This is a genomic window from Prevotella melaninogenica (assembly GCF_018128065.1).
Classification (GTDB): domain Bacteria; phylum Bacteroidota; class Bacteroidia; order Bacteroidales; family Bacteroidaceae; genus Prevotella.
The window spans coordinates 172,347-403,032 of sequence record NZ_CP072359.1 but is presented as its reverse complement, the minus strand read 5'-3'; the positions used below and the strand labels follow the sequence as shown (position 1 = coordinate 403,032).

190 protein-coding genes, 8 pseudogenes and 1 riboswitch (2 of these 199 only partly in view) are annotated in these 230,686 nt (G+C 42.1%); of the genes and pseudogenes, 94 read left to right on the top strand and 104 right to left on the bottom strand.

The window, feature by feature from the left end:
• The 4 genes from J5A56_RS01745 to J5A56_RS01730 form a co-directional block, all read right to left on the bottom strand.
• Window positions 1-882, bottom strand: partial view of a putative transporter gene (locus J5A56_RS01745; RefSeq protein ID WP_021672793.1) — the 5' portion only. 819 nt of this gene lie to the left of the window's left edge; only the first 882 of its 1,701 coding nucleotides appear in the window; its start codon is at window positions 880-882; the stop codon falls past the left edge of the window.
• 320 nt (window positions 883-1,202) lie between these two features.
• Window positions 1,203-2,252, bottom strand: a complete 1,050-nt coding sequence (locus J5A56_RS01740; RefSeq protein ID WP_021672792.1) for a DUF6383 domain-containing protein — start codon at window positions 2,250-2,252, stop codon at window positions 1,203-1,205.
• A gap of 970 nt (window positions 2,253-3,222) precedes the next feature.
• Window positions 3,223-4,305 (bottom strand): tRNA 2-thiouridine(34) synthase MnmA, encoded by a 1,083-nt coding sequence (mnmA, locus tag J5A56_RS01735; RefSeq protein WP_036920323.1) that lies wholly within the window; start codon window positions 4,303-4,305, stop codon window positions 3,223-3,225.
• 22 nt (window positions 4,306-4,327) lie between these two features.
• Window positions 4,328-5,245 carry a YitT family protein gene (locus J5A56_RS01730; RefSeq protein WP_021672789.1) on the bottom strand — a complete coding sequence of 306 codons (918 nt, stop codon included), beginning with the start codon at window positions 5,243-5,245 and terminating at the stop codon, window positions 4,328-4,330.
• A 142-nt stretch (window positions 5,246-5,387) separates the two neighbouring features.
• Between J5A56_RS01730 and J5A56_RS01725 the strand changes: the two genes are divergently transcribed.
• Both J5A56_RS01725 and J5A56_RS01720 read left to right on the top strand, forming a co-directional pair.
• On the top strand, window positions 5,388-6,812 hold the full coding sequence (locus J5A56_RS01725; RefSeq protein WP_021672788.1) for an alanine/glycine:cation symporter family protein: 1,425 nt from the start codon (window positions 5,388-5,390) through the stop codon (window positions 6,810-6,812).
• Between the two features lie 268 nt (window positions 6,813-7,080).
• Window positions 7,081-8,382: an IS1380 family transposase gene (locus tag J5A56_RS01720; RefSeq protein WP_211815465.1), complete on the top strand. Its 1,302-nt coding sequence runs from the start codon at window positions 7,081-7,083 to the stop codon at window positions 8,380-8,382.
• Between the two features lie 344 nt (window positions 8,383-8,726).
• Here the strand turns inward: J5A56_RS01720 and J5A56_RS01715 are convergent, their stop codons facing one another.
• Window positions 8,727-9,158: a DoxX family protein gene (locus tag J5A56_RS01715; RefSeq protein WP_021672783.1), complete on the bottom strand. Its 432-nt coding sequence runs from the start codon at window positions 9,156-9,158 to the stop codon at window positions 8,727-8,729.
• 1,440 nt (window positions 9,159-10,598) lie between these two features.
• On the opposite strand from J5A56_RS01715, the pseudogene feoB reads away from it, so the two are divergent.
• The 5 genes and pseudogenes from feoB (at window position 10,599) to J5A56_RS01690 (ending at window position 20,758) form a co-directional block, all read left to right on the top strand.
• Window positions 10,599-13,078: pseudogene (gene feoB, locus J5A56_RS01710) on the top strand (ferrous iron transport protein B).
• Window positions 13,079-13,612: 534 nt separating this feature from the next.
• Window positions 13,613-16,921, top strand: a complete 3,309-nt coding sequence (locus tag J5A56_RS01705) for a SusC/RagA family TonB-linked outer membrane protein (RefSeq protein ID WP_021672777.1) — start codon at window positions 13,613-13,615, stop codon at window positions 16,919-16,921.
• 30 nt (window positions 16,922-16,951) lie between these two features.
• The gene (locus J5A56_RS01700; RefSeq protein WP_021672776.1) at window positions 16,952-18,514 is read left to right on the top strand and encodes a RagB/SusD family nutrient uptake outer membrane protein; all 1,563 of its coding nucleotides are present in this window, start codon (window positions 16,952-16,954) and stop codon (window positions 18,512-18,514) included.
• A gap of 20 nt (window positions 18,515-18,534) precedes the next feature.
• Window positions 18,535-19,467 carry a zinc-binding metallopeptidase gene (locus J5A56_RS01695; RefSeq protein ID WP_021672775.1) on the top strand — a complete coding sequence of 311 codons (933 nt, stop codon included), beginning with the start codon at window positions 18,535-18,537 and terminating at the stop codon, window positions 19,465-19,467.
• Window positions 19,468-19,477: 10 nt separating this feature from the next.
• Window positions 19,478-20,758: a DUF4302 domain-containing protein gene (locus J5A56_RS01690; protein ID WP_021672774.1), complete on the top strand. Its 1,281-nt coding sequence runs from the start codon at window positions 19,478-19,480 to the stop codon at window positions 20,756-20,758.
• A 103-nt stretch (window positions 20,759-20,861) separates the two neighbouring features.
• On the opposite strand, the gene J5A56_RS01685 is transcribed toward J5A56_RS01690, so the two are convergent.
• On the bottom strand, window positions 20,862-22,319 hold the full coding sequence (locus J5A56_RS01685; RefSeq protein WP_211815464.1) for an IS4 family transposase: 1,458 nt from the start codon (window positions 22,317-22,319) through the stop codon (window positions 20,862-20,864).
• A gap of 138 nt (window positions 22,320-22,457) precedes the next feature.
• Between J5A56_RS01685 and J5A56_RS01680 the strand changes: the two genes are divergently transcribed.
• The gene (locus J5A56_RS01680) at window positions 22,458-24,623 is read left to right on the top strand and encodes a family 20 glycosylhydrolase (protein ID WP_021671144.1); all 2,166 of its coding nucleotides are present in this window, start codon (window positions 22,458-22,460) and stop codon (window positions 24,621-24,623) included.
• Window positions 24,624-24,866: 243 nt separating this feature from the next.
• Here the strand turns inward: J5A56_RS01680 and J5A56_RS01675 are convergent, their stop codons facing one another.
• Entirely contained in the window at window positions 24,867-26,942 is a 2,076-nt protein-coding gene (locus J5A56_RS01675; protein ID WP_021671143.1) for a TonB-dependent receptor plug domain-containing protein, read from the bottom strand.
• Between the two features lie 522 nt (window positions 26,943-27,464).
• On the opposite strand from J5A56_RS01675, the gene J5A56_RS01670 reads away from it, so the two are divergent.
• The 14 genes from J5A56_RS01670 to J5A56_RS01605 all read left to right on the top strand — a co-directional run bounded on the left by J5A56_RS01670 (window position 27,465) and on the right by J5A56_RS01605 (window position 39,974).
• A complete protein-coding gene (locus J5A56_RS01670; RefSeq protein ID WP_021671141.1) occupies window positions 27,465-28,304 on the top strand; it encodes a DUF2589 domain-containing protein in 840 nt (279 codons plus the stop codon).
• 52 nt (window positions 28,305-28,356) lie between these two features.
• Entirely contained in the window at window positions 28,357-29,211 is an 855-nt protein-coding gene (locus J5A56_RS01665; protein ID WP_021671140.1) for a DUF2589 domain-containing protein, read from the top strand.
• 9 nt (window positions 29,212-29,220) lie between these two features.
• Entirely contained in the window at window positions 29,221-30,594 is a 1,374-nt protein-coding gene (locus J5A56_RS01660) for a DUF2589 domain-containing protein (protein ID WP_021671139.1), read from the top strand.
• A 12-nt stretch (window positions 30,595-30,606) separates the two neighbouring features.
• Window positions 30,607-30,948: a hypothetical protein gene (locus tag J5A56_RS01655; RefSeq protein WP_021671138.1), complete on the top strand. Its 342-nt coding sequence runs from the start codon at window positions 30,607-30,609 to the stop codon at window positions 30,946-30,948.
• Window positions 30,949-30,965: 17 nt separating this feature from the next.
• Complete coding sequence (locus tag J5A56_RS01650; RefSeq protein WP_021671137.1) at window positions 30,966-31,649, top strand: DUF2589 domain-containing protein; 684 nt, start codon at window positions 30,966-30,968, stop codon at window positions 31,647-31,649.
• Window positions 31,650-31,666: 17 nt separating this feature from the next.
• Window positions 31,667-31,891: a hypothetical protein gene (locus tag J5A56_RS01645; RefSeq protein WP_007368758.1), complete on the top strand. Its 225-nt coding sequence runs from the start codon at window positions 31,667-31,669 to the stop codon at window positions 31,889-31,891.
• Between the two features lie 12 nt (window positions 31,892-31,903).
• Window positions 31,904-33,517, top strand: a complete 1,614-nt coding sequence (locus J5A56_RS01640) for a DUF2589 domain-containing protein (protein ID WP_021671136.1) — start codon at window positions 31,904-31,906, stop codon at window positions 33,515-33,517.
• A complete protein-coding gene (locus J5A56_RS01635) occupies window positions 33,514-34,047 on the top strand; it encodes a DUF2589 domain-containing protein (RefSeq protein ID WP_021671135.1) in 534 nt (177 codons plus the stop codon). Before J5A56_RS01640 ends, J5A56_RS01635 begins: the two co-directional genes overlap by 4 nt.
• Before the next feature lie 35 nt (window positions 34,048-34,082).
• The gene (locus tag J5A56_RS01630) at window positions 34,083-34,928 is read left to right on the top strand and encodes a DUF2589 domain-containing protein (RefSeq protein ID WP_021671134.1); all 846 of its coding nucleotides are present in this window, start codon (window positions 34,083-34,085) and stop codon (window positions 34,926-34,928) included.
• A gap of 463 nt (window positions 34,929-35,391) precedes the next feature.
• Window positions 35,392-35,964 (top strand): xanthine phosphoribosyltransferase, encoded by a 573-nt coding sequence (gene xpt, locus J5A56_RS01625; protein ID WP_021671133.1) that lies wholly within the window; start codon window positions 35,392-35,394, stop codon window positions 35,962-35,964.
• Window positions 35,965-36,178: 214 nt separating this feature from the next.
• Window positions 36,179-37,522, top strand: coding sequence for a nucleobase:cation symporter-2 family protein (locus J5A56_RS01620; protein ID WP_021671132.1), 1,344 nt, complete (start codon window positions 36,179-36,181; stop codon window positions 37,520-37,522).
• 199 nt (window positions 37,523-37,721) lie between these two features.
• Window positions 37,722-38,174, top strand: a complete 453-nt coding sequence (locus J5A56_RS01615) for a hypothetical protein (RefSeq protein WP_021671131.1) — start codon at window positions 37,722-37,724, stop codon at window positions 38,172-38,174.
• Between the two features lie 130 nt (window positions 38,175-38,304).
• On the top strand, window positions 38,305-38,868 hold the full coding sequence (locus J5A56_RS01610; protein ID WP_021671130.1) for a DUF4251 domain-containing protein: 564 nt from the start codon (window positions 38,305-38,307) through the stop codon (window positions 38,866-38,868).
• Window positions 38,865-39,974 (top strand): energy transducer TonB, encoded by a 1,110-nt coding sequence (locus J5A56_RS01605; protein ID WP_021671129.1) that lies wholly within the window; start codon window positions 38,865-38,867, stop codon window positions 39,972-39,974. The genes J5A56_RS01610 and J5A56_RS01605 overlap by 4 nt, the downstream gene beginning before the upstream one ends.
• Window positions 39,975-40,200: 226 nt before the next feature.
• On the opposite strand, the gene J5A56_RS01600 is transcribed toward J5A56_RS01605, so the two are convergent.
• The 11 genes from J5A56_RS01600 to J5A56_RS01550 form a co-directional block, all read right to left on the bottom strand.
• Entirely contained in the window at window positions 40,201-40,686 is a 486-nt protein-coding gene (locus J5A56_RS01600) for a hypothetical protein (RefSeq protein WP_021671128.1), read from the bottom strand.
• A 1-nt stretch (window position 40,687) separates the two neighbouring features.
• Entirely contained in the window at window positions 40,688-42,169 is a 1,482-nt protein-coding gene (locus J5A56_RS01595; protein WP_021671127.1) for an MBOAT family O-acyltransferase, read from the bottom strand.
• 31 nt (window positions 42,170-42,200) lie between these two features.
• On the bottom strand, window positions 42,201-42,953 hold the full coding sequence (locus J5A56_RS01590; protein WP_021671126.1) for an SGNH/GDSL hydrolase family protein: 753 nt from the start codon (window positions 42,951-42,953) through the stop codon (window positions 42,201-42,203).
• Between the two features lie 9 nt (window positions 42,954-42,962).
• Window positions 42,963-43,712: an exodeoxyribonuclease III gene (locus J5A56_RS01585; protein WP_021671125.1), complete on the bottom strand. Its 750-nt coding sequence runs from the start codon at window positions 43,710-43,712 to the stop codon at window positions 42,963-42,965.
• 1 nt (window position 43,713) lies between these two features.
• Entirely contained in the window at window positions 43,714-44,358 is a 645-nt protein-coding gene (locus tag J5A56_RS01580; protein WP_021671124.1) for a hypothetical protein, read from the bottom strand.
• A gap of 76 nt (window positions 44,359-44,434) precedes the next feature.
• A complete protein-coding gene (locus tag J5A56_RS01575; protein ID WP_036919091.1) occupies window positions 44,435-45,046 on the bottom strand; it encodes a DUF4840 domain-containing protein in 612 nt (203 codons plus the stop codon).
• 70 nt (window positions 45,047-45,116) lie between these two features.
• The gene (locus tag J5A56_RS01570; RefSeq protein ID WP_021671122.1) at window positions 45,117-45,752 is read right to left on the bottom strand and encodes a DUF4840 domain-containing protein; all 636 of its coding nucleotides are present in this window, start codon (window positions 45,750-45,752) and stop codon (window positions 45,117-45,119) included.
• 33 nt (window positions 45,753-45,785) lie between these two features.
• Entirely contained in the window at window positions 45,786-46,379 is a 594-nt protein-coding gene (folE, locus tag J5A56_RS01565; RefSeq protein WP_021671121.1) for a GTP cyclohydrolase I FolE, read from the bottom strand.
• A gap of 67 nt (window positions 46,380-46,446) precedes the next feature.
• Window positions 46,447-47,112, bottom strand: coding sequence for an SPOR domain-containing protein (locus J5A56_RS01560; protein WP_021671120.1), 666 nt, complete (start codon window positions 47,110-47,112; stop codon window positions 46,447-46,449).
• 98 nt (window positions 47,113-47,210) lie between these two features.
• Window positions 47,211-49,331 carry a BT_3928 family protein gene (locus J5A56_RS01555; protein WP_021671119.1) on the bottom strand — a complete coding sequence of 707 codons (2,121 nt, stop codon included), beginning with the start codon at window positions 49,329-49,331 and terminating at the stop codon, window positions 47,211-47,213.
• Window positions 49,324-49,872: a DUF1599 domain-containing protein gene (locus J5A56_RS01550; RefSeq protein WP_021671118.1), complete on the bottom strand. Its 549-nt coding sequence runs from the start codon at window positions 49,870-49,872 to the stop codon at window positions 49,324-49,326. The genes J5A56_RS01555 and J5A56_RS01550 overlap by 8 nt, the downstream gene beginning before the upstream one ends.
• 419 nt (window positions 49,873-50,291) lie before the next feature.
• Between J5A56_RS01550 and J5A56_RS01545 the strand changes: the two genes are divergently transcribed.
• A complete protein-coding gene (locus J5A56_RS01545) occupies window positions 50,292-51,719 on the top strand; it encodes a CCA tRNA nucleotidyltransferase (protein WP_021671117.1) in 1,428 nt (475 codons plus the stop codon).
• A 24-nt stretch (window positions 51,720-51,743) separates the two neighbouring features.
• Here J5A56_RS01545 and J5A56_RS01540 read toward each other — a convergent pair whose 3' ends face one another.
• Entirely contained in the window at window positions 51,744-51,950 is a 207-nt protein-coding gene (locus tag J5A56_RS01540) for a hypothetical protein (protein ID WP_155945334.1), read from the bottom strand.
• Between the two features lie 281 nt (window positions 51,951-52,231).
• Between J5A56_RS01540 and J5A56_RS01535 the strand changes: the two genes are divergently transcribed.
• The 4 genes from J5A56_RS01535 to lpxA all read left to right on the top strand — a co-directional run bounded on the left by J5A56_RS01535 (window position 52,232) and on the right by lpxA (window position 59,216).
• Window positions 52,232-53,569 carry an efflux RND transporter periplasmic adaptor subunit gene (locus J5A56_RS01535; RefSeq protein WP_021671116.1) on the top strand — a complete coding sequence of 446 codons (1,338 nt, stop codon included), beginning with the start codon at window positions 52,232-52,234 and terminating at the stop codon, window positions 53,567-53,569.
• A gap of 88 nt (window positions 53,570-53,657) precedes the next feature.
• The gene (locus tag J5A56_RS01530; protein ID WP_036919085.1) at window positions 53,658-56,921 is read left to right on the top strand and encodes an efflux RND transporter permease subunit; all 3,264 of its coding nucleotides are present in this window, start codon (window positions 53,658-53,660) and stop codon (window positions 56,919-56,921) included.
• 20 nt (window positions 56,922-56,941) lie between these two features.
• Window positions 56,942-58,321 carry an efflux transporter outer membrane subunit gene (locus J5A56_RS01525; protein WP_021671114.1) on the top strand — a complete coding sequence of 460 codons (1,380 nt, stop codon included), beginning with the start codon at window positions 56,942-56,944 and terminating at the stop codon, window positions 58,319-58,321.
• A 112-nt stretch (window positions 58,322-58,433) separates the two neighbouring features.
• Window positions 58,434-59,216, top strand: a complete 783-nt coding sequence (gene lpxA / locus J5A56_RS01520) for an acyl-ACP--UDP-N-acetylglucosamine O-acyltransferase (protein ID WP_021671113.1) — start codon at window positions 58,434-58,436, stop codon at window positions 59,214-59,216.
• Window positions 59,217-59,669: 453 nt separating this feature from the next.
• Here lpxA and J5A56_RS13725 read toward each other — a convergent pair whose 3' ends face one another.
• The 8 genes from J5A56_RS13725 to J5A56_RS01485 form a co-directional block, all read right to left on the bottom strand.
• Window positions 59,670-59,801, bottom strand: a complete 132-nt coding sequence (locus tag J5A56_RS13725; RefSeq protein WP_282958283.1) for a hypothetical protein — start codon at window positions 59,799-59,801, stop codon at window positions 59,670-59,672.
• A 68-nt stretch (window positions 59,802-59,869) separates the two neighbouring features.
• On the bottom strand, window positions 59,870-60,652 hold the full coding sequence (locus J5A56_RS01515; protein WP_036920355.1) for a radical SAM protein: 783 nt from the start codon (window positions 60,650-60,652) through the stop codon (window positions 59,870-59,872).
• Window positions 60,653-60,836: 184 nt separating this feature from the next.
• Entirely contained in the window at window positions 60,837-61,763 is a 927-nt protein-coding gene (locus J5A56_RS01510; RefSeq protein ID WP_211815463.1) for an Ig-like domain-containing protein, read from the bottom strand.
• Window positions 61,764-62,050: 287 nt separating this feature from the next.
• Window positions 62,051-62,425 (bottom strand): leucine-rich repeat protein, encoded by a 375-nt coding sequence (locus tag J5A56_RS13875; RefSeq protein WP_211815462.1) that lies wholly within the window; start codon window positions 62,423-62,425, stop codon window positions 62,051-62,053.
• Window positions 62,359-62,718 carry a hypothetical protein gene (locus tag J5A56_RS01500; protein ID WP_211815461.1) on the bottom strand — a complete coding sequence of 120 codons (360 nt, stop codon included), beginning with the start codon at window positions 62,716-62,718 and terminating at the stop codon, window positions 62,359-62,361. Before J5A56_RS01500 ends, J5A56_RS13875 begins: the two co-directional genes overlap by 67 nt.
• Before the next feature lie 22 nt (window positions 62,719-62,740).
• Complete coding sequence (locus tag J5A56_RS01495; protein WP_021672833.1) at window positions 62,741-63,385, bottom strand: hypothetical protein; 645 nt, start codon at window positions 63,383-63,385, stop codon at window positions 62,741-62,743.
• 414 nt (window positions 63,386-63,799) lie between these two features.
• Window positions 63,800-64,630 (bottom strand): DNA adenine methylase, encoded by an 831-nt coding sequence (locus J5A56_RS01490; RefSeq protein ID WP_021672835.1) that lies wholly within the window; start codon window positions 64,628-64,630, stop codon window positions 63,800-63,802.
• A 66-nt stretch (window positions 64,631-64,696) separates the two neighbouring features.
• Window positions 64,697-64,939, bottom strand: a complete 243-nt coding sequence (locus tag J5A56_RS01485) for a hypothetical protein (protein WP_021672836.1) — start codon at window positions 64,937-64,939, stop codon at window positions 64,697-64,699.
• Window positions 64,940-65,169: 230 nt separating this feature from the next.
• Between J5A56_RS01485 and J5A56_RS01480 the strand changes: the two genes are divergently transcribed.
• Window positions 65,170-66,171, top strand: a complete 1,002-nt coding sequence (locus J5A56_RS01480; RefSeq protein WP_021672837.1) for a tyrosine-type recombinase/integrase — start codon at window positions 65,170-65,172, stop codon at window positions 66,169-66,171.
• 102 nt (window positions 66,172-66,273) lie between these two features.
• Window positions 66,274-66,639: a hypothetical protein gene (locus J5A56_RS01475; protein ID WP_021672838.1), complete on the top strand. Its 366-nt coding sequence runs from the start codon at window positions 66,274-66,276 to the stop codon at window positions 66,637-66,639.
• Here J5A56_RS01475 and J5A56_RS01470 read toward each other — a convergent pair.
• The 14 genes from J5A56_RS01470 to J5A56_RS01405 all read right to left on the bottom strand — a co-directional run bounded on the left by J5A56_RS01470 (window position 66,630) and on the right by J5A56_RS01405 (window position 85,717).
• Entirely contained in the window at window positions 66,630-68,669 is a 2,040-nt protein-coding gene (locus J5A56_RS01470; protein WP_021672839.1) for a hypothetical protein, read from the bottom strand. The two genes, J5A56_RS01475 and J5A56_RS01470, sit on opposite strands and share 10 nt — an antisense overlap.
• A 2-nt stretch (window positions 68,670-68,671) precedes the next feature.
• Window positions 68,672-71,986 (bottom strand): hypothetical protein, encoded by a 3,315-nt coding sequence (locus J5A56_RS01465; protein WP_021672840.1) that lies wholly within the window; start codon window positions 71,984-71,986, stop codon window positions 68,672-68,674.
• Between the two features lie 2 nt (window positions 71,987-71,988).
• Complete coding sequence (locus J5A56_RS01460; RefSeq protein WP_021672841.1) at window positions 71,989-72,213, bottom strand: hypothetical protein; 225 nt, start codon at window positions 72,211-72,213, stop codon at window positions 71,989-71,991.
• On the bottom strand, window positions 72,213-75,914 hold the full coding sequence (locus J5A56_RS01455) for a hypothetical protein (RefSeq protein WP_021672842.1): 3,702 nt from the start codon (window positions 75,912-75,914) through the stop codon (window positions 72,213-72,215). Before J5A56_RS01455 ends, J5A56_RS01460 begins: the two co-directional genes overlap by 1 nt.
• A gap of 23 nt (window positions 75,915-75,937) precedes the next feature.
• On the bottom strand, window positions 75,938-76,402 hold the full coding sequence (locus J5A56_RS01450; protein ID WP_021672843.1) for a hypothetical protein: 465 nt from the start codon (window positions 76,400-76,402) through the stop codon (window positions 75,938-75,940).
• A 1-nt stretch (window position 76,403) separates the two neighbouring features.
• Window positions 76,404-80,789 carry a hypothetical protein gene (locus J5A56_RS01445; RefSeq protein ID WP_021672844.1) on the bottom strand — a complete coding sequence of 1,462 codons (4,386 nt, stop codon included), beginning with the start codon at window positions 80,787-80,789 and terminating at the stop codon, window positions 76,404-76,406.
• Window positions 80,790-80,806: 17 nt separating this feature from the next.
• Window positions 80,807-80,992, bottom strand: coding sequence for a hypothetical protein (locus tag J5A56_RS13815; RefSeq protein ID WP_036920358.1), 186 nt, complete (start codon window positions 80,990-80,992; stop codon window positions 80,807-80,809).
• A gap of 47 nt (window positions 80,993-81,039) precedes the next feature.
• The gene (locus J5A56_RS01435) at window positions 81,040-81,519 is read right to left on the bottom strand and encodes a hypothetical protein (protein WP_021672846.1); all 480 of its coding nucleotides are present in this window, start codon (window positions 81,517-81,519) and stop codon (window positions 81,040-81,042) included.
• Window positions 81,519-82,022, bottom strand: coding sequence for a hypothetical protein (locus J5A56_RS01430; protein WP_021672847.1), 504 nt, complete (start codon window positions 82,020-82,022; stop codon window positions 81,519-81,521). Before J5A56_RS01430 ends, J5A56_RS01435 begins: the two co-directional genes overlap by 1 nt.
• A gap of 282 nt (window positions 82,023-82,304) precedes the next feature.
• On the bottom strand, window positions 82,305-82,874 hold the full coding sequence (locus J5A56_RS01425) for a hypothetical protein (RefSeq protein WP_231370833.1): 570 nt from the start codon (window positions 82,872-82,874) through the stop codon (window positions 82,305-82,307).
• 20 nt (window positions 82,875-82,894) lie between these two features.
• Window positions 82,895-83,362 carry an N-acetylmuramoyl-L-alanine amidase gene (locus J5A56_RS01420; protein ID WP_014708780.1) on the bottom strand — a complete coding sequence of 156 codons (468 nt, stop codon included), beginning with the start codon at window positions 83,360-83,362 and terminating at the stop codon, window positions 82,895-82,897.
• Entirely contained in the window at window positions 83,355-83,639 is a 285-nt protein-coding gene (locus tag J5A56_RS01415) for a hypothetical protein (protein ID WP_021672849.1), read from the bottom strand. The genes J5A56_RS01420 and J5A56_RS01415 overlap by 8 nt, the downstream gene beginning before the upstream one ends.
• A 28-nt stretch (window positions 83,640-83,667) precedes the next feature.
• Window positions 83,668-84,729 carry a hypothetical protein gene (locus tag J5A56_RS01410; protein WP_232727093.1) on the bottom strand — a complete coding sequence of 354 codons (1,062 nt, stop codon included), beginning with the start codon at window positions 84,727-84,729 and terminating at the stop codon, window positions 83,668-83,670.
• Between the two features lie 37 nt (window positions 84,730-84,766).
• Window positions 84,767-85,717 carry an HK97 family phage prohead protease gene (locus J5A56_RS01405; protein ID WP_021672852.1) on the bottom strand — a complete coding sequence of 317 codons (951 nt, stop codon included), beginning with the start codon at window positions 85,715-85,717 and terminating at the stop codon, window positions 84,767-84,769.
• Between the two features lie 179 nt (window positions 85,718-85,896).
• On the opposite strand from J5A56_RS01405, the gene J5A56_RS01400 reads away from it, so the two are divergent.
• The 6 genes from J5A56_RS01400 to J5A56_RS13345 all read left to right on the top strand — a co-directional run bounded on the left by J5A56_RS01400 (window position 85,897) and on the right by J5A56_RS13345 (window position 91,315).
• Window positions 85,897-86,370 carry a terminase gpP N-terminus-related DNA-binding protein gene (locus J5A56_RS01400; protein WP_036920370.1) on the top strand — a complete coding sequence of 158 codons (474 nt, stop codon included), beginning with the start codon at window positions 85,897-85,899 and terminating at the stop codon, window positions 86,368-86,370.
• 7 nt (window positions 86,371-86,377) lie between these two features.
• Window positions 86,378-87,940 (top strand): hypothetical protein, encoded by a 1,563-nt coding sequence (locus J5A56_RS01395; protein ID WP_021672854.1) that lies wholly within the window; start codon window positions 86,378-86,380, stop codon window positions 87,938-87,940.
• A 1-nt stretch (window position 87,941) separates the two neighbouring features.
• Window positions 87,942-88,172, top strand: coding sequence for a hypothetical protein (locus tag J5A56_RS01390; RefSeq protein ID WP_021672855.1), 231 nt, complete (start codon window positions 87,942-87,944; stop codon window positions 88,170-88,172).
• A gap of 4 nt (window positions 88,173-88,176) precedes the next feature.
• Window positions 88,177-88,596 carry a phage protein Gp36 family protein gene (locus J5A56_RS01385; RefSeq protein ID WP_021672856.1) on the top strand — a complete coding sequence of 140 codons (420 nt, stop codon included), beginning with the start codon at window positions 88,177-88,179 and terminating at the stop codon, window positions 88,594-88,596.
• A 5-nt stretch (window positions 88,597-88,601) separates the two neighbouring features.
• Window positions 88,602-89,927 (top strand): phage portal protein family protein, encoded by a 1,326-nt coding sequence (locus J5A56_RS01380; protein ID WP_021672857.1) that lies wholly within the window; start codon window positions 88,602-88,604, stop codon window positions 89,925-89,927.
• A gap of 122 nt (window positions 89,928-90,049) precedes the next feature.
• A complete protein-coding gene (locus tag J5A56_RS13345) occupies window positions 90,050-91,315 on the top strand; it encodes a phage head morphogenesis protein (RefSeq protein ID WP_231370834.1) in 1,266 nt (421 codons plus the stop codon).
• A gap of 150 nt (window positions 91,316-91,465) precedes the next feature.
• On the opposite strand, the gene J5A56_RS01370 is transcribed toward J5A56_RS13345, so the two are convergent.
• The 15 genes from J5A56_RS01370 to J5A56_RS01305 are packed head-to-tail and all read right to left on the bottom strand — an operon-like array spanning window position 91,466 to window position 99,364.
• Complete coding sequence (locus J5A56_RS01370; protein WP_021672859.1) at window positions 91,466-91,903, bottom strand: hypothetical protein; 438 nt, start codon at window positions 91,901-91,903, stop codon at window positions 91,466-91,468.
• Window positions 91,900-92,457 (bottom strand): phage virion morphogenesis protein, encoded by a 558-nt coding sequence (locus J5A56_RS01365; RefSeq protein ID WP_021672860.1) that lies wholly within the window; start codon window positions 92,455-92,457, stop codon window positions 91,900-91,902. The genes J5A56_RS01370 and J5A56_RS01365 overlap by 4 nt, the downstream gene beginning before the upstream one ends.
• Window positions 92,417-92,698 (bottom strand): hypothetical protein, encoded by a 282-nt coding sequence (locus J5A56_RS01360; protein ID WP_021672861.1) that lies wholly within the window; start codon window positions 92,696-92,698, stop codon window positions 92,417-92,419. Before J5A56_RS01360 ends, J5A56_RS01365 begins: the two co-directional genes overlap by 41 nt.
• 23 nt (window positions 92,699-92,721) lie before the next feature.
• Window positions 92,722-92,907 (bottom strand): YuiA family protein, encoded by a 186-nt coding sequence (locus J5A56_RS13340; protein ID WP_081691307.1) that lies wholly within the window; start codon window positions 92,905-92,907, stop codon window positions 92,722-92,724.
• The gene (locus tag J5A56_RS01355) at window positions 92,904-93,467 is read right to left on the bottom strand and encodes a host-nuclease inhibitor Gam family protein (RefSeq protein ID WP_021672862.1); all 564 of its coding nucleotides are present in this window, start codon (window positions 93,465-93,467) and stop codon (window positions 92,904-92,906) included. Before J5A56_RS01355 ends, J5A56_RS13340 begins: the two co-directional genes overlap by 4 nt.
• 17 nt (window positions 93,468-93,484) lie before the next feature.
• A complete protein-coding gene (locus J5A56_RS01350; protein WP_021672863.1) occupies window positions 93,485-93,931 on the bottom strand; it encodes a DUF4494 domain-containing protein in 447 nt (148 codons plus the stop codon).
• A 23-nt stretch (window positions 93,932-93,954) separates the two neighbouring features.
• Complete coding sequence (locus J5A56_RS01345) at window positions 93,955-94,407, bottom strand: hypothetical protein (protein WP_021672864.1); 453 nt, start codon at window positions 94,405-94,407, stop codon at window positions 93,955-93,957.
• 5 nt (window positions 94,408-94,412) lie between these two features.
• Window positions 94,413-94,676, bottom strand: coding sequence for a hypothetical protein (locus J5A56_RS01340; RefSeq protein ID WP_021672865.1), 264 nt, complete (start codon window positions 94,674-94,676; stop codon window positions 94,413-94,415).
• A complete protein-coding gene (locus tag J5A56_RS01335) occupies window positions 94,664-94,852 on the bottom strand; it encodes a hypothetical protein (protein WP_021672866.1) in 189 nt (62 codons plus the stop codon). Before J5A56_RS01335 ends, J5A56_RS01340 begins: the two co-directional genes overlap by 13 nt.
• A 6-nt stretch (window positions 94,853-94,858) precedes the next feature.
• Window positions 94,859-95,149, bottom strand: a complete 291-nt coding sequence (locus tag J5A56_RS01330; protein WP_021672867.1) for a hypothetical protein — start codon at window positions 95,147-95,149, stop codon at window positions 94,859-94,861.
• A gap of 2 nt (window positions 95,150-95,151) precedes the next feature.
• Window positions 95,152-95,385, bottom strand: a complete 234-nt coding sequence (locus tag J5A56_RS01325) for a hypothetical protein (protein ID WP_021672868.1) — start codon at window positions 95,383-95,385, stop codon at window positions 95,152-95,154.
• Entirely contained in the window at window positions 95,382-96,056 is a 675-nt protein-coding gene (locus J5A56_RS01320) for a bifunctional adenosylcobinamide kinase/adenosylcobinamide-phosphate guanylyltransferase (protein WP_021672869.1), read from the bottom strand. Before J5A56_RS01320 ends, J5A56_RS01325 begins: the two co-directional genes overlap by 4 nt.
• On the bottom strand, window positions 96,056-96,931 hold the full coding sequence (locus J5A56_RS01315; protein ID WP_021672870.1) for an AAA family ATPase: 876 nt from the start codon (window positions 96,929-96,931) through the stop codon (window positions 96,056-96,058). Before J5A56_RS01315 ends, J5A56_RS01320 begins: the two co-directional genes overlap by 1 nt.
• A 24-nt stretch (window positions 96,932-96,955) precedes the next feature.
• Window positions 96,956-98,950 (bottom strand): hypothetical protein, encoded by a 1,995-nt coding sequence (locus tag J5A56_RS01310; RefSeq protein ID WP_021672871.1) that lies wholly within the window; start codon window positions 98,948-98,950, stop codon window positions 96,956-96,958.
• A 12-nt stretch (window positions 98,951-98,962) separates the two neighbouring features.
• The gene (locus J5A56_RS01305) at window positions 98,963-99,364 is read right to left on the bottom strand and encodes a hypothetical protein (protein ID WP_021672872.1); all 402 of its coding nucleotides are present in this window, start codon (window positions 99,362-99,364) and stop codon (window positions 98,963-98,965) included.
• 274 nt (window positions 99,365-99,638) lie between these two features.
• Between J5A56_RS01305 and J5A56_RS01300 the strand changes: the two genes are divergently transcribed.
• Together J5A56_RS01300 and J5A56_RS01295 are read left to right on the top strand one after the other, a co-directional pair.
• Window positions 99,639-100,283, top strand: a complete 645-nt coding sequence (locus tag J5A56_RS01300; RefSeq protein ID WP_036920374.1) for a LexA family transcriptional regulator — start codon at window positions 99,639-99,641, stop codon at window positions 100,281-100,283.
• Window positions 100,284-100,285: 2 nt separating this feature from the next.
• Window positions 100,286-100,834 (top strand): hypothetical protein, encoded by a 549-nt coding sequence (locus J5A56_RS01295; protein WP_021672874.1) that lies wholly within the window; start codon window positions 100,286-100,288, stop codon window positions 100,832-100,834.
• 1,400 nt (window positions 100,835-102,234) lie between these two features.
• Here J5A56_RS01295 and typA read toward each other — a convergent pair.
• A complete protein-coding gene (gene typA / locus J5A56_RS01290) occupies window positions 102,235-104,037 on the bottom strand; it encodes a translational GTPase TypA (RefSeq protein WP_021672875.1) in 1,803 nt (600 codons plus the stop codon).
• A gap of 204 nt (window positions 104,038-104,241) precedes the next feature.
• Between typA and rpsO the strand changes: the two genes are divergently transcribed.
• Complete coding sequence (gene rpsO, locus J5A56_RS01285) at window positions 104,242-104,517, top strand: 30S ribosomal protein S15 (RefSeq protein ID WP_004360506.1); 276 nt, start codon at window positions 104,242-104,244, stop codon at window positions 104,515-104,517.
• A gap of 598 nt (window positions 104,518-105,115) precedes the next feature.
• Here the strand turns inward: rpsO and J5A56_RS01280 are convergent.
• The 9 genes from J5A56_RS01280 to J5A56_RS01240 form a co-directional block, all read right to left on the bottom strand.
• Window positions 105,116-107,554, bottom strand: coding sequence for a C10 family peptidase (locus tag J5A56_RS01280; RefSeq protein ID WP_021672876.1), 2,439 nt, complete (start codon window positions 107,552-107,554; stop codon window positions 105,116-105,118).
• A gap of 113 nt (window positions 107,555-107,667) precedes the next feature.
• The gene (gene folK / locus J5A56_RS01275; protein ID WP_021672877.1) at window positions 107,668-108,078 is read right to left on the bottom strand and encodes a 2-amino-4-hydroxy-6-hydroxymethyldihydropteridine diphosphokinase; all 411 of its coding nucleotides are present in this window, start codon (window positions 108,076-108,078) and stop codon (window positions 107,668-107,670) included.
• 1 nt (window position 108,079) lies between these two features.
• Entirely contained in the window at window positions 108,080-109,264 is a 1,185-nt protein-coding gene (locus J5A56_RS01270) for an S-adenosylmethionine:tRNA ribosyltransferase-isomerase (RefSeq protein ID WP_021672878.1), read from the bottom strand.
• 21 nt (window positions 109,265-109,285) lie between these two features.
• A complete protein-coding gene (truB, locus tag J5A56_RS01265; protein ID WP_021672879.1) occupies window positions 109,286-109,984 on the bottom strand; it encodes a tRNA pseudouridine(55) synthase TruB in 699 nt (232 codons plus the stop codon).
• A 21-nt stretch (window positions 109,985-110,005) separates the two neighbouring features.
• Window positions 110,006-110,866 carry an undecaprenyl-diphosphate phosphatase gene (locus J5A56_RS01260; protein WP_021672880.1) on the bottom strand — a complete coding sequence of 287 codons (861 nt, stop codon included), beginning with the start codon at window positions 110,864-110,866 and terminating at the stop codon, window positions 110,006-110,008.
• Complete coding sequence (locus J5A56_RS01255) at window positions 110,866-111,108, bottom strand: DUF3098 domain-containing protein (protein WP_021672881.1); 243 nt, start codon at window positions 111,106-111,108, stop codon at window positions 110,866-110,868. The genes J5A56_RS01260 and J5A56_RS01255 overlap by 1 nt, the downstream gene beginning before the upstream one ends.
• Before the next feature lie 133 nt (window positions 111,109-111,241).
• Entirely contained in the window at window positions 111,242-112,120 is an 879-nt protein-coding gene (locus J5A56_RS01250; RefSeq protein ID WP_021672882.1) for a cell division protein FtsX, read from the bottom strand.
• 631 nt (window positions 112,121-112,751) lie between these two features.
• On the bottom strand, window positions 112,752-113,561 hold the full coding sequence (locus J5A56_RS01245; protein WP_249112063.1) for an IS3 family transposase: 810 nt from the start codon (window positions 113,559-113,561) through the stop codon (window positions 112,752-112,754).
• Window positions 113,562-113,611: 50 nt separating this feature from the next.
• Window positions 113,612-114,010 carry a transposase gene (locus tag J5A56_RS01240; protein WP_021670644.1) on the bottom strand — a complete coding sequence of 133 codons (399 nt, stop codon included), beginning with the start codon at window positions 114,008-114,010 and terminating at the stop codon, window positions 113,612-113,614.
• Between the two features lie 283 nt (window positions 114,011-114,293).
• On the opposite strand from J5A56_RS01240, the gene J5A56_RS01235 reads away from it, so the two are divergent.
• The 9 genes from J5A56_RS01235 (at window position 114,294) to ltrA (ending at window position 129,197) form a co-directional block, all read left to right on the top strand.
• Entirely contained in the window at window positions 114,294-114,977 is a 684-nt protein-coding gene (locus tag J5A56_RS01235; protein ID WP_021671075.1) for a porin family protein, read from the top strand.
• A 196-nt stretch (window positions 114,978-115,173) separates the two neighbouring features.
• Window positions 115,174-116,451 (top strand): DUF3078 domain-containing protein, encoded by a 1,278-nt coding sequence (locus J5A56_RS01230; RefSeq protein ID WP_036919033.1) that lies wholly within the window; start codon window positions 115,174-115,176, stop codon window positions 116,449-116,451.
• Window positions 116,452-116,750: 299 nt separating this feature from the next.
• On the top strand, window positions 116,751-120,236 hold the full coding sequence (locus J5A56_RS01225; RefSeq protein WP_036919023.1) for a SusC/RagA family TonB-linked outer membrane protein: 3,486 nt from the start codon (window positions 116,751-116,753) through the stop codon (window positions 120,234-120,236).
• Window positions 120,237-120,241: 5 nt separating this feature from the next.
• Window positions 120,242-121,789, top strand: coding sequence for a RagB/SusD family nutrient uptake outer membrane protein (locus J5A56_RS01220; RefSeq protein ID WP_021671072.1), 1,548 nt, complete (start codon window positions 120,242-120,244; stop codon window positions 121,787-121,789).
• A gap of 41 nt (window positions 121,790-121,830) precedes the next feature.
• On the top strand, window positions 121,831-122,463 hold the full coding sequence (locus tag J5A56_RS01215; RefSeq protein ID WP_036919030.1) for a fasciclin domain-containing protein: 633 nt from the start codon (window positions 121,831-121,833) through the stop codon (window positions 122,461-122,463).
• 2 nt (window positions 122,464-122,465) lie between these two features.
• Window positions 122,466-122,939 carry a hypothetical protein gene (locus tag J5A56_RS01210; protein WP_021671070.1) on the top strand — a complete coding sequence of 158 codons (474 nt, stop codon included), beginning with the start codon at window positions 122,466-122,468 and terminating at the stop codon, window positions 122,937-122,939.
• Between the two features lie 195 nt (window positions 122,940-123,134).
• Entirely contained in the window at window positions 123,135-124,421 is a 1,287-nt protein-coding gene (locus tag J5A56_RS01205) for a thioredoxin family protein (RefSeq protein WP_211815460.1), read from the top strand.
• Between the two features lie 9 nt (window positions 124,422-124,430).
• Window positions 124,431-127,283 carry a M16 family metallopeptidase gene (locus J5A56_RS01200; RefSeq protein ID WP_036919026.1) on the top strand — a complete coding sequence of 951 codons (2,853 nt, stop codon included), beginning with the start codon at window positions 124,431-124,433 and terminating at the stop codon, window positions 127,281-127,283.
• Window positions 127,284-127,790: 507 nt separating this feature from the next.
• Window positions 127,791-129,197: a group II intron reverse transcriptase/maturase gene (ltrA, locus tag J5A56_RS01195; protein WP_211815442.1), complete on the top strand. Its 1,407-nt coding sequence runs from the start codon at window positions 127,791-127,793 to the stop codon at window positions 129,195-129,197.
• A gap of 748 nt (window positions 129,198-129,945) precedes the next feature.
• Here ltrA and J5A56_RS01190 read toward each other — a convergent pair.
• The 3 genes from J5A56_RS01190 to J5A56_RS01180 form a co-directional block, all read right to left on the bottom strand.
• Window positions 129,946-130,875: a cation diffusion facilitator family transporter gene (locus J5A56_RS01190; RefSeq protein WP_021672709.1), complete on the bottom strand. Its 930-nt coding sequence runs from the start codon at window positions 130,873-130,875 to the stop codon at window positions 129,946-129,948.
• A 34-nt stretch (window positions 130,876-130,909) separates the two neighbouring features.
• Window positions 130,910-131,731 carry a hypothetical protein gene (locus tag J5A56_RS01185; protein WP_021672710.1) on the bottom strand — a complete coding sequence of 274 codons (822 nt, stop codon included), beginning with the start codon at window positions 131,729-131,731 and terminating at the stop codon, window positions 130,910-130,912.
• A 146-nt stretch (window positions 131,732-131,877) separates the two neighbouring features.
• Entirely contained in the window at window positions 131,878-132,147 is a 270-nt protein-coding gene (locus J5A56_RS01180; RefSeq protein WP_036920268.1) for a hypothetical protein, read from the bottom strand.
• Window positions 132,148-132,395: 248 nt separating this feature from the next.
• On the opposite strand from J5A56_RS01180, the gene J5A56_RS01175 reads away from it, so the two are divergent.
• The 10 genes and pseudogenes from J5A56_RS01175 (at window position 132,396) to J5A56_RS01130 (ending at window position 146,712) form a co-directional block, all read left to right on the top strand.
• Window positions 132,396-136,145 (top strand): DUF4922 domain-containing protein, encoded by a 3,750-nt coding sequence (locus J5A56_RS01175; protein ID WP_021672712.1) that lies wholly within the window; start codon window positions 132,396-132,398, stop codon window positions 136,143-136,145.
• 11 nt (window positions 136,146-136,156) lie between these two features.
• Complete coding sequence (locus tag J5A56_RS01170) at window positions 136,157-137,470, top strand: MFS transporter (RefSeq protein ID WP_021672713.1); 1,314 nt, start codon at window positions 136,157-136,159, stop codon at window positions 137,468-137,470.
• A 132-nt stretch (window positions 137,471-137,602) separates the two neighbouring features.
• Window positions 137,603-138,502 (top strand): M48 family metallopeptidase, encoded by a 900-nt coding sequence (locus tag J5A56_RS01165; protein WP_021672714.1) that lies wholly within the window; start codon window positions 137,603-137,605, stop codon window positions 138,500-138,502.
• Window positions 138,503-139,096: 594 nt separating this feature from the next.
• The gene (locus tag J5A56_RS01160; RefSeq protein ID WP_036920272.1) at window positions 139,097-139,546 is read left to right on the top strand and encodes an NfeD family protein; all 450 of its coding nucleotides are present in this window, start codon (window positions 139,097-139,099) and stop codon (window positions 139,544-139,546) included.
• Window positions 139,547-139,648: 102 nt separating this feature from the next.
• On the top strand, window positions 139,649-140,596 hold the full coding sequence (locus J5A56_RS01155; RefSeq protein ID WP_036920295.1) for an SPFH domain-containing protein: 948 nt from the start codon (window positions 139,649-139,651) through the stop codon (window positions 140,594-140,596).
• Window positions 140,597-140,711: 115 nt separating this feature from the next.
• A complete protein-coding gene (locus J5A56_RS01150) occupies window positions 140,712-141,836 on the top strand; it encodes a UDP-N-acetyl glucosamine 2-epimerase (RefSeq protein WP_021672717.1) in 1,125 nt (374 codons plus the stop codon).
• 243 nt (window positions 141,837-142,079) lie between these two features.
• Window positions 142,080-143,448, top strand: a pseudogene (locus J5A56_RS01145) (MATE family efflux transporter).
• Window positions 143,445-144,008, top strand: coding sequence for an AraC family transcriptional regulator (locus J5A56_RS01140; RefSeq protein WP_021672719.1), 564 nt, complete (start codon window positions 143,445-143,447; stop codon window positions 144,006-144,008). The pseudogene J5A56_RS01145 and the gene J5A56_RS01140 overlap by 4 nt, the downstream one beginning before the upstream one ends.
• A gap of 560 nt (window positions 144,009-144,568) precedes the next feature.
• Window positions 144,569-144,781 (top strand): heavy-metal-associated domain-containing protein, encoded by a 213-nt coding sequence (locus tag J5A56_RS01135; RefSeq protein WP_021672720.1) that lies wholly within the window; start codon window positions 144,569-144,571, stop codon window positions 144,779-144,781.
• An 11-nt stretch (window positions 144,782-144,792) separates the two neighbouring features.
• Window positions 144,793-146,712 (top strand): heavy metal translocating P-type ATPase, encoded by a 1,920-nt coding sequence (locus tag J5A56_RS01130; protein ID WP_021672721.1) that lies wholly within the window; start codon window positions 144,793-144,795, stop codon window positions 146,710-146,712.
• 108 nt (window positions 146,713-146,820) lie between these two features.
• Here J5A56_RS01130 and J5A56_RS01125 read toward each other — a convergent pair whose 3' ends face one another.
• Window positions 146,821-147,690, bottom strand: a complete 870-nt coding sequence (locus J5A56_RS01125) for a hypothetical protein (protein ID WP_021672722.1) — start codon at window positions 147,688-147,690, stop codon at window positions 146,821-146,823.
• Between the two features lie 118 nt (window positions 147,691-147,808).
• Window positions 147,809-148,759, bottom strand: coding sequence for an aldose epimerase (locus J5A56_RS01120; protein WP_036920274.1), 951 nt, complete (start codon window positions 148,757-148,759; stop codon window positions 147,809-147,811).
• Window positions 148,760-149,403: 644 nt separating this feature from the next.
• Between J5A56_RS01120 and J5A56_RS01115 the strand changes: the two are divergent.
• The 5 genes and pseudogenes from J5A56_RS01115 to J5A56_RS01095 all read left to right on the top strand — a co-directional run bounded on the left by J5A56_RS01115 (window position 149,404) and on the right by J5A56_RS01095 (window position 154,637).
• Window positions 149,404-150,233: pseudogene (locus J5A56_RS01115) on the top strand (prephenate dehydratase).
• A gap of 68 nt (window positions 150,234-150,301) precedes the next feature.
• Window positions 150,302-151,471 carry a pyridoxal phosphate-dependent aminotransferase gene (locus tag J5A56_RS01110; RefSeq protein WP_021672725.1) on the top strand — a complete coding sequence of 390 codons (1,170 nt, stop codon included), beginning with the start codon at window positions 150,302-150,304 and terminating at the stop codon, window positions 151,469-151,471.
• A 73-nt stretch (window positions 151,472-151,544) separates the two neighbouring features.
• The gene (locus tag J5A56_RS01105; RefSeq protein WP_036920302.1) at window positions 151,545-152,609 is read left to right on the top strand and encodes a bifunctional 3-deoxy-7-phosphoheptulonate synthase/chorismate mutase type II; all 1,065 of its coding nucleotides are present in this window, start codon (window positions 151,545-151,547) and stop codon (window positions 152,607-152,609) included.
• Window positions 152,610-152,840: 231 nt separating this feature from the next.
• Window positions 152,841-153,638 carry a prephenate dehydrogenase gene (locus J5A56_RS01100; RefSeq protein ID WP_021672727.1) on the top strand — a complete coding sequence of 266 codons (798 nt, stop codon included), beginning with the start codon at window positions 152,841-152,843 and terminating at the stop codon, window positions 153,636-153,638.
• A 24-nt stretch (window positions 153,639-153,662) separates the two neighbouring features.
• Window positions 153,663-154,637, top strand: a complete 975-nt coding sequence (locus J5A56_RS01095) for an endonuclease/exonuclease/phosphatase family protein (protein WP_036920276.1) — start codon at window positions 153,663-153,665, stop codon at window positions 154,635-154,637.
• A 174-nt stretch (window positions 154,638-154,811) separates the two neighbouring features.
• On the opposite strand, the gene J5A56_RS01090 is transcribed toward J5A56_RS01095, so the two are convergent.
• Complete coding sequence (locus J5A56_RS01090; RefSeq protein ID WP_021672729.1) at window positions 154,812-155,231, bottom strand: hypothetical protein; 420 nt, start codon at window positions 155,229-155,231, stop codon at window positions 154,812-154,814.
• Between the two features lie 175 nt (window positions 155,232-155,406).
• Complete coding sequence (locus tag J5A56_RS01085; protein WP_021672730.1) at window positions 155,407-156,273, bottom strand: GYF domain-containing protein; 867 nt, start codon at window positions 156,271-156,273, stop codon at window positions 155,407-155,409.
• Window positions 156,274-156,708: 435 nt separating this feature from the next.
• Here J5A56_RS01085 and J5A56_RS01080 point away from each other — a divergent pair, with 435 nt between their 5' ends.
• Window positions 156,709-157,260, top strand: a complete 552-nt coding sequence (locus J5A56_RS01080) for an isochorismatase family protein (protein WP_021672731.1) — start codon at window positions 156,709-156,711, stop codon at window positions 157,258-157,260.
• A gap of 169 nt (window positions 157,261-157,429) precedes the next feature.
• On the opposite strand, the gene aroC is transcribed toward J5A56_RS01080, so the two are convergent.
• Complete coding sequence (aroC, locus tag J5A56_RS01075) at window positions 157,430-158,518, bottom strand: chorismate synthase (RefSeq protein WP_021672732.1); 1,089 nt, start codon at window positions 158,516-158,518, stop codon at window positions 157,430-157,432.
• Between the two features lie 101 nt (window positions 158,519-158,619).
• Complete coding sequence (locus J5A56_RS01070) at window positions 158,620-159,222, bottom strand: FKBP-type peptidyl-prolyl cis-trans isomerase (protein ID WP_021672733.1); 603 nt, start codon at window positions 159,220-159,222, stop codon at window positions 158,620-158,622.
• Window positions 159,223-159,548: 326 nt separating this feature from the next.
• On the opposite strand from J5A56_RS01070, the gene J5A56_RS01065 reads away from it, so the two are divergent.
• The 4 genes from J5A56_RS01065 to J5A56_RS01050 all read left to right on the top strand — a co-directional run bounded on the left by J5A56_RS01065 (window position 159,549) and on the right by J5A56_RS01050 (window position 163,396).
• Window positions 159,549-159,923, top strand: a complete 375-nt coding sequence (locus tag J5A56_RS01065; RefSeq protein WP_021672734.1) for a hypothetical protein — start codon at window positions 159,549-159,551, stop codon at window positions 159,921-159,923.
• Window positions 159,924-160,276: 353 nt separating this feature from the next.
• Window positions 160,277-162,364, top strand: coding sequence for a S8 family serine peptidase (locus J5A56_RS01060; protein ID WP_036920278.1), 2,088 nt, complete (start codon window positions 160,277-160,279; stop codon window positions 162,362-162,364).
• Between the two features lie 130 nt (window positions 162,365-162,494).
• Complete coding sequence (gene fldA / locus J5A56_RS01055; protein ID WP_021672736.1) at window positions 162,495-162,983, top strand: flavodoxin FldA; 489 nt, start codon at window positions 162,495-162,497, stop codon at window positions 162,981-162,983.
• Between the two features lie 53 nt (window positions 162,984-163,036).
• The gene (locus J5A56_RS01050) at window positions 163,037-163,396 is read left to right on the top strand and encodes a DUF2023 family protein (protein ID WP_196801662.1); all 360 of its coding nucleotides are present in this window, start codon (window positions 163,037-163,039) and stop codon (window positions 163,394-163,396) included.
• A 634-nt stretch (window positions 163,397-164,030) separates the two neighbouring features.
• Here J5A56_RS01050 and J5A56_RS01045 read toward each other — a convergent pair.
• From J5A56_RS01045 to J5A56_RS01035, 3 genes are all read right to left on the bottom strand, one after another.
• Complete coding sequence (locus J5A56_RS01045) at window positions 164,031-165,290, bottom strand: nucleotide sugar dehydrogenase (protein ID WP_021672739.1); 1,260 nt, start codon at window positions 165,288-165,290, stop codon at window positions 164,031-164,033.
• A 132-nt stretch (window positions 165,291-165,422) separates the two neighbouring features.
• Window positions 165,423-166,148: a nitroreductase family protein gene (locus J5A56_RS01040; protein WP_021672741.1), complete on the bottom strand. Its 726-nt coding sequence runs from the start codon at window positions 166,146-166,148 to the stop codon at window positions 165,423-165,425.
• Window positions 166,149-166,313: 165 nt separating this feature from the next.
• A complete protein-coding gene (locus tag J5A56_RS01035) occupies window positions 166,314-167,819 on the bottom strand; it encodes a glutamine synthetase family protein (RefSeq protein WP_021672742.1) in 1,506 nt (501 codons plus the stop codon).
• A gap of 214 nt (window positions 167,820-168,033) precedes the next feature.
• Here J5A56_RS01035 and J5A56_RS01030 point away from each other — a divergent pair, with 214 nt between their 5' ends.
• The gene (locus tag J5A56_RS01030; protein ID WP_021672743.1) at window positions 168,034-168,555 is read left to right on the top strand and encodes a hypothetical protein; all 522 of its coding nucleotides are present in this window, start codon (window positions 168,034-168,036) and stop codon (window positions 168,553-168,555) included.
• A 552-nt stretch (window positions 168,556-169,107) separates the two neighbouring features.
• Here J5A56_RS01030 and J5A56_RS01025 read toward each other — a convergent pair.
• Window positions 169,108-169,782: an MgtC/SapB family protein gene (locus J5A56_RS01025; protein WP_021672744.1), complete on the bottom strand. Its 675-nt coding sequence runs from the start codon at window positions 169,780-169,782 to the stop codon at window positions 169,108-169,110.
• A gap of 163 nt (window positions 169,783-169,945) precedes the next feature.
• On the opposite strand from J5A56_RS01025, the gene J5A56_RS01020 reads away from it, so the two are divergent.
• The 6 genes from J5A56_RS01020 (at window position 169,946) to J5A56_RS00995 (ending at window position 179,090) form a co-directional block, all read left to right on the top strand.
• A complete protein-coding gene (locus tag J5A56_RS01020; RefSeq protein ID WP_021672745.1) occupies window positions 169,946-170,503 on the top strand; it encodes a sugar O-acetyltransferase in 558 nt (185 codons plus the stop codon).
• Window positions 170,504-170,542: 39 nt separating this feature from the next.
• Complete coding sequence (locus J5A56_RS01015; protein ID WP_036920306.1) at window positions 170,543-171,472, top strand: hypothetical protein; 930 nt, start codon at window positions 170,543-170,545, stop codon at window positions 171,470-171,472.
• A gap of 327 nt (window positions 171,473-171,799) precedes the next feature.
• Window positions 171,800-175,027 carry a SusC/RagA family TonB-linked outer membrane protein gene (locus tag J5A56_RS01010; protein WP_036920281.1) on the top strand — a complete coding sequence of 1,076 codons (3,228 nt, stop codon included), beginning with the start codon at window positions 171,800-171,802 and terminating at the stop codon, window positions 175,025-175,027.
• 12 nt (window positions 175,028-175,039) lie between these two features.
• Window positions 175,040-177,103 carry a RagB/SusD family nutrient uptake outer membrane protein gene (locus J5A56_RS01005; RefSeq protein WP_021672748.1) on the top strand — a complete coding sequence of 688 codons (2,064 nt, stop codon included), beginning with the start codon at window positions 175,040-175,042 and terminating at the stop codon, window positions 177,101-177,103.
• 324 nt (window positions 177,104-177,427) lie between these two features.
• Window positions 177,428-177,862 carry a hypothetical protein gene (locus J5A56_RS01000; protein ID WP_021672749.1) on the top strand — a complete coding sequence of 145 codons (435 nt, stop codon included), beginning with the start codon at window positions 177,428-177,430 and terminating at the stop codon, window positions 177,860-177,862.
• A gap of 457 nt (window positions 177,863-178,319) precedes the next feature.
• Window positions 178,320-179,090, top strand: coding sequence for a hypothetical protein (locus J5A56_RS00995; protein ID WP_249112045.1), 771 nt, complete (start codon window positions 178,320-178,322; stop codon window positions 179,088-179,090).
• A gap of 127 nt (window positions 179,091-179,217) precedes the next feature.
• Here the strand turns inward: J5A56_RS00995 and J5A56_RS00990 are convergent, their stop codons facing one another.
• Both J5A56_RS00990 and trmD read right to left on the bottom strand, forming a co-directional pair.
• On the bottom strand, window positions 179,218-181,440 hold the full coding sequence (locus tag J5A56_RS00990; RefSeq protein WP_021672751.1) for a TonB-dependent siderophore receptor: 2,223 nt from the start codon (window positions 181,438-181,440) through the stop codon (window positions 179,218-179,220).
• Window positions 181,441-181,839: 399 nt separating this feature from the next.
• Window positions 181,840-182,517: a tRNA (guanosine(37)-N1)-methyltransferase TrmD gene (gene trmD / locus J5A56_RS00985; protein WP_021672753.1), complete on the bottom strand. Its 678-nt coding sequence runs from the start codon at window positions 182,515-182,517 to the stop codon at window positions 181,840-181,842.
• Between the two features lie 100 nt (window positions 182,518-182,617).
• Between trmD and J5A56_RS00980 the strand changes: the two genes are divergently transcribed.
• Window positions 182,618-183,367: a DUF5020 family protein gene (locus J5A56_RS00980; RefSeq protein WP_036920285.1), complete on the top strand. Its 750-nt coding sequence runs from the start codon at window positions 182,618-182,620 to the stop codon at window positions 183,365-183,367.
• Between the two features lie 90 nt (window positions 183,368-183,457).
• Here J5A56_RS00980 and ligA read toward each other — a convergent pair whose 3' ends face one another.
• The gene (gene ligA, locus J5A56_RS00975; protein ID WP_021672756.1) at window positions 183,458-185,470 is read right to left on the bottom strand and encodes an NAD-dependent DNA ligase LigA; all 2,013 of its coding nucleotides are present in this window, start codon (window positions 185,468-185,470) and stop codon (window positions 183,458-183,460) included.
• 79 nt (window positions 185,471-185,549) lie between these two features.
• The gene (locus J5A56_RS00970; RefSeq protein WP_036920287.1) at window positions 185,550-185,945 is read right to left on the bottom strand and encodes a (deoxy)nucleoside triphosphate pyrophosphohydrolase; all 396 of its coding nucleotides are present in this window, start codon (window positions 185,943-185,945) and stop codon (window positions 185,550-185,552) included.
• A gap of 171 nt (window positions 185,946-186,116) precedes the next feature.
• Between J5A56_RS00970 and nhaD the strand changes: the two genes are divergently transcribed.
• Entirely contained in the window at window positions 186,117-187,502 is a 1,386-nt protein-coding gene (nhaD, locus tag J5A56_RS00965; RefSeq protein ID WP_036920310.1) for a sodium:proton antiporter NhaD, read from the top strand.
• Window positions 187,503-188,272: 770 nt separating this feature from the next.
• Here nhaD and J5A56_RS00960 read toward each other — a convergent pair.
• The 7 genes from J5A56_RS00960 to J5A56_RS00930 all read right to left on the bottom strand — a co-directional run bounded on the left by J5A56_RS00960 (window position 188,273) and on the right by J5A56_RS00930 (window position 197,961).
• A complete protein-coding gene (locus J5A56_RS00960) occupies window positions 188,273-189,322 on the bottom strand; it encodes a YncE family protein (protein ID WP_021672760.1) in 1,050 nt (349 codons plus the stop codon).
• 76 nt (window positions 189,323-189,398) lie between these two features.
• On the bottom strand, window positions 189,399-191,378 hold the full coding sequence (locus J5A56_RS00955; protein ID WP_021672761.1) for a TonB-dependent receptor plug domain-containing protein: 1,980 nt from the start codon (window positions 191,376-191,378) through the stop codon (window positions 189,399-189,401).
• Window positions 191,379-191,426: 48 nt separating this feature from the next.
• Window positions 191,427-191,617: riboswitch (cobalamin riboswitch) on the bottom strand.
• A 78-nt stretch (window positions 191,618-191,695) separates the two neighbouring features.
• On the bottom strand, window positions 191,696-192,268 hold the full coding sequence (locus J5A56_RS00950; protein WP_021672762.1) for a GNAT family N-acetyltransferase: 573 nt from the start codon (window positions 192,266-192,268) through the stop codon (window positions 191,696-191,698).
• A 127-nt stretch (window positions 192,269-192,395) separates the two neighbouring features.
• Window positions 192,396-192,980, bottom strand: a complete 585-nt coding sequence (locus tag J5A56_RS00945) for a hypothetical protein (RefSeq protein ID WP_036920291.1) — start codon at window positions 192,978-192,980, stop codon at window positions 192,396-192,398.
• A gap of 188 nt (window positions 192,981-193,168) precedes the next feature.
• Entirely contained in the window at window positions 193,169-194,668 is a 1,500-nt protein-coding gene (locus tag J5A56_RS00940) for an ATP-dependent DNA helicase (RefSeq protein WP_021672764.1), read from the bottom strand.
• A 23-nt stretch (window positions 194,669-194,691) separates the two neighbouring features.
• On the bottom strand, window positions 194,692-195,576 hold the full coding sequence (locus tag J5A56_RS00935; protein ID WP_021672765.1) for a DNA/RNA non-specific endonuclease: 885 nt from the start codon (window positions 195,574-195,576) through the stop codon (window positions 194,692-194,694).
• A gap of 1,269 nt (window positions 195,577-196,845) precedes the next feature.
• Window positions 196,846-197,961: a hypothetical protein gene (locus J5A56_RS00930; protein ID WP_249112042.1), complete on the bottom strand. Its 1,116-nt coding sequence runs from the start codon at window positions 197,959-197,961 to the stop codon at window positions 196,846-196,848.
• A 656-nt stretch (window positions 197,962-198,617) separates the two neighbouring features.
• On the opposite strand from J5A56_RS00930, the gene J5A56_RS00925 reads away from it, so the two are divergent.
• The 6 genes and pseudogenes from J5A56_RS00925 (at window position 198,618) to J5A56_RS00900 (ending at window position 201,466) form a co-directional block, all read left to right on the top strand.
• Window positions 198,618-198,827, top strand: a complete 210-nt coding sequence (locus tag J5A56_RS00925; protein WP_004366574.1) for a hypothetical protein — start codon at window positions 198,618-198,620, stop codon at window positions 198,825-198,827.
• A 12-nt stretch (window positions 198,828-198,839) separates the two neighbouring features.
• Window positions 198,840-199,058 carry a hypothetical protein gene (locus tag J5A56_RS00920; RefSeq protein ID WP_004332867.1) on the top strand — a complete coding sequence of 73 codons (219 nt, stop codon included), beginning with the start codon at window positions 198,840-198,842 and terminating at the stop codon, window positions 199,056-199,058.
• 12 nt (window positions 199,059-199,070) lie between these two features.
• Window positions 199,071-199,487 (top strand): PcfK-like family protein, encoded by a 417-nt coding sequence (locus J5A56_RS00915; RefSeq protein WP_211815458.1) that lies wholly within the window; start codon window positions 199,071-199,073, stop codon window positions 199,485-199,487.
• Between the two features lie 21 nt (window positions 199,488-199,508).
• Window positions 199,509-199,784 (top strand): annotated as a pseudogene (locus J5A56_RS00910) (antirestriction protein ArdA); the annotation flags it as partial.
• Between the two features lies 1 nt (window position 199,785).
• A pseudogene (locus J5A56_RS00905) lies at window positions 199,786-200,958 on the top strand (TraM recognition domain-containing protein); the annotation flags it as partial.
• A 304-nt stretch (window positions 200,959-201,262) separates the two neighbouring features.
• Window positions 201,263-201,466, top strand: a complete 204-nt coding sequence (locus J5A56_RS00900) for a permease of the drug/metabolite transporter (RefSeq protein WP_211815497.1) — start codon at window positions 201,263-201,265, stop codon at window positions 201,464-201,466.
• A 140-nt stretch (window positions 201,467-201,606) separates the two neighbouring features.
• On the opposite strand, the gene J5A56_RS00895 is transcribed toward J5A56_RS00900, so the two are convergent.
• The 6 genes from J5A56_RS00895 to J5A56_RS00870 form a co-directional block, all read right to left on the bottom strand.
• Window positions 201,607-201,942: an RteC domain-containing protein gene (locus J5A56_RS00895; protein ID WP_021672561.1), complete on the bottom strand. Its 336-nt coding sequence runs from the start codon at window positions 201,940-201,942 to the stop codon at window positions 201,607-201,609.
• A gap of 85 nt (window positions 201,943-202,027) precedes the next feature.
• Window positions 202,028-203,230 carry a hypothetical protein gene (locus J5A56_RS00890; RefSeq protein ID WP_211815457.1) on the bottom strand — a complete coding sequence of 401 codons (1,203 nt, stop codon included), beginning with the start codon at window positions 203,228-203,230 and terminating at the stop codon, window positions 202,028-202,030.
• A 62-nt stretch (window positions 203,231-203,292) separates the two neighbouring features.
• Entirely contained in the window at window positions 203,293-204,795 is a 1,503-nt protein-coding gene (locus tag J5A56_RS00885; protein WP_021670741.1) for a hypothetical protein, read from the bottom strand.
• Window positions 204,796-205,120: 325 nt separating this feature from the next.
• Complete coding sequence (locus J5A56_RS00880) at window positions 205,121-206,695, bottom strand: hypothetical protein (RefSeq protein ID WP_211815456.1); 1,575 nt, start codon at window positions 206,693-206,695, stop codon at window positions 205,121-205,123.
• 24 nt (window positions 206,696-206,719) lie between these two features.
• Window positions 206,720-208,084, bottom strand: a complete 1,365-nt coding sequence (locus J5A56_RS00875) for an OmpA family protein (RefSeq protein ID WP_211815455.1) — start codon at window positions 208,082-208,084, stop codon at window positions 206,720-206,722.
• 61 nt (window positions 208,085-208,145) lie between these two features.
• Window positions 208,146-208,403 (bottom strand): hypothetical protein, encoded by a 258-nt coding sequence (locus J5A56_RS00870; RefSeq protein WP_021672146.1) that lies wholly within the window; start codon window positions 208,401-208,403, stop codon window positions 208,146-208,148.
• A 410-nt stretch (window positions 208,404-208,813) separates the two neighbouring features.
• Here J5A56_RS00870 and J5A56_RS00865 point away from each other — a divergent pair, with 410 nt between their 5' ends.
• The 5 genes and pseudogenes from J5A56_RS00865 to J5A56_RS13810 all read left to right on the top strand — a co-directional run.
• Window positions 208,814-209,929: a Fic family protein gene (locus tag J5A56_RS00865; protein ID WP_051305141.1), complete on the top strand. Its 1,116-nt coding sequence runs from the start codon at window positions 208,814-208,816 to the stop codon at window positions 209,927-209,929.
• A gap of 29 nt (window positions 209,930-209,958) precedes the next feature.
• Window positions 209,959-212,841 (top strand): hybrid sensor histidine kinase/response regulator transcription factor, encoded by a 2,883-nt coding sequence (locus J5A56_RS00860; protein WP_211815454.1) that lies wholly within the window; start codon window positions 209,959-209,961, stop codon window positions 212,839-212,841.
• 229 nt (window positions 212,842-213,070) lie between these two features.
• A pseudogene (locus J5A56_RS00855) lies at window positions 213,071-213,328 on the top strand (hypothetical protein); the annotation flags it as partial.
• Between the two features lie 54 nt (window positions 213,329-213,382).
• Complete coding sequence (locus J5A56_RS00850; RefSeq protein ID WP_021672574.1) at window positions 213,383-213,637, top strand: hypothetical protein; 255 nt, start codon at window positions 213,383-213,385, stop codon at window positions 213,635-213,637.
• 103 nt (window positions 213,638-213,740) lie between these two features.
• Window positions 213,741-214,205 (top strand): annotated as a pseudogene (locus J5A56_RS13810) (transposase); the annotation flags it as partial.
• A 62-nt stretch (window positions 214,206-214,267) separates the two neighbouring features.
• On the opposite strand, the gene J5A56_RS00840 reads toward J5A56_RS13810, so the two are convergent.
• The gene (locus J5A56_RS00840; RefSeq protein ID WP_211815453.1) at window positions 214,268-216,148 is read right to left on the bottom strand and encodes an IS1634 family transposase; all 1,881 of its coding nucleotides are present in this window, start codon (window positions 216,146-216,148) and stop codon (window positions 214,268-214,270) included.
• Window positions 216,149-216,313: 165 nt separating this feature from the next.
• On the opposite strand from J5A56_RS00840, the pseudogene J5A56_RS00835 reads away from it, so the two are divergent.
• A pseudogene (locus tag J5A56_RS00835) lies at window positions 216,314-216,766 on the top strand (IS982 family transposase); the annotation flags it as partial.
• A gap of 343 nt (window positions 216,767-217,109) precedes the next feature.
• Here J5A56_RS00835 and J5A56_RS00830 read toward each other — a convergent pair.
• The 4 genes from J5A56_RS00830 to J5A56_RS00820 all read right to left on the bottom strand — a co-directional run bounded on the left by J5A56_RS00830 (window position 217,110) and on the right by J5A56_RS00820 (window position 222,391).
• Window positions 217,110-220,880 carry a hypothetical protein gene (locus J5A56_RS00830; RefSeq protein ID WP_021670548.1) on the bottom strand — a complete coding sequence of 1,257 codons (3,771 nt, stop codon included), beginning with the start codon at window positions 220,878-220,880 and terminating at the stop codon, window positions 217,110-217,112.
• On the bottom strand, window positions 220,849-221,235 hold the full coding sequence (locus J5A56_RS13325) for a hypothetical protein (protein WP_021670547.1): 387 nt from the start codon (window positions 221,233-221,235) through the stop codon (window positions 220,849-220,851). The genes J5A56_RS00830 and J5A56_RS13325 overlap by 32 nt, the downstream gene beginning before the upstream one ends.
• A 496-nt stretch (window positions 221,236-221,731) precedes the next feature.
• The gene (locus tag J5A56_RS00825; protein ID WP_021670546.1) at window positions 221,732-222,049 is read right to left on the bottom strand and encodes a helix-turn-helix domain-containing protein; all 318 of its coding nucleotides are present in this window, start codon (window positions 222,047-222,049) and stop codon (window positions 221,732-221,734) included.
• 3 nt (window positions 222,050-222,052) lie between these two features.
• Window positions 222,053-222,391 carry a helix-turn-helix domain-containing protein gene (locus tag J5A56_RS00820; protein ID WP_036918446.1) on the bottom strand — a complete coding sequence of 113 codons (339 nt, stop codon included), beginning with the start codon at window positions 222,389-222,391 and terminating at the stop codon, window positions 222,053-222,055.
• A gap of 223 nt (window positions 222,392-222,614) precedes the next feature.
• Here J5A56_RS00820 and J5A56_RS00815 point away from each other — a divergent pair, with 223 nt between their 5' ends.
• Both J5A56_RS00815 and J5A56_RS00810 read left to right on the top strand, forming a co-directional pair.
• Complete coding sequence (locus J5A56_RS00815; RefSeq protein ID WP_211815452.1) at window positions 222,615-222,893, top strand: helix-turn-helix domain-containing protein; 279 nt, start codon at window positions 222,615-222,617, stop codon at window positions 222,891-222,893.
• 37 nt (window positions 222,894-222,930) lie between these two features.
• Window positions 222,931-223,233, top strand: coding sequence for a helix-turn-helix domain-containing protein (locus J5A56_RS00810; RefSeq protein WP_004366620.1), 303 nt, complete (start codon window positions 222,931-222,933; stop codon window positions 223,231-223,233).
• A 49-nt stretch (window positions 223,234-223,282) separates the two neighbouring features.
• Here the strand turns inward: J5A56_RS00810 and J5A56_RS00805 are convergent, their stop codons facing one another.
• Both J5A56_RS00805 and J5A56_RS00800 read right to left on the bottom strand, forming a co-directional pair.
• On the bottom strand, window positions 223,283-223,645 hold the full coding sequence (locus J5A56_RS00805; protein ID WP_021672584.1) for a hypothetical protein: 363 nt from the start codon (window positions 223,643-223,645) through the stop codon (window positions 223,283-223,285).
• Window positions 223,646-223,686: 41 nt separating this feature from the next.
• Window positions 223,687-224,922, bottom strand: coding sequence for a site-specific integrase (locus J5A56_RS00800; protein WP_211815451.1), 1,236 nt, complete (start codon window positions 224,920-224,922; stop codon window positions 223,687-223,689).
• Window positions 224,923-225,418: 496 nt separating this feature from the next.
• Here J5A56_RS00800 and J5A56_RS00795 point away from each other — a divergent pair, with 496 nt between their 5' ends.
• Genes J5A56_RS00795 through J5A56_RS00780 form a run of 4 tightly spaced genes read left to right on the top strand, consistent with a single transcriptional unit; the run spans window position 225,419 to window position 228,321 of the window.
• Entirely contained in the window at window positions 225,419-226,240 is an 822-nt protein-coding gene (locus tag J5A56_RS00795; RefSeq protein ID WP_021671415.1) for an ABC transporter ATP-binding protein, read from the top strand.
• Window positions 226,241-226,259: 19 nt separating this feature from the next.
• Complete coding sequence (locus J5A56_RS00790) at window positions 226,260-227,111, top strand: GIN domain-containing protein (protein WP_021671414.1); 852 nt, start codon at window positions 226,260-226,262, stop codon at window positions 227,109-227,111.
• 19 nt (window positions 227,112-227,130) lie between these two features.
• Window positions 227,131-227,934, top strand: coding sequence for a hypothetical protein (locus J5A56_RS00785; RefSeq protein ID WP_036919371.1), 804 nt, complete (start codon window positions 227,131-227,133; stop codon window positions 227,932-227,934).
• Window positions 227,935-227,961: 27 nt separating this feature from the next.
• Window positions 227,962-228,321, top strand: coding sequence for a GntR family transcriptional regulator (locus tag J5A56_RS00780; RefSeq protein ID WP_021671412.1), 360 nt, complete (start codon window positions 227,962-227,964; stop codon window positions 228,319-228,321).
• A gap of 274 nt (window positions 228,322-228,595) precedes the next feature.
• On the opposite strand, the gene J5A56_RS13870 is transcribed toward J5A56_RS00780, so the two are convergent.
• Window positions 228,596-230,686 carry the 3' portion of a DEAD/DEAH box helicase gene (locus tag J5A56_RS13870; protein ID WP_432757711.1) on the bottom strand. The gene runs 855 nt beyond the window's last position, so 2,091 of the gene's 2,946 nt are visible here — the last part of the coding sequence; the start codon falls outside the window, past its right edge; it ends in the stop codon at window positions 228,596-228,598.

Genomic DNA, 230,686 nt, shown 5'->3' with positions numbered 1-230,686 from the left:
GTCTACCTCAATCTCTGGACCGATGAAGGCACGGATAGCCTCAGCATCACCCTCAGCACTGACTATGAGAATCTCGTCACCTAACTCAAATACGTTATCTAAGGTTGGAATGGACAATACTCCATCGTGCATCATACGTGTACAAACGAAGTCACGATTGAGGAACTCGGATATTTCTTTGAGGGTTCGTCCTGCGATATAAGCGTTCTGTACCTTCAAATACATAGAATATGGCTTTACATGAGGGTTCTCTGCTTCTTCCTCATTCAGCTTCTCATTCTCTTTTTGGAGGTTTACCTTACAGATATAGCGGATGGCAATAGTTGCACTGATAATACCTACTACACCTAAAGGATAAGCACACGCATAACCTGAAGCAATGTCAAAGTCCATACCATTCTTGAAGACACTGTGTAGTGCTTCGTTAGCAGCACCAAGACCCGGGGTGTTCGTAACAGCACCATAGAGTGTACCAACCATCATTGGGAGGTTCGTGCTATCCTTCGTGTCAAAGAAAATAAAGTAGCAGGCAAACATCACGAGGACGTTGAGCAGAATTGCTATCGACGATAGTATGTTCAGTTTAAGTCCGCCTTTGCCGAAGCTTTCAAAGAAACCCGGTCCTACCTGAAGACCAATCATAAAGACGAAGAGAATCAATCCAAAGTCTTGCACAAAACCCAATACGGGGAGAGGTCCTGTGAATTTGATGTGACCAGCAAGAATGCCCACAAACAACACGAAGGTAACACCAAGCGAAATACCTCCAATCTTAATCTTGCCAAGGTAGATACCCAAGGCGATAACAATAGAATACAATAGCATTATATGGGCTACCGTATCCTGTCTCTCTGCCGAAAAAATATCAATTAACCAGTCCATAAGTATTATTTATTCTGTGCAAAGATAAGGATTAAAAGGCATATAAACTAATCTTTTATGACGAATTTTAACCAAACCTCGGTTTTTGTGTACGTTACTTTTTTATTTACCTGCTGAAAAAATATTTGTGGGATTATTACCAATGGTAGGATTGCTGTGTAAATTACAATGTTAGTTGTTTTTGTTAATAATATGCGTTTTCCTTATATTTAGCGCGTTTTAGAATTGTTTATATGAGGTTGTATAAAATATATCCCCGTTTGTTGATGAATATTTATTCTACAACAAACGGGGAAATATTTATTCGTTTTGTTTCTTACTTATTTAACGCTTATCTTTGCGGCTTTGTTTCCTACACGTACGATGTAGGTACCACGAGCAAGAGATATGCGTGTGCTATCGTCAGCAACTTTACCTTGGTAAACGAGTTTACCATCGATTGAGTAGATAGCAACTGTGCTATTCTGTGCACCAAGAACGCTGATTGCACCATCGAGGAAGTGAATCTTAACATCCTTATCTGCAGTCACTGCATCAATGCCTGTTGGGTCAGGTGTAAATGCGATGTAATTTGTGTAGATAAGAGCATTAGGGAAGTTATCGTTCGACATCACACAAACAAGGTTCGTGATTGGCTGGGTGAGTTTCAATGTAGTTACACCATTCTCAACAGTGTACTCATCATTGACGTCTAACTTCTCACCTTGCAACTCACCATCAATATACTTCACATTACCAACAAACCAGTGGTAGGTTGTCATCTCACCGCCTACGACAGCCTCTGAGCTGAGGTCAACCTTACCATCAACACACTTAACGTCGATTGGTGCTTGAAGATTATAAGAATATCTGTCAAATCGTTTACCGTTGTTGCTTGGCAATGGCATTGTTGAGAACTTCAGACGGTTGCCAACAACGTTGAGAACTCTAAGGTTGGTATTCTTTGACACGTCAACCTTTGTCAACTTGTTAGCATTCAACCACAACTGCTCCAGTTGAGGAAGTTTATCAAGTGACACGTTTTCAAGATCGTTATCGCTCAAATCAAGGTTCCAAAGCTTAGGGTTATCAAGTTTGATTTCCTTCATCTTGTTGCTTGAGAGGTATGCGATACCAAGATTTGGTGCCTTTGATAAGTCGAATGTCTTAATCTTATTACCAATCAGGGAAACTGATGTAAGACTTGGGAATGGAGACAAATCAAGGTCTGTCAACTCATTACCATCAAGATTCAAGTCGGTAAGATTTGGTGCTACTGGAAGCTTCACTGATGTCAGTCCAGTATGAGTTACAGCAATGAGCTTTGCTCCCTTCAAACCAGTGAGGTCTACATCAGTCATCTTAACGTTTGCAACACTGAAGACTTTCACCTTATCATCAGCCTCAGCAACAAGTACACGTACCTTTGTATTTGCCTTTGACTTAGCTTGGAAAATCTTATAGGTTTCTCTAAGTGTATACTGTGTGACATTACCATTGCCACCCCACTCGAAGTAAACTGACTTACCAGGGGCTCAGTAGAAAAGTTAGGAAATAGGTGCACAATAAGCTTATTATAAATAAAGCCTTCCAAACTATGGGAAAAATAATCCCCAAAAAGAGATAAATTATCATCTAAAATCAAAGAATAGTTTTGTTATAAGTTGCTGTCATTTTTAACATTTTGTGTATCTAACTATTATATAACAAGTTAAGTGTCCTCTATAAGTGACAGGAATGACAGGAAATTAATTTATGAATAAGCGGCACCTCCTCGATCGGTCTCTTCCTCAACTGCCCCTTTCCCCTTACCCCCCTTCCCCAAAGGAAGGGCATGATTGCCGAGATACCCCTTGTGTTTGGTTGTCGAGTTTTTAGTAAACGAGGTGGTCGTTGTAATAAACCACAGTAAACAATGGTAATCATAATTCTGAATTAGACTCGTTTTCTCACAGAACTCGCAGAACTCACGGATTTCTTTTTCGCTAACATAACGCACAGAGACCTGACGGTCATAGATAACACAGAAGTCCCACCCTGACCCTCCCCGAAGGGGGGAGGGAGACAAATATGCACACGGAGGGACCGTGTGGGGTAGGGCCTCTGTGATATCTATGACCGTCAGGTCTCTGTGCCTTTTAGTTTTCTGTTTAATCTGTTTTTCTGTGAATTCTGTGAGAGAATGCTTTCTCCTTTGAAATTTGAACTTTGAAATTTGAACTTTGAGCGTTACCGTTTTTACTTTTTTACCGTTTTACCTTTTACCTTTCCCAAAGCCGTTTTATTTTTTACTTTTTTATGTTGGTAATCACAATTCTGAATTGTGAATTGTGAATTCTGAATTACCAGCAACTTGTTAACTTAAATTGTAATCTCCCCTGAACCAAAGCAGCGATGATGATGCTCATCATAGACAACACAGAATTGTCCAGGAGCAACGCCATGGATGCTTTCGGCAGAGTGGATAATACACCTACCGTCCGGCAACTGTTCAATAGTTGCTGGATGGTACTCAGGTGTGTGGCGAATCTTGAAGGTAATCTGCTCAGGTAAAGTTGTGATGCCTTCTGTCAAGAAATGAAAGTCATGTAGCGAGAAATCTTTTTTATAGGCTGTAGTAGGGTCGTAGCCATGACTAACGTATAGAATATTTTTAGTTACATCTTTCTTAATCACGAACCAAGGACCACCACCAAGACCGAGCCCCTTCCGTTGCCCGATAGTATGGAACCAGAGTCCCTTATGTTCGCCAATCTTCTTTCCCGTCTCGAGTTCGATGACATCGCCTATTTGTTCACCTAAATAGCGGCGTACATACTCGTTATAGTCGATATTTCCAAGGAAGCAGATACCCTGCGAATCCTTGCGGCGCGCATTGATGAGATTCTCTCGCTCGGCAATCTCTCGCACCTCATTCTTCTCGTAATGTCCGATTGGGAAGATAGCTTTCTTCAGCTGCCAATCGTAGATTTGTGCTAAGAAGTCGGTCTGGTCTTTTACTGGGTCAGGACTTGTGGTGAGCCATTTACGTCCGTCAATCCATTCTGTCTGTGCATAATGGCCCGTTGCGATGAGGTCATAGTCATGTCCCATCTTCTCATCAAAGGCACCAAACTTAATCAGTCGGTTGCACATCACGTCAGGATTAGGCGTAAAGCCAGCCTTCACTTTCTCCATAGTATAGCGTGTTACCTTGTCCCAATACTCCTTATGACAGTCGATGACTTGCAGCTTACAGCCGAAGCGGCGTGTCACAAGTGTAGCCATCTCAAGGTCTTCCTCAGAGTTGCAGTCCCAGTCTTCCTTCTCTTCTGGTCCTATCTTTATATAGAAACAGTCGGGATGCAGCCCTAATCGTGCAAACTCATAAACCACAACCGAACTGTCAACTCCTCCAGAAAGGAGAACGGCAATACGCTTACCTTCGAGTTCCTGAATATTCATCTTTACAACCTTTCCTTCTTTCTTATTCTTTTGTTCTGACTTTCTCGTCAGCAACTTTCTTCTTGTGTGCCACCTTCATTCTATCGAATCCCATGCCATAGACACCATTCACGGCACCCTGTGAAACAAAGGCGTTAGGGTCTATTTCGTCAATAACCTGATAGATAGAGTGCGCTTCAGAACGACGTGCGATGACGAAGAGCATTCCCACCTTCTTACCTGTATAGAATCCGCGTGCTTCAATCACCGTACAGCCACGGTCAACATCATTGTTAATAGCAGAACCAATCTCTCCCCAGTGTTCAGAGATTACAAAGAACTGCACCGAACCGCGCATACCATTAATAAGGTAATCCACCACATAGGTCATTACGAAGAGGACAATATAACCATAGATAACCTTTTCCCAATTCATCAAGACCAGATAACTGGAGGTGATGATGCAAAGGTCGCAAGCAAGAATAACACGTCCGAGCGACACATCACGATACTTGTGAATCATTGCTGCTATGACATCCGAACCGCCCGAACTGGCATTATATTGCAAAGCAATGCTGACTCCGACACCTAACAGCACACCACCTACCACACAGGCGAGGAATGGCTCATCGGAAAATAGCGGATGTTCAGCGAAGACTCCACGTAGTACCGATGTTGAAAAGGCAAACACCAATACGGCAAAAATAGTTCTGACACAGAACTTCCAACCCAATATCTTTAATGCGACAAAGAGTAATATACCGTTGATAATAAGGTAAGTATACTGTACGGGGATATTAAAACCCCACTGAACGACAGATGCGATACCAGCAATACCACCGATGGTGATATGATGTGGTAATAAGAATGCACACCAACCGAAACTACCGATGATCATAGCTAATGCAATCATCAGAAATTCGCGGATATCTCTAAACTTGTTTTTTCTTTTTCTTACCATTGTGTTTGTCAACCATTAGCATTGTGCAAAGTTAGTGAAATAATTATGAATGTCAAGTGAATAGCTGAATTTTTTGCACACAAAACTTATATCTTCCAGATGTTTTTATTATTTTTGCGAGTAATATTTAACCTTATATTAAATGATAGAATTGTTTTCTGCAGACGGATGGTTAAATCAAACCATAGTATCTGTTAATTATTTTACATGGACATATATCCTCGTAGCTGGGCTCGTTATTTGTGCTTTGTGGTTTACATGGCGGACGCGCTTTGTGCAGTTTCGCATGGTTGGAGAGATGGTTCGCCTATTAGGTGAGTCGACAGGAACGCATGATAAGGGCGAGAAACATGTATCATCTTTTCAAGCTTTTGCCGTTTCTATTGCCTCACGCGTCGGAACAGGAAACCTTGCTGGTGTGGCAAGTGCCATAGCTATCGGCGGTCCCGGTGCTGTCTTTTGGATGTGGGTTATTGCTCTCTTAGGCTCTGCGACAGCCTTCATCGAGTCTACACTTGCCCAGCTTTACAAGCGTCGCCATGCTGATTCGTTCATTGGCGGACCAGCCTATTACATTCTGCATGGAATGCATTGTAAGTGGATGTCGAAACTTTTTGCCGTACTGATTACGATAACTTTCTGTATGGCTTATATTTCCATACAGAGTAACACGATTTGTGGTGCAATGCAAAAGGCATTTTCTATAGATCCAACATGGATGGGCTTTGCTCTCGCTATTCTCTCTTTAGCAATTGTTTTTGGTGGTATTCAGCGTATTGCCAAGGTCAGTAGCGTACTCGTTCCGCTGATGGCAGTGGGTTATGTCCTCCTTGCTTTAGTGATAATTATAATGAATATTCAGCTCATTCCACACGTCTTCCGCCTTATTATTGAGAATGCTTTTGGTATTGAACAGATAGCTGGTGGCGGATTAGGTGCTACGATGATGAATGGTATCAAGCGTGGACTGTTTAGCAATGAGGCGGGTGAAGGCTCTGCTCCTAACATTGCTGCGACAGCATCAACCACTCACCCTGTCAAACAAGGACTTATTCAGTCCCTCGGAGTATTCACTGATACACTCCTTGTTTGTAGCTGTACGGCATTTATCATTATCATCAGTGGGCTTTATGTCAACAATTCTGAGTCGGGAATTCAGCTTACGCAGATTGCCTTGGAGAGCGAAATCGGTGCTGCCGGACCGATATTTATTGCCATAGCTATTTTCTTCTTTGCTTTCAGTAGTATTATTGGCAACTATTATTATGGTGAGGCAAACGTACGTTTTCTTACGCAACGTCCTTCGGCTATCTTCATGTTACGTGTAATAACAGGCGGTGTAATGGTGATGTTTGGAGCCATTGCCAGTCTCGACCTTGTATGGAGTATTGGCGATTTCTTTATGGCACTCATCACCATCTGCAACCTTGTCGCCATCTTAACGCTTGGCAAATATGCTTTCCGTCTGCTTGACGATTACCGTCAACAGAAGTGGGCAGGTGTGAAGAGTCCTATCTTCAAACGAGAGTCAATGCCTGATATTGAAAAAGATATTGAATGTTGGTAATTCAGAATTCATAATTCAAAATTCATAATTATGATTACCATTATTAACTTTGAATTTTGAGATTTGAACTTTGAACTTTATGATATGTGCTTTAGCACTCTATCTCACTTTTACCGACTACGAATTTTGCTAATTACCTTAATTCCGCAGCATAAATTCTTGTAAGAACTCCAAGTGTCTGAGAAACAAAGTTCTCAAAACACTTGGATATGTCAGAAATTTCACCTATCTTGGTGCTATCAAAATAATAAACAAGCAAAAATCTGACATGACAAAGGTAGCAATTAAAAACGAGAATCTCACTTCTTTCGGAGGAATTTATCATATTATGGACGTTTTCTCAAAGTTGGGCTTTGAAAAACTTACAGAATCTGTCTTGGGCAAACGTGGAAGTAGTGGCAAAGCATTCAGCCATGGAAGTATTTTCGGCTCTCTCTTCTTCAGCTACCTTTGTGGTGGAGAATGCCTTGAGGACATCAATGTGCTTATTGGGCAGTTCAAGCAGAGACCTAATACGCTATTACCCGGTGCCGACACCGTGGGGCGCGGACTAAAGGAGCTTGCCGAGAAAAATATTGTCTATAAGAGTGAGACCTCCGACAAGTCGTATAGTTTCAACACGGCAGAAAAGTTGAATACCTTACTTTTACGAATGATACGGAGAATGGGGCTTATAAAGGTGGGTAGCCATGTTGACTTAGACTTTGACCACCAGTTTATTCCAGCCCACAAGTTCGATGCAAAGTATTCTTACAAGCAGGATTTTGGCTATTTCCCTGGTTGGGCTTCCATTGGGGGAATCATAGTCGGAGGTGAGAATCGTGACGGAAACACCAATGTGAGATTCCATCAAGAAGACACGCTCCGTCGCATTATGGACCGTGTGACCTCAGAACTTGGTGTGGTAATAGAGCGTTTCCGTGCTGACTGCGGGTCGTTCTCAAAGGAAATCATCCAAACCGTAGAGCAGCGCTGCAACACGTTCTATATACGTGCTGCCAACTGTGGCAGCCGATGCGAGGACTTCCACCAGCTGAAAGAATGGAAGAGCATTGAAGTTGGTTATGAGAGATGCGATGTCACATCCATCAGCATGGACGACCTCATCGAAGGAAAGTCATACAGGCTTGTCGTACAGCGTAGTCTTTTGAAAGACAAGGATGGCAGGGAGCAGACGGATATGTTCGGAGTAATATACACATACTGCTGTATCCTCACCAATAACTGGACATCTACTGAGAAAGACATCATTACATTTTATAATGAACGTGGAGCAAGCGAAAAGAACTTTGACATACAGAACAATGACTTTGGATGGTCACATCTGCCATTTTCCTTTATGGCTGAGAACATGGTTTTCATGATGGTTACCGCCATGCTGAAGAACTTCTATCTCTATCTCGTCCGTCATATCAGCGAAAAGGTCAAGCCGCTGAAGAAGACAAGCAGACTGAAAGCCTTTATCCTGCATTTTGTCAGCGTGCTGGCAAAATGGGTGAGAATGGGAAGGCAGAACGTTCTGAACCTGTATACAAATAAAACCTACTACTCTGAAGTATTCCTTGAATAAACAGTATTTCTTTGTGGTTTTCATATTCCCCATTGGTTTGGGTGGGGGATTTTATGCTTAGAAAAGCCCCAAGAAACACCGAAGCACCTCATATCAACATATAGAGCCCAAAAAGACATCTCAACATATAAAATTTTCTCACAAGGAATAATGCTGCGGAATTGAGGAATTATGCGAATCCTTATTACAAAAGATTTCGTATCATTCGCTTAATTCGTAGTCGCTTATTAGCTATTGTCGAGTCTCACGTTACTTGTAGCGATAAACCACACTTAATATCGGTTATCATAATTATGAATTTTGAATTATGAATTATAGTAGTAATCATAATTATGAATTGTGAATTATGAATTACCTCGACTTATCTTGCTTCTGATGATGCCATCAACAGAGAACTTGCCAGCACCAGCGAACCATGAGAGAACGAAGATGACAAGGTAAAGGAAGGCTAACTCACCATTGCTAACAGAACCGCCATGGACAGTTGTGAAGGCAACTATCATGGTGAAAATCATTGGCAAGAGTGCTAAACGTGTGAGGAAACCAAAAACGAATGCCAAACCGCATACTAACTCACCGAAAATACTCAATCCTACTGCCACCTCACCACTCATTCCGAAGGGTGCAGGGAAGTGTGTAGCTGTTTCTGAGAAGTGCTGTAACTTGTCGAGTCCGTGGCTCGCAAATGTCAATCCGAACACAAGGCGTGATGCCAATAAAATAAGTGATGTCTTTGTACTCTCAGCTTTTGGGAATAGTAATTCTAAACATTTCATATCTTACAATCTTTTATATTTATACGTTTTACCTACGGTGCCATGTCGCCCTACCTTATTATATAAGCGTAGCTATGTGGAGAATAGCACTGCGGTCATATCTTTAATTCATTACAAAGATAGGGATAAATTCTCATTCTATCCTAACAATGCACCAAAAAAATGTCGAAAGCGACGAAAAATGCCATATATGTGGTATTGACTTACAACGATTATTTATGCAACTTTTTTATCCTTACATTTGCAAAAACCGAAGAATCATTTACATAGAATGAGTTAGTATTCATTTTTAAAGAGATAATAAAGATTGCGTTTACCGTTTGCAGACTTAGAAATATATTTACAAACCAACCTCGTAAAACACCTCTTTTCACACAAAAAACAGTATTTCTCGATACCTTCACAACTCTATAATAATCAATAAGTTACAAAACAGGGAAGTAAAAGGTGCTTGATTGGACTTCAAAAGGGCGTTACTAAGGCTCTCAAAAAGCATCTTTTGCAAGCCAAAAGGGCGTTAATTCAAGTCTAAAAGATACTCGTTAATTTTCAAGGTTGTGAATTTTATTTACAAACTTATATAATAAGTCACACGGTGAAACGGAGGGAACGGAGATAAGGAAATGGTACGGAGAGGACAATGAAACAAAGAGCGACAGAGGCATAGCGTACAGATTCCTAATAACTTTGAGGATAAACGCCTTGTATATAAATTGATAGTAGACATCTTATCTTCTCTGTATTTCAGAGTTGCTGTCACTTCTGTCAGCCGCAATCACCATTTAACTCATTAGTTTACAGGAATATTACACAAAATGTTAAAAGTGACAGCAAACTAAAACAAAACTATTCTTGTAGGTTTGGTAATAGTAGCTCTTTGTGTAAGGAGGCTTTTATTACCTCATCCCTCTGGCAAGTGTATTTTTATTATTACATGAAGAAAAATACCTGTTATAACCTTTTTCATGCCGTTGCCTATCCCCATTATTAGGTATTTACTATATAAACATTTTCTATTCTGTTTTTTTTCATTACCTTTGTTTGTTAAGATGTGGGCGAGTCTATCAAGTTGACCAACCAACAAGTAGACGAGTGAACAAGTTGCTTGAGAAGAAGACAGAGTAACAGAAGAACTTTAAGTTAACGGGTTGACAAGTTTACATGTTGACGAGTTGCTTGAGAAGAAGACAAAGTAACAGAAGAACTTTAAGTTAACGAGTTGACAAGTTTACATGTTGACGAGTTGCTTGAGAAGAAGACAGAGTAACAGAAGAACTTTAAGTTAACGGGTTGACAAGTTAATATGTTGACGAGTTGCTTGCAGCAATAAATACAACAGACAGAAGTAATCATAATTATGAATTTTGAATTATGCATTATGAATTATAGTAGTAATCATAATTATAAATTCTGAATTATGAATTCTGAATTATAACACATATGAAGCTATCAAAATTAAAAACAGGAGAGAGTGGCGTTATCGTAAAGGTATCGGGACATGGTGGCTTTCGGAAACGAATCATAGAGATGGGATTTATTAAGGGTAAGCGTGTTGAGGTGTTACTCAACGCTCCCTTGCAGGATCCTGTTAAATATAAGATTATGGGCTATGAGGTTAGTCTTCGCCATAGCGAGGCTGACCAGATAGAGGTGTTGTCTGAAGCGGAAGCACGTGCACTTGAAAAAAAGTGGAGAAAGCAGACAGTAAGGTTGCGGCAGACTCCACTACATTTGACAGTACAGATAAGGAATTAACGCCCGATGTACTGTCAGATGCAGCACGTCGTAAGGGTCGCACTATCAATGTGGCACTTGTTGGTAATCCGAATTGTGGTAAGACTTCGCTTTTCAACTTTGCCTCTGGTGCTCATGAACGTGTGGGCAACTATTCGGGTGTGACGGTAGATGCGAAGGTGGGGCATGCCGAGTATGACGGTTACGAATTCAACCTCGTTGACCTCCCTGGCACTTATAGTCTTTCAGCCTACAGCCCTGAAGAACTCTATGTACGTAAGCAATTGGTGGATCATACGCCAGATGTTGTTATCAATGTGATAGACTCGTCTAACCTTGAACGCAACCTCTATCTGACGACACAGTTGATAGATATGCACATTCGTATGGTTTGTGCCCTCAATATGTTTGATGAGACAGAACAACGTGGCGACCATGTCGACGTACCGAAACTTTCTGAACTCTTTGGTGTACCTATGGTGCCAACGGTGTTCACCACGGGTAGAGGTGTGAAGGAACTCTTTCGCCAGATTATTGCTGTTTATGAAGGCAAGGAAGACGAGTCGTTGAAGTTCCGTCATGTCCATATCAACCACGGACATGAGATAGAGCATGGTATCAAAGAGATGCAAGAGCACTTGATGAAGTATCCTGAACTCTGCCGTCGCTATTCTACTCGTTATCTTGCTATCAAACTGTTAGAGCATGATAAGGATGTAGAAGAGCTTATTAAGCCGTTGGGCGACTCGGCTGAGATATTCAATCATCGTGATACAGCAGCTGCACGCGTAAAGGAAGAGACAGGCAACGACAGCGAAACAGCGATTATGGATGCTAAATACGGCTTCATTAATGGTGCGCTGAAAGAAGCGAATTACTCGACAGGTGATAAGAAAGATACTTATCAAACAACCCATGTCATCGACCGCATCTTGACAAACAAGTATTTAGGCTTCCCAATCTTTTTCCTTATTTTGTTGGTGATGTTCACGACAACCTTCGTTATTGGACAGTATCCGATGGACTGGATAGAGGCTGGTGTGGGCTGGTTGGGTGAGTTTATTTCTACGAATATGCCTGCCGGACCAATAAAAGATATGGTTGTTGATGGTATTATCGGTGGAGTAGGAGCCGTTATAGTCTTCCTGCCACAGATATTGATACTTTACTTCTTTATCTCCTATATGGAGGATTGCGGTTATATGTCACGTGCAGCCTTCATTATGGACCGCCTGATGCACAAGATGGGACTGCATGGAAAGTCGTTTATCCCACTCATCATGGGTTTCGGTTGTAATGTGCCAGCAGTGATGGCAACACGTACGATAGAGAGTCGTCGGAGTAGGTTGATAACAATGTTGATACTTCCGTTGATGAGCTGTTCGGCTCGTCTGCCAATCTATATAATGATTACGGGTTCGTTCTTTGCTTTGAAGTATCGTTCGCTTGCCATGCTCTCCTTATATATAATAGGTATGGTGATGGCAGTGGTGATGAGTCGCCTGTTCTCAGCCTTTGTTGTTAAAGGAGAAGACACGCCATTTGTGATGGAGCTACCACCTTATCGTTTCCCAACATGGAAGGCGATAGGTCGCCACACATGGGAGAAAGGTAAGCAGTATCTGAAGAAGATGGGAGGTATCATCCTCGTTGCTTCTATCATCGTTTGGGCATTGGGCTACTTCCCACTCCCTGACGATTCGAAGATGGATAATCAGACACGACAGGAACAAAGTTATATCGGACGAATCGGTAAGACCGTTGAACCAGTGTTCCGTCCGCAAGGATTTAGTTGGAAGTTAGATGTAGGCTTGTTGTCAGGTATGGGCGCAAAAGAGATTGTGGCTTCAACGATGGGTGTACTCTATGCTGGTGATGATAGCTTCTCTGATGATAATGGTTATAGTAGTGAGGTGGGAAAATACTCAAGGCTACATAAGTTGATAACAAAGGATGTGGCAACCATGCACGGTGTTAGTTATGAGGAGGCAGAACCTATCGCTACGCTGACAGCCTTTGCGTTCCTACTCTTTGTGTTGCTCTACTTCCCTTGTGTTGCTACGATAGCCGCCATTAAAAGTGAGTCAGGCAGCTGGGGATGGGCACTCTTTGCCGCAGGTTACACAACGGCTTTAGCGTGGATTGTCAGTGCCGTAGTCTTCCAAGTGGGATTATTGTTTATTTGATATAGTACGTATCCCTTGTATTTGGTTGACAAGTTTTTAGTAAACGAGTTGACAAGTGAACAAGTAGACGAGTTGCTTGTTGCGACAAACATAGTAAACAATGGTAATCATAATTATGCATTATGAATTGTGAACTTTGAATTTAAAAAGTTCTTATGTTACTATGTCTTCGTCGCAAGCAACTCGTTCACTCATCAACTTGTTCACTTGTCAACTCGTTCACCTTATTTATAGCTTTGAAAGGAAAATATAAAAAACTTCAATAGTAGATGTAATTTATCTCGAAAAAATTTGCATTTTTGTTTTTGATTATATATTTTTGCAAACACGATAAATTCAAAATATAATAAAACCTAAACAATCAACTTAAGCAATCAATTTGATAATACCACTTTATTCGGTGTTGCTTTTGTTATTATGTCGCTTTTATAGTGGCACTATCTTTACCAATGGTTGGCTTTGTTGTTCCTAAAGAGCATGTGGAGTCGTTAAAAAATATACTATACAAAAAAACATTTAATTCTAAAGGTGTCTATGGAGAAAAGATTAACTCTTTTTTTGTTTGGTCTCATCCTGTCAATAGGTACAGCGATAGGTCAGACAAAAATCAATGGTACTGTATTTTCTCAGGCTGATAATGAACCCATTATCGGTGCGTCAGTCATGGTACAAGGTACTACGACAGGTACGATTACCGATATTGATGGTCATTTTTCGCTTGATGTTCCTGCAGGAAAGAAACTCGTAATCAGTTACATTGGTATGGTCACGCAAACTGTTGCTGCCAAAGATGGTATGAAGGTGAGTCTTTCCAATGATAATCACCAGCTTACAGAGGTCGTTGTGACAGGTATGACGCAGCAGGATAAACGCCTCTTCTCTGGTGCTGCTACAAAGATTGATGCTTCAAAAGCGAAACTCGATGGTATGGCTGATGTAAGCCGTTCGCTCGAAGGTCGTGCTGCTGGTGTGAGTGTTCAGAACGTGTCGGGTACGTTCGGTACAGCACCGAAAATCCGTGTGCGTGGTGCCACGTCAATCTATGGTTCGTCAAAACCGTTGTGGGTTGTTGATGGTGTCATCATGGAAGATGTTACTGAGGTCAATGCCGACAATCTCTCATCAGGTGATGCTGCCACGCTGATTTCTTCAGCTATCGCTGGACTGAATGCTGACGACATTGAGAGTTTTCAGATTCTGAAGGATGGTTCGGCAACTTCTATCTATGGTGCGCGTGCCATGGGTGGTGTGATTGTTGTTACAACGAAGAAGGGTAAGGCGGGTAGTAATCGTATCAGCTATACTGGCGAATACACCATGCGCCTACGTCCAAGCTACTCCCAGTTCAATATCATGAACTCCCAGGAGCAGATGGGTATCTACAAAGAGATGGCAGCTGACGGACTGTTCTCCTTCTCACGTACGCTTCGTGCAGCCACGAGCGGTATCTATGGTAAGATGTATAACCTCCTCAATACCTACGATTCCACCAACGGACGTTTCGGCATAGCACATACGGAGGAAGCCATCAACGACTATCTTCGTGAGGCAGAGATGCGCAATACCAACTGGTTTGAGGAACTGTTCAGAAACTCTGTGTCAATGAACCACTCTGTATCATTGTCTTCAGGAACTGACAAGGCACAGTACTACACCTCCTTCTCTTTCATGGACGACCCAGGATGGAGCGAGCAGAGTAAAGTGCGTCGTATGACCTATTCCATCAATGCCAACTATAATATCAGTAAGAAGGTGACGCTGAACCTTATTGGCAATACGGCCTATCGTAAGCAGCGTGCACCAGGCTCGGTAAACCAGGAAGTGGATGTAGTGTCAGGAGCTGTAAACCGTAACTTTGATATTAATCCTTACTCCTATGCTATCAACTCATCCCGTGCATTGGATCCTAATACGTTCTACGTGCGCAACTATGCACCATTTAATATACACAATGAGTTGGCAAACAACTTTATTAACTTCGATGTTCTCGACCTGAAGATGCAGGCTGAACTGAAGTACAAGCCTATCAGTAAGGTACAGCTTGCAGTCCTCGGGGCTTATAAATATTCTATTACTTCACAGGCTGCACAGATTAGAGAGCAGTCTAACATGGCAATGGCCTACCGTGCCATGGACGATGCTACGATTCGCAATGCCAACCCATGGCTCTACCTTGACCCTGATCAGCCTAACTCGCTGAAGTTCTCAGTGCTACCGAAGGGTGGTTTCTATAATGAGACCAAGTACCGCATGAACAGCTGGGACTTCCGTGCAACGGCAAGTTACAATGATGTCTTCAACGAGAAGCATATCCTCAACCTTTATGGTGGTATGGAAATCAATAACACCATCCGTACACAGAGCTATTTTGAGGGCGTAGGTATGCAGTATGGCATGGGTTATCTTGCCAACTATGACTACCATTATTTTAAGCATGCACTGGAAGACAATAACATGTATTACGACCTTTATAATAGCTATAACCGTGATGTATCGTTCTTTGGTACTGCTAACTATTCATGGAAGGGACGCTATGCAGCCAACTTCACAACTCGCTATGAGGGCAGTAACCGTTTAGGTAAGTCACGTAAAGCTCGTTGGCTTCCAACATGGAACGTGTCAGGCGTGTGGAATGCACATGAAGAACCATGGTTCAATAAGACTTTCAAAAACGCCGTGACACATGCCACGCTGCGTGCATCTTACTCGTTGACAGGTGACAAGCCTGCCGTTACCAACTCGCAGGTGATTATCCGAAGCAAGAATATATGGCGTCCGTTCGCTGTTGATAAGGAGTCAGGATTGCAGATTTCACGCTTTGCCAACCCTGATTTGACCTATGAGAAGAAGCATGAATTCAACCTTGGTGTCGACCTCGGCTTCCTAAACAATCGTCTGAACGTTGTCTTTGACTGGTACACACGTAATAACTATGATCTTATTGGTCCACGTACAACTAACGGAACAAAGGGAACTATCACCGAGTATGCCAACGTTGCCAGTATGAAGTCGCATGGTGAGGAACTTTCTATCTCAAGTAAGAATATCATGAAGAAGAACTTCCAATGGACAACCGACTTCATCTTCTCCCACGTGAAAACACGAGTTACTGCTCTTGACAGCCGTTCACGCATCATGTCAATGGTGAGCGGTTCTGGTTTTACCATGGTGGGTTATCCTTATCGTGCCCTTTTCTCATGGGACTTCAAGGGACTCGATAAGCACGGTATACCACAGGTTATCAACCAGGAGGGCAAGCTGACGACAAGTGGGGTAGACTTCCAGAGTTATGATCTTGACCATTTGGTATATGAAGGTCCTACTGACCCGACTGTTACTGGCTCATTCGGCAACACCTTCTCTTATAAGGGATGGCATCTGAGTATCTTCACCACCTATGCTTTCGGTAACAAGGTGCGCCTCGATCCTTTCTTTAGCACATACTATTCTGACATGTCAGCCATGCCGAAGGAGTTCCGCAACCGATGGACGAAGGCGGGTGATGAGGCTTACACAAATATCCCTGCCATTGCTGACCTGCGTTCTATCCAGCAGGACGGCTATCTGAGCCGTGCCTACAATGCTTACAACTATTCGACCGAACGAATTGCAAAGGGTGACTTCATCCGTATGAAGGAAATATCCCTGGCATATGACTTCCCTGTGCAGCTGGTACGGCATCTTGCACTCAGCTCATTGAGTCTAAAGCTACAGGCTACCAATCTCTTCCTGATTTATTCTGACAAGAAACTCAATGGTCAGGATCCAGAGTTCTTCAATTCTGGCGGTGTGGCACTGCCTGTTCCACGTCAGTTCACGCTGACACTGCGTCTTGGAATCTGATACATACAAAAACTATAAGGAGAAATTAAAATGAAAAAGATAAGTGTTTTGCTTTTTGGATTAGGTCTTCTGAGCCTTTCTTCATGCAACGAGTTCCTGGACAAGTTGCCTGATGACCGTGCCGAGGTGAACACCTTTGAGAAGGTAACGCAGCTCGTGTCCTCAGCTTATGCAACGGCTTCTCCAGGTTTCCTAATGGAATGGAGCAGCGACAATGTCACGGATAACGGTAAGACTTTCTATTATCAGCCGAATCAAGACCAGGTCTATCGCTGGAAGGAAGTCAACACGAACGGTAATGACGACCCGCGGCAAGTGTGGGGATATGCCTATTATGCCGTCGGTAATGCCAATCAGGCATTAGCTGACCTCAGCAAGGTGAAGGATGGTAATATTAATGCAGTGCGTGCCGAGGCTCTTCTTTGCCGTGCATGGGCGTTGTTCTGTCTGTCAAATGCTTTCTGTATGGCTTATGATGAGTCGAAAGCTGACAAGTACCTCGGTTTGCCTTATCCGAAAGAGGCGAACCAAACGGTTGACAAGCGTGGAACACTGCGTGAACTCTATGAGAATATCAACGCCGACATAGAAGCCGCACTGCCATATGTCAGCGAGGAGTATATGGCTGTTCCCAAGTATCACTTCAATCCACGTGCTGCCTATGCCTTCGCAGCTCGTTTCAACCTTTATTATCAGAAGTGGGATAAGGCTGCGGAGTATGCCTCTAAGGCTCTCGGTACACAGTCTGAAGCACTCATGCGTAATGTGGCACGTTACAAAACCCTGTCAGGAGGACGTAAGGAGATTCACGACAACTATATCAGTTCCAGTGAAAATGCTAACTTCCTGCTCCAGACGGCTGTCTCTTATTTAGGTTATGCCACCCGTTACAATTCCTTTGCCCGATATAATTTCGCCAACTTCCTCATCGACAAGGAAATCTACTGGGCTGAGATGCCTTGGGGCGTGGGTACGACCAATAACACGCTCTATGAGTCACATCTGCTCTACGGTTCCAACCAACAGGTGGTTTATCCGAAGCTGGCAGACGAGTGGGAATACACTGATAATGCCAAGAGCAGGGGATATTTGCATGTGGTCAACCCGGTACTGACGGCTGACGAGACGATTCTTGTCCGTGCTGAGGCTGAGATTATGCAGAAGAAATATACTGAGGCTCTGAACGATATGAACTCATGGATAGCGGTTCACTGTTCTCCCACTTATGGTAACATGACACGTCCTACGCTGACCGTTGCTTCAATTAAGGCGTTCTTCGACGGTCAGAAAACAGTACCAGCAGAGTTTGAAACAAGCGAAAGCATGGGTATAAAGAAGCCTTTGCATCCACAGGGATTTACAGTTGATGAGACACAAACCAATCTGCTCTATGCCTTGTTGCAGATGCGCCGCATAGAGACCTGCATGCAAGGACTACGTTTCATGGATATTAAACGCTATGGCATTGAGTTCCCTCATCTCATTGACGGCGAGAAGCCTATCTACTTCAAGGCTGGCGACCTTCGTGGTGCTTTACAGCTGCCAGCTGATGTCATTGAATCAGGAATGGAACCAAATCCACGTACGAATTAAACAAGAGGAGGAAATAACGTATGAAGATAATAAGATTCTTGCTCATCGCAGTGGTTATTGTTTTGGCTGCTGCATGTTCAAACGACGACGTCAACACAGCCAACTCCATCTTCCCTAAGCAGGGAACGACGACTGAGAAGACGGATTTCGATAAATGGTTGCGGAAAAACTATACCGATCCTTATAACATCCGCTTCAACTATCTCTATATTGACCAGAACAGTGACATGTCATATAATGTCAGTCCTGCTGACATCAAGAAGTCTATTGCACTGGCAAAGATTATCAAGCACGTGTGGCTCGATGCCTATACGGAGTTGATGGGTGCCGACTTCCTCAAGCAGCATTGCTTCCGTGAGTTCCAGCTCATTGGTTCGGCAGAGTATACCAGCAATGGGTCTATCGTCCTTGGATTTGCAGAGGGTGGTATCCGTGTGAACCTCTTCCAGGTGAATGCGATTGACCCTGCCAACATCTATATCGAGCAGTCGACACCGTACAGTACGTCCAATGCGTTCGATTTGAACCGTGCTTACTTCCATACGATGCACCATGAGTTTGCACATATCCTTACGCAACTGAAAGACTATTCAACTGATTTCCGTACCATCTCAAAGGTATATCACTCTGCCGACTGGGTGAACGTGACGGATAAGAAGTCGGGAGCTGAAGGATTCGTGACGGGTTATGCCAGCAGTGAGTACAATGAAGACTTTGCCGAGGTATTCTCCTGCTATGTAACAGATACTGATGCTATGTGGCAGAAGCGTTTGGCGCAAGCCGTGACAGCTGCAAATGGAGACGAAAGCGGTAAGAAAGCTATTCTTGCTAAATTGAGTATTATACGCACTTACCTCAAGGATTCATGGGGTGTTGACATCGACAAGCTGCGCACCATCGTATTGCGCCGTGCGAATGAAGTGAGTACACTGGATCTCGAAACTTTAAATTAAGACTTAGAATATGAAAAAGATATTTTGTTTACTGTTTGCTTTGCCAGCACTCTTCCTCGTGGCTTCATGTACGCCAGAGGTGGAGGACGCTTTTGACAAACCGTCTGCTGAACGTATTGCCGAGGCTATCAAGAATACAAAAGATATTCTCGTGGCTGCCCCGAACGGCTGGAGAATGGACTATCAAGGCTCTGGCGGTTTCGGTGGTTACAATATCCTCTGCAAGTTCGGAGCAGATAACAATGTGAGCTGTGAGGAAGAAACGCAGAACATCAAGAGCACATCACACTATACGGTGCTACAGGGGCAGGGCGTACTCCTTACCTTTGACTCTTTCAATGCTGCACTACACAAGTATTCCGACCCTGTTGGCAACCTCAATGGAAAGAAGGTTGGAAAGGACGGTAAAGGTTTCTTGGGCGACTTTGAGTTTCGGGTTATGTCATGTAGCAAGGACAGTGTCGTACTGAAAGGACGCAAGCATGGTGACCGTGTCGTCATGACGCCGATGCCAGAGAAGCTCACATGGGATAGCTACTTCAGTCAACTGTCAAGTGTCATTCAAGCGATGTATGCCGAGCATTATAATATTATCATCGGAAACGATACCTTCCCGGCAAGGATGAATCAGCACACGCTGCATGTAACAGATGCTGCTGGAAAGGAGGTTGTCATCCCTGTCATCTATACAACGAAGGGACTCAGGGTGATGCAGGATAAATCGCTGAACGGTAAGAAGCTGACTAACTTTATATATTCCACTGATGATAAGTGGCTCGAAGAGAATGACAAGACCATTCAGCTACAACCTCGTGCTACAACACCGCTTGAAGCATTCTTTGCTGATAACTGGACTATTAACGTGGGTTATAGTAGTACTGCGGAGATGACTATCTGGAAAACGGCAGCTGCTTATGATTTAAGTCAGAATATGCAGATTTATACAATCTACTTCACCACGCAGCCTGGCTTCCTTAGCTTGGCAGAGTATGTGGGGAATGCCTGGGGCGACATCAGAACGAACTATAGTACCAGTGGTACTGACCAGCTCACCATCAAAGGCTTCAAAATTAATACAAAGGGGACTGCTGGCGAGAAGAACGGTGCTGTCTTCTATAACAAGTATAAGATGGATGAGATTGCCAAGACCTTCCTGGTTAACGGTGCTCCTACGACCTATACGCTCACAATCGATAATCCTAAGAAACCTACGATGTTGCGCATGACGAGCAATAGCGACTATAATGTCTCTTTCGTCTTTGATAGAGGTCTCTGGAGTGTAGACTTCTAATGCTCTCATAAGAACTTACTAAAGTTTCTCACCCCTCTATTTCATGGGTATTCCAACCAAACTGCTTTGCGAATACCCATGAACGTGAGTCCTTAACACTTGTCTAAAATATGTTTACGGTTGTGAGCTTTTCTTGTTGCCTGTCTTCCAATGCTTTGATCATAATCTCAAAGTTGTTCCGTATTTCTGAGTCGGTGACTATTAACTGCCCTATCTCACTAACAGAGAACCCAAGAACGTCACAAAGAGTAGCAAGCAACCTCTCTATGCACTTTAGCACACGATGCCATAATGTAAGTGCCATGACATCATCTTCCATGTCAGCAAACAATTCACCCATGGTCTCATACTCTGACATCCGTTTTTCTAACGACATCACTATATATGTAATGTGGCAGAGCGTTGCATCAGCAATCTGACCATCAAAGTCTCTCCCCATGTATGAGCCGAGTCCGAGATGTCCTTTTGTCTCCTTGTTGACCACTTCAATGTTCCATCGTATCTGGTATAACTCGAAGGCACGCACAAAGCTCATCGATAAATCAGTACTAAGCATGATATTCCAAGTCTGTCGACGTCCATATCTAATCAGGTATATCCTGACTGGTATATTTCCCAGACAGCCCCTCAACTCAATGTACTGACACTTGTACTTCCGGCAGCATTTGGTACGTCTTGCATACATTGCTACGAGCTCAGCGGCATTATGTTGCTTATTCTCCACAAAGTACTTTGTCTTTCCCATCTTTGCAAGACCGATGTAGTGTATAGCTCCGTTGCCTACTCTCCTGATTTCCTCAATGAACTTCTCGCAGGCAAACCAACTATCCGCCAAGGCATAATGGGGATGAATACCACTCTTCCACATGCGCTGGAGCATCCTTGTGGCGGAGTCCATCTTGCTCATACCGCACTCTTGATTCCGCTCATACGCTGGGCTCTCTTTCATGCGCCTCCTGGAGAATCTACTGCGGAGTGCCTTCTTGCCAAGTCCGCCGTCCCCTTTCTTTCCTAGTTCCTCATGGATGGAGAAGTCGAACGGCAGAGAGGACTTACCATCGAAGAACAGGCACAAAAGAAGCTTGTAGCCCAGAACATAGTTCATTTGTACATGGTCGAAAACCTTGGTAATATGCTCAAACTTCCTACCAGTCTTTTCCAAGGTTGTATCGTCAAATATGACACAGGAGTTCTCGCTCTCTGTCTGAATGCCATTCTTCCGGAGAATGCATTCAAAACGAAGAACAGTATAGCTAAGCCAACGACGCCAATTCATTGTCTGCCTGACCATCATACGATAATAGCAGTTCTTTCCAGTGGTGAGAAGATTGTAGAAATTCTTCTTGTATATGGAGTGTATCGTCTCACCATTAATACGGAAAAGACAAAGGGAAAGAATCAGTTGAACAGCGGAGATACCATCGTGTTTCTCCAAAGAAAGCCTACAGAGCAGACGTCCAAAACCAAATTTTGAGAAAAGTGAGAGAATATCGCTACTCATCTTACTTTTAACACTTAAAAGCTTGGATATCTCGCTTAAATTGTCTAATTTTGCATCCATAACAGTTACTCTTTAATTTGTTGATAATCAATGTAATAAAGCACCACAAAGTTACCAATAATTATTGAGAAACTGTTGTTTTAAGCCAACTTTTTGAGGGTGGGAAACTTTAGTTAAGTAATTAAAAACTAACAAAAAATGGCTACAACGAGTGTAACCTCTTGGGCAAATCTGTGGCAGAAATTCCTACAGTTTATTAACAAAACGAATGTGTTCAAAGGATTCTCTTATCAGAGAAGATGTATAGGACAAGTCGTGTCAGTACTTGGCATTTGTTTTTTGATATTCCAGTCGGTAAATGCGCAGAACTTCAGAATTTTGCGTGATGTGAAGATCAATGAGACTATCCTTGACCTTTCGCAGACAAACTGCACGATAATTCCTCGCAATGCTATGCACTCTTGCCATCGTCTCACATCGTTAACGCTTCCGCCTTGTCTCGATTCTATTGGTACACAGGCGTTCTTTGCTTGTGACGGAATCAGTGGAAAACTATATTTCCCAGCAACTACACGTGTGGTAGATGCATCAGCCTTTAATGGTTGTCGTCAGTTGACAGATTTGTCTTTCGACGGCTCTACACGTATAGGTGCTTTCGCTTTTGCTAATTGTCGTGGACTTCGTGAAGTTCGTCTCTCGGCAGTTGTTCCTCCTGCTTGTGCTGACAATGCTTTTGATGGTATAGATCTTAGCCGTGTGAGACTCATCGTTCCTGCTCAAGCAAAGAAGGCATATCGTAACGCACCGGGCTGGCGCAACTTCTTCGCACGTCCAAGGATTGAGAATGTATGCGACCCAGAGAATCTCCTCGTACCTCGTCCTCTTAAGTTGGAAGTTTACAAAAATAGTCTTCCTCTCAAATGGAAGGATGTTATTGGGGTAGAGGCTTCACCCGAATTGAATAATGAAAAGATGCAAGCTGAGCGTATCCTTGGTGAGCGAACAGCATATAGGAAGGGACGTAAGACAGGTCTGATGGTGTGTCTGGCACTTGATAAGTCGCTTACCAATGATGAGGCTTACACCTTACAGGTGAATGATAAGGGAGTAACAATCAAAGGACGTACAGCAACAGCGGTGTTCTATGGATTGATGACACTCGAACAACTCTGTATTGGTAATGGTGTTTCCTCACGTTCAGTGAAGATTCCTGCGCTCAATATTGTGGACGAACCACGTACGGCAATCCGTGAATTAATGGTTGATCCAGTGCGTCATTTCATTCCGTTTGAGGATTTAAAGGGTTTTATCGTTGAGATGGCACGCTATAAGTTTAACGCACTTCATCTTCATTTGGTAGACGATCAGGCATGGCGTATAGAGATAAAGAAATACCCAAAACTCATTGAGGAGGCTTCTGACCGTGTCGGAATGGATGACATGCCAGAGCGTATCAGCGGTTATTATACTCAAGAGCAGATGCGCGAATTGGTTCGTTTTGCAGCCCAGTATCATGTTATGGTGATTCCAGAGATTGAACTCCCTGGGCATGAGGTAGCTGCTATTCACTGTTTTCCACAGCTTTCTTGTGCTAAGAGACCTGTGCCTATTCGTTTAACTTGTGGTGTGAGCAATGAGTTACTTTGTCCTGCGGAACCCTTTGTTTACGAATTTCTCGATAACGTCCTGACCGAGTTAGCCGATGTGTTTCCTGCCCCATACGTTCATTTGGGCGGTGATGAGGCTGGGCAGCCACCATTGGGCGCATGGTCAGATTGTGCTGCTTGTACGGCATTGAAGCAGAAGGAAGGATACACAGAGAACTGGCAATTACAGCAATATCTCTTTGACCGAGTAATTGATAAACTTCATTCATTAGGAAAGACACCAATGTACTGGTATGAACAGGAGTTTAAGACGATTCAGCTGGGTTGTGTGGTTTATGCATGGAGACATGGTCTGACGAAGACAGCTATTGATGCTGCCGTACGTAATCAGGCGAAGATAATGCTCTGTCCGGGTGAACACTGTTATCTTGACTATCCACAGAATCGTGGCGATATGCCTGAGAAGAACTGGGGTATGCCTGTTACTACGCTTGAACAGACCTATCGTCTTGACCCAGCATGGGGGCAGGATAGTGGGTTTGTTCGTGATAATCTGCTCGGAGTGAGTGGAACGCTTTGGAGTGAATGTATCAATTCAACAGAACGAATTTATTATCAAGCTTTCCCACGTGCAGCCGCTTTGGCTGAGGCTGGATGGAGTGTTCCAGAACGTAGAAGTTATAAGGAGTTCCTCACACGAGTTCGTCCGTTGACAGATGATATGCAACGGCGTGGGGTTGCGGTAAACGTAAGATAAGCGCAGCTTGCTTGTGACAAAGAAGTATACTTTTAAAAAGGTCTACCCTTTTCGACAAAAGGTAGACCTTTTATAGTAAAATGGTCAACCCTTTTTAGAGAAACAGTCGACTAATTAAAAAAAACAGTCGACTGATTTTTCAAATCAGTCAACTGTTTTTGAGAGCATGTTTGATTATGCTAAAATCCAATGGTCATTGCCTTTGGCGAAAGCAGGCCATGTACATTTTATGAAAAGAACTCGTTATAGATTGAAACTGACGCCTGCAACGACCCATGCGCCTGGCTGTGGAACATTGCCATAGTCAACGTAATGGGCACCAAATAGGTTGTTTGCTTCAATATATGCCGTCCACTTCTTTGCATTCCAAGTCATACGACTATCAACAACGCCATAGCTCTTGTAACTTTGTCGCTGGTTGTTCGTGTCAATATAGTTTCCCATACGATGTTGAAAGCGATAGTAGAAACCAAGGTCAAGATTGCGCCAGAGGTTCAGCTGGAGATTGCTGACCAACTTATTCTTCAGATACTCTAAAGCATACTTGCTCACGTAGCCTATGTCTTCTACTTTGTCTTGGTTGATATAGCTATAAGCCACTCCAAATTTCTTGAAGAATCGTTGTGATGGGAAAAGCTGATGGAGGTCGAAGTCGATTGAGGCTTCTGCTCCGAAGTCATTTATCTTACCGAAGTTGACGCTCTTCCAGATTAATGCTCCGTTGGCATCTAAGGTGCCGTCACTAATCCAATCAATGAGGTTCTTGTGATGATTCCAGTAAACACTTGCCTTCGCTGTGACACCGTTGTTGTCGTATTTTACACCTGTCTCAAATGCTGAAAGCTCTTCTGGGCGAAGATGTTTGTCTGCTTTATGACCGCCAACAGAATAGAATAGCTCTGTAAATGAAGGCATACGGAGTGATGCGTTATAAGAGGCATATACTTTCCAAGCGTTGCCTATACGATAACTTGCATCCAGTCCAGGATAAACATGCATGGGCATATCAGCCTGACTGTTCTTGACAGCGGTCAAACCAGCTGACAGCGTGAAGCGGTTAAGGATAATGTTATGCTCAAGGGCAAACTGAATATTTGTGCGGTTCAGTCCGACTGTATAGTCTCTATCTGTTCCATGGATATGTTTTGGACGTGAGAGAGGCTCACCGAGGTTGCCACTTACGAGATCTTCATTGCGTAGCTCGGCGGCGAAGGCGGTACGTCCAAGTGTCCAATCAAAGTAAGCATTGAGGTTGACACCATAGATATCTGTGCGATGATAGTTGAAAGGGTACTTATTGTTTGCACCACGGAAGAGCTCAAAGCGATCCATATTCCTATTCCAATAAATGGCAGGACGGATATGGAAACGTCCACGAAGGTTCTCTGCTTGAATGGCAGTGAAGGTTTTTAACGTGTGTTCAAACTGGTCATCAAACTTTGAAGAGTAGAATGTGTTAGAACCAAAGTCCTTTATACTTATACCTGTATGCCAGCGAATGGCAATGTCTTCATCCGTGTAGTTACCTTGATAAAAGACTTTTGCTGTACGATAGTCAGCGTTTAGATTGCCTACCTTGTTGCGAAGATAACCATCGCTGTGGGTGTAAGAGGCTGATAGCTGATTGTTCCAACGGTCTTTTGAAGTAATGTTTCCACGTACGCCAGCACTAAGATAGCCGTATGAGCCACCTTCAATATGGGCAGAGAGACTTGTCTTCTGTGGAGTTCGGGTTACGATGTTTATAGCACCTAATAAAGAAGATGTACCATAAACGCGGGCTGCTGGTCCCTCAAGGACTTCTATTCGTTCGATTTCACTAATGTCAACGGGGAAATCGAAGGCGTTATGACCTGTTTGTGCATCACAGATGTTGATACCATTGAGGAGGACTGTGATTTGTTCTGAGTTGCCACCTCGGATACTTACGTCAGTTAAGGCACCTAAAGGACCTTTCTGTCGGACGTCGACTCCGGCGGCATACTTTAGCAAATCGTTTACACTTTGTACCGGTGCCGCCTGGATATCCTCACGACTCAGTACAGTTACCATTCTCGCTTGCTGACTAACTGTCAGTGGTGCTCGCGTTCCTGTCACGTTCACTTCCTCCATCATGACGCCTCTGTTGGTGATAGTTGAGTCCATCTCTGCCTTCTCTGTCTCAACGCTAATGCCTTTGGCAGTAGCATTTTGTAAGGTAGCGACGCTCAGTACACCAATCAGTACCTCTTTGCCAAGAACAGCAAAGAGCGAATAGCCGTGGTTGGTGAAGTGTTTGAACTTCAGAACGCTGCGTTTTTGAAATGTTGGTTTGTACATAATATAATTAAAGAAAACGTCGGAAAGGGGGTGTTCCCTTACCGGCAAACGAGTGCAAAAGTACTAAAACTTTTTGTAATGGCGAGGAATTATCCGTATTATTCGCTGTTGTGAGGCGGACAGAACGTCATTGGTCAAAACAGAAATTATGTGTCATGACCTTATAATATAATGATTGTAATTCCCTGTAGCTTCATAGATTGTCCATATATTCCCTTTAGAAAGTTCGTAAGTTGCATGTAAAGAAAAACCTTGACAGGGTTTGGGAATAGTCTGGTTAGTAATCCCAGTCAAGTTAATAGAGTTTCTTTTTGAATTTTTTAAAAGGAATATTGTTTTTTTTTGTTCAATTATTTGGAACTAATCATTTTATTTTCTATATTTGCGACATAGATTTGACTATTACTTTAACAGAAGCTGCATTATTTATATAACTAAATAACTAACGGACATGACAGGATTTATACAGGTTCTATCTTGTCAATCTGTCCATTTAAAGAACCTAACTAAAAACTTAACACTATGGGAGTAACTGGTAAAACTATCAGCGCGTTGCAAGGACTTCCTTTTAACAACTTAATTGGTGGACCGTTGAATGCTTGTATCTTGGCACAGGCAGAGGCAGCACAGACTACGGTGAATTTTATTCAAGAGGTGGGTCTGAATCAATTGGAGGATGGCACGAAGGAGGCTATCTATGTGTATTTTAACTTTATACAGAATGGACGAAAGGTGACCATCAGCGTGCCCCTGCTGACGATTCTTCCTATTCCGTATATTGCTATCAATTCTATTGACATCAACTTCAAGGCAACTGTCACTGGTGTTGAAAACACTTCTTTTACTGATGAATATTCAAGTGAGTATAAGAGGGATTACACAAGAAATACAAAGAGATGGTTTAAGAGAAAGACAACCAGTCTGCAGACTTCTTATTCTTCTAAACACGATTCCAAAAGTACGCAGGATTCATCATTCAGTATTGAAACCACTATAGACGTGGCTGTGCATGCCGGTCAGGAGTCTATGCCTGCAGGTATGGCAAAGATTCTTGAAATGTTAGGTGCTGCAATGGATCTCTGCTCACCAGATGGAGAGTTGACTGTAAACGATACCATGTTCTATGTGGAAAAAGGCAAGACAGCAAAGGTTATCGCACAGTATAAGACACCTGCTGGACTGTATGATTCTTCTGGTATCACCTGCTCGAATGGTGCTGCGGGTACGGAAAATAAGATGGAGAAGACGAAGGAGTTTGAACTGGCTGTAGGTGCTCATAAGATTCTATATGGTGATGCACATGCAATAGAGATAAAGGTTGCAGAGTCTGCAGCACCTGTTGCTCCTGCTCAGCCGAAGTAATATCTCCTCGAAAGTATTGTTCATTTATTAATTTCTAAATCTTTCCAAGGTTATGGCATCCATTGACACGACTCCTTCTCAAGTCGCCACAAATGCTTTGCAGTCATTACCTTTTGGTACTCTCATAGGAAGTCCGCTAACTGCCTGCATTGATGCTCAGGCAAAAGCTGCACAATCTTCCTGGGAGTTTATCAGAGATGTAGGACTGACAGACACTGAGGACGGTGGAAAGAAGGCAATTTATGTGAGTTTCGAATACCGCAAAGATGGGCGTTCGGCAACTCTTTGCCTGCCATTGCTGACGATAGTTCCGATTCCTTACCTTGCTATACGAGAGATTGATATTGCCTTCAAGGCACGCATCTCTGCGGCAGCATCTACTTCAAAGTCCGTACATAAATCCTTTGGATTTGAGGCGGGGATGAAGGCAAAGGCAGGAGTAAACTATCTCATAGCAAGTGCCAGTGTAGAATTGAGTACCAGCATATCAAGCAAGAAAGACTCCACAGCCACACGTGATTCCAAGTACAGCGTGGAATATACGATGGACGTGAATGTCAAGGCTGGACAGGATGATATGCCTGCTGGAATGGCTAAGGTGCTGGAGGTACTCAGCAACTCTATTGACTCTACGGACACAAAGGGTGAAATGCACGCCTCTGACCAGGTTGTCAGCCTGGTAGGTGGAGGAAGTACCTATATCTCTTATAAGAATAGCGAAGGCTATTATATGCCTGAAGATATTAATTTATATGAGTATAAGGACTCTAAGACGGGCAGTGCGCTTACAGACAAAGAATGTCGGACAACTGCCGATGACACTGGAGTACTCTGCGAGTTCAAGAAAGAGGGATTCTATTGTGCAAAGGCTGGCAAGAAAATGCTGGTCATTAAAGTAACTAAATAGTAACCGACTATGCCAGATGATAAGAATATAGGAAAAGATGATAATCTTACCAATAACTCCCCGCCTACGGAACAAGACCCGAAAACGGACGGAGATGCCGCAAAAGGTGAATCTGGAAAAGAGGGCGGTGGTATCCTTACTGATATTATAGATACGGTTAAGGATACTGTTAAAGACAAGGTTAAAGAAAAGATAGAAGACAAGGCTAATGATCTGTTAGGCACTGACAGCGGTAAGGGTAAGGATTCCGATAAAGATGCCGGAGGTAAAGCTGAGGATAAAGACAGTAATACCGAGACTAAAGACAAGAACGCTGCTGATACTTCGAAAGAGGAAAAAGGTGGAATTGTTGAAGAAGGTAAGAGTGCTCTTGATGGTGTCAAGAATGCTGTCGGAACTGACAATAAGGGAGGTGCAAGCCAACCGTCATTAGCTGATCAGATGAAGGATTTGGACGAAGTGCAGATTGATAAGGCTTTTGTGGAAGACTCCCTGAACCTGCTTGATAAGCTGTCGTTTGATAAACTTATAGGTAATCCGTTACGTGCGGCCATCAAGGCACAGCGTGACCTTGCAAAGGAAACGCTCAGTTACATCCGTGAAGAAGGCATAAAAGTGGGCAAGGACGGACAGGGACAGATAATCTATGTCACGATGAACTTCGTCCGCGATGGCAAACAGGTAAAGATGCGGGTCCCATTGCTTACGCTGATGCCTGTGCCACGCCTCTCCATAACGTCCATGAACTATACGTTCAAGGCGAAGGTGGATGCAATCTCATCGGTTGTGGCTTCTGTCGGAAGTGGCGGAACACCTGTCAATACCTCTTTTGGATTGAATAGCAATGATAAATCTGCTAAGCCTTCTTCCTCTGGAGGAGGAGCGCAGAAACCCTCAACGGATAAGGGAGGTGCAGCAGGTCAGAATGCTAAACAAGCTGAAGCGGAGACCAAGTCAAGCCCTAAGGCAACCTTGTCAGCCAGCTATTCGTCAAAGAAAGATTCCGGTGCAACCCGTGACTCACGTTACAGTGTGGAAACAACGATGGACGTTACCATCACTGCAAGCGAAGGTGAAATGCCTCGTGGAATCGACAAACTGTTAGGTGTACTTAATGAGTCGACGGAAGTCATAGACCCAAATGGTATCCTTCAGGTGTCGACAGAGCAGGTTTCACTTGTCAACGGGTATGCTGCCATATCGGTAAACTATCGTGACGAAAAGGGAGCTTACCAGCCAACAGCGGTGAAATGCGTGCAGCTTAACGGCAAGAAAACTCCTACTTTGCTGCAGAGTGGCGACAATATGCTGCTTGTGTTCAGTGAAAAAGGAACCTATAACATTACTGCAGGGAAACTGCAACGCATAGTATTTGTATCATAAAATAATTTCAATATGACGAAATTGCAAGATGTAATAGCTTCTGTGTTGCGCGACGTTCTGTCTGCGCAGCATGAAGCTAACCTCCTTACAGAAGCACTTGCTGAACAATATGAGGGTACGGGTGTTATTCATCAGCTGAACCTGCCTGCCGTGACCATCGGTGATATGGAAATAACTTTCCGGTTCGCAATAGACTCTGACGGTGGACAAACCGGTGAAATCCCAGAAGACGGCATTCAGTCAATGGATGTTATCGTAGATGCTGACCGTCTGGCGGTATTACCAGAGAGTGCCGTTCATAGCCTTTCGTTGAAGGTCTCACCACAGGACAGCGTAAAAATCACTGAATCATAAACCTCTGATAATGCATTATGGGCAACGATACTACCAATACCAAGGATATTCGTCCTGAAGATATGTCTGGTAACAGAGATAAGTTTTCGATGGACATGACGTTGGCAGATATGCTGACGGGAATGATTCAATCAACTGTTGCCGCTGACCAGAAGGCTGCTGAAGACTACCTGAAGGTGCTGCGTGACTACGCACTGATGCCCTCTGCAAATGCAAAAGGGCGGGAAAGGCTCAAGATGATAGACTTTGAAATGACAGATTCTGATGGAGAGCGTCAGGTTATCTCTATCCCTAAGCTGTCACTGCTACCACTTCCTGTGCTGCGTGTTTCTGAAGCAACATTCGATATCGAAGCGCAAATTGATATCAAGACTGTTGTGAGCGGTAAAGAGCGTGAGTACTTCTTGAAGCGTTATCCATTATTTAAGAAAAGGTTAAGATCTGTTTCTAAAGAAGAAAGGGCGGATAAGCTGGGAGAAGAAATGCTGAGGAGAAAGATAATAGCACCTGGTGTCCGTGTCAGACTCATCAGACCTGTGCCGACAGAAACATCAAAGTCCATGGAAATGGAAAAGAAGATGACAAACATTAAGATACATGTCAAGCTCGAACCAGTCCAGCTGCCCGATGGTATGCGCGGATTACTGCAAGCAACTGACAGCAGTATCAAGGTGATAACAAAAGACAAAAACCAAGAATAACTTCAAACTTATTAACTATGACAAATAATCAACAGAAAACCCCAGGACTCAATTGTCCTAAATGTGGAACATTCATTTCTACTTCCATCACAGAACTGCTTTCGGCAAGTGGACTGCACTGTCCACACTGTCACCTCGTGCTGAATATCAACCGAAACGAGTCTAAGCGGGCGATGGAGATATTGAAAAACGTCGAAGAGGCACAACAGAACCTCAAGAAGGCAAGTTCATTCCAACGATAATTCCGTAACACTATGCAAGATGGAACTAACACAAATGCAGGCAAACAGGTCGTGAGCGCCCTCAATTCCATCCCCTTCGGAAACATCATCGGCGGTCCATTGGCAGCATGTGTACATGCACAAGCTGAGGCTGCGCAGACTACAATGGATTTTATCCGTGGTTTCACGATGGCAGATTCGAGTCTTGATATTGAGGGTACAGAGCCTATTACCGTTACTTTTTCATTCATAATGGGAGGAGTTCCCACACTCATGACGGTACCGCTTATGACCATCGTGCCTATCCCATATATGCGCATTAACTATGTTGACCTCTCTTTTACGGCCGACATAACTGCCTGCGACAGCGATAAGATGGAAGCAAAATATGCTTCGGAGGGGTACAAACGCACCGAAGAGGATGAAAAGTCTATTTCGATGCAGAGCAAAATGGGTATCAATATTCGTGCCGCTACTAGCGATATGCCAGCCGGTATGGCGAAAATGCTTGAGTTCTTTGGCAATAATCTCATTATACAAGAGACTCTGACAGCCGAAGAAGTGGAGGATATGCGGTGGGAAGCAGCCCGCCAACGTGCTATCAGAGAGGCTGAATTTGAGGAACAGAAGCGCATTGAAGAAGAAAGAGAGCGTGAGAGAGAACGCCGTAGAGTCAGAGAACAAAAGCGTCGTGAAAAGATTGCAGACCTCGTACAGGCACTCAAGTATCATAAAGAACACTCTGAAGAGGAGTGGATAAGGGAACAGAAACTGAAAGAAGAGAGGGAGCGAATGAAGAAAGAAGCTCTGGAGCGTCGCATACGTGAAAATCGTCCTGACCCTAACAATCCTTTTGCATTGCCTGAAACCAATAGGAAGAAACCGCATCCGGAATGCACTTTTGACCCTGGTAAGAGTATACAATGGAACATCGAACGACAGGAAACGTTACGTGGTGACAACAGACATGACTGGTTGCGCAATCATCTGTTGCTTGCACTTAGGACAGCACAGCGTATCTATCCTGATACACTCTCTTCTGATAATGGTCAGCGTATTCTCAAGGAAGACCTTGCGAGTTTCAGCAAACGATATAATGGCTGGTACACTTACGGCGAACTCAACAACAACAAGTTACCCAAGTGTTATCTTGAGGGTGGCTATATCGATAAAGCCTATACCGACTTTGTGGGTTATGTGCTTGACAATGAGCGTAAACGTGCTGCTGTCATTATAGATCTGGGTACAGTAGGTCAGGATGGTAAGATAACAAAGCCTGATTTGGGAGAGAGACCTGTCCAAATAGATCGCCCTGGTATAATTGACTCCGGTATTGTACGCCCTGATATTATAGATAGCATTACTGATGTAGGAGGTACTATTAACATAGGGCGACCTATAAATGTGGAGCGACCTATTAAAGTAGAACAACCTATTCAGATAGATCGGCCGGGTAGAATACCCTCTGGTGTTATTGATAGACTTACAGAAACAGAAGGGACTATCAATGTAGAGCGACCAGTCCGTCCTCGTGTGGTTACGCGTTCAGCATCCAATGATCGAGTAATTGATGGGGAGAGCGTTAAGGGAGAAAAGGTAGACAAATCCCTGAAAAGTGGGAAAGTCAAATCACGTAAGAAGAAATGAGTAAAATCCAGAATGATACACCCAGAAGGAAGACGTATCAAGATGCCATGTGGCTCTCTGACGTCATGCGCAAGACGCTTGCCGACTGCGTTGAGGCACAGCATGAGACTTTGGAAAAGTCGCTTGACCTCATTGAACGCACGGCTTTCCGTTCCTCCGACGGCAGTTCTGAGCCTGTAATGGTGACGTTCTCTCTTCAGATGGATGGGAAAAGTCATACTCTCCGTGTGCCCCTGTTGGTACTGGTGCCGCTTCCTTTCCTGCAAATCAGTCAGGCTGATCTTACTTTCTTCGTGAGTATCATGTCCTCAAATACCAGTCAGCAGGAAGGATTAAAGGTGCGTTTCTCGCCCTCCAATAAACTGTTGACCGAATCACGGCAGACAGGATACGATGTGCGCAATAACATTCGTGTGAACATTAAAGCCTCTGCTGAACTCCCTGCGGGCGGCATGTCACGTTTGTTGCAGATAGTAGGTAACAACTGCATCCGCATTCGGAAGCCTGACGAGCCGACGGATAATCAATAAGTATCAATTCCAAGAACCTCTAAAACAGAAAGAATATGCCTGAATCCAATGCTCCCAACCAAAGTCAGCAGAACTCTCCGCTGAACGCACTTGATTTCAATCGCATCATTGGCGGACCTCTGTCTGCCTGTGTCAATGCTCAAGAAGAGGCTGCTCAGGCTACCCTTGATTATCTCAATGGGGTGGTGTTTAGAAAACAAGACGGAGACCCTTACAACCTTGAGCCTGTCACCGTAACCTTCTACTTTGAAAGTGGCGGAGTGGTAAACCGACTCATTATGCCACTTGTCTGTATCGTGCCTGTTCCTTATCTGCAGATAGAACAGGTTAACCTGACCTTTCAGGCAACGGTTACGGAGAGCAGCATACAGGACAATAAGGTAGAACTCAAGGCAAAGTATTCTGCTCCCGGTGACTCTGGTGCAATTACGGATGTTACTAAGGAGGAATATAAAAGCAAGCGGTGTATAGATGTAAACCTCTGTGTTACCACAGCGGATATGCCAATGGGTATCTCCAAACTTATCGAAATCTTCAATAACCAGCTTGTAGAGATAAAACAGGAAGAGCCTATTGTTGACCCCAAACCGCCAGTTCTTCCGCCTTCTGATCCAGAGAAGACGGACGAAAAGCCTGATGTGCAGCCTCGATATAATATCCAGTTAATTACCAAACCTCACAAGGATCAGAAGCCGTTCGTGGTGAACACTGTCAATTCACGTTGTCATAATAATAGTGCTCTTACGGGAACTTCGCTTAATAATATTCTCAAGAGTAAAATGAAGACCATCCCGCTTGAGACAGATTTTGCTACAGCCAGATCTATTGTGAAAGCATTGAAGAAAAAGAACATAGATGCGGTAATGGTAGAGGTGTTGTAGCAGATGTTTTGCGGTAAGGGGTTCTGGGGCAGCGTTCTTGTAATGAAGGATTTGTAATGACTCCTTTCTTACAAGCTTATGAATTTATAGATAAATCCGAGGAGTGAAAGAGATAGGAAGCAATGAGTAAATTGTATTTCCTTTTTCTCTGTCACTCTTCGGATTTCTTATTAGTCAGAACCGTTTTTCTTCGCTTAGGTCAGTGTTTTTGCAGCACCTTGGAGTGGTGAGCATTTCGAATGAGATTTGGGTTAAATAATGATGTGTGTTGTGCCCTGATAAACTGATTTAGGTTTAAGAGGATACCTACTGTAATTCTTTCAGATAGTGCATGACATAAATGTATTAAGGATAATATTTGGAAAGATGTAGAAAAAAGCACAAGTATTGTTCTTTATATTTGAGATTTTTAGTACTTTTGTAGGCAATTAATTTTCGAAACAGACTAACGATTAATTGCACAATGAAAGCATTACGTGACCGTATCCTAAAGGATGGAAAGTGTTTCCCTGACGGAATCTTGAAGGTAGATAAGTTTATCAATCACCAAATGGATCCGAATCTGATGAAGCAGATATGTGTAGAGTTTATCCGCCGTTATGCCTCAACAGAAATCAACAAGATTATCACTATCGAAGCGAGTGGCATTGCTCCTGCCATTATGATGGGCTTCCTGCTCGACCTACCTGTAGTCTTTGCGAAGAAGAAAAAGCCTTCCACGATGAGCGATATGCTTTCAACAACAGTCTTTTCTTTTACGAAACAACGAGAGTATCACGTCGTGATATCGAAGGAATATTTGGGCAAAGGTGATAAGGTGCTGTTTGTTGATGACTTCTTGGCTTATGGTAATGCGGCGAAAGGTATTATTGACCTTTGTAAGAAAGCTGGTGCTGAGTTGGTAGGTATGGGCTTTATCATTGAGAAAGCATTCCAACATGGGCGTGAAGTGATTGAGGCGGAGGGCGTTCGTTGTGAGAGTTTGGCTATCATCGAGTCACTTGATAATTGTGAGATTAAAATGAGAGAAAAATAAATGAGGTGGACTTGTGCGTCCACCTTTCTTGTATAATAGGGGTTAGTATTCGTAATAAAAACGTTTCTTAAAAGGATAGGAATTACTCTTTAGAAGCGTCAATCTAACCTTAAAGGGATGAAATGCTATACTTTGGAGTATCCAAGGTTGCTCGTTTCATTTTATAAAAGTATAAACGCTTACCTTTATTTTCAAAGTATTAAATAACAAAAGAATGGAAAAGTCTAAGGAACTTATCTATGGTCTGAATGATCGTCCACCAATTCGTGAAACAATTTTTGCTGCTTTGCAGCATTTGTTGGCAATTTTCGTAGCCATCATTACGCCACCACTCATCATTAGTTCGGCATTAAAATTTGATTTGGATACCACAGGTTTCCTCGTGTCAATGTCTCTCTTCGTGTCAGGATTAGCTACCTTTGTTCAGTGCCGTAGATTTGGACCGATTGGTGCAGGTCTGCTGTGTATTCAGGGAACGTCTTTCTCTTTCATCAGTCCTATTATCGGTGCAGGTCTGCTCGGCATGATTAACGGTAAAATGAACATAGAGATGGGACTCAGCTACATCTTCGGCGCGTGTTTAGTTGCATCTGTTGTAGAGATGGTTGTGAGCCGTCTTTTACCTTACACACGTAAGATAATCACTCCATTGGTATCAGGTATCGTTGTTTCTCTCATTGGTATGTGTCTTATTAAGGCAGGTATCAATTCTTGTGGTGGTGGTCAGTCGGCTGTTGATGCTGGTACATTTGGGTCTATGCAGAACCTTGGACTTGCGTTACTCGTATTGGTTAGCATTATTTTCTTCAACCGATCAAACAACCGTTTCCTACGTATGGGCTCCATTGTGTTGGGACTATTGATAGGTTGCGTAGCCGCTTATGCACTCAATATGATTGACTTTTCAAGCCTCAAGGGTAGTGGTAGCCTTAATATTCCAGTTCCTTTCAAATATGGTTTGAACTTTGATTTGGGTACAATCATAGGTATCGGACTTATTTATTTAGTAACGGCAGTTGAGGCTTTTGGTGATATTACAGCCAATTCGCTCATCTCTGGTGAGCCTGTTGAGGGCCCTGTCTTTATGAAGAGAGCACAGGGAGGAGTCCTCGCAGATGGTTTCAACTCTTTCTTGGCAGCTGTCTTTAATAGTTTCCCTAACTCTATCTTTGCCCAGAACAACGGTATGATACAGCTTACGGGTGTTGCCAGCCGTTATGTTGGCTATTTTATTGCAGGTGCTTTGGTGCTCTTAGGACTCTTCCCAGTTGTAGGTAAAGTGTTCTCACTTATCCCTGACCCAGTTTTGGGTGGTGCAACATTGTTGATGTTCGGTACAGTTGCTGCTGCAGGTATTCGTATCATTGCTTCTACAGAGATTACTCGTAAGGCTGTGTTAGTCATGGCTATCAGTTTTGCAATGGGTTTGAGCGTGGAGTTGGTACCTGGTATTCTTGACAAGATGCCTGATATTATTAAGAATATCTTCTCAAGTGGTATTACAACAGGTGGTCTTACTGCCATCCTTGCCAATGCCTTTATTCGTATTAAGGAGTAAGCTCGGGCAATATTGAAAACTAAGAACCCAAAAAGGTTTCAAGTATTTTCAGCAAGTAAAAAGTATATTTTTTACCATCCTTTCGGTACATTTTCCTTTTAAATGTTTATCTTTGCAGAAGATAGAAGGAGAATGTACCGATTGCGTTCCTCCGTAAAGTTTAAATTGATTCTTAACAGAATAGAATAATAACAAGGCTATGTCAAATCAGAATAAAAAGCGTAAATTTACAAAGTCACTGACCTTTAAAGTTCTTTGCGGACTGGTTGTCCTTTTATGCTTGGGCTTAATTTATAATTTTATTGTGGCTTCCGATGATGTACCTATGACTGAACAAGAAGAGGAAGAGGTGCAGCAACGCAATGCAGATGTAGACACAATAGACATTGTGGGTAATTATCTTTGGCCTAATATGAAGCCTTCAAGAGAGGATATGATGACCGATGAAGAGAAAGCCGCTGAGGCAGAAAAAGCTAAGACAGGAAAAGAAGATAAGGAAAAAGCATCTTCAGAGAAAGTTCAGTCAAATCACTATGATGCTCCTATCGCTGCTCCTGCTCCAGACATAGCCCCATCTTCTGAACTTCCTGCTAAGCAAGTGGCACCTTCTATTGAGAAGATGGAGGTACCAAGAATTGAGAAGATTGAATAGTATAGAAGTGCTCTCGAGCCTGAGCTATAGATCTATATGACTCCTCATTGCTTTGGGTAATATCTGATTTTATGGTTGCGGAGTAGCATGAGAAATACTATAACGACTTAAAAGAAAGAGAGGTACACTTATGAAACGTTTAGTTTTATTTCTTTTTGTAGCTGTCCTAATGGTGGGTTGTGCTACAACTTATTATGACTCAGAGGGTAATCCTGTGCCAAAGGAAAAGATGGAACAGTTGCGTACAGCTGCTGTGAAGGCTCATTTGGCAGAGCATCGTTATCGTGTATTTGTAGACCGAATGTATCCGTTGCGTGGCCCTGCTGTCTATTTGCAGAATGATTGGGGAATGGAGGTGAGCGGTGACTCTATTGGTCTTTTCCTCCCTTACTTTGGCAGGGTCTATCATGTTCCTTACGGGCGTGGTGGCGGTTTGACACTTGTTGAACCTCTAATGAGTTACAAGGAAGAGCCAATGAAGGACGGTCGTCGCATCTTTATGACAACACGTAGCGACTTTGAGAGCTACCAGATTGTTCTTGAAGTATTTAATAATGCCACTGTTTCGCTTGTGGTTAATTCCAGTGGAAAAGAAACTATTAGCTTCTCTGGAGTGATGGAACTCAATGATATTTTCACGCCAAAAGGTCATAAGACAAGTAAGAAGCGGCAGACAACATTTATGAAATTATGATTAACCGACTTTATACCGTGTTCCTGTCACTGTTTGTAAGCCTTGTGGCGTTCGCACAGTCGGCAGGAACAGTTGCATCTAAGGATGCCATGCTTTATGAGTCATCCCGTCACCTCTATGAAAAAGGCAATACGCTGACGATTATCTCTAAGGACTTTGAATGGCCAAAGGGATTAGATGGCTCTGTTTTGCCTGAACTGCAGCATTATCTTACAACCTTTTTCTTTGGTCAACCCTCTGATAGTTATGAGGCTGGCTGGAAACTGTTTGAGTCTTTGCAAGGTAAAGAAGTGCGAGCGATAAAGGATGATGCAAGTGCTGAAAGGCATTATTATGATATAGGGCTACGCTGTCTTTGGTTGGAGCCGGGAAGATATATTTCTTTCCTTGCTCGCTTAGAGGAGCGTAACGAGACAAGTGTTATTACGGCAAAGCATTCTTATTTCACCTTCGACCTTATTAATAAGAAGGTTTTAACGCAGAAAGACGTGTTCAATCAGACACGCTTGTGGCAGGATCCTAATGTTCGCTATCAGCTTTGTGAACTGTTAGATAATATGGCAAATACGCAAACTGCAGACTCTATAGATTGGGACCATCTACCCAATCAGTTTGCATTGATAGGCCAGAATATACGCTTCGATCTTGGTGTAGATAATGGTGGAGGGGTTTATTCAGATGTGAGGAATGACATGATAGACGTTCTTTTCTCTAAGAACTTTAAGAAGTGGCAGAAGCAGCCACTATCGGTTGCTGTCAACACGAAACTTCCTAATAATGCTGTATATGCTTTCTTGCCTACTGATTCTGTCATTCCAGAAGTACAGCCACAGTTTGAAGGAAACGTAGCTGCTGCTCTCGGACAGAATCTTTCCTATACAGGACTTAGCCCTGAAACAACTTCTGCTGGAAGAACCTACGTCTCTTTTATTGTCGATACAGACGGTTCTTTGAAAGATATTGTTTTCCTGACGGTAAATAATATTGAGTTAAATCGTGCCATAGCTTCTGCACTTCAATTATTAAATGGTTGGAAACCAGCAATGCATAACGGTAAACCTGTAGCTTATAGATATAACTTTCCCCTCACTTTACACTTCCAATAAGAGTCGTGCGGAGCCTTAGCACGTGTGGTGCGGATGGTAAGCACCAATGGTGCGGAGGCTTCGCACCAAGCAAACAGATGTAAATGTGATTGTCGATAAAGAGTTGGTTCAGAGTCTATTAATGCTTGTTTATTGCTTGTTTCAAAGGTGAGTGAAACACGAAAGCATTTGTTTTGTTTCACCAAAGAGAGGAGACTGAAAGTTGATAGGTTATACTTATCTTCATTTAAAGTATGGTTGTATACCCTTCACCTTTCTCTTTTTCAGCCTGATATAGGAAGTCGTAAATGATTTCTGTAACCCTTTCTTGCCCTTCGTTAGTAAGTTCTGGAAGGGTGAAGATTCTTCCCTTTGTTGTATAAATTATCTGAACGATGAAAGGAACGAAGTAATAATGGTAATCGTTTATCCCTTCTATCTCATCAGCAGTTACTTCCGTATATTTGCGACGTAGGCAATCATAGAAGCAAATATGGTCACCTTTGATGGATAGATAGTCTTTTTCCCACAATTTTTGGCAGGCAACAAAAAGTCTGAATAGCCAAAACGAAACAGCATAAAGTATCATTGAAAGTGCGATAATGAGCATGAAAGGATGGGTGGCGTCTACACCTTTGTGCCCAAAGAAAAACCATATAAATAAGAAGATAGGGATGGGTGTGAATAACGCTTCTAAGAGTAATAAGCTGCTATATCTGTATTTGATGACCATCTTAGAATTGTGTGTAGATGAATGGTTGGATACTATGATGACTAAGATTAATAACTAACTGCATAACAACAGCAAAGATACATAGCTTAACAAGCCATGAAGAATTGATAAACTTACTTTGCAGCCAGTTATAGTCAGTCTCTCGAATACTATGAAGTTCTAAACTTATGAGAACAACAGCCAACCATAGTGGGTATTCCATTAGGAAGGTGTAGGCATCTGAGAGACTGATAGTATGCAGGATGTTGTCTATTAATGTTGTAGCAGTCGTCATATCTGCTGCACGGAAGAATATCCATGCAAGAGAGACATAGCTAAACGTAATAAACCAACTGATACCTTTTGTGTATTTATTGTCTGGTATCTTATCCAATCCATTGTTTCGACAGAGCTTATGAATGACCAGTCCAATGCCATGAAGTACACCCCATATAATGAACATCCATGATGCACCATGCCACAGACCTGCTACTATCATTGCTAAGAAGCTATTGAGATAGGTGCGAAGTTCGCCTTTTCTGTTTCCTCCCAATGGGATGTAAAGATAGTCACGGAACCATGTGGAGAGGGCAATATGCCAACGATGCCAGAACTCTGTGAGGTTCAGACTCTGATAAGGGAATCTGAAGTTGTCCTTTAGTTCGTATCCCATCAGGGCTGCAACACCTATGGCAAGGTCGCTGTAGCCTGAGAAATCAAAGTAAATCTGTACTGAAAAGCCTAATACTCCCATCAAATCTCCAAAGCTGCTTTGACTTGCTGGGGCATCAAAGACGATGTTATTGTATTGTGCAATGTAGTCAGCAATGAGCGCTTTCTTTATCAATCCGCAGATGATAAGCCACAGACCATTATATACAAGGTTTTCGTTGACGTTGTTTTTTGGCGTTTGAACCTGTGGGAGTAATACCTCAGCGCGAGTGATAGGACCAGCAATAAGGAGTGGAAAAAAGGTAAGGTAGAAAGTATAATCTATTAGTTCTGCGGTCTTAGGATAACGTCCCTTATAGACATCAATGGTGTAGCTGATTGCTTGAAAAGTGAAGAATGAGATACCGACAGGTAGCAACATCTTCTCTGGTGAGAAGTTGCTGCGTAAGAGTTCGTGGAAAATCTCAAGTGTGAAGTTCGTGTATTTGTAGTAGAGTAGGGGTAGTAGTTCAGTCAGAATGACAATGGCAAGTCCTATCTTGCGTATTTTCCCACGCTTTAATCGCATCATAAAGCGGGTGAGATACCACGAACTAATGGTTATAATAGGCAATAGCCACATTAGTATTCCATTCGCTTTGAAGGCAAAGAAGAGGCTAAATGCAATTACATACGCCTTTGTCCACGTCTGACGATAGCGGTTTAATCCTATGTATATGGCGAAGAAAACAAGGAAAGAAACCATAAATGGAAATGTACACAATGACCAGTCCTTGTCTTGTGTGGACAAGAAATCGAATAAGGCGGTTGTCAATTGTGTTATATTTACCATTTATCAATCGTTTTGTGTAGCCTGTTCCTAATTAATATCCTTCAAAAGCAGGTTGCAAAAGCTTTGTATTTGTTGCCTTGTGATGGGCTTTTGGCTTATTGAGTTGTAGTGGGTTAGCACACTCTTTACTTGCAATAAATTTTGCAGCAGTGTCCATCCAGTAGGCTGCTGCAGCCCATGTAGGATGATAATGGTCGCTACCTCTTTTGAGTTTTAGGCTACGACTGTCAAAGAAATGTCCTTTTCCGACATTCTCCTTTATGACATCATTGATGCCAGTATCGCCATTCCAATCAGAAGGGCTTATCCATACGAAAGGAATATTACCTAATTTCTTGACCAATTGTTGTACATATTGCGTACGGTTAGCAAGGTCATTGATAAAGAGTTCATTGCTACCAAGGCAGATGAGTACGTACGTTGGCTTATATTCTGTAATGAAGTGTTCTAAGGTTTGGGTAGTTCCCCAACGCTCAGTAGAAGAACTATACCAAATAACGGTATATAGTTTATGTCCATTTTCACCTGCATAATCGCCCAACCTACGCGAAAGTCCTTCCACCATTGAGTCTCCAATGAAAAGGATTGTTTGGTTGCGATGTACCTTTTTAGCGGTATACTTTGTTTGTTTTGTTTTCTCAATAAGCGGTCGGCTTAGGTTGATAAGCGTTATCTTGCAGATAGTATAGCTGCCCATTGTTATCTCAGTTGGGATAACAGCATAGACAATAATGGCTGCCATGACAGCAGCCATCAAAAGTAATGTCTTTATTTGGGCGTGCATACGATTGTCTTATTTCAAGATAATTTCCACAGGACAGTGGTCGCTTCCCATAATCTCTGTATGAATCTTAGCATCTTCGAGTCGGTCTTTGAGACGTTCTGAGATGAGGAAATAGTCGATACGCCACCCCGTGTTCTTCTCTCTTGCACGGAAACGATATGACCACCAAGAGTAAGTAACTTGCTCTGGATAAAGGGTACGGAAGGTGTCGATGAAACCATTGTTTAGTAATTGGGTCATCTTCTCACGCTCTTCATCGGTAAAGCCCGCATTCTTACGGTTTGTCTTTGGGTTCTTAAGGTCTATTTCCTGATGGGCAACATTCATATCACCACATACAATGACAGGCTTTTTCTCATCGAGTTTGTGGAGATAGGCTTGGAAGTCATCTTCCCACTTCATACGATACTCTAATCGACGAAGTCCATCCTGTGAGTTCGGTGTATAAACAGTTACGAGGTAGAAGTCTTCCATCTCCAGTGTTATCACACGTCCCTCATGGTCATGCTCATCAATATCAATACCATAAGTCACGCTCAATGGCTTATGCTTTGTATATATAGCCGTACCAGAGTAACCCTTCTTGTCAGCGTAATTCCAATAAGATTCATAACCAGGAAAACTGAGGTCGAGCTGTCCTGCTTGCATCTTTGTCTCTTGTAGGCAGAAGAAATCAGCATCCAAGTCCTTGAATTGATGTTCAAATTCCTTTCCTACACAGGCGCGAAGCCCGTTTACATTCCATGAAATAAACTTCATTCTATTTCTTCTTTTCTAATGTACTTATTTCAAATTCAACAGGGTGGGTAAATTTTGTCTGGTCCTTATATTCAGAGTAGCCTTGGCGTTCTATAACCCTGCTCAGCTTGTTGATGATAAAAGTCATTGTAAGGCTGGACGTCTTTGCGTCATAGTGTGCCCTGAGGACATCCGTCTTCATGTGTCCGATTATGTTATAAGTACCATAATCGTTCTTGATGGTTGTTTTGATTATCGGGAGTGCATAGAAATCTGCAGGATTCTTTGTTTTGGGGTCACCTAAGAGTCGGAAAGAAAGAGAGGCTGTTGGAGCTGCTGTTAACGCTGAACGAAGTCTGATAGCTTCTTCATTGTTGTCTAACTCAGAAATTCCAAGAGCGAGTGCTTCGTAAGGAAAATATTTGCAAACTACTTGTCCGTTCTTGTCGATTGTCAAATTTGAATAGGCAAAAAGACCTCCATTCTTTCCGCTGGCATGAATAAGCGCTTTGTACTCGCCAGAAATGATGTTTAAGATCTTTGTTTGTTCTTCAATGAACTTTTCGGTTGATAGTTCTTTATCTCCGTTATCGTCTTTTGAGCAGCTTGTGAGGCATAAAGTGAGGGTGCATAGTGCCATAGCTGCAAGTGTCATAATCTTTTTCATATACTTTTGTTTTAATGTTTTTATCTTATAGTAAAGATAGACTACTCGTCTTATATCCCATGAAATAAATTTTCATTTACATCTTATATCCTTCCAGATAGAAGCTAACGGGTATATCAAACTCTTCCTGTAGAACTGCAGTTGCATGTGCCTTGTTTATTTTCACCAGTTTGTATATAGTGAATCGCATTTGCATTTCAGAGGTGTTCATTGTATAACTACTGTTGAACTGCTTATTGTTAAAGGAAACGGCACCTGCTAATTCATAAGTTTCGTTGGCTGTTGTAATATCAAACTTGAAGTTAGATGATAAGTTGAAAAACACCTTATTATCTTGTGGTTGTACCGTCGTAATATACAATTTCAGCGGTCTTTGTTTCTCGTTAGCGAGAGTAGTATATAGCGAAGAAGCAGACTTCTTTGACACTCCATCTGCCAACAATTGGTATGGGAAGTTGTTGACTGTAATGGTAGAATTCTTGTCTACATTCCAATTGACATCCGGCCAGACTATTATAGTTGTACCATATTTGGTAGCCAAGTTACCTTTATAGTTTCCTGTAATGTTGTTGAGCGCCTGTATAGCGTTTTTCTCAGCATCTGTCATGTCGTTGTCTTTTGAGCAGCTTGTGAGGCATAATGCGAGGGTACATAATGCCATAGCTGTAAGTTTTATTATCTTTTTCATAAACTTCTGTATTTGGGTTCTTTCTCTTAAAATATAGGTAAGCTCCCATTTACATTCCATGAAATCAGTTTCATTTAACTCTTTTTACTTTCAAATAATAGGTCACAGGCATATCAAAATCATTTTCAACTAATGCCGTCCCATGTTCTTTATTAATTCTCACCAACTTATTTACAGTGAACTCTATGTTTATTTCTGATGTGCTCATTGTATAATAGTTGTTTCTTGATGACCTAATTTGTCCTGATAGTTCGTATATCTCTTTAGTGCCTGTTACATTAAACTTCACATCTGGAACGATAAAAAGTTCTGTTCTATTATAATTCAATCCAACAGCTTCAATTTTTATTTTAAGTGGACTGTTCTCTACTTTTTGCAGTGTTGCAAGTAAAGGTGATGCTACTCCGACCAATCCTTTCTTTGACACACCATTAGCCAATGTGTGGTAAGGAAATTGATCAAAGATAATATTGTGATCCTTATCTACCTTACAAATTGTCTTCCATCCCAAGCTACTTGAAGTTGCTGTGGATGTTCCATAGGTAAACCCCAGTGTCCCTTCATAGATCCCAACCATATTGTTAAGAACTTGTTCTACACTTTTCTGATGCTCTACTTCATTGTTGTCACTGGAACATCCTGTGGTCATCACTGTTAAAGCGAATGTACATAATAGCATTATCGCTGCTGTCATTGTTCTTTTCATGTCTTTAAGTTTTAGTTTATAATAGTGTTTAAATTATATTCTCTTGGTCTCTCCGCGTAGCAAATCCATGAACTCATTACGTGTTTTACTTGATTCAAAAACACCGCTATAAGCACTTGTTGTGGTAATAGAGTTCTGTTTTTCTACACCACGCATCTGCATACACATGTGCTTTGCTTCGATAACAACCATCACACCTTGCGGTTTCAGTGTGTCATTGATGCACTGCATTACCTGCTCTGTCAGGCGTTCCTGCACTTGTAGTCGATGTGAGAAGATGTCTACAACACGTGCAATCTTGCTCAATCCAGTGATATATCCGTTTGGAATATATGCCACATGCGCCTTGCCATAGAAAGGAAGCATATGGTGTTCGCACATAGAGAAGAAGTCAATATCTTTCACAATCACCATCTGGTTGTACTTTTCTTCAAACAAAGCATCAGTCAATACCTTATGAGGGTCTTGTGTATAGCCACGTGTAAGTACCTGCATTGCCTTTGCAACACGCATTGGAGTCTTCTCCAAACCTTCTCTCTCGGGGTCTTCTCCTAAGAGAGTAAGCACCTGTTTGTAGTGTGATGCAAGTTCGTCTAATCCTTCACGGAATGGTGTTTCGGGAGTCATGTTATTTTTCTTTCTTATTAAATATATGTATTAGGTTGTCCTTAATCTTTATATGGGAGGAGTACCTTTACTCATCTACAACTTGTGATGTCTTGATAGATACCATCATACGGATGATGTTGGCATGTGGGTAACCCTCCTTACGGAGTGTACGCATTATCTTCTTTGCAGCATTGTAGTCGGTAAAGTTGCCAACAAGACACATCCAACGTGGTGGGTAGAAGTGTACATAAACAGGTTGGTCAGGGAAGAGTTGCTTCGCTTTTTGCCCCGCCTTGTCTGCTTGTTGGTGTGCAATACGAGTATTACCACCACTATAAACTTGTACACGGAAGCCTCTTACTTTCTGTGTACCTTTCTTGATACGTTTGGTCACAATCCGCGTGTCTTCAACCTCATCCCAAGAAGGGACGTGCGGTCTTCTGACTAAACGCTTGACAATCTTTGTTCTGATAGGTTGTAAGGTACTGTTGTCGGGGCGTGCAATCTCTGGTTTATGGTCTTCAATCTTTGGTACAACGAGCTGTTTTGTGTCTGGCGTTTTGATTGTTGGACGTGCAGTCTCGTTTTGACTCTCTACTTTCTTTTGGTTTTTATTATTCTTCTTTTGTGCTTTCTTGCCATTTACCAATGCGTCAATCTCGGAACTTTGTGATACCGTTACTGACCCTTGAGCATTAACAGCCACAACAGCTGTCAGCATAAAAACTATGATTGTAAGGAGCCTTTTCATTCTTTAATGTATAAAAATTGAAATAGAGGTTGTATCAAACAGGACAATGGTTGTTGACCATGTGACAGTTTGATACAGCCTCTTAGATTATCTTTGAATTACTTCTTCCAAGCATCAATGATAGCCTTGAAGTCAGCAGCCTTCAATGAAGCACCACCAATCAAGCCACCGTCGATATCTGACTTGCTGAACAATTCAGCAGCGTTGCTTGCGTTACAGCTACCACCATAGAGGATTGTTGTGTCCTCTGCAGCCTCTTTGCCATACTTCTCAGCAACGATTGAGCGGATGTAAGCTAACATCTCCTGAGCCTGATCAGATGTAGCTGTCTTGCCAGTACCGATAGCCCAAATTGGCTCATAAGCCAAGACGATGTTCTTCCAGTCCTCAGCTGAAAGGTGGAATACTGAACCCTCAAGTTCTGCCTTTACTACTTCGTTCTGCTTATTAGCCTCACGCTCCTCGAGTGTCTCACCACAACAGAAGATAACCTTCAAGCCGTTAGCCAATGCCAACTGTACTTTCTCCTTCAAAATCTCTGCTGTCTCACCATAGTACTGGCGACGCTCTGAGTGACCGAGGATTACATACTGTGCACCAGTGCTCTTTACCATAGCGGCAGAAACCTCACCTGTGTAAGCACCCTTCTCCTTGTCAGCGCAGTTTTCAGCACCGAGTGCAACGCCCTCAGCGTCCAATACCTGTGCAACACTTGCAAGGTGAATGAATGGAGTACAGATAACAACATCACAATTTGGCTTCTCTGCCTTCAGTGAGTCGTTAATTTCCTTTGCCAAAGCAATACCTTCCTGCAGAGTCTCGTTCATTTTCCAGTTACCTGCAACAATTTTCTTTCTCATTTGTCTTTTACGTTTTAAAAGTTGATATAATTTATTTGATTGTTCTTTTTGTATTAACCATTCTTCCTTTTGCTTCAACCATTCTTCACGTTTTCTTATCCATCGTGTCCACGACCATATACGATCAGCAGCGATAAGGAATGCTAATGGGAAGATATAGCAAATCAGAATCAGTACAATCTTCGTCCATGTCTTATTCTCGGGTTCACGTCCTATTTCAATAAGTGATAAAGGTGCGTTCAGCTCTGCTTGTTTTGGCAGGTCGTTATGACTCCACTTATTGATGATAGTTCCTTTATAGAGCAACACCAAACCAGGATTACTTCGGATAATGGTTTTTAGGGTTGTACCATCCGTTGTATAGAAAGGATACTCCGCTCCAGTAATATCTCGCCAGTGTTTTACGGCTTTATCCGTACTTGCTGTGAGTCCATAGAAACCATAACCATTCTCTTTCGCATATTCATAGATAGCATCAATCTCACCAAAGTTACTATCATCGGCACGCTCCAAGACTGGGGCAACGAGCAAGAAGGTATATCCATCTTTGGTTAGAATGCTATCGGTAAGGTCTTCTCCTGTCTTTTCGTCTGTAATAGAGAAGTCGTGGATAGGAGGTTCATAGCCTTTTTCGAGAATCTCCTGATGTGTATCTTTGAATACCCATGTTGAGTCATCGTATGGGTAATCATTCTCAGTGAACTCTTTTGTTACACCATCTTTCTCGCAGATAAAGGTTGTTTTGTAGGTTGTCTGCTTCGCACCTTTGGGAATCTCCATTGCTTTCTTGATGTTCTGACCAATATAATAAGGACGGAAATCGAAGATAGGCAGATTATAAAGACTCAGTGTAGAGGCTGTGATTATAAAGACAATAGTGAAGTAGAATGCTATCCACTGATTGGTTTTTGATACAAAGCGTATCTGATAAAGCGGCCAACGTGAAAGGATGATGGCAGCAGTCAAGAGTATAAGGTTCTTGATGAAAGTCTGTGTGTTTGTGAGGTGAATGGCATCACCAAAGCATCCACAGTCTTGTATAGGATTGCTCACCGTAAGCCAGAGGGTCACAAGCGTCATCACTACCATGAGGAATAGTGATATCTTGCTGGCAAGTCGTCGGCGAATGGCGAGTAGAATCATCATACCTAAGGTGAACTCAATTGCAGCCAGTCCGACTGATATCATCAGTTGTGCCCAGTCTGGAATATATGCCGACAGCTGTACTGCCTCTAAGTATTCTGCAATCTTATATTGCGAACCTAAAGGGTCAATCGCCTTGACAAATCCAGAGAAGATGAATGTCAAAGCAAGTAGCGCACGGCTGAGAATTACCAGTATGGACTTTATTTTACTCATGTAGTTTGATGGCTCCAAAGACAGCGTAGTTCATTATATCCATGTAATTGGCATCGACACCTTCACTGACAAGTGTTGCACCACCAAGGTCTTCAATCTCCTTGATACGCTCAATTTTTGTTAGGATAAGGTCAGTATAGCTGCTTACACGCATGTCGCGCCAAGCCTCGCCATAGTCATGATTCTTCTTTATCATCAGCTCGTAAGATTCCTTTGCGTAGCTGTCGTAAAGTGCCAATGCCTCATCAGGTGTCATGTCAACGCTGTCGACAAAGCCTTTTGCCAACTGGATAAGTCCTACGATACTGTAATTTATCAATGCGATAAACTCAGGACGGATACCTTCACCCACCAAACTTTCACCCGTAATCTCCAAAGAACGGATGCGTTTAGCCTTAATAAAGAGCTGATCGGTAAGGGAAGATGGGCGCAGAATACGCCATGAAGCGCCATAGTCGTGGAGCTTCTTCCCAAAAAGACTTCTGCACTCTGCGAGCACATCTTGAAATTCCTGCTGTGTCTTTGTCAGTTGACTTGCCATAGTCTTATATTGATTTGACTGCAAAAATACAGAATTTCGCTGTAATAAACGAATGAATTAACAACTATTCCCGTCTTTAGCTGTCGTTCGTAATTCATTGTGACTGATTGTAACAATGCTCTGACTGATTGTTGTTAACTTCTGTGGTGAGAGTAAGTATGTCTTTTTAGTTAGGAAATAGTGCTTTCGCGCGGTCTAATTATATGTTGTTTTACCTATCCTTACTGTGGTTTTAGGTAGAGATTAGGGGTAAGGTAAGACAATATCAAAGTTGCTGGTTCTTGCGTTGTAATGAAGATAGGAAGAGTTAATCAGTGGAATAATTATTGTATTAGTTTAATCTTTGTCTATATCCATTTGTTCGACTAAAGTAATTTATGTATCTTTGCATGATTCTTATATAAAGATAACATTATTATATGCGAGATCTCTCAGATGCCGAATTGGCACAGCTTATAGATAAAGAAATATTTCATCATATTTCAACTGCGGCTGATAAACTCGGCTTAGAATGCTATGTCGTAGGTGGTTACGTACGTGACCTGTTCTTGGAACGTCCGTCAAACGATATAGATGTTGTGGTAGTTGGAAGTGGTATTCAGGTTGCAAGTGAATTGAAAGCTATCTTGGGTAAGAAGGCTCATTTGTCGGTTTTCCGTAATTTTGGTACAGCACAAGTAAAGTACAAGAATATTGAGGTTGAATTTGTCGGGGCAAGAAAGGAAAGTTATAGTCACGATAGTAGGAAACCAATAGTAGAAGATGGCACATTAGAAGATGATCAGGATCGTCGTGACTTTACGATTAATGCAATGGCAGTTTGCTTGAATAAGGGTCGTTTCGGCGAATTAGTTGACCCTTTTGGTGGTGTTGACGACCTTTGGGATGGTATTATCCGCACACCGCTCGACCCTGATGTGACTTTCTCTGATGACCCCTTGCGTATGATGCGTTGTGTTCGTTTTGCCACACAACTCAACTTCTTTATCGAAGACGAGACTTTCGAGGCTTTAGAGCGTAATGCTGAACGTATCAAAATCATTAGTGGGGAACGTATAGAGGAGGAGTTGAATAAGATAATGATGACGCCAACGCCAAGTAAGGGCTTTATAGAACTCTATCGTTGTGGTCTTCTACAGCTAATTCTTCCAGAGCTTGTAGCACTTGATGTTGTAGAAACAAGAAATGGACGTGCTCACAAGAATAACTTCTATCATACGCTTGAGGTGTTGGATAATATCTGTAAGTACACGGATAATCTTTGGTTACGCTGGTCGGCATTGTTGCATGATGTGGGCAAGGCAAAATGCAAGCGTTGGGACCCTATAGCAGGATGGACCTTCCATAATCATAACTTTGTAGGTGCAAAGATGGTTCCAAATATCTTTCGTCGTCTTAAACTTCCGATGGATAGTAAGATGAAATATGTTCAGAAACAAGTCGACTTGCACATGCGCCCGATTGCTATTGCCGATGAAGAAGTAACAGATTCTGCTGTACGTCGACTGATGAATGACGCAGGTGATGATATTGATGACTTGATGACACTCTGTGAGGCAGATATAACAAGTAAAAATGCTGCCCGCAAACAGCGTTTCTTAGACAACTTCCGTATTGTTCGTGAGAAACTAAAAGACTTGAAGGACCGTGATTATAAGCGTCTTTTACAACCTTGTGTTGATGGAAACGAGATAATGGAAATGTTTAATCTGAAGCCGAGTAGGGAAGTGGGTGTACTTAAAAAGACGCTGAAAGATGCCGTACTTGACAATCGTGTTCCTAATGAACGTGAACCTCTTTTAGCTTTATTACGCGAAAAGGCGAAGGAACTTGGCATAACTTCTTAACTATAAAGCGTTTTATGTGGCTGGCTAAGTATCGTTCTGTGCGTTGATTATTAGTGTCTTAGGATACTTTCTTCTAAAGAATGTTATCTCTTTAACCATCTTTAAGTAGTGTGCGAGTGCTCCGCACCAATGGTGCGGATGGTTCGCACAATGCGTGCGAAGCCTTAGCACCATATAACAATAGCGTGATGAAAGTGCTGCCCATAGGTTGGTAAGCGTTCTTTTGTTCATAATAAAGTCCCTCTAATAAGTGGTTTGCGTTTTCAAATACAATACCTATGATGACTGAATAGTTACAACTTGGAGCGATATAGCCAATTATTGTTAAATTAGAAGCTGTGGTCAGAGCCTACTAAATAATAATATGTAATTTTGCATATTGAAAACTATTATGCCATCATGTAGTTTTCATGATACCTTAACTAAGTAACAAACAAGCTTTCGTTATGCATGTTTAGCCTTAGCTTTCTGGTTGAATTGAAATTATAAAAGAATATATATATTAAATAGGTATGAAGAAGAAAAGTATCTTACTATCTGCTATAGCAGCAGTTGCAGTGTTACTTACCAGTTGCGGTGGAGGAGGTAGACAAAGTCTTCCAACAAACAATGAGTATCCTGTAGTAACGATTGGTGCAGCTAATGCACAGTTGAAAACAACATTTCCAGCTACTATTAAGGGTGTGCAGGATGTTGAGGTACGTCCGAAGGTAAGTGGCTTTATAACAAAGCTGTATGTACATGAAGGCGAATATGTACGTGTGGGGCAGGTACTTTTTGTAGTAGATAACTCTACTTATCAGGCTGCTGTACGTCAGGCAGAGGCTCAGGTTGCTTCAGCACAGAGTGGTGTTGCTGGAGCTCAGGCTCGTGTCGTACAGGCTAATGCAAGTCTTAATTCTGCAAATGCTCAGGCTGCAACATCACGTTTGGCTTATAGTAACAGCAAGAACCTTTATAATAATAAGGTGATTGGTGATTATGAGATGGAAGCAGCTAAGAATACTTACGAGACAGCACAGGCTGCTGTTAGCCAAGCACAGAGTGGTGTAGCTTCCGCTAAAGCAGCTGTAGTACAGGCTGAAGCTGCTGTTCGTCAGGCACAGGCAATGCTTGCCACGGCTAAGGATAACCTAGGTTTCTGTTATGTGAAGAGTCCTGCATCGGGTTATGTAGGTAGTCTTCCTTATAAGGAGGGTGCTTTGGTAAGTGCATCTTCTGCACAGCCAGTTACCACTGTCAGCAATACATCTTCTATTGAAGTTTACTTTTCAATGACAGAGTCTGATGTATTAAAGCTCAGTCGTACTAATAATGGATTGAACAATGCCATCAAGTCTTTTCCAAGTGTAAGTCTGTTGTTGGCTGATGGTACAACTTATAACCACGAAGGTATAGTAGTTAAGACCAGCGGTATCATTGATGCAACAACTGGTACGGTGAGTGTTATTGCCCGTTTCCCTAACCCAGAACATTTGTTGAAGAGTGGTGGTAGCGGTCAGATTGTTATTGCAAAGACTAACAACCGAGCTTTGTTAGTTCCACAGGAAGCTACTGTACAGGTTCAGGATAAGATCTTTGTATATAAGGTTGATGCTGATAGTAAGGTACACTATACCGAGATTACAGTTGATCCACAGAATGATGGAATGAACTACATCGTGACAAGTGGTCTTAAGATGGGTGACCGAATTGTGAGCAAGGGTCTTTCAAGTCTTGAAGATGGTGCAGATATTAAGGCACTTACTCCTGCAGAGTATGATAAAGCCATTGAGAAAGCAGAGAAACTTGGCGAGAACCAAGGTTCTGCATCAGGCTTTCTCAAAGCTATGAAAGGCGAAGGTAAGTAGGTGATGGGTGTTGAATGTTAGGTGTTGGGGTGATGATGATTTCTTAATTCATACGATAGCCTCTCTCCTAAATAAACAATCAGGTATTATGACATTTACGAATTTTATTAAACGACCGGTATTGTCAACGGTTATATCAATCTTCTTTGTACTCTTGGGTATCATTGGATTGGTATCACTGCCTATTGAACAATATCCGAATATTGCCCCTCCTACGATTTCGATTTCGACATTTTATCAGGGAGCAGATGCACAGACCGTGCTGAATTCTGTTATCACACCATTGGAAGAGAGTATCAATGGTGTTGAGAACATGACCTATATGGAATCAACTGCAACCAATGCTGGTATGGCAATGATTACGGTTTACTTCAAGCAGGGTGCAGATCCAAATATGGCAGCTGTCAACGTACAGAACCGTGTGTCACAAGCACAGGCATTGTTGCCAGCTGAGGTGACACGTGTGGGTGTGACGGTATCAAAGCGTCAGAGTTCAAACGTTGTGATGTATTCATTGACAACAGATGACGGACGATATGATGACGAGTTCTTGACGAACTATAACAATATCAATATCGTGCCAATGTTGAAGCGTATCAATGGTGTTGGTGACGTACAGACACCGGGTATGAAGACTTACTCTATGCGTATATGGCTATATCCTGATAAGATGAAGCAGCATAAGCTGGTTCCATCAGATGTATCTATGGCTTTGGTAGAACAGAATATTGAGGCTGCACCGGGTTCATTTGGTGAGCAGAGTAATCAGAAGTTTGAGTATACCATGCGTTATAAGGGACGTCTAAAGACCCCAGAGGAGTATGGTAATATCATTATTTCAAGCAATACCAATGGTCAAACAGTTCACTTGCGCGATGTAGCAAAGGTTGAGTTAGGTGGTCTGCAGTATTCAGTTATGATGAAGAACAACAGCCGTCCTGCTGTTATTGGTATGGTAAACCAGATCGCTGGTTCAAATGCTACACAGATTGCAGATGATGTGAAGACTGCCTTGGCTGATGCTCAGAAGCAGATGCCGCCGGGCATGAAAGTTACAATTGAGCAGGATGTAACAGAGTTCCTCTTTGCTTCAATCCAAGAGGTAGTCTTTACATTGTTTATAACTCTTTTATTGGTATTTTTCGTTGTGTATATCTTCTTGCAGGACATTTGTTCAACGTTAATTCCAATGATTGCAGTTCCTGTGGCTTTGATAGGAACCTTCTTCTTCCTTTGGGTATTTGGATTCTCCATCAACCTGCTGACACTCTCGGCGTTGCTGTTGGCAATTGCCATTGTGGTCGATGATGCCATCGTGGTCGTTGAGGCTGTACATGCAAAGCTCGACTTAGGTTATAAGAGTGCGATGACAGCAGCTATTGATGCAATGAACGAAATCTCTGGTGCTATTATCTCTATTACTTTGGTGATGTCAGCCGTGTTTGTTCCTGTATCCTTTATTGGTGGAACCTCTGGCACATTCTATCGTGAGTTCGGTGTAACGATGGCTGTGTCTATCATTATCTCTGCTTTGAACGCCTTGACACTTTCTCCAGCGCTTTGTGCTATCTTCCTGAAACCACATAGTAAGGATGAGGGTCATAAGAAGTTGTCACGTGTTGACCGTTTCCACATGGCTTTCAATACGCAGTATGACAAGATAAACACAAAGTATCAGAGGATTGTTGAGAAGAGCATCAACCATCGTTGGATTTCCAGTCTTGCGGTTATATTAGGTATTGTTGCACTTATCGTTACAATGAAATTCACACAGACTGGTCTTGTTCCAAATGAGGATACGGGTACATTGTTTGCAATGATTAGTTTGCCACCGGGTACATCACAGGTTGAAACCCAGAAGGTGACCGACCAGATTGACAAAATGTTGGCAAGCAACCCATATATTGAGCGCCGTGAGCAGATTGTAGGTTACAACTTCATGGCAGGTCAGGGTTCTAACCAGTCAACCTTTATTATTAAGCTAAAGCCATTTGCCGAGCGTGAATATGGAATGATAGATCGTATTAAGTCTGTTTTTGATGGCGCAGGTATTGCGGGCTTGTTTATCGACCCTACATCATCGAATATGATTTTGGGTATGATTTACAAGCAGACATCAAGTATCAAGGGAGCACAGATTATTGCTTTCGGTCCTCCGATGATTCCTGGTTATGGTCTATCAAATGGTGTTTCTTTTGTATTGCAGGATAAGACTGGTGGCGATCTTAATAAGTTCTATAAGGTAGCACAGGATTATTTAGCAGCATTGAACAAGCGTCCAGAGTTTAGCCGTGCACTTACCACTTACAACCCTAACTATCCACAGTATATGGTTGATGTTGATGTGGCAAAGGCAAAGCAGGCTGGTACATCACCAGCTGCAATTCTCTCAGTATTGCAGGGATATTATGGTGGTATGTATGCCTCTAACTTTAATGCATATGGTAAACTCTTCCGTGTTATGATTCAGGGTACGCCAGAGAGTCGTATGAGTGAGGACGGACTGACCAATATCTATGTGAGAACGGCAGGTGGAATGGCACCTGTAAGTGAGTTTTGCACATTGAAGCGTGTTTATGGTCCATCAAACATTACTCGTTTCAACCTCTTTACCTCTATCTCTATCAGTGCTACTCCAGCTGATGGTTATTCTTCAGGTCAGGCTATTCAGGCTGCTGAGGAAGTAGCAAAGCAGGTGTTGCCACAGGGTTATGGTTATGATTTCTCAGGTCTGACACGTTCAGAGCGAGAGTCTTCTAACTCTACAGCATTGATTTTCGCTCTTTGTATCGTGTTTGTTTACTTGATTCTGAGTGCTCAGTACGAGAGTTATATCCTTCCATTGGCTGTTATCCTCTCTATCCCACTCGGTTTGTCTGGAGCATTCATCTTTACGTTAATCTTCGGACATAGCAACGATATCTATATGCAGATCTCATTGATTATGTTGATTGGTCTGTTGGCAAAGAATGCTATTCTTATCGTAGAGTTCGCTCTTGAGCGTCGTCGTACAGGTATGGCTATCAAGTATGCTGCTATCTTAGGAGCTGGTGCACGTCTCCGTCCTATCCTTATGACTTCTCTTGCAATGGTTATCGGTTTGTTGCCATTGATGTTTGCAAGTGGTGTAGGTCATAATGGTAACCAAACGTTAGGCGCAGCTGCTGTGGGAGGTATGCTTATCGGTACACTTTGTCAGGTGTTTGTTGTGCCAGCACTGTTCGTCTTCTTCCAGCACTTACAGGAGCGTATTAAGCCAATTAACTTTGAGGATGAGGCAAGTCGCGATGTAATCAAGGAACTTGAGAAGCTTTCAAAGGGACCTGCAGTGGATTATAAGATTGAAGAGTAGACTCTAATAAAGGAATAACAATGAAGAAATTAAATATAATCATTATAGCTCTTGCAGCCTTGTCATTGACAGGGTGCAAGAGTCTCTATGGCAATTACGAACGCCCTAATGTGAAGACGAGCGGTATTGTTCGCGACCCTGTTGATGACAAGGCTACGCTTGAGGGGGCTAACGACTTCGGTAATCTGCCATGGCGCAGTGTCTTCACTGACCCACATTTGCAGACCCTCATTGAGAAAGCACTTAATAATAATCCAGACTTGCTCAATGCTGCTTTGAATGTTGATATTGCTGAACAGCAGGTAAAGGCTGCCAAACTTTCTTTCTTGCCATCAGTGGTATTTGCACCAACGGGAACGATTTCTCATTTCGGTACGCATACATCATCAACACAGGCTTATACGCTTCCAATCTCAGCAAGCTGGGAGGTAGACCTTTTTGGTAAGCTTCGTTCTACTAAGAAGTCTGCTCAAATGGCGTTAATGCAGGTACAGGACTATAAGGTTTATGCGCAGACAAACCTCATCGGTAGTGTTGCCAACCTTTACTATACGCTCTTGATGCTTGATCGTCAGAAACAGATTGTTGATGACATGTTAGGTCTTACCAAGAATACTTGGGATATGATGAAACTCCAAATGGAGTTTGGTCGTGCTCGTTCAACAAGTGTACAGAGCGCAGAGGCTGCTTTCTATAGTGTTCAGACACAGGCTGCAGACATTCGTCGTCAGATTCGTGAGACAGAGAATACTCTTAGTTTACTTCTTGGTGAACCAGCTCAGACGGTTGCACGTGGCAGTCTTGACAACCAGAGCTTGCCAGCAAACTTCGCAGGTGGTATCGGTGTTCAGCTATTGAGTAATCGTGCTGATGTTCATGCTAATGAGATGGCTTTGGCACAGTGTTTCTATAATATTCAGACAGCTCGCAGCCGTTTCTATCCATCACTGACGATTTCACCTACAGGTGCATGGACAAACAGTGGTGGCATGGTGAACCCTGGAAAGCTCCTGTTAAGTGTTGTTGGTAGTCTTACACAGCCAATCTTCATGCGTGGTCAGTTGGTAGCAGGGTTACGTGTTGCAGAGGATAAGTATAAGCAGGCGTACAACACATGGCAGAACAGTGTTCTCAAGGCTGGCTCAGAGGTGAGCAATGCGCTCGTAGCATACAATGCAGCTAATGAGAAAGAACAGTTGCGCAAGCAGCAGATTGATGTCTTGAATAAGAATGTTGAGCACACACAGATGCTCTATACACAGAGTTCAAGCACTTATCTTGAGGTTATCACCGCACAGCAGAGTCTACTTAATGCTGAGATTTCACAGGTTCGGGAGCAGTTTACAAAGCTTCAATCAATTGTCAATCTGTATAAGGCCTTAGGTGGAGGTGCAAAGTAATTCATAATTTATAATTCACAATTCATAATTCATAATTATGATTACCACGATTACTGATGTGATACATTAAATGGTTGTTGGTAGATACTGATAAAATTAAATATTTAAGATTATGAGTAGCGAAATTAGTCCAAAAGCTGAGATCTCTCCAAAGGCAAAGATTGGAGACGGCTGTAAGATATTCCCATTCGTATATATAGAGGATGATGTTGTCATTGGTGATAACTGTGTAATCTTTCCCTTTGTGAGCATCTTAAATGGTACTCGTATGGGTAACGGAAACAAGGTTCATCAAGGTTCAGTACTTGCTGCTTTACCACAAGATTTTGAGTTTGTGGGAGAGAAGAGCGAACTGATTATGGGCGATAATAATATCATCCGTGAGAATGTAGTCATCAACCGTGCTACGCATCGTGGTTGTAAGACAGTTCTCGGTTCTAATAACTTCCTGATGGAAGGTGCACATGTTAGTCATGATACGGTTGTTGGCGATTGTTGTGTCTTTGGTTATGGTGCTAAGGTTGCAGGCGACTGTAATATTGGGACGGGTGCTATCATCTCGTCTAATGTTGTTGAAAAAGCCAACACTCGTGTAGGCGAATATGCAGTGGTGCAGGCTGGTACGACCTTCGCAAAGGATGTTCCTCCTTATGTTATAGCTGGTGGTTCACCTATCGGTTATAATGGAGTAAACACTACTGTCAGCAAGAGAGCAGACGTTGACGACAAGGTGCTTAAGCATATAGCAAACGCTTATCGTCTGTTGTTCCATGGTCAGACATCTGTTTTTGATGCTTGTATTCAAATAGAACAGCAGGTTCCTGATTCACCTGAAATCCGTAACATCCTCGAGTTTGTACGTGGAACAGAAGAAGGAATCATCAGTAAATTATAATTTTCATACCTATAGATTTTATGATTGGGAGAGTCGCAGCCGTGAGGTTGGCTCTCCTTTTTCTTTGTATAGAAATTCCGGCTCTATAACGAATCGTGTGGGTTGTTTGCCCCGATTAGAATAATATCTGTTGTATTCATGAAAAGAAGTTATTTGTTCAGTTTAGTTTACTCTTTAACACTTTAGCCAACGGAAAAGGATGTTTTAAGGTCTTATTTCATACAATATTCGTGAATGTTTACCATCATTTGCTATGGTGCTGATACTCTGCACATGTGGTGCGGAGGGTTAGCACATATGGTGCGGAGGGTTAACACCACATGTGCGGAGGGTAAAATTCACCATGATATAAGGATGACAGGGGATGAATCGTGAGCAAAATGTTGTAATACTAAGAATACGCAGGCGGTGGTGTAGAAGCTTGTTTAGCTCAAACTCCTTTATATTCATAGTTTAACCAGTCTTCTTCTGTTTGGCCATAAAGCCATTAAACACAGGAACGCTGGCAAGGAAAAACTGTTTACCCACACGATTCGTTATAGAACCGAAATACCTTTCTTGTTGGTAAAGTTTTCTGACGTACACTTTTGTATTGATAGGCTCTTCGTATTTGAATCCTTTTCTTGCAGTAAGGCTAAAAGGAAATAGCCAGATTAATACGATGCAGTGCAGGGGATATCCAGTGCGATGACACGGTCACGGATGACATCTAACTCTTCGGGAGTAGCTTTTTGCAAGTGCTGGTCGGGTGTTTCACGGTCGATAGTGTATATCATTACCTCGCGTGGAGCAATCTCTTTGACAGCTTCTAACCATGGTGCAACGAAGTTTTCGGTTGTGTTGTCCGCATTATAGCCATCCTCTGTTGTTCCTTTCATAAACATTGTTTGGATAATCGCTTGTCCATTAAAGGCTTTGATATTAGCAATGATACGGTTTACATCGTAGGAAGGCTGTGTGGGACGGTCTACCTTGTTGATATACTCTGTGTTGATAGTATCAAGTTTCAGGATGTTATTATCCACCTTTGATAATGCATCGTGAACCTTCGGACGATGGATAAAAGTGGAATTGCTGAGAACAGATATCTTTGCTTGTGGACAATACTCATTGCGCAGACGGATTGTGTCATCAATGATTTCATTGAAGTGTGGGTGAGAGGTTGGCTCACCATTGCCAGCAAATGTAAGGACGTCAGGATGGATATTCTCCTGTTTCATCTCCTTTAGTTTTGCTTCTAACGCCTCTGCAACACGCTCACGAGTAGGGTGGGGTGTCTTTGTGCGGTGGTCTTTGTTGAAGCCACATTCGCAGTATATGCAATCGAATGTGCATATCTTACCGTCTGCTGGCATTAAGTTGATACCTAATGAAATACCTAAGCGACGGCTGTGAATAGGACCGAATATAGGGGATGGGTAGATAATCGTGCTCATTGAATATTTATTTTATAACAACAAAGATAAGTGTTTTTGTTGAATGTTATGTTGTTTCTTATAAAAGAAAAAGAGAATGCGTATACTTATTTGTACTGTGCAATATATAAATCTAATCAATAATAACCCATTGGCAGAAGTAAGTGTACTACGAATTAATTCTGCCAAAGAGTTATCAAGCATATTATCTAATAATAACCTTTCTTACCTGCCCTTTCCTGATTCTCACGATATTCACGCCCTTTTGAAGTTTTGTAAGTTGCTTACCTTCTATATTGTAAATTTGGGTCTCTTTTGGATAATCTATTGTCTGGATATTAATATCTGTGGAAGTATCAACCTTTACAATACAAGTTGAAGGGTAGTGTCCGTCGTTAGAATATGCTAAAATAACGGCTAATCCTTCGCCTACAGCTGTTACTGTACCATCTTCAAGTACATTACAAACATCAGTTGTAGCACAAGACCATGTAATTGTAGTGTCGGTTGCATTGGCTGGGTCAAGAACAGCACGTAACTTGAAACTATCTCCTAATTTTTTAAATGTAAGGCTTGCTGGTTCTATATGCAAGCCTTTTACGTGTGTAATTACTTCAACCTTACAAGAATCACCAATTGCTCCATCTGTAGATTTAGCATATACCCAAACTTTACCTTCATTCTTTGCCTTAACAATCCCTGTATTTGATACTTCTATATTATCATTACTTCTTGACCAGATAACATTACTATCATCAGGATTTTCTGGTGTCAATATTGCTTTCAACTGCCTTTGTTCCCCTTTCTCTAATTGTAAGGAATGGATATCTAAAGTAATTGCTGTTAATGGACGACTCTCCTTTACTGCTACTCTACAAATAGCTTGTAGTCCTCCATCTTTACTTTTTGCAATAACACTACATTCTCCATAACCAGTTGCTGTAATTGTACCTTTTGAAGTAATAATACAAACATCATTCTTCGTACTCATCCACTCCACCTCTTTGATACTTGCATCTTCTGGATAAACCTTCGCAGATAAAGAGGCTGTTTCACCAAGATGTCCTAATACAATATTCGTAGGGAATATTCTAATACTATCAACATGAGTTATATCTTCTATTAAATTCATTTTTCCCCAATGATCATCAGACTTATAGGCATTTAAACTTCCATGAGGAATATAAGCTGTAAAATAATGAAGTTCGTCGTATCTTATGGAAATATGAGGAGGTACTATAGATTTAGAGTGGAGAAAAATATTTTGGATACCAGAAGACCACCATTGGCTCGCGTTGGAAATTTGCTGAACCTTCTTTCCTAAGAATACATGACAACCATCCTTATACTTAAAAGATGAAACATCAAAATTCTCAATTTTATCACCGATAAGAATCGTGTCAGGTTTCCATTGTGTATTTAAAATGCCTTTGGTCCGATATAGTCTAAAGATGAAGTAAATTCATTCCAATTCAAGTGTTTTAAATTGGTAGAAGCATAAAAGGCGGCTTCTCCAATGTAGTGCATCTTCTTTCCTAAATGGATAGATGTAAGATTTTCACAATCAATAAAACTATACTTAGGAATCGAATCAATATTTTCCCCTAAAAACAAGTGTTTAAGATATTTCTTGTTATCACCTCCATAAAAAGACTCAGATGATACAGCGTGTATCTTTTGTGGACTAAAATATAAGCTGTCAACCGATATGTTACCAATTGCAGAGCTTATTTTTTTAAACTCTTTGGTAGATATAAAGAGGCTAAGTGTCCATCTCCATTGAGACAATTCCATCCGTTAGACATACAATCATCAAGAATTGATATGCTACCAACGATATGTGTGTTTTCAAGATTTAATCTACCTCCAGAGAGTGCCCTGTCACGTATCAAAGCACATAAAAACTTAATGTCGGTATCATTTATATATCCTGTAACAGTTAAATCCTTTACTGTCATTTGATCACCATAAGTAATCTTGTTTGACAACCAACCAGGGTTCTGACAATCAACTGTCAACTTCGTTGCCTGCGCATACATAGTAAGACAGACGCATAGCAACCATAAAAGGCTAAATAATTTCTTCATTTTAATTTTCTTTTTAATTAATTTATTCATTTACTGAACTTTCTAAATAAAGTCCATCAAAAAACCGATATAGCTGCAAGAAGCATTCTTGAAGTTTCTGTATATCTATCATCATACTTTGTTGCCAAGATTCTTGAGATAAATTGAGCATCTTTGGATACCTGAAAGTTGTACTCCTTTCATCCAATTCATGAAAACTCTTTATCAAAAATTCTACAGATTCTACATCATCGTCTAATTGCAAAGAACAAACAGACTTTAGTTTATCCCATATCTTCATTAAGCTATGTCCTGTAACAACTATCCCTCTTCTATTTTTAATGATTAACTTCATCGTCAGTTCTAAGTACATACGAAAACAGAACATTGCTGGATAGATGTAACTGTCTTTACGAAAATAACTTTTCCCATAATGTACTATATTCAGCAACATAATAGATGCCTGTATATAACCATATACAAAATAAACATCATTATCTCTTGATCTCAACATAAGCCTTGGATCCATTGGATACTGTGACTCTACTATTAATTTTTGTCCTTTTTTGAATGGACCAAGCCTCAAAGCAATAGAGTCTATATCCATTTGAGCCAAAGAAAAAATGTCGCGATGTACCTGTTCTCTATAATGTCGCTTAAGTTTAGTTTGGTAAGATTTATACTTCATATAAATAGTTTGAATAATTAAAAGTTATTTCTCAAAAGAAATAATCTCATTAGGATTATATCCATGCCTCGCAAACTCATCACATATATCCTTTTTCGTGGTTAGTAATTCTTCAGGAGTATCTTTCCTATAATTCATTATCCTTCTCTCAACAACCATATTGTCGATTTTCCCTACAATTTATAATCCGCAAATCGAAGCGTTGTAAGAATTTTAAACGATGCGTTCATAGAACTAAAACGAGGAGTACCAATGGGATACCCCTCTCAAAAAAGAAATAGCGTTCAAAGAGATGTTTCTTTGAACGCTATTTCATTATAATGCCAGTCACACGTTTACTTCAATCTTAACATCTTCACAATCCTCAATATATGGTAGTCTTTATTCACCGTTTAAATGGTGTTAGAATACTATTCAAGCGACATCTGTATAAAGCATTATATCCGTATAGGATGAATTATAATTCATACGAGCATTGAACTCTTTACGCTGACAGCTCTCAAAAGGATTACCAATGAGTTTATTTTTGCCTATCCATTCGCAAAGTTCTACTATAGAAGATTTATTTGACGTGAAATAGATAAAGCGATGACCAGCGAGAATGGTAAGCACGTCGAGATAGTCAGAGAGCTTCCAGTACATCTTATATGTTGTACTATCAGTACTTAGGTACGGAGGGTCGACCAGGAACACGACGTTAGGAACATCCTTATATTTTTCAAACACCTCTTTATAATCACAAGAGGTAATGGTCAATCCGTCAAGGTAGTCATCACAAGGTGGATAATCTGTTGATTTAATATTATTATACAATGTCTCTTTCTCAAGATCAGCATACGTTGTTACATACTTCATAGAGAATAGGATAGACGAAGATAGAGTGATATAATCAACACATCCATAGATACGCTCGTACTTACGGACGCACTCTAACACTTTTTCTCGTTGTACTCCCAAAATAGCCTTGTACCGTGGAGCATCCACTATCTTGCGTAATTCTGACAGCAGTGCGTTCGTTTCTGATAACATAGTCAGCCGTTTCTGATAACCGTCAAAATCATTATAGATTACGGTCGAATTAGGCTTCTGACACTTGGCTATATGAGATAGCAGACCACTTCCACCAAACAAGTCTACAAAGGTAGTACCATCAGGGAATTGTTGGAGTACCTTAATATACTCCTTAGCAAACATCCGCTTCTGTCCCTGAAATGGAAGCGGTGCAGAAAAGTATTGTTTTCTCATTGTCTCACTTAATTAGTATGGCAAAGTTCGTCATATTTAGCGATGGCAAAGAATATTTACAACAAATCATACTGCAATCATCTTGCAGTCACTTTCGAATCTCTTAATGAGTGCATACACCTTACGCTCACTCACAGCATACTTGTCTGAAAGACGTGCAACTATATAAGACACCTTTTCACCACTATTCAGTAAAGTAGTATAGTCTGTATACAAGTCTACATACGCTTCATCTTCCAATCGAATTCCTGCAGTTTTGAGCCTTTTTATTAACTCCCGATTAAATTTCAATACTTCTATTATCTTCATTATCCTAAATTTTAGTATCTTTGCAATGTCTCACTTATTAAACAACAAAATCGGCACGATGCGGCAGAGGGTATATGCCCCCAGTCAGCATCGTGCCGATGTGTTGTTAATAGTAAGTGAGACGACTTTTAACAGGCTGGGGGCTTTTTATATTTTCATTCACCTGCAGCCTGCTAATAGAACTACAAAGGTACTGAATTTTGGGCAGGTTGTCCTCAAAATTCAAAGAAATGAATCTCAAAAATCTTATTCAGAACTTAACTACACAGCTTAAAGGTCATAACGCCTTAATCCAGATACAGGTAGACGGGCAATATATCGTAAAGCGAGTGGGCGATGTGAACAAGTTGATGGATAACCCAACAATGACATTATATAAGCAGGAGAGCTCTTTTCTTGAATGGATGGACGAGGAAATTAAAAAGGAAACTTTCACGCCTGGAACTATATCAAATCATAAGGCTGCATTAGCGGTACTGAGGCGATTTAAGGATGATATAACCTTTACTCAGATTGATTACAAGTGCATTTGCGATTTCGAGAACTTCTTGAGAGCTGCTGGATATGCGATAAACACCATTGCTAAGTTTATGAAGATTTTTCGTCGATTCGTCAATCTTGCTATCGACGAGGACCTGATGAGTGTCTATCCTTTTCGCAAGTATCATATCAAAACTGAGAATGTGCAGAAGCAATCATTGACAGAGAGAGAACTGAGGCGGATTGAGGAGAAAGAAGCAAAGGAAGATATGACCGACGAGGAGAGGAAGGTGATTAAAGGTTTTCTATTCAGTGTCTATTCAGGTCTTCGCTTCTCTGATATCGTGCAAGTCACTAAGCAGCACGTAAAGAATATATATCGAAATAAGTGGGTGATCATGCGAATGCAGAAGACAGACCACGAGGTAAGAATACCTATCTCTAAGATGTTTGGAGGTAAGGCTGCTGCAATGGTACAAGAGAACAAAACAACTACAGGTAAACTTTTTCAGCTACCTTGTAACGCACGTTGTAACCTGGTTCTCAAGCGTATGCTCAAGCGATTCAATATACACAGACATATAACCTTTCATTGCGCAAGGCATACGTGTGCTACTGTACTGTTGAGTAAGGGAGTTAGCTTACCTATAATACAACATATATTAGGACATCAGAGTATTAAGACAACGCAGGTGTATTCTGCTGTGAAGGACACGACTATTAATAAGGAAATAAGAAGAGCCTTCAGGTAAGGTGGTTCCATCGGGACTATACATATACCTTCTGGTAGAAAATTTAATGAACTGCAATATTTTTCAGGCTGGAATCCGCAACATTGGGTAACACAGGATGTAGTGAAATTTGACGACGTAGTTGGAGAAGTAACAATACCTCAACATATTACGCAAGTAGGGCGTGGATGGCAAATAAAATTTACTTCAAGACCTCATCCTCGTAAAAATATTATTATTAGGTTTTTAGGAGAAATGAAGGAAATAGGTTATTGGAGCATTTCAGATGATATAAAACATAGAGGCGAGGCTTTTTCTATTCTTCTCCCGAATAGTCCAACACCTCCTGTTTTTAATAATACATGGGTTGGAGAGACCTACCGAGGGTGTAGAGCTTTATATGTTCCAGATGGAAGTGTAGAAGCGTATAAGGCTGCAAATATAAGCAATGTAAAAGAAATACTACCACTCAGCGAGTATCAAGGATGATACTCGCTGAGGGGATAAATTCTATCTGCAACACGAGACCAGCTGTCAGAATGTCTATAAGCATCTATTACATCGTCAGGTACATATATTATTCCTTTGCCATTGAAAGAGAGTTTATCAACAGTTGGTGGAGTTGTTGTTCTAACAATAGTTACTTTTGCCTTCAAGGATGGTTGAGCCCATCCAAAAGAAGATATGGTAGAAGGATAGTCTACAACATCCTTTATATTGTTATCAAACCCTTCTGGTATGTATGACAGCTTCCCCTTTTCGACAATAACTTTTTTTAATGCTGTAAGGTCTTTTCCGCGGTTGTTCCCAAAGACATACCAATCTATAACATCTACACTCTTAGGAATAGTAATTGATTCTAAAGAATAACATTCTTTTAAATTCTCATATCCAAGTCTTTTAATATTGGTAAAAGATAATACTTGTAGACTTCTTATTTTTCTGTTTCCTGCGAAGATAGTCCCGATGGAACTAACAGCTGCTGCTTCATCCATACTTAGTTCTCCGTCACCGTCTTTATCCCAATTCTCTATGCAGATGCGCTTTACTTCTGGGTCTTCGAAGCGAATCCACCATTTAGCGATGTTCAGCTTAAGCTTAGGATAGTGTTGCATCAGCGCATCGTAGGTGTCACGATATGCGCCTGTGGTGAGATTGATAGTACCGTCCAAGACAGGGTAAGGGTCATTTCCGTACTGACCTTCTGCATCTATACCTTGATAAGTACCGTCTACAAGCTGGGAGAGCTTGTCGAATGCTCGTCCGTCCGTGAATGTCTCATTGAAACCAACACAGCGTACGTAGCGCAGAGCGTGAGGCACTTGTCCGACCTGCGCATCCATGATGTCGATGAGTTTCTTCACAGGCTGGAGATTGTCGCAACCACTGACGAAGTAACTCATAACGTTAGGAGCACACGCTTCTGTATTACATTTCTCGTTGGTGAGTTTATCGAGATTCTTTAGTTCTACGTATGACGTGGTGGCAGGAAAATCTACTTCTTCCAACGCACCACCATCAGCGAAGTGTGCTTCTGTGAGCGAAGAACCACCAGCGAGGAACTTACGCAATCGGTAGTTAGCACGCATATCGAGCGCACCTCCGAGCGTAGATATATTCTGAACATCAATATCCTCTAACGAAGTGGTATTGCCAAGCGTAAGAGAAGATATAAGTATCTTCACGTTCTGCTCGTTCTCATCACCCAGTTTCAATCGCTTGAGTCGCTTACCAATGATTGAGAGTGCACCGTTAATTACATACGAACTCCAATCGCCTATATCGAGCAGGTAGTCAGCTGACTTAACAGATAACTGCTGATCAGAAGTACCGTTAATATCAACGACTATCTCGCATGGCTTACCTGCATCTGTGCGAGCACCACGCATTATCGTAGTACCGTAAGCAATCGTAGGATATAGCTTCATTGCAGGCGTTAATCGCAGAACGATTGAGTTTGTCGTAGCGTCAGCCTGAGCAGAGGTACGCACGGTTATCGCCCCTTCAGCTGTCTTTGCGTCGTAATCACCGAAGCTGTACTTGCTCATCAAGTACTGAATACGCTTCTTCACCCAAGCAACCTCGGGTGACTTTCCATCACCAAGTGATTGACCCAGTGGGTCGGTATCATTCGTGTATGTACCTTGCAGCATGGCAAGCTTCATCTTCTCATAGAGCTTGCCATCCTCATTGTATAGCATAGATGAGAAATTGTCAATCACAGAGAAGTAATACCTCTCGAAGTATGCAAAGAGTTTCTGCTGGTGCGTACCCTTCTGCAATCCGCCCAGTTCTTCCATTTTCGCAAGCATACGACGCATCATCTGCGCACGCTCCTCAGGGTATGCTTGCTCCATCAGGTTCCACAACACAGATTTCTCTCCATTCCACACTGGCGTACCGTCATCATAGGTGTCGTGGTACTCTACCCAGTAGGGTTTCTTCATTAAACCTTGGTTGATAACCGTGAGGATAGTATCAAGGTCATCTTGTCTAAATTTCCATTTGCTCTTTGCCATATCTATTCTGCATTAAAGTTATACGGGTATGTGTTCTTGGCACAATTGTCAGTTGCTGCCTTCAACTCTACGTATAACTGATGAAAAAGCAGGTCCATAATGTCCCAGTCCTGTGGCTGCTCAGCACGGAATTTCTGAATGCGTGCTGACTTGAATAACTCATTGAGCAGGGCAGCATCACTAACCGCGTTGAACATTGCTTCGGTTAGTCCGTATTTATTGCCAACTAACTGCTGACGAAGATTAACCGCCGACACACCGCTATCGAGTGTCGAAGGACAGAATCGCTTATACAAGCTATCGTAATAGTATAGGTTGTATTGATTAGGGTCGCCCTGCTTTGCTATCCAATATTCGATATGCGTTGAATGTGGGTCAGCGTTCAGTTCTTCAAGTGTGCCATTAAAAGGCTCAATGAACGTGTTGCACTGATACACTATATTATAAGCAGTGATATACGACTCTACAAGTTGTTCTGCACGCTGACGAGTTTCATTGTCTGCTGTTGTCTTATCATCCGCTGGGAGGTCTGCATAGTCCAAATCCCAGCAATTCTCCCACGATAACTCGCTGACTTGGTACTGATAGGCTTCCTCCTCCGTGTTGTAACGGATACGCCGTTTATCCCAAGGCACCTGGAACAGAGTAAGACGTGGCGAGTTATCAGAGCCTTCAATTGATAAGAGGTCAGGGAACAAATCCTTGTCATAACCAAAAGTGGCAGCATCGCCCTTATCTGGACCGACAGTAAACAGACCGACAAACTTATACGTTACAGTTCCGTCCTCTGCTGTCTGCTTCTCAAATCCAACGAATGTCTCTTGATAGATAGATACTCGTGCTTCGCTGTCCTGCTCGATACCCTCGTTTGTCAAGCCAACAGCCTTCCATAGGTCAGTAAATGAGTTCACGCTGCCCATCTTATGATATTGCATTGAAGAAGCGATATTCTTCTTTGCTGTTAGCTTTGATATTTTCGGCAGGTTCTTGAAGAGTTCAAATTTCTTCTGTGCAGTTTGTCCGTCTTCATATACGATGGTCGTGTCCTTAGCCACCTTCGCTTTCCAGTTCCAAAGGTAATAGAGCATAGATGATGTTCCCTGCCCTTGCAGCTGAAGATTGGTAATCGTCAATCGGTTAAGGTTCGTATTGCCATCTTTAGGGTATATCTCAAGCGTACCCTTTGGGCGATATGACTTTCCATATTCATAAGCCGGCAATGGCTTATCGAAAGTAAATACATTTACCTTACCACGCACTTTATCAAAGTCAACCGTGGTGCCGAGCGTATCGTAAATATCATTGTCTAATTTCTCAGTACTCTTTTCGCCAACAGTAGCAAGTGCATTGATATAGTCCTGATGAACGTTAGCAGCGTCCATCGCACTGTCGTAGATACGCACAGAGTAAAGGTCTACATCAGCACTATCAGAACCTATTACGATACCACCGCCAGAACCTATCTGCACAGAGTCTGTAAGCAAGTAAGCGAACTTACGAGCTTCTACACCGTCAATGTAGAGATAGACAAGGTTAAGGTAGTACGTATTGCCATTGAGTACGTAAGTGTACTTCTTAGGACTAATTACGAGTGCCAGGCGAATACGCACACCATCATCAGTGCTCATCGCTTGTACGTCAGCGTTACGCTCACTTCGAGTTGCGAACATAATAGAAGATGGCTTCACCTTAAGTCCGATATAACCTTTCTGATAAGGCATAGCGATAGAGATACAATCTGCATCAGAGTCTGACGTGTTGTTGATCTGATAGTCGATTTCAATAGTTTTACCCGATTGTGCTGCCTCCTTGGCGAACGGCTTGTAGTCAATCGTCAATCGTGAACCAGCCAACAGTCGCAATGTTCGTGCACCCTCTTCATCTGTTACCCAGCCATCGCGTGAGAAAGCCACGTTTTGCCACTCAGCACCAATATGCTCTGCATTGATGAGATTGCGGAGGACGTTGCGGTCGGTATCGGTGTTGTTTCTGTTCTTCGCATTCAGATAGAACACCGCTCCAGCAGTAGCAGAGTAACCTTGTGAGTTATCCACTGGGAATGGAATTGCATCACGCAAACGCACCTCGTCTGTTGGGTGCGTACGAAAGCCGATTAACGCAGTGAAATCGGAGTTATCAATCGTCTCAACCTCGAGCGAAAGCGTGTACTGCATCTTGGTTTGTGTCAGCGTATTTTCAGATACGTTCTCTTGCAGCACCTCGTTATCTTTCTTCATCAAGATAGACAGTGGTGTCGTTACTGCCTTACCGTCATATACAGCGTACTCCAGCACCTTATTCTCATACCAGTTAAGTAGCTTCTCCGCCTTGTTGTTCACGACTACCATCTTAACCGCTTCGTTATTAGCTACCGCCATGAAGTCATATCCAACTGGTGTAGTTTGGACCGTATTATCTTCATTCGAGAGCCACGCAGAAAGATGGAAGATACCTGTCTTGTTCGTGAAAGGAACGGTGTAAGCAACAGGCGAAGAAGTGTAAGTAGCCGTTCCAAATTGACGTTCATACGTCTGCTTGTAGCCTTCACCTGTAATCTTAACATGAAGTGTCTTAGAGATGTTACCACTGATATAACATGGCAGCACAATGTCGCCTTGATAAGCCTTCCACCAATTGAACTCTGAGATAGATAGAAAGAGAGCTGACAATGTGATTGAATACACCAAGGCAGGGGAGGTTTGCCCCGTCACCTCACCTGTAATCTTTACCATGATGTTGTTTTGTCCTGATTCGAGGAACTTGAAGACATCAACAGTCGTGACCGTATTCGACTGACAGCGACCACGAGCCTTAGACACGAAAGTACCATCGCCAGCCTTAGCGAAGATCTCATACGTTCCCCACTCGCCTGTGTCGATAAAATCGCTCTGTCCCACATCCTTAGTGCGAGACACGAACATAAACTTAATACTACATTCGCCGGCTGATTTAGAAGCCGATAATGTTGTCGATGGCGACTGATTGACAGCACGTAAGTAATATAGAATAGATTGCTGCTGTCCTCCGCCACCTTGCCCAATAGGGAGTTCAGATAACTTCATTGGTACCCACTGATCGCCATTCCATACGAGTACACAGGTCTCAGAGGTGAGTTCGTCAACCTCTGTGTTCACGTTGGAAAGCTGTCCGAGCGAGGCGCGGTTCTTTGACACGACCTTCTTCACACGCTCTTCTTCGGTATTATGCGCTTCAATGAGTTCGTTAACCTTCTCAGGAATTTTATTAAATTCCTCTGCAGTGAGTTGATTGCCTTTTGACTTGCGATCAATGTATATCGGTTCTATATTTTTTGTCATATCTATGATAACTTAAAAGGAAATACATACGTGAATCCATGGTTGCCTTCTATCTCCATACCATGTGCAAGAGATAACGCATGACAGATAATATCTTGTAATAGCTTTGGGTGAGCAGAAGCAAAACTCTCACCCGTAGTATCTTCAATGCCACGGATAGATACCAGTGCAAAGCGATTATTCTCTGTACGCTGTGCTTCCGAGATATGTAACTTGATATGTTTCATCAGAAATCCAACTTGAATGGGTAATTCTGCAATAATCCCCCTTGTACAACCAGCGGACTGCCGTCTAAGTCGCAGAATGACGTTCTGCCGTTCTCAACCTTGAACCATACAAAGGTCGCCTCTCCGCTGAATTTTCCGCTTTCGACTTTATAGATCTTGACCCCATATACACGTGGTTTGGGAACACCATGAGGGTCTTCGTTGTCAATCATGTCATTACCACCTACGAGGAACTTACCCTCAAGATTCTCATTTGTGTACCAACCATCCTGTATCGGAGAGCCGAATGACTCAAGCTCAAATAGTCTTCCATCCTCCTCGGCATGCTCTCCGAGTTTGCCTGTCGCATAGTGATAAGGGGCGTGGTACTGGTACCAGAGCTTTCCCTTGCCTGTTTTGGGATAGACAGCTCCCAGTCCCCTCCCTGTAACCTCAACAAGTGTGTGTTTGGTCCAATAGGCTGCACGATAAGCCGAGACAAGTTCTTTCAGACCAGTATATCCAAGATCATACTTTGCTTGCCCCTTCTTGTCAAAGAAAATAAGATGTGGATAGCCATCTGCATCAACGGTCATGCTGATGCCTTTCTTTTCGTCTTTTGTAAAAATATCAAAAGTGCCCTCGTACATTTCGATATGTAAGCCCTCTTTACTTGGTACGGTTCGAAGACTTCTTGCCTCTATCAGTTCAGCATTTACCTTTCCATCCGATGTCATCAAAGCAACTTTGCCTTTCGGGGTCTGAACTTTGAAATTTTCAGCCGTCACGGTAAAGGTCTTCTTTTTGCCGTCAAGTTCAAATCCGACTTCAATCAGTCCATCTTTCAGACTTGTAATCGTAGCAGATATATTGTCCGCAGCCGTCTTGAGTTCTGACTTGAACTGCGCAGATGTAAGAGCCTGTGCTGGGTACCAGTCTTCTATATCGAAAGGGTCATCTTTCTTTTTCGACCGTACACAGACAAGCAGGTCGTTGTTATATTTATCTTTAAAGGCAGCGTTGCTCCACTGATCGCCTTTGTCGTATGGAGGAACTGGCTGCTCACGCACGAAGACCCTACGCTTACCATCAGCAGTGTCTTGTGCTCTCTGTGCAGCTTCGAGAGACTTCAACACGTCAGCGTCGGTTATTTCTTTCCAAGAGTATGTGTTATCATGACTCTTCTCAAATGAATACGCCCGACCTCCACCTGTCTCTGCGTAACTTCTATTATAATAGATGTCATGCAGGTGCATCTCCTTTGTAGATTCGTCTGTCCACTCACTGGCAGGCTCTGTTGAGGCTGTTGGCACAGTATCACCGAACCATATTACGATTTGCTTGTCTGCCTGATCTTGCACAGCGTTAAGTTGTGATTTCAAAGAGGCTATGTACTCCTCCATCGGCATATCGTTGCCATGTTCGTCTGTAACCATCCACCAAGAGCCTTCAGTCGGACTCATTTGAATCTTTGGTTTAGGCATTGAGAAAGAGTTGATGCCAACATACATACGATAGTAAGGTGAGCCTGTCCCTGCAGCTGCCTGAATAATTGCGTGCTGGCGTGCTGGATTTGTCTTATTACCCAATGTTGACACTTCATCGCCTACCTTAGGCTCATCGCTACCACTTGCGTAATCGTCAGCATTTGTATTGCCACAGATGTCCACATAATCAGTACCGAGCCCGAAGACACGTCGATGCCAATAGTGATTTGACAAATTACCTTGCTGATTAACAAAGTTGAAGGTCTCACAATAAGCGTAATCGTCCATTCCCATGGTATTGCTAACCATCCGTCCATCACCATCCTGCTGGGTGAAGTAACACCTCCAGCCACCATCTATTTTCTCAACCTTGGAAATGGTGAAGCTGCCAGGAGAGTTGATTACCTTACCATTGATATGTGTCGACTTCATCAGCTGTACCTCTTCTGCCGTCAGCTGCTTGCGCACATGTAGGTAATCACCTTCAATATGGTAGTTACCTTGCTCATCTGCATAGATACCTGCGCCTGATGCCCCTTTGGAGAAGTTACCAATGAGTATGCGAGATAGTAGTGCTACACCATCAGCATTGATTGAGAATTGCCCATTCACTCCAAGGCCGATACCTTCAAGGAAGGTTATAAACTTCGTAGCGACATCTTCAGCTGTCTTAGAAAGAAACTCTTTATGAGTACGACGAGCACTGTAGATATTCGTATCTGCAGGTTTAGTTGTATCTCCACTCTGTATTAAGTCTGGAACATTCAATGCACCAACTAAGGCTCCAGTGTAGTTCCTCACCTCAGTTATAGATTCACTTACCTTTGTCATCACGCTTGTAGAGAGTGCATCACTGATTTCAATATCCATCTTTCCTGGCAGGTTCAGTTCTCGACTGATACGAGTAATACGACTTTTCCGATAACCAGTCTTAGGAAAATATTCAGAACTCTCTAAGCGGATACGACGTCCAACAAATAAGTCAATATGATTATCTTCTATCCAGACATGATCTGTCGGTGCTTTATAACGTGACACATCAAGAGCATTTTTCTGATTATACTTCTCTACAGCTTCACGCAGTTCCTGCTCTGCCAATGTATAATATTCGTCTGGCATTCTTAGGTTCCATAGTATATACTTGTCACCGACCTTTGGAATTAAGACTCCCCCAGGTAATTGTGTTCCATCATTATATGGCCATATCGTGATAATTTCAAACTCTTTGGTCTCACTATTGAAATTTACCTCAAAGTAATGGTCTGCATCTGTTCCTAAACCAGCAAGTTCGCTTCCTTCTTGAAAAGAGACACGCTTTACCAAGTTGGCAATTTCATACTTATTAGGGTCGAAGTTCAATTCAGAGTCTTTGAAGTAATAGATAGTAAATGGTTTACCGTCATTGTCTTTTACTTCTTTTTGTCGCACACTACTTACAACGCCTATACGATGAGGATAAATATTCGCAAAGGCAGCTTGCTCATAATGATGAATAATACCGTATTTCTCAACATTCACATCGACATACTTTTCTCCGTTAGGTAACATCAGGCGACTATGCCCATACTTTGCACTGTCAATATTGCGTGAACTTCCTATAGGGAATAGCCTTGTATAGAACTTAGCACCATCAGCCATATCACGATCAAGAGACACAAGTCCCTTATCATAACCTAAGGTAAGTTCCTCACCATGTTCACATCGACATAAGTTCACTGTCTGTCCATCAAACCACCATTCAGTATGTACTGCATCAGCAAGTTCCTTCAGTCCATCATTACAATACTTACCAGTGTATTCTATCGTAATGTTCTCCGTTCCCTCAACAATACCAACCTTAAAATTTGTAAGTCCATCCATACCTTCATTGATATTCTTAACAATGAGGCGCATGTGATCAATTGGACGAGCCGTCAGAGAGAATACTGCTTCATTCTCACCATCGGTATTATTGAGAACCAAGAAGCGAGTAATAAGGCTCTCTATGCCTTTCATTTGAAAACTATATTCCCACTCCATAGTGCTCTTTTGTGAAGGGACATATTTTTCAGTAGCCCAATAACGTTCGCCCTCATAGTCGAGATAATCATTCACGTCTATGGAGATACACTCATACAAGGTAAAGGAAAGTTTCAAAAGGTTATCGCCTTGAATCTCCTTGTCCTGTGTGCTACTTTCTGATGGTTCGAATGTAACTTTAACTTGTTTATTACTATCAAACAGTGTTAGAAGCATATTTAAATAGTGTTAGAATTGTGTTATAAAATTGGATTTGGTTCTCTGAATTTCACCTTGAAACTACTTGCCTGAACACCCTCTTTCCAGAGATAGGTAAGAGAGCGATAAGAACTGCAATCAAGGAAAAACACCTTTACACTTAGGTTTAACTCTCGAAACTTGACAGTCAACCAACCCTTATCACCTGCTTTAAGAAAACGAATAAAAGCCATATATTTCTGTAGCCAGACCTCACGTGTAGCAGCATATAGAGCAAAGTGTAACGTTATATCACGCTCTACATTAGCAGGGCTAAGTACTTGAGAATACTTCTTTCCATTATGCTCACGAATATCTACTCCAACATGCTCCTTTGCTTTGCTTGGAGTAAGGATAGCATTAAGGTTTTCTCTACCTCCTTTCTTTTCTTCAGTGAGAAACACGCCATATTCTTTCCAAATGTCGATGCCGTTAACCAGCACTTGTCCTTCTAATATCTTTGTCATGTTACTTTACTTTTACACCGTCACGAATTATCCTTTTAATATCATCGCCTATTATCTTCAAAGAGGCTGCACTACTACCAGTATTCTCTTCTATCTTTCGGAGATGTTCCTGTGCAGCATTCATTTTTGCTGCTACATCTTCAACATGGTCATCAATGTTTGCCCAATGTATCTGACCACTCACGAACAACCCCTCAAGTTTTGTCGCTTGGTCTTGACTCATTGCCATAAAAGCTCCACTCTTACCCTGTTGCGTGGTACCACCTTCTTTTGTTTCTTTAATGATACCTTCTTGTCTAAGTTGTTCAAGGTCGCTCTGTGCACTTTTTACGTATTCGTCATACTCACGTTTTAATGCTTCAAGGCGTTGACGATACTCAATATCTGTCAACTCGCCAGTAGTACGTGATTTGTTAAGTTCAGCAAGATTCTTATACCAAGATTCAAGTCTTTTTTGAAACTTAGCACCAACAAGGTTATTGACAGCCATCTTGTTTACCATGACTTGCCAGTTCTCGGCAATCTCGTCAAACACTTTCTCAGACCCATTAGCGAGCCCATAGAGCGAATTAAGGAAGTCATCGAAGACATTATCCTTTGTTGTTGTGGTTAGGTTCTCGTAAAGAGCATCCGTAATATCTTTCAGCTTACCTGCCTGCTCTATATAGTCATTGAGCTTCTCTATCACCCTACCACCATAACCGCCTTTACCAGTATCTTCAATGGTCTTCCACATATCGACATTGGAGCGGAGCATCTTCATTTCCTCTGGACTGAGGTTCCAAATGTTACCATTCCACTGCCTACCCATCTGTGTACTCAGGCGAGCTATTTGTTCCTCGTTAAAGCCACCCCAATAGTAATTGAAACTACGATGGGAAGAATGATAGGAAGCCTGTGCCTGTGCTATACCACGATAGTTATCAATCGTCTCACGTTGCAGTTTCTCTGCATCATCAGAGATGCGAATAGCAGTAGCCCCACGAGAAGTTTTCATCTCATCAGTGAGGTCTTTGATAGCCTGCTCCAACAGTTCGTTACGCTTAGTAAGTCGATCTATGCTGTCTGCAACTTCTTCCTCATTGGAATTTGTAAACCATTCACTGGGACCTTTGGAACTCAACGCACCGAATGAGAGTATATTGAATACACGTCCAAAGATGGTATTAAGAAGACCACCAATGCCTTTCACGATAATAGACTCTATCACTTTGAAGAGATTTTCAGGTAAATCAAATATAGCATTGATAAGATTACCAATGGCTGCTAAGATAGCATTGACCAAACCGTCTATCCATCGAAGAGAGAGAATCTCCGTAATTGCATTAAGAATACCTGTGACAAAGTTTTTTATTCCGTTGATGAGATCCAGGATCAACTTTGGAAGCTGTGCAACAATTCCTAAGACACTTCCAAGTCCACTTGATAGTAGTTTTGACAAGCCACCACCCAAAGATGACATCGCACTGCCCATAGTATTTGACACTGTGCTTCCGATAGTCTTTGCCATTCCTTCACCCATCTGAGGAAGAATAGAGTCTAAAGTACCTTTCAACTGGTCTATCTGTCCCACTGACTGCTGCACTCCACTGAAACCCTCCACGCCCTTCCAGCCTTTAGCATTATTAAGAGTGGTAGTTAAACCAGACGTGAAATTAGCAATCTCCTCCGATGTACGGTTAAGTGCAGTACCAAAAGCTTCCATGTTTTCATGTGCTTTCACTGTCGCATTTCCTAACTCTTCAGCTTTTTCTTCGAGAACTTTATATTCCTCTGAGGTAATTGCACCAGTAGAGAGTTTCTTTTTACCCTCTTCACGTGTTCTAACAGCAGCCTCTTCGGCTTTAACGGCACGATCATAAACTGCTACACTATTAGTAAATGCCTTGAGTTCTTCATCCAACTTCTGCCATGTTACACTTTGGTCCGTACCTATATATTGACGTAGTTGTTGAATAAGGTCGGTCACAGCCTGTTGAGTCTGTGCATCTGCATTCCGATAATCATCTGTTTCTATGTAAGCACGTAACTGTTCCATCATTGGTCGCATCATCTCTTGACTAAGACTACCTACACCACTAAATAGTGCATTCCAGTCAATACCACGGCTGATTTCCTCAAATGACATACTTGCTTCTTTTTGCTGTTGCTCCTTGAGAATTTGAGCCTTCTGCCATTTCTTAGTAGTTTCGCTCACCTCGGAAGCATCTATCTCTGCTATTTTCTGTGCTGTATCTTGAGCGATAGCAAGCTTCTGCTGCTGAAAAGAACCATACTTACGAAGATAATCGCTCATAGCTTGCACCTCGTCACGCTGCATCTCAAGACGCTTTTTAGTTTCCTCCTTAGCGATCTCAGCCTCATCTTCCTTTTTCTTCTTAGCAGCAAGCGAACGAGCAGTTGCAAGTGCTTCTTCCTGCTGCTTGGTTAGTTGTCCTTTTTGAGCAGCACGCCACATCTTTTCTTGCTTAATGAGTTCTTCTCGTTCCTTTTCGTAGTTTTCCCTGATCTGACGACGTTTCTTTTCAGACCCCTCTTCCAACAGGTCTATCTCTGCTTGCCGATTCTTTTGCTGCAATGCAAGCAGTTCATTGGCAATACGATTTTCTTCCCTCTTGGTATCTTTTGGCTTCTTGACTTTGGTCTTCTTGACTTTGGTCTTCTTGGTGCCAGATGGTGATACGTGCCCACCTATGCTCGCACTCTTGCCTATATTAGCAGCTTCTTTTTGTAAGTCTGCAGCCTGCTTAAGATAACCATCACGTTCCGCTTCTAACTCTTTTGTTTTCTTGTTATACGCTTGTTTATTAGCTTTTTCGATAGCACTAATAGCGTTAAATTTTGGGTCATAATTGGTATACATAGCGAGTCCGAACTTCTCATACCCTGCAATATCAGACTCTGCATTACCAGGTTTAGTTCCTTTATGCTTAGCAAGTTTATCATCTGTTTCTACAGCTTTGTTAACTAATGCTTGGACTTTCGCTTGTAAAAAGAGCATTTGTATATACTGCTCTGCTTTTTCAGTCAGTACATCATACCACTGAGCGACTGTATCATAATACCCAAAAGCCTCACCATACTTACGATTCATCTCTTCACATTTTTGCTTCTCCTCCTCCTTGGAGCCTGCAAAATTCTTAAGAGCCTCTCGTGTGGTGTCTATCTCAAAACGTGTCTTAATCATTTCGGCACGCCCCTGCGATTCTATCTCAACACGTTCTTGTGCTTTTTTTGCTGCTTCTTCTTGAGCATCAGACAACTCATTCCATGCAGCAATTATACCTGTAATAACTAATGATAATCCAAGTGTGAGAGTTGCCATTAATGCTGTCGCAGCTGCATTGGAAATTCCCAATGAAGTTGCAAGGCGATAGTTAGCAGCTGTAAGCAATTCCTTAGCTTTGGTAACTGTGACCAAACGAAATGCACTATCCTTATTCAAAGCATTAAAGACCTGCTGTAAACCCATAGTGATAGCCATAACACTCTGTACACGTGCTTGTATCTTCAGCAGGTTTTCATTTTCTGATGCAAAGAGAGACATTACACCTGTAGCTGTGGTAAATGCACCTGAGAGTCCGTTAACCCCAGAAATAAAGCCCTGCAGATTTGCATCGTCATTAGCTAAGATGCTGGTCTGAGCACGGAGGTCACCAAGAGTATCAGAGAGTTGTGCTGCTTTCTCTGCCATCTTCTGATATTCTTCGGTATTCTGCTGACCGTTAAGACGCATACGTGCCATGTCGTTTTGTAATTCACGTAACTGCCTTGAAAGACGCTGATTACTTTCTTTACTACGATTCTGAGCTTCTGTCAGTTCCTCCAATACACCTTTATCCTCTTGTAAGGCTTTCTTTGCTGCGTTGAGGTCTGCTAATATTTCTGCCTGAGCTTTACCAGGTGCAGACGTATCATAAGCTTTCTGAAGGGCTTTCACGTCAGCCTCCGTCTGCTTTATAATTGCTTTTTGTTCAACAATTCTATCGGTTAAACTCTTACAGCTTGCAGCTGCGGTTTCCTCCGAAATAGAGATCTTCTGATACTCTTGCGCCAGCTGCTCAACGCCCTGCTTAGCTTGTAGGTGCTCTTTTTCTAATTGCTGTAGTGCACCGATTTCCTCATTAAGAACCTTTTTGCATGCACTAATCTCTGCCAGTAGTTCCTCTTGTGCAGAACCTGGTTTCATTGTTTGCAACTTACGCTGCATCTTTTCGAGGTCTGAATTAACTCCATCAATGACCTTACGTTGTTCAGTAATTTTAGCGTTGATAACGAGAGAAGCGCGACGAGCTGCTCCAAGAAGCTGCTCGACGCTCATCTTACTTTTGTCAAGTCCTGCCGTGAGGTTATCACGCATAAGGAATTCAATCTCTACTGGTTTCATATAGTTGTTTTTTATTACTATCCTTTGAGGTTACTCTGAAAGAACCCTACAATATCATTGGCTTCTTCCTCCTCCGTTTGCTCTTTCTTTTCGCTTACTTTCTTATTCACATATCGTGGAGCATCGCTGAGCATCATTATAAGCGTCTGATAGTTTACTCCATACAAGATATATCTTACACTCCATCCTGTGGCACTGGCAATTTGCCAGACAAACCCAAAGGGGCTATGAGAGCCTTCCCAATGACTCTTTAACTCCCCTCCTCCTTTTGGCTCAGTCTCAGTTTCATCGGATTGGTCATCTCTACTGATCTGATAATAGGTATAAAAGACTCTGTCCCCATAAGGGTGACGAACTTCTCAAATGCGCCTTTCTGGTAGTCCCATCGCATAAAGTGCCTTACGAACCATGCAATTACGGATGTCGGCAACCACTTTTGTTCTATTGTTAAAGCTATAATACGACTGAACTTCTTACCATGCTGTGCTATAAAAGCCATCTGTGCATCATAATTCATAGAACTGAACTGTTCCAACGTCATATTCATTGAAAGATATGTATGAGCTATCTTTAGCTGTCTTGACATTGTAGGACGCTTCATCGTGAGCCTAAAACGTAATGGTGACTTTAAGAAGGGTATTCTTATATCCAGAAGAGGGAGGGAAACACCTCTGTCAAGCAAGGCTTCCGCTCCCTCTCTTTGGATTCGTCTAATCAATTGTTCATCCATCAGCCTTCACTTACGGTATCATTGATTTCATAAGGAGCTCCACCATTTTCAGGCTTATTAACCTTCAACTGACATTCAACCTTAGAAACCTCTGTAAGTGTCAACTTACCACCAAGACTCGCAAGGATAGTACCATTAGGAATCTTCATGGTCTGACCACTGACAAACTGGATTTCCCAAGGACCTCGTAATTCAACGAGGGTAGATGGAGCCTGCCAGCCTGTTACCTTCTTGTTTGGATCTTGACCAGTCTCCACGAGCTTACCACCAAGCACAGCCTGCAGGTTCTCATAATCCAGCTGGATAAGATTGAACGATGGACTTACCTGACTATTCTTCTGAAGAAGAGTGAGTACAGGGGCATCAGGAACCTGCTCAGCTTCTACATCGGTACTCTCGGGTTTTGAGCCTCCCCAATCCCAGCTACCTTTTTCAATGTAGCCTACAGTTTTTTCCTTGAACTTAACGGCTGCGATGCCGTAGATGAATTTGTTTTTGCTCATATTCTTATTTTCCTTTTTATAAATAAAATAATAGCCTTAATCTTCGATAAAATTAAACCCGTCACAAAGCCTATTAAAAGCCATTTAAATGCTGTTAGAACAGTATTAAAAGGGGACTTGTTTTTTTTCTCCTCATACTTGAACTCACCAACTTTCTGCTGACGGGCAAGACGCTTTTTGAGAGTACTGACCGTCTTTGTCAGACTGGAGCAAACCAGTTCAAGGCTGTCACAACTGGCCTCAATTACAATCTGTCCAGGTTCAGTTGCACTCTGTCCAGATTTAGCTGTGCTTGGAGCCTTTCTCCTTACTTTCAGATTCGCCTGTCCCTGACGTGCTGTGTATCCTGCTCCGAGAGGAAGCAGGCGTAGGGAGTCCAGACTGAGTGTCAGGCTCACAGCCGACATCGGCACCTTCACGGGCGTTCGCCAGGTTTCTACGACGCTCACCGTGCTGTCCACGTCGAGGCGGTTCGCCTCTTGGCTCGTGGCTGTCTCCCGGCTCACGCTTTTTCTGCTCGATGCGCATGCGGTGAAGCACAGGACAGTCATCGCTATAACGGCAGCTGTTAGCATCGTCGATGGCCTTGCGGAGGCGTGCCATCTCGCGCTTGGTCGCGTTGAGGTCTTTTCTTGTTTCATTGAGTTCTTCCTTTAAAGGGTTTACAATATTCTCAATAAGTACCCGGGTGGCTTTCTCAGTGTTATCAATCCGGACTGTCTCGGCTTCTACTTCCGCTTTCTCTGCTTCCGCTTTCGCTTTCCTCACGGTCGATTTCAATGTGATGATGGCTGGTATCGTAGCCACCAGGCCGCCACCCAGCACCAGATTGATAATTTCACTGAGTTCCATACCTTTGTCATATTAGGGCATTACTGCCTGATTCCTATTTCGAGCAGCCACTTCTGCACGTCAAAGGAGGGACAGGCCTTGCCTGGGTTCAGTTCATGGTGTCCAACGATGCGTATTTGGGGGAAACGGCGATGAAAGTCCACGACATAGCGTTTCAGAGCCTCGCTCTGCTTGGCAGTCCTGGTGTCCTTAGGCTTCATCGTTTTGTCGCAGCCGCCCACATATACAATATGCCGGCTGATGCTGTTGTAGCCCGCAGCACCGTTCGTTACCTCCCACAGGTCAACATTGGCATCCTCATTGTTGTCCACCAGCCGCTCTATGCTTCCGTCGAGGTGCACCATATCCGTGTAACCCACCTGCTTCCAGCCACGCCCTCCCTTGCTTACCGGGTCGGTGTGCCAGTGGCGTATCTCCGCGGAGCTTACCTCACGGTCTTCCGGCGTGGCGGTGCAGTGGATTACAAGATACTTTATCGGCTTACTCATCGCCTTCAGGATTGGAGTTAGGGTTCTGTTCCTGACCTGCTGCGCCGGTATCCGGATTTTCGTCCGTACCGCCCTCACTTTCGTCCGGCTGGCTGCCATCTTCCTCTGTGCCGAGGATATATGCAGGGGCAGTTTTGCCCTTGAACTCCTTGCACAGGCCACGGTCTATGAGCGACTGGGCACGGTCTTTGTCTTTCACCTCCAGAATGGTATCCGGGTCATACACTGTTACATGATCGTCCCTGTCGCGGAACGCATTTGTTACTTTCAGTTTCATACGCTTGTTATCTGTTTTATGGTTTGATTTATCCCTCAGGAAGGCTGGGGTCCTTGTAGCCGCTCATCATCACTGCACCAGCATCTGTCTTTTTCGGCATGCAGATGAAGTAGTGGCGGAAGTTGATGAGTGAACGCTGGTTCTGCGGGTCCGTCGATGCCTCACTGTAGTACATCTTCGTGGAACCCGTAGCCTTGAAGACACGAGGTACATAGAAGGCGAAAGAGCACTGGAATTCACCGGTCGCAGCACTGGCACCGACATCCTTTTTCTTGCCGGCAGTGGTGTACAGCGGATTGTTCGCAAACTCATAGATGTCAAAGCCGTACAGCCTGCCTACCGTGCCGTCATTGCGGTTGATGTTGTACTGTTCCTTGAACACCTGGGATACTTCCAGCAGGTCGTTCGCATGATCGCTGCAAAGCACGAGGCGACGTCCCTGGGCAGGAACTTTCAGCTTGTCCAGCGCACGTTTCAGGTTCAGCAAATCGGTCGGCGTCATCTTCAGGCGTCCCGTTACCGGATCGCGCTTGCCCGTAGTCTTCAGCACTGGCGTGGTGGCAGTGTCTTCTTGCGCACACAAAGCGTGGGCGGCCTTGGCAAACTTCCCGTCATTTATTGAATTGCCGTGGCTCTCCTTCACGCGTCCCATTTTGTCATAGCTCAATGCGTAGAGTTCGTCATCGGTAATGGGTGTTACCTTCGTCTGGAACTTGTCCAGCTTGATGGCGATGTCCTTGTCATCCAGTGCCTGGAGGGGAATAGGATAGGTCGTGTTGTTGATCAATACGTCAGGGTCCACGCCGACCTCTACAAGGTGGATGACATCGTTGTTCACGATACTCGAACTGTCCGGAATGCCGTCAAGGAAAGTCGCCTCCAGACCACGGCGCAGGTATTTCACCAGCTCACCAGTCCATATCTCGGTATAGACGCCCGCACGGAGACTTCCGGCGGGAGCCGCCTGTCCGATGACGGCAGCAAGTACGTTCATGCCGACGGCACCCGTTATGGGAGACAGACCGGCAGCGACGGCAAGGGTGCCGCCTACCAGGCAGTTCATGAGAACCGCCATAAACATTGCAATCATTCTTGTCATTGCTTTCTGATTTTTGTTGTTATACATGTTAAATCTCGCATTCAATACCGTATTCTGCCTTGTACAGCTTCTTGTACTGTGCGGGGCTCTCTTCACGGAGCTTCTCCAACTCTTCTGCAGGAACCTCGCTCAGCTTTTTGTATTCGGCATTTCCTCCAGACGGAGCTCCACCCTGATTGCCTACGATGGAACTCAGCTTCACCTGTGGCGACATGGCATCAAAGGTTGCCTTCAGGGCTTCGGCACCGAGCTTCTTTCCCAGTTCCAAAAACTGCTGTTTCTTGTCCTCACCGATTTTCTTCTCAGCAACAGCTCCGTTCACAAGAGTCTCAATACGTGCGACACGCAAAGTGTCACATTCTGCACGCAGTTTTTTGGCTTCTGCACATTCTGTCTTCAGTTTTGCCAAAGCAGCACTGATAGCTGCCTCATCAGCATCTTTTGCAAGACCTAACTCAAGGGCTAATTTCTCTTGATTCATTTCTTTTTCTTTTTGATTGTTATTATTGTTATGTAGAAGAGGTAGCACCATACCACCATCTTTGCCTAATTCTATTCGTTGACCATCTTTCTGAAGAACAATAGCATCGTCGTTAGCACCAACGTCTACCAACGATACCTCGAAGAGTTTACTTTTTGTAACAGTTGGACGAAGCTGACCTTCTACGAGAAACTTAGGATCTTCACTCATCTCCAAAATATCTATGCCTACACTGACCATCTTGAGAGATCCGAATTCCCATTGTTTTTTACAACGCTGACTTAACTCTGATGCTTCGTCAAACATAAGCTCACCTGTTATCTCGTTATCCTCAACCTTTAGGTCTTTAACATAGCCTATCACATTACCACGCTCGTGCATATAGAGTAGTACAGGATTTCGACTATATTGACCAATTTCCATTCCGCTGGTCAAGACTCTGAATCCGTAACTATTCAGGCTTTCGTTGCTAATTCTTACTCGTTTTGCCTTACTCATATTTTTATGATTTTATCTCAACTATCATATTTGCTGCAAAGTTGCGTTATTTACAGCTATCTACAAAGGAAGTACGTAATGCTTGCACACATCTGTGCAAGCGTTGCACACTTTCTTTTAACCTATATAAAAAGGAGCAACTTTGCAGTAGATTTAACACAATCCAGCAAAACGATTTTATGACAAAAGCAGAAGTAGAAAAGAAAAAATCCATCGGAAGATCATTATACCTTTCTGGAATGGAACAGACGGAGATAGCCGACCAATTAGGCGTGTCACGTGTCACCGTCTCTAAATGGTGTACCACCGAAGGGTGGAAAGAAGCTCGTGCAGCAAAAAACATATCACGCCCTGAACTCGTGAACAAGCTTCTTCTAACTATTGATGGTCTAATTGAGAATGTCAACAAATCTGATGACCCTACAGTTATTGGTTCGTTAGCAGATAAGCTTTCTAAATTATCAGCAACAATAGAGAAACTTGATAAGAAGGCGAATGTCATTGATGCTATTGAAGTCTTTATGGCTTTCAATAGATGGATTCAAGACCAGGCTTCTTTCGACCCAGATATTACCCCAGAACTTGTTAAGGCTATCAATAAGTATCAGAACAAGTTCCTTATGGAGCGAATGCAGAACCCTTCTTCTTTATAAATAGACTATGGCTACAATTGCGGAATTAAAACAAATACAACAGGAATGGCAAGAGCACTGTCGACAGATACAAGCTATCACCGACACAAAAAGCCTTGTACGCGAAACAACTCTTCAAAAAGAGCAACGTATTAAACGCTTACAGAAAGATTATGCCGCCTTTTGTGAGTATTACTTTCCGCATTTCCTCCAATTGCGAGATAAAGCCACAGGAGAAGTCATTCGTACCATACATAATGCACCTTTTCATAACGCAGCTGCGCTCAAGGTAAAGAACACATCAAACCTTAAGGCTGTCTTTAAATGGCCACGTAGTCATGCAAAGTCAACACACATGGATATCTTTACACCGCTTTGGTTAATGTTTCAGCCAAAACGGCTCATTAATTTCATGGTGATAGTTGGTAAGTCCGAGGAGAGTGCTATTCGTCTTCTCGGAGATATTCAGGCAGAGCTTCAATATAACAAGCGTATTATTGCTGACTTTGGTAAACAGATGTCTATAGGCAGCTGGACTGAGGGTGAATTTAACACTAAGGATGGTGTATATTTTCTTGCTTGTGGACGAGGACAATCCCCACGTGGTCTCAGAAAGCGCGAATCACGTCCTGACTACATAGTTATTGACGACCTTGATGATGAGGAGCTTTGCCGTAATGAACGACGTGTGCGTGAACTCACAGACTGGGTAAAGGAGGCTCTCTTCGGTACGCTTGATGTGGGACGTGGACGTTTTATTATGGTTGGTAACCTCATTTCCAAAACATCTGTACTTGCCAACATCTGTAAGACAAAGGGTGTTCATGTGTCAACGATATACGCTGTCGATAATGAGGGGAATCCTGTTTGGCAAGAAAAGTGGACCAAAGAGGAGGCACGTGAATATGCTGAATTTGTTGGATATAGAGGTTGGAACAAGGAGATGATGCATAACCCTATTGTGGAAGGAACTGTCTTTCGTCAAGAATGGATACGTTATGCCAAGCGTCCAAAATGGAAAGAATTCTCTGAATTCGTACTTTATATTGACCCTTCATGGAAGAGCAAGAAATCTAATGATACAAAAGCTGCTAAGCTATGGGGAAAACATGGAACTTCTCTTTGGCATCTAAAAGCTTTCGTCCGAAAAGCTTCGGTAGCTGAACTTGTACGCTGGTGCTATGACCTCTATGAATGGAGTTTGGATGTAGGAATAGCAATACGATTTGCAATGGAGGCTTCTTTTATGCAAGATATTATCCTTGATGATTTTACAGTTGAGGGAAACCTGCGAGGTTATCAGCTACCAATTACAGGTGACACACGTAAAAAACCAGATAAGTTCCAGCGTGTTGAAGCTATCAGTCCACTATGGGAGAGAGGCTTTGTCTATTATGATGCATCACAAAAAGATGATCCTGATATGATAGCAGGTGTTGAACAAACTCTTGCTTTTGAAAAAGGTATGAGTGGTAATGATGATGCACCAGATGCTGACGAGGGAGCTATCTACATCTTACAAAAGAATGCAAGACAACAGATTTATTCACCGAGGTTCGGACGTCGTCCGTCTTCAAAAAACTCATGGTAACATGTTCAAACTATTTAAAGACATCATTTTTGGTTTTCGCCTAAAGCGTGCCATAAAGAAAGCAGACAAATTCCGTCATATCACACACCGTAAATATATGGTAATTGTGATTAAAGGAAAGTTTGAGGTACTTTCCAAGCAGGAAGTTAAGAAGTTCCTCTCACATGGTATCTTCAAAAAGGGAATTACTATGAGAGATATAGAGAAAAAGGCTTTATATATAACGATGTAGGCTTATGTTTATAACTGATGAAGATTATAAGGTTGTCATTGGAGATCAGGCACTCAAGGTCGTTTCTCAAGTCAGTGCAGAGAACCGCTCCAATGCTGAACTGGAAGCAATCGAGGAAATAGCAGGATATCTCCGTCCTAAATACGATACAGATGCCGTTTTCAAAGCTTCAGACAGTGAGCGCAATAGGCTTGTAGTAATGTATACCTGTGATATTGCTATTTATCACATGGCTGCGTCTACACCACAGAAAATGGGTATGGAAATCCGTAAGGAACGATATGAACGTGCTGTCAAATGGCTTGAAGGTGTACAAGCTGGGAAAATCATACCAGACTTACCACTTGCGCTTGATGAAAATGGAGAAACAATTGGACTACCGATGAAATATGGTAGCCAAAAGAAACAACGATATAATTGGTAAAAACTATGGCAAAAAATAAGAAGACAAATAATAAGTCATTAGCGCAAACACCTTTTGGGACACTCCGATTGGCAAAGAACGAAGCTAAACGCTTTCGGAAGACTGTCATGGAACTACAACGTACCACGGATTCACTTACTCGTAAGGATATCGGAGATTGGCGTACTGCATGGCAGATGGCTATCAATGTTGAGAATCCTAATAGGCAGCGTCTTTACGATATTTATAAAGATGTAGAGGTTGATTTGCACCTCTCTGGCTGTATTCAGCAGCGTGAAGGTTTTGTTTTGTCACGATCGTTTAAATTGGTGAATGAAAAGGGAGACGAAGACGAACAAGCAGCCGATTATTTCAATAAATCATGGTTCAAGCAGTTTATGAAATATGCGCTGGATGCTAATTATTGGGGGCATTCACTCATTGAACTTGGTGAATTGATGACTGATGCCAATAATATGCTTTATTATAATGGTGTAAAACTTATCCCAAGAAAACACGTTATTCCTGAATACGGAAAAGTCATTAAGCAGATTGGTGATGATTGGAAGACTGGAATCGATTATCATAAGCCACCATTTACCGACTGGCTTATAGAAGTCGGACAGACTGATAATCTTGGATTATATCTCAAGGCTGCCACTCAAACTATACCTAAGAAGAATGCTTTAGCCTTTTGGGACACCTTTGCCGAGATATTCGGAATGCCTATGAGAATAGCTCGTACCACAACACGTGACGATAAAGAGCTGTCTAAGATGGAGAAGATGATGGCAGACATGGGAACGGAAGGTTGGGCTATCTTCCATCAGGGTACCGAGATTGAGGTTGTAGAATCAAGCAAAGGAGATGCCTTTAATGTTTACGACAGACGAATAGATAGAGCAAACTCTGAACTATCTAAGCTGATTATTGGGCAAACGATGACAATAGAGGATGGTTCTTCACTCTCACAGTCAGAAACACATCTTGAGGTTTTCCAGAACCTCGTAGAAGCAGATTGTGATACCTTACGTGATGTGGTGAATAATCAACTTATTCCGCGTATGGTACAACATGGCTTCCCGCTTAAGGGTATTCGTTTCGACTGGGACTACAGCGTCGACTATACTCCAGAGCAGCAAATTGCTTATGAACAACTTGTATTGAACAATTACGAGGTAGCACCTTCTTATTTTGAGGAAAAGTATAATATCCCTGTGGGTGAACGTAGACAAATGCCTATATTAGACCCTAATGAGCCACTGAGAGGCAATGAAAACCCAGAGGATGATAATACACCCAAGGGAGAGAAAAAGAAGCAACACAACGCAAAGCAACCTTTTTTCGACTAAGCCCCTCTGATTATGAGGGGCTGCATGAGCGTTATGCACAATTGCTTGGAAAAGAGAATTTACAAGCAACTTTCAGTCGTGAGGAAGATATAAGGAAAGAACTCTCTGCTCTTTTCAGTAGCATGATGGAGACACTCTATAAAGTAGAGGGGTCACAGTTTCGGATTGAAATTCTTGAAAAGCCAAAGATCCAGGAGTTCATTAATGCACACGCATCAGTCTTGGATTCCTCATTTAAGCAGGTAAAAATGTCTGAAGGAATGCGTAGAAGGCTTGAACGCTCAAATTATATCTTCTCTGGTATGAAGACCTTTCACGAGCTAAACGAAGCTTTCCCATCACTACTCGATGAAAATGGAAATAGAAAGCCGTTCGAACAATTTTTAAACGATGTTCGAAGTGTCGATAGTACCTACAATGAGAATTATCTCAAAGCAGAATACAACTTTGTACAAGCTTCGGCTCAAATGGCTGCGAAATGGGAGGGATTCATGCAAGATGGTGACCGATATAATTTGCAGTACCGAACAGCTGGTGATGACAAGGTACGCCCAGAACATGCAGCACTTAATCGTGTAACACTTCCTATTACTGACCCATTTTGGGAAGAATATTACCCTCCAAATGGTTGGAACTGCCGTTGTACGGTGGTGCAGGTGAGAAAGACAAAGTATCCTACTACACCACACAAGGAGGCGATGGCTCTTGGGGAAGAAGCTACAGGAAAGGACACTAAGGGTATATTCCGTTTCAATGCAGGACAGGAGCAGAAGACAGTACCCGATTATAACCCTTACACTATCAAGCGGTGCAAAGACTGTGACATAGCTAAAGGCAAGCAGAAACTTGTCTTTATTCCTGACAATGAACTCTGCGCTGCATGTAAACTGATAAGAGCTCAAAAAAACGAAAATATTGGAGCTGCTAAGCGCATTCTGAAATATGATGAGAAAACATGGGAAAGAACCTATGTTGCACCAAAGAATGCAGGGCTTGTAGTAACACAATTAGAACGCATTGCAGAAGCTGCTGCCAGCAATGCTGAAAGACAGAAGTTTGATAAGGAAATGAGAATGTGTAAGGTTCTTGCTGATAATGGACATGATATAGAATACCTGCAAGGTGTAGACAGACCAGTTGGACAGACCTACGATATCAAGTTTGATAATATAAAGGCTGACCTAAAATGTGTAACAGGCGGAGCTGGTAATATCGTGAAGTATGCAAAGAAAGCACTTACAAAACAAGGAGGAGAGGCGGTTGTCTTTGAGATACCTTCTCACAGTGCAAAGTTCTATGAGGCACTGACAGAAGCACGACGAAAGTGTACAGGTAGAATCTTCTTCTATATAGCAGATGAAATGGTATTAAAGGAACTGAAAATATAAAAAATAAGGCCGCTGAAAAGCGACCTTGAGGCGGTACACGGTCTTTCAACCCTGTCCCTACGTATCTCTACGCACTGCAAATATACAAAATAATCCGTTACTCACAATAAAAGTAACGGATTATTTTCTTGTTTAGCCTTATTTTCTTGCTCAAAGCCTCTTTATTGCCACACACTGGTAACTTTCTATATTCTCAAGAATATCCTCATGGTTGTGATTAGTTTGACTCTGAACTAAATCAAACTCCTTAAACGTTACTCCCTCTATGCAGGTCAGTGCCTGATGTATCTCTTCAAGCAGGTCAAACACCTCAAGGCTTTTTTCTCTAAACTCGCTATCAGCAGCTGCGCTACCTACCCAGTCTGTGACCACATGTAGATTAACAATCGGCTCGGCTCTATACTCAACACCATTCTGAATGGCGTTCCATTGAATGGGGGCAAATTCAACGAACACTGCTGGGCGTTCAAATGGCTCTTCAAGTTCTATAAACTCTACATTGTGGTTCCACAAATCTATGTGCTTTATCGCTCCATTGCTTACTGTCTTCAGCTTCTCACAGAGCATTGTGTATAATTCTTTTCTCATCGTTCTGTTATGTCTAAGTCAAAATTAATGTACTCAGTAATATTTTCCTCTATTATCTCTCTTACGGTTCTCTCTACCTCTGGACTTGTGCCTAAGAACCGTCTACGAGGTATTTTGATAGTCGTTCCTGCTTTCTTCAACGCCATAAATTTCCAAAACTCGGCTTCTTCTGAAAGCTGTACTGTACGCTTGTCATTCCTACGGCTGCCATCTTTCTTCCTCCCAAAAGAACCAGTTGCTTCCTTGTATTTATGCCAGAAATACCGTTTCATTTTTGTAGTTACCACAATCTCGCCACCTTCATTATGAATAGCTGCATAAGGTTCTGTAGTAAAGAATGTAATACTATTTTCCGTTGTACGACTCTGTATACTTCTACGAAGCTGACCTGTATCTACCAGTATACGACCTTTAGGACGAAGAGGACCTTTTCTGCGCTGCCATGCCTCACCAAAGAAAGACTGTCGCTCGAAGTTCTGATCAAACTCGTCCGTAAGCTCGACACGAATATCATTAAGGATTCTTCCTAAAATATGTTGGATTTCTGATTTCATCTTCTATTAACAGCTCTGGGAACAAAAAGCCTTCTGCTGAAAGCTCCAAGCAACCCTTTATTGTAGGGCTACTTGATGCTTTCAGCAGATTGTAAAAGGTGCGTTCGCTGATGCCGAACTTAGGGTAAATGTAACGCCTCCATATCTCTCGGTTTGAAAGTCCAGTCTTCACATAAGTATCATAAATATGATTGATATCAGCAACGCGTTTTGCATAACTCTTTCCTTTTCGTCTGTCCACCTGATACTGGGATTTAAAGGTTATTAATTCTTTTTGTAGGGACGGATGTCAAGGTTCATCTTGCATTTTACCAAGACTCTTCCACTTCCTTCACACTGGGGACACTGAATTTGTGTCGAGCTTCCACCTACACTGTTTTTTCGAAAGCCTGTGCCGTTACATTCACGGCACAAAGCTATCTTAGGTGGCTTAACTACATTTTTTCTCATACGCCTGTCTCTTCTTTCTTAGGTTCAACATAAAAGGTCTCATCTTGTACAACCTGTATGCCACATTCCGTCATAGCCTGACGAATAGGAACTTCTTCAAGTGAAGGAGAATCGGATACTTCCATCGCTATCTTACCATCACGGTCGGCCAGTAGTTTATCTTTGGCGATTTCCTCAGTCTGGCGGATGTAGTCAGGTAAGAAGCGTTTAACTAACAGCAAAGCACTTGCCCAAGTAAAGCCTTTCAGTGTCTTCAGCTTGGGTATTCCTGTTCTGAAGCCTATCACACCATGCGGCATATCAAGGCTCTTCTTCTTAGTGAACAACTCTGCCTGGTTCTCGGTGGCAAATGCCTGCAGTGTATCAAATGCTTTTTCTTTCTCCTCTGTAAGCGATGCTAACTTATCAGCATACTTCTCACGAATCTTAGCGCATTGCAGTTCTATCTCTGCATTAATCTTCTGAACTTGTGCATCGGACTTAGCATAATTTGCAAAAGCCTCGTCTGCAGCTTCTCTACTCACGCCTGTGATAATTACTTTCTTCTTTCTTGTTGCCATTGTTTTTTGTTTTTGGTTTATAACTTGTGCTCTATCACATCAATAATTTTAGTTTCTGATACTGAAACTATCTGGTAGTCCATCATAGTTGAACCCATAAAACTTCGGATAGTCTCCTTACAGTTATCAAAAGAAGATGCCTGTACCAGATAGTAAACCTGTGTATATTTTTCTTTCTCTGTTCTCTCGTCAAGGGTGATAAACTGAAGTGTAGCCTTGTAATATCGGTCGCATGACTCTTCTTCATTGAAGACTACTTCCTTAAATTTCATGGGATTGATGTTTACTATTTGAATATCCCCAGACACATAGCTACCCAAGAATTCCATAGCAGCTTTCTCTGCCTCTCCGAATGAAAGAGCTTCGACCACATAACTCTCGGTCACTTTCCTTTCACGTCCATCCTCATACACTTTGTCATAGCGCATCTTGACTTCGTACCAATCACCTGTTTTTGTTCTCATAATTAAATTCTTTTACGTTATACTTAATTTTCTGCTATATTGCCTATTGGGATATAGACAATTGTAGATGATGTTCTTCGTTTCTCTTGCGAAGTAGATTGTTTCAATCCACCTTTTTGCTTGATTGTTCGCAGCTTTACGGCAAGATCTTGTAGTTCTTCTACGCTTATCTTTCTAAAGGGCTTACCTGCAAGTCGTGGATGCTGACAGAAATTATCTACTCTTGCCCAGTCAGAAGTGTCAACTCCAAGCTGCTGCATCAGCTTAAGGCACAAACTGCGTTTCTTCTTCAGTTCTGACTTCCAGCCTATCTGTTCCTCCAATGATACGCACATCGTCTCATACTCTTTCGCACTCATCTCACGCAGGCTTGTTGTTCGTCCATTTGTGAAGCTTGACACAAGTGTTTCTTTGTCAGCACCCGGCATCTTCTTTAGCAGGGTGTAAAAACGTGTGTAATTAAATCCTTTTTTCATAATTTCTATTTCTGATCCGCATTGAGTAAGAAATCAACTGGTATAGACATGAGTTTAATATCCTTTTTTACCTGATCTGGATTAATATTGTATTTTTCGAAGTTTATCTGAGGTTTGAGAAACTCCCAACACTTCTTTTTGATTTCCGAAAGAGTATATGCTTCTTTTTCATAAACAAAAAGTCCATCCAATAATATATTATTAAATCCTTCTGGTCTAATTATGACAGTAACACGATAATATCGTGGTCCAATATTTACTTTTCCCATAGCTTTTCCTCCTTCCAATCTTTGTAATTTTGCCTTGCGTGAGATACCACCTCTGGAAGGGTCTCGTTCAGATCGTATACTGCAAGCAGTGCTTGTCGTTTGTTCTCCATTCTGTCGGCACGTTCCTCATGCCATGTTTGCAATCTCTTCTTGAGTTTATCTAAAAATGTTGCCATAATCTTTTAGTTTTGAATGTAATATGTTTGAATTAATTTTCCGTTTCGCTTGATAAGCAGTTGGGTCTGACCATCTTCTCTCATAAGGTAGGTACTTATATCGCTTTTCACTGCTATGTCTTTGCGAACATACAACTTAGATATAAACCAGTCTACAAAGTCTTTCAACTGTTTCCACTCGTCTTCAGTATCTTCTATTCCTCGCAGAGAGTAAGTATTACTGATTGCCATCTGTAGCTTTAATAACCACATTGGTTTATCATTCGGACATACAGACTTATATCTTAACATTTCCATAACTACTCTTTTGAAGCCTTCCACTCAACATTAATCACTGCATCAAGTTTACCACTACCTTGGCAGATTAGGCAATCTTTTTTGTATGGTTCTTGATACTCGTCCTCTTGCCAGTGATAGCCATTACCTTGACAGTACGGACATTTGAAGCCTTTGCTTTCTATGACTTCTGTCATTCGACCACCTGGGCTAAGTTTCCCTGGTGTAATCTCAATAATTCGTCTCTCCTTACTCATTGTTCTTGTGTATTATTATTTACTTCTGTCTCAATTTGTTTATCTGAGTACATTTTGTTGGAAGTTCTAAGCACTCCTTCTTCCCATACGACAAAGCTGTTACCAGCATCTGGGTTGAATCGACCTTGACAAAAAGCTCTAAATCCTACAACTCTCACTTTGACTCCAGCATGGTAGCGCAACCTGATTGCTGGCTTACCTAATGGTTGTCCTTTAGCTTCTTGACTAATGAAGATAAAGCTCTTTCTTGGAAAAGCCTCAAGCAGTGCTTTTGTCTCAGTCCATTCCCAACCGCTTTCTTGGAAACTGTCTACAATGATGAACTTAGCACTGTGCCGTTTCTTCAATCGTGCTATAAGATCTTCTACGGTGTCAGTCGTTACTACTCTAAACCAGCCTTGTCGCTTGTCCATATTAAAACGCTTGATACGTTCTTGGAAGCTCTGACTGACACCTTCCTCATAACTCATATATAGCACTTGTCCGTAGTGGGTCAACTCGTGAGCCAGCTGCATAACGAATGAACTCTTGCCTGCAGCACTGGCACCACTAATAAACCATGTTGAGTTTTCCTCTGGCAAGCCAAAAGCTTCTGCCCATCTACCACTCCAGGGCAGTGTCTTGTAGGTCTTCTTAGCTATCTCTTTGGGACTATATGCACGCTTAACCATTATGAACCTTTCTTCAATTTCTCAATCTCTGTATATACTCGTCGCAAACCGCCTCCGCTCTTACGAACTATCTGGCCGATGTCTGTACCACTTGGAGCGTTTACACTTGCTACTGCACGAGCCTGCTCAAGTAGGAACTGCCGACGATCTTCTTCATGATCTGGAGTAACACGGCTGTACTTTCCACCATAGCGAGAGAATATCTCTGCATAACCAACTTTCTGATGCTCTAACATTCTGTTTATCTTGGAACGTAAGCCATCTGCACCCATCATATACCAACCACAGCACATCTCCGTTGCGTTCCATAAGGCTTTCAATTCAAGAAAGGCATCATATTGCAAGTCGCCAGCTTCGTCAAGTACTATTAGTGGACGTTCCATTGAGCGTAGGTAATAAACAAGGTCCTCGTATGTTTCTTGATATTTACCACTGATACCGACACCAAACTCTTGTGCTATCTTCTTTACCAGCGCACGTTTTGTCTTTACTTGAGAACAATCTACGTAAATAGCATTGCGGTGCTCGTTGACATACCATCTTGCTGTGTAGGTCTTGCCGATATTAGGAAGGTCACACAATATTACGCTCAGACTGCGCTCTTGACAAGCCTCCATCTGAAGACTGATATACTTGAAGGTTTCCGTCTGTGCACCTTTCCACTCAATTCTCTCACGAAGACTAACATCCAAGCGACGAGCTATGCTCACCCAATTTGCATCACTTAAAGCTTTTTCAATTTGTCCTTTCTTCAAGCCGTTGTAAACGCTTGGAGAGATTCCTAATACAGATGCGTGCTTTGCATCACTTGGATAATTCTTGCGGTTGGCTACTATAGCATCCAAAATCCGCTTTTTGTTGCCTGTTGTAATCATATTCTAATGGCATTTTAATCTTATTTATATATCTTCAACCACTCTGTCTGCTGCACTTATCAAAGTCATCTGCGGTATTTCCTCCTTAGGAGCTGTACAAACTATCTCTTGCGTTTCTTCCAGCTGCTCTTGTGGGGTAGGTTTTAATATTCCAACTCTATCGATAGAATTCGCCTTGATGTAAGCAGTAAACTTAGCTATCTTCTTCTGTTGTTCAACGAATGCTACTCTGTCTTCATCAGTCTGTTCTGCCATAACTCTGCTGAAAGTCTTTACCTTTTCTACAGTATCGATATACTTTCCTCCTTGATAGATGAACACCTCTTGTGGCTCGCCCTCTTCATTTGGAAGATAACAGGCTGTTACCTTATAGTTATTCGGTGCAAGACGCTCCAGAATACTTGTACAGCTCAACCACCAATCTTCGTGTGCCACTCTTACCGTTGAGTTCCTTCGTATGCTTGTTTCAACTCTCTCACCAATATGATAAGCAAGCATCTTTGCATCGTAAGGAAGCAGATTCGGATTGATATTAGCTTCAAGAACTTGCCAGCGTGTCATACCAGGATACATCTTCTGATTCGGATGCGGTGCGTTGTTCCACTCTTCATTATCTCTGCGGTCGTCGGCAACGAGCTGCTCAAAGGTGAAATATTCCTTATCCTCATAGAGTTCGTTGGTCTCATCACTGATCTTCTTGTACTCTTGACGCCACTTCCCTTTTCCATAGAATCGACCGATACCTTCGTGGTTCTTGTGTATCACGCTGCGTTTCTTGGCACCATTTAGAGGCTCGGCATACTTCTCCTGTGAGTTCAAAGGAGCACAGAAACGTACAAACTGAAATACTGTCTCCGCTTTGAGGAAGCCCTCTTTATATTGACTCATCAAGTGGTTTTCTACCTCTATTCCTGCAGGGATTCCCCAACCTTGACGAGCTATTAAGCGGAACATATCTCGGAAACAGTCAACAACAAGACCTTCGTCTTTCTTTCTCGCATAGCTTGCACCAATCACACACTGACTAACTACGTCATACGCATAATAAGCGTGCACTCTCTGCTTTGTGTCCTTTAATTTGCGTGTCAAATCCACGTCATCCATTGTTACTTGACTCAATGAGAATCGACCAGAATGACGATGCATGTGAGGCATTTGTTCGTGCATAAAGGTACTCCAGCTTGATAATGACTCTTCTATTAGCACACGTGAAGCAGGATCATTCAAAATATTATTGATTGTGCTTTCACTCAAACTCTTTGGTTCGCCATTCTTGTCTGTAAAGTCATCTGGATTGAAGAGCTCGCCTGTTTTAGGGTCAAAGACGTCAAGTTCACCACAGATAAAGCTAATATACATCTCGTGAATATTGCTGTTAAAAGGTTTGTTTGGTAAAACTGCTAAACTTCGAACAAGCTGTATGGTCTTAACATCCACTTTTCTCGCACTTTGGTTACCAAACTTTCCACTTATAAGACAGCTATAACCATCACGCTTGTACTCGTTCACCTTCTTGCGGAATCGTAATGCACTTGTTGGGAGTGTATGTCCGAGCTCATCCTTAAGAGTCTTAATAGTCTGCGCCATATTATCCCAATTATACTTACCACCCATCAACTTTTGCGCTGTAGCAGCACGATTATATAACTTGATGCAGCAGTTCAATACACTCGCATTCGTAACATATTCGTTTATCTTCTCTGGTGATAAGTCATATCCAGACTGTTCACGGCTATGGAAAAAAGCAATAGCGTTTTGATCTATTTCATAGTTGCTGCGAACCCAAAGCTTCAGATGTGTAAGTGCACCTTCTGGGAAGAGTTCCTTAACTTTCGTTTTAAATCTTGACGGAAGGCTGTCGATAACAACAAGAGCACAACTGCCACTCGCTCCGCCACCTCGTCTTGCCACGTGCATATTGTCGCGTGCCACCATTTGCTTGTAATTGGCTGCACTCATAATGCCGCTGCCTACAAGTTCTTGGTAAGATATGCAAAGATTGCCTTCGTAGTACTCCATCACTATCCTCCTTTACTTTAGTGCTGCTGCGTATGCTTGAATCTGTGGAATATCAGTGAGTAGAATATTCTTGTATGACTTCATTTGCATACCTTTCTTAAAAACAACGCCACTACCATCGCTCTTTGATAATTCAATCATAACACCACCAGGAAGATACTCACGTATATAGTTATCAGAATCGTGGAAGACCTCACCCTCTGGTGCTTCAACCATAATAATACCACCACGATCTATTGCGACTTTACGGATACATTCAGCAAGTTCGGTGTTTCCACGCTTTGAATCAAAATTGATTGCATTAAAAACACACCTTCTGGTAATACCGAAAGCTTCCATAAGAAAATCACGGTCTTCCTTCTTTATGTGGATATACCGCTTAACCATCTTGCTTGTTTCATTTGTCTTTTCCATTATCTCACTTTTTTAATTATTAATCATTCGTAGGCGGTGAGGAATCGAACCCCATTGCTCCGACGCTTTTAATTCGTGTCCGCTACCATTCGGACGTAGCCGCCTTTGTGTATAACTTTTTTCGCTTTTATAATCTTTACTCGATAATTCTCGTTATTCTCGACCCTTTTTCGTATCTTTGGGGGCGGTTCTCAATAGAACACGCTACAAAGATATAATATACTTTGCAAAATGCAAAATATTTAAGGGATTATTTTTCGCAAAACGCAAAATTATGAACAAAAAAGTTAGATTGCAGGCATTAATAGACCATTATAGCGAGGGAAAGCCTTCTCGCTTTGCCAAACTTATAGGTGTAGCACCGTCAACCATTAGTACGTGGCTTGCAAGAGATAGCTTTGATTATGATCTTCTTTTTGCAAAATGCGAAAAGATATCGCCAGAATGGCTTCTCACAGGTAAAGGTAATATGCTAAAAGGAGAGAATACAGACAAGTTTTCTTCCCCTATAGTCAGTTATAACTCAGAAGTAGGACAGCCTTATTATGATGTCGATTTTCTTGGAGGGTTCAGCGAAATATACAATTCGCAAGTATCATTACCTAAACACAACATCATTGTACCAGGCTTCGATAGAGCACATCTCTGGTGTAATGTTACAGGACATTCTATGGAACCACAAATTAGCCATGGAGATATAATAGCTCTGCGTCCATGCACAATTGACGATATTCAATATGGTGAGATGTATGCAGTAGTGCTTGATACAATCCGTACAATTAAGATTATTCGCCGTGGGTCTTCTAAAAAATTTCTTCGATATGTACCAATAAATCCCAATTTCGACGAGCAAGAGTTTGAAGTAAACCGTATCGTAAATGTATTTGAAGTTATTGGTAGTATCAGCAAATTCTTTTGATCATGAAAAAATATGTTTTTATTTTCTTCCTCATTATGGGATTATTTTCTTGCCAAAAGACCAAAAATGAAATTGCTAATAACCTTGTGGAAAAAGGCTTCAAGGCTATGCAAGAAGCTGGTGAAGATGTTGAAATAATAAAAATTGATTCTCTCACACCTGCAAGGCTAACCTTTGATGAGACATTAAAAGGTGTAAAAATGCAACAATCAATCGACCAACTTAGGGAGGAAATAAATGAGAAACTGCAATTCTTAAAAACATGGGTTGGTGTTGCAAATACAAAGACAGAACTACAAGAAGTCAATGAAAAGATTTCTTTAATGCGACACCTTGAGGATTCCTTAATAGTAGCACACTCTCATTTTAAGTTTGACACAACTATGGTTATGAAAGCCGTTATCATTAAAAGAAAAGATCAAGGTCAACTTATAACAGATACTGCTTATATCTTTTTTGACAAATTGGTAACAAAATGTATTGGTATAAAAGCAAAAGACGAAGGAGCATATCGGTATATTCCGATATCATCTATGTTGCCTAACGATTGACCATATTAGGGTATCCCTCCCCCTAAATATCCCTTATTTATGGTAAAAACCCCTTATATATAAGGTGTTAGGAATAAAAATACACGTTCAAACTTGCTTGTAAAGTGTCAGTTTCTTACACTTTACTCCTTTTTTTGTTCTTTGGCAACCATTTTACTGGGGGGTGTTGGCAAGAGTTTTGAACATCCACTTTCACACAAATGAACATCCACTTTGAACAACCACCAGAACATGCACCCCCTTAAAATCGACGTTTTTACACACCAAAATAGAGGTAATAAATTTGCGACGTTACCTCAATTTTAATGCCGTTTTAATTGCGTTCTAAGCCTTTTTAATTCAGTTTTAGTATTGTCACCTCATCATCGTTCCTAAATCAGCGCATACCGCTTAAATACAGGCTTTTCCGTGATATTGATACAAGAAAAGAGGACCGATAAACAGCCCTCTTCAACCTTCTACAGTTCTATGTAAACATTCTGTAACCCTATGTAAACCTTTTGTACGTCTTATAAGCCTCAACAACCCTTCTATGTAAACCAAAATTAAACCAATGTAAACGTTTCGTTTTACAACCCTTTAATCTCTCCAATCACGTAACTCGTTGAAACATAAAGTAATAATCATCTTTCACGCCCACCTCGTTCTATACGCTTCGTTATGTGCCCCATAAATTGTTAATTGATTTTTTCCCATAGGCTTTAAGTTTAATACCTATAGACTTCCCCAGATTCAGTGTTTATATAATATGGAAAGCGTGGGAGTCTGTACCTGTTACTCGTCCCACGTTCCGAGACCTTCGCATTGCCCATCTCTATTGAACGAGCAACGCAGAAGCCCACGCCGATATGTACGACACCATGACTCAACTTAAAAAATAAGAGAGACGGTGGTTATATACACACCCATGGACATCTACTGTTGCCTCATTCTTGACAGAGATTGAAAGTTGCGAAGTTTCGAAACGTCAAGAACAAAGCGTCAAGTAAACGCCTTATCATAAAATAATTCTCTTGTCACTGATATCGTTAAACACGAGTCTCAATCAGAGAACTGGTACAAAAATATAAATAAAATATTAATAACACAAGTTAAATAACGAATATTTTTAAAATAAATAAAGAAAACAATAGAGCTGAAGAGTTTGGAATATACATTTACTAACTCACAAGAAGCAAGTCTAATAAGAAAATAATTAATGTGAAATTCAAAGTAGAGATATAGCTAATTTAAATGTTGCTGTCACTGCTGTCATAATACTGATGTTATAATCAATTAATTACAAGATTGTTACGAGAAAAGTTAAAAGTGACAGTAACTAAAAAACAAAAATAGTGTAGAAAAAAAGACGGCTATCCGTTATGGACTGCCGCCTTTCTAATTTATTATTAGTAAGATTTTTATTCTTTGCTTTCACGCTTACGATCGTTATGATCGAGTGTAATCTTACGCATACGAATACTCTTTGGCGTTACCTCAACATATTCGTTGCCCTTGATGTACTCGAGACATTCCTCAAGACTCATCTCAGTCTTAGGGATAACGCGTGCCTTTTCGTCAGAGCCAGAGGCGCGAACGTTGGTCAACTGCTTTGCTTTAGTAACGTTGATGACAAGGTCGTTGTCGTGAACATGCTCACCAACAACTTGTCCGCCATAAACTTCCTCGCCAGAATCAATGAAGAACTTACCACGATCTTGCAACTTATCGATAGCGTATGCGTAGGCAGTACCAGCTTCCAATGCAATCATTGAACCATTTGTACGACGTACGATTTCGCCCTTGAATGGTTGATAATCTTTGAAACGGTGTGCCATGATAGCTTCACCCTGGCTGGCTGTTAAGACGTTGGTACGCAGACCAATGATACCACGTGATGGTATTTCAAAGGTGATGTTCACACGCTCACCCTCAGCATCCATACCGAGAAGATCACCCTTACGACGAGTCACCATATCAATCATCTTACTTGAAAAGTCAGTTGGAACATTGATTGTCAGTTCCTCGATAGGCTCACACTTCTGCCCGTCAATCTCCTTATAGATAACCTGTGGCTGACCAACTTGCAACTCATAACCCTCGCGACGCATTGTCTCAATGAGGACGGAGAGGTGAAGTACACCACGACCACTAACAATCCACTTGTCCATTGAATCCTCCATTGGGCGTACACGCAGTGCAAGGTTCTTCTCAAGTTCCTTGTTCAGTCGTTCGCTGATGTGGCGAGAGGTACAGAACTTACCTTCCTTACCAAAGAAAGGAGAGTCGTTGATGGTGAAGAGCATACTCATTGTTGGTTCGTCAACAGCGATAGGTGGCAGTGGCTCTGGGTTCTCAAAGTCAGCTATGGTGTCGCCAATTTCAAACTTTTCTAAGCCGATTACAGCACAGATATCACCTGAATCTACAGCATCTGTCTTCTTATGTCCCATACCCTCGAAGGTATGAAGCTCTTTAATCTTAGTGCGTTCCTGTGTTCCGTCGCGGTGACAGATTGTAATATTCTGTCCATCTTTCAATGTTCCACGGTGTACACGACCAACGGCGATACGTCCGGTGTAGCTTGAATAGTCCAAAGATGTAATCAGCATCTGTGGTGTTCCTTCAATCTGCTTAGGAGCAGGGATAGCCTCAATAATGAGGTCGAGCAGATATTCAATATTATCTGTTGGCTTCTTCCAATCCTCACTCATCCAGCCATTCTTAGCTGAACCATAGACAACTGGGAAGTTCAACTGATCTTCTGTAGCGTTGAGGTCGCACATGAGATCGAATACCATCTCATATACTTCCTCTGGACGACAGTTTGGCTTGTCTACCTTGTTAATAACAACAACTGGTTTCAAACCAAGCTGAAGGGCCTTTTGTAGCACAAAACGTGTCTGTGGCATAGGACCTTCAAAAGCGTCTACGAGCAACAAACAGCCGTCTGCCATGTTCAATACACGCTCAACCTCACCACCGAAGTCAGAGTGACCAGGCGTGTCGAGGATGTTGATTTTTACTCCTTTCCAATTAATACTTACATTCTTACTCAGAATTGTTATCCCTCGTTCGCGCTCCAAGTCATTAGAGTCGAGAACTTCTCCGCTGTTGTCTTGTCCGTCACGGAAAAGTTTTCCAGCGAGCATCATCTTGTCAACCAAGGTTGTCTTACCGTGGTCTACGTGCGCAATAACTGCGATGTTACGAATATCTTGCATTTAAATACTTTAAAAAGCTTACGCTAAATTTATGCTGCAAAATTACGAATAAAAAATGGAAAACGTTTGTGGTTCCAATAAAAAGTTGTAACTTTGCACAGCATTTTCGGAACGTCCGATGCATTTGATGTCGTAACCCGTTGTGATTAAGGCGGCTAACGACGGAAAGATGTAATTGCAAATCACATTAATCAAAACAAAATTATGTATTTAGACAAGACAAAGAAGGCAGAAATCTTCGCACAGTATGGTAAGGCACAGAGCACAACTGATACAGGTTCAGCTGAGAGCCAGATTGCTCTTTTCTCTTATCGTATCAAGCACTTGACCGAGCACGTAAAGAAGAACCGCAAGGACTACGTTACAACTCGTTCATTGACACAGCTCGTTGGTAAGCGTCGTGCATTGCTCGATTACCTCTACGATCGCGACATTGAGCGTTACCGTGCTATCATCAAGGCTTTGGGTCTCCGTAAGTAAGATTTCTGAACGCAAAAAAATAAAGGGTAAGAAAGTTAAAGTTGGTTTATCCATACTTTACTTTCTTACCTTTTTTCTTTTCTCCTGCTACTATTCTATTTGTTCTTAAGAGATAGTTTTGTTTCCTTTTCTATATTATCTCAATATTCTAAGTATTAGAATGTCCGTGTAAGAGGGTTTTCTAAAAGATTTTAGAAGCCTTGATTTTTCTTTACATTATCTTCTGATATTATAGTGGAAGTAGTGTGAAAAACGGTCTTTTTATGCACCTTTGTAACTCTTTTGTGTTGAGGAAGTTACAAGAGTACTTTGTAAAAGGTGCTTTGTTGGCTTGCGAAAGGGCGTTAATAAGACTTCAAAAGGGCACCTTTTAGAAGCCAAAAGTGCGTTAATTCGAATCCAATTAAGCCTTAATAAAAATCGAAGTGGTGAAAAATATTTACAAAGAGGTTGGTAATTACGGTATAATTTGCTTTAACAGAAAATCGGTCATCGCATATTAAGAGATAATACACAATGACCGACTTGGCTTTTAATCTTTTTTGTTGGAGTTTGAAAACTCAATATTATTCGTATCCGTTATACGGATAGTCAACTCTTATTTCTTAATCACTTTCTTACCATCAATGATATAGATGCCAGCAGGGAGTTCTTCCCAAGTCTTTGACAGGCGAACACCTTGCAGTGTAAAGATATTCTTTGCGGTATTTTTGTTGTAATTAATCGAATTAATTGCAGTAGGAGTGTTTGATTCACTGATGGTGTTGAAGACGTTACGTAGTACAAGTGGGTTCCATGTATCTTGTCGTTGTCTGTTTCGCTCAAGCTCTAAATGTATTTCGTATGAATGGTTAGGCTCTAACAGTGAAGCAGAGAATGTGATACGTGTTTGGGCTGCATTGTTGTCTGCATCACAAGGGAGATAAACATTACGGACTGTTCCTAATTCAATCCACTTATTACTTGTCAAATCGAGTAGGCGATAATGGATAGGTCCACGATAACCATTTCTTATCTGATAGCCAGATACTTTAGAATGTACTTGTAGGCTGATATTCTTAATCTTTTTAAGTTGGAAGGTACTGTAATTAGCGTATTCACCATCAACATAGTAGTCGAGGAAAGTTAATTCAATATTTCCATTATTGACATAAGGTAGAACCTCAATTTCAAATGGCTCTTTCATATCAATAGGAACAATGGTTTCTGTTCCTTTTCGATTGACCTTTATAGATAGTTTGACGTCATATTTACCTCTTGGAAGATTACCTAAAGTTGGTTTGTTGTAATATAGTGGAAGCATATTAATGACAAAGGTAGTTCGCCCAAGGCGTTGTGCAACAACGTTTGGAGTAAGTAGATAACCATTATATTCTTGCTTTGTTTCTTGATTTTTAAGTGTCATCACAAGTTCACCACGCACCTCTTCGCGTCCAGGGTTGTACATCGTAAAGCTGTATGCACCCTTAAATCCAGAACCTTCATAGTAAGGTGCAAGTAGGCTTGGTGCCTTCTCAATAATAACTACATCCTTTGGGTTGTTTGTATTGAATTGTACTGCATTTGGAGTGAGTTTTACTTCTATCTCATTGGCGTGATTGATTGGCTTCCAGTCACCGTGTTCCTTCGTCTTGGTATCGAGCATCTCAGAGAATACTGGTACTAAACGGTAGTTTCCGTCAGCAATACCCTTAAAGTTAATATCAGCAACATCAAAGGACATGGAAGTAAAGATAGATGCCCAAGTCTGGTCGCTTGCAGTTGAGTTGAAGATTTTTACTTGTTCGTTCTTGTCATTATAAAGGGCAAGTGCAACCTTCCCAGTGAATACACCAAGTTCACCTTTCACCGAACTATACGAACCTAACTTCTCAATCTTTGCACTGAAACTTTCAGAACGGTTTGCTTCTGTCTTGTCAATAGTAAGCGATGTGGTGGTTCTTGCATCTAATCCGCGCTCGATATCCTTAAAAGGTACTGCCTTACCGTCGTTAGGATGGGCAAAGACAACTGAGATGTCGTCCCAGAATGTTCCACTATTGAGGGCAAAGCCTGAAACATTAAGAGTTACTATGTTGATGTCGAAGTATCCGTCGTTTTCGCCTCCCCAGCCCCAGTTGGTGTGAATGAGCCCCTGCTCATCATAGCCATCATAAACAAAGGCATGAGGTCCACCTACTACTAAGACAGGGTATCCGTCTGAAATTTCTTGCATCACCTCATTGAGGAACTCATTGGCAGGAAGGAAGTTTTTGTCAAGATAACGCACGGTATAGTCGAACTTGTCGCGAAGTGCATTGCAGGCATATTGTAAGTTTGAGTCACTACCTCTATAATAGTATCTCATATTGACAGCCTTACCGATGTCAGACATCAATACGCCAACGGCTTGTCGAGAATGTTCCGTTCTCATCTCATTAGTCGTGTTCTTCATTTCATCCCACCAATAAGTAGCGCTCTTCTTAGCATCATCACCTGTTGATGCTATATAATCTTGTGGTCGATTCTTAGGCCATTTATTGTAGAACATCACCTGTGCTGTGGCTGTTGCAACACAACCAGTAGGTGTATGCTGTCCATTACTTAGTGGGGTGTACTTATTGAAAGGGTCATACTGGCTCCACTTACAAGTAAGCAAGGGCTCTACTTTTCGTTTGATAGGACGCTGTGGAGTAATAGTTGCAGCTTTAGAACGCACCTCTTTTACAACACGTTCATATTCCTTTAAGAACAGTTTGAAGTAGGGAGGCTGGTCGTTGGGGTTTTCTGTCATCTTATCTCCATAACCTACGAGTTCGTTGAGTTTACTTTCTCCAGAGATAATAACGAATTTCTTGTTGTTTGGATTAGTAAAAATGTAATAAGCTGGTTGCTCATTAGCTTGTGATGAGCGGGTTTTTGGAGTATCGTTCGATAGTTTTGGGTTGTTGATGTATTTAGTTGCTATACTCAAAGCACGTGCTTTGGTGATGGGTTCTGCGTTAACAAGTAGAATGTTTGTAAACACAGTTAGCACTAATAATAAAGTTCTTTTCATTTGTTTATCTTATTAGTCAATTATATTGGTTTGTTATATTTTATATCAGGTTCTATACGTTTAGAAGACTTTGAAATAGGTAGATTTGACTTGTTTTCTTTTAGGTTGATGCTTTATTCTTCCCATATCTCTTTTAAAGGAAGCATTACAAAGTCACGTTCCTCCATTAAGGGGTGGGGAACGATAAGGTCTGGTTCATTGATATTAAGTTGGTCATAAAGCAGAATATCAATATCAATGATACGGTCTGTGTATTGTGCATTGATTGTTTTCTTCACTCTTCCCATCTCATGTTCTATGGCTTGTGTAGCCTCTAATAACTGTCTTGGGGCAAGTGGAGTAGAGGCACATACACAAGCATTGAGGAAGAGATTAGGACTCTTAAACCCCCAAGGCTCCGTTTCATGAAAAGAAGATTGGCGCAAAACTGTGCCAATCTTGTCTTCTATCCGTGCTATCGCCTCATGCATAATGGCTTTTCTGTTGCCAAGATTTGTGCCGAGAGATAAATAGACTTTGTGCATATTAATCGTTGAGAATCAACAAAGAGTCACCGAAGCAACCAAACATATAACCATTCTTCACTGCCATGTCGTATGCTTCCATCACAAGGTCATAGCCACCGAAAGCTGCTGTTTCCATCAACAAAGTTGAGTATGGATGATAGAAGTTAACCAACATTGAATCTGCAAAGCCGAAGTTGTAAGGAGGGAAGATGAACTCATTGGTCCACCCATCAAACTCTTTCAGCATACCATCAGTACCAACGGCAGTCTCTGTAGCCTTAACAACACTCGCACCAACGGCACAAAGGCGATGTCCAGCTTTCTTTGCGCCATTAGCGATACGGCAAGCATCTGCGTTAATGTGCATTTCCTCTGAATCCATCTTATGCTTTGTAAGGTCTTCCACTTCAATGTCATGGAAGTTACCCAAGCCACAATGTAAGGTGATGAAAGCTTTCTTGATACCCTTAATATCCATCATCTTCATCATTTGTTCCGAGAAATGGATATTTGTTCCAGGTGCAGAGACTGCACCTTCATGCTTAGCAAAGACAGACTGAAAGTTCTCCATATCGTCAGCCGTTGCGTGGGCAAACTCTTCCCCTTCCTCCTTTGGACGGTTGTCAATGATGTAACGTGGTAATGGAGCTTCTCCCAATGCGAATAACTCACGCTTAAACTCATCATGTGGGCAGTCGTAAAGGAAGCGAAGTGTACGACCGCGAGATGTCGTATTGTCAATAACCTCAGCCACCATTGTACCAGATTCGTCAAAGAAAAGCTTGTTTCCAATACGAATCTTACGTGCAGGCTCAACCAATACGTCCCACAAACGCATCTCCTGATTCAGTTCACGAAGAAGGAATACCTCAATCTTTGCATCGGTCTTCTCCTTTGTTCCATACAAACGAGCAGGGAAAACCTTTGTGTCATTGAAGATAAAAGCGTCGCCTTCATCAAAGTAATTGAACACATCTTTGAAACGAATGTAGTCCTCTTCTTTAGGTTCACCATTGATTTCACCCTTGAACATGTCAATCTTTCCAGACTTACGGTGTAATACCATCAGCCTACCTTCGTCACGACGTGTAACGGTAAAGGTCTGTGTGCTACCGTCAGTACGTGTTAGTACGCGCTCAGATGAATGTGGATATAAGGCTACCTGCTCTTTAGGTAAGTTGAATTTAAACTGTGAAAGCTTCATATTTTTATATTGGGGAGTTTATTATTTTTCTATTGTTTGTTGCTGAAGCCATACGTTAAACTGGTCATAGTTAACGCAATCTTCTACTCGAATGTCTCCAACACGTGTGCGGCGTAATGCTATGAGATAGGCTCCGCTATTCATTGCACGCCCAAAGTCGCGTGCTAATGCACGGATATATGTTCCTTTACCACAGACGACGCGGATTGATAGTTGCATCTTATCCGCATCAAAGTCTAATACTTCTATCTCATCAATGCGGATATTCTTCGGTTTCAGAGTTACGTCCTTGCCTTTTCTACGATAGTCGAAAGCACGCTTACCATCCACCTTTACAGCACTGTAAGTTGGTGGAATCTGCTCGATATCACCCACAAACTGAGGAAGTGTAGCGTTTATCAGCTCCCTTGTTATGTATTCTGTTGGGAATGATTCATTCACCTCATGCTCCATATCGTAGCTTGGTGTTGTTGCTCCTAACTGAAGGGTAGCTGTATATTCTTTTGTATGTGTCTGTAAAGTCTCAATCTGCTTTGTCATCTTACCCGTAGCAAGGATGAGTACTCCTGTTGCCAAAGGGTCTAATGTACCAGCATGACCAATCTTAACCTTTCCGTCATTCGCCTGTGTACAAAGGTAACGTACGTGCGCCAATGCTTTGAAACTGGTTATTCCGTAGGGCTTGTCGATAGGGATGATTACTCCTTCTTTGAAGTTCATTAGGACAATAAATATATAGGATTAGTCAACCATATTCAGTGGAATATCACAGAGCAGCATTATAATAATGATAACACCAACGATGATACGATACCAACCGAACCACTTGAAACCATATTTTGCAAGGAAACTTACAAACCACTTCATTGCCAATAGCGCAACGATGAATGATACAACACAGCCTACAGCGAGCATTATAAGGTTATGAGCAGACGCCCATGTGCTGTCACCTTTTAATAAGTCAAGCAGGTCAAGCAGCGTTGCACCAGCCATAGTAGGCACAGCGAGGAAGAATGAGAACTCCGCTGCACGCTTACGTGTCAGTTCGTTTGCCATACCACCAACGATAGTTGCCATAGAACGGCTTGTACCAGGAATAACTGATAAACACTGGAAAAGTCCAATACTAAAAGCACGTTTCTCCGTTACTTTGTTCTCTTCTTTTCCCTTATTGAAGATTTTATCACAGAAGAGCATGAAGATACCACCTACGACAAGCATAATGGCTACTACCCAAACAGAGTCGAGAAGCCAGTCAAGCAGTCCGCTTTTCTTGGTTGCTAAACCAATGACAACTGCTGGCAGAACACCTATAAAGAGCAACCAGTAGAATTTTATGGGGTGAATAATCCTTTTGAAAGAACTTGTCTCCTCTGCAGGTACAGGTGTATGGTCAATATGGAAGAAACGTTTCCAATAAAGACATACTACAGAGAGGATAGCACCAAACTGTATGATGAAGATGAAGGCATGTACAAACTCGTCACCAGATGGTACACCTAAAAGATTCTGTGTGATAATCATGTGACCCGTAGATGACACTGGAAGGAACTCAGTCAGTCCTTCAACAATTGAGATAATAATCGTTTGTAGAAGTGTCATTATTCCTCCACTTCTTTAGTATCTTTTGGCTGATAGAGAATCGCACCAATGATAGAGATAAATCCAATGAAGGTAACAATAGGCGCTACCTTGATGTGGCGGGCACTGAAGATGTCTGGATCAAATACGGTTTCAGTAGATGCTCCACCACTCATAAGGATAAAGCCGAGAATAACAACGGCTACACCTATAGCCAACAAAATAAAGTTGGTCTTACCAAAAGCTAAATTTCTTTTGTCCATATTCTATTTTTGAAGAGTTCAAGGGGACTGAGATTGAGAAGTTAAAAAGATTAGTTGGAATGATGAGTTTTTCTCTTTTCCATCTATTAAGAAGCTTTTACTCTCTTATCTTTTCCCTTTTTTACTGTTCCTTTTAAATCTTATATAAGTCACCTGCCTTCATGCGCAGGAACTTGTTTACTGACAACCATGCGCAGAAGGTTGCAATAATCACACCAAAAGCTAACATTACGATTGCTGTGATAATCAATGCATCCCATGACAATAATTTCGTGATCTCTGGTTCCTTTTCATAGAGGAGACATATTCCTATACCCAAGACTGCAATAGCCAATAGGGCTGAAACTAATCCTTCTAATACTGCACGGCGCAAGAATGGCGCACGGATAAAACTCCATGAACCACCAACAAGTTTCATCGTGTGGATTGAGAAACGATGTGCATAGATACTCAATCGGATAGTGTTGTTAATCAGAGAGAATGAGATGATGGTGAGCAATACAGCAATAACCAATAACACCAAACTGATCTTACCCAATGTTTGGTTTACACTTTCTACCAAACTCTGTGGATAAGTGATGTCACTCACACCACGATAGGTACGCAATTGCTGAACAATATTGCGGATAGAGTCATTGTTAGCATAATTAGCCTTCAACTGTACTTCTATCTCACCCGTAAACGGATTCTCACCTGCAAATTCGGCAGGGTTGGCACCTAATTCTTTAGTTCCATCCTTCAACGCCTGCTCTTTACTGATAAAATTCAAGCTATTGATATAATGCAAGGTGCGAATACGCTCGCAGAGAGCAGTACTCTCTTCCGTATTCATATCGGGTTGGAGAATCATTGTGATAGTCAGATTCTCCTTTACATAAGAACTAAGATTGCGACTGGTAAAGCCTGTAAGTACAACTATACCAATCAGCATCAGTACCATAGCTGTACTGATACATAGTGTGACAACCTGCAGACTATGACGACTGCGGGCTTTGTTTCTTTTTTTTGCCATTTCTTTAATAAGGTATAATACACCAAAGTTGTTGCAAAGATACTGCAAAATAAGGTAACGACAAAGGAAATTATGCTTTATTTAGAGATAAAAGATGAAACTTGTGAGCATATTACTATGGAAGGGAAGGTAGGGGAGATATGCTCGAAAGTTTTAAAATAATTACGTTGTGTTTTTCCTTCAACTGTTATAGGGGTCATCTAATGTCTCCTTTTTATGCTAATAAGTAGGCTAAGTTCAAAGGTGATAATTTTCTATTTTGTAATAAAAAACTCATACTTGAAAATAAAAAGATGCTCTTTAAGGCTCTTAAAGACGCCTAATTGGTTTCTAAAAGGTGCCCTTTTGAGGTCTTATTAACGCCCTTTTGAAGTCCAATTAAGCACCTTTTACAATGTGGTTGACTATGCCTAAATTTACTTCACACTTTTTTGGTTATTGTTACTGAATTGGTTTACACATTTTTTACTTGCTTCCTGAACAGCTTTACCTCCCCCATGGAAACTTTACTGATTCGCTTTACATAATCATAAACTTTGACAATGAAGTCCGAACGTGTGTAGCACATGTTCAAAGTTAATATTTTTCCTTCAACTTACAAAAATTAATACTATGAAAAGCACAGAAAGCCTTATGCCACATTGCAGTGCCTTTCTCTCATTTGTCTTGGCGTAAGCATGCCGTTACTCATATGGGGTCTCTTATTGTTGTAGAAGTCTATGATACCAGCAATAGTGCATCGTGCATCATCGAGGTTCTTCGGTCGTTTCATGTGGTAGAGCCACTCTTGCTTTATTATTCCGTTCACTCTTTCGGCGATTGCATTATCTGTAGGGTTGTAGTCTTCAGTCATGCTTATGCCTGAGTGTATACTCTCCAGCCTTGCCACGTAGGCGTTGCTGCAGTATTGAACCCCACGATCAGAGTGGTGCGTCATCAGCGAGAGATCCATACCCTGTGACTGTTCTATTGCCATGTCTAGGGCAGCAAGCGTATTGACAGCCTGCAGACTGTCAGAAAGCTTCCATCCGATTATCTCATGAGTGAACGCATCGGTTATGAGGTGAAGATAGACCACACCATCCTCAGTATCTATATACGTGATGTCTGCTACCCAGAGTTGTGCAGGACGTGTAAGAACCATTCCTTTTGCCGTGTTCTTATACTTGAAATAGTTGTGATTGGAGTTCGTGGTGTGGCGACATCTGGATGGCTTCAGCATAAGGTGATGCTTGTGCATTAGCTGGTAGAACCTGTCGCGCCCAAGCATTAAGCCTGGATAGATATCCATAAGCATGTGCAAAAGTTTCTGTGCTCCTATTCGAGGAGCATCTGCACGAACATCCATTACTGCACGTACGACAATTTTCTCAGTAAGTTTACGGTGCTCCCTCTTCTCCTTACTCACAGAGTAATAGCCTTCACGAGTCTTGCCAAACAGTCCACTCAGCAGCCCAATTGATAAACGAGGGTTGCTGACTCGAAGGCTGTCTACTGCCTGGCGCCAGCTTTTTTTAGCAAATCTTCACCGTATTCCTTACTGCTTATCTCTATGACTTTCATCAAACCTTGATTGCGAAGTTCAGAATACTCCAAAGCTTTCTTCAAATTGGATACTTGTTCTTCAAGCTCTTCCTCACGCGTTAGAGGGGCTTTCTCCATAGCTTTCTTACTACGCATAGCTTTTACTTTAGTAATAATATCATGCGACAAAGATAGCTTTTTTTCATCTAAATCATACTTTTTTTGCCATTGATAAAAGCTGGCACTATTAATGTCGTACTTACGACAGATGAAATTAATTGACACTTCGGATGAGTAATACTCACGAAGTAAAGTGAGAATAAAGTTCTCACTGAATGTTCTGTGTTTAGAATGTTTACTTCCCATTTTGAATTTTAAATGTTAAAATGATGTGAAGTAAATCTGCTATAAGACAGGTTTTGTAACTATCTGATTTGTATTAAGTTACAAAGGTGCTTAAAAAGGATGTTTTTACTTTTTTAGATGAATATTTTAAGAAATAATGTAAATAATTTTCGCAGCTCTTAATACGGTGAGAATGCTGTTGTGTTTCCGTATAAAATATTTATAAATCGTATGTGCTTTGCAATAAAATCATGCAAAATACGTTTAACATATATAGTCTTTAACAAAATAAATAACAAAACCTATGAAACGAATAGCTATTCTAATCGTATTAGTTACATCAACTTTGGTATCAATGGCACAGAATAAACCTGGTACATGGTCAGTGATACCGCATGTTGGAGTGTCTATATCTTCTTTGTTAGGAGGTTCTGGAATTTACGAAATTGGTGACAATGAGATTGTGGAGGTTAAACCCCATGCATTATTAGGCTTTATTGGTGGAGCAGATGTGGTGTATCAAGCATCAGATGTTGTTGGCGTTTCAGCTGGTTTATCTTTTGTTCAAGCAGGTTGTAAGTTAAAAGATGATAAAGGAAAGAACTCTGTAGTATATAATCGTAATTTGCGAATGAATTATCTTGCTATGCCGATTTTAATCCATAGTTATCTATTACCAGGATTTTCAGTAAAGGCAGGAATAGAGCCAACTTTGTTACTTGGTGCAAAAAGTCATGAAGTACAACAGTCGTTTGATGTGGATAAAGAGGGTAAAAAGTCAAACTTCTCTGAGGAGGAGTTTACCATTGATGTGAAGAATGGGATGCGCAAGATAGGTCTTTCTATACCTATTGGTGTTAGCTATGAATACGAAAACGTTGTGTTAGGGGCGCTATATCATGTGGGAGTATTTAATATTTATAAGGATGGTGAATCATCTCGTAATAGCATATTTGAGGTGTCGGTCGGTTATAAATTAAATCTTTAAAATAGCTCGTAACTCTTTCTTCAATTATTGAGAAAGTATTGTATTAATTGATTTTATTGGTATGCAAGATTTCATTTCATAATGGGGTGGAAAGGACTGTTTGTGTGAATAAATTATTTGTAATGATTAATATTTTTAGCAAATAGGACTGAAATTTGAAAAAAATGCAGTAAGTTTGCACATTATATTAAGTATGATGAAACGGAACTTTTTAATCACATTATTTCTAATAATGGGCTTGAGTGCTATCGCTCAAGAGCATCATCCTGTGTCTGTTCATAGCGATGAACGCCCATCAATGGATAAAGTGCAAGCATATATTGATTCATTACATTCGCTGAGAGATAGCGTTTTTATGTCTAAGGCTCCAAAGAATAGATGTGGACAAAAACTTCAGAAGAATAGGATGCGTTTGTTTATGCCGCTGACCTATTATGGTAATGTGGCTGAAAGTTTGTTTACACGTGATAGAAAAGAAAACCCTATTCTTGCAGAGTTGATGCATCTTTATTTGACACGTCCCGACCTTGTGGAGGGTACTGATCGTATGGTGCAGCAACAGCAAACGAAGTTAGATGATATTAAAGCACCGATACACCATGACGTGACCTTGGTTGAGAAGGTGGTAGAACGCCCTGTTGACCCAGCGACTGTTCCTGTGGAAGTTATGGTGAAGCGTCCTAATTTCTGGACTTTCAATGGTGATTACGCCTTGCAATTCTTACAGAATTATGTGTCTGGAAACTGGTATAAAGGTGGCGAAAGCAACTATTCTGCATTGGCTTCTTTGGTGATGCAGGCTAATTACAACAATAAGCAGAAGGTGAAGTGGGAGAATCGTTTGGAATTGAAATATGGTTTGCAAAGTAGCCGTTCAGACTCTTTGCATAGCTTCAAGAGTACAGAGGATTTGATTCGTCTTACTTCTAAACTGGGATTACAGGCAACAAAACGTTGGTATTATACAGTACAATTCGTTGGTAACACGCAGTTTAGCCATTCTTATCGTTCGAATGATCCAAAGATTTATTCAGCCTTTGCCGCTCCGTTGAACTTAAACCTCTCTATCGGTATGGATTACTCGGTTGACTGGTTACATCATCGGTTGAAGGGTAACTTCCATTTAGCACCATTGGCTTATAACATGAAGTACACTCGTGTGTTGGATCTGACCAGTCGCTTAGGCATGAAGGATGGCAATCATTTCCTGCATGACTTCGGTTCTGAGTTTACTGTTGATTTAGAATGGAAGTTGATGGAAGCCTTGACTTGGAAGACACGATTGTATGGCTATTCTACTTATAAGCGCACTGAGTTGGAATGGGAAAATACATTTACCTTCCGATTCAATCGTTATATTTCAAGTCGTGTGTTTATCTATCCTCGTTTTGATGATGGAGTACGGCGTGTTGATAATCACACCTTCTGGCAGATGAAGGAGTTTGCCTCAATAGGATTCCAGTATGGTTTTTAATGGAATCCATAATCAGCAAATAGAGCAATACTTGTCTAAAAAAGTGTTTTTTCTAATGCACTTCTATTCACAATACTTTTTATTCCCCTCTCTTTAGAAAAGGGGATGTAAGTTTGAAATAGCTACAATCCTTTTATTTTTTTAATTCAAATAACTTTGATATACAAGAAATTTATGTATATTTGTACCCCAATTAATATTAATACCTTTTTTATGTAAATGCATTGCGTTCAAATGTAGAGGGAGTCTAATTCTTTTAATAAATTAATATCAACAATAATAATAATAAAGACTAATCAATGAAGTATCATCTACACATGTTTAGAACTTTAAGAAGGTTACCTTCTTTGGTGTTTCTGACAGCTTTTATTTTGATGCTTTCGTGGAGTTCTCCTGCTTCTGCACAAGTAGCAGGTAAGAAGTTCTCGATTTCATTCAAGGATAAGAGTGTTGCTCAGATTTTGGATTTTATTTCTACAAAGGGAGATTACAAGATTAATTATTCAGACGATGTCAAAAATGACACGTTGCTCCTTACCATCTCGTTTGAAGATGTAGACGAGTTGAGTGCTGTAGAAAACCTGTTGTCTCATACACCTTTTATCTCCAATGTTGAGGGTAAGGTGATTGATGTGTTCAAAATGAAGAATGCAACGCAGGGGCAATATACTGTTCGTGGAACGGTTAAAGACAAAGATGGGTTGGGCGTGCCTTTTGCGATTGTACAGATTAAGGGTACATCACAAGGTGTTACTGCAGATATTGATGGTAACTTCTCAATGCTTGTAAATAAGGAGGAAGGAACACTTAGCATCTCCAGTGTGGGCTATGACGCTAAGACGCTGAAGTATCACGCTGGTAAGGCGCTGAATGTAATCTTGACTTCTTCTGCTATTGCAATGGGAGAGGTGACTGTTGTAGCCTATGGTAAGCGTAACACACGTGAGCAGGTAGGTGCTGTCGCATCTGTTAAAATTGAAGATTTGCAGAAAGCCCCAACAGCAAGTATTGAGAACCTTTTGCAAGGTCGTATGGCAGGTGTGGATGTAACCAACCTATCAGGTTCTCCTGGTGGAGGCGGCTCTCGTATCACAATTCGTGGCTTTAGCTCTCTAAATCAGAAGGGTATCAATGATGGTACTCCGCTCTATGTAATTGATGGTATACCAGTATCTGGTAGTGCTGGTGAAGCCACTGGTGGTATTAATCCTTTGGCTGGACTTGACCCTTCAAGTATTGAGTCTGTACAAGTACTTAAGGATGCAGCATCAGCTTCACTCTATGGCTCACGTGCTGGTAATGGTGTTATCCTCATTACTACAAAGAAAGGTAAGTCTGGACGTTCTGAGGTGAGTTTTAATGTGTCACAGTCTCTTTCTTGGTTGCCAAGTACACCAATGCAAACACTTGGTAAGGGTGAGCGTGATATAGCTCTCCTTCTTGCTAAGAAGCAGAGAGGTGCTCATTATGACTACATGACAGATAAGTTGATTTATCCAGGTTCTTATAAGGATTCATACGGTTGGGATGCTGATAATGATGGATCATACGATTATCTGTGGCGTAATGGTAAGGTGTTGGATTCTGATCGCCGTCTGCCGAGTATTGCGCAGGACTCACTTAACACCTTCTATAATAACCGAACAAACTGGTGGAAGTATGCTTTTCGTGTTGGTAAGGTGACTAAGGCTGATATGTTATTAGCTGGTGGTACGGATAATATTAGATATATGGTTAATGCTGGTGTTTATGATGAGACTGGTATTATGATTAGTTCTAACTTCCGTCGTTTCAGTTTGTTGAGCAACCTCGATTTCAATCTTTCAACGAAGCTAAGTGCTTTCACACGTATCAACCTAACGTACGCAACTCAAAAGGCAGGAGCAGATGGAGGTCGTGTGCAGGGATTGACATTTGACCCGAAACGTACATCGACGCTCTTGCCAGGTAAGGGTAGTATTGCAGAGCAAATAGCATTGAGGCAGTTGCGAGATATTGATAAGACCAACTCAAACTATAATGTTCGTTTGAGTGTGGGATTGAACTACAACATCTTGAAAGGTCTGAAGTTCTCTTCTACTTATTCGCTGGACCATTACTTCACTCGTGTTTACACATTCACACCTGATTACTTGAAGTATGACAAGAAGTCTGAGGTTCAGGCTTCTAATATTGCAATGACAAATATTCAGACAGAGAACATTCTTACTTACAACTTGGCATTACCAAGTGAACATAAGTTGGAGTTGATGGCTGGTATGACTTATAACTATGACTTGCTGCAAAATTTAAGTGGTACAGCAAAGGGTGGTCCTACCAATTCTATTAAGTATGCTGGTGAGGGCTGGCCGTCACTCATCACTGATGGAGGAACCATAAGAGCTGCACAGAGCTTCCTTACTAATCAACAGGAACAGGCATTACTCAGTTTCTTGGGTCGTACTGCTTATAGTTATAAGAAACGTTATATGACTGAACTTTCTATCCGTGCGGATGGTTCAAGTGTGTTTGGTAAAGATGTACGTTGGGGTACTTTCCCTTCTGTTGGTCTTGGCTGGGCATTCAGTGAAGAGCGTTTCATGAAGAAGTTCTGGTGGTTAAGCTTTGGTAAGCTCCGTGCTTCTTGGGGTAAGTCTGGACAGAAGTTCCAAGAGCCTTACTTGGCATTGGGCGTGATGGAGGAGAGTAATATCTTTAACGGTTCGTTAGGTCTTATCCCACAGTCTATGGCTAATAAGAAACTTACTTGGGAGGAAAGTGACCAGTATGACCTCGGTCTTGACTTACAACTTTTGGACTATCGATTGAAGTTCAAACTTGATTATTACTATAAGTATTCAAGTAAACTATTGATGCAGTCTTATCTGCCGGGTAATGTTTTCCTTGCTAACAATATGTGGGACAATGCTTCTGCTATCTCTAACGAGGGTATTGAGTTTGAGGCACAGTATGATGTTATCCGCAAGAAGAATTGGAATTGGAGCATCGGCTTCAACCTTTCTCATAATAAGAATATGCTGCGTAAGACATATAATGGTGAAGACCTTAACGACAAAGTCTTAGGTCGTCCAGTCTATGGTATCTATACTTTCAAGGATGAGGGAATCGTTCAGAAGGAAGAAGATATTCCTATGTATCCTAATGCATCAGGTAAGCTGGTTCCACTTTACTTCCAGTCTATCAACAATCCATTGCGTGTGGGTGGAAGAAAGATTAAGGACCAGAACTATGATGGTGTGATAGATGACAAGGACCTCTATTATGCTGGTAGCACACTTCCTGCTGCCTATGGTGGTTTGAATAGCCATTTGGAATGGAAGGGATTGAGTCTTGATGTACTCTTCAGCTATACTATTAGCCGTAAGGTAATGAATATGTATAAGAACAGTGCCTTTACCTTTACAAAGGACTTTGGTGTCATCATGAATTACTTCCGTCGTAGCGACTTCTGGACTACAAGCAACAGAAACGCAAAATATCCTTCCCTTGAGTTCGCTGATAAGGATTATGTAGGTCAGTTTGATGGTAATGTAGATTCCAACATTGAAAATATCAGCTTCTTGCGACTCAAGCAGTTGGTTATTGGTTATCAGATACCAAAGAACTGGTTAAAGGGTTCTTTCATCAAGGATGCTAATGTCTATCTCAGCGGAGAGAATCTGTTCTTGATTACCAATTATTCAGGAGTAGACCCAGAGGTTATCAATCCTTATACTGGTAAGGATGATGGAACACAGTATCCATTGAATAGAAAGGTTACTTTGGGTCTCAACTTAAAATTCTAAAAGAAATGAAGAAGATTATAATACTCTCACTATGTGGTTGTCTTCTGTCTTCTTGCAGCCTCGACTTGCAGCCAGAGAACGGATTGACTTACAGCAACTCGTTTAATAAGGAGAAAGAGCTGAATGCAACAACCACTTCTATTCTATATTATATTAACACTGTTGTAGGTAATAATTACGTTCTTTCAACAGCTGGTATGAAAGCTGATAAAATCTTGGATGGTAAGCAGTTGCGTGAATGGAATCCACGAACAGTGATTACAAGCGAATATTCATGGAAGGGTCTTTATGACATTATCTTTGAAGCTAATCTGTTGCTTGATAATATAGATAAGACAAGTGATTTAACAGAAGATCGTCGGAAGTATCATGTTGGGCAAGCTGAATTCGCTCTTGGATTATCTTATTTCCTCTTGGCTCAGCGTTATGGTGAGGCTATCATAACAGAGAATTCAACAGAGATAAAACCTTACTCTTTGTCTTCTCAGAGTGATGTGCTTAACGCTGCGATAGAACATGCTAAGAAAGCATTGGATATTTTGCCAACGTGGGATAAGTTGACGGATTTAAATGGTGTTTCAATTACTAACCGTCAGACAGCCTCAAAGGGTACTGCTGCTGCTTTGCTCGCACAGATTTATGCGTGGAAGGGCAGTGTAACAGAACTTTATAAGTTGCAGGGTAATGCACAGGAGGATTATCAGAAGTCTATTGATTACTCTACACAGCTTATCGATGGTCGCGTGGGTAACTATCAGCTTTGTTCTTCTCCAGAGGAACTCTGTACGTACTTATCTAACGAGAAGTCTCCTAATCCTGAGGCAATCTTCAGCTTGTACTTTGATAAGACACGCTCAGAGAACGTTGTTTCACCTAATGAGGTGGCACAAAACTTTGTGAGCTGGCCTGTTAGAGAAGATCAGACGTTGGCAGATTTACCTTCAAGTAGTGTTTATCAGCTTTATGCTTCAACTGTTGAGTCTTTATTCCCTGATGCTACAGATCAGCGTTTGCAGGCTTTCTTCTATGATTGGGGAACCTCACACGAAGTTGATGGAACGAACTATGCTATTATGTATAAGTTCAGAAAAGCGATTATGGATGCCGATCAGTACTCTCCAAGTGGTAAGACCTACCGTACGGTGGATGCTGACTATGTTTACTGGAGACTTGCTGATTTCTATCTATTGAGAGCTGAGTGCTATCAAAAGTTAGGTAATGAAGCAAAGGCTATCGCTGATCTTAATGTGATTCGTTCACGTGCTGGTGCGCTTTCTTATCCTTCAACCTATGATACTGAGGGATTGAAGAAGGCTATTTTCCTTGAAAGAGAAAAGGAGTTTATCGGTGAGAATGATGCACGATATGCAGATGTTATCCGTAATGGCTATGTGAAAGAAGAGTTACAGGGTAAGTTCCGCTTGTTGACTAATCAGGATATTCAAGGTGGTGCACTCTTCCTTCCACTTCCAAAGGATGCATGGCAGGATAAGGATGGGCACATCATTAATACATTGTTGCGCCAGAAACCTTATTGGCAGGCTTATAATTAATGATGGATAAGGATTATACAAATCAAAAAGTGTTCGATATAATGAAAAAGATTATATATATAATAACAATGTGTCTGACAATGGGAGTCTTCTCCAGTTGTACTCAGTATAACTTTGACGACACTGGGCTTGCTAATGGAAAGCATGATATGACGATGTGGGAATACTTCAAAGGGGACAGCTATAATTGGGATTCCCTTCGTGTAATGGCAGAACGTGCCGACTTAGTGTCGCTCTTCCAAGGTACAAGTCAGTACGGAAAGAACTTCACATTCTTTGGTCCTACGAATCATAGTATTCGTCGTTATCTCTATGATAATCATATGGAGAGAGTGTCGGATATCCCAGTTGCTGACTGCAAGAAGTTTATTTTGAATAGTGTTTTGCCTAACAAGCGTGTGATGCTTGATGATTTCAAGGAGGGTGTTAAGTCTTCTAATCCTTCAACGCCTATTGGTAAGGGTGGTGAAACTGTTGAGATGGCATCGGGCAGCAAGTTGTGGATTTACACTTTCCGTGAGTCTTACAACAGTGTTCCGGGTGCTGGACCTTTGCGCATCCATTTGGTTTCTCCAACGACAACCAAGACCTCGGATGTTGCTTCATGTAATATTGAAACAAACACAGGAGTGGTTCACTCACTTGTTTATGACTTCAATTTAACCGACTTTTAAAAATGAAACAGATGAAGAAAGGAATATCATTGCTGTGCCTTGTGGCTCTAACAATAGGTTTTATGGTATCATGCAGCAAAATGGATGTAGGATATTTGAGAACAACGGGAGCATCATTTACTCCCGACTCTCTTAACGCTTTCCATAACGTTGATGCAACGAGTGAGCGTGGTATCAATAAGTTACCATTCGTTTCAACACGTATTCAAGGTGTTGCTGGTACTAACCCTATCAATTACGAATTATCTGGGGTGAAGGCTGACAGTCAAGAACAGGCACAGATGTTCATGAAACTTTATAAAGAAGGTAATATTTCAGTGACAGGTGGCTTGATAGTTGTAACACAAGAGGCTACGCAACAGTTAACAAACGGTAGATATCGTCTGTCCCTCAAGGTTTATAATCAAGACCATGAGGTTGTGTTGGAGGATATTTTTAAAGTTGTGGTGACTGATGATGAGTTGCTCGTCGACTAATATTGATATAAACATATTATAATCGATTATTTGTACTTTCAGCATTGATTTTGTACGTCTTTCCCATATTATGGTGGTAGGGGCAGAAACGAAGAACAACAATGCGATGGTAAAAAGATAACTTGAATAAACAACCTATTAAAACAAATTAAATATGAAAGAAGAAGATATATCTTACTGCTTGTTGCTCTTTTAATGTTGACTGTACAATTGCATGCTCAGCAGGGTACAGAAGCAACAAATGGAATTAAGTTCTTCAAGGGTACTTTTAGTGAGGCTTTGGCTCAAGCAAAGCAGGAGAATAAGATAGTTTTCGTTGACTTCTATGCCGTGTGGTGTGTTCCTTGCAAGAAGATGGCAAAGACTGTTTTCACACAGGAGGAAGTTGGAAAGTATTTTAATGAGCATTTCATCAGTTTGCAGTTAGATGCTGAGAAGGGTGAGAATGTTGATATCGCTAAGAATTATAAAATTGTTGCTTATCCAACAGTAGCTTTCATTGCACCAGATGGCAAGGCTTTGTCTGTGAATACAGGTGCAATGGATAAGGATGAACTTATGGATGCCGCTAAAATTGCTGCTGGTGAGAGTGTAAGTTTTGAGGAACTTTACAATAAGTATAAGGCTGATAACAACGATCTCGATGTTCAGCAGCAACTTCTTCTTAAAGCACCATCTTTCTTACAGGCACAGGAGGGTATGGATGCAGATAAGTGGGTGACACGTCTACAGAAACTTTATAAGAACTATGTGGCTGCGAAGGCACCATTGAAGCTTATCAATGAGAATGATTATCGTATCATTCTGTCATTGGAGGGTGATGAAGATAGGGAGCATAAGCAGTATGTGATTGACCTTATGAACGACCACCTTGATGATTGGATGAAGAAACTTGGTAAGGCACCTGCCTACTATATTGTTGAGGCTAACGACATCTTTGCTGAGGATATGGCAAAGGATGGCAACGTAAAGTATAAGGATTATGTTGAGAAGGTAAAGAGCCAGTATGCAAAGGCATACGAGGTTGTTGGCCTGACAGGTATTACTGCTTACGAGAAGGCAAAGCTTTACTTTGATGCTCTCTTCAACTTGTACAAGAATAAGGATGTGAATGGCTATGTGAAAGCTATGGAGACCTATTTCGGTAAGATGGAGAATAACCTCCGTTCTGCTGACTATGGTAAGGCTGCACAGAACCTCTATATGGCAGCTGGTAAGAGTTTGAAGGCTAAGGATCATGAAGTAGCTATCAAGTGGGCAGAGAAAGCTTTAGCACAGGAGGATGCTGTGATGGACCGTGTAAACTATATGGTAATGATTGGCGACTCTTATCGTGAGTTGAAGAACTATACCAAGGCACGTGAATACTATAACCAGGCATTTGCTGAGACACTTCGTTTGGAGAATATGGAGATGCCACAAGCTATGTTGCAGGGGGCAATCAAGCAGAAGCTCTCTACACTCGAACTCCTTGAAAAGTAAACAATGACTATGTTCAAGAATATCATTAAATGCCTATCGAGCGTGCCAGTGGCACTGCTCATAGGCTTTTTGCTTTTTCCCCTCAGTACTGCCAATGCGCAGATGAAAGGACTTAAAAAGGGAAAACTGGCAAATGGACTTACTTATTATATCTACAATGATGGTTCTGCTACGGGTGAAGCACAGTATTATCTCTACCAGAACGTCGGAGCTATCTTGGAGAATGATGAGGAAATGGGATTGGCGCACGTGTTGGAACATTTAGCTTTCAACACGACAGATCACTTCCCTAATGGTGTGATGAACTTCCTTCGCAGTAATAATCTCAATGACTTTGAGGCTTTCACGGGTGTTGATGATACGCGTTATGCTGTTCACAATGTGCCAACCAATGATGCGAAGCTTAATGAGAATATGCTTTGGGTGCTCCGTGACTGGTGTCATGGCGTCAAGATGACCCCTAACGATATCGAAAAGGAACGTGGTATTATCCTTGAGGAATGGCGTCATCGTTCGGGAGTAGACCGTCGTCTGACAGATGCTATCGCACCTGTTGTTTATAATCATGCAGGTTATGCAACTCATAATGTGATTGGTTCACAGAAGATACTGGAAACCTTTCAGCAGAAGCAGGTAAAGCAGTTCTATGATAAGTGGTACCGTCCTAATATGCAGTTTATCGCTGTTATCGGTGATGTTGATGTTGACCAGATGGAGAAGAATATCCAGACAGTCTTCAAGACATTACCAGCTAAGCAGGCCCCTGCTGTAGATCCACAGACAAGACAGATTCCTGATAATGCAACACCGCTCTATATGCGTTTCATTGACCCAGAGAACAAGAGTACTTCTTTCGGACTTTATCAACGCTATGAGGTGAAGGGCAACGCTTCAGAAGAGGATCGTGTGCGCCAGTTTATCTTTACTAAGTTCTTCAATACATTAGCTCCAAAACGTTTTGTGATGTTGAAGAATGCAGATAAGGAGAGTTACATTGCAGCTGAGGTAAGTCTCTCCCCACTGGTAAGAAACTATTATCAGATGGCATGGGATATGGTTCCATATCAGGGCAATGAACAGAAGGCGCTTCAGCAGATGTTGGCTGTGCGTGACAACCTGCGCGACCAGGGCTTTACAGCTGCTGAGTTCAATGCTGAGAAGGAAAAGATGTACAATGGAATGAAGGATGTTCTTGAGGCAAAAGGATTAGGTACACCAGACAATGCTTTAATGCTTTTCCGTCAGAACTTCCTCTATGATATTCCTGTACAAGACTTCCGCGGACAAATTAACCGTAATCTTGAGACCTTAGTTGAGTTGGAAGTAGAGGATATGAATGCTTGGATGAAGTCATTGCTTAATGACAACAACCTCGCTTTTGTTACCTATTCTAAATCACAGGGTGAGATGAATATCACTGAGAATAACCTTATGGCAGCCTTGAAGGGTAAGAGTTCATTCAGCGATATGGCTCGTGCTGATGGTATGAAGCCTATCAGTCAGTTGATTGACTTCCCTCTGACAGGAGGAAAGATTGTTTCTGAAAAGCAGTTGAAGACTTTGCAGGCAAAGGAGTGGACACTCTCTAATGGTGCGAAAGTTCTTTATCGTAACGTTCCGGAGCTGAGTGGTCAGTTCCTCTTTGCAGGTTCTGCAGAAGGTGGAAAGTCTATTGTTCCAGCACAAGAACTTGCTAACTATAATGCAATGCGTTCACTCTTGATGCAGTCAGGTGTATATAATTACAACCGAAATCAGTTAGCACAGTGGCTGCAGGGTAAGAATATTAATCTTTCTCTCTCTCTGGAAGACTACAGTGATGGCGTGGGTGGTAATGCGCCTGTTGACAATGCTGATGATTTCTTTAGCTATTTACACTTGATTCTCTCACGTCAGAACTTCTCAAAGTCAGCCTTTGATAAGTACATCCAGCGTAACCTCTACGTCTATGAGAATCGTGCTACGACAGGTATGGCAGCTGTACAGGATTCTATTCAACAGTTGCTTTATCCAGTTAGTGCAATGAATCCACGTCAGGATGAGGCTTTCTTTAAGTCAGTTCAGTTTGATAAGTTGCAGGAACAGTTCCAGGCGCATCTTGGTGATGCGTCACGTTTTACCTATTGTCTTATTGGTGACATTCCAGAAGCAAAGGCAAAAGAGTTGATCCTCCGCTATATTGGTTCTCTCAAGGGAGAAGGCAAGCCTATGAAGACAGCAATCCAGCCAATGGACTTCTCTTCATCTACGCCAGTCATTAAGCGTACTTTCGAGACAGAAACTGAAGGTGGAATGGCTGAGATCGAGATTTCTTTTGCTAATAAGCTGAAACTTTCTGATCGTGAGCAGGCTGCTTTGGAAGTGATGCGTGGAATCTTGGAGCGTCGTTATTTTGATGTATTGCGTGAGAAGGAACACCTTACCTATACAGTAGGCGTACAGAGCAACTATACCTCACAACCAGTAGCTGGCGTGAGTCTTAACATCCATCTTTCTACTGCGAAAGAGAATGCTGACAAAGCCCTTAGCCTTGTTTATAGTATTCTTGAGGATGTGAAGACTGGTCGTTTCACCGCTGATGAGTTTAAGGCTGTGATGGTTCCGTTGGCAGTTGATGAAGAGCAGACAAGTGCAGCATCACAGTCTAACAGTGATCCATCAGTGTGGATGGCGTTGTTGAACATCTATGCTGAGACAGGCAACGAACTATCTCCAAATGACAACGCCGCTTCTGCACCAGTGTTTAAGACGCTCACACCACAAGGTATCACAGCTGTGGCTATGAAAGTGATGACAAATGCTAAGCAGCGTGAGATTATCGTTAAACCTGCTGCGCAAGAAGGTAAACATACCTTTAAGTAATTAATGGTAAGTAAATTTAATAAAACAGAGGTGTGCAAGAGTGCACCTCTGTTTTTTTTTGTGTACGCTCGGCATGAGCATTGTCTAACGGGTGTAAGTCCCGAGTAAGCCCTAATAGCGGGAATTACATAGCCAACGGCAAGGGTGTTCATCGTGAGGTGAAATCTGAAGGAAGCCGGCGGCAAACATCTGACCTAACGTACAGAAACTTCATATAAGGCATATGACTGTGGATGAGATTGCTCAACAAATCAAAGTCCCATAGCTATTCGGAACGGTTGGTGGAGTTTCCTTGAGCGAAGCGAAAAAATGAAGTAGGTATAAGATGGAAAGACAATGCCCTTATTCGAGGAGGTCTCACGGACGTGACGATTAGTTGTCTTTACAAAAGTTGCGGAGCAAAACTTGCCGTGAGAAGTCAGCAGATGCCATAGTAGTGTAGCGGTCGGTAACGCTTCACGAAGGGCAGAACCTAATAATTAAGCGATAGTAATTGAAAGTTACCGTATGAAGGAACGAATGCAGAAAACATCAGCTTATGCTAATGACTGCCCCCAGAGAGATAGGACGGAATCCGAATGGTATGGGGGAGTGCAGACTTTCATGTGGATATCCGAAGACAACATCGTGGAAGTTCCATTCGACAAGGAGCACTTGTTGGAGTTAATCCTCAGTCCCGAGAACCTGAACCGAGCCTATAAGGCAGTTGTGGGGAACAAGGGTAAGGGTGGTATCGACAAGATGTCATGCGCGCAGCTACTACCATGGCTCTTGACCCATAAGGATGAACTTCTATGCTCCTTGTTTGACGGTACATACCGTCCCAATCCTGTCCGCCGGGTAGAGATACCCAAGGACAATGGCAAGATGCGCCTGCTGGGCATACCCACTGTGGTTGACCGCATGGTGCAGCAAGCCATCAACCAAGTGCTAACCCAAATCTATGAGCCTCATTTTTCCAAGCGGAGCTTCGGCTTTTGCCCGACCAGAGGATGCCACAACGCACTGCGAGAAGTGCAGAAGACGGTTGATGATGGCTATACATATGTAGTTGACCTCGACCTCGAACGCTTCTTCGACACAGTTAACCACGGCAAACTCATAGAGATACTCAGCCGTACGATAAAGGATGGCAGAGTGGTTAGCCTTATACACAAATATCTGCGCAGCGGTGTGATAGCCAAAGGTCTTTGGCACGCGAGCGAGGAGGGAACTCCGCAAGGCGGTCCTCTAAGTCCACTTTTGAGCAACATCATGCTCAACGAGTTGGACAAGGAACTCGCACGTAGAGGTCACCCCTTTGTCCGCTATGCCGATGATGCGATGATATTCTGTAAGTCCAAGAGGGCTGCAGAACGTGTAAGGTCGTCCATAACCAAGTTTATTGATGGAAAACTCTTCCTTAAGGTGAACAAGGAAAAGACGGTCGTTTCGTATATCAAGGGTGTGAAGTACCTCGGCTACTCCTTTTATGTACACAGAGGTAAATGCCAACTCACGGTACACTCCAAATCTAAGTCGAAGATGAAGTCATCCCTCAAAGAGTTGACAAGTCGTAGCAATGGTTGGGGATATGTGAAGAGAAAGCAGAAACTGAGAAAGTATATTGTGGGATGGGTAGGTTACTACCACCTTGCCAATATGAAACGGTTTTGCCTTGAAACCGACGAATGGCTAAGGCGACGCATACGCATGTGCATATGGAAAGCTTGGAAGAAGCCAAAGACGAAAGTTGTCAATCTCATTAGGTGCGGAATTGCCAAGTGGCAAGCCTACCAATGGGGGAACACTCGCCTGGCTTATTGGCGCATAGCAGGCAGTCCCATCTTGAGTATAGCCATGTCAAACGACCGGCTACGCAAGCAGGGTTATGTCTGCTTATTGGATGCCTATCTCGGATGGAACCCAAAATAGGAACCGCCGTATGCTGAACGGCATGTACGGTGGTGTGAGAGGTCGGTAAACGTGAAAATAGGAGATAAATACCTTTGATTAGCGTTTACCTCCTACTCGATTTTTGTTCAAGATGTATTGAAACTGTCAACTGTTTGTCCTATTGTCATTCTCCGAAAAAGAAAACCTTTTCATTTTAAGACTTATAACCATACAAATATGGCTCCGAAAAATCATTACATATTTTTAAATAAAGCATCTACAAATAACAGCAGAAATGTACATAAAAAGCAGGTTCGTAACCAGCAGGTAATCAGTTGGTTATAAAACGGTGTAGGAAGAGATGCTTAATTAGGCTTCAAAAGGGCGTTAGTCAGACCTCAAAAGAGCACCTATTGCAACCCAAGTAGGGGTCTTTTAGAAGCCAAAAGAGCATGTTTTGGATTCGGGGTGCATGAAAATAGTTTACAAATATTACTTTGGTAAGGGGATAGATTGTTTGTAGACGACGAATAGACATAGTAACTATTTGTCTTTCCAGCTTTTTATCTTGTAGTTTATCTTCCTTTGTTAGATTATCTAATTTGGGATAGTCATACCCTGCAAGTGTATAAGTTTTTATTTAATTTCCAATCTATACATTTAACGGAAGAACCCATTTTTTCTCATTGGATATCATTTCTTATTTATGAATCAATAGTAGAAGTAATTACTTTCTCTTGTGTCCAGCACTCCCCTCTCTCTCGGAGAGGGGTTGGGGGAGAGGTCTTTAATAATCCTCCTTATACTTATCCGTCTCAATATAGATATAAATCTTGTATTCAGGGAAAGCGGCACGCATATTCTTTTCGATGTCGTTAACCAACTGAGGTGCTTGCGCTTCGTATTCGTTCTTGACGTCAATCTTTGCAGTGACAAGGATGTCATTAGGACCGAGGTGGATAGTCTTGATGTTGATGAGGCGGTTGATTTCTGTTCTGTTGAACACCTCCTTAATACGTGATAGGTCCTTTTGTGTAACACTCTCACCAATAAGCAGACTGTAGAACTCACGTGCGAGGAAAAGAGCTGCAGCACAGAGAAGTACACCAATCAGTACACCCGAGAGGGCATCATAGAATGGATTGCCCGTGAAATGGGTCAGAAGCGTACCGCCTAAGGCTATCAGCAGACCAATGACAGCACAACTGTCTTCTGCGAAGATGATAAGGATTTCGCTGTGGCGGCTCTCCCGCAGGAAGCGATAAAGCGATAGGTTGTCCTTGTTCAACTCCTTTATCTCTTTGAAGGCAACGCGCAGGCTGCCCAATTCTACTAAGAGACCAAAGACAAGAATACCAATGATGAGCCACGTATTCTCCAAGCCGTGCTCCGGATGAAATAGCTTCTCTGCTGCTTCCATAATACCTAATGCACCACCAGCGAAGAACAACATCATTGCAACAACCAAGCTATAGAAATACTTAGCACGTGCCTGTCCGAACGGATGCTGCTCCGTTGCTTTTGCAGTCGACTGTCGGTTGCCTACCAATAGCAGTATCTGATTACCACAATCTACAACACTATGGATTGACTCATTCAACATAGCAGCTGAGCCTGACACTGCAAAACCAACAAACTTAGATATCGCTACCAAGATGTTTGCACCTAAGGCAGCGATAACACTCATCATTCCTTCACTTTTCTTTTCCTTTTCCATATCCTGTTTTAAGCGTTTCGATATTGTTCTGTTATTACCAGATGTATTGTGTAACGTGCTTACTACTATCTTGTTTGTTATTTTCATTTAGTGTCATCAGCACTTCCTCAATGCGGGTGGGACGTCCTTCCTTATCATACTCCGTTGTCAGTTGTGCCTTGAAATCCCACTCTTTCTGTATTGAACTGAAGCTATAGCTGCTAATATCTCCTTTCGGAATAACACCCATATAGCCCAAGGTGATGAAGGGGATGGGTATTCTTATACCACAACCAAACATCCAAAAGTAATAGAGGTTATGGTAGTTCGTTTTCTCTCCAGTATCTCTGTAAGTGATATTTAATGATTTATTAGGTAATATCTTCTCTCCCTTCCATTGGAGGATGTTGGTTTGTCTCCCACAGCTAACATTAGGTGTGTCACGACAAACGAGTCTTCTCTTATTATCGTAGGTGTATGTATAATAGTCAGGAGTGTTATTTGCTTCTACGATAAGTCCGTTCTTAACTATATAATAGCCATCGAGGAGTTCATCTAACTGGTCTTTAATATGCGTCTTATGAATGAAAATGGTGTCACCAGTGTAGGAGTAAGTGTAATCATCCAAGCTGTCTGTACCCACACGCTCTATGATGAGCTGCCCTTTTTGGTTACAATAATAGGTGATAGTGTCCTTACTCCTCTCTGCTTTCGATGTTACGTCTTTGATAATCGTCAGGTAACGATGCAGTTGTTCTCCATGATAAGTTATCTCTTCGGCTATTCCAGAAGGAACAGACGAACATGAGAAAAACAAACTAACAGCTATGATAGCTAATAAGAACAGTTTGACGTCTTTGTATAAGTCTTTCTTCATTTGTTATTGATAGTTAGCGAGTTTGTTTGTATATGCGGAGTTCTGCAATCTTGAATAATAGATAGTGAGTAGCAGTAAGGGACACATACTTCCTTTTCAGAGGGGGGGAACGAACTTCTTTAAGTCTTGTTCTTCTACAGTCAGCCTTACTTCTTTACAGCCTTCTGTGCCTCCTTCACCATCTTCAGACGTTCCTCATAGATGGGGTGCCACTTGTTGATCATTGCTTGAAGGTCCTTACTTCTCTGCTCCAAGTCGCGGTATTCATCCGTGTTTGTTTCGTTATTCTGGCTCTTCATTAGCATCTGTTGCAGCATCAGTTTCTGTTGTTCGTCAGCCTTTTGAAGTTGTGCGCCAAGCTTTTCGAGATTCTCTATGAATGCCAGCGCACGGTCAATATGATTTTCTTTTGCCATCGTTTGACTATCTTTTAATGTCTTTTTTATGCGTACAAAGTTACAGAAAAAGTTCAGTATGACCACTGCTTCCAAATTATTTTCACGAAGAAAAGAATTTCTTTTCATGAAAAAAAATATTTTTCTTCACGTAAATAAATATTTCTTTTCATGAAAATAATTTGCAGTTGGTTGTTTTCTTTGTAATCTTCGTGTGTAAGACGGGATTTTATAGTATCTTTGCAAGTAGATAAAAGAACACATTTTAGATGGAAAAGAAGAAACAGATAGATTGCTTTCTGCCGTATAGCACAACTGCAATGATGCAGTCGCTTGCTGCACAGTTGTACGAGGACGGTGTGGTGAACAATATATATATGTTAGCTGCAGATGTCCTACCTACAGAGGCATTGCCTCAGTATGCGCATCAGTTGCAGGCAGGGAGCTTGCTTTCTCTGGCTACTATGCGCCTTATAGCTACAACAGCAACGAGTGATTATACCTTGCTTTATTTGAAGCAAGGACCTGTCACGTTAGGTTATCATGCGCTTGAGCGTATGCTGCAGGTGGCTGAGGAAACTGGTGCGGCAATGGTTTATGCTGACCATTATTCAGTGGAAGCAGGCAAGATTGTGAAGCATCCTGTTACTGCTTATCAATTGGGCAGCATCCGTGATGACTTCGATTTTGGTTCTGTAGTACTTCTCAAAACTGCGTATTTGAAGGAGTATGCTACAAGAGAAATGACAAAGGATTATCAGTTTGCGGGCTGGTACGACCTTCGTCTATTCTTAAGTCGTAAGGGAGAACTCTTTCATCTGAATGAATATCTCTATACAGAGGAAGAGGATGACCTACGTGCAAGTGGTGAGAAGCAGTTTGATTATGTGAATCCTCGCAACCGTGAGGTACAGATTGAGATGGAGCAGGTAGCTACAGCGCACCTCGCTGCAATTAATGCCTTGGTCGATACCACGCTGTATGCACAGCCAGACTTTTCTGGTGAGGACTTCTCAGTGGAGGCTTCGGTGGTGATTCCTGTCTTTAATCGTGAGAAGACGGTGCGCGATGCGGTGGTTTCGGCCCTCTCACAGAAGACAGACTTCCCTTTTAACGTAATCGTTGTTGACAATCATTCGACAGATGGTACGACGGAGATACTGTCTTCTTTGGCAGCTGATGAGCGTCTTGTACATCTTATTCCTACACGTACAGACCTTGGTATAGGTGGCTGTTGGAACTATGCCATCAATGATGTGCATTGCGGTCGCTTTGCTGTTCAGTTGGATAGTGATGACCTTTATTCTTCAGAGAATACTTTACAGACGATTGTCAACGCTTTTCATGAGCAGAAAGCTGCGATGATTGTGGGCTCTTACCGTATGTGTGACTTTGATCTTAACACCCTTCCACCGGGCTTGATTAGTCATAATGAGTGGACGGAGGATAATGGTTGCAACAATGCCTTGCGTATCAACGGACTCGGTGCACCACGTGCTTTCTTCACTCCTTTGGTTCGCCAGCATCAATTCCCTAACACAAGTTATGGCGAAGACTATGCGATGGGCTTGGCTTTCAGCCGTCGTTTCCGTATCGGACGAATCTATGATGAACTTTATCTCTGCCGTCGTTGGGGTGGAAACAGTGATGCTGTACTGAGCATTGATAAGGTAAATGCCAACAATCATTATAAAGATCAGCTGCGTACAGTTGAGATACTGGCACGTCAGAAACAAAACCAAGAAAGAGAGAAAGGGCTAACCGATTTTTTTCATAACCAGCTGAACCAATGGCAAGACGTTGCAAAACGTTTTGAAGAGTTGAAAGGTGTGCAGACGCGTGAGGTGGGTTCAGCCCTTGCGCAATTTAATCCTGCACGCTTGGTGAGTACAGGTGCGAAGATAGATAAGGCTACGCTGGCTAAGCGACCTTGCTTTCTTTGTGAAAAGAATCGCCCGGGAGAGCAGATAACACTGCCTTTTGGAGAAGGTTTTGAGATTCTTATCAATCCTTTCCCAATCCTTCCTGTTCATTTCACAATCCCTTCTCGCCATCATCAACTTCAGGCAATAGCGGAGAATTACGTACAGATACATCGTTTGTTGAGGGCTTATCCACAGTTGATGGTGTTTTACAACGGTCCGAAGTGTGGTGCCAGTGCGCCCGACCATCTACACTTTCAGGCAGGAACAAGTGGTTTGCTCCCTTTACAACGTGACTGGCAGCGGCTCCGTGAGACTTCTGTTCCGCTCTTGAAACTGAATGATGCGGAGGGAATCTATGAGATAAAAGACTATACCTGTCCAGCTTTAGCCATCGTGAGTCATACTGAGAAGAACGATGTAGAGTTGTTCAACTATTTATATGAGGCATTGCCTTTGAAGGAAGATGAGACAGAGCCGATGATGAATATCGTTGCTTGGCGCAGCGAGGAAGGCTTTGTTACGGTTGTGTTCCCACGTGAGAAGCATCGTCCTGATTGCTATTCGGCAGAAGGAGAGGGGCAATGTCTTGTCAGTCCGGGCAGCTTGGATATGGCTGGATTGCTGATATTGCCTCGTCAGAGTGACTTTGAAGGAATGACAGCAGAACGTGCTGAGGCTGTTTTACGTGAGGTGTCGCTGTCGAATGAAGCAATGGTTAATGTCGTAAAGCGGATTCGTAATAAGGCAGTTGATCTTGCTTTCGATGATTGGAGACAGGAACCTGTGGTTTCAGTAGGTATTGTTAGTGGTGATGAAATATGTTTCCAACTGAATGGTATTTATACAATTGGGAACCGAGAGGTGACAGGTCAGCAGACTGTAAAGCTCAAGAACGGTCGAATTTTGTGGGATTCTGCAGATTATCATGAACTTTGCTTTACGCCAAAGGATGATAACATATCCTTCACTTTAGACAATGTGATCATCGGAGTAGATTTTCATTGGGAACGTAAAGAGGCACAGACCTTCCTTGGTAAGCTACGTTTTGTCGTTGATGGAGATAAACTCTGGGCTATCAATGAATTGCCTGTCGAGCGTTATTTGACAAGTGTAATTTCAAGTGAGATGAGTGCTACATCATCATTGGAGCTTTTGAAGGCCCACGCAGTAATCTCTCGCAGTTGGCTGTTGGTGCAGATGAGAAGACGAAAAACCATCGAAATGGGTGTTCAGGCGGCTTCAGCACCGATGAAGGTGTCGGATGAAGAAGGTGTGGTTTGGTATGATAGTGATGCCCACACACTGTTTGATGTCTGCGCAGACGACCATTGTCAACGCTATCAGGGTATTACAAAGGCAACAAGTCCTCATGTAGAAGAGGCTATCAAGGCAACTCGTGGTCAGTTGTTGATGAATGGAAAGGATATCTGTGATGCCCGTTTCAGTAAGTGTTGTGGTGGTGTTTCAGAAGAGTATGAGTACTGTTGGGATAATAACCATAAGCCTTATTTACTCTCGATAGTGGATAATGCACCTTTAGGAACAGCTCCTAAGATTGACCTCACGGATGAAAAGACGGCACAGGAGTGGATCCTGTCGTCTCCAAAGGCGTTCTGTAACACAAAAGATGCGGCAGTCTTGGGGCAGGTTCTCAATAAATACGATCAAGAGACACAGGACTTTTATCGTTGGACAGTAGACTTCACACAAGCGGAACTTGCCGATTTGATTCGGCGGAAGAGTGGCTTTGACTTCGGAGAGATTATCAATCTCCAGCCTTTAGAACGTGGTAAAAGTGGTCGTATCACTCGTTTGAAGATTGTTGGAACAAAGCTTACTCGGATTATCGGTAAGGAATTAGAGATAAGACGTACGTTGAGTGAGAGCCATCTTTATAGTTCTGCTTTCGTGGTAGAACGTAATGAGATAGTTAATGATGTCCCACAACATTTCCGTCTTATTGGTGCTGGATGGGGACATGGTGTAGGATTGTGTCAGATTGGTGCTGCTGTAATGGGCGAGAAGGGCTATCGATATGATGAAATTCTTCATCACTATTATCAGACAGCAACCATTGAGGCACATTATGAATAAAGCATACGAAGATGCACGAGGAGCAGAAGATAATAAATGGAATACCTATTGTAGACCAGTGGCACAGTCATTGGCTTTGGCTTCCTACGCTCTATTTGACACGTGGACTTCCGTATGTTATTCTTTTGATGACTTCTTTAGTCTATTTCAATAGGATGGGCTTGTCGAATGGTGCTATTACGCTGACTTCCTCATGGTTTCTTCTGCCGTTCATCCTCCGTCCTTTGTTGGGTAGATTTGTCGTTGGCTATTGGAGTAAGTATGCTTGGATTATCCTAACCGAGCTGGTTATGGCATTAAGTTTAGGAGGAATAGCCTTTACGGCACCAACGTCTAACTGGTTTGAATGGACTGTCTTTTTCTTAATGATCATAGCAACGGTAGCTGCTTTGCATGATGTGGCTATTGAGAGGCTTTATAAGCGTGAAGCTGCTTTGTATCATCGTCCTGCTTTCTTTGGTGTTCGAGCAGTTTCTTATTTGCTATCTATTATCGTTGGAATGGCTATTCCTGTCACGATAGCAGGTAATTTAGAGGTTATCAATAGGACTGTAGCTCCTTCATGGTCATCTATCTTTTGGATTTTATCAACTTTGGTGACTTGCTTGATGTTGCTACATGCTATCACGCTTCCTAAAGACAATATTCATGCAAACCTCCCGATATGGAGTGGGGTGACACGTCAATGGTGGCACGATGTCAAGGCAGCCTTTATACGTCGTCCTCATTACGTGGCTAACTTATGTTTCTTATTCTGTTTTCTAATACCTGAAGGGATGTTCTTCAGAATAGCACCTCTCTTCTTGATTGACCCTGGGAGTAATGCTGGATTGGCACTCTCACCACAAGAGTTAGGCTTGGTATTAGGTATAGTGGGCACATTCTCGCTGATAGGGGGGAGTGCTATGGGAGCAACATTGGTGAGGAAAGATGGTTTGAAACGTTGGTTGTGGCTGTTTGTGATAGCTTTTACCTTACCAAAGTTTGTCTTTGTCTACCTCAGTTATTACTTTGTTTCCACCTTATCTATCATCAATCTGTGTATGATAGTTGAGCAGTTCGGAGCAGGACTTGGTCTGACGGTTTATGTTGTATGGCTTACTCATTGCACAAAAGGGGAACACTCCACATTTACTTATTCATTAGGTACGGCTATCACTGCTTTCTCATTGGTGATGACAGGATGGTTTACTGGTTTCTTGCAGGAGTATGTGGGTTATCGTCGCTTCTTCCTCCTTGTAGCAATCTTAGGTGTTATCAGCTTTGTCACGACCTACTTTATACCTGTCACAGAGGAGATAGGAAAGAGAAAAAGAATGGTTTGATAACGCTTGACATGACGGCTTAGCTGTTTGTTTTTAGCCGTTAACCTTTATAAAAAAGGCATGAATTTGTTTGTGTCTCACGGAAAATGTTGTATTTTCGCAAATAGATAGTTATAAAAAACAGTAAATAAAATGAAGATTAAGTATTTCTTAATGGCAGCTGTTGTCGCTTTGATGACAGCCTGTGGTACGGCTTCAAAGGTTCCTTTGACGGGTCGTACGCATCGTATCAGTGTTTCCGATGCACAGCTTTTGAGTCTCAGTAATCAGGAATATACAAAGTTTATGGCATCGGCAAAGCGTTCTACTGATGCGAAGAATACGGCTATGGTTCAGCGTGTAGGTCGTAACCTTGCTAATGCGGTGGAAACTTACTTGCGCAATAATGGTTATGCTAATGAGGTGAATAACTTCAAATGGGAGTTTAATCTTGTTCAAGACAAGCAAGCTAACGCTTTTTGTATGCCTGGTGGTAAGATTGTTGTTTATGAGGGATTGCTACCTTACACACAGAATGAGGCAAGCTTGGCAATCGTTTTGGGTCATGAGATTGCGCATGCCGTAGCTAAGCACAGTGCTGAGCAGATTACAAAGCAAATGAATCAGCAGATGGGAACCAATATCTTGGGTACTGTCTTGAACTCGGCTGTTGGTAGTGGAGTAGGCGATATTGCTTCACAGGTAGCGGGTGGATACTTCTCTTTCCGTAATTTGAAGTACAGTCGTGATAATGAAAGTGAAGCTGATTATATGGGACTTATCTTTGCTGCAATGGCTGGATATGACCCAGCAAATGCCGTAACATTCTGGCAACGAATGGCTGCAGCAACTAATAGTAATCGTTCTGAGATTCTGAGTGATCACCCTTCTGATGCTCGTCGTATTGAGGATATCAAGAAGTGGCTGCCAGAAGCTGAGAAATATTATCGTGGTCGTGGCTCTAATCGTGTCTCTTCTGCGGGATATTCACAGTCGTCTGGGACATTACATGTAGGCGGTTCTTCGTCTTCTAAACGCTCAAATAGGCGTTGATAAAGTTGATTAACTATCATTTATGATATCTTCTTACGGCTATTTGCTTTTCAAGAACGAAAGCAAATAGCCGTAATTTTTATATGATTATTACTGTTTGATAAAAAACGAAATGACATTCTTTTGTATGTGGAACTCCTCTCAAATTAACATAATCATATAAGGCTTGGAAAAATAAAACTCTTCAGACCAAATATCTGTCTTTGTTTTTTGCTTGAATAGCTTACTTTTGACGGCTGATTAACCCCATTTTTATAGTATATTATAAGCTGATGAGTACTCCGCACCATTGGTGCGAAGCACTAACACGACATGTGCTAAGCATTAACACGTCACGAGCTAAGCACGAATACGTTGGTTGGATATACAAAGATGCGAGCATAATGGTCATCATATTGAATATCAAAAGCCACTAACGGCTAACTTATACGAAATGTTTATTAGGTGTTATGATTTGTATTATATTGTCATCTTGTAAAGAAATACTTTTCTGATAGTTGGTAAGTAGCTATTAAAGTGTTATTTTTTTGTGAAAGATTTGATGGAATCATCTTTTATTATTATCTTTACAAACGAAATCAAACCTTTAAAGCTATGATGGATTATCTGATACAAAACCTGTGGTTAACATGGTTGTTAGTAGGTCTTGTTTGTCTGATTTTAGAGTTGATGAACGGAGACCTTTACCTTATGTGCTTTGCGATAGGTAGTTTATGTGCCTCACTTACTTCCGCATTCACGGATAGTTTTGTTGTTCAAGTTGTGGTATTTGCAGTCTTCTCTGTATTGAGTATTTTCTTAGTACGACCAGTTGCACTTAAATATCTTCATCAAGGTGCAGATAAAAGATTAAGTAATGCTGAAGCATTGATTGGTCGTGAAGGAAAGGTGACAGACGCTATTGAGGCTGGTGGATACGGCAGAGTAAAGATAGATGGTGACTCCTGGAAGGCGCAGTCTATTGATGGTGCTGCAATTGACCAAGGTGTTGCTGTACGTATTTTACGACTTGACTCTATAATTGCAACGGTTGAGCGTTGTTAGAAAGTTATCTGATAATAATTAAATAAAACAAATAATAACCTTCGATTTCTCCCTTTGTTAAGATAAAAAGACGAGTGGAGGAAATCAAAAACTTTAATGCTTATGGATATGATAGCTTATGTGCTAATTGCTATTGTTGTGTTAGCACTCGTTTTTGCCAAGATGTCAATTGTGATTATCTCACAAAGTGAAACTAAGATTATTGAACGTCTTGGTAAGTATTACGCAACCCTTCAACCCGGTATCAACATCATTATTCCTTTCATTGACCATGCTAAGGATATTGTGGCATTGCGTGCAGGACGTTATACCTATACTAACTCAATTGATTTGCGTGAGCAGGTGTATGACTTCGATCGCCAGAATGTAATCACAAAGGATAATATTCAGATGCAGATTAATGCACTGCTTTATTTCCAGATTATTGATCCGTTTAAGGCTGTTTATGAAATTAATAACCTCCCAAATGCTATTGAGAAGTTAACACAGACAACGCTTCGTAACATCATTGGTGAGATGGAACTTGACCAGACTCTTACTTCACGTGATACAATTAATACTAAGTTGCGTGCCGTTCTTGATGATGCAACAAATAAGTGGGGAATCAAGGTAAATCGTGTTGAGCTCCAAGATATTACTCCTCCAGCAAGTGTTTCGGAGGCAATGGAGAAGCAGATGCAGGCTGAACGTAATAAGCGTGCAACGATTCTTACCAGTGAAGGACAGAAGCAGTCGGCTATTCTCCAGTCAGAAGGTGAGAAGCAAGCAGCTATCAACCGTGCTGAAGCTAACAAGCAGCAGCAGATTCTGATTGCAGAAGGTGAGGCAGAGGCTCGTATTCGTAAGGCTGAAGCTGAGGCAATTGCTATTCAGAAGATTACTGATGCTGTTGGAAAGAGCACGAATCCAGCAAACTATCTTATTGCACAGAAGTATATTCAGATGCTTACAGAACTCGCTCAGAACAATAATCAGAAGACTGTTTACCTGCCATTTGAGGCAAGTAATCTGATGGGTTCTATTGGTGGAATTAAAGATATGTTTAAGTGATTCTCTTATTAAGTGTCACTTCTGCTGCGAACAATAAATATAAACACTAAAATAGATGACTGCTCCGTAAGGTTCTCTTGCAGTAGAGGAGCTTACGGAGTGAGTTTTTGAAGGAATGAAAAAACTTTGTATCTTTTGTGGTGCACGCCCTAACTTTATAAAGGTTGCACCAATTATCAGGGTAATCAATAGACTTTCTGAGGAGAATAGTTCTCATAAGGTTTCTTATTCATTGGTCTATGCGGGTAGTGCGGATGATCCTACACTTGAAGATAAGCTCTTTGAAAATCTCTCTATTCGTAGACCAGATGTTTTCCTTGGTGTTGAATGTGAGAATTTGAACGAACTTACAGGTCAGGTGATGTCTAAGTTTGAGAAGTATCTGCAAGAGAATCCAACCGATGTGGTTATCGTTGTAGACGATCTTGCTTCTACAATGGCTGCTGCTATTGTAACTAAGAAGCAGGCAATCACACTTGCGCATATTGCAGCTGGTACTCGTTCGTTTGATATTACGATGCCTAAGGAAATCAATCGCTTGGTAATTGATGGTCTTTCAGACATACTTTTTACAGCCGGATTTAGCAACAACAGCATTGCTAATAAGGAAGGTGCAGAACTCTCGAAGGTTTATATGGTGGGTAATATCCTCATTGATAATATTCGCTATGACCGTGAACGAATTGAAGGTATGAAACTTTCTGATATCAACGAGTTGGCTGGCTTACCTTTGAAGGAGGGTAACTATCTTGTCTTTACACTGAATCGTAAGGCGTTGTTAGCTGACCAAGAGAATCTTGAGCGTATGTTACATGCATTGAGTGAGACTGCTGGTGATATGCCAATCATTGCTCCTCTTCGTGACTCAGCTGTACAAGTTATCATGGCACTTAGCTTGAAGAAGAATATTAAACTGCATAACCTTCACATCGTGAAGCCATTGGGTTATCTTGAGTTTGCTTATCTTACGGCTCATGCTAAGGGTATTATTACAGACTCTGGTAATGTTGCTGAGGAAGCAACATTCAATGGTGTGCCATGTATCACGCTCAATAGCTATACCGAGCATATTGAAACAGCAAAGGTTGGTTCTAATGTTCTGGTTGGTGAAGACCCAGAACTACTCCGTTCGGCGTTGTCTGATATGGTTTCAGGAACTTGGAAGAAGTGTGGTGTTCCAGAGCGTTGGGATGGTCGTTCAGCAGAACGTGTTGTGCAGATTCTACTTGAGCGTCATTAATTAGATAATATACTGGGGGCGTTTTTACGCTTTTAAAGCAGGGATAGATAAGCTTCTTGTTCGGCATAAATATGTTTTGTCGGGCATTGGGGGATATCTATCCCTGTAAAATTCTAATCCTTGTACTCAGCAAAATGACTTGACTAAAATCATAAATCTGGGCTTTGAACGATGGTTTGTGATTGAAGACGAATTTGAATCTGAATTATTTATTTATCTTTGTATTTAAGGAAAAAGAATGAAATGCTTATGCATGGACATACAGATAACTATACTTTTCTGACACAAGCTCCGGTCCATCGTGTGATTGTCACAATGGCAATACCGACGATTATATCAATGCTTGTAACAGGATTATACAATATTGCCGACACGTTCTTTGTCGGTAAGATTGACACGCAAGCAACTGCTGCAGTGGGAGTTGTGTTCTCTCTAATGTTTTTTGTGCAAGCAATGGGCTTTTTCTTTGGGCATGGATCAGGCAATTATATCTCTCGTGAGTTGGGAGCACGTCGTCATGAGAATGCTGTAAAGATGGCTTCAACAGGCTTTTTTAGCTCTTTCTTTTTGGATTAGTCATTCTTATTCTTGGTGAAATATTCCTTACACCACTTTCGTTGATGCTTGGAAGTACGCCTACTATTCTTCCTTACACGGAAGACTATATGCAGGTTATTCTTCTTGGTGCACCATTCTTGACTTCTTCACTTACCTTAAACAATCAGATGCGTTTACAAGGAAATGCCAACTTTGCGATGTATGGTATTGTGATAGGTGCTGTATTGAATGTGCTTCTTGACCCTTTCTTTATCTTTACTTGTGATTTGGGGGTCAGTGGTGCAGCTTGGGCAACAGTTGTAGGTCAGATTGTTTCTTTTGTTATACTTTTCTTCATGGCACGTAGAGGAGAGAATATTGCTATCAAGTTTCGCAATTTTTCGCCTTCAATACAGATGTATAAGGAGATTTTCTATGGTGGCAGTCCTTCTTTTATGAGGCAAGGTTTAGCTTGTATTGCCACTATGTCGTTAAACTTAGCAGCTGGTGCTTATGGCGACTCTGCTATTGCTGCAATGAGTATTGTCGGACGTATAGCAATGCTTTCTTTTGCTGTTGTCATTGGATTGGGACAAGGCTTTCAGCCTGTCTGTGGCTTTTGTTATGGTGCAGGCTTATATGATCGTTTGAAGGAAGCCTATAATTCACGGTTACTATCGGTACTATTTTCCTTATTGTGTTAGCTATTGTTGGCTGGATGATAAGTGATTCGCTTATAGGTGTCTTCCGTGATGACCCCGAAGTGATAGCTATTGGTGTTGTTGCATTGCGATGGCAACTCTGTGTTTTCCCTGTTAATGCACTTATTTTGGCAAGCAATATGCTTGCTCAGACCTGCCGCAAGCCGTGGCGTGCGAACATTTTGGCAGCAGCCCGACAAGGTTTGTTCTTTATTCCGCTGATATTTATTCTTCCATCTTATTTTGGGCTGTTAGGTGTTGAGATGTGTCAAGCCGTCAGTGACGTGCTCTCTTTCACGCTTACAGTACCGATTGTTATTTACACCTTCCGTGAGTTTTCACGTGAAGCAGCAGCAAAGAAAGCAACAGTATGAGTACACTTTATATTAAAAATATGGTTTGTGATCGCTGTAAGATGGCTGTTAGCCAAACTTTGCAGCAGGTTGGACTACACCCCCAAAAGGTTGAATTAGGTGAGGTTAGTATTGAGGAAGACCCTTCTTCTGTCCAACTTTCTATCCTTCGGACAGCCCTTAAAGAGCTCGGTTTCGAACTTCTTGACGATCGTCGTCAGCAAATCATCGATCACATCAAGTCTGCTTTAATCAGACTTGTACATTACCATGATAATCAAAGTTCAACCAATCTTAGTGATTATCTTTCATCTGAACTTCGTCAGGACTATAGTGCGCTTTCAAAACTCTTCTCAGAGGTTGAAGGAAAGACTATCGAAAGATATTATATTGAGTTACGTATAGAGCGGGTGAAAGAGTTTATTCGTTATGATGAGTTGACCTTGACGCAGATAGCCTTTCATATGAATTATTCCTCTGTGGCTTATCTTTCCAGTCAGTTTAAGTCAGTAACTGGCATTACTCCAAGTCAATTCAAGGCGATGAAAGATAATCTTCGAACACCGTTAGATAAACTTTAAACAGTTCTTGTTTACGATAATCTTATACTCTTTAGGTGAGTGTTAGTATTGTTGTTATGTTTAGGATGTGAGGGAGAAGTATATAGAGAGGTAATAGATGAGTGTTTTAATGGCGTAAAGCAGTGTTCTTTGTAATAATATTTTACCCATAAAATTTCAATAGGGCGTTAATAGCATTGCAATTAAGCCTTAATAGACTTCTAAAAGATGCCCTTTAAGAAATTTACTAACGCCCTTTTGAACCCTAAATAAGCACCTCTTCTTACACGCTTTTATAACTATTTGATATCGTGATAGTTATAAGAGCGTGTTTTAAGGGGATTTTTTGATGTTTTAATACTGAATGAGGTGTGATTTGTGTAAAGATATTTCGCAGCCTTTGATATGCTAAATCGGACACCTTTAAATAGTATTGTTTGCTTTACTTATGAGGCAATACGATAAGTTATAATCTTTATCCATAATTCTATAAGACATCTTTAATAATATATGTGTAACTTTGCAGGTGTTAAGTAGAAGATATTTTATAACATTATAAGAGTAATAGAAAGGAAAGAATTATGAAGAAGAGTGTTTTTGCAGTAAGTGGTATGAAGTGTGGTCATTGTAAGGCAACGGTAGAGAATGCTTTAAAAACTATTCCAGGTGTAGTTTCTGCAGACGCAAATCTTGCAGATGCAGATGTTACAGTAGAGTATGATGACAGTCTTGTTAGTCCATCTCAGCTGAAGGAGGCGGTAGACAATAGCGGACGTTTTGAGATGAGTCTATAATTGTTTATATTATGAAGCAAACAATTCCAGTTATTGGTATGGCTTGTTCAGCTTGTTCAGCCAATGTTGAAAGAAGGTTGAACGAACTGGAAGGTGTCAATACTGCATCCGTTTCACTTCCTGGGCGGTCTGCTTTGATAGACTATGACCCGCATGTTATATCACTTGAGAAGATGAAGGCTGACATTAATGCGCTTGGTTACGACTTGGTCATTGATAAAGATACATCTGTTGAAGAGATAGAGAAACGTGAATATGTCCTGTTGAAGCGTAAGGCATTGTTGTCATGGCTGTTCTCAGTAGCCGTGATGTGTGTGTCTATGCGATGGATAGACTTGGGTTCTCGTGATATTGCCAATCAGGTTGCATTATTGATAGCTCTGGCAAACATGCTTTATTGCGGTCGCCAGTTCTATGTGTCTTCGTTTAGACAGTTGCGTCATGGCAGTGCAAACATGGATACATTGGTGGCTTTGTCTACGGGTATTGCCTTTCTTTTCAGTACATTTAATACGTTTTGGGGAGATGCTGTATGGGCAAGTAGGGGAGTTGTATGGCACACCTACTTTGATGCTTCAGTAATGATTATTACCTTCGTTTTGACTGGTAGACTGTTAGAAGAGAAGGCTAAGGATGGTACGGCATCTTCTATTCGTCAGATGATGGGTATGGCTCCGAAGACAGCACATATCGTTGATGGAGACAAGATAGAGGAGGTTCCACTCTCAACCATTGAGGTTGGGGATGTTTTGGAGGTTCGTCCTGGTGAAAAGGTACCTGTAGATGGTGAGGTGATTTGGGCAGAAAGCTTTATGACAGTTGATGCAGCCTACGTTGATGAGAGTATGATAACGGGCGAGCCAACGCCTGCGGAAAAGAAAAAAGGCTCAAAGGTGTTGGCAGGAACAATACCAAGTCAAGGTAAGTTCCGCATGCGTGCTCGTCAAGTTGGTGAGGACACAGCCTTAGCTCACATAATTAAAATGGTGCAAGAAGCACAAGGTTCAAAGGCTCCAGTCCAACGAATCGTTGATAAGGCAGCCTTAGTATTTGTTCCAGTGGTAGCTTGTATTGCTCTTGTTACCTTCCTTTTATGGTGGTTGATAGGAGGGAATAGTGCTTTACCACAGGCAATCATGTCGGCTGTTGCCGTCTTAGTTATTGCTTGTCCATGTGCAATGGGATTGGCAACACCTACTGCCCTGATGGTTGGTATTGGTAAAGCCGCTCAGAAACAAATCCTTATTAAAGATGCTGCAGCCTTAGAGAGTCTGCGTAAGGTAGATGTGTTGGTGACCGATAAGACTGGTACTTTGACCATTCCGAATAAGAACATCGATTTTACAAAGGCTGATAACCTTCCTTTTGAAGAGCGTGAAACATTAAAGCCTAATGCTCGTGAGGCAATGGATGAGCTGCAGAAGAAGGGGATTGAGGTCTATATGATGAGTGGAGATAAGGACGAGGCAGCTCGTTATTGGGCTGAAAAGGCTGGTATAAAACACTATCATAGTAAGGTGTTGCCACAAGATAAGGAGAATCTTGTTAGGAAGTTGCAAGCCGAAGGAAAGTGTGTAGCAATGGTAGGTGACGGTATTAACGATACACAAGCCTTGGCTTTGGCAGATGTAAGTATTGCTATTGGTAAGGGAACGGATGTCGCTATGGATGTAGCACAGGTGACACTCATGGGAGATGATTTGTCTGCTATCCCAGAAGCAATACAGTTGAGTCGCAATACAGTACGTATGATTTGGGAAAACCTCTTTTGGGCTTTTATCTATAATATCGTTTGTATCCCATTAGCCGCAGGTCTGCTTTACGCTTTTGGTATCGATTGGCAGATTACCCCATCTTGGGCAAGTGCTCTAATGGCATTCTCCAGCGTTAGTGTTGTATTAAATAGTCTGCGCTTGCGCTGGATGAAGTAAATCAACTTTTGTTTCAACAAAAAATAGAGTTTACTAATTACTTATCAGCGAATGCGCTGTGGTAATAGTAAACTCTATTCTTTTTATGTGAACTTATTGTTTGTTTCCTTATCTTACAGGATAATCATAACGATTGATATTATAGAAGCCATTATGTTGTGTCGGAACATGGTCGAATTCTACACTTACTGATACTGAGTTCTGATTGTGAGACCCCCATTGATAGGTTACACCGCCACCAATCCTGTCCATATAGCGACTAACTCCTGCTCCGTATGCCCATCCCATAGGACCATATCCATATCCCATTGAAGCATAACCATAGCCGAAAGGTGAATAGCCAAAGCCACCATAGCCAGCCCAATAAGGTGAACTGTAACCTCCGTAACCAAAGGCATCTCCGAAGTTGTTAGATGTGAAAGCTTTCTGCACGAAGGCGTATGCACTCCAATGTTCATTGAACTGATAGCCAAAGACAGCATTGATACCACCCACGAAATAGTTATCACCACGATAGGTAAGATGGTTTACATATCCACCCACAGCCAATGTAGCCTTCTTTGATAGGTTTGTTACATACATTAATGATACATCCTGTGAGAAGCCTGCACCATGATTGCTTCCGTGACCAAAGCTTGCAAAGGCTGAAGCACTAAGGTTGATGTTCAATCCCTTATGTAATCTCCATGCTCCAATACCATAACCCCAAGCTGGATAATAGAATTCATTGGGTGTAATGGTTTGTCCGTTCTCTGTAATGAGAGGCAAGTTATTGTCAATCTGTGCCTGTTGTGCACGGTCTTCAGCCATTCGTCTGGCATACTCCTTCTCAGCCTCTGTGGCTTCACGTGGACCTTGCAGGCGTGCCGACTCTATAGGCTCCACATTGGAAGTGTCTCCATTGTGACTCCCTTTGGTATTCTGTGCATACAATGGTACGCAGAGAATAGCTGCTATTATGAAACTATATTTTCTCATTTACTTGCAAATATAAATATTTGGTAGCCAACTGCCAAGGATTTTAAAGATAATTAGTGCTTTTTCAAACTGGGTATATTCGCTTTCGAGTAATACTGAAGTTCTTTATTCTTTCGTATTATTTCGTGCGCATAATCAGTGGAGGATCAGTTGTGAAGAAGAAAACCGTGGCACTATGGAATACCTGTCCTGGGTGTAATTCGTTACTTACCTTCTCCATACCACTGTTATATCCAGCGTGAATTGGCTGTAATGAAATACTGCAACTCTCCTTACCATAAGTGTTGATGTTAAGTGTTGGCTCGCTTGAATAGACCGTCATAGCACGTCCACTCTGTGCATCAAAGAGAATTGCCGCCGCCTTCTGCATGTTGTCTGGATGTCGCAACTGATAGGCGATGTCATATCCTTTACTCGTACTCTTGATACGCTCACCAATCTCTCTTGGTTTGGTAAAGTCGAATGGAGTGTTTTTTATACGTTGAAGCACACCTGTCAACTGTCTTTGAGCGTTATAAGTATTAATCTGAACGGCATCAACCCAAAGGTGTTGTTTGAGGATAGAGCGGTGCATCTCTCCTGATAGGTTAAAGCAGATGCCATTTGTAACTTCCAACTTTGTTTCAGCTGTTGTTGTAACACGATAGTCTACGTCAAGTGCATTTTGGTCAGATAGGGTATAGGTAACAGTAACGTTTAACTTTCCTTCTAATCCATTCTCTCCCTCTGATGTCACATGTCGTAAAGTAACTGACTGGTTGTCAGAACTAACCACTTCCCATGTCTTGTCTGAGAGGGTCTCATTATTATTTTTACCAAAATAGATGAGGGTAGCTCCTAAGGTCTTGTCTTTCTTATATTCCTCCTTATTTGTATAGCCCTTTACGACAGGTTCCAATCTACCATTCCAGTTGTGGGCAGTAAGCGAAACAAGGCGAGCACCATAGTTGCTGATAATCGCCTCCATACCATTTCCGTTCACAAGTCGGAATTGTTTCTGCTCTTGTGCGTATGAACAGAGCACAACGTTAAGCATTGTTGCTGTCAGTATTGCATATAACTGTTTCATAGCTTTTCCTTTTATCTTATGCAAAGATAGTAAAAAAGTTGATATGTTGCTCAGAATTTCTTTTTTTAATAGAAAGTTACAATGTATTTGTGTTAAATAGTTCCTAAACAAGTTAGCTGTTAGTGTGTTGCTATGTCTAATCAATGACTATAAAGAGTCTTTTATTTCATTTTTATCTGATGTGTTTAGGTCTAACACCAATTGTGCGGATGGTAAACACCAATTGTGCGGATGGTATGCACGAGTTGTGCAGATGCTGAGCACGAGTTGTTTTTATAGTAAGTTGATTTAAATCTACGGCTTTTTTATAAGGTTGAAAGGGGTTTTTATGTAAGTAAAATCGTAAGAAAAAGATAACAAAAGATTATTTTCTGTCTAAATTGTTTGGTCGTAAAAAATAAAAGTAATATATTTGCAGTCGAATATAAATAAAATTGAAGAATATGAGCATGTCTTATGTATCTTTCCGTTACTTTTATTTTTACTTTGCAAATAATTGTAAAGCGGGAGGTTGCGTGTAGATTTCAACTTATGAGAATCATATAATTATAGAAAAATAAAACGAAACGGTCCCGCTCAAAAATGAGTTGGACCGTTTTCGTTTAGTAACCTTTGGAGATGTAACTATAAAGCGAACGAAGCGGATGAAACGAATAGCTATACAAGGAGAAAGGGGCAGTTTTCACGATATTGCCGCCCATACATTTTTTGCCGATGAACAGGTACAACTCACTTGTTGCACCACCTTTGAAGAGGTGTTTGAGAAAGTGGGTGCAGATCCTACTGCCATTGCCATGCTTGCAATAGAGAATACGATAGCAGGGAGTCTGTTACATAATTATGACCTTCTTCGTAAGTCAGGCACAACGGTTGTTGGTGAACAGCGTCTGCACATCAAACATTGTATCTGCTGTCTGCCAGATGACGACTGGTCAACCATTACGGAGGTTCACTCTCACCCTGTTGCGCTCATGCAATGTCGTTTGTTTCTTAGCAATCACCCTACAATAAAAGCGGTAGAAAAGGAAGATACGGCTGGTTCAGCAGCTTATATTGTAGAGCATCAATGTCGTGGTTGTGCTGCAATCTGCTCTGCTGATGCGGCGAGACTCTATGGAATGAAGATTTTGGAAGACTCTATAGAAGATAACAAACATAACTTTACTCGCTTTCTTGTGGCTTGTCATCCACAGAAGGCCGACTTTCTTCGCCCTTTGACAGAGGTAGATAAGGCAAGTGTTGTCTTTTCTCTTCCGCACGAAGAAGGCTCTTTAAGTAAGGTATTAACCATCCTTTCCTTCTATGATATTAATCTTACGAAGATACAATCACTTCCTGTTATTGGTCATGAGTGGGAATATCTCTTCTATGTAGACCTGACTTTTGATAATCTCACACGTTATCGTCAGTCGATAGATGCCATTACGCCTTTGGTGAAGAGTATCAAGATCTGGGAGAGTATAAGGAGAATTAGAGGTCAGTTGTACTGAGGCAATGCCTCAGTAGATGAGACACAAGGATACAATATAAACTTAGTTGCCTATGATACAGCCAGCAAATCGCGTGAATGAAGTGCAAGAATACTACTTCTCACGTAAACTGAAGGAAGTGGCAAAGATGAATGCAGATGGGAAAGACATTATCTCCTTGGCAATAGGTAGTCCGGATATGCCACCCTCAAAGCAAACTGTTGATAAACTTTGTGAGGTAGCCACGCAAGCAACAGAGCATGGTTATCAGCCCACAATCGGAGCCACAGAACTCCGTTCGGCTATGGCTGGGTTTTATAAGCGATGGTATGGTGTTGACGTTGATGCGACAACAGAGGTTCAGCCGCTTATTGGTTCTAAAGAAGGAATCCTACATGTAACCTTAGCTTTTGTAAATCCTGGCGAACAGGTGTTGGTTCCTAACCCCGGTTATCCAACTTACACCGCTCTTTCTCGACTACTTGGAGCAGAGGTTATCAACTATGATTTGAGGGAAGATAATGATTGGCAGCCAGATTTTGAAGCTTTGGAGAGAATGGATTTGAGCCGTGTTCGCCTGATGTGGACTAACTATCCGAATATGCCCACAGGTGGAAATGCTCGTCGTGAAACCTATCAACGCTTAGTTGACTTTGCTCGTCGCCATGATATCGTTGTGGTAAACGACAACCCTTATTCGTTTATTCTCAATGAAGGGGAGAAGTTGAGCCTATTACAAGTACCCGGGGCAAAGGATTGTTGTATAGAGTTTAACTCCCTTTCAAAGTCTTATAATATGCCGGGTTGGCGTGTAGGAATGTGCGTAACCAATCCAACGTTCATCTCTTGGATACTAAAAGTGAAGAGTAATATAGACTCTGGCACATTCCGTGGAATTCAGTTGGCAGCTGCAGAAGCAATGAATACGAATACTGATGATTGGCATCAGCAATATAATGTAGAGGTTTATCGTCATCGTAGAGGTATCGCAGAAGAGATAATGACATTGTTAGGTTGCACCTTTAATAAGTCTCAAGTAGGAATGTTCTTATGGGGTAAGATACCGGAGAAGTATGCTGATGTGGAACAGTTGACAGAGCGTGTGCTACACGAGGCACGAGTGTTTATAACGCCTGGTTTCATCTTTGGAAGTAATGGTCGTCGTTATGTACGCATCTCTCTATGTGCTAAGGACGAAATGATGATGAAGGCACGTGACCGTATTGCAGCTTTGGAATGGTAGAATATGGTTTTTCGTATCATTTATATTACCTTTGGGGAACAATTAAGAAAGAAAGAATAAAAGATATATGATTATGGAGTTAGATTTAGAACCTTTACGACTTCCGAGTGATAAGGAACGACCAATCGTCATTGCAGGTCCTTGTTCGGCTGAAACAGAAGAACAAGTGATGTCAACGGCACATAACCTTGCTGCGAAAGGATGCCACATCTTTCGTGCTGGTATATGGAAACCACGTACGAAGCCAGGTGGCTTTGAGGGCAATGGTGAGATGGCTTTGCCATGGATGAAGCGTGTGAAAGAAGAGACTGGCATGATGATTTCAACCGAAGTGGCGACACCAGAGCATGTTGAATTAGCTTTGAAATATGGCATGGACATTCTGTGGGTAGGTGCAAGAACATCTGCCAACCCTTTTGCTATGCAGGCTTTGGCTGATGCTTTGCGAGGAGTGGACATCCCAGTGTTGGTGAAAAACCCTGTAAATCCAGACCTTGAGCTATGGATTGGTGGGCTTCAGCGTCTCAATCAAGCTGGTTTGAAGCGTTTGGGAGTTATCCATCGTGGCTTCTCAAGCTATGATAAGAAAATCTATCGGAATGCTCCTATGTGGCAGATCCCTATTGAGTTGCGTAGAAGGATACCAGGACTTCCAATTATCTGTGACCCAAGTCATATTGGAGGTCGTCGTGACTTGATTGCACCACTTTGTCAACAAGCAATGGACTTAGGCTTTGATGGTCTGATTGTTGAGAGCCACTGTACGCCAGAGAAGGCGTGGAGTGATGCAGAACAGCAGGTAACTCCTGACATTCTGGATTATATTCTGTCTCTTTTGGTAGTGCGTGATCACACCTCTACAACCGAAGAGCTTAGATTTCTCCGTGCACAAATAGACGAACTTGACAACTCTTTAATGGGACTTCTTGCTAAGCGTTTTCGCATTTGTCGTGAGATAGGAACGTTTAAGAAAGAGCATAATATGACTATCCTTCAGGCTGGAAGGTATAATGAAATCCTTGAAAAGCGTGGTGCACAAGCAAGTCTTTGCGGTATGGATGCCAACTTTGCCGCTCAAGTCTTTGAGTTAATACATGAAGAGAGTGTACGTCAGCAGTTGGAGATTGTGAATAAGTAGGGTGATAGGTGTTGGGTGTTGGGTGTTAGGTGTTGATGAATAGTGATGAAGGGGATATGATGGCGTTATGTAGGATCCTCTTAAATATGCTTTTCTTTACTCACCACTCATCACCTAACACCCACCATTACAATTCGTAAACACCCAACACCCATCACTCACCACCTATCATTTATCACCCAACACTACAATTCATCATCGCCCAACACTCATCACCCAACACCCAAAAACATGAAAATACTGATTATGGGAGCAGGTAAGATGGGAAGTTTTTTCATCGACCTGCTTAGTTTCGACCATGAAGTAGCGGCATACGAGAAAGATGCACGCCGACTTCGCTATACATATAATTGTCAAAGGTTTACAAGTTCGGAGGAAGTGAAAGCCTTTCAACCAGAGCTTGTTATCAATGCTGTGACAGTGAAATATACAATATCTGCTTTTGAAGAGATACTACCAGTATTGCCGAAAGACTGTGTCTTGTCAGACATTAGTTCAGTGAAGACAGGCTTGAAGGAATGGTATGACCATTGTGGTCATCCTTACGTCTCCACACACCCTATGTTTGGTCCTACCTTTGCTAACCTCAATCAGCTGAGTGAAGAGAATGCTATCATTATCAGTGAAGGTGATTATATGGGGCGAATCTTTTTTAAGGACCTTTATCAGAGACTGGGGCTGAATATTTATGAGTATAGTTTTGAGGAACATGACAAGACGGTGGCTTATTCATTGAGTATTCCGTTCGTGTCAACCTTTGTCTTTGCTGCTGTGATGAAGCATCAAGATGCACCGGGAACAACCTTCAAACGACACATGCGTATTGCTAAGGGGGTTCTGAATGAAGACGATTATCTGCTTCAAGAGATACTCTTCAATCCTTATACCTATGATCAGGTGGCACAGATTCGTACAGAGTTAAAGGAGTTGATGCAGATTATCGACGAAAAAGATGCTGCTGGAATGAAAGCTTATCTGACCAAAATACGTAATCATGTGGCACGTGATATTGAGATAAAGAAACAATAAAACTTTTCTACATCCCTGAAATTTATGCGCATCTGGTTAACCTTTTTGCTTCTGTTGAGTTCTTTCTTGTCAATGGCTCAAACTCGTTTGACGATAGTTGAACTCAATGCTGAGAACTTGTTTGATACTCGGCATGATACGTTAAAGAATGATTATGAGTTTCTGCCAGACTCTCCTCGCCATTGGACACGTACTAAGTACTGGCAGAAACTAAATAGAATAGGGCAGACAATTATTTCTTGTGGTGAGGATAGTAGCGGTTGGACACTGCCTGATATAGTGGGTTTATGCGAGGTTGAGAACGATAGTGTACTCTTTGATTTGACTCGTCGTTCTTTGTTACGTAAGGCTCGCTATGAATATGTAATGACTGCTTCCGATGATGTTCGTGGTATTGATGTAGCGTTATTGTATTCCCCTTTCTCCTTCCGATTGATAAAAGCTGATACAATTCGTGTACTACCTCTAAGTGAGATGCGCCCAACACGAGATATCCTACACGTAGAAGGGGAAATAGAAAATGGCGATACGTTACACATCTTTCTGCTCCATGCACCGAGCCGTATGGGTGGTGAACTTTATTCGCGACCCTTTCGCAAACACGTGATGGAACGTTTGTGCAATGCAATAGACTCCGTTCGTGACAAATATTTAGACCCCAAAATATTGGTGATGGGGGATTTTAATGATTATGCAGATAGTCCTTCGTTACAGTTTGCTTATGAACATGGGTTGTTCAATGTAGCTACGGGAGCACATGGGCACAATGGAGCAAGGGGTACTTATCGTTATCACGGAGAATGGGGGAGTCTGGACCAAATACTTGTAAGTGAGAATCTTTGCTCATGGGTAAAGGATTGCCGTGTCAATGATGCTCCGTTCTTATTAGAAAAAGATACAAAATACGGCGGAGTAAAGCCTCGCCGTAATTATAATGGTATGCGTTTTAATAATGGATTTAGCGACCATTTACCACTTGTTTTACATCTTCTGCATTGATATTTGCGCTCTCTTCCGAATTATTTTCATGAAAAAAAATATTTTTCTTCATGAAAATAAATATTTACTTTCATGAAAATAAAAATTTATCTTCGTGAATAAAAAAAGAAAACACTACCCTTCTCGGTGAAAAAGGTAGTGTTTGAACTTATGATTTAATACTGTCTTCGGCTATTAGTTATTAACAAACTTGATTCGTTTGTTTGAATCATCAATTTTAGCCTGAAGCTTAGCAATCTTCTTTTCCATCTTTGTAAGGGTCTTCTGACTCTTAGCCAACTTCTTGTTGATAGACTTAGCTTCTTTCAGACGCTTGATAGTGCTCTTTGCATCCTTAACAGTGCTTGATGCGTTGGTTGTGTTGAATTCTGTTGTAGCTATGTTTGCTTCAACATTGATATCAGCTGCTTTCTTACTGAGTTCGACATTGTTTGCCTTCTCTTTTTCGTAATCTAACTGCAGTTTGTTCAACTCTGTAGTCATCTTGAGCACCTTCTGCTGCTCCTTCAGAGTGTCAATCTTTTCATTATTAAAAGAAGAGGCACAAGATACAAAAGACAACGTTATTAATCCTAAAAAAAATAATTTCTTCATACTTGTATTCTATTTAAATTAATTGTGCAAATGTATATAAAATATTGTTTACATGCAAAAGATAATATGTAAAACCTTTCCTTTTATGTAGAAATATTGTTTTTTAACAACTATCTTTTGCATTATTATCCACCTATAAGTCAGTTATCTTGTTATCTGAGAGTCCAATCTTTACTTAGATAGAGTCAGCTTCCAAAGTCTTTTTCTTACTTGATTTTGAGGGTTGATTATCTAAACCGATTTCATCAAGAAGACCGTCCATAGCACTTCCTAATAGTCCTTCGATAGCTGAGGCTGCAGGGGCAATAATATTTTCCTGCAACATCTTCTGTGCTTTCTTCTTAAGTTGTTCCTTCATGTTGATTTCTTCCTTCTTGTAATACAGCTCTGCAGCTTCCCGAAGGTCATCTTCATCTACGGTAAAGATATGCCCGAATACACCTAAAGATACGATATGATCCTTTCCATCGTAGTGTACCTTACCCAATGAACATACAATGTAGTTGTCGACTGTGACGAGGTTATCAACTGCAGCCTCAATCACCTTACCAGCAAAGGCGTTGCTGACTGTTTTGAAAGCATTATCGATGAAGGTGTTGCCTGTAAGATTATCATTATCATTTACAGCATCGTTCACAGTAGCGGTGATAACAGTAGAGAGTACTTCCTTGTGTTGCTCTGTCTTTGGACAAGTAACAATCATGACTGCAACCAAGGCAATGATTGTAATCAGAATACCAATGAAGCAGCCCATATGGCTTTTCTTCTTTGGTGTTGGTTGCGGCTGCTGGGTTTCCTCTTGTGGTGTAGCTTGTATAATGGGTCTTGCTTCAACAAAAGGTATGTCTTCTGTTTTTTCAGAGTTGTTGGTAGTATCTTTATCCGTAAGGAGTGTGCGAAGCTCTTCTATCTGATTGGCAGGAATCCACTCTACGCCGTCTATTGGCATCACTAACGTTGTCGCATCCAGTTTTCGTTCAGCTAATTCTTTGAGGCTATAAGGACCTCTCTTTTCTTCATTAATCTTGATATAGTATTCCATTTTTATCTTTCTTTTATGGTAAAGGTGGAAATTCCTCTTATTTAGGTATCTATTAATCACCCTACCTGTTTGTTCAGTGCGAAGTTAAATATTATTTCTGAACTGGCAAAGGAGTTGCTTTCTTTTTTAATTTTACAGGTGGCTTTATAGCTATATAGGACTTTACTTCGTTACTTATGATGGTCATGTTAAGCGTGGAGTCGTAGAAGTAGATGCTCACGAGATAGAACCAGACAACGCACAAGTATAGAAACTTAAGAATAGAATGGTGATACATCGCTTATATAGCACTGTTTTTATATAACTTTTGGTGTGTTCAGAAAATATTTGTAGCGTATTAACGTTGATATTATAAAGCTACTGTTTATGTTCTGTTAGCTTTGTAATATAGATAATGAAACTATTAGTTCTGATTGTTTAAAGGGACAATAAAATATGAAAAAGCTATTGTTAATAGTCGACCCACAGGTGGACTTCATTACTGGTACACTCCCTGTGGGAGGTGCTGCGGAGGCGATGGATGCACTTGCTACGTATGTGAAGGAACATGGTGATGAGTATATTGTGAAGATTGCCACGTCCGATTGGCATCCTTATCATCACTGCTCTTTTGCTGAGGAGGGTGGACAATGGCCTCGTCATTGTGTGCAACATTCGGTTGGTGCTGCAATCTGGGAGTTGTTATTGGTTGCTCTTAACGAGTCAAAGGGTGGCTTCACCTTATTATATAAGGGTGATAGCATTGATAAGGACGAGTATTCTATCATGCAAAATAATGCGTCAGCAGATATTCTCGCTCGGTTGATTAAGGCGTTGAAAATAGATCAGATAGATATCTGTGGATTGGCTGGCGATATCTGTGTGTTGAATACCGCAAAAGACATAAAGGCATTTTTCGAGGGTGTAAAGCTCAACGTTCTTGAGTCTTATTCACCTTCTTTAGATGGAGGGGCTGCATTAAGTGCTTTTGTGGAAAGCCTGAAATAAAAGAGTACTAAACTTAACTTCATTAGAAGGAAAAGAGTATATAGAAATTAGAAGGAGTTAAGTCCATACTTTTTCTCTGCTATTGTTAGCTTGAGAAGAATGGATTTAACCCCTTCTAATTTTGTTTTATGAGTTGCGATTGATAGCAAGTATAAACGAATCGATATGTCTAAAGTCTATTAGTTTTGCTTATCAGCAAAGCATCAAGTATTGTCATTGCCGCCATAGCTTCGACAATGGGTACTGCACGTGGTAAGACACAAGGGTCATGTCGACCATGAACATCCATTGTTGTGGCTTCCCCTTCAATGTTTACAGTCTGCTGTTCTATAAGCAAGGTTGCGACAGGTTTGAATGCAACGCGGAAGTAAATATCCTCACCATTACTGATGCCACCTTGTATACCACCACTATGGTTGGTTTCTATATTGCATATTGGGTGCTGCGGATTGTCGCCAGTAGGTAAGAAGGTGTCGTTTTGTTGGCTACCTCTCCATGATGATCCAGCGAAGCCTTCTCCATATTCAAAACCCTTTACAGCATTGATGCTAAGCATGGCAGCACCTAATTGCGCATGAAGTTTTCCAAATTCGGGTTCACCTAAGCCCACAGGACAACCTTTGATGACACATGAAATAACACCACCGATGGTGTCGCCTTCACGCTTCACCTGTGCAATGAGTTCTTCCATCTCTCTTGCCTTCTGTGGGTCAGGGCAGCGAACAAGGTTAGATTCAATGAGATTTAAATCATATCTGTGGTAATCTCTTTCAAGTTGAATATCACCCACCTGCTCTGTATAAGCTGTGATACTGATACCCTGCTGACGCAATACAAGTTTTGCTAAGGCACCTGCTACGACACGCGACAGGGTAATACGAGCTGATGACCGACCTCCGCCACGATAGTCGCGGATGCCATATTTGCTAAAATAAGTATAATCAGCATGCGATGGACGAAAGAGATTACGAATGTTTTCATAGTCCTTTGAGTGTTGATTCGTATTTCGGACAAGGAAGCCAATGGGAGCACCAGTTGACTTTCCCTCGAACACACCGCTCAGTAGTTCTATCTGATCTGCCTCTTTTCTATCCGTTGTGATATGGCTTTGTCCTGGTCGGCGACGTGCCAGTTCACGCTGGATGAAGTCTATATCGATGGTGATACCAGCTGGCATCCCATCGACTACACCACCTACGGCTGCTCCATGGCTTTCACCGAAGGTTGTTAGTGTGAAGAGTTGTCCGAATGTATTCATAACAAAGTCTCTATGAATGGTTCTCGAGGAGAATGGGCTTGAGCAGTTATTGCATACTCAATATACCTTATTCTTATAATATAGGAGAGGAAGAGTTTGTCTTAATGACAGCCGCAGCAGCCGCCTTCTCCTTCCTCGTGGTCTTTGCAACCACAGCTATTACCACAATCGCTACCGCAGTCTCCGCCACATCCACCACTGCAGTGGTGCTGTTTCATCTGCTCGAAGAAGTCTTTTACTTCCTCTTCGCTTGCCTCGCGATTCTCGAAGACATGACCATGGAATATTAAGTCCTTGCCAGCGAGAGGGTGGTTGAGGTCAATGGCAACCTTATCGTCTGATATGTCTAAAACCTTACCTAAGAAGCGTTGACCCTCTTCGTTCTGCAAAGGTACGACAGCATCTTTGTAAATATTCTCTGTATCAAATACTCCGTTAGGCGAGAAAGTAGCCTTGTTGAGTGCCAAAACACTCTTGTCATCACGCTCGCCATAAGCCTGTTCCTTTGTCAACGAAAACTTAAAGTCTGTGTCTTTATCAAACTTAACAACCTCCTGTTCAAAAGCAGGTAAAGCCATGTCGCAGCCTGTATAGAGCTGCATAGGTTGCATATCGTCTGACTTTTCGATGATGTACTCCTTACCGTTTTCTATACAGTATAATTCGTAACTGACTACCATGAGTCGATGTTTCTTATTCTCCATTTGTCTTTATTTCTAATTATTATATGTGCAAAGGTAAGGATTTAAAACGGAATATAATCTGATTAATTACTGGTTTTTCCTTTTTGAGGTGTCATTATATATGGTATGTTAGGAAAGAATGGGTTAAATCGATGAATTTGTTACTGATATAAATCAAATGTATTGATGTGTATCAAAAATATAAGCAAAGTTTAATGATATGTAATGAATAGTTATATTGTGTGTAAATAATCTTGTAACTTTGCACTCGAAATAAGGAAATTAATTACAAAATAAAAGATAATAATAAGCCTTATGATGAGGCTTTTAATAATTTAGAAAGGATAATGAATATGAAGAAGATTGTATTGACAGTGGTAGCAGTAATGAGTATGACTATGGCTTTTGCTGCAAACGAGAACGATAACAACAACACAGCTACAAACGCAAATGCATATAAATTCAATGTAAGCACATACGCTTTGAGTCGTGCGCTGAACCTCAATTATGATCAGGTAGATGTTGTTGAGGATATTAACCGCACTTTCGCAACTGAGATGATGAATGCTTCTGTTGCTGACAATGCTGAGCGTGAGGCTAAGATGCAGAGTGCTATTAAGAAGGATCTTTCTTATATGCGTTATGTTTTGAATGATCGCCAGTATCGTGAGTATGTAAAGATTCTCAATGTTACATTGAACAACCGCGGTTTGAACAAGTAAGAAATCAACATATTCTCATAAGAGAAGGTTTCATACAGGTAGATAGAAGGCTATGAGTCAGGTAATGACTTGTAGCCTTTTTTGATATAGATGCTGTTTTGTATACCTTTTTCGTTAGTTCAATGTTCTTTATTATGCCTTAATTCTTTATGAGAGAGCAGCTTATTTACCATCTTCTACTTATGTGCTTATGTGCAGCACAAATGGTGCTGATGTGTAGCACATGTTGTGCTGTTGGTAAGCACGAATGCTGGTAAGTACTAAGAAGTCTTGCAGAAGTCGTTTTTTTTTCGTTCCTTTGTAGCTGAATATGCGACTCATTACATTTTATCCGCAATTAGCCCAATGAAGAAATGAACCGTTTAATAATTTATCTACTGCTTATATTTACCTCTCTTAGCATCAGGGCACAGCGTCCTCGATATGAAAAGATGTCGCCTTTCGTTCGTGAGGCAATGGCTTCTGCGTTAGTAACTAAACAGCTTACACGTAGTCAGGGTGACAACAGATTGTTGACAGCTTTTGTACGAATTGATGGTAATTCGGCTGAAATACTCAGGCAGTATGGCTGTAAGGAGTTGGCACGTGTGGGGGATATAAGCATTGCTGCTATTCCTCTTAACAAACTTGGAGCATTGTCATGCGGTAAACAGGTGATACGGATAGAAACAGGAAGACGATGCAGCATACAGATGGACACAACACGATTGGTTGTTAATGCTGAGACTGTTTACTCTGGGGAAGGACTATCGCAAAACTATACTGGGCGTGGAGTCGTTGTAGGTGTACAAGATATTGGCTTCGACTTGACACATCCAAATTTTTATTCAACTGACATGAGTCGGTATCGTATTAAAGCAATGTGGGATCAGCTTTCGCGTGATACGATAGGCTCTGCATTGTATGTGGGGCGCGATTATGTAGGAGAGGATGCTTTGTTACAGTTGGGACATCCTGTTGATGGTGAGACACAGACACATGGAACGCATACGGCGGGCATTGCTGCTGGTAGTGGAGCGGAGGGGAACGGAGTGCTGTCCCCTTATCAGGGAATGGCATGCGATGCTGACTTGGTTTTAGTTGATAATGCCGCAGATAATGTTTCATTGATTGACCCGAAAGATTATTATAAATATACTTATGCCACAGATGCACTTGGATTTAAGTATATCTTCGATTATGCGAAACGTATGAATCAACCGTGTGTCATTAATTTTAGTGAGGGCAGTTCACAAGATTTTCACGGATATGACCAACTGTATTATGAATTACTTGCTAAACTGGTAGGTCCTGGACGTATCATCGTTTCTTCTGCAGGGAATGATGGAGCAAGGAATACGTATATACACAAAACAGTAGAACAAGAAAGAGCTGGGGCTTTTATAATGAGTAGGGAGAAGCACTTTAGCTGTACGGCGAAGTCCAAGCAGGCTTTTACTTTTCGTGTAAGTATATATAATAATGTCACCTCACCTACAAGAATTGATGTTCTCACAACAGATGTTTGTAGTGCTCGTGACTCGCTTCTTACTGATTCCTTATTAGTAGGTGGAAAGAAATATATATGGCGAGTGTTGGCTTATCCTAATAGTTATGATGCGAGTGAGACAGCTTATGACTTCCAACTTAGTAGTCCATCAAAAGTAGGGGATAGTCCGCAGGTTTCACTCCAAGTTATGGGTAGAGGGGCTGATGTGGAACTGTTTCGTATGTCAGGTTATATGCTTCAACACACACTTGACCCAGTACTGAATGCTGGCGATAGTAGGTATACTATCTTTTCTCCTTCCAGTTCGCCTGATGTAATTTGTGTTGGTTCAACAGGCTATCGTACACAGTTCGTTAATTATTTGGGTGTAAAGAAAGTGTATAATAGTGGGAGGAATGGCATACGTACCCCATTCTCTGCTATGGGACCAACATTGGATGGACGTATAAAGCCAGACGTAATGGCACCAGGGCAGAATATCATTTCATCTTATAGTACCTTCTTTATCAACAACCCAAAGAATATAAATGCTTCTGTGCAGAGTGATGTACGTCATTTTGATTATAGAGGTCGTACCTATGCGTGGAATGCCAATGCTGGGACGTCAATGTCTGCGCCAGTTGTGACAGGTGCGATTGCGCTTTGGTTACAAGCAGATCCATCATTGACGCCAGCCGATTGTTTGGAAATATTCTCTAAGACTTGTACACATTATGATACATCACTCAATTATCCTAATAATCTTTATGGCTATGGGCAGATTGATGTAGCAGCCGGTCTGAAAGAGGTGTTACGCAGAAAGGCTTTAGGGATTAACACGATTGATAATAAGACGGAAATGGGACGATATGATAACCGTATTTACCTTTTAGATGGTCGTTATGTAGGTACTACTGATGCAAATTTACCTAAAGGAATCTACATAAGAAATGGAAAAAAGTATATAAAGTAACGCAAACTACTCCCTAAAAGTAGGTATTTTGCACAAACCATCATTTTTAGGTATTGCAAGTAATAGTTTTTCATTGTATCTTTGCAACCGTAAAGATTAATAAAGTCAGAAATTAAATCAGTAACAAAATATGAAGAAGACTATTGTTGTTTACGGTTCATCAACCGGTACATGCGAAAGCATTGCAAACACTATCGCTGAGAAGCTCGGCGTTGAAGCTATTAACGTATCAGATTTCTCTGCAGATGTAGTAGCAGAGAATGATAACCTTATCCTTGGAACCTCTACATGGGGTGCAGGTGAATTGCAGGACGATTGGTATGATGGTATTAACGTACTGAAGGGTGCTGATCTCTCTGGTAAGACTGTTGCTATCTTTGGTTGTGGTGATAGCGAAAGCTATTCTGATACTTTCTGCAATGCAATGAAGGAGATTTATGATGCAGCTGAGGGTGCAAACATCCTTCCTGGTGTGTCAACAGACGGCTATACTTATGATGACAGCGAGGCTGTTGTTGATGGTAAGTTCGTAGGTCTTGCTTTGGATGATGTAAACGAAGACGACAAAACAGAAGGTCGTATTGATACATGGTTGGAAGCTATTAAGCCTTCATTGTAAGATTATAAACTTAGTGCTTACATTATAACTATTCACATAAAGGGATAACTATGATGGCAGATATGATGAGCGCCGATATGAAGGTGTTGATGAATCACATCTACGAGTACAAGAAGGGTGTTCGACAGATGGTTTTGTATACTTGTAACAAGAAGTATGAGCCATTTGCTACACTCCGCCTTGAACATCAGAACATCCCATATATTATTCAGCCAGTGGGTCGTGATCGTATGAACTTGTTCTTTGGTCGACAAGAATGCCTCGATGCCATTCGGCTGATGATAACAAAACCTCTTAACCAACTATCACCAGAAGAGGATTTTATCCTCGGTGCAATGTTGGGTTATGACATTCGCGTACAGTGCGAGCGGTACTGTGAACGCAAGTGCCGCACTTGTAAATGTGCGACATAAGCCAATTATTAAATGATAATCTTGTTCGCGAAATAAATTATTTCATAATGTTTTTGTATTATAAATAGGCTTGTCGGGAGACAAGCCTTTTTAGCTTCAATGTGGGTCTTATTTGTTTAAATGTAAAGTAAAAAGGACTCTGTCGCTCTTTTGTACCATCGGCATCTCTGTGATATAGCGTTTACCTCCGTGTTCTCTCCTTCTCCGTGTGTCCTATTATATCGAGAGGACTTATACTTCATCACTCCGTATTACGGAAGAACCAGAAAAGTATCTATGTCAATTTGCTGATTTCGTTTTGCCGAGCAATCCATAAACTAAATTTCCTGTCATTCCTGTCACTCATGGTAGACACTTAAATTGTTATATTACAGCAATATACATGAAATGTTAAAAATGACGGCAAACTGAAATAAAACTATTCTTTTATTATATGTAACAATATCTCTCTTATGTGGGAATACTTATCATTCCAAAGTCGGAAAGGCTTTTTAGCATTAGCGTTTTGTGTACTCTTTTCTCCACCTATTCTCTTACTGAGCCAAAAAAGCACCAAATGATTGCTCAAATGGTGCTCGATAAGACATAAAAAATAAACTTTTTACTTACTTTTTATTAAGATATTAGCTTAAACCTAATCCCTTCTGAATATATCTCTTGTATATACTTTCTCCTTCACATCATCAAGGCTCTTATCATAGCGGTTGGCAATGATGGCATGGCAACGTTGTTTGAAGTCAGAAAGATTGTTAATGACAAGGCTACCGAAGAAAGTTGCACCATCTTCGAGTGTTGGCTCATAGATAATGACTTGTGCGCCTTTTGCCTTAATACGTTTCATGACTCCTTGAATAGAACTTTGACGGAAGTTGTCACTATTAGACTTCATAGTTAAGCGATAGACACCGATGATACACTCTTTTTCATCTTCAGGACTATAATCGCCACGATCGTAATAGTCATAATAACCAGCTTTATGTAATACCTGGTCGGCTATGAAGTCTTTGCGTGTGCGGTTACTCTCAACGATTGCCTGGATGAGATTCTCTGGAACATCAGCATAGTTTGCTAATAATTGTTTGGTATCCTTAGGCAGACAATAGCCACCATAACCAAAGGAAGGATTATTGTAGAATGAGCCAATACGAGGGTCAAGACATACACCTTGAATAATATTCGATGTATCAAGACCTTTTACTTCTGCATAAGTATCCAGCTCATTAAAATAGCTTACACGCAATGCAAGATAAGTGTTGGCAAAGAGTTTCACTGCCTCTGCCTCTGTTAATCCCATAAATAGGGTCGGAATATTCTCCTCAATTGCCCCTTCTTGTAGTAATTGAGCAAAGAGGTGGGCAGCACGGTCAAGTCGTTCGTTACCTTCAGGACGACCAATGATAATACGGCTTGGATACAGATTATCGTAAAGTGCCTTACTTTCACGCAGGAATTCTGGTGCAAAGAGAATATTATTACAATTGTATTTTGCTCTAATATTTTCTGTATATCCAACTGGAATGGTAGACTTAATCACCATAATAGCCTCAGGGTTCACCTTCATTACGACTTCAATAACCTCCTCAACATGCTGTGTATCAAAGTAGTTCTTTACCGGGTCGTAATTCGTAGGCGTAGCGATGACAACAAAGTCAGCATCTTTATAGGCAGCTTCTGCATCCATTGTTGCAGTAAGGTTTAATTCTTTCTCTGTTAAATACTGTTCTATATAGTCATCTTGAATAGGTGAACGATGGTTATTAATCTGTTCAACCTTTTCTTTTACTACGTCAACAGCCGTTACAGGGTGGTGCTGACTCAGCAGTGTAGCAATGCTGAGCCCCACATAGCCAGTGCCGGCTACAGCGATCTTTAAGTCTTTAATATCCTTATCCATTGTCTTGTTCAGATTGTTTGCAAAGATACGTATTTCTAATTGAATAAAATAAAGGATAAGGACAAAATTCTTACTGAAATCTTACAATCCTTTTTGTTGTGCGTTCTCTAAAGGTTATTTACAGTATATGGCTTATACCAAGTGATAAGTTTCTTTAAGAGGGCGGCGATAACGGTCTCCCCAAACACCATCGGGCATACGTACTCCGCAGGTAATAACCATGTTTATTTCTGTGTCGTATGGTAGGTTTAGAGCTTTCTTTACCAGTCGACTATCAAACCCCTCAAGTGGACAAGTGTCGTAGCCAGCTTCACTCATAGCTAACATAAAAGTTTGAACAGCCAAAGTGCAGCTCTTATGTACGCTGACACGTATATCACCTTCGCTTACTTGGTGTATCATCGGACGAAAAAGACCAATCGTTTGTGCCAATGCCTTACGAACAAGTCCCCATAAACCAAAGCCTCGTGCATAGAGAAATGGAATCACTTTCGTATAATATAATTCCTGTTTTTTTATACGTTTCTCTTGTTTCTCATTTGGACTATAATTCTTGATATTATTTTTCTCAAAAGCAAGTACAGCCTGTGCATTTTGTTTATAGAGGTCTTGCCGAGTTACGAACACGACCATCTGTTGTGCAGAATGTGCTGTTAATTGACCTAAACATGCATGTGCCAATTCCTCCAATACCTTCTTATCAGTAACATGATAAGCTTCCCATAGTTGTAAGTTTGAACTTGTTGGTGCTAATGTTGACAATTCAATACACTTCTTTACTACAGAACTATCGAGCGGTTTGTTTGGATTGAAATGCCTAACAGCTCTTCTGTGGTCTAAAATCTCTTGTAAACTCATACTTTTCTAATCATTATTTTTATAAATGTAGTAAATGTTATGCCATTCATTCTTCTCAAATTAGGGTATGACTTGTTCCCTTGTATAGATAAGTTAATCAAATGAAAATCCCAGATAATAGAAACGTTATCTGGGATTTCATATTAGCATTTATTATGTAAGATATTATCCGCAATGGAAGTACTGGCGAACAAGTTTCTCCATCATCGCCTCATTGCCCTTGAGCTCTTGGCGTAGTGTGCGGTCATTATATGAACGGAGCTGCTTGATGATGCCATCAATCATTGCAGGAGAGAATACATCATATTCCTCATAGATTTTGCGTTGACGTTCCAAACAGTCGGCTGAAGCAGCACAGCTATCAGGCAGTTGAGCCAATGTAGCATAACGTTCAGCATTCTTTGGATCGTGGATATCACCATCAGCAAAGGTTCTTTCAGCCTCAGCCTCAGCATTCTGCATCTCAAAGCCATGACGACAAGCAACGCAAAGACCTGCCAAAAGCTGATAAATATCAGCTGAAGCGTCAGGAGAACGCATCTCAACCGTTTGTTTAATAGAGTAATCGCGTGCTGTAAGTGGTTCAACATTATTAGCCTTATGACACATATCTTCGCCAGAAGTCCATCCTAATGGTACGCGAACAAGTACAGAACGGTTGCTCATACCCCAGCATACATTTGTTGGAGCTTCCTGATGTGGAACGAGACGGAAGTAAGAGGTTGGATTCTTGTTGCCAAAGGCTGTGATACTTTCTGCCAAGTCCATCATACCAGCAATGGCACGACGTGCATCTTTAGAAAGTTTACCACCGTCAAGCATCATATTCTTTCCATCTTTCATAATACGCATGTGGATGTGCATACCAGAACCAGCTTTACCCACGGTAATCTTTGGAGCGAAAGTAATATCGAGTCCTTCTTCGTAACCTAAACTACGGATAACCCACTTTGCAATGAGTAACTGTTCTGCACATTCATTTGCAGGGACAGGCAAGAATTCAATCTCATTCTGTTCATAGCAGCGTCCATTCTCAACAAAGTTTCCCACTTCAGAATGACCATACTTAATTTTTCCTCCGCATTCAGCAATCAGCTGCATAGAGCGCATGCGGAAGTCATTCCCTTTAGAGAAAGGAGAACTCTCGTGATAACCATGCTGGTCGTCAGCAGGAAATACTCCTTCATCCTCACGAATAACGTAGTACTCTAACTCTCCCATAGCTTGGAACTCCATGCCTGTCACCTTCTTAAAGGCATCCATAGCTTTGCGGAGTGTGTGTTCTGGAGATGAAGCCAATGGGTTACCATCTCGGTCAAAGAAAGAACAGAGCATACAGAGCGTTGGAATCTCTGAGAATGGATCAATAAACGCCGTAGAGAAGCGTGGCATGACATAGAGGTCACTACTTGCCGCAGCGATAAAGCTGAAAAGTGAAGAACCATCAACACGCTCACCACTTGTAAGGATTGTTTCCAAGTAGTCAGGTGTGTGAAGCATGAAGTTCAGTGTTTTTAAACGTCCGTCACCAGCAGGATACATGAAATTGACCATTTTGATATTCAGGTCGTTGACAATCTGCTTGATGTCATCTTTTGTAAACTCATGTGAATCTTTGCCTAAGTGTGCTTCCAGCCTATTGGCAGAATGTTTAAAAAGGTTATTCTCCATTGTTGTATTTTTTATAAGTTAGTTTTTGATTATGATGACAAAAATACATATTAATTTTTTCATTCGCAATTATTTCTTATACTATTTTTCACAACCTCATTATCAGTGATATAACCATTACTTTTCGTTTTGTATGACTTTCTTTTATATTATGAACTTGATGTTAGGTTTTCTTTGTATTTTTGCATTGTTGGAAAACAAAAGTTGAAATCTTATGACAAAGAAGAAAACAATATATTTATCATCTGGTCGTATTATCTGTAAGGCGTCAATAGATGATTTTTCTCTTGTGATGGGTCTTATTGAACAAGGTAAATCAAAGATGTTAAAGGCTGGTAACCCCAATCAGTGGTCGGCAAACTATCCTGCTACTGACACTGTGAGGCGAGATATTTTGCAGGGTGATTGTTATCTCCTTTTTGAGGGTGGTAAACCTATTGCTACATTCGTTTTCAAAGCGGGACCAGAGCCTACTTATCAACGTATTCATAAAGGTAGTTGGCTTGATGATCAACCTTATTATGTTATTCATCGTGTTGCTTCTGTGGAAGGAGTACATGGCGTGATGGCTGACATTATAACTTATTGTTCCTCTTTTACTTTTTCTATTCGTATAGATACTCATGCTGACAACCATCCTATGTTAACTGCTTTGGCTCGTTTAAGTTTTGTTTATTGTGGTATTATTTACGTTGAGAATGGAGATTGTCGACTGGCTTATCAGCGTGTTTTTTAGAGAAGGTAATTCACAATTCATAATTATGTTTGCCTATGTAAGTTAAGTGATATACTGTAAATATCAAAGTTCAAAGTTCATCGGTGGCACAGAATAGTCTCTCTCAGATGCTGCACGAGGGAAGAATATAACAGAAAAGGGTTGAATAATGAACAAGGGACAAGCAACTCGTTAACCCATCAGCTTGTTCGCTCGTGTGTAAAGTATTTTCGCATCTCTTGAAATCTATATATGGTCTTTTGGCTTTGAAAAGAGGTCTAATTGGCTTGCAATAGGTGCCCTTTTGAGGTCTTACTAACGCCCTTTTGAAGTCCTATTAAGCACCTTTTGTAAGAGGGTTCTTTAATTGTCTGATATTACGTTAGTTACAAATCTGTTTTTTTATGCTTGTTTTGAGCTGTTTATAAAGGACTTTTTCTTGAAGTTATGTAATAATTTTTCAAATTGCTATCAGTGTTTTTAGACGTAAGAAAGAAAAATTTCCCAACTCTTCTACGGACAATAAGGCATCTACGCATTTAACGGAAGAACGTTAATTTATTATGCTTATATTTACTCCATTGACTCAACAGTTACGTTTTCAAATTCAGACATAAAGTTTAGGAGATGGTTTTTATAACGTTTGCGTTTGAACTTCATTTCCATTGTCACAACGTAGTAATAACCTGAAGAGGTATCTTTGCGATTCATCTCGTAGGAATCAATGATTACTTCCTTCTCACGTAGACGTTGCAATACAAGCTGAATGTTTTCTTCTTTTGGTGTACTGAATGTAACGTTGATATTTCGTGTGCCAAAGTATCGAAAGAGGAAATAGAGTGCCTCTAAACAAAGAAGGACGAGAACAGTGGTTGCAATGGAAAGCACATACATTCCCGCTCCTGCTGTCATACCAATGGCAGAGGTAACCCATAGACCTGCAGCCGTTGTTAATCCACGTACCACATGCTTTTGAAAGATAATCGTTCCTGCACCAATGAAACCGATACCTGTTACAACCTGTGAGGCGATACGGCTGGGGTCAAGTGATACCTGTTCGTAATGTCCAAGTACTCCATCAAAGCCAAATTGGGATAATATCATAAACAAACCGCTACCTAAAGCTACGAGGAAATGGGTTCGGAAACCAGCTTCTTTCGCACGATACTCACGCTCTAAACCAATTGCTCCACCCAACATGGCAGCAACAAATAGCCTCAGTACAAATTCGTATGTCATCATGTTCATGTTTATTCCTTATTAAATGATTGATAGATATGTTCGCAAAAATACAAAAAAACTTTATGCTTCTCGCTTTTTTCGTCTTTAAAAATCTTTTTTTTGTGAATAAAAGCTTCATTTCTTTAGAATTTGCTTCGTATCTTTGTGAAGAATAAAATTAATTTAAGTTATGACAGAGAAGGAAAAACAGCAGAAAGGGATGCTTTATCAAGCAAACGACCCAGAGGTTTTGAAAGATTTATACTACTGTGAGAATGAATGTTACGAGATAAATCAGATTCCACCTTCACGTAGGGAGGAACGTATCAAGCGGCTGAGAAACTTGTTTGGTAAGGCTGGTGATGGAATGTTTATTGTTGCTCCTTTCTTCTGCGACTATGGTTATAACATTGAAGTGGGGGAGAATTTCTTTGCCAACACTAATTGTGTGATTCTTGATGAGGCTAAGGTGACATTCGGCGACAATGTCTTTATTGCACCTAATTGCTCTTTCTATACTGCTGGACATCCACTTGATGTTGAGCAACGTAATAAGAAAATTGAATATGCGTTGCCTATTCATGTGGGAAATAATGTGTGGATTGGTGGTAATGTTGTCGTTGTGCCAGGTGTGACAATTGGTGATAATACTACGATAGGTGCAGGTTCTGTCGTTACACATGATATTCCAAGTGGTGTTTTGGCTGCTGGTAATCCCTGTAAAGTAATTCGGAAATTGGAAGAGTAGAGAGATGATTTTTAAGAGCAAGTGTATAATGATGATGATATGAAAGAATTTTATAGTACTTATGTCATTAAGGTTTTGTTGCTTTCATTGCTACTCTTTATGGCGATAGCCTCGGTGGCACAGAACCGTCTTTCCCCTTGTAGTAAGCAGGATTATGAACTCTATGCGCCTGTACTTAAGGAGTTGTATAATTCTCTTGCCTCACAACAGTATATTGTTGTAGACGGGGAGTCTGAGAAGTACGCTTTGCAAGTAATCAAGGGTTCGCACTTTTCAGAACGAACATATATACTTGCTTACAAGGACTTAAAAGGCAATAAGAAAGAAATCACTGATAGTCTTTGTCAAATGAAAATAGCATCATTGCTGCGTTATGCTGTGTTTTCTTCTACAACCTTTGTACGTAAGAAGCTTGGTATTCAACTAAAGACTTGTTTTTTCTTTGACTTGCAAGATGGGGCTGAATACTCTTTACGTAAGATGGATGTTGGGCGAGGAAGTTTGAATGATATTTTGGAAATATCATGTAATGCTGTGAAGAATAATAAGCCAGAAGTTATTCGACAGCTCATTCCTCAAATTGATTCTTTGACACAACACTTTAAGTCATTTGAATTGGCGGAGAGTTGGAATGTCGCTACGTCAGAGAATTATGCGTATAGTTTCCCATGTACGCAATTATCTACACACTATGGTGGATTTAATATATGTTTCCAGCGACCAGAGTTGACATCAAGTGAACTCAGTAAGAAATATGGGAACTTGACACAAACAGTTGCAAAGTGGTTGTTCCTAAATTCAAATATATTAGACTTCACGAGGAGTGTATATATCAATGTATGCTGTGATAAACCTGATAAGAACAAAAGATTTTCATATAGTTATGGGCATTACTATATAAATGTAACAGAGGATGAACTGACGGAAGAAACTCTGATAGCTCTATTCAAGTTATATTTATTAAAATAGCTCCATATAGTTTTGGAAAAGCATCTTTGTCTATTAATTAATGTATAATCTTGATAGCAGTAGAATCAGCCTCTTTTTTTATTCGGTTGAGCTCACTTTGTTGAATAGCATGCCATCCATATGCCTGAGAGAGTCGCTGTCAGGTGTTGTTTAATGCAGAAAATTGCAAAAGAATGTGTGATTAGTATTTGTTTTTTTTACAATAAACTAAATAAAACATGTATTTAACTTTTTTTACCATTACTATTGTGGGGTGGACGTTTAAAATGTTTTAATTTTGCGATGTATAAACCTAAAATATTTTTAACCTAAGTATATTAAAAGCCTATGTACCTAAAAAGAAAAAGGACTACGAGCTTGTTAATGGTGGCTTTGTTCAGTACGAGTTTACTGCATGCCAACATTACGTATGAAGCTAATGCAGCTGTTGTTCAACAGCAGTCTGTATGTAAGGGAACAGTTGTCGACAATAATGGAGAACCCGTTGTTGGTGCTTCTGTCTTTGTCGTAAGTAATGGACAGAAAAAGGGAAGTGTAACTGACCTTGATGGTAAGTTTGAGATTGCAGGCGTTGCTTCTGGCTCTTCACTTACCATATCTTATGTTGGTTATAAGACCCAGCAGGTGACCTGGAGTGGTAAGGACCTAAAGGTAACACTACAAGAGAGCAGTGAGATGCTCGACAATGTTGTTGTTGTCGGTTACGGTACTCAGAAGAAGGTCAACCTTACTGGTGCTGTTTCTGTTGTGTCTTCAAAGGCATTGGAGTCACGTCCAGTAACGAGTGTTGCTCAGGCATTGCAGGGTGAGGTTCCAGGTTTGAACTTCAGCGTTGGCAATTCTGGTGGTTCGCTCAACAGCCGTATGAGCATGAATATCCGTGGTATCGGTACCATCGGTTCTGGCTCAAATGCTGCACCTCTCGTTCTTATTGATGGTTCTGAGGGTGATTTGTACTCAATCTCTCCGAACGATATTGAGAGTATCTCTGTATTGAAGGATGCTTCTTCAAGTGCTATCTACGGTTCACGTGCAGCATTCGGTGTTATCCTTGTTACTACAAAGAGCGGTAAGGATTCACGTATGAGCGTGTCTTACAATGGTAATGTACGTTTCTCAACAGCAACTCAGATTCCAGAGATGCCAAACTCATACGACTTTGCACGTTACTGGAACGACGCTGCTGCCAACAGTGGTGCACCTGCTCCTTTCAGTCAGGCAATTCTGGAGAAAATCAAGAACCATATAAACGGTACTCCGAAACCAGGTGATGAGGTGACAACTACATGGGCTGGTTATGATGCCAATGAGCCTTGGAGTATGTATACAGGGTCTTGGGACAATACCGACTGGTTCAAGGAGATGTATAAATCAAATGTTCCTTCCACCGAGCATAATGTTGCCCTCAGTGGTGGCGGTGGCAAGGTGAACTATTACCTTAGCGGTGCTGTCCTCAACCAGCGTGGTCTTATCCGTCATGGAAAAGACGAACTCACACGTTACAACTTCTCTGGTAAGATTACTGCCAACCTGAAGGATTGGTTCACAGTTACCTATAATACGAAGTGGGTACGTGAGGACTACAGTCGTCCGTCTTACATGACAGGCCTCTTCTTCCATAATATTGCTCGTCGTTGGCCAACTAACCCTGTTTACGATCCAAACGGACATTATGTTCATGGTAATGAAATTCTTCAGATGGAGAATGGTGGACTTGATGCCACACAGCAGGATAAGCTTTATCAGCAGTTAGCTCTCGAGTTCCGTCCACTCAAGGGTTGGAAGATTCGTTTGGAGGGTAACTACAATACTGTTAATTACCACAATCATTGGGATGTATTGCCTATCTACTACTATGATCAGAAGCAGAAACCAATAGCAGCTGCATGGAGTGGTAACTACGCTGCAGGTAAGTCTGATGTAGGTGAGAGCATGTCAAAGAACAACTATTACAATGGTCGCTTCTTCACAGAGTATATGTTCACACTGAACGATAAGCATGATTTTAAGTTCCTGGCAGGTTTGGATATGGAGTCTAACCGTTATACCTCTCTTGGTGCAGCACGTGCAGACTTGATATCCCCATTAGTTCCATCACTCAACAATGCTACTCATAAGGATGTGAGACCAAGTTTCTCAAATACTCAGTGGGCAACGATGGGTGTATTCGGTCGTATCAATTACGCATACGATTCACGTTACCTTGCAGAGTTTTCTATCCGTCGTGATGGTTCTTCACGCTTTATTGGTGATAAGACATGGAGTACATTCCCATCATTCGCATTGGGTTGGAATATTGCTAACGAAGAGTTCTTCAAGCCATTGACAAAGACTGTTAATACACTTAAGCTTCGTGCTACCTATGGTGCTTTGGGTAACACTAATATTAAAGCACTCTATCCTTGGTTCTTGAGTCAGCCAGCAAGTGCTTCTGCTTCTTCATGGCTTGTTAATGGTGAGCGTGTGAATATCTCTAATGTTCCGGGACTGGTTTCACCTAACCTGACTTGGGAGAGCGTTCGCTCATGGAATATCGGTCTTGACTTCGGTATGTTCAACAACAAATTGCAGGGTACTTTCGACTACTTCGTTCGTACAACGAAAAATATGGTAGGTCCTGCCCCTGTCAAACCTTCTATTTTGGGTGCTACACAGCCAGCTGAGAACAATAGTGATATGCGTTCTAATGGTTGGGACTTAGAGGTTAGATGGCGTGATAGAATTGGTCAGGTTGGCTATGGTATCAAGCTCGTTCTCTCTGATGACTACCAGACCATTACACGTTACTATAATCCAAACCGTCTGCTTTCAGAGTGGTGCGAAGGCAAGCGCATGGGTGATATCTACGGATACTTAGTAGAGGGTATTGCACAGTCAAACGAACAGATGAACGAATGGCTGGCTAACAACAAGCCTTCATGGGGCTCAAACTGGGCGGCTGGTGACGTTATGTATAAGGACTTGAACGGTGACAAGAAGGTTAACAGCGGTAAGGGCACTTATGATGATATGGGTGACTTGACTAAGATTGGTAACTCTTTGCCACGTTATCGTTTCGGTATTACTTTGGATGCTAACTGGAAGGGATTTGACTTCCTTATCTTTATGCAGGGTGTCGGTAAGCGCGACTTCTGGGATTCTTCTCCTTACAGCGTAGGTGCTAATACTGGCATGTGGCAGAGTGCAGCATTCAAGGATCACTTAGATTACTGGCGTCCAGCAACAGACACCAACTTAGGTCCTAATCCTAACGGCTTCTACCCACGTCCTCTCTTTGGTCAGGGTTCTAAGAACTTCCAGACAAGTGACCGTTACTTGCAGAATGCAGCTTACATGAGAATCAAGAATATCCAGCTTGGTTATACACTCCCTACTGCTATCGCAAGCAAGATTGGTGCAAATCGCATTCGTTTCTACTTCTCTGCTGAGAATCTCGCAACATTCACAAAGATGAACAAGATCTTTGACCCAGAGGCTACTGGTGGAGATTGGGGACCAGGTAAAATCTATCCACTCCAGAGAACAGTTTCTTTCGGTTTAAATCTTAATTTTTAATTCGTAGCAATTATGAAACATATTATATCAAATATATTGAAGGGAGGATTGCCTATTCTTTGCTTAGGCATGACGGTTACGTCATGTAACGATTTCCTTGACAGACCACCACTTGATCAAGTACCTCCCACTTCTTATTATCTGACAGCAGATCAGTTAGGTACATTCCCTATCAATTATTATACTTCTATTTTCCCAAACAACAGTGGATGGTGGGCTGGTGTAGCAACATTTGATGATGGGACAGACAATCAGGCTGCAAGAGGTGGTAACACTTCAATGTTCTTACAGGATCAGTGGAAAGTTCCTACATCTGGCGGTATCGGTATGAACAACATTCGTAACGTCAATAAGTTTATTAATGAGAATGAGCCGAAGATTGCTGAAGGCAAGGTATCTGGTGATGCGGATCTTATCAACCAGTATATGGGTGAGGCATACTTCATCAGGGCTATGCTCTACTACGATAAGCTCCAGGCTTATGGAGACTTCCCTATTCAGTTGACAGAACTTAAGGTTGAAGATGATCTTGTTACGCCGAATAAGCGTCAGCCTCGTAACCTTGTTGCCCGTCAGATACTCTCTGATATGGACAAGGCAATTGAGAAGCTGCAGGTGGATTTTGCCAAGAGGGTACGTATCAACAAGTATGCAGCTCTGGCTATGAAATCAAGAATGGCACTTTATGAGGCAACATTCGAGAAGTATCACAGAGGAACTGGTCGTGTGCCGGGTGATGCTAACTGGCCAGGCAAGAATAAGGAGTGGAACAAGAGCTTCACTATCAATCAGGATGATGAGGTAAACTTTTTCCTTGATCAGGCTATTGACGCTGCCAAGAAGGTTTGCGATGCAGTTCCATTGAAAACTAAGAACAGTCATGTAATGAATCCAAGTATCGTTGGACTGTACAATGGATGGAATGCATACTACGATATGTTTGCCAGCCCAGACTTGTCTAAGTATCCGGAGGTGTTGTTGTGGCGTCAGTTCAATTCAGATATTAACGTGGCTCACCTCACATCAAACAAACTTCGTGGCGGTGCTGCAACAGGTTGGACACGCGGTCTCGTTGAGTCATTCCTTATGAAGAACGGTCTGCCAATCTATGCTGCCAGCTCTGGTTATAATGGTGACACCACCATTGATATGGTTAAGAAAGATCGTGACGAGCGTCTGCAGCTCTTCCTCTTTGGTGAGTCTGATATACTCGGTATTGACCAAAAGAGCATTGACCTTGTGAACGAGAAGCGTCCTGCCGGTACGGCACCTATTGACAAAATCAAGTTCAATGTTGCTGGTCTCTTTGCAACCGACCAAGCATGTAGGGATGTCACTGGCTATCGTCAGCGTAAGTTCTATAACTATGACCCTGCAATGCAGTTAGGTCAGACCTTCTCAGATGTTGACGGTCAGATTATCATCCGTGTAGAGGAAGCTATGCTCAATTACATCGAGGCTTCTTATCTCCGTAAAGGTTCATTAGATGCAACTGCAACAGGTTATTGGACAGCTTTGCGTGAACGTGCTGGTATTACTGCTCCTATCTCAACAACTATTGCTGCAACTGATATGACCAAGGAGGCTGATGTTAAACGTCCTTCTTACGACTGGGCAGCATTCTCTGCAGGCAAGCCTGTTGACGCTACGCTCTATTCTATCCGTCGTGAACGTCGTAGCGAGTTTGCTGGTGAAGGTCTTCGTAATGATGACTTGATTCGTTGGGCATCTTTGGATCAGGTGAAGAACTATCAGGTTGAGGGTATCAACTTCTGGGATCAGACCTATCAGAATCCTACATTTGTAGATGGAAAGGGAAATAGTCTGATTATCTCTGATGGTGGTGATAAGGCTACGATGTCATCCAAGGACATTTCAAAGTATATCCATCCTTATCAGATTCAGAAGAACAACAATATTCTCTATAATGGTTATACCTTCTATCAGGCTCACTATCTGTATCCATTCTCTTATCAGGAGATGCAGCTCTGTTCACCTGATGGTACTGCAGAGAACTCTAACTTGTACCAGAATATCTACTGGCCAGTTGAGGCAAATGGTGAAGCTATCAAGTAAGTTTAGACTGAACGAAGTATAATCAATTAGATTATAAATAATGTCAGAGGGTGTATCAAGCGATTGATACACCCTCTTTCCATAATATAATGTAAGTTGTTCAACGCTTAACACCATGCGTGCTAACCATTAGCACCAATGGTGTTTACCTACCACACCATGTGTGACGAGTAACAAGATATATTTCATAAAACTGCCTTGTAAGTTATTGAAGTCTGTTGTTTGTAGTTGATTCTCTTGCATATGTGAGTACGAAAGGATATCTTTGCAATAGATTTTTCTTGTTATTTATACGGTCGGCTTTTCTGGCACAATAAATTAATTATGTTTGCATTTACTATTATTATACTAATTTGTATTCTTGCTCTTGGTATATCACTATTAGTGAGTCATTGGAGTAATGGTGCGAAGAGTGGGGAAGCGGTAAAAATAGAAACACTTTACAAAAAGAACTGGCGCTCCTTTTTCTGGATATCTCTACGTGTGTTGTCGTTTGCTTTGGTTACTGCCTTTTTGTTCTTAATGTTACTTGCTTCGTTTGCAGGTGATGATGCAGGTGAATGTTGCTTTTGGATTATGATATTTGCTGTTGGAAGTTGGCTTATTTCAATACCTCTTATTATTATTTATTTTTGCTCGCTGGCTCAAGCTATTCGAAATCGTGATTATACGAATAAAGTTTTTCTTGGCTTTCATTGTTTCAATGTCCTTCAGCTACTTTGTATTGTGATATTGGGTTGTTTACCTATTTCTTCCTGAAATCAATTTTGCTGTCACTGCTGTCATTCTTTGTGAAGAGATAATGAGCTGTTACACAGTGAGTTCTCTTTAAATGTTAAAATGACAACAACTTGAAAATAAAAAACTATGATACTGATGTGTAATAAATGGCTTCTTAGTTAAGTGAGATTTAGCCGTTTTATTAATGAAAATGTTTTAGTTGTTCTCTTGTAATTTCGAAGATAAATAACTATCTTTGTCCAATAATGTCTTGAAAGTTTAATCAACATATAACATGATTATTTTTGCTGTTAACATTTTGCTTTTCTTGATAGTTCTTGGTGTTTGGCTATGGATGGATAATAGGAAGAAAAGTAAACAAAAGGATGTAGTTGTCGATGCAGAAGATTCTTGTAAACGCGGTTATCGTTTTTTCTTCTGGCTGTTTCTACGTTTTTTGATATATGTTCTTATAACAGTCCTGTTGTTTACAATCATGTTGAGCTTCTACGAAGAGGATGATACAGAGGATTCGCTCTCCTGGTTAATGTTTTTTGCAATACTTGGTTGGTTCATTTCAATACCTATTGTTCTTGTTTATATCTGTTCTCTTGTACAGTCGGTTTGGTATCGTAATTATGTGAACAATATCTTTCTTGGACTCCATTGCTTTAATATCTTACAGGTGTTGTGTATTACGGTATTTGCTGTTGTTCCACAAGAAGAATGTACTCCTGAGACGATGGAGTCGTCCTACAAGGCTAATCGGCAGAATATAGAGAGACTTATTAAGGTTACAAGAAGTTGGCTACCAGATAGTACAGGATTCTCTGTAGAGTATTCGAAGCATGGAAAACTGACAGATTTGGATGTGTCATCAAAGCAACAAGTTAATTTCAAAGGTGATGAGATAGAGTCGAAGAAAGAACAGGAAAAAGAACTAAAAAAGATAGGATTAAGTATACAAAAACTTGATTCAGTTCGTTTAGCCTTGCAGAAGATGGGCTATCGAGGCTTGTCTGTCAGTAGAGGTGGTGCCGTAAGTGACTATACAGAAATCGTTTATGGGATGGCAGGGAATAAAGAGTTTGATTATAGAATCTATGATAAACCGTTCACAGACTCGCTTGTACATGAGTTAAATCGGCATTATAGCCTTGTTGTCTACAATCGATATGTAGTGTTTAGTTGTGTGGAATCAATTGATTATGATTGTCCTTTCCCTGGTAAATATGCCTATTTACAAAAACATACGTTGTCAAAGTAGTGAGGTGTAAAGGTACGTACATGGTTTATAGTGCATTGTTACTTATAGAGAAAGCCTTCATCCTTTTACAAACGCTATTGCTCTGTAGATGGATGAAGGCTTTTTATTTAGGCTGCTTTTTAGCTCTTTAGAACTTGTAAGTCACTGTAGCTTTTATGCTGCGTGGAGCACCTGGGAAGGAACGGAGCTTGTCATATCCACCCACCCAATAAACTTTGTTCATTGCGTTGTCGAGATTTAGCTGTACCTGCAAGTTACGAAGTCGATAATACAATGCTGCATTGAGGAGTCCATAGCCAGGATAGACAATGGTATTCTCGCGTCTTCCAACTTGTCCGTAACGCTTTGTTACTGTATTGAAACCCAGACCGAAACCAAAGTTGCGTAGCACACCTGTCTGAATGATATACTTTGACCAAATGTTGAAAGAGTTACGTGGTGTGTTTGGACGTTGCATACCATAGTCTTTCTCTGAGTTGGTTGCAGTCTTTGTGATAGCAGCATGGGTGTAGGCATAGTTAGCAACGATACTCCAATTAGGAAGAATGGAACCTGCTACATCTAATTCAATACCCTTTGAGGTTTCTTCTCCCACTTGTTCCAGCAATTCTGGATTATTTGCATCGTTGGCATTATAGAGTGTATTGCGTTTCTGAAGATGGAAGAAAGAAAGGGTAGTGCTGAGTCGTTTGTCAAACCATTCGCCTTTCAAACCCGCTTCCAACAACTGGCTGTATTCTGGATCAAATGGTCCACCAGTGTTAGGGTTACCCTGTACGGATGCACTCTGTGGTTCAAAGCCTTTTACCCATGTACCATACACATTTAGATTCTTGTTGATAGCAACGACAGCACCAAGGCGTGGAATGAACGCATGTTGAGTAGTACGGCTCTCCTTATTGGTCTTATAATTTAGTACATCGGTGAATATTTCCTGACGAATACCCAAGAGAAGCTTTACTGGTCCTACTTCCATCTGCTCTTGAAGGTAGATACCATGAGAATATTGTAAGTAAGGAGAGAGTGCTGTTGCAACAAAGACGTACTTAGAGTAGTCACGCTCAATATTGTTATTATTACTTGTCAAGTCATAATAAGGCACATTTGTCTTTGGATTACCATCCTTATCAAGTACGTACTTAGCTATGTTGGCAGGTTTGAAAGCTGTTGTTGTCGTACCGTCTTTTAGCAGATAGCCTCCTGCAGTCATTGCTGACGAGCCGGCTTGCTGTGCCATTTGGAAATAATCATAGCCAAGGAGGAGGCGATGATTGATAGCTCCTGTGCTTACGTTATAATTGAGATAGGTGTTAAAGCTGTTATTTCTAAAATGACGCTGACGTATAAGGCACTGCATAAGGATGCGAGATGGACTTTGAGAACCGTCAGCCAGTTTCACATAAGCATTTGCCTGATTATGCTCACGAAGGTCTTCATCATAGGAAGAGTTCAGATAGGTAGCATTGAAAGAGAGGTTATCCGTGAACTTATGGGTTACACCAAGCGTAATATTCACGAGGTTTTCCTTAAGATAATCATTTGTTGCAGAGAGCGAACGGCTAATTGGTACTGAATTGAGGTCGCCATCTCCAAAAATAGGCTGACCACGGTCAACCTTACCATCAGTGCGCTGATAAACTATGTCAACGTTAAAGCGTGTCCTTTGTGTTGGGAGGAACGAGAAAGATGGTGCAACTATATAGTTTGTATTTTCTTGTAGGTCACGATAGGAATCTGTATGTTCGTAACCGATATTAAGACGATAGAGCAGAGTGTGTTTTTTGTCTAACGGTCCTGTAAAGTCTCCGTAGGTGTTTAGTGTGTTGAAGCTGCCAACGGTTGTTGATACCGTATTGCGTTGATAAGGCAGTGGCTTCTTTGTTACACGATTAATGACACCACCCGGTGCAGCATTGCCAAAAAGGGCAGAAGCAGGACCTTTGATAACTTCAACACGCTCGATATTTGCCAGTGACTGCTGTTTCCAAAGACTTGTTTGTGCGCGCATACCATTGACAAGGTTTCCTGAATTGCGGTTACCAGTAGTGCGGAAACCACGAATAGAAAAGTCATTGTAGAAGGTGTATTGATTCACACCGCTGATATTCTTTACAACTTCATTAACAGTAGTTGCTCCTTGGTCGCGCACTAACTCCTTTGTTACGTAGCCGATAGACTGTGGAATGTCTTTCAAAGGTGTCTCTGTTTTTGTACCGATGAAAGAGTTGGTATTCTTATAGGAACGTTCGTTACGTCCAATTACTTCTACCGTCTGCAACACTTGGTCGTGCAGATAAGGTGTTGAGAACAATGTGTCTTGTGTAAGGCTGTCTGTTGGAACTTTACCCATAGTGTTTCCTTGTGCATTTATTGGCAGAGTTGCTGAGTATAATAAGGTGCCTGTCAATAATAAATAGGAATGTAATCTTTTTACCATATTAATAAATGTATAAAACCTGAAGAATGTTATATATATGGTGCAAAAGTATAGATAAAAAGTGAATGTTACAATACCTAACAGTGGGTAAATCACTTTTCTTTAAGGTGATAGAATTATGTTGAAAAAGAAAAGAAGTTGCAATAAAAGATAGACACGTGGATTGTGCATCCATCTATTATTGCAACTTCTCCTTTGTGGTCAAGGATAAGGATGATTTTTTGAATGCATTCTGTACTGCTACTTCAAAATCAACTTGTGGAAGTTCCTTAAAACTGTGACATTGTTGTTATTTTAAAAATATGCGTTTTCTTATTCTTTCAAGAGGTCAGGGCGTAGTCGTTTAGTACGTTCCATTGCTTGATCAAATTCCCATTGTCTAATCTTAGCCTCGTTTCCACTGAGAAGAATCTCTGGGACATCCCACCCGTTGTAACTGCGAGGACGTGTGTAGATAGGTGCTGAGAGCATATCATCCATAAAACAGTCGGAGAGTGCACTCTGTTCGTCACTGATGACACCTGGAACTAATCGTACAACAGCATCAGCAATGATGGCAGCTGGTAGTTCGCCACCTGTTAAAACAAAGTCGCCAACAGAGATTTCACGTGTAATAAGATGGTCGCGTACACGTTGGTCAACACCTTTATAATGTCCTGCAAGAATAATAAAGTTCCCTCCTAATGAGAGGCCATTGGCTATCTTTTGGTTGAATTGTTCACCATCGGGTGACGTGAAGATAACTTCGTCATAGTCACGCTCTTCCTTCAAAGCAGCAATACAACGATCAATAGGCTCTATCTGCATGACCATACCAGCCTGTCCACCAAAAGGATAGTCGTCAACACGGCGCCATTTATCCTTTGTGTAGTCACGAAGATTATGCAGACGAATCTCTGCTAATCCTTTTTTTTCAGCTCTGGCAAGGATACTCTCATGTACGAATCCTTCCAGCATCTCTGGTAAAACGGTGATGATATCTATTCTCATATAGGCACAAAGTTAACTAATCTTTTGCTATTCCGTTGATAGTTTAAGAATTTTTTGTAACTTTGCTGCTGTTTCTAAATATATAAACTTAAGAACAGTTATGAAAAGATTCTTTTCCCTCGCTATCTGTATGATAGCAGCTTTTAGTTGTGCAAACGCACAAAACATTCAGCTACATTATGACTTAGGTCATAGTCTTTACAAGAACCTTAGTTCACGTACATCGGTAACAACGACAGTTGAAATGTTTAAACCTGATGCTTGGGGTTCTACCTTTATGTTCACAGATATCGATTACAAGGGCGATGGTGTGATGGGTGCCTATTGGGAGATTTCACGTGAGTTTAATCTTTCAAAGAACAAGCAGTGGGCTGCTCATGTTGAGTATAATGGTGGTTTAGGTACTGGTAAGACCTTAGACAGCTATTATGGTAATCGTTACCAGCATGCTGTTCTTCTTGGTGGTGCATGGAACTGGGCATCAAAAGACTTTTCAAAGACGTTCAGCCTTCAGTTGATGTATAAGTATCAATTCAAGAATGGACACACAGGAGCGCATCCTTTTAGTGGCTTCCAGTTGACAGAAGTGTGGGGTACTACCTTTGCAAAGGGGCTTTGTACTTTCTCTGGTTTCTGCGACCTCTGGTATGACCCGAATGTGAACGGTAAGCTGATTCTCGTGTCAGAGCCTCAGTTCTGGTTTAATCTCAATACACTGAAGGGTATGAAAAACGTGAATCTTTCTTTAGGTTCTGAGGTTGAAATTAGCAATAACTTTGTTTGGAACGACAAAGGGCAGAACAACCGTTTCTATGCTATCCCTACGGTAGCTGCTAAATGGACATTCTAAGCATCCAAATAATACTTTATTTAATCAATATAGCAAAAGGAGACGATGTGTTTATCGTCTCCTTTTGCCATGTTCCGTGTTGTTATTTTGTTAGAATAAACTTCTTTCTGTTGGTTGCTCTGATCTTGAAGTTTGTGCAAAGCGAGCGATGAACTCATCCTCAGAAATAATAGGAATAGAGAGTTCTTTTGCTTTTTGATTCTTCCCTGAAGTACTTTCAACGTCATTGTTGATGAGAAAGTTCGTTGATTTAGATACTGACCCCGTTACCTTACCGCCTTGACTCTCAATATATGCTTTCAGTTCATTGCGATTCTTGTAATGATGAACATCACCTGTAACGACAAAGGTTAATCCCTGACAACCAGTTCCTGTAGGAGCTGAAGAAGTCTGACTGATATTTAATTCAGCCAGTAAATGCTGTAACATGGAATGATTGTCAGCATCTTTCATCCAACGAACAAAGCTTGCACTTTTCTCTGGTCCAATACCCGCAATTGTTGAAAAGACATCGTCGGATGCACTTTCTGTGGCTGTCTTGATAAGCTCCTCTAAGGGATAAGCTGATAACAGACGGTTGCAAACATCCTGCCCAACAAGCGGAATGTTAAGTGCAAAGAGCAGTCGGCGGGCTTCAACGCTGCGTGCCTTTTCAATGGCTGCCAACAAATTGGTGACACTCTTGTTGCCGAAACCTTCCATTGTACGCAGTTCGTTAGCATACTCATTGAGATGAAAGAGGTCAGCATATTCACGAACCCAGCCAAGGTTGATGAACTTCTGTACGGTCTGCTCGGAGAGTCCGTCAATGTTTACTCCTTCTTTTGATACGAATCTGCCGAACTTCTTCAGTTGTTTAGCAGGGCAATGAGCGTTTGTACAGTGTAGTGTACGTGTTCCGCTGAATTCGCTTGTGCGGACTTCTGTAGCTGAATGGCACACGGGACAAGCCTCTGGAATGTGGAAAATACCGACCCTTTCTATGACATTGATAACTTTCGGGATAATCTTATTTGCTTTGATAACGGCAATCTTCGTTCCCTTGTCGCCAATCCCTAATCGTTCACATTCGGAGATATTGCAAAGGGAAGCGCGTTTAACAGTTGTTCCTTCTAACTCAACAGGACGGAAAACAGCAACAGGTGAGATGGTTGAGGCAGCACATGACCATTCTATATAGTCTAATTCAGTTTCAGCACTCTCGTCTTGCCACTTAAAAGCATAGCCTGCACGTGTGGCATGATGCCCTGTGACAGAACCTGTTGCAGCGTAGACGGTATCGTCGTAAGTTATGACTAAGCCATCAACAGGGTAGAGGAATGGCGATGAACTTGCGCCAGTCACTCTCTCAGTCCAATGATGGATAACAGCTTCTATGTTGTTGATGGTTGGTTGTTCGATGACCTCTCTGTCTATAACCTTGAAACCTTGTTGCTCGAGCCATTCCATTCGTTTACCCCAAGAGTTTATTTCTTCCTCCGTATAAACGAGTGTAAAGGGAATCCAACGTAAGTGGCGAGCCTTTACTTCATTGATGTCTTTTAGAGTAAGAGAGCCTGATGCGAGGTTGCGAGGATTTGCATATTCTTCCTCCGCTTCCATGTTAAACTGCTCAAAATCAGGATAACTAATGACTGCTTCACCACGAATAACAAGGTGTCCTTTGTATGGAATAGTCTGTAAAATACCATCAATAGCCTTAGAGAGGTGCGTGATATTAGTCCCAATGTGCCCATCACCACGTGTGACAATTTTTGTTAGTTTTCCATCATCGTATGTGACGACAAGGGTCAATCCATCCAACTTCCACGATAGCCATATAGGTTTGTTTTCAGCCCATTTGGCAAGGTCTTCTACCTTCTTGGTCTTTGCCAAGGATAGAGCAGAGAACTCATGCTCCTCCTTTTTACCTGCAACATTATCGGCAGAAACTTTCTGTGTAGGCGAATTGGGAAGTATGATACCTGTTTCTTCTTCTAATCTTTTTAGCTTATCAAAGGCAGCATCCCATTCATAATCGGTCATAAGCTCTTCACGACCGTTATAGTAGGCGTCGGAAGCTGTATTAAGTTGGTCGACAAGTGATTGTATTTCTTTGTTCATAGTTTGTTTGATAATTGACGCTGATAGGTCGTACTAATATAGTGATAAGATGAAACAGATGATGGAAAACAACTCGGTTTTATTTCCAAAGCTGTTTGATGAGTGCTGCATCAGCCTCTGTCCACTTGAGCTTTGAAAACTCTTCAGGCTTTAACCAGCAGGAATCAATATGTGCGAGGAGCTTGAAGTCATTGTCGTGAGCCATGCAGTCGTAGGCAGTAAGCCGAATCGTAAAGTCGGGATATTCATGTTCAATACTGCAGAGCTTTGCCCCAACATAGACGTTCCAATCCATCTCCTCAAGCAATTCACGACGTAATGCCTCGTAATCACTTTCTCCCTCTTTGACTTTTCCACCAGGAAATTCCCAATGTTCTGCAATGTAGATGGGTCCTTTGCGTAATCGTTGTGTACATAGAATTTTATCGCCGTCATGAACAACAGCGCAAACAACATTGAGATGTTTCTTTTCCATAAATTTATCTATTGTTCGGTTATATCTTTTTTCTTCTTGCTTTATTTGCAAATATACTACAATTTGCTGAATGTTTCTACCTTTCTTGGAATTATTTTGAATTCTTTATATGCCAACTCATATCTTTTGCTTATCTTTGTACACCAGAAAATAACAGAATTTATAAATATTATGTCTACACTAACAATTGCAATTATTGTAGTCTTCGTACTGGGTTATGCGCTCATTGCTATGGAGAGTCTTACTAAAGTTAACAAGGCGGCAATCGCTCTGTTGATGTTTGTTTTCTGCTGGATGCTTTTTATGTTTGATCCAGCTCCGTTTATACAGCTGATGCACCCTGACTTCGCAGGTGCAGGTGAAAAGGTTGTAGCTTTTGCCAACTCCTTGATAACGGAGCATCTGGGCGATACTGCTACCACACTCTTCTTCCTTATGGGAGCAATGACGATTGTGGAAATTGTCGATCAGAATGGTGGATTTAACTGGGTGAAGAATGTAATGCAGTCAAAGACAAAGCGTAGCCTGTTGTGGAAGATAGCTTTTATGACCTTCTTCCTCTCTGCAATTCTTGATAACTTGACAACAAGCATCGTGATGATAATGATACTTCGTAAGCTTATCCAAGATAAGCATGACCGAATGATATATGCTTCGCTGGTTATTATTGCGGCAAACTCTGGAGGTGCTTTCTCACCAATTGGAGACGTGACAACTATTATGTTGTGGAACTCTGGTATGATAACAGCTGGTGGTGTTATCAGTGAAATCTTTGTTCCATCCTTAATTTCAATGTTGATACCAGCCTTCTTGTTGTCGCTTTCACTGAAAGGTAATATTCAAAGAGATAATTTGACAAATGATTTGTCGGGTGATCGTGAAGTGTTAGAGTTTAATAGTTTACAGCGTAAGATAATTTTTGCTATCGGTGTAGGTGGTCTATGCTTTGTACCTTTGTTCCACTTCCTCACTGATTTACCACCTTTTGCTGGTATCTTGTTGGTTTTGGGCGTTCTTTGGACCGTTACCGAATTGTTCTATCATAATCTTCATAAGAAAAGAGGTGGTGACTTTCATTTCTCAAAGCGTGTGAGTAGCCTGCTAAGTCGTATTGATATGTCAACCATCCTTTTCTTCCTTGGTATTCTTATGGCTGTGGCTTGTTTGGAGGAAGTTGGTGTGTTGAGAGAATTAGGAAATGGTTTAAACATAGCTTTTAATAGTAACCATTATGCCGTGACAGGTATTATCGGCGTTCTTTCATCAATCGTAGATAATGTTCCTCTCGTTGCAGGTAGTATGGGTATGTATCCTGTTCAGGCACTGGGCGATATGTCTGTTGATGGTATCTTTTGGCAGTTGCTTGCTTACTGTGCAGGTGTGGGTGGTTCAATGCTTATCGTAGGTTCTGCAGCAGGTGTCGTAGTAATGGGACTTGAGAAAATTACTTTCGGCTGGTATATGAAGCGTATTTCTTGGATTGCTTTCGTTGGTTATATTGCGGGAATTCTCTCATATTGGGTTATTCGTACCCTTATTTTCACCACTCCACTTTAATCGCTAATTCTCAGATTACTATATTTTAAGTAGTTGTATAAGCCCTCGTCTGTCCAATATGTATATGACCATGTGGATAGGTGAGGGTTTATTCTATTCTTCAGGAAATGAGATGTAAAGTAAGAAAATAGAATCTTTCCCATCTTACGAAAATGCAACAATATTACTACAGTATTTTTTTTATTTGGCTGTCACTTTTAACACTTTGTTTAAATGTGTTGTAAATCAGTAGGTTGCATGGTTAAATTAGATGATAGGAGTGACAGGAAAACTTATTTTGTAGAAATTGCTTTGTTATAAGAAAGCAGAGAAACGGAATGAAATAGGATAGCGTATTACATATACAGAATTGTCTTTGATGAATAGTGTTAAAGGATAGTTTTTACATTGAAAGCATGCCTTATCATTATGCTTATTTCTCTATATGGAAGAAAATCTATCATTAAGCTTTCTTCCCTTTCTTTATCATTGTGTGGAGGCTCAGCACATATTGTGCGGAGGCTTAGCACTAATAGTGCGGAGGCTTAACACCAATCATTTGGATGGTTTATAGCTTTGAAATCAATCTGTTATTTTTTAAGGTGGGAAGAGCTATTATCGTGTTTTACTATGATAAAATTATAGGAGATACACAATGTTATGCATCTCCTATTTATCGTTTATAGCGAGTTTTATACAGCCTTGACCTTATAGTGTCTGTGTTTTGTATAAAACTTTATGATGAGTTTGACGCTTTACTTAAGTTATAAAGTCAAGCTGTATAGTTTATCTTAGTTGGCAAATCGAACGTTTTGTGCGCTATAGCCTACCTGAATATTGCCCTGGATAAGTTTACCCTCTGGAGAGTAATAGAAAACTTCACTTGGCGCTGTATAGCTTGGGTTATCTATAACATAGATATTACCATAACGGTCAATATTAACCTGTGAAGGATTTTTGAGACCTGCCATATCAAGGTCGGTTTCCTTTCCAGTTGCGAGGTCATAGATAAAGAAACGCTTATTCGTATCATAGTAGGTAGCATATAGGCATACAAGTGCGTTCTTCTTAGCACTGTATGCAATTGAACTTGCCCTGAAGAGCTTTTTAACCTCATCATTGTTAGCATTAATCTTCTGTACAAGTGCAGTCTTGTGGTCGAACATTGATACGAAGTAAATATCGTTACCAACAGCAATACTCTGGTTATAAGGATTCTGTCCAACGGTAAGTGTCTTTGTCTTCTTAAATGAGTTACAGTCAACAACAGCTACTGTATTACCTTTCCCATAGCCTGAGATGTTTGCATAGAGTTTACCATTAGCAACGGAAAGTGCCTCTGGGTGATCGCCCACTTCTACAGAATCAACCAATGGCTTCTGTGCATAGTTTGGATTCATCTTGTATACTTTGCCGTTGTAAGCAGAGAAGTAAACATAGTTTCCATCCGATGTTAGATAACGTGGACTTGCATTGTGCAACTTGATAGTCTGTTCTATCTTACCCATACGATCCAATACTTCAACCTTTGAAGAGGTTGTACAGGTAACGACAAGCTTAGTTCCAAAGACAATTAAGTCCTGTGCATCACCGATTCCGATACCATTTTGAGTCATGTAAGCATTGCTATAGATGTATGGTGCAGTTGGACGTGACTCGCTGTTATAGTCGAGAATACCCACTGTACCATCATTTGCATTCCAGTTACCCGCACAAGCAACATATACATCTGTGCTATATACTGATGGTTGTTTGTAGACAAAGTCGTTGTCATCGCTACAAGCTGTGAATGTAAGCGCTGACATCAGAATGATACCAAGCGCAAGAAGATTCTTTTTCATTTTCTTGTTGTTTTGTTTATAATTTGTTGTTATCTCTTTTATTTTCTCTTTACTTTTTACAATATTCTCCTTTTCTTCAAAGTTTCCAACTTACTGTGAGGCGCCAGTTTGTTCCTGGCATAGGGTAGAAGCGTACCACCTCATAGTTCTTGTTGCCAAGGTTGCGTAAGTCGAATTGTAGATGCAGTTGTTGTTTGAAGATGTTGATATCCTTTGAAACCGTAATACTATGGTCGGTGAAGGCTGTCATACGGTTGTCAGGAATATTATATCCCAATGAATAACGTTCACCCATTAATAGTAGATTATAGCTTAAGTCCAGCCATGGGGTATGTAGCAGTGAACTAATTGACCCAGAGTGGCGTGGAGTATAAGCTATCTGGTGTCCATAGTAAATATAGGTTGGACTTGTTCTATCGGTTGCATTGAGCATACTATAGCTTCCTGTCACACTGAGTGACCATTCGTCGTTCCATCGCTTCTCTGCATTTGCGGAGATATCAAGACCTATTTGACGCACCTTTCCTGCATTCATCATCTGCCAATAGAACATTTTTGGCACTGCAATAATCTTATCGGTGACATTGCCAAAGTATCCATCTGCCGTCAATGAGAGCTGAATTGTTTGGTTGAATGTGTGAGAATAGGTTGCACCGAGGTTCCACTGGCGTGACTTCTCAGGATTTAACCGACGATTTCCAATACCAGTATAATAAAGTTCATTAAGTGTTGGTGTGCGGAAGATGTCCTTATATCCAAAGCGGAAACGAAGGTCTTGTAAGACTCTCCATTGTAAACTGAAGGCAGGGGAGAGGCGATGGAAACCATCGGATGCATTGCCAAGTTTTACCTGCTCTGTGATATTTGTTGCAAGGAGTGAGGCATTGATAGTGAACTGACCTATACGATAGCTTGTTGCCAATGCTGTCCATAGGGAGTTGCGTGTAGGGTTTGCAGCCTGTGAGAGCGACATTGAGAGTTGATTATGCGCATAGTCTTGTGCCAAAGAGAGGTGAAGTCCTTGTAAAGGCTCGCTCCATAAGGTTGCTGTTAGATATGCTTCCTGCTGTCTGTAGATGTCTTCTTTATAGCCACTGGCAGGCATATCTGAGTAGCGTGACCATGAATAATTCCACTTAGCAGCTGCTTTCAACTTGATACGCTGGCTGAATTTATTTTCATAGAAAAGCTGTGTGAAGACATTCTTGTCTACTAATCGCTCAGCAGAGTAGGTGTTATCGTAGATGACTGCACCCGGTAAGCCTCGATGAGAGGTGAAACCGTATGTCTTCCACTTCAGTATTTGCTTATCATTAAGCTGATAATCAAGGTTTATTTCACCTCGCCAAGTCTCAATGTCACTATTGTGACGGCGTTCATTGATGGTCTTAATTCCATTCCTTAATTTGAAAGCATAAACACCATCAGCCCTTTCATAGCTTCCGTATGCCCCGATGCCAAGCCGTGAGAACTGCTGGTGGAAGAGTAGGGAGGGAGAGATAAGTCCATAACTACCTGTGCGGATGGTCGTAGAGAGGTTAGTCTTCTTTCTTATTGATTTACCATTATGGTCTGTATAGCCTTGCAGTGTACTAATGTTAATCATGCCTGCAGAGGCGTATGCCTTTGCACTTTGATAGATGTCATCGTCTTGTCCAATCTGAAGACTGATAAGTGAGATGTTATCAAGGGTGTAACGGGATAGGTCTACCTGTCCACTTTGGCAGTCACCAACCTGTACGCCATCGTAACTAACGCCCGTATGCCCTGCTCCAAGACCACGAATGTTGACGGTCTTCATACCGCCCACACCACCATAGTCTTTCACCTGCACACCAGCAAAGCGTTTCAGAGCATCGCCCATATCACGGATGCCGAGTCGTTCCATATCAGCATGTGAAAGTGTTTGTACAGGTGAACTTGCCAATACATTTCCAGAAATACGGAAGCCATTGACCACAACCTCCTTAATGGTTTGCGTTGTGTCAGAATCAATTGTCTGTGCTATCGTACCGAGTGGGCACAATAAAAGTAAGAAAGAAGCTAACTGCCTCATATCTCTTTCTGTAATCAAAGGGTTCTATGCAGTGCCCTTCCTCGAGGGATGCAACGATTTACAATGGCAGGTCTTCTGACTTATTGCCCAAAGTAGGGTAAACGCCTTCCCAGTTCTATATCAACCAGTGGCTTCTGTTTACCTATGACAGACAACTTACAGCTGCGGGACAGTAGCGGATTTACACCGCTTTCCCTTTTTAATCATGATGGTAATGAACCAATTGCATTTGCAAAGATACGATAAAGGGGAGAGATGGGCAAATAAAGGTGTGTTTTTCTACTTGTGATGTTGTGTAAACTATTTATGATAAGATATTAACGTAACTGCTTCTGTAGGTGCTTCATCATGTGACCACCCCACTGATTATCGTCTATGTGAACGAAACCAACACGATGATAGAGGCGTTCAGCCTGTGGGTTTCCTGTATCAACAAGCAAGCCTGTTGGGAGATTCATCTTTCTGCCTTTCTCTATTGTTGCTTCAAGTAGTTGCTTAGCAAGACCTCTCCTGCGGAATGTATGATTAACGCATAAGGAGTCAATATAAAGTTCTCCAGCCGCTGTCTCATCATCCATGTCCGAAAAATCACGACCGAAAGCAGCCAATGCACCATTGATGAAAGTCTGTCTTAATTCTTTAAGTTTAGCTCCATCGTAGCTAACACAGATACCAGCAATCTCGTTTGTATCTGTTATTGCAACAATTGTATTAAGATAGGAATATTGTGAGTCTTCACGTTCCACCAAACTTGTTATCAGCTGATGAAAATCTTCTAAACTATGGTTAGGACCTGCAAACCACTGGCAACACTCATGATCCATCGCCTCCATAATTAAACGGGCTATCACTGTAGCCTGCTCCTTCTGTGCTTTTTCAATCCTAATCATAGTGCGAAGATACGAAAACTATTTGATTTAACGTGTATGCGTGGTTGAATCTATAAAATAAATTGCGTTTTTCAAAACATCTCCCAACTCTTTTTATTGGGAAAAAGAGTCGGGGATGAGTTTAATGTTATTTGATACCTAAGTCCTTCATCGCCTTTTGTGCGTCTTCGTTAGTCTTGCCTTGCATCTTTTCTGCAGCTTCCTTGGCAGCCTTCTTTGCAGCTTCTATCTGCTCTGGTGATACGGATTGAGCAGCTTCCTTAACCTTTGACATACCCTCAGTGATAGCCTTTGGGTCAGCCTTTGAAGCAGCGTCGATAGCAGCACCAACAGCTTTTGCTGCAGCCTCATTGCCAGAAGACTTCAAAGCAGCCTGAATATTCTTAGAGTTGCTCTGCATCCACTGCTGGAGCTTTGCAACATAAGCCTGTGCCTCTTGTGGGTTCTTCTGAGCAAGTTCAGCCATCTTGGTTTGTGCTGCCGTGAGCAATGCAGCTACACCCTTATCGTCCTTAGCCTTTACTTTCTCGTTGAGCTGCTCAATGAGTTGGTCAGGTGAAGCTGGAGCCTCTGCTGTTACAGCTGAATCAGCCGGAACTAATTCTTTCATAGTTGAGTCTGCATCAGCCTTTGGAGCGTTAGTTTTACTGTTATTACAGCTTGTGAAGGTCATTGCTGCTACAGCAATTGCCATGATAAATACTTTCTTCATAATCTTTTTTAGCTTAAGTGAATTAATTTTTTGAACTATAATATTTGTCAAAGATAAGTATAAATCTTTTTGGTTGTTTCACTTTTTAGTATGTTTTAACTATAAAATGCAAAAAGTGATTGTCTTTCCATCGTTTTTTATGGATAGAAGAGATGATAATTTGCACTTCTGTTCAACATTAATATATTCTATTCCACTTGCGTTTTAGGCCAGTTGACAAGGTAGAGATGCTCTGTGGCACGTGTAAAGGCTGTGTAAAGCCAATGGATATAATCAGGTGTAAGCATCTCGTCGGTCATATATCCTTGGTCAAGATAGATGTGTGCCCACTGTCCGCCCTGTGCTTTATGGCAGGTGATAGCATAGCCGAATTTCACTTGTAAGGCGTTGTAATATTCATCTTCACGTACCTTCTTCATGCGGTCTGCCTTTAGTGGAATGTCCTCATAATCCTCTAACACACGTTGAAAGAGTTGTTCGTTCTGCTCTTGTGTTAAGGCAGGTGCTTCGGTCATAAGTGCATCAAGGATTACGGTCATATCCTCTTCTGCGTTATTATAATCGGGGAATTCCAATGATACATCTGCAAAACGGAAGCCATAAAGTTCACGTACATTGCGAACACGACGCACAACAGCACGGTCACCGTTAGCGATGAAGGTTAGAGCAGGTGGCTCAACATCCTTTCCTTCACCTGAAGAAAGGGGTGTAGCGTGTCTTACATTGTTTATGGCGGTGTTTATGCCCCTTTCTTCGGAGGAGGGATTGTTCTTATACTTATTCTTTACCACCATCAGCATGTCTCCTGTTGTCAGTTCTTCTTCACGTCCAAGAACCATGTTGCGAATACCTTGATTGAAGACATTTGCACGTTTGTTAGAACGCGTGATGACCATTGTTTCGTCTATTCCCACCTCAGAATAGCTGGAAGCAAGACGCTCAATCAATTCATCACCTGGAACAATAGAGATGTCGGCAAAGCCATTAAAGCGAATCTTAGGTAGTTGTGTAACCTCATCATGGGTTATCATTTGTCTGATGACTGTGGCATTGTAAAGAATACCAGAGTTTTGGCTCTGTCGAAGAACCTCGTTCAAATCACATTCATAGACCGTTAGTCCGTAGGCACGAAGGACATCCGCACGTAGCGCAGGACTCTCTTCTTCACCAACAGGAGGGAGCTGTGCTTTGTCGCCGACAAGCAACATACGGCAGTTACGGTCGTTATAAACATATTGGATAAGGTCGTCAAGTAGGCAACCGCTGCCGAATGTGGTGTTACTTGACGACAAACTAATCATCGATGCCTCATCAACCATGAACAAACGGTCATGGAAGAGGTTGACATTCAGATTAAACTTTCCGTCAAGTCCTGTAAATGCTTTTTCCCGATAGATAGAGCGATGAATGGTTGCTGCAGGCTGATTGGCATTTAATGAGAATACCTTTGCGGCACGACCCGTTGGAGCCAATAGCGAAACCTTTTGTCGTAATTCCAGCATTGTGCGGACAATAGCACCTGCTAAAGAGGTTTTACCCGTACCAGCACTACCACGGAGAATCATGACAGCACGCTCATCACGGTTAGTCATAAAGCGTGCAAAGAGGTCTACTGCATACATCTGATCGGTAGTTGGTTCAAAGCCGAAGTTCTGTAATATTCTGTATTTTAGCTCCTCATTTATCATCGTTTAAAGTCTTATATCTCTTATTAGTTCCACTCTTTAATATCAGCATGACCTTCTATTTGCTGCTCTATGTTGTCAGGAAGCAGTGAGAAGAAGTCCATTCCTGTGATACGTTCTATCTCGTCAACCGTATTAACGTAGTCAGTTTTCTTTCTTCCTTTGGTTGATACATTCCTACAAATAAAGCCAATAGCTTTGGGATCATCTCTCAGACAGAGAACTACTTTGAAGAAAGCCTCTGGCACTTGCACTTTATTCTTGCCAATAGTCTTATGCTTTTGATTGAAATAGATAGGTCCACAGACGATATAGACATCTCCATACTCTTGTGCCCATGTGCGGCATTGTTTCTCTATTGTGTTCCACAAACCACTGTTTAGAGCTGGTATTTGCGGACAAACATTTGTCATCAGGAAACTCTGCTCCATCGCTTTTTGGCTCCAATGATTATCGCCCGCAGGACACATGTGTCCACGATCATATCCGGAGCGCATATAATCGTAGGTGTCAACACGTGGTTCTGGTATCTCTTCGTCTGCTTGGAAGATGATGCCCTTGCGCTTAGCTGGTCCGTTGGTATGGCTTGCAGTAAGGTGCCATGCTACCCAGTTAGGCGTACGTGTTTCGACATTATACGATGTGGTATAACCTTCACGATAAAGTAGTAGAGATGGAACATTGGCTTTACTTATAGGGATTTCTAAGCCTTGTTTTATCTCAAAACTACTCTTTTGAGTCATCTTCTTTTTCCCATTTGTCTTTTTGGAAGAATCAGACTTATTGCTGTTATAGGATTCTACAAAGGGTTTGTCTAATGTTGAGAAATTTCCCTTCTTCTTCTCTCCTTGGCAAGCAATAGCCATAAAGGATAGAGAGAGTATGATAATCTTAAAGAATATACGATTCATCTATTGATTTTCTTGCTATAATCCCTCTTGAAACAGGTGCTTTGCTCTCTTATTTTATATTACTCTTAATGAAAGATGATAATAGTTTCCATATCAAATAACTGAATAGGAATAAATTAAAAGAAGCATATTTTGCTGTTAGGGGTTCAAACTTAAAGTAAATTGATTATGTTTACAAAGTTACTATTTTCTTGTTATTTAATTGGTGCTTTTCATTAAAGACTTCACTTTAATGTTGTCTTTTATTTGCTTTTGGGGATTTGGAGTGCGGTTAAGAGCTTATTCTTTGATAGAATGTTTTACGCTTTAAGGCATGAAATATATTTACATAATTTCTTATTTTTAAGCCTTTTGAAATGTATAAAAGTGGGTTTTATGTTGTCTTTGTAACTTCCTTATATTCTGATTGTTATAAGGTTGGATTTTAAAAGGTGCTTACTTAGCTCCTTAAAGGGCGTTAGTTAGAGCTCAAAAGGGCATCTTTTGGGAGCCAATTAAGGCTTAATTCAAATGCTATTAAGCATGAATTGAAAATGGAGAGAGGGAAAATTTATTACAAAACGTGTTTTATAGTTGTCACTCTATTCCATTTATACTTTATTTATATATGCCTATCTTTTTTCTTAGAAAACCTATAGAGCATGATTGTTTAGTTGAGGTTGATTCTAAGAAAGTTATTATTTTTACATCATTTTTTTGCTAAAATCTATCATTTAGGTCTAAGTAATTGGCTATGAACAGCCTTATGAGTTATGAAATGCAGTAGGTAATGATTTAGCGACCTATCTTCAACAGTGATATACAACGCTTTGCATAACTCGAATAACCTATTGCAAAGATAAGGGTGTATCGTGAAAAAAAAGAATTTTCCCCCAATTATTTTAGTAGAGCCGTCCGTTTGGGCGGCTTTTTGTTTTCCGTGTATTCCGTTTTGTGATAAGATGTAGTCCTCGAAAACTGCGTTTTTTGTTTTCGCCTCGCTTCTCCGTCTGCACATCCTCCACTTATGCCCGTGTATTATGTCGGGATCGGTTGTTCGTTGTCAGCGGCAAAGGTAGTTCCGGGCTTCCACGGACAAAAAAGGTCGGGGCGGCAAGCCGTTTAGACGACAATCTCCACACGTCCATTTCATTGCAGGTAGTATTCTCGCCGTAAAACCTTGTTTGTCCTAAGCCCTACCTTTTTACGCCACTGAAACGAAAACGACCGACCCGACGGAAAAACGCAAAAAATGTCGGATATGCAAGAAACAAGGAATTTGGGAATAAATTAGAGCCAGCTTCCATCTGATTTTTTTATCCTGAATTGTTTTGTAAAGTCAATAATAAATTCATTATTGGTAATTTTTAGCCACTTATTGATTGATTCTATTAATAAAAATAATATATCGCAATATTTGTCGAGAGTTCCATGATTTAGTGTAAAATAATTAGTCAATATAGGTATATAGCCAATGGGGAAATCACCAAAATTTCGAACAATACCTTTTTCTTTGTTAAGTTTCTCCATCAACAAATATCTGTTAGGTAAATTATTTGATGCTATTTCTGAACCCTTAACGACAATAAATCTATCATCTTTCTCTTCTAATTTAATAAATAGTGTAGAAAAATAGTTGGTCTTAAACTTGTCATATTCAGCAAACCATTCATAAATATCAATGAGTGAATTCAAAACTTCTCTATTATAATATGGAGAACTTAGAGCTTTATTAATATGGTTGTAAATCTTATTTTCATCTTCATTAAATAGTTTCAACACGTAAAATCCTAGTGTTTTTTTATTTTGCAACTCCTTGAATAAATCATTTTGAGACATATTCAGGAAGTTTTGTGTAGCTGCAAATAAATTCTTTTTTGAAATATCATAATCAACTATTAATGATAAATGTGATAATACCCCCAATATTTCTCTATCTATGTCTTTTTTAAGAAAATCCAATATTTTGTTAGTCAGATTTCCTTTTTTATTCATTTCGTATATTGCGGATTCTATTTTACGTGATAACTCGTCTTTTCCATTACAACTTGTATAATCTAATATTCGTCTATTTCTTAAATCGAATGGCAAATCATTATAGCTTCCAAAATCTTTATTATATACACATATAATTTTTTCCCATCCTAATGATCTAGCTGCATAGCCTAATTCTACTAATACATTAGGATTTGGCGTTTTTCTTAATTCGTCATATTTTTTGTTTATGATTGAAATATCCGCAACAAAAATATTACAACTTCCTATTTGGGTAAAAATAGATTCTGTAATATCAGGAGAACCAGCTAAATTTCTTGTTGCTTTATCAAGCTTTATATCTAATGAAATATTTTTTTGTTGGCGTAACTTTTTTAATGCATCTTTAATTGATGTTTCAATAAAGTTCAAATTTTGATTTTTAGGCAAATCAGATTGCCAAGAGTAGAATATTTTAGTTCCATCTTTTATCTCCTAATTATCAATTTTCATAGTTGACGACAATTGGCAATGGTTAGTGACATATCTTCCGAATTGATATACAACGCTTTGCACAAAAGCGAATAACCTGTTGCAAAGATAAGGGTGTATCGTGAGAAAAAAGAATTTTCCCCCAATTATTTTAGTAGAGCCGTCCGTTTGGGCGGCTTTTTGTTTTCCGTGTATTCCGTTTTGTGATAAGATGTAGTCCCCGAAGACTGCGTTTTTTGTTTTCGCCCCGCTTCTCCGTCTGCACATCCTCCACTTATGCCCGTGTATTATGTCGGGATCGGTTGTTCGTTGTCAGCGGCAAAGGTAGTTCCGGGCTTCCACGGACAAAAAAGGTCGGGGCGGCAAGCCGTTTAGACGACAATCTCCACACTTCCATTTCATTGCTGGTAGTATTCTCGCCATAAAACCTTGTTTGTCCTAAGCCCTACCTTTTTACGCCACTGAAACGAAAACGACCGACCCGACGGAAAGACGCATAAAAAAAATGTCGGATATACGAGAAGCAGGGAAAAAGAAAATGGAAACTCAACTCCCTCACCTCTAAAATCCGCATAAAATCAAAAAAATCAGACAAGATGAAACTGAGATACAAAATATCAATTTGGGTGGTACTTGCACTCGCAGGCTCTCTCCTTTGTGGCGGAAGCGTCTGGCTTTGGCTGGCATGGATATGTGTGGGAAAACTCCTCATTCGGCTACTCCTTACCATTGCTTTGGCAATCGCCGCATACATTTTGGCTTATGCCCTCATCATCGGGACAATACTTTGGATACTCATTTCTTAAACAGACAGATATATGAAAAGAAGAAGCAAGACAATCGCACAGCAATGCAGATACTACGAAGTGGACAACATCTTCGAGTATATGGTATCGGTTTACCTCAACGGAAACATATCCACCTTTGGGGAACTATACAAGGAACTCTATCGGAAGGACAGAAAGGAATTTATACTCTATCTCTTTTCAGAAGTTGAACCTATTCATATCCAAGAAATCATTTTAGAAACCATATAACTATATAAGACAATGAAAGGAACAGAACATTTCAAGGACGTTATCCAAAACTATTTGGAAACGAGAGCATCATACGATGAACTCTTTGCGGAAAGTTTCCGCAAGGAGAACAAGAACATAGACGAGTGCATTACCTACATCTTGACGGAAGTCCAAAGAATGGGGTGTGCAGGTCTGTCCGATGAGGAGGTATATTCCCTTGCCGTTCACTACTACGATGAGGATAACATCGAGGTGGGCAAGTCCATCAACTGCCAAGTCGTGGTAAACCATACTATTGAACTTATAGAGGAGGAAAAGGCGGAAGCACGGAAAAAGGCTATTGAGCGATACCAAGCGGAGGAATACCGCAAACTGACCACCAAGAAACCAAAAGCGGAGAAGCAAGTGGAACAGCAGATAGCACAACCCTCACTATTCGAGTTTTAACCCTTAAACAACAAAAGAAAAATGGAAGCAACGGATTTGAACGAAGCACGCATCTATGTAGGCACTTATGCCAAGTACAACAACGGCTCATTGCAGGGCGAATGGGTGGAACTTTCGGACTTCTACGATTTGGACGGCTTTATGGAGCGTTGTGCGGAGATACACGAGGACGAGGAAGAACCCGAATATATGTTCCAAGCGTGGGAGGAAATCCCCGATGGTCTGATAGCCGAGAGCCATTTGGAGGAAACCTTCTTTGAGCTTCGGGACGAGTTGGACAGACTGAATGACACGGAGAATACACCCCGATTTCATGAGTGACATATCGGATGCCTACGAGTCGGCGTACACCATTATGCTGAACTTAAACAAGACATGGGTTCAAAAGCAAGGAGATTTCTTCGTGGAATCACCTATCGTGCTCTTCGCCGCCATTATCTCGTATCTCCGCATCTTTGAGGGTGACAAGTATTGTACCTTTCCGCACGCCATTGAGTTTCTCTGCCGCAAGTACGAGGATATTTTTCCGATACTCACCTCATATCCTGAATTGGAAAACTATCTTTCTCCTTTCATGGACGCTTGGCTCGGAGGGGCGGCTGACCAGCTTCAGGGGCAGATTGCTTCCGCCAAGATTCCCTTGTCAAGGATGATCAGTCCGCAACTCTATTGGATTATGACGGGAGATGATTTCACACTCGACATCAATAACCCCAAAGAGCCTAAAATCCTTTGTGTGGGGAACAATCCCGACAGGCAAAATGTCTATGGAGCGGCATTGGGACTGTATAACAGTCGTATCGTGAAGCTGATAAACAAGAAAGGAATGCTGAAAAGTTCCGTACTGATAGATGAGCTGCCTACCATATACTTCAAAGGGCTCGACAATCTGATCGCCACTGCTCGAAGCAACAAGGTTGCGGTCTGCTTAGGCTTTCAGGACTTCTCGCAGTTGAAGTGGGATTATGGGGATAAGGAAGCGGCTGTGGTGATGAATACCGTCGGGAACATCTTCTCCGGTCAGGTGGTCGGCGAGACAGCAAAGACCTTATCGGAGCGTTTCGGAAAAGTGCTTCAAAAACGGCAGAGCATGAGCATCACTCGAAGCGACAAAACGACCTCCATCTCCACGCAGATGGACAGCCTTATTCCTCAGAACAAGATTTCCACGCTCACACAGGGAATGTTTGTCGGAGCAGTTGCCGACAACTTCTCCGAACGTATCGAGCAGAAGATATTCCACTGTGAGATTGTGGTGGACAATGCGAAAGTGGCAAAGGAAACAGCCGCTTACCGACCGATACCCGTTCTGACGGACTTCACAAATGAAGATGGCGAGGATATGATGGAACAGGAGATAAAGGCGAACTATGACCGTGTCAAGACGGAGGTGCGGGAAATCGTGGAACGGGAATTGCAGCGGATTGCCGATGATCCGGAACTTTCCAAACTACTCAATACCAAGAAATAACGATTGTTTTTCTTGGCTCTAAGGCAGAATTTTTGTATTTTTGAACACGCTAATTGATTACACTATGAATTGTTTTGATCATACTAAAGAACCGGCGGTAGCCCAATGTTCCGATTGTGGAAAAGGGCTGTGTCCTGAATGTGCGGAAAGGTATCAGCCGATACTCTGTACACCTTGTTTTCAGAAAAGAAAACGTAGTGAGATTTGGCGAAGCATCTTCAGCCTGTTATTTCTCATCACCTTGTTTGTCATAGGTTTCAGATGGAATTTCTTAGCGACCAAAGGTTTTGAGGATATGAGAGGTATGTCCGGATATGTGCTGATGGCGATATGGTCGGGCTACCTCTTCGTGGAAAAGTTCATTCCCTATAAAATGATTGCCGGAACAAACGGGCAGTGGGTATTTTACTATATCTTCAAACTCCTCCTCTTTGTTATCATCGGAGTTTTTACCGCTCCTTTCACCTGTCTGTGGGCTGTGTATCGGGTAATAAGGGCATTTCGGTAAGAGGTGGTAATTTCTCCAACTGAGGGCTGGAGAAATTACAATCTATATTTTGAGAGATTAGAAGAACTTCTGCAACCGATAGTTGCAGAAAATAAATGAAGGGAGATATTCCTGGTTTGGAGTATCTCCCTTTGTTTCATTTACCGCTTCTTGAATTTACCGCCTTTCAGGTCGCTTTCCACCATATGCTTGTTGAGTTTCTCTCGGAGTTCATCAAGGAAATAGGTACGGCTGTCGTCCTTGCGTCGCTTCATGTTCATATAGACGTTGTAGCAGTTTTTGATTTCCACACCGAAGATGTCGGAAAAGACATCCGCCAATTCCTCCACACCGATTTCTCCATTGTTGATACAGTCGCAGGTGTCAAGGGTATAAAGGAGTTCGACCAAGTCCACAACCTTACCTGTCCAACGGAACTTCTTGGCAGGAGAGGCAAGGACGGGGTTCGCTGTCGGCAGCAGTCCTTTGATACGCATGTCGAGGAGTTCCAGCTCGATGGCGACGATGTCCGAAAGTTCTATTACAAATTAGCGCACTATGCCCACAGGGGCAAGGGAAAATCTATGGGCGGACAGGCCGAACCGAGAACCCGAGGTAGCGTCTGCTGTGGTTGTACTTGTCGTGTCTATCCGAATCGAAGTTGAGGTTGCTGGCGTAGTCGTTGTACCCTATGTAGAGCGAACTCGACCTGAAGTAGCCCCAGCTACCGGCATTGCTGAGTACGGAACCTTTGCGGTAGCCGGCGGCAGGCAGGAAGATGGAGTTGCCGTTCTTTTTGCTCTTCACTTCGTAGCCTTTCACGCCGTTTTGCGTGGTCCACGTCCAGGTGCAGTTGTCTCTCAGTTCCTGAATTTCGTCTATGGTCGGCATGCGCCACGGCGAGCCGAGGTTGGCGATGGCGGCGTCGTCGGCCGCTTCGAGGGTGGTCTTGTGGTCGCCGATGAAGTTGCCGCTGGCGTCATACCAGATGCCCTCAGTCTGGCCGTCGGCGATAGTGTACTTGGTGATGTGCATCTCGTCGGACTGCCCCGCCTGCATCCACTTGTAGGTTGCCCAAGTGTATTCTGCTTTGGGCTCGGTCTCTCCCCAGGCGTAGTAGCTGCCGTAGTCGCTCGGCTTCGATGCGCCGAGGTTGCACTTGGCCCACTTCACGCTCAGGCCGAGGTCTACGTATTCTTCCGTGGAGCCTCCGCCGCCTCCGATTTCCGTCATCGTGCCGCTGTAGTTGGCGGTGAGGGTGTGCTCCTTACCGTCTTCGCCTTTTACGCACCCGTTCTCGAGCTTGATATTGATGGTGCCCTCGGGCGAGCCGCTGATGGTGAGTGTGCCGGTGGTGAAGACGGGGAAGTCGCTATCGTCGGGGGCGGCATTAGTCTTGATGAGGCTGGTGCCGTCGGACTTATAGTAATCTACCACCCAATACCACCCGCTGTGCTCCTTTTCCTTTTTGGTCAGGTCGATGGGGCTGCCGGTGATGTGCTGGGCTTTGTTCAATTGTATTTTCACCTTTTCCTTACCGTCGGCCGAGAGGTTAAGGTAGAGGCTGTAGTCGCCATCGCCCTCGTCTTTGTACTCGGCCTTGAGGATGGGTTTCTCCTTGCCGTCTATGATCACGGTCTGCGCCTTGAGCTCGGGTTTCGGGTCGGGTTTCGGTTCGTCGTTATCACTCGAGCAGGCGGTGAACGCCGCGCTCATCATCATCACTGTTGCTGCGAGGGCAAGCGTCCTTCCTGCCGCTTTCGCAAAGAAATTATTTCGTTTCATTATTGTTGAATGTTTTGCGATGTTGGTTGCCTTCCCGTCGCGAACGATTCGAAAGGCTTATATCACTGTTTTACATATACCGTCTGCAATCCCACGCCCTTATAGCGCATTGCCCCATACTTGCCGCCGCCCTGATAGTCCTGACAGAAGCTGTAGTCGTGGGCTTCGAGCTTGCCCTTCTTGTTGCGGTAAACCACCCATGCCCGCACGGCGCGGTCGGTGGGCACAGTGCCGTTGTAGTGAACCTTCCACGCTGGGTTAGTCACAACCACACGGATCGCGCCCGGCACTTTCTGCTTCGCTATGCGCAGCACCTGGGCGTTGAGCTGCTTGTCCATTGCTCCTGCCTTTAGTTCTATTGTCGGGGGTTCGGGCGTTATTACCGCCTCATTGACGATCTTTGTGTATTCGGGCGTATTGTTGTAGCGGGTGTAAGCCATCAGCTGCGTGTTGAACTTGCTCTTGTTGCGCTCGTAGTCTTTATGATGGGTCAGTATGTGCCTGTACATTTCGTTGCCGGCAAGCATATACAATACTTTCAGATGGGGCTCTTTCGAGGTTTCCACCATTTCATAGAAATCCTTCACAGTCGAGGCAATGAGGTTAATGTCTACTGCCACACACGCCACATCCCGCATCAGCACCTCGCGGTCGTAGGGCGATACCCCTGCAGCGTAGGGGAACATCAGGCCTGCCTTCGCGTCGGCCACTCCGGTATTGCCACTTACCGCATACTCCCTCACCGCCGTTACGCGGGTGCTTTCGTAGGCAAGGAGCATGCCCAGCGCCCATACCGATGACTTGCAGTTGGGGTCGGCAAAGAAGCGTGCCGCCATAGGATAGCGGAACAGTTCATCTACCTGCATGGCCAGTTTCTGTCCGTCGGCAGAAACAAGTTCCGGGTTCTTCGTTGCATCGTAGCCCACGATGCCCAGTTTCTCATAGCCTTCATAGCCCATCGGGGCAGTGAGGAACATCTTGATCATATCGAGATAGTAGGCAAGCGGGGTAAAAAGCCGGTCTTTCCCAAGGGCGTAGAAGGCGGGATACTTGTAGTAGGGCTGCAACGGAAAGAGCATCGGGTCGAGATGCTCGAAGGCGGCATACATCTGCTTGTACGACTTCGAGAAGCCGCTCGGCACGCTCTCATCGTTGGCGAACGGCTCGTGGGCAAGTGCCTGCTTCGAGGGTTTGAAGTTTTGCTTGTAGAGGTTGGTGAGCTTGCTGTAAGCACCGCTCTTGCTCAAGTTGCTCCCGTGGAGGTAAGGCATGTCTGCCGACGGCTGCCCGGACTGCCCGGCTGTCATGTCTATGCCGGTGAGGTTGCCGACGGCATCGGCTGCCTTGTCCGTGCCTGTGACGTTGTTGACAGCATCGGCTGCCTTGTTCATCGCCTTGTTCACCGCCTTGTCCTTGGCTTCCGTGGCTTTCTCTTTTACCTTCTCTTTCACTGCGTCTTTGGCTTTCTTGAGAATGTTGCCAAACTGTGCTTGGGCGGGTGTGGCAAAGGTGAAAGCCAGTATCATGGCGGTTGTTGTTGCTATGATTCTGTTCAGTTTTACCATGATAGTATAATGCCCCCCTGTTGAGTTTCTTTTCTGAGTAACGCCGTGTCGGAGGCTTGGGCGTTAGTGGCTGTTTGTTGTTTTTTGTTTCTTTCTCTGCCGTCTTGCCCTTGTTCGTCAGGGTAAGAATGGGGTTCTTGTCATCGGCATCGTTCCCGATGCCCTTCTTCAGTCTGTAATGTCTTGAATGTCTGTTTGTGATTCTGATTTATATAGTTAAGCGGCTGAGTGTTGTTCTTATATTCCCTCCCGCCGCTGCGGACGGGAGGGAGAGGTTTTAAATCGTCAGTTTATCGCGTCATGCCTGTTTTTAGGCAAGGTGAACTCATGGGCGGACGGGCCGCACCGAATACCCGATGAAGCGGCTGTCGCTGCTACATTTGTGTTCGTCCCAAGTGAAGTCGAGGTAGACGGCGTTGTAGCTGCCCCCCGCGTAGAGCGAACTCGACCAGTAGATGCCTTCTCTGCGGGGATCGACGAGTCCGGTACCTTGGCTGTAGCCAGCGGCAGGCAGGAAGATGGAGTTGCCGTTCGTTTTGCTCTTCACTTCGTAGCCGTTCACGCCATCCTTTCTCGTCCAAGTCCAGGTGCAGTGGTCGATCAGTTCTTTGATTTCATCTGCGGTCGGCATGCGCCAGGGCGAGCCGAGCTTGGCGGTGGCGACGTCGTCGGCTGCTTCGAGGGTAGTTTTGTTGTCGCCGATGAAGTTGCCGCCGGTGTCATACCAGATACCCTCGGCCTGGCCGTCGGCGACGGTGTACTTGGTGATGTATTTCCAGTCGGACTCCCCCGTCTGCATCCACTTGTAGGTTGCCCAGGAGTAGTCGGTCTTGGGCTCGGTCTCGCCCCAGGCGTAGTACTGGCCGTGGTCGCTCGGCTTCGATGCGCCGAGGTTCTTTGTCGCCCACTTCACGGACAGACCGAGATCTACATATTCGTCCGTGGGCTGCGGTGTCGGGGGTGTTACACCTCCGCCGCCGTTGCCGATTTTCTCCTTCAGTTCCTCGAGCTTCTGGATAATCTGTGCGAGGGCTGCGGCTGCATTAGTGTTGCCGCTGTTCACAGCAGCGATGAGGCTGTTGATGGCGGCTGTCGTGTTGTTGATGGCATCGACGATGTTGCCTTGTCCCGTGCCGAGTGCCTCAATCTGCGTTTTCATCGCATTAAGGGCGGCAACCACGGCGTCGAATTTGTCGCTGTAGTTCGGCATCGCCTTGATGGCGGCCTCAATGGCAGCGAGTTTGTCGCCGTAGTCGGGCAGGTTCTCGATGGCCGTCTGGATGGCAGCGAGTTGCGAGCTGTAGTCGGGCAACGCCTTGATGGCGGCTTCGATGAGGGCGAGCTTTGCCTCGAGCGAGAGGGTCTGTGCCTTGATGGCCGCCTCGATGAGGGCGAGCTTGCTCTGGAGCGTGGTGTTCACATTGTTGATGGCCTCGGCGATGGCTGCTATCTTCTCCTGCATATCGCCTTGCAGGTTTTCGATGGCGGTGATGAGCTTGCCTGCCATCTCCTCCTGCTTGAGAGTCTGGTTCTTGATGGCGGTCTCCAAGAGGGTGAGCTTGCTCTCGAGAGTGAGGGTCTGCGCCTTCATCGCTGCCTCGATGGCTGTGAGCTTGGTCTCGAGTGTGGCATTCACGGAGTTGAGCACATCAATGATGGCCTGCAGCTTGGTCTGCTGGTCGGCGTTCATCTTGTCGATGGCCTCGGTGAGCTTCTTTATTGCTTCCTCGTTCTTCAGGAAGCCGTTGTTGATGGCCTCCACCACCTTGGTGAAGTCGTTGATGACCGACACGTTCATCGTGTAATTGATCTCGGGTGCGTCCTCCTGACACGAGATGAAGAACGCGGGTGCTGCCAACAGCATGGCGATGGCAAGCAGAATGGATTTGATTCGTTTCATCTTACTATGATTTTAAAGGGTTGTTTACTTTGTTGTTGCTTGCTTTTCCACTTTTATGGTTACCCTGCGCCCTTCGGTGGCAGGCTTACCGTTGCGCTCGCCGATGGCTGTCTGCGGGTGCAGGTCGGCCCTGTCGAAACCCTCCCTTACGAGTGCCTCTACCACACGGGCCAGGCGACGCTCGGAGAGCTGCTGGTTGTAGCCGTCTGCACCCGGCGTACTGGCCTCGGCCACGAGGGTGAGCCTATGGCCGCGCACGCTGCGGGCAAAGGCTTTGAGGTGTTCGGCCTCCTCACGGCTCATATAGGAGCTGTTGTGGGCAAACTGCACGAAGTGCGAGGGCTGCACGGTGGCGGGAGACTCTGCTTGTCTCTCTTCACAGTCGGTCAGGCGGCGTTGCAGTTCGGCCTGCTGCTGCTCTGCCCGTTGGCGGTCTGCCGCTTCGCGTTCGGCACGTGCCTTTTCCGTTGCCACGTCCCGTTGCAGGGCGTTCATGCGATCGTTGAGTGCGGAGAGTTCGCCCTCGTAGTAGGCTCGCTGCACCTTGGCACGGCTCGCCACGAAGTTGTAGCGCACGGTGGCAAGGGCGAAGATGAGGTTCTTCGGGGCGATGTCCTTGCGATTGAGAAGCCAGTCCGCCTCGCCTTTCAGTCCGACGGTGAAGCGGCGGCTCACGTCGGCCTCGATGTGGAGCGAGGCGGGAACGTAGAGCGTGTTGAACTTCTCGTGGCGGTTCGTCGTGCGCACGTTGCCCGTGATGGTTATCTCCGAGTCGTTACCGATGGTCGTACCGTCACCAATGGGCGTGGTCTGTCCGCCCTGTGTCTGCGTGTTGCTGATGTAGATGCCGTACTCGTTGCCCTTGGCAAAGGTGTAGCCTACGCCTGTACCCACCCAAATGTTCAGCCACTGCGCGCGGCGGCGGGGCCACAGCTCCATCAGGTTGAAGCCTACGCCCAGCTTGGCGTTGTGGTAGTTCATCAGGTAGTTGCCATACACCTTGACGGGCATCGTCTTGGTGTCGAGCGTGGAGAAGCGCTGCTCACGGCGGTAGCGCGACCAGAGATACTCGGCCCCCACACGCACCCACGGGCGGATGGTGAAGTCGATGCCGCTGCCCACGGCGGGCGACTGTTTGTAACTGCGTTTGGCATCGAGGTTCTGATACCACACGTCGCTTGCCCACGACAGTCCGCCCTGGGCGTAGACGCTCCAGGTGCGGGTGCGCAGCTCGCTGTTCCAGTCTCGTGGTGGCTGCGCAGCCCCATCGCCATTCGTCTGCGCCTGTGCGCCGACGGCGACGACTGCGGTGAGCAGTGCCGTGAGACCTACTCTTGTCCATCTGCCGCTGAGCGGCGGGATGAGCGGTTTCGTTTGTCTTTTGTTCATACTCAGTTTGAATTAAAAATTAAAAGGTTGATGAATGTATGTTGTCCTATTCTTTATATATTTACAGCAGGCAGCCTGTTAAGAAAGTCACGATGCGCTGCCACCATGTTCGGTGTGGCGGTGGGTCGGGAGGCTTGCGTCCCCTGTCATCGGGTGGAGGGTTCTCGGGGTGAGGGTCGCCCCCAGGGGTCATTCCGCGCCGCTCCAGCTCGATGTTGATCATCTCGCGAACGGTCTCGAGCAGTTGCATGCGGTCGTCAAGAAAACCTAAGTCTTCCTTGCCATGCCGTTTGGGGTTGCTGTCGTTCTTCCGTTTCATACTTTTTATGATTTGAACAGTTGCCGGTTTACATCCGTTGGGAAGCGTATTCCGTCTCTGTTCCTTTTCACAGTGCAAAATTAAGTACGAAAGGGGCTAACCGACCTTGCAAATCCTGCCAAAATTCTTGCACCATCGGACATTCTGCATATAGCCCATCTTGCACCATCGGACATTTTATGCTCATAACACACTGATTACAAATGAATTGCACTGACATATTTGCATATATTAACAATTGATGGTTTTGAAGCGTCAAAAAGAAAAACGACGACAAATCTACAAGTTTTTCGGGCAGGGGTGTCAGACTTCTCTTACCACCTTAGATGGTATTCTGATAAAAAAAGGTGGTCTTTTTCTTGGGTCATTCCCAAACTTTTTGTAACTTTGAGGCATAAAAATCCCGACCCATGAGACAGATACAGGAACTCTATCAGCAATGGCTGTCGCTGCAGCCCCTCTCGTCGGAAGACGAGCGGCGGCTTCGGCGAAAGTTCATGCTCGACTTCAACTTCAACAGCAACCACATCGAGGGGAACATGCTCACCTACGGACAGACGGAAGTGCTGCTGCTGCTCGGCGAGGTGGTCGGTTCGGTCAAGATGAAGGACTTGGAAGAGATGAAGGCGCACAACGTATGCCTGAAGATGATGGAGACGGAGGCGTTGAGCGACCATCCCTTGACGGAGAGCTTCATACGGAACATGCAACGCACGATGCTGCGGGAGGATTATGAGGTGTTCAGGCAGTTGCCCGGTGGCGTACAGACCAGTTATGTGGTACACGCAGGCTGCTACAAGACACGCCCGAACTCCGTCATCACTCCCACGGGAGAGCGTTTCGACTACGCCTCCCCCGAAGAGACACCAGCTTTCATGCACGACCTCGTGGACTGGTACAACCGTGTGGCGGACACCGATGAATACACCCCCATCGAACTCGCCTCGCTGTTTCATTACAGATACATCCGCATACACCCTTTTGAAGACGGCAACGGACGCATAGCCCGCTTGCTGGTGAACTTCATCCTGCTGCGCAAGCGGTATCCGATGATCGTCGTCCGCAGCAGCGACAAGCATACCTATCTCAATGCGCTCAGCGCAGCCGACGCGCAGGTAGGGACTTTCCCCTCGGACGGCGCGAACGCCACGCTGGAACAGATAAAGCCTTTTACGGTATATATGGAAAAGCAGCTTTTCGGCGAACTGATGCAGAACATAGCCTTCGTGGAGGGCAGTGCAGACCGTATATGGTTGTACAACGGCAGACTCATCTCATTCCGAAGCCCCCGTACTCCGCGCTTGCTGCATATACTTGCCGACAATCCCAGAGTCACCAACGCGGAGTTGTCCTCACAGTTGGGCATCAACACCTCGGCTGTGCAGAAGCAACTGACGACACTCTCGAAGAAGGGGTATATCGTGAAGGACAGCAACCCCAAGCGATGGCGTGTCATCGCATTGCCGACCACCTCGAAAGGAGGTACAATCAATGAAGGTGGTCAAACTAATACCGAAGAAGAATAAAATATGAGCAACCCTGAATCATCACCTATATGCAGTACTACAAACACGACCTTAGAGCCACTTTACAGCCTCGCCATGAGCTTTTTAATATTTATGGGAGGAATAAACGCAGGCGATTGATCTTAAGCGAATTAGCAGCTTTTATTTCAATCTCTTTCCTGCTCGTTTCATGCGGCAGGGAACCAACTGCTTCCACCCCCGACGAACGCAGGGCGGCTGACAGCATCGTGCGCGCCACCCGTGGAACCGACTCGCTCGCCCTGCTGCAAAAGCGGCTGGAGGGCGAGGGCGACCGGCTCGGTAGCGTCATCGCCCTGAGGGAATGGGGCAATGTCTTGCGCAACGAGAGCCACTTCGAGGAGGCGCTGCGCACCCACAGCCAGGGACTGCGGCAGGCTGAAGCCATCGGCGACACGTTGGAATGGGTACAGGCGCTGAACAACATTGGCACCGACTACCGCCGCATGGGAGTGCTCGACGTGGCGCAGGAATACCACTACCGTGCGTGGAAGCTGAGCGAGGAATGCGCCGACACGGGCACCGTGGCAAGGAAGAATCGCGTGGTGTCGCTCAACGGACTGGGCAACATCTACATGACGCTGGGCAACTACGAACGTGCCGACAGCGTGCTGCGCATGGCATTGAAAGGCGAACAGGAACTGCACAGCGCCTTGGGCCAGGCCATCAACTACGCCAACCTCGGCTCCATCTTCGAGCATCACGGAGAGATAGACTCGGCGTGGGTGTATTACCGCAAATCTATGGCGCGAAACCAAGAGGCGGGCAGCACACTCGGCATATCGCTCTGCCACACCTATTTCGGTTCTCTCTACGAAAAAGCGAGGCAATACGACAAGGCGACCGAGGAATATGAGACCGCCTACCGGATGATGCAAACCTCGAAGGACGAATGGCATGCGCTGAATTCGCTCATCGCCCTCGCCGGCATCCACAATGCGACGGGCGACGACGCCAAGGCCATGGCGTATCTGGGCCGGGCGCGACAGGTGGCGCGGACTATCAAGTCGAATGAGCACCTGGTGGAAATCTACACCTTATATTATAAGCACTATAAGCGGTTAGGCGACTACCGCACGGCTCTCTCTGCCTACGAGCAGGCCACCGCCCTGCAGGACAGCGTGCTGGACATGGAGAAAGTGAACCGCATCCAGAATACGAGCCTAAACATTGAGCGCAACCGGCAGGAAAGGGAAATGGCCGAGGCGCGGCTGAAACTGGCAAAGGAACGGACGGTACGTCACACAGGCTATGCCATCTTCGCCTTGGTGGTGCTTGCGCTGACAGGCGCGCTGGCGACTTTCTTCTACATCCAGCGCATTCATCGGCGTAACCATCTGGCGCTGAAACGCCTGTCGGCCCTGCGCGAGAACTTCTTCACCAACATCACCCACGAGTTCCGCACGCCGCTCACCGTGATCCTGGGACTGAGCCACGACTTGCAAGCCACCGAAGCAGAAGGAGTGAGCGACAAGGCACGGATCATCGAGCGGCAGGGCAAGGGCCTGCTCACGCTCATCAACCAGCTGTTGGACATCTCGAAAATCAGGTCGTCGGTGGGTAATGCCGACTGGCGCAACGGAGATATTACAGCCCACCTCACGATGATTGTGGAGACCTGCCGCGACTATGCCCGCAGCCGCAACATCGACCTGCAGTTCTTCGCCAAGGAAAAAGTGGAGATGGACTTTGTGCCCGACTATATCAATAAAGTGATGAACAACCTGCTCTCCAACGCCCTGAAGTTCACGCCCGAATACGGTAAGGTGAGCGTGGCGATGTGGCGCGAGGGGCAGTGGCTGCTTATCGACGTGGCCGACACGGGCGGCGGCATGGACAAGGAAACGCTCGCCCACGTCTTCGAGCCCTTCTACCAGGGCGAGGGCGATGCGCAGCACGTGGGAACGGGTGTGGGACTGACCCTCGTGAAGCAGATCATCGACGCCGTGGAGGGCAGCATCACGGTGGAGAGCGAGGTGGGCAAGGGCACGACATTCCACCTGTGTGTACCGATAAGGAACGAGGTACAAAATGCCGATGCCACCGAACATTTTGTGGATAGCGTATCGCTCCTGCCCGAGACGGAGGCGACACCTGCGGACAGCGAGGGCGGTGACGACCAGTTCCGCCTGCTTGTCATCGAGGACAACCGCGACATCGCCGCCTACATCGGCTCGCAGTTCACAGATCGTTACGCCGTAAGCTATGCTGCCAACGGCAAGGACGGACTGGCGAAGGCACTCGACCTTGTGCCCGACCTGATCATCTCCGACCTGATGATGCCCGGTATGGACGGATTAGAGGTGTGCCGGCAGGTGCGCGCCAACGAGATTATCAACCACGTGCCCATCATCGTGGTTACGGCGAAGATTACGGAAGAGGAACGCATACGAGGATTGGAAGCCGGAGCGGACGCCTACCTCGCCAAGCCGTTCAACGCCGACGAGCTGCGTACACGGGTGGAGAAACTGCTCGAACGCCATCATCGTCTGCGTGACAGATTCAGCAATGGCAGCCGCACGGACAAGGAGCAGGAGACGCAATTTACCGATGTTGAGCGACGCTTCCTTGCAAAGGTATCGGATGTCATATTCCTACAGCTCAGTCGTGGAAAGGAAATTGAGGTATCGCAGATTGCATCGGCCTTGTGCATGAGCGACAGACAGTTCTATCGCAAGATCAACGCCATCACCAACAGCACCCCGACGGTCTATATCCAGCGTGTGAAAATCAAGAAAGCCAAGAGCCTTCTTGACGGAGACTCGCAGATGAGTTTCAGAGAGATAGCGGACAGATGCGGATTCAACGACTATTCCAACTTTGTGCGGACATTCAAGAATGCCTATGGTGTCACACCTACGGAATACAGCCGGAGCAATGCAGGAAAAGTGTAGGAGCCGACATATACCCACCATTATCTGAAAACGCAGGGTCGTATCGACAAGAACGAGCGGAATATGCCTTCGGGTATGCTCCGCTCGTTTTGGTTTGCGTCAATATTCAGTCACTTCCATCCATATCAACGCCACAAGTACGCAGTTATCTCAAACCTCTAACATACACGGTTTCTTTGGTTTACTTTTGTCCGTGCACCGCTGTTGGTGTCATTAAAAACATTGTAATATGGACGAAAAAATCAAAGACCAAGAAGTCCTTTTGGTCAAGGATCAGAAGGACGAAAATCTCAAAGCCGTCACAGGTAGGGACGAGAAAGGCGAGCTGAAAACCGTTCCGCCTACCGCCGAGCATGAACAGAGCTTCCTGAAGTTCGACAAGCACAGCAATGCCTTGGAGAACTTCCTCTCCAACTTCATGCGGCAGTTCAAGAACCCTAACCCAAGTTTAACTGGCAAAAATATTTATGAAAATATTTTTGCCAGTTAAACTTGGGTCAAGACGGAACTTGCCGCTCTCGACCGTCAGATACAACTATCCTTGAAGCCGATTGAGCAGGGAGATGCACAGCAAGAAGAAGATAATGTAGAAGAGCAGAAGAAAATGGAAGAGAACATCTCCGGGCAGTCCCATCCGATTGAGCCTGCCGCTAACGCATCCTCCGTCTGCACGCTTTCGGCTCAAACCGACAGACAGCCCGAAAATGTGGGGCAGAGTATCCGAGGTACACAGCCCCTTACGGACGGTGTGCCGTCATTGGCAAGTAAAACTTACGTAATTAAACAGAAAATGTAATAACCTGAACTCGGGATAAGAATAATACTCAAAAAAGTTGGTAATCTCGTTATATTTTTGTAACTTTATAGTTGAATATCAATAACTTACAATTTATATAGCGATGATTACCAAAGACAAAATTACCGAAATCTTTTGTATTGCAGATGACTTTTGCAAAGAATTTGAGTCAGAAATTGATAAAATAGGACTTCCCAATGATTCCAAGTGTAAGCATCGCCGCCGTAAATGGCGTATGAGCAAGTCAGAAATCATAACCATAATGATCTGTTTCCATTTTAATTCTTATCGTAACTTTCAACATTATTATATGTTCTTTGTAAAGGAGTATCTTGCAGATATGTTTCCTCATCTGTTATCCTATAATCGTTTTTTGGAGCTTGAAGCTAGAGTATCGGTAGAAATGATGATGTTCTTGCAAATATGTTGTTTTGGAAGATGTACTGGTATTAGCTTTATTGACTCTACCTGTATCCCAGTCTGCCATAATAAACGTATTTACCGCAATAGGGTTTTTAAGGATTATGCTACCAGAGGCAAAAGCACAATGGGTTGGTATTTTGGATTTAACCCAAGTTTAACCCCCACATTCGCCTATTTCTTGCAGTCACCGTACTTTCCTCGTTTTTCTTATGGGCTCTGTGTCCTACAAATTTTATTCTTTTTGTATGGTGAGTGTTTTAAGTTCAACTTATCGTATATCTGTTTTGCTTGCTTCGAAGGACTACTACATTGGCGCATCTCGATGTTCTCTCCTAATGGATTCTTCCCTTTTGTTGTGACGAGCTTCTGGGTGCTCATACGTCGTACAATCTCGGTCCAGTAACAGGTTTCTCCTTCTCGTTTTAATTGACAACGGATGGTGTTTACCACCCAATAGGCTAATAAACCGAAGAAGAGGTGTGCGTCGCTTCTCTCATCTTTCTGATGATAGATAGGACGGAGGTTGAGATCATTCTTTAGTTGCCTGTTCGTGCATTCTATCTCACGAATGAGATTGTAGTATTCCCATGTCACGCGCTCATCAAGTGTCCTGACATTGCTGCGGAGGAAGTATATTCCGTGACCAGATTCCATTGCGGAGAGGTCTTTTATCTCCCAGTCTATGCGCAGCATCTGCTTGGGTTTCTTCTCATCTTTTATGTAGCTTATCTGATAGAACTTCGCTATAGATGGGTACTTCTGTATGGCACGTCCTGTACGTTCAACAACCTTTTCATAGGTTTTCGTTCCACCTTTCTTGGAGATTCCATCGTTTATTCTCTGCAGTTCCATCTCAAAACGCTCTCTCCAGACCCTGTTCATGGACGACTCTGTCATAGCTTTCGAAGGAGATGTTATTTCGAGATAATAATCCTTGTCATCCTCTGTCTTAACCTCTTTCAGCGTTATCTTCTGCCGACGGGCATCCATTACCGTAACACTCCTGTTATCATCACTGAGCGTATAGTCCTTCATTTTCGTACGAGATACGCAGAGATAATTGTAACCTTTTCTTTTAATCAGCTCCAAGTTCTCTTCCGTGGCAACACCTGCATCCATGACAACGAGCGTATCCTTTGTCCGTGATGGATTCTTCTTTGCCAGCGTGTCAATCATATCGGGCAGAGACTTGGGGTCTGCTGTATTACCCTCCAAGATAGAAGAATAACGTATAAAACCTTCTTTATTGATACATAGTGCAAGTACAAGTAGCTTACAGTCAGAGCGTTTTTCTTTTGACCGACCGAACTTAGCCTTGTCGCTGTTACGCTTACTGCCCTCGAAATAGAAGTTGGTTAAGTCGAAGAGCATCAACTTGTTGTCTATATTAAAGAGATCGTCAGTAACGTTGCACAGATGACGCTCTAACTGTTCCTTTAGTTCATATAATTTGTCAGTGACTTTATACAGAGAATTGATTCCTGGTGTCCAGCCAGGAACTCCACTATAAAGTTCACCAGCAGCTGAGTTATCGCGCAAATAATAATAAGACGAACGTTCAGAAACTGCATATACTGTGCGAACAATCAATGCTGACAAAGCCGTGCGGATCGTATTCTCCGTCCAGCCGTTTCTGCGCAGGAAACCCTCTAATTGCAGTTTGTCTATCGTCTGCTTGCAGAGCCACTCAGCACCGACATTCCTTGCGTCAGTATATTTTGCCGTCTCAAGGTCAACGTAGTTCTCATATTTTCTCAGCGACTTCTGCTCTTCCTTGTTAAACCTATCGATTCCACCTTCTTGCTCCATACGGCTCCACCATTCGTCAGCCTTTGCCTGTTCAATAGGAGTAAGTCCGTCAAGATGTTCCTTGAAAAGCGAGGGTGTACTTCTGTTTTTGAAGCGTTCGGTAAGTGCGTATGCAATTTTTCGAACCTGTACGGCAGTAAGTGAAGGTTCAAACCCGATGTTCAACAGAATTAGCGAATGTACATGACCCTGCACGTCACGATATGACTCCTTAATGCGATAATAAGGAGCCATGTCGCCTGTTGCAGGGTTGAATCGTGTCTGTACATTTGCGTGCATGAGTGCAAAGTAACAAAATAATTTTGATATGACGGTGTCCTACAATTCGGATTTTACTCCTCGTTACAATACCCTATGCTTGATTATCAATCATTTATAAAATTGATACTACACAAAACATCCCGAATATTTATGAAAAATATTTTTGCCAGTTAAACTTGGGTTAAACTGCACCTTATATGTAATGAACGGGGGGAAATTCTCAACTTTATGCTTACCAAAGCCAATGTAGACGATAGAGATGAAGATGTCTTTAATAGACTGACTGACAATGTGTTCGGAAAGTTATTTGCCGATAAAGGATACATCTCTAAGGGACTATTTGAAAAATTATTCAATGATGGGATTAACTTGGTAACAGGTATAAGAAGTAATATGAAAAACAAGTTAATCCCATTATATGATAGACTGCTTTTAAGAAAAAGATCTGTAATTGAAACCATCAATGACGAACTGAAGAATGTAGCTCAATTGGTCCACTCTAGACATAGAAGTGTCCTTAATTTTGCTATGAATGTATTATCAGCAATAGCTGCATATAGCTTCTTTGAAAAGAAACCTGAAATCAATTTAGATTTCTGCATAGAACAACACAGCGGTCAACTTTCTTTGTTCTAAAGAAACAGTTTGCATTTTGAGAAAAAGAATTAGCCTCAATCTAAGACGATAGAGGCTAAATGGGTTATAGGATAAATAAATCAGAGTAATAGAAAGAAACTTATCCCGAGTTCAGGTTAATAGAACATTTGTCTCATAAAGCTATAGTCACATTGCTATTTACGTAAGTTTGTCGAAAAATATATTGATAAGAATTTGATTAGTAGCGGGATTATTTGTAATGCTAAATGAATAATATCAAAAGATTACAAATTAATCTCCGCTATATTCGCTAAAGTTCGTGTTACGTAGGATATTCTTATTGTAATCAAACTGTAAGAATGTGTGTACCATTTATTATTACCTACTTATGGCTAGTCCTGAGGCTCCCTGTGACCTCACCGTCTCCTGACAATGTATAATTTCCACTAATAACCAGCCACGAAGGAAAATTTTCTGGGTAATTATGAAGCCCAATTATGTTTCTTTCACCTAGCACATACCACAAGATACGCTTATGATTATCTTTCAGATAGGAAAGTAGCGCATCCTTACGAATAAGTAAATACTTCTTTGATTTCTCAACTTCACTAGTGTCAAAACAAACCACTTTACCGTTGTCATCAGAGAATATGCCTTGTTTATCTGTAAACTTCATATCCACCCCATCGAATAATTGTTTTGAAGGTAAAAGGCATGAGAAAGCTGTTTCCTTGGAATAATCTTCTTCTGCTTCCCATAGATAATAAATAGCTGTGATCTCTATATTCCCCATAAACTCTTCAGAGTTTCTATCGTAGAGTTCCTTTTTAGTTATACCTTCAGAGTCATAGATATGATAAGCTGGAGACCAATAGTATTCACGATAAAACATTTCATACCTTTCGCTGTTTTCTGGCATCCATCTTCCACCAAAATCCTGTTTGCTAGCCCATTCGTAAATACGATTGAAGTCTGTTTCGTCAACGATGCAGCTCCTTACCTGATACCATAGCCTCTTATAGATACCATTATCATAATGTGGTTCTTCCCATGAAGGGTAGCATTCCAAAGCAAGCCATTCACATCCATCTGAATCTTTAGTTTCGATGATGGGCTCAACCGATGGTAGATCATTATCTGCATTAAGCCAGTCTACCATATCCATATCCCAGTTGGCATATTTTTCAACACTCCACCAGAAGTTATCTTTCAACTCATCTTCTGGGGATAATTCGTTAATATGGATTAATGTTGTTGGGTCTATATCACGTACAAATGGATCCCATGGTCCTTCATATTTCACCACATTATTGCTCCATGCGCCTTCTATTTTGAGGAAATTATCCGAGACACGTGCTAACAATTCATGAAACGCAAGCCACTGATACTTCTTGCCTATTCGCTCATTGGGTGTCGTTGTTCGTCCTCTTCCTGAACCAATTACCTTATCAAAAACACCATGTTTGTCTTCACTATATCCATATTTATTGATAATGAGTTTAATGGCTACATAGTTTAAGCTTTCTGCATCTATCTTCCAATTGCTCAATGCACTTTGGAAGGTGTATCTACCGAAATCTCCATAAGAGAGACTGCTATGCTCAGGAAGCATAGACATTACCATACCGCACATACCGGGCGAACCTTTATAATTACCACATTTATCCAATATAGACATAATATCTTCTTCTGTAACAACATCGAACTCAAACTTACTGTTGTAAGGAGGTCTTATTTTGTCAAGGGCAATATCTAATTCTACTCCAATTGATATTGCATATTCTATAATCTCTCGGGCATAATCACGTAGTAATATGTGTGGATAGATTTCGCCCTTTACGTCAAATATCGAGCTATATACATATAGACTTATTTCTTTAAGACTTTCTTTTGACGTGGTGCGAACTGCACAGCCGAAAGCGATGCAGTAAAGCCTTTCTTGAATGTAAGGATCATCAACCGTCTTGAATTTCTCAAATAGAGATATCAATATATTCATTCGGCTATGCAATAGCTGAATTAGAGCCTTGGTAGCTGTGTCGCGTAGCTTTCTATTTGTACTAGCTAACAACCAAGCAAGTAAGGTGACACCTAATTCAACAGATTTATCGGAAATATGAATCTTATCACTTTCATCCCATGCCCAGTTTATGATCTCCTCCATAATATTATCTTGACCACTATAAATTTGATACAGTATGGGAATCCACACTGCATCTCTATCAGCTAACTTCATTGGCGCAAGAATATGATGAAGATAGTTGGCATTAAAGTAATTCCTATGATTAAAGCTTATCTCTATAATTGTTAGAACAAATCGGTACATAAATCGACTATTACCATAAAACTGTTTGAAGTAGCTATCAAGACGAGAATCTATTGTCTTTTCGTCCCGCCATAACAAACTTGAAAGCACAGCATTAACTACATATCCTTTTTCCTTAAATTGTGGTAGAACATCGAACAATTCTTGTCCTCTACGTTCTGGCAGTAAGATGGCTAGAGCTTCAAACAACCCATTAACCTTATCTAATCTTTTGATATCTTTCAAATAACTTATAAGGCTCACCGAATCAATCTTCAAATTATTAATAATATATTCTGCCTGCAATATATTCTCAAAACGCTCGTATGAAAGATAGATACCTTCAACGTCTCCACCATCTTCGTCATAGAAGATGTTCTTACTAAAAACACCTTCTGAAATCAATAAATCGACAAGTTCCCCCTCTTTGAAAGTTCGCGGACTTATTTCCGATAATATTTCGCTTGCTTCATCTACTGATAATTCATGACAACCATTCTCTGTCAAGTATTCAATATACCTGTGAACAGCTTTCTCGACCACACTTATAGATGATGAATTTCGGATATGAGACCTGATAGACTTCTCAACACCATCAAAAAATAATTTAATTACTGAAGAGATACCCCTTATACCATCAGGTATTTTATGGTAACCATTCTTCTGCATGCCTTCACAAAACAAATGCAAGAACAAAGGATTCCGAAACTCAGGGTTTAGTAGAGGAACCGACGGATACAAAATATTGTACTCCTTAAAATATGTCAAGACAGCCTTTCGGGTATTCGCACCAAAACCTCTATGAATTGCCCTTACACAATAATCATATCCGAATTCATCCCGAGGAATAATTGCTGGTACATATGATGTACGTATACTTAAGACTAATCCTAACCATGGATGCGCACGGAAAGACTCAATAAAACTTCGTATACAGTTTGGCCATATATTCAGTCCATGTCCCTCATTAATAGCATCTATGAATACAACTAACCTATGCCCAGATATCTCTGCCTTAGCTTCAAGCGTTTCTAACAATTCTTCAGAAGATCCGTCAAAATTAAGCATTCTCATTATCTGAGTAAAAGGTTCTTCGTCTGTTGTGAACTTTTGTCCTAACAATAACAAACTATCCAATTTATCATTCTTACGCTTCTCTACAATATCAGCTAGCAAATGAGATTTACCAACACCTGCATCACCTTCTAGAATCAGTACTGGATCATTAACCAATTTCATGACTTCTTGATGAAGACCGTTGTAGACATTCAAAAGATCTACACTTAATTCATAGATTTTTTGGATTTCCCTATTAATATTTTGGCTAATATCCTTTTCTATAAGATTATAATAAATGTCCTGTACGGTATTCGCTAAGGACATCAACGATAACAAAAAATCATCTATAGGAATTTTTTCAATTCCTAAAATATCAACTTCTTTAATTCGCTCGACACTTTCCCTGACGTCTATAACCCTCTCTGTGGCTTCTTGACATTTTTCATTCTTTTCTATCTTTTGACAAGCTGATTCGGCTTTTTTCAGTTCAGTGTTAAGGAATTCTTTAAAGGATTTACCTCGTGAGAGGACTGCAAAATATTGGGCTGAACTTACCTCTATATTTAACTTGGGTGTATAGCGATTGCCAAGGTCTAGGATGGACGCCTTGTTAAATAATAAAAAATTGTCATCTGTGAATTCATTATTACCAAACCAAAAACGAAGTAGTCCTTGATTGGAAGGGATTTGAAGTCTTGCTATAAGATCTGATGACCACCAAAACTCAAAAGTAACATTGGCATTTATCTTCTGCCATCTATCTATATAACCATTGATACGCTCTTTCATACTCTTTCATACTCTTCCTACCAGAAATATGAGCATCAGAAGGATCTATAGGGACAGCAATAATGTATTTCTTCAGATTGGGATACGCACTTAAAGCCTCCTTCACAGAATTATCTATCTGCTGATACTGAGAATTATCAAAAGCATTACAAAAATATTTAGCCTGCCAGGCTATTAGGCTACCATCTTCTAGAATCCAATAACACTCTACACCTCCATCCGGCTTACCATTCCGCACAAATTTTTTTATGTATGTAATGTCCTCTTTGCGTGCCAATTGGCACACAAATTCCTCGAACCCATCGTTTAATGATCCATTGACAAGTCGAATATTATTGAAATCTATATTTTTCATAATGCAGCTTTTAAAATAATAATTTCCTAATGATTTTATATCTCAACATCAACTAATTAGTCACAACGGTCATATTACCTCATACGTTAGTATAGGATTGACTATTCTCAAGTTTGCCATTTTCATACCACATGTGACTTTAACTTAACGTGAATCCGATGAAATTAAATTGCCTAAGTTAGAAGAATAGAGTGCTATTGTAACTCTTAATGTATTTAATACTGAAAGATTACAAATAAATTGGTGCAATATTCACAGTGGACAAAGTTACGGAAATATATTTTTTTTGCAGATGAATTCGGCAAAGTATTTGATTAAATAATGAAAAATAGACTATACGTTGAGAAAAATATTGTCGTAATTCAACTATGAAAAAAAATGAATTAATGTCTTTCATTATTCCTGTTACCGTTTGTTCAACAATTTCTATACTAATATTACAAATGTGATATTCTATAATCGTGTGATTAATTTACAAGATTATAAGCAACGTATTTTATCCCCTTGCCTTTCTCTTGCGTTTCCTTTTCATGTTCTCTGTGAAATGATGTTTCATAAAGGCGGTTATCTCCGACTCCAAATACCATGTCTTATGGTAGATGATGTGGAAAGGCAGCGTCCCCGAATCTCGGTAACGCTGCAAGGTTCGCTTGCTGACTTGCAGCATCATACAGACCTCCTGATTGTCCAAGAGCGGCTCGCCGTTGAGCATCGGACATTGGGGAATATCGGGAATGGTCTGCTTCAGATGGTCGAAACGGCTCATGATCCGGTCCATCCATTCAAGAAAAGTTTCTTTGTCCAATAGTTCCATACGCTAGTTCGTTCTCTTGGTTTTAAGCAGGAAATTCTGTCTCAGCTCTTTGATGTTTTGAGGGTTGCAGTACAGGCTTTTCTTGTGTATCGCTTCCTCTATGTCTTTCAAGTCATAATAGCATCGTCCAAGGATAATCTTGTAGCCGATACGTTCCGAACTCCGCAGCCGCTGAAAGGTGCGTTGGCTGATGCCGAGTATTTCGGCTAAGTCCTTGTTGGTTATCAGGCGGTTTTCATATTCTTCCTTCGCCTGTTCCTCTTTCTCCATATATCGGAGTATCTTCTCTATCTTACCTACCAAATCGTGGTAGGCTTTACTCTCAATTGTAATGACATCCATCGTTCTTTTTAATTTGATTATGGTGCAAAGTTCGGGCATTGAAATCGTTTGGATTGTATGCTAAATATGTACTGAATAGAGATTTTTATTGTCGAATATTCAAACCCGAAGACACAGGCTGTCATATCAAAGCCACAAGCACGCAGTTAGATGAAAGTATCTCTTTCTCACATGCACTGTCATTACATTTGCATATCGTAATATCCAAATAAAAAATTGATATATGGAAGTAATAGCAATCGAGAAGAAAACGTATGAAGCCATGATGGAGCGTTTCTGCATTCTGACCGCCAAGGTCGATGCCCTGTGTCGGGAGTGTGACGAAAAGCGTATGGGCAGGTGGCTGGACAATCAGGATGTCTGCCAAATCCTGAACATCAGTTTGCGTACCCTGCAAACTTACCGCAGCAACCGGATGTTGCCCTATACGCAAATAGGGTATAAGATGTTCTACAAGCCGGAGGATGTCGGGAAACTGCTCGAACAATCCTCTGCTTTATGACCAATGAATAGTATCACCACTAAATCCGATGTAAAATATGGACAACGACGTAAAGACCAAGAACAATGAAGAGATTGCGCACTTTCTCAACGCGAGCGACCGTATGATAAAGGGGATAGATGTCCTGCGGAAAAAGAACAGACCTCTGCTTAACGGGCATCGCTATCTAACGGACGATGAACTGTCCCGTCTGTTGCATATCAACCGGCGCACGTTGCAGGATTATCGCAACATGGGAAGAATCTCCTTTGTTAAGTTAGGCGGAAAGGTACTCTACCGGGAAGAAGATGTGGAAAAACTGTTGCAGGAGAATTATCGCCCTCGGTTTGAGAAGCCTTGACAGAGCAACAGGCGGTAAGAAACTCCTCTCTTACTGCCTGTTCTCATATTCAGTTGTACCATCCACCTTTGTCATAACATATAAGTAATGGAGGACTTGTTCTCTTCTTTTCGGTCAGTCTTCCGATTATCCATTGACGGAAACTCTTGGCTTGTGGAGAAGCAAAGCGAAATGACAGCATCGTAATCATTTCAAGGTTGTATAAATCCACCGCACCGCCCTTGAAAGATAAGGTTCGCTTCACTTCGTCTTCTCTGAGCAAACCAACTTTGAAGATAGATTTGATGTGGCTGCTTACCTTGCCGGAGAATACGCCGAATAAATCGGCTATTTCGCAAGCCGACATCCAAACGGGAGTTGTCGGGATATGTATTTTTCCGTTTTCTCCAATGGTTATGATTTCTCTTTTCATCGTTCGTCCTCCTTATTATATAGTAATACCATTGAACTGCATTATATAGTAATACCATTGAACTGCTCTATCTTACTCAGTTTGTCGGAGAGTGCCGCCATGTCCTGACTTTCCTTTTCATGGGTGATTTTGGCGTAAATCTGCGTGGTGCGAATATTCGTGTGTCCGAGCATCTTGGAGAGGGTTTCGATGGGAACGCCGTTGGTCAGGCAGATTTCCGTCGCCATAGTATGGCGGCTGGTATGCCACGTAATCTCTTTTTCGATACCGCAGAGTTCGATGATTTTCTTGATGTTCTTGCAGGCGGTAATATACTGCGGAACGGGCAGGAGGTAATCCTCCCTCGCCATGCCATCGTACTTCTCGATAATCTGCTTCGGAATATCCAAAAGCATAATATTGGACTCCACACCTGTCTTTTGTCGCTTGGTCATAATCCAGAGTTTACCGTCAAAGGAAGTCTGAAGGTTATCTTTGGTTAGGTTCTTCATATCGGTAAAGGACAAGCCTGTAAAACAGCAGAAGACGTACAAGTCCCGAACCAGCTCCATTGATTTACGCCTGAATTTCAAATCCAACAGCCTGCGGATTTCATCCTTGGTCAGATAGTCCCTGTCGGTACTCTCGGCGGATATGCTGTAATCTACGAACGGGTCACGAACTATCCATCCGTGATTCTGGGCAATGGTAATCATACGGCGCAGGGGCATCATGTAACTCCATACCGTGTTGTTACAGCATTGCTTTTCGGTGCGCAGGAAGATGTCGAAATCGGTAATGAAAGCCGGAGTGAGTTCTTTCAAAGCAATGTCGCTGACACGGTAGCAGGTCTTGATGAACTCCTCCAAATGTTTATAGACCGTGCAATACTTGTTGTAGGTGGATTGGCTTCGCAAGCCCGCATCTACTTGTTTGGCGAAGTCCTCATTGTGCTGGGCAAAGACTTTCAGCAAGATTTCATGCCGCATCTCCAAACCCAAGAAAGCATTCTTCACTTTCTCGGCATTGACATAGTTATCCCGCTCGGCTATCTCCTTGTATTTGGCATTGATGCCGACACGTACCTTGTCCAAGAAACGGTTGGTTTCCAACGCAACGGCACTTTTTCCCGAAGCGCGGTTGCTCTTGATATCCCACAAGTCGGGATGGATGTCGCATTTGCAACTGAACTGGGCTATCGTACCGTCAATGGTGATACGATACATCACGGGAACGAAACCGTTCTTCTTGGGGGCGTTCTTTTTGAGGTAGAACAGAACCTTAAACGTACTACGCATAACTCTGACTTTTTACGGTTTACAAAACTATTCATTGTCAGGTTATTTGTTGCTATGCAAAATATTGTCGTTCAATGGTAAAGAAACAGTCCGCAATTTATTTGCCTGTTTCCTTTCATCGAAGTACCTTTGCGGGAGGTAATCCCCGAAATTCAGGTCGGATTTTGCACTGTTCGTTACCGCTTTTCCCAATCCTCACTTGCAAAGAAGGTGGTAATATTTTGGTAACGCTGCTCTGTCCGAAGTTGGTACAAACCCGTCTTTTCGAGGTTTTGCACTGAAAGGCTCGAAAGTCAGAACCGACTGACTCACAAATAATTCACGCTATTTCGCCTTTTCTTGAACCTTGGGGATAGATTTTTTGCAAAAATATTTGCAAGTATAGTTTTTTAGTCTTACATTTGCAGTGTACTATTAAAGTGGTACACGCAAATTGATAAATTAAGAGATAGTAAAAGACTTTATAAAATTCAATCTATTAAAAAGGAAAAGCCTTATGATTCAAGTAAATGAACTGACTTTCAGCTATCCGAAAAGCAAACACAACGTGTTTAAAGGGCTGAATCTACAACTCAATGAGAACCGAATTTACGGTCTCTTAGGTAAGAATGGAATGGGAAAGAGTACGCTGCTTTATCTTATAGCTGGACTTCTGAAACCTAAGAAGGGTAGGGTTATCGTTGATGGTTACACTGCTTCATGTCGTTATCCAGAAATGTTGCAGGAGCTATATATTGTTCCAGAGGAGTACGATTTGCCCAGTATGTCACTCAGTAAGTATGCAAAGATTCATGAAGACTTCTACCCTCAATTCAGCGAGGAGGTTCTTGAGAAGTGCTTGACAGACTTTGAGATGTCCGTTGATGTTGACTTTAAGCAACTCTCTATGGGACAGAAAAAGAAGGTGTATATGAGTTTTGCACTTGCTACTGGTTGTCGTCTTCTTCTGATGGATGAGCCAACTAATGGTCTTGATATTCCATCAAAGGCACTCTTCCGTAAGGTTGTGGCAGGCAATATGGCAGAAGATTCATCGCTGATTATCTCTACCCATCAGGTGCATGACGTTGAGCAGTTGCTTGACCATATCATCATCCTTGACAATTCACAAATAATTGTGAACGCATCAACTGAGGATATAACAAATGATTACACCTTCGGCATCCGTCAACCTAACGAGATGGATGACAGCGTACTCTATGCAGAGCCATCCATTCAAGGCAACAATGTGATTGCACGACGTCAGAAGGGTGACAATGAGACTACTATCAATCTTGAATTGTTGTTCAATGCAGCAACAACAGGTAAACTAAAATAAAAGAAGGAGGAATATCATTATGAAGACAACATTTGCAAAAATCATTAATCTCAGCCTTGTTTTCGCTGCTTGCCTATTCCTTTTCAGTTCTTGTATTCGCAAGAAAGGGGATTTTGGTAAGGTCGTAACCAAGAATATTTCTGTTGAAAAGTTCCAGGAATTAGAGGTTGCAGCATTAGTTCCAGTTCATATCATACAAGGCAAGGAATGCAGTATAAAGGTTAAAGGACAGGAAAGATTGCTTTCATATTTGGATTTTGATGTCATTGATGGCAAATTGACTGTACAAATGAAGAACCCAGATTCTGCATTTGGTCAGCTATTCTTTCCCTTTAGCATGGAGAAAGTGAATAGCAATATTGAAGTTTATATTACTGCTCCCACCTTAACACACATGAACTTGGAAGGTTCTAACCCTATTATTTTTTCAGACTCTATTACACTTGATAATCTGATAATTAATTCTGATTTTGGTTGTAATGTTACTATAAATAAGATGAGAATTAATCAATTGAACTTTGTCATAGCTGATGATATTGGTATAAATATTAAGAGCCTAACCGCTAAGCAAGCCAATTTTGATATCTCTGGGAATGGTAAAATAAGACTGAACTCAGGGCATATAGATAATACCTCTTTCTCCATAGCAGGTAATGCTGACCTGAAAATAAGAAATCTGACAGCTAAGAAAGCCCGCTTTGCTGTTCCGGGGAATGCAGACTTAGCAGTAAACTTCAACCGCACAGATACAGCATCCTTCTATATAATGGGTAATGCTGATGGCAAGGTCACGGGAACAACACGTCAGCCTATACAAACGATAACAGAGGGTAAAGCCGTTATCAAAGATGAAACAACAAGAATTAAATAAACATAAGGAGGATATAAATATGAAAAAATTTGATATAAACCGCTTCTGTAAAGTAATGAGCCGGCTCATCCTGGTTCGTCGCCGCTCTATCATCAAACTCTTCGCTGGTTTCCTTATAGGTTTCTTTGTCATTGCAATAATGTTTTTTCCGTTCTTTAACAGACAGCCTATGTCAGATGCTGATATAAGAATTAGGTTATGGGGAAATTCACCTTTTATCAGTGTAGTATTTGCAATGTCATTCTTTATAATAGCTACATTTATTATCAGCGACCTCGGCAAACGGCAGCAACGTATAAATGAAATGATGTTGCCTGCCACAAATCTTGAGAAGTTCCTCGCACGTGTTATACTCGTTTCCGTGGTTTATCCATTGCTTATTGCCATCGCCTTTATCGCTGCCGATGGATTGCAACAGCTGACAACAATGCTTATTTTCTATGGTGGAAGAGCTTCCTTGGTCGCAACGTGGTATGAATACTGCCAAAGTTTAAGAATAGGTTCTCCATTATGGGTTAGGGCAGAAATAGTTCTTCTTACCAATTCATTCGCACTCTTAGGTGGTATGTTCTTCCGCAAGGCTGCATGGTTGAAGACGCTAATCAGCTTATTTGTCATCATTATCGGCATTGCAATAAGCCTCACGACTTTTGCCTATCTCCTTTACGAACATACTGACTACGAGCTTGTCTTAGCTGATAATGCACTCACCACTGTTATAAGCAACCTCATCTGTATCGGATTAACAGTCTTGATGTACTGGAGTTCTTACAAACTCTACACACACCTGCAGGTTATCAACAACCGTTGGAGGAATTTTTGATAAAGCGCTGATTAAATATTAAGGCTTATGAATTTTGAAAATAACAAGGCTATCTATGAGCAAATGGCTGACCGTCTTTGCGATGAGATTATAGCCGGAACATATAAAGCTGACGACCGAATACCGTCAGTCCGGGAGTATGCCGTTATGCTGCAGGTGAATACCAACACAGCAGTGAAAGCCTACGAGCTACTCTCTCGTGAGGAGATAATCTACAATCGGCGTGGACTTGGCTACTTCGTCTCAGCTGGTGCACGCGAGCAAATCATGACTGCTCGGCGCAAGACTTTCCTTACCCAGTCTCTTCCTGCTATCTTTCGTGAGATGATTCTGTTAGGAATAACAATCGAAGAGATAGAGAAAGAGTGGGAGAAAGCGCAACAATAGTGACTTTGCTAAAAGCGTAATAAGTGAGAGTGAAGATTTTCATTCTCGCAATCTGAATACAAAAATAGGGATGCATATACTTGTGCATCCCTATTCGTTGATACTTATTTCTTGAAGCAACTGAAGATAAAACTGAGTTTGCTGTCATTTCTGTCATGCAAAACTAAAAAGTAAGACCCTTATTTCCAGCTTGTTATGAGTAAATGTTAAAATGACAGCAAACCTCTATTAAACATATAGTAGTATCTTAATATGTTTTCTCTCATTTTCCTTCTTATCTGTTATCTTGCAGCAATTCGAGTAGTTCTTCCTGTGTCATTGCGTGAGACATATCAGAACCCTCAAGAAGTGAGTCGGAAAGGTTACGCTTTGTCTTATGTAAACGTAGGATTTTCTCTTCTATCGTATGCTGACTAATAAGATGATATACTGTCACCTCTTGTTTTTGACCGATACGATAGGCACGGTCAGTAGCCTGCTGTTCGATAGCAGGATTCCACCAAGGGTCAAGATGAATAACATAGTTAGCTCCCGTAAGGTTTAATCCCAATCCTCCAGCCTTTAGACTGATAAGGAAGAAAGGACATTTTCCTGTTTGGAACTCCTTTACTAACTTTTCACGCGTAGCCATCGGTGTGCTTCCGTCAAGATAAAGATAAGGGAGCTTTGCCTTATTCATAGCCTTCTTTACCTCCTCAAAGAAACTGGTAAACTGACTGAAGACAAGTGCACGATTACCACTATCATTAAGACTTTCAGCCAGATCAATGAAAGCTAAGACCTTGCTGCTTGGTAGCTTCCATTTCTTGTCCACCAACGAACAGCTGCATGCCATCTGACGCAAACGAGTAATCTCAGCCAACGTACTCACTTTGTCAGTCTTGTTTTCAAGAATCATAGCCTCTGCCTCACGTCTTTTAACCTCATACATAGCCATCTCTTCCGATGATAGTTCGACAGGGAGCTTTATTTCGTTCTTTGCTGGTAACTCGTCAATAACTTCTGCTTTCGTTCTGCGTAAAAGGAAAGGAGAGATTAGACGGCGTAACTGACTTTGACGTGCTTTGTCGTTATCTCCTTCAATGGGCAGGATAAACTTCTTCTTAAACTGTTCTGCACTTCCCAAAAGGCCAGGATTAATAAACTGGAATAGATTCCATAACTCGGCCAAATGGTTCTGAATAGGTGTACCCGTAAGGATAATCTTACGTTGTGCGTTCAACTGCATAGCTGACTTTGACATCTTAGTGTTGGCATTCTTGATGGTATGTGCCTCGTCAAGACAAACCACATTCCACTCTCTTCCTGCAAGGTCTTCTTGTTGTATATTCAATATACCATAGGTTGTGATAATGACATCTCCAGCTTTTGCATCCTTGATCTCCTTTGAACGGTCCTCACTCTGATTGAGAATGGTGAGGTTTAATGATGGTGCGAAACGTTGAAGCTCATTCCGCCAGTTAGGTACGACAGAGGATGGCGCGACAATCAATGATGGTCCGTTTTCGCTCTGTTCAAGCAGCAAGGTGATAGTTTGAATGGTCTTACCCAATCCCATATCATCAGCAAGGCATACGCCTGCTCCCCATGCTGTCAACCTTGACATCCATTCAAATCCCTCTTCCTGATAGTCGCGTAGCTGTGCTTGTAAGGTCTTAGGTACGGAAGGGACTTTTTTGCTACTCTCTTCAATGCGTTGGCGTAAAGCTTTAATACTATCATTATTCTGAATGTTCAACGCCTCATCGTTCCACAAATCGCCTAACAAAGCCACGGCGGCTGGTGCCATCTGCAGATGTGAACGGCTTTCTGTCGTTACTGTGTCAAGTCGTTTAAGAATACGTGAAAGTTGGTTGCTTAGTGTTATGAATTCATTATCACTAATGCGTATATACTTCTGCTGAGCACTTTGATGCATTACTTCGAGCAACTTCTGGAGTGAAATAATGTGTCCTTCGCTGAGTTCAACATCACCTTCCACCTCAAACCAACCATTCTTTGACTTGAATGAAATTTGAGCAGAACTGCTGCTGATGCCAGGATAAAACTTTATCTTACTGCCTTCAGCCCATTCCATTGCACAGACCTCTTTGTGTTCCTTACACCATTGAATGAAAGGTAAGAACGTGTTGATAGGAAGTGTTATCGTTTCCGAAATACTTTGTGGTTTCCATGTTTCGCCTTCTTCTAAGAATTCAACTTCAGCCAACCCTTCGCTTATCATTTTAAGGTTGTCACGTTCATTCTTTAGATTACGAACCAATTGTACTTTCTTACCCTCTTGTTCGGCAATAGTGGTGACATTCCCTTTCCCAGGCACATAGCAAAGACTATCAGAGATATGCACCATGGCAGCAAGCTTAAA

Excerpts from the sequence above, each read along its gene's own strand:
- J5A56_RS01725 (WP_021672788.1), top strand. The coding sequence starts at position 5,388 with ATGATAGAATTGTTTTCTGCAGACGGATGGTTAAATCAAACCATAGTA.
- J5A56_RS00810 (WP_004366620.1), top strand. The coding sequence starts at position 222,931 with ATGGACAACGACGTAAAGACCAAGAACAATGAAGAGATTGCGCACTTT.
- J5A56_RS01000 (WP_021672749.1), top strand. The coding sequence starts at position 177,428 with ATGTTTGCATTTACTATTATTATACTAATTTGTATTCTTGCTCTTGGT.
- J5A56_RS00865 (WP_051305141.1), top strand. The coding sequence starts at position 208,814 with ATGAGACAGATACAGGAACTCTATCAGCAATGGCTGTCGCTGCAGCCC.
- J5A56_RS01250 (WP_021672882.1), bottom strand. The coding sequence starts at position 112,120 with ATGGCAAAAAAAAGAAACAAAGCCCGCAGTCGTCATAGTCTGCAGGTT.
- J5A56_RS01550 (WP_021671118.1), bottom strand. The coding sequence starts at position 49,872 with ATGGCAAGTCAACTGACAAAGACACAGCAGGAATTTCAAGATGTGCTC.
- ltrA (WP_211815442.1), top strand. The coding sequence starts at position 127,791 with ATGAAGGAACGAATGCAGAAAACATCAGCTTATGCTAATGACTGCCCC.
- J5A56_RS01235 (WP_021671075.1), top strand. The coding sequence starts at position 114,294 with ATGAAACGAATAGCTATTCTAATCGTATTAGTTACATCAACTTTGGTA.
- J5A56_RS01295 (WP_021672874.1), top strand. The coding sequence starts at position 100,286 with ATGAAAAAATATGTTTTTATTTTCTTCCTCATTATGGGATTATTTTCT.
- J5A56_RS01675 (WP_021671143.1), bottom strand. The coding sequence starts at position 26,942 with ATGTACAAACCAACATTTCAAAAACGCAGCGTTCTGAAGTTCAAACAC.
- J5A56_RS01280 (WP_021672876.1), bottom strand. The coding sequence starts at position 107,554 with ATGAAAAGAACTTTATTATTAGTGCTAACTGTGTTTACAAACATTCTA.
- J5A56_RS01635 (WP_021671135.1), top strand. The coding sequence starts at position 33,514 with ATGAGTAAAATCCAGAATGATACACCCAGAAGGAAGACGTATCAAGAT.
- J5A56_RS00940 (WP_021672764.1), bottom strand. The coding sequence starts at position 194,668 with ATGATAAATGAGGAGCTAAAATACAGAATATTACAGAACTTCGGCTTT.
- J5A56_RS00980 (WP_036920285.1), top strand. The coding sequence starts at position 182,618 with ATGAAAAGATTCTTTTCCCTCGCTATCTGTATGATAGCAGCTTTTAGT.
- J5A56_RS00955 (WP_021672761.1), bottom strand. The coding sequence starts at position 191,378 with ATGAGGCAGTTAGCTTCTTTCTTACTTTTATTGTGCCCACTCGGTACG.
- truB (WP_021672879.1), bottom strand. The coding sequence starts at position 109,984 with ATGAACTTCAAAGAAGGAGTAATCATCCCTATCGACAAGCCCTACGGA.
- J5A56_RS01130 (WP_021672721.1), top strand. The coding sequence starts at position 144,793 with ATGAAGCAAACAATTCCAGTTATTGGTATGGCTTGTTCAGCTTGTTCA.
- J5A56_RS01105 (WP_036920302.1), top strand. The coding sequence starts at position 151,545 with ATGGAGTTAGATTTAGAACCTTTACGACTTCCGAGTGATAAGGAACGA.
- J5A56_RS01340 (WP_021672865.1), bottom strand. The coding sequence starts at position 94,676 with ATGGGAAAAGTAAATATTGGACCACGATATTATCGTGTTACTGTCATA.
- J5A56_RS01470 (WP_021672839.1), bottom strand. The coding sequence starts at position 68,669 with ATGGCAAAGAGCAAATGGAAATTTAGACAAGATGACCTTGATACTATC.
- J5A56_RS00885 (WP_021670741.1), bottom strand. The coding sequence starts at position 204,795 with ATGGTAAAACTGAACAGAATCATAGCAACAACAACCGCCATGATACTG.
- J5A56_RS01650 (WP_021671137.1), top strand. The coding sequence starts at position 30,966 with ATGGGCAACGATACTACCAATACCAAGGATATTCGTCCTGAAGATATG.
- J5A56_RS01525 (WP_021671114.1), top strand. The coding sequence starts at position 56,942 with ATGAAGAAATTAAATATAATCATTATAGCTCTTGCAGCCTTGTCATTG.
- J5A56_RS01680 (WP_021671144.1), top strand. The coding sequence starts at position 22,458 with ATGGCTACAACGAGTGTAACCTCTTGGGCAAATCTGTGGCAGAAATTC.
- J5A56_RS01300 (WP_036920374.1), top strand. The coding sequence starts at position 99,639 with ATGAACAAAAAAGTTAGATTGCAGGCATTAATAGACCATTATAGCGAG.
- J5A56_RS01700 (WP_021672776.1), top strand. The coding sequence starts at position 16,952 with ATGAAAAAGATAAGTGTTTTGCTTTTTGGATTAGGTCTTCTGAGCCTT.
- J5A56_RS00895 (WP_021672561.1), bottom strand. The coding sequence starts at position 201,942 with ATGCGTATCAAAGGACTGCTGCCGACAGCGAACCCCGTCCTTGCCTCT.
- J5A56_RS00925 (WP_004366574.1), top strand. The coding sequence starts at position 198,618 with ATGAAACTGAGATACAAAATATCAATTTGGGTGGTACTTGCACTCGCA.
- J5A56_RS01110 (WP_021672725.1), top strand. The coding sequence starts at position 150,302 with ATGATACAGCCAGCAAATCGCGTGAATGAAGTGCAAGAATACTACTTC.
- J5A56_RS00840 (WP_211815453.1), bottom strand. The coding sequence starts at position 216,148 with ATGCACGCAAATGTACAGACACGATTCAACCCTGCAACAGGCGACATG.
- J5A56_RS01365 (WP_021672860.1), bottom strand. The coding sequence starts at position 92,457 with ATGAAATCAGAAATCCAACATATTTTAGGAAGAATCCTTAATGATATT.
- J5A56_RS00950 (WP_021672762.1), bottom strand. The coding sequence starts at position 192,268 with ATGATTAGGATTGAAAAAGCACAGAAGGAGCAGGCTACAGTGATAGCC.
- J5A56_RS01570 (WP_021671122.1), bottom strand. The coding sequence starts at position 45,752 with ATGAAAAGAACAATGACAGCAGCGATAATGCTATTATGTACATTCGCT.
- folK (WP_021672877.1), bottom strand. The coding sequence starts at position 108,078 with ATGCACAAAGTCTATTTATCTCTCGGCACAAATCTTGGCAACAGAAAA.
- J5A56_RS01345 (WP_021672864.1), bottom strand. The coding sequence starts at position 94,407 with ATGAAAAAAGGATTTAATTACACACGTTTTTACACCCTGCTAAAGAAG.
- J5A56_RS01495 (WP_021672833.1), bottom strand. The coding sequence starts at position 63,385 with ATGAAGTATAAATCTTACCAAACTAAACTTAAGCGACATTATAGAGAA.
- J5A56_RS01555 (WP_021671119.1), bottom strand. The coding sequence starts at position 49,331 with ATGAGTAAAATAAAGTCCATACTGGTAATTCTCAGCCGTGCGCTACTT.
- J5A56_RS00800 (WP_211815451.1), bottom strand. The coding sequence starts at position 224,922 with ATGCGTAGTACGTTTAAGGTTCTGTTCTACCTCAAAAAGAACGCCCCC.
- J5A56_RS01450 (WP_021672843.1), bottom strand. The coding sequence starts at position 76,402 with ATGACAAAGATATTAGAAGGACAAGTGCTGGTTAACGGCATCGACATT.
- J5A56_RS01405 (WP_021672852.1), bottom strand. The coding sequence starts at position 85,717 with ATGAGTAAGGCAAAACGAGTAAGAATTAGCAACGAAAGCCTGAATAGT.
- J5A56_RS01025 (WP_021672744.1), bottom strand. The coding sequence starts at position 169,782 with ATGAACATGATGACATACGAATTTGTACTGAGGCTATTTGTTGCTGCC.
- J5A56_RS01045 (WP_021672739.1), bottom strand. The coding sequence starts at position 165,290 with ATGGATAAGGATATTAAAGACTTAAAGATCGCTGTAGCCGGCACTGGC.
- J5A56_RS01260 (WP_021672880.1), bottom strand. The coding sequence starts at position 110,866 with ATGACACTTCTACAAACGATTATTATCTCAATTGTTGAAGGACTGACT.
- J5A56_RS01065 (WP_021672734.1), top strand. The coding sequence starts at position 159,549 with ATGAATATGAAGAAGATTGTATTGACAGTGGTAGCAGTAATGAGTATG.
- J5A56_RS01200 (WP_036919026.1), top strand. The coding sequence starts at position 124,431 with ATGTTCAAGAATATCATTAAATGCCTATCGAGCGTGCCAGTGGCACTG.
- J5A56_RS01070 (WP_021672733.1), bottom strand. The coding sequence starts at position 159,222 with ATGGAGAATAAGAAACATCGACTCATGGTAGTCAGTTACGAATTATAC.
- J5A56_RS00915 (WP_211815458.1), top strand. The coding sequence starts at position 199,071 with ATGAAAGGAACAGAACATTTCAAGGACGTTATCCAAAACTATTTGGAA.
- J5A56_RS01100 (WP_021672727.1), top strand. The coding sequence starts at position 152,841 with ATGAAAATACTGATTATGGGAGCAGGTAAGATGGGAAGTTTTTTCATC.
- J5A56_RS01435 (WP_021672846.1), bottom strand. The coding sequence starts at position 81,519 with ATGGATGAACAATTGATTAGACGAATCCAAAGAGAGGGAGCGGAAGCC.
- J5A56_RS01575 (WP_036919091.1), bottom strand. The coding sequence starts at position 45,046 with ATGAAAAAGATAATAAAACTTACAGCTATGGCATTATGTACCCTCGCA.
- J5A56_RS01660 (WP_021671139.1), top strand. The coding sequence starts at position 29,221 with ATGCCAGATGATAAGAATATAGGAAAAGATGATAATCTTACCAATAAC.
- J5A56_RS01455 (WP_021672842.1), bottom strand. The coding sequence starts at position 75,914 with ATGCTTCTAACACTGTTTGATAGTAATAAACAAGTTAAAGTTACATTC.
- J5A56_RS00900 (WP_211815497.1), top strand. The coding sequence starts at position 201,263 with ATGTCCGGATATGTGCTGATGGCGATATGGTCGGGCTACCTCTTCGTG.
- J5A56_RS01640 (WP_021671136.1), top strand. The coding sequence starts at position 31,904 with ATGCAAGATGGAACTAACACAAATGCAGGCAAACAGGTCGTGAGCGCC.
- J5A56_RS01175 (WP_021672712.1), top strand. The coding sequence starts at position 132,396 with ATGGAAAAGAAGAAACAGATAGATTGCTTTCTGCCGTATAGCACAACT.
- lpxA (WP_021671113.1), top strand. The coding sequence starts at position 58,434 with ATGAGTAGCGAAATTAGTCCAAAAGCTGAGATCTCTCCAAAGGCAAAG.
- J5A56_RS01645 (WP_007368758.1), top strand. The coding sequence starts at position 31,667 with ATGACAAATAATCAACAGAAAACCCCAGGACTCAATTGTCCTAAATGT.
- J5A56_RS13875 (WP_211815462.1), bottom strand. The coding sequence starts at position 62,425 with ATGGAATTGTCTCAATGGAGATGGACACTTAGCCTCTTTATATCTACC.
- J5A56_RS01720 (WP_211815465.1), top strand. The coding sequence starts at position 7,081 with ATGACAAAGGTAGCAATTAAAAACGAGAATCTCACTTCTTTCGGAGGA.
- J5A56_RS01185 (WP_021672710.1), bottom strand. The coding sequence starts at position 131,731 with ATGAAGAAAGACTTATACAAAGACGTCAAACTGTTCTTATTAGCTATC.
- J5A56_RS00830 (WP_021670548.1), bottom strand. The coding sequence starts at position 220,880 with ATGAAAGAGCGTATCAATGGTTATATAGATAGATGGCAGAAGATAAAT.
- J5A56_RS00790 (WP_021671414.1), top strand. The coding sequence starts at position 226,260 with ATGAAGACAACATTTGCAAAAATCATTAATCTCAGCCTTGTTTTCGCT.
- J5A56_RS01330 (WP_021672867.1), bottom strand. The coding sequence starts at position 95,149 with ATGGAAATGTTAAGATATAAGTCTGTATGTCCGAATGATAAACCAATG.
- J5A56_RS01160 (WP_036920272.1), top strand. The coding sequence starts at position 139,097 with ATGATGGATTATCTGATACAAAACCTGTGGTTAACATGGTTGTTAGTA.
- J5A56_RS01255 (WP_021672881.1), bottom strand. The coding sequence starts at position 111,108 with ATGGACAAAAGAAATTTAGCTTTTGGTAAGACCAACTTTATTTTGTTG.
- J5A56_RS01155 (WP_036920295.1), top strand. The coding sequence starts at position 139,649 with ATGGATATGATAGCTTATGTGCTAATTGCTATTGTTGTGTTAGCACTC.
- J5A56_RS01530 (WP_036919085.1), top strand. The coding sequence starts at position 53,658 with ATGACATTTACGAATTTTATTAAACGACCGGTATTGTCAACGGTTATA.
- J5A56_RS01060 (WP_036920278.1), top strand. The coding sequence starts at position 160,277 with ATGAACCGTTTAATAATTTATCTACTGCTTATATTTACCTCTCTTAGC.
- J5A56_RS01465 (WP_021672840.1), bottom strand. The coding sequence starts at position 71,986 with ATGACAAAAAATATAGAACCGATATACATTGATCGCAAGTCAAAAGGC.
- J5A56_RS01695 (WP_021672775.1), top strand. The coding sequence starts at position 18,535 with ATGAAGATAATAAGATTCTTGCTCATCGCAGTGGTTATTGTTTTGGCT.
- J5A56_RS00960 (WP_021672760.1), bottom strand. The coding sequence starts at position 189,322 with ATGAAAAAGAATCTTCTTGCGCTTGGTATCATTCTGATGTCAGCGCTT.
- J5A56_RS00875 (WP_211815455.1), bottom strand. The coding sequence starts at position 208,084 with ATGAACAAAAGACAAACGAAACCGCTCATCCCGCCGCTCAGCGGCAGA.
- J5A56_RS01590 (WP_021671126.1), bottom strand. The coding sequence starts at position 42,953 with ATGCACGCCCAAATAAAGACATTACTTTTGATGGCTGCTGTCATGGCA.
- J5A56_RS01685 (WP_211815464.1), bottom strand. The coding sequence starts at position 22,319 with ATGGATGCAAAATTAGACAATTTAAGCGAGATATCCAAGCTTTTAAGT.
- J5A56_RS01190 (WP_021672709.1), bottom strand. The coding sequence starts at position 130,875 with ATGGAAAAGGAAAAGAAAAGTGAAGGAATGATGAGTGTTATCGCTGCC.
- J5A56_RS01015 (WP_036920306.1), top strand. The coding sequence starts at position 170,543 with ATGAAAGAATTTTATAGTACTTATGTCATTAAGGTTTTGTTGCTTTCA.
- J5A56_RS01010 (WP_036920281.1), top strand. The coding sequence starts at position 171,800 with ATGTACCTAAAAAGAAAAAGGACTACGAGCTTGTTAATGGTGGCTTTG.
- J5A56_RS01390 (WP_021672855.1), top strand. The coding sequence starts at position 87,942 with ATGTTCAAACTATTTAAAGACATCATTTTTGGTTTTCGCCTAAAGCGT.
- J5A56_RS01715 (WP_021672783.1), bottom strand. The coding sequence starts at position 9,158 with ATGAAATGTTTAGAATTACTATTCCCAAAAGCTGAGAGTACAAAGACA.
- J5A56_RS01030 (WP_021672743.1), top strand. The coding sequence starts at position 168,034 with ATGACAAAGAAGAAAACAATATATTTATCATCTGGTCGTATTATCTGT.
- J5A56_RS01670 (WP_021671141.1), top strand. The coding sequence starts at position 27,465 with ATGGGAGTAACTGGTAAAACTATCAGCGCGTTGCAAGGACTTCCTTTT.
- J5A56_RS01270 (WP_021672878.1), bottom strand. The coding sequence starts at position 109,264 with ATGAAGCTTTCACAGTTTAAATTCAACTTACCTAAAGAGCAGGTAGCC.
- J5A56_RS00825 (WP_021670546.1), bottom strand. The coding sequence starts at position 222,049 with ATGGAACTATTGGACAAAGAAACTTTTCTTGAATGGATGGACCGGATC.
- J5A56_RS00820 (WP_036918446.1), bottom strand. The coding sequence starts at position 222,391 with ATGGATGTCATTACAATTGAGAGTAAAGCCTACCACGATTTGGTAGGT.
- mnmA (WP_036920323.1), bottom strand. The coding sequence starts at position 4,305 with ATGAATATTCAGGAACTCGAAGGTAAGCGTATTGCCGTTCTCCTTTCT.
- J5A56_RS00920 (WP_004332867.1), top strand. The coding sequence starts at position 198,840 with ATGAAAAGAAGAAGCAAGACAATCGCACAGCAATGCAGATACTACGAA.
- J5A56_RS01420 (WP_014708780.1), bottom strand. The coding sequence starts at position 83,362 with ATGAGTAAGCCGATAAAGTATCTTGTAATCCACTGCACCGCCACGCCG.
- J5A56_RS01595 (WP_021671127.1), bottom strand. The coding sequence starts at position 42,169 with ATGGTAAATATAACACAATTGACAACCGCCTTATTCGATTTCTTGTCC.
- J5A56_RS01005 (WP_021672748.1), top strand. The coding sequence starts at position 175,040 with ATGAAACATATTATATCAAATATATTGAAGGGAGGATTGCCTATTCTT.
- J5A56_RS01655 (WP_021671138.1), top strand. The coding sequence starts at position 30,607 with ATGACGAAATTGCAAGATGTAATAGCTTCTGTGTTGCGCGACGTTCTG.
- J5A56_RS01135 (WP_021672720.1), top strand. The coding sequence starts at position 144,569 with ATGAAGAAGAGTGTTTTTGCAGTAAGTGGTATGAAGTGTGGTCATTGT.
- folE (WP_021671121.1), bottom strand. The coding sequence starts at position 46,379 with ATGACTCCCGAAACACCATTCCGTGAAGGATTAGACGAACTTGCATCA.
- J5A56_RS00870 (WP_021672146.1), bottom strand. The coding sequence starts at position 208,403 with ATGAAACGGAAGAACGACAGCAACCCCAAACGGCATGGCAAGGAAGAC.
- J5A56_RS01385 (WP_021672856.1), top strand. The coding sequence starts at position 88,177 with ATGTTTATAACTGATGAAGATTATAAGGTTGTCATTGGAGATCAGGCA.
- J5A56_RS01125 (WP_021672722.1), bottom strand. The coding sequence starts at position 147,690 with ATGAGAAAATATAGTTTCATAATAGCAGCTATTCTCTGCGTACCATTG.
- J5A56_RS01210 (WP_021671070.1), top strand. The coding sequence starts at position 122,466 with ATGAAACAGATGAAGAAAGGAATATCATTGCTGTGCCTTGTGGCTCTA.
- J5A56_RS01665 (WP_021671140.1), top strand. The coding sequence starts at position 28,357 with ATGGCATCCATTGACACGACTCCTTCTCAAGTCGCCACAAATGCTTTG.
- J5A56_RS00970 (WP_036920287.1), bottom strand. The coding sequence starts at position 185,945 with ATGGAAAAGAAACATCTCAATGTTGTTTGCGCTGTTGTTCATGACGGC.
- J5A56_RS01080 (WP_021672731.1), top strand. The coding sequence starts at position 156,709 with ATGAAAAAGCTATTGTTAATAGTCGACCCACAGGTGGACTTCATTACT.
- J5A56_RS01410 (WP_232727093.1), bottom strand. The coding sequence starts at position 84,729 with ATGATTGCAATGTTTATGGCGGTTCTCATGAACTGCCTGGTAGGCGGC.
- J5A56_RS00805 (WP_021672584.1), bottom strand. The coding sequence starts at position 223,645 with ATGAAAAGAGAAATCATAACCATTGGAGAAAACGGAAAAATACATATC.
- J5A56_RS01120 (WP_036920274.1), bottom strand. The coding sequence starts at position 148,759 with ATGAAACAGTTATATGCAATACTGACAGCAACAATGCTTAACGTTGTG.
- J5A56_RS00890 (WP_211815457.1), bottom strand. The coding sequence starts at position 203,230 with ATGAAACGAAATAATTTCTTTGCGAAAGCGGCAGGAAGGACGCTTGCC.
- J5A56_RS01240 (WP_021670644.1), bottom strand. The coding sequence starts at position 114,010 with ATGGGAAGTAAACATTCTAAACACAGAACATTCAGTGAGAACTTTATT.
- nhaD (WP_036920310.1), top strand. The coding sequence starts at position 186,117 with ATGTCTACACTAACAATTGCAATTATTGTAGTCTTCGTACTGGGTTAT.
- J5A56_RS01730 (WP_021672789.1), bottom strand. The coding sequence starts at position 5,245 with ATGGTAAGAAAAAGAAAAAACAAGTTTAGAGATATCCGCGAATTTCTG.
- J5A56_RS01370 (WP_021672859.1), bottom strand. The coding sequence starts at position 91,903 with ATGAGAAAAGAATTATACACAATGCTCTGTGAGAAGCTGAAGACAGTA.
- J5A56_RS00795 (WP_021671415.1), top strand. The coding sequence starts at position 225,419 with ATGATTCAAGTAAATGAACTGACTTTCAGCTATCCGAAAAGCAAACAC.
- J5A56_RS01445 (WP_021672844.1), bottom strand. The coding sequence starts at position 80,789 with ATGAAACCAGTAGAGATTGAATTCCTTATGCGTGATAACCTCACGGCA.
- J5A56_RS00935 (WP_021672765.1), bottom strand. The coding sequence starts at position 195,576 with ATGAATCGTATATTCTTTAAGATTATCATACTCTCTCTATCCTTTATG.
- J5A56_RS01090 (WP_021672729.1), bottom strand. The coding sequence starts at position 155,231 with ATGAAGAAATTATTTTTTTTAGGATTAATAACGTTGTCTTTTGTATCT.
- J5A56_RS01485 (WP_021672836.1), bottom strand. The coding sequence starts at position 64,939 with ATGAAGATAATAGAAGTATTGAAATTTAATCGGGAGTTAATAAAAAGG.
- J5A56_RS01430 (WP_021672847.1), bottom strand. The coding sequence starts at position 82,022 with ATGAGCAAAAACAAATTCATCTACGGCATCGCAGCCGTTAAGTTCAAG.
- J5A56_RS01415 (WP_021672849.1), bottom strand. The coding sequence starts at position 83,639 with ATGAAACTGAAAGTAACAAATGCGTTCCGCGACAGGGACGATCATGTA.
- J5A56_RS01560 (WP_021671120.1), bottom strand. The coding sequence starts at position 47,112 with ATGAAAAGGCTCCTTACAATCATAGTTTTTATGCTGACAGCTGTTGTG.
- J5A56_RS01335 (WP_021672866.1), bottom strand. The coding sequence starts at position 94,852 with ATGGCAACATTTTTAGATAAACTCAAGAAGAGATTGCAAACATGGCAT.
- J5A56_RS01615 (WP_021671131.1), top strand. The coding sequence starts at position 37,722 with ATGTCAAATCAGAATAAAAAGCGTAAATTTACAAAGTCACTGACCTTT.
- J5A56_RS13340 (WP_081691307.1), bottom strand. The coding sequence starts at position 92,907 with ATGAGAAAAAATGTAGTTAAGCCACCTAAGATAGCTTTGTGCCGTGAA.
- xpt (WP_021671133.1), top strand. The coding sequence starts at position 35,392 with ATGAAAGCATTACGTGACCGTATCCTAAAGGATGGAAAGTGTTTCCCT.
- J5A56_RS01610 (WP_021671130.1), top strand. The coding sequence starts at position 38,305 with ATGAAACGTTTAGTTTTATTTCTTTTTGTAGCTGTCCTAATGGTGGGT.
- J5A56_RS01515 (WP_036920355.1), bottom strand. The coding sequence starts at position 60,652 with ATGAGCACGATTATCTACCCATCCCCTATATTCGGTCCTATTCACAGC.
- typA (WP_021672875.1), bottom strand. The coding sequence starts at position 104,037 with ATGCAAGATATTCGTAACATCGCAGTTATTGCGCACGTAGACCACGGT.
- J5A56_RS13345 (WP_231370834.1), top strand. The coding sequence starts at position 90,050 with ATGATGGAGACACTCTATAAAGTAGAGGGGTCACAGTTTCGGATTGAA.
- J5A56_RS01535 (WP_021671116.1), top strand. The coding sequence starts at position 52,232 with ATGAAGAAGAAAAGTATCTTACTATCTGCTATAGCAGCAGTTGCAGTG.
- J5A56_RS01305 (WP_021672872.1), bottom strand. The coding sequence starts at position 99,364 with ATGGAAAAGACAAATGAAACAAGCAAGATGGTTAAGCGGTATATCCAC.
- J5A56_RS01095 (WP_036920276.1), top strand. The coding sequence starts at position 153,663 with ATGCGCATCTGGTTAACCTTTTTGCTTCTGTTGAGTTCTTTCTTGTCA.
- J5A56_RS00785 (WP_036919371.1), top strand. The coding sequence starts at position 227,131 with ATGAAAAAATTTGATATAAACCGCTTCTGTAAAGTAATGAGCCGGCTC.
- J5A56_RS01690 (WP_021672774.1), top strand. The coding sequence starts at position 19,478 with ATGAAAAAGATATTTTGTTTACTGTTTGCTTTGCCAGCACTCTTCCTC.
- J5A56_RS01310 (WP_021672871.1), bottom strand. The coding sequence starts at position 98,950 with ATGGAGTACTACGAAGGCAATCTTTGCATATCTTACCAAGAACTTGTA.
- trmD (WP_021672753.1), bottom strand. The coding sequence starts at position 182,517 with ATGAGAATAGATATCATCACCGTTTTACCAGAGATGCTGGAAGGATTC.
- J5A56_RS01220 (WP_021671072.1), top strand. The coding sequence starts at position 120,242 with ATGAAGAAGATTATAATACTCTCACTATGTGGTTGTCTTCTGTCTTCT.
- J5A56_RS01460 (WP_021672841.1), bottom strand. The coding sequence starts at position 72,213 with ATGAAACATATCAAGTTACATATCTCGGAAGCACAGCGTACAGAGAAT.
- J5A56_RS01630 (WP_021671134.1), top strand. The coding sequence starts at position 34,083 with ATGCCTGAATCCAATGCTCCCAACCAAAGTCAGCAGAACTCTCCGCTG.
- J5A56_RS01350 (WP_021672863.1), bottom strand. The coding sequence starts at position 93,931 with ATGAGAACAAAAACAGGTGATTGGTACGAAGTCAAGATGCGCTATGAC.
- J5A56_RS01085 (WP_021672730.1), bottom strand. The coding sequence starts at position 156,273 with ATGGAATACTATATCAAGATTAATGAAGAAAAGAGAGGTCCTTATAGC.
- J5A56_RS01490 (WP_021672835.1), bottom strand. The coding sequence starts at position 64,630 with ATGAGAAAACAATACTTTTCTGCACCGCTTCCATTTCAGGGACAGAAG.
- J5A56_RS01500 (WP_211815461.1), bottom strand. The coding sequence starts at position 62,718 with ATGAAGAAATTATTTAGCCTTTTATGGTTGCTATGCGTCTGTCTTACT.
- J5A56_RS00880 (WP_211815456.1), bottom strand. The coding sequence starts at position 206,695 with ATGAAACGAATCAAATCCATTCTGCTTGCCATCGCCATGCTGTTGGCA.
- J5A56_RS01705 (WP_021672777.1), top strand. The coding sequence starts at position 13,613 with ATGGAGAAAAGATTAACTCTTTTTTTGTTTGGTCTCATCCTGTCAATA.
- J5A56_RS01355 (WP_021672862.1), bottom strand. The coding sequence starts at position 93,467 with ATGGCAACAAGAAAGAAGAAAGTAATTATCACAGGCGTGAGTAGAGAA.
- J5A56_RS01020 (WP_021672745.1), top strand. The coding sequence starts at position 169,946 with ATGACAGAGAAGGAAAAACAGCAGAAAGGGATGCTTTATCAAGCAAAC.
- J5A56_RS01040 (WP_021672741.1), bottom strand. The coding sequence starts at position 166,148 with ATGAGTTTACAAGAGATTTTAGACCACAGAAGAGCTGTTAGGCATTTC.
- ligA (WP_021672756.1), bottom strand. The coding sequence starts at position 185,470 with ATGAACAAAGAAATACAATCACTTGTCGACCAACTTAATACAGCTTCC.
- J5A56_RS01425 (WP_231370833.1), bottom strand. The coding sequence starts at position 82,874 with ATGGAACTCAGTGAAATTATCAATCTGGTGCTGGGTGGCGGCCTGGTG.
- J5A56_RS01215 (WP_036919030.1), top strand. The coding sequence starts at position 121,831 with ATGAAAAAGATTATATATATAATAACAATGTGTCTGACAATGGGAGTC.
- J5A56_RS01400 (WP_036920370.1), top strand. The coding sequence starts at position 85,897 with ATGACAAAAGCAGAAGTAGAAAAGAAAAAATCCATCGGAAGATCATTA.
- J5A56_RS01320 (WP_021672869.1), bottom strand. The coding sequence starts at position 96,056 with ATGGTTAAGCGTGCATATAGTCCCAAAGAGATAGCTAAGAAGACCTAC.
- J5A56_RS01600 (WP_021671128.1), bottom strand. The coding sequence starts at position 40,686 with ATGGTCATCAAATACAGATATAGCAGCTTATTACTCTTAGAAGCGTTA.
- J5A56_RS00945 (WP_036920291.1), bottom strand. The coding sequence starts at position 192,980 with ATGAAGAAAGTATTTATCATGGCAATTGCTGTAGCAGCAATGACCTTC.
- fldA (WP_021672736.1), top strand. The coding sequence starts at position 162,495 with ATGAAGAAGACTATTGTTGTTTACGGTTCATCAACCGGTACATGCGAA.
- J5A56_RS01325 (WP_021672868.1), bottom strand. The coding sequence starts at position 95,385 with ATGAGTAAGGAGAGACGAATTATTGAGATTACACCAGGGAAACTTAGC.
- J5A56_RS01605 (WP_021671129.1), top strand. The coding sequence starts at position 38,865 with ATGATTAACCGACTTTATACCGTGTTCCTGTCACTGTTTGTAAGCCTT.
- J5A56_RS00860 (WP_211815454.1), top strand. The coding sequence starts at position 209,959 with ATGCAGTACTACAAACACGACCTTAGAGCCACTTTACAGCCTCGCCAT.
- J5A56_RS01225 (WP_036919023.1), top strand. The coding sequence starts at position 116,751 with ATGAAGTATCATCTACACATGTTTAGAACTTTAAGAAGGTTACCTTCT.
- J5A56_RS01620 (WP_021671132.1), top strand. The coding sequence starts at position 36,179 with ATGGAAAAGTCTAAGGAACTTATCTATGGTCTGAATGATCGTCCACCA.
- J5A56_RS01205 (WP_211815460.1), top strand. The coding sequence starts at position 123,135 with ATGTTGACTGTACAATTGCATGCTCAGCAGGGTACAGAAGCAACAAAT.
- J5A56_RS00780 (WP_021671412.1), top strand. The coding sequence starts at position 227,962 with ATGAATTTTGAAAATAACAAGGCTATCTATGAGCAAATGGCTGACCGT.
- J5A56_RS01050 (WP_196801662.1), top strand. The coding sequence starts at position 163,037 with ATGGCAGATATGATGAGCGCCGATATGAAGGTGTTGATGAATCACATC.
- J5A56_RS01180 (WP_036920268.1), bottom strand. The coding sequence starts at position 132,147 with ATGGCAAAAGAAAATCATATTGACCGTGCGCTGGCATTCATAGAGAAT.
- J5A56_RS00815 (WP_211815452.1), top strand. The coding sequence starts at position 222,615 with ATGGAAGTAATAGCAATCGAGAAGAAAACGTATGAAGCCATGATGGAG.
- J5A56_RS01510 (WP_211815463.1), bottom strand. The coding sequence starts at position 61,763 with ATGAATTTAATAGAAGATATAACTCATGTTGATAGTATTAGAATATTC.
- J5A56_RS01150 (WP_021672717.1), top strand. The coding sequence starts at position 140,712 with ATGAAAAAACTTTGTATCTTTTGTGGTGCACGCCCTAACTTTATAAAG.
- J5A56_RS01580 (WP_021671124.1), bottom strand. The coding sequence starts at position 44,358 with ATGAAAAAGATTATGACACTTGCAGCTATGGCACTATGCACCCTCACT.
- J5A56_RS01165 (WP_021672714.1), top strand. The coding sequence starts at position 137,603 with ATGAAGATTAAGTATTTCTTAATGGCAGCTGTTGTCGCTTTGATGACA.
- J5A56_RS01585 (WP_021671125.1), bottom strand. The coding sequence starts at position 43,712 with ATGAAGTTTATTTCATGGAATGTAAACGGGCTTCGCGCCTGTGTAGGA.
- J5A56_RS13325 (WP_021670547.1), bottom strand. The coding sequence starts at position 221,235 with ATGAAAAATATAGATTTCAATAATATTCGACTTGTCAATGGATCATTA.
- J5A56_RS01480 (WP_021672837.1), top strand. The coding sequence starts at position 65,170 with ATGAATCTCAAAAATCTTATTCAGAACTTAACTACACAGCTTAAAGGT.
- J5A56_RS01380 (WP_021672857.1), top strand. The coding sequence starts at position 88,602 with ATGGCAAAAAATAAGAAGACAAATAATAAGTCATTAGCGCAAACACCT.
- rpsO (WP_004360506.1), top strand. The coding sequence starts at position 104,242 with ATGTATTTAGACAAGACAAAGAAGGCAGAAATCTTCGCACAGTATGGT.
- J5A56_RS01315 (WP_021672870.1), bottom strand. The coding sequence starts at position 96,931 with ATGATTACAACAGGCAACAAAAAGCGGATTTTGGATGCTATAGTAGCC.
- J5A56_RS01035 (WP_021672742.1), bottom strand. The coding sequence starts at position 167,819 with ATGGAGAATAACCTTTTTAAACATTCTGCCAATAGGCTGGAAGCACAC.
- J5A56_RS01545 (WP_021671117.1), top strand. The coding sequence starts at position 50,292 with ATGCGAGATCTCTCAGATGCCGAATTGGCACAGCTTATAGATAAAGAA.
- J5A56_RS00995 (WP_249112045.1), top strand. The coding sequence starts at position 178,320 with ATGTTGAGCTTCTACGAAGAGGATGATACAGAGGATTCGCTCTCCTGG.
- aroC (WP_021672732.1), bottom strand. The coding sequence starts at position 158,518 with ATGAATACATTCGGACAACTCTTCACACTAACAACCTTCGGTGAAAGC.
- J5A56_RS01170 (WP_021672713.1), top strand. The coding sequence starts at position 136,157 with ATGCACGAGGAGCAGAAGATAATAAATGGAATACCTATTGTAGACCAG.
- J5A56_RS01395 (WP_021672854.1), top strand. The coding sequence starts at position 86,378 with ATGGCTACAATTGCGGAATTAAAACAAATACAACAGGAATGGCAAGAG.
- J5A56_RS01140 (WP_021672719.1), top strand. The coding sequence starts at position 143,445 with ATGAGTACACTTTATATTAAAAATATGGTTTGTGATCGCTGTAAGATG.
- J5A56_RS01230 (WP_036919033.1), top strand. The coding sequence starts at position 115,174 with ATGAAACGGAACTTTTTAATCACATTATTTCTAATAATGGGCTTGAGT.
- J5A56_RS01540 (WP_155945334.1), bottom strand. The coding sequence starts at position 51,950 with ATGAACAAAAGAACGCTTACCAACCTATGGGCAGCACTTTCATCACGC.
- J5A56_RS00990 (WP_021672751.1), bottom strand. The coding sequence starts at position 181,440 with ATGGGTAAAGTTCCAACAGACAGCCTTACACAAGACACATTGTTCTCA.